The following is a 227,795-nucleotide window of genomic DNA, read 5'->3' on the forward strand; positions in this document are numbered from 1 at the left end:
CGCTCGGTGGTCGAACTGTTGATCGAGCAGATCGAATTCTGCGATGTCATCGTGCTCAACAAGATCGATCTGGTCGGCAGCGCTGAACGGCGCGATCTCTACGGCATCCTGCGCAGCTTCAATCCGCGCGCGCGCATCGTCGAAGCCGAATTCGGCCGCGTGCCGCTCGACACCGTACTGGGCACCGGCCTGTTCAATTTCGAGCAGGCGGCGCAGGCGCCGGGCTGGCTGCAGGAGCTGCGCGGCACGCACACGCCGGAGACCGAGGAATACGGCATCACCAGCTTTGTCTATCGCGCCCGCCGCCCCTTCCATCCAGAGCGTTTCTGGCAGCTGGCGCGCGAGGAATGGCCGGGCGTGCTGCGCGCCAAGGGCTATTTCTGGCTCGCCTCGCGCATGGATCTGGCCGGTGAATGGGCGCTCGCCGGTGCAGTGCGTCGCCACGGCCCGGCGGGTCTGTGGTGGGCCTCGGTCGAGCGCAGCGAATGGCCGCAGGACGAAGCCGCCCAAGCACGCATCCTGGAGCGCTGGGACAAGGCGTTCGGCGACCGCCGCCAGGAGATCGTCATCATCGGCATCGACATGAACGAGGCGCGGCTGCGCGCCCGGCTCGACGCCTGCCTGCTCAGCGATCTGGAACTGGCCGCCGGCCCCTTTGCCTGGGCCAATCTGGCCGATCCCTTCCCGCAATGGGAAGAGATTGGCGAAGACAGCGAGGCCGATACCCCTCACAGCACCCACTGAGCTACTGCCTGCCTGCGCGGCGGCCGCAGCGGCTGCGCGCACCTGACTGCCGATTTTTTTTGTTACGCCCCAGAAGAGAGACCATGCATCCCACGCGACTCCTTGTCACGGCCCTAGCGGCCCTGTCATTCAGCCACAGCTTTGCCCACGGCATCTGGTTCGCCCAACGTTCGGACGAAACCGCACTGATCTATGGTCATGCCTCGGAAGACTCCAGCACCGTCAAACGCGCCAACAAGATCACCAGCTACAAGGCCTATCGGGCCGATGGCAGCGCGATCAATGGCGAGCTGCAAAAAACCGATTACCTGATGATCGCCAAGACCGCCGAACCCGCCGCGCTGCACACCGCCACGCTGGACAACGGCCTGTGGAGCCAGGCGCCCGACGGACAATGGATCAACAAGGGCAAGGACGAAGTCGCCGGCGCCAAAGTCAGCGGGCGCTACCTCAAATACACCATGGGCTTCAGCGGCCTGCCCTTTGCGCTGGCCAAACCGCTGGCCGACCAACGCCTGCAGCTGGTGCCGCAGCACTTCCCCTTCCCCAGTCAGCGCGGCAGCAAGCAAAGCTTCAAGGTGCTGTTCGATGGCAAGCCGGTGGCTGGCGCCAAGGTGAGCGTCGACTACATCAATGATGCCGATGCCAAGCCGCTGGTGAGCGGACGCGATGGCAGCGTGCGTTTTGCGATCCGCAACCAGGGGCTGAACGTCATCGCCATCTCTTACGAATCGGCTCCGGACGATGCCCGCAAGGCCGACAAGACCGGTCATTTCGCCACCCTCAGCTTCGTGCTGCCGCACCACGAGGAGTGATCAGCATGCAGAAACTGATGATGACCACCCTGGCGCTGAGCATTCTCGGCGCCCCTTCCCTCGCCCAAGCGGAAGAGGAACTGGCCCCGGTGGTGGTGCGCGGCAAGCGCAGCAACGCCGACTACCGCACCGACACATCCGGCAGCGCGACGCGTACCGACACGCCCGATGCGGAAACCCCGCAATCGGTGCGCCAGGTGCCACGCCAGCTGATCGAAGATGCTGGCGCCAAGCGTGTCGAGCAAGCCATGGACTATGTCAGCGGCGTGACACGGCAGAACAGCTTCGGCGGTCTGTGGGACAACTACGCGATCCGTGGTCTGGCCGGCAACGAGAACACCGGCCTGGGCTTCCTGGTCAATGGCTTTGCCGGCAACCGCGGCTTCAACGCGCCGCGTGACACCGCCAATGTCGAACGCATCGAGGTGCTCAAGGGCCCGATCAGCGCGCTCTACGGCAGCGCCGAGCCGGGCGGCAGCCTCAACATCGTGACCAAGAAACCGAGCTTCAAATCGAGCAATGTGCTGGGCTTCTCGCTCGACAACTACGGCAGCACGCGCGGCACCCTCGATTCCACCGGCGCCTTGAGCGAAGACCTTGCCTACCGCTTCAATATGGCCGCCGAGGAACGCGATAGCCAGCGTGACTACAATCATTCGCGCCGCCAGTTGTTTGCGCCGGCGCTGACCTGGAAAGCCGGCGACTTCACCACCGTCAATTACGAGAGCGAATTCCTGCGCCAGCAAGCCCCGCTTGATCGCGGCATCGTCGCCGTCAATGGCCGCCTCGATGCGATGTCGGACAAGACCTTCCTCGGCGAGCCGGGCGACGGTGATGTGACGGTGGACAACCAGACCCATCAGCTGTCGGTCGAGCATGAGTTCTCTGAACGCTGGACGGCCTACCTCGGCGTCTCCTACAAGCACGGCACGCTGCAAGGCTATTCCACCGAAGCCAGTGCCCTGCAGGCAGACCAGCAGACCCTGCGCCGCCAGCGCCGTTATCGCGACTACCTGTCTGACGATACGACCCTGCAAGGCCAGCTGATCGGCAAGTTCGACACCGGCCGCATCGCACACACCTTGCTGCTGGGTTTCGAGCGCTATCAGTTCGAGCTCGATCAGACCATGCTGCGCATCAATCCCAGCAATGGCGCGCCGTATGCCGTCAACATCTACAGCCCGGCCTATGGCCAAGCCCAGCCCACGCCACTGGCCAATACCAGCACGCTGGAGCAACAGACCGGCAACGCCATCAATGTGCAGGATCAGCTGAGCCTCACGCCGAGCTGGAAGCTGCTCATCGGCGCGCGTGCCGACCAGTTCCTGCAACGCATCGAGAATCGCCGCAATGGCAGCCTCACACGGCAAGCGCACGACGCGGTCACGCCGCGCATCGGCGTCGTCAAGCTGCTCAGCGATCAGTTCTCGCTGTACGCCAATGCCAGCCAGTCCTTCCGGCCGAATGCCGGCACCGATGTCGGCGGCAACTCCTTCGCGCCGGAAAAGGGCAAGTCCTTCGAAACCGGGCTGAAGTTCGCCAGCGCGGATCAACGCCTGAGCGCCACCACCGCACTGTTCGACATCCGCAAGCGCAATGTGCTGACCGCCGACCCGCTCAACAGCGGCTTCTCGATGGCCACCGGTGAAGTGCGCAGCCGTGGCCTGGAGTTCGATGCCGCCGGCCGTATCGGTGAAGCCTGGCGCCTGTCGGCCAGCTATACCTATCTGGACGCCGAAGTGCTGCGCGACAACAGCCTGGCGCGTGGCACCCGCCTGCTGAACGTGCCGCGCAATACCGCCAGCCTGCTCGCCGTGCATGAACAGGCGGCCGGTGCCGAGGGCAAGCTCGGCCTCGGTGGCGGTGTGGTCTGGGTGGGGCGCCGCGCCGGCGACGCAACGGCCAGCTTCGACCTGCCCAGCTACAGCACCACGCGGGCGCTCAGCTACTGGCAGATCAACAAGCGCTACCGCCTCAGCCTGGATGTCGACAACCTGTTTGACGAGCGCTACTACAGCGCTTCCTACAGCAGTGTGTGGATCACGCCGGGCAGCCGGCGCACCGTCACGCTGGGGCTGACGGCGGCGCTCTGAGCCGGCTGCGCCGATCATGGCCTCGACCAACCTGCTCATCGCCCACGAGTACAGCCCGGCCGGCACACAGCTGCCGCTGGCCGCTGTACTCGACGGTCTGCCCTGGAATGAAGACGGCCTGATCGCCGCAATTGCCCAGCAATACGACAGCGGCGAAGTGCTGATGCTGGCCTGGATGAATCGCACCGCGCTCGAAGAGACCCTGGCCAGCGGGCGCGTCTGCTACTGGTCGCGCTCGCGCCGCCAGCTGTGGCGCAAGGGCGAGACATCCGGCGCGGTGCAGCGACTCATCGAAGCCCGCTTCGATTGCGATGGCGATGCCCTCCTGCTGCGCGTCGCGCAAAGCGGCGGCGCCTGCCACACCGGGCGCGCTTCGTGTTTCTACAACCGCATTGAAGGGCCGCAGGTCAGCATCCTCGACAGCGCGCCCCACCCTGCACACGGAGCCTGAAGACCATGCAGCCTCACCACAGCAGCGCCACGCTCCAACCCGCTCGCCATACCGTACCGGACGATGCACCGCCCTCGCTGTCGCGCAGCGACTCACTGCTCGATCTGACGGCGATTTTTGCGCCGCAGACCCGTATTGCCATCCTTGAACGCGCGCCGGATTCAGGCATCAGCGCCTACCTGGATACGCTGGCCACCCGCGGCGAGCTGCGCCTGGGGCTGCGCTGCGTGATCGATGCCGGCACCGCGCCCGAACTCAAGCACTGGCCAGCGGAGGCTGGCCGCCGCGCACTGGAAGAGGACATCGCCTTCATCAGCGGCGCCTATGGCGAGCTGCTCGGCTGCGCGCGCGTCGGCCTGCGCCTGGAAGTACTGGGCAGCGCCATGTGCCCGCGCTTTCACGTCGACCACACCGGCATCCGCCTGCTGTGCACCTATCGTGGCGACGGCACGGAATGGCTCGACGAGCGTTACGCTGATCGACGCTGGCTGGGCGCAGCCGCCCAGGGGCAAGCGGATGAGGACTCGGGGCTGATCTGCTCGGCGCGGGGCATTCATCGCATCGCGCCCTTCGCCCTCGCCCTGCTCAAGGGCGACGCCTGGCAAGGCAATGCCGGCCAGGGCCTGATCCACCGTTCCCCGGTAGTCTCTGCTGCGCTTGCACCGCGTGTGGTGCTGGCGCTCGACGCCATCTGGTAAGACCACAAGAGTAGAATCTACCCACATGATCCGCAAAAATCCCACCGGCGACCTGCCGCAAATCCACGAATCCGCCTACGTCGACCAGACCGCCATCATCTGCGGCAAGGTCATCGTCCATGAAAACGTGTTCATCGGCCCTTACGCGGTGATCCGCGCTGACGAGGTGAATGCCGAAGGCGGCATGGAACCCATCGTCATCGGCGCCAATTCGAATATCCAGGACGGCGTGGTGATCCACTCCAAGTCGGGCGCAGCGGTGACCATCGGCGAGCACAGCTCGATCGCCCACCGTTCCATCGTGCATGGCCCGGCCGAGGTCGGCAACAATGTCTTCATCGGCTTCAACACCGTGCTGTTCAACTGCCGCGTTGGCGCCGGCTGCGTGGTGCGCCACAACTCGGTGGTCGATGGCTGCGATCTGCCGGCCGGTTTCTACGTGCCCTCGACCACGCACATCAATGCGCACACCGATCTGTCGCGCATCGCCCGCGTCAATGCCTCGGCGACCGAGTTCTCCGAAGACGTGGCGCGCACCAATGTCGAATTGGTCGCCGGTTACAAGCGCCTGCAGAACGAGTTTTAAGCGCAGGCCTTGCGGCCGGGCAGTGGTTAGGCGCCGCTTTGGCGCTATGCTTGGGATCTGACCGGTCCGCCACAAAGGCGTGACGCCACCAAGGAGCCCAGATGGAAATCGATACCCGCCAGGCCAGCAACGCCGCTTACTTCAAGACCCTCGACACCGCAGGGCTGCGCCGTGAATTCCTGATCGAGACACTGTTTGTCGCCGACCAGATGACGATGACCTACAGCCACATCGACCGCATCGTCGTCGGCGGCGTAATGCCGGTGGGCGCCGAAGTCGTGCTGCCCGATCTGGGCAAAACCTATGGCACCAGCTACTTCCTCGAACGCCGCGAACTGGGCCTGATCAATATCGGCGGCCCCGGCGTGGTGTTGATCGATGGCAAGGTCTGGGAAGTCGGCACGCAGGAAGCGCTGTACATCGGCAAGGGCGCGCAGGATCTGCGCTTCCAGAGCATCAGTGCGGATGCACCGGCCAAGTTCTACTACAACAGCTGTCCGGCCCACACTGCCTACCCAACCAAAAAAATCACCATCGACCAGGCCTCGCCGCAAACCATCGGCGAAGCCAAGACCAGCAACCAGCGCACCATCTACAAGTACATCGTGCCCGGCGTGGTCGACTCCTGTCAGCTGGTGATGGGCCTCACCAAACTCGCCGAGGGCAGCTTGTGGAACACCATGCCCTGCCACACCCACGAGCGGCGCATGGAAGTCTATTTCTACTTCGGCATGCAGCCCGATGGCGTGGTCTTCCACATGTGTGGCCAGCCCACCGAAACGCGTCACATCGTGATGCGCAACGAGCAGGCGGTGATCGCGCCGAGCTGGTCGATCCACTCCGGCGTCGGTTCGCAGGCCTATACCTTCATCTGGGGCATGTGCGGCGAAAACCAGACCTTCCCCGACATGGACCACGTGGCCATGACGACCCTGAAGTAAAGCCGCTGCAGTTCAGCACACGAGGGGCTTTCGCACGGCGAACAGCCCCTTTTCTTTGAGCAAGGCGACATCAGCTGGGTGTCCTGCGCCCAGACATCCAGCCAGGCCAGCGGACGGGCCGCGGCGACCGGGTCGGCCGAACGCGCCAGCGCATCGCTCATCTTGAACCAGCTGCGCAAGTCCTGCCAGAAGCCGGCCAGGGCGATCAGCCCGCTCAGACAGAGGAGGCCCGGCAGGCGCCGGATCTGGCGGAAAAAGTGCAGCAGAGGCATGGAACCGACTCCCGCCAAGAGGCATCAAAGCAGCGCAAAACGAAGCAAAAAGATTCGAAACAAAGCCCGACAGACACTAAACTTGGCAGGCAGAGCCGTGTCAGCGGGCGTTTCGTCAGTCCTCGCAGACCGCAGGGCGCAGCTCGCTTCGCTTGGCTGTCCATGCATGTTGCACTTCCAGAACAGGAATCTGATTGCTGCCGGCAAACTGCATCTGACATAATTGCTGCACCGCACACCCAACACGCCATCAATCCCGCATCACCGAATCTGAGCGGGCTTGCCGCCCGAGGTGAATAAAATGATGTCCGCTGGACGTACATTGCCCCCCATCGATTTTACGCAGGCCACCCAGTGCTTGAGCGTACTCAATGCGCTCAATCCGACGGACGTCGACGACTCCCTGTCGACGATGAGCGTGGTGCTTGACGGCATGTGTGCCCGGCCGCCGGAGCCAGTGGAACATCTGCGCGTGCTCGAGGAGATCCGCGGCACGCTCGACTTCGTCATGTCGCAGGCTTCGCAGCGCTATGCCGCGCGCGCCCTGCCACTCGATAGCCCGGAGAACGAGCGCTTCCAGAACGTGGTCACCGGCTGGGCGCTGATGGCCAAGAGCTATGCCTTCATCGCCCAGCGCTCGGCGCTGGACCCGGACTTCAACGACAAACGCGCCCTGCTCGCCCAGCGCCGCATGCTCTACAACGCGCGCGTGATGCTCGAATACCATCGCGTGCGCCGCGCCCTGCCCAGCGGTCTGTGGCTGCAGATGCACAAGCTGTTCATCGCGGCCGAACGCGCCGGCTATGCCGAACAGCGCGTCGCCGATGCGCTCAACGATATCTGGGGCGCGCAAAGCGTCAGCGAGTGCTACATCACCATGCTGCTGGTCGATACCGCCATGCCCTGCGGCCGCAGCCTGCGCGAGCAAGGCTGGATCAAGCATTGGGCGCAACGCTTCGCGCCCTACTGCAGCCTGCAGGCCGAAGATGAGCCGCTGCACACCAAGCCCGGCCAATTCGCGCTGGCCTGCGAGGCCGACTTCGGCCTGCGCCCGATGGCCCTGATGCCGCCCGATCTCAAGCTGCGCGGCATCGACACGCGGCGCCTGGCCACCCACATCCAGAGCCTCGTGGCACAGCTCAAGAAGAATGTCTCGCCCGCCTCCCTGGGCCTCGGTGAAGACTGCGTGCAGCCGGCCTGTTCGCGCCTGCTGGTGGCGCTCTATCGCCCCTGGGGTTATGCCGTGGCCGGCCGCAAGTATCCGCGCAAGCGAGCGAACGCCGACGTGCAGCTCTGTGTCGATCTGCAGGCAATCGCCTTCTTCATCGACGGCCGCGAATTCATGCAGCCCAATGACTCGCGCCTGACCAGCTATGGCCGCGCGCAGCTGATGCACACCTTCCGTGACCGCGCGCCGGAAGACATCACGCTGGAATACCTGCAGACGCGTGCGCTGCAGCTGGGCTATGTCGCCGACGAAACCTGGCAGATCAATGATCAATCGCTGACCGGCTACCGCCTCAGCCGCACGCGCCCCGGCTCGCGCCTGGAACACCGCCAGCTGCTCGGCGTGCGCGTCGATGCCAGTACGCCGCTACTGCTGGCCGAGGTGATCTGGCTGCAATACCAGAATGACAACAGCCTGCAAGCGGGTATCAGCATCCTGCCCGGCCCGGCCAAGGTGCTTGCGGTGCGCCTGCATCCGGGAGATCGTTCGACGCGCGAGCGCTACCGCATCGGTTTCCTGATCCCGGGCATTCCCTCGATGGATACCGAGGCGAGCCTGATCGTGCCGGTCGGCTGGTTCCTCAGCGGCCGGCGCATCGAGGTGTATGCCGATGGCCGTTCCTGGTTCGCGCACATGAACAAATTGCTCTCGCGCGGCGCCAATTTCGACCGCGTGCTGTTCAGCCGCGAAGGCGACTCGGCCAATCGCTGATCTGCGCGCTCAGGCCTCGGCCCACAGCACGCGGTGCTGCGGCAGACAGGCCAGGAAGCGGCTGCCGCGACCCGGTTCGCTGACAATCTCCAGATTGCCCTGATGCCGCGTCAGCACATGCTTGACGATGGCAAGACCCAGACCGGTGCCACCGGTCTCGCGCGAGCGACCGCGATCGACGCGGTAGAAGCGCTCGGTCAGGCGCGGCAGATGCTCGGCCGCGATGCCCGGCCCGTTGTCGCTGACCACCAGGGCCGCGCCCGCCGCCAGCGGCTCCCAACTGATGCGGATCTGGCCGCCGTCCGGCGTATAGCGCACGGCATTGCTGGCGAGGTTGGCCAGCACGCTGTGCAGTTCCTTGTGCGAGCCCAGCAAGCTGGCCCGCGCACCGGGTTCGACGATGATCTCGTGGCGGCCGGACGAGAGCAGGCGCGCCTCCTCGGCGACGCTGCGCAGCAGGCCCTGCACATCGACCTTGTCCTCATCGGGCTGGGTTGCGGTTTCGAGTGCGGAGAGCGCCAGCAGATCCTCGATCAGGCGCTGCATGCGGCCGCCCTGGTCGATCGCCAGCTGCAGATAACGACGCGCATCCTCGGGCGAGAAGTCCTCGAAGCCGTCGTAGAGCATTTCCATGAAGCCGCTGACCACGGTGAGCGGCGTTTTCAGCTCGTGCGAGACATTGGCGACGAAATCGCGGCGCATGTTCTCCAGCTTTTCAAGCTGGCTGATGTCGCGCGAGAGCAGCATCTTGAGGTCTTCGCCAAACGGCACGATCTGCACCGACAAGCTCAGACCATCGCTGCGCAAGGGTTTGAGCAGCAAAGGCTCGCTGAAATCGCCGGCTTCGACGTAGCTGACGAAGTCCGGCTGGCGCACCAGATTGGTCACGGCGCTGCCGGCATCGCTGCGGGCATCGAGACCGAAATGACGTTCGGCCGCACGATTCACCCATTCGATGAGATTGTGGTGGGTCAGGTAGATCACGCCGTCCGGCATCGCCTGCGCCGCCTCGCGAAAGCGCGACAGGCTCTGCGAGATGCGTTCGCGCTGGTCATAGGCGATCCGTGAGCGCCGTGCCAGCGCCGCAAAGGCATTGTCCCAGCTGCCCAGCGCACGCGGCGTCGGCGTGCCCAGGGGCTCGCGCGCCCAGTCGAGCAGGCGCACCAGATTGCGCAGGTGGTAGATCAGCCAGGCGCCCAGGCCCAGGCTCAACACCGCCAATGCCGCCACGCCGCTGCCGAAGATCCAGCTCAGCGCCACGGCAAGTAACAGGACCGCAAGAATGCCTGCGGCATGTGACCAGATCAGTCGTCCAGGGTAAATGATCAATCCTCGGGCGCCGATGCGCCGTTGCGGTGGCTGAGTATGCCCGCCGCCTTGCGCGGCAGGCGCTCACATCTTAGTGCAAAGCGGCTCAGGCCGGATCGGCGGCCGGCACATCGGCCGAGAGGCGGTAGCCGCTGCCGCGCACGGTCTGGATCAGGCGGTCGTGCTGGGTCGCTTCCAGCGCGCTGCGCAGGCGGCGGATATGCACATCGACGGTCCGCTCTTCGACGAAGACGTGATCGCCCCACACCTGATCAAGCAGCTGCGAGCGCGAATGCACACGCTCCGGGTGAGTCATCAGGTAATGCAGCAGGCGGAATTCGGTCGGGCCGAGATTGATGTGCTGCTCGCCGGCCGTCACGCGGTGGGTGGTCGGGTCGAGGCGCAGGCCGGACGTCTCGACCGCGTCTTCGGTGGCCTCCGGCGCACGCCGGCGCAACACCGCCTTGATGCGCGCCACCAGCTCGCGCGGCGAGAAGGGCTTGGCGATGTAATCGTCAGCGCCGGTCTCCAGGCCCAGCACGCGGTCTTCTTCTTCGCTGCGCGCGGTGAGCATGATGATCGGAATGGCGCGCGTGCGCTCTTCGGCGCGCAGACGGCGCGCCAGCTCAATGCCGGACATGCCCGGCAGCATCCAGTCGAGCAGGACCAGGTCGGGCAGCGCCTCGCGTACGATGCGTTGCGCGGTCTCGCCGTCGGCGGCGCGCACCACCGTATGGCCAGCGCGCGTGAGGTTGGCAGCGATCAGTTCCTGAATCGCAGGTTCGTCTTCAACCAGAAGGATGTTGGCAGCCATCTGAAGCCCCGTCACAATCTATAGGTAATGGCGGCAGTGTATTGCCGATTGATGAACGAATTGTGACAAGTCATTCTCTTGCAATAAATTGTGCAGCGCCCGCTGCACACCCCCGGAGTCCCCCATGAGCATCCCCACCGAAATCCGCCTGCATCAGCAATCACGCCTGCTCGAAGTGCACTTTGAAGACGGCGTCGCCGCCCAGCTCTCCTGCGAGCTGCTGCGCGTCTATTCGCCCTCGGCCGAAGTGCGCGGCCATGGCGCCGGCCAGGAAGTGCTGCAGACCGGCAAGCGCAATGTGAACATCCAGGCCATCGAACCGGTCGGTCAATACGCCGTCAAGCTGGTGTTTTCAGACGGCCACGACTCCGGCCTCTACACCTGGGACTACCTCTACAAGCTGGCACTGGAGCACGAAACCCTGTGGGCGCAATACCTGCAGCAACTCGAAGCCGCCGGCGCCAGCCGTGACATCGCCACCGCGCCGCCCGCCGCAAAGGGCTGCGGACATCACTGAGAACCGGTTTAAAATAGCGAGTTACCCGCAAACCGAGCACCACACATGAGAAGCGATTGGGAAGTAGTCATCGGCCTGGAAACCCATGCCCAGCTCAACACGGCCTCGAAGATTTTCTCCGGCGCCAGCACCGCGTTCGGCGCCGCGCCGAATGAGCAGGCCTGTGCCGTCGATATCGCCCTGCCCGGCGTGCTGCCGGTACTCAACCATGGCGCGGTCGAGCGCGCCATCCGCTTTGGCCTCGCCATCGGCGCAAAGATTGCGCCGCGCTCGATCTTTGCGCGCAAGAATTACTTCTATCCCGACCTGCCCAAGGGCTACCAGATCAGCCAGTACGAGCTGCCGGTCGTGCAGGGCGGGCAGATCACCATCCAGGTTGGCGAGGGCGACAAAGCCTACGAGAAGACGATCAATCTGACCCGTGCCCACCTGGAAGAAGACGCGGGCAAAAGCCTGCACGAGGACTTCCAGGGCCAGAGCGGCATCGATCTGAACCGCGCCGGCACGCCGCTGCTCGAAATCGTCACCGAGCCGGACATGCGCTCCTCGGCCGAGGCCGTCGCCTATGCGCGCAAGCTGCACGCCCTGGTGCAATGGATCAACATTTGCGACGGCAATATGCAGGAAGGCAGCTTCCGCTGCGACGCCAATGTCTCGGTGCGCAAGAAAGGCGCGCCGGAATTCGGCACCCGCCGCGAGATCAAGAATCTCAACAGCTTCCGCTTCATGCAGCAGGCCATCGACTACGAAGTGCAATGGCAGATCGAAACCCTTGAGGACGGCGGCACGATCCAGCAAGCCACCGTGCTGTTCGACCCCGATACGGGCGAGACGCGCGCGATGCGCAGCAAGGAAGACGCCCAGGACTACCGCTACTTCCCCGACCCCGACCTGCTGCCGCTGGTGATCGATGCCGACTGGGTCGAGCGCGTGCGCGGCCAGATGCCCGAGCTGCCCGAGCAGCTGGCACAGCGCCTGCAGAACGATTACGGCCTCTCCGCCTACGACGCCGCCGCGCTGACCAGCAGCCGCGACAGCGCGCAATACTTCCTCGATGCCGTCGCCGCGACGAGCGCCGCGCAAGCCCCCAAGCTGATCGCCAACTGGCTGATGGGCGAACTCGCTGCCCGCCTCAACAAGGAAGAGAAGAGCATCGCCGCGAGCCCCGTCAGCGCTGCCCAGCTGGCCGGCCTGATCACACGCATCGCCGACAACACAATCTCCAACAACATCGCCAAGAAAGTGTTCGAAGCGCTGTGGAACGGTGACGGCAACAGCGCTGACGAGATCATCGACAAGCAAGGCCTCAAGCAAGTCACCGACGCCTCGGCGATCGAGCCGATCATCGACGAAGTCATCGCCAACAACGCGCAGAACGTCGCCGAATACAAGGCCGGCAAGGAAAAAGCCTTCAATGCCCTGGTCGGCCAGGTCATGAAGGCCAGCAAGGGCAAGGCCTCGCCAGCACAAGTGAATGAATTGCTGAAGAAGAAACTGAGTTAAACCTTTACGCGCTCAAAACGGCCCGGTCTGTACGAAAAGCAGACCGGGCTTTTTTACGTCGGCGCAAACAACACACTGCATCGCAGCAACATTATTCTCCGGCAAACGCCCTGCGCGGCACCACCCACTCAAAATACCTCCCCAGCATAAAACCAGCGCTTTCTATGCTGCTCTGCAGCACATGCAAACGTCAATTGACTTGCATCAAAGGCTTGCAATTAAGACAAAAGTCTTAGTGTGCCGTCGGAATAAGGCATTATTCCGAACTTACTAAGCCACTGATTTAATTTGATTTTGTTGAATTTAAACAGAACAACATTAGGGTTTACTAGACTGCCAGCCAAGCTAGTTCTGTTGTCTCATCGCCTCGCTGGCCATCGATGTCATAGGTCATGTGTTCGATGCTTTCAGTCTTGCTTGATGCGGTGTATTCGAGATGCATTTCATCAAACTTGGCGAGACGCGAACCTTATCGACAACACTTCACGATCAGAGAAGTGCTGGCCAGTGCTTTACCTATAAGAAGTATTTGGAGACGCAGTAATTCAAATTTTTATTGTTCACTCAATAAAAACAAAAAGGAGTTTTTTATGTTCAAGATCAGCCGCTTGTTTTTCGTTCTTTCCGCCGCCATGGCTTTCAGCACAGGTGCTCAGGCAGCCGGTAGCTGTACCGCAGGCAGCACCATCAGCGATACCACCATCGATTGTGGCGGCAAGGAAATTGGTCTCTCTTGCGACGGTGACAGCGACAAGCAGTCGCCGGTGCTGATCCTCAAGAATGCAACCGTCAAGAACGTGACGATTTCTGCCACGGGTGGCTCTGACGGCATCCATTGCGCAAGCGGCACCTGCACCCTGGTTAACGTGACCTGGAAGGAAGTCTGCGAAGACGCCGCTTCGGTCATTGCTGACAACGCCAAGCTGGTGGTCTCCGGCGGCTCCGCCACCAACACCAACTCCAGCACGGCCAGCCTGGGCGGCAAGCCGGACAAGTTCTTCCAGGTGAACAACAAGAACACCGCGCTCACCGTCAAGGACGGCTTCACCGCCATCATCGCCAAGGGCAATCTGAGCAGCTCGGCCGGCAAACTGGCCCGCACCTGCGGTAACTGCACCACCAACATCGGCCCGCGTACCATCGTGGTGGACAAGGTCACCACCAAGGGCGCCATCCTGACGGTTGTGGGTGTGAACTCCAGCTACCTGGATGCCAACAGCAAGACGGTGTCGGGCGTGTATGACACGGCGACCATCACCAACCTGACGGTTGAAGGTTACAAGCTCAGCGGCACCAAGAGCACCCCGGTGATCTGCGAAGAATTCACCGGTCTGCCGAAGAGCCTGGGCAAGGAAAGCCCGAGCCAAGGCCAGAAGTGGGGCACCAAGTCCTGCGTGGTCAGCACCAGCAACGTCAAGGCACTGTGATCCATTCCTGAGCCCAAGCAAGTTCAAAACCCCGGGCACTGCCCGGGGTTTTTTATTGTCTATTTGTCTATTGCAACACCGCGTACCTGGAGTTCGAGCATGCGACTGGCCTTCTGCCGTGCCGCCCAAAAAACTGTCCTGTTTTTCACCCTCTGCCTCAGCTGTGGACCTGCACTGGCCGGCGTGCTGGCCAATCCGGACTGGATATTCGGAACCCAGTCCGGGCCCTTCGAGCTGATCTCCGGTAGTGACGGTCTGCTGCGCTGGCGTCCCGCCGGCACGGCAAACTGGCACGAAGAAAAACTGGGCGAAGCGACGGTAGACATGGCCCTGGCAGACCCATCGGGCCATGAACTGCTGGCCTTGAGCAATAGCCGGGTGTGGCACGGCGTGCGCGCCGCCGCTGCGACACAGTGGACGCCCACTCTGGAGGGCTGGCAGATCCGCAAGATCGCCTGGGACAAGGGGCAATCCAGCTGGCTCGCCTGGGGCTGTCGCAGTGATCAGGACAGTGAATGTGCCGTGCTGGGCGCCGTAAAGGCCGGTCAGAACTGGCAGCCGCTCGGCCAAGGCAACACCCCGGCCCTGCGCCTGCTCGGCGTCGATGCAGCCAACCGCGCCGTCGCCTCAGCCCATGACGGCAGCCTGTGGATCAGCGAAAACGCGCCAGGAACCTGGCAAGCGCTCAAACGCCCCAAAGGCTTTGCGGTTAACGAAGTCGTCGATTGGCAGCGTGCGGGCCCCTGGTGGGCCGGCATGACGCGCGACCGGCGCGTTTTGCTGATCGACGCAGTACGCGCCCAGGCCTTCGCCGTGAACATGCCGACCGGCAAGGCCAGCGCACAGGGCAGCGGCTGGACGGCCGCCGCCTATGATGAAGCCAGCGCAACGCTGATGCTCGGTGGCGCAGATGGGCGCATTGCAGTGGCCAGTGTCGCCGCCGGCAAGCCCCCCGTGTTCAGCCTGCGTGCTGCCGCCCTGCCCTATGTCGAACAGCTTACGTTTGACGCCACAGGCAAGCAATGGCTGGCCTTGAGCAATGACGCTCAGCTGTTCTCCTCCCGCAATGCCGGGATCGCCTGGCATCTGAGCCAAGGCTTTGGCCAGTCGCGACCGAACGGCATGAGCCTGGCCGCAGACGGACGCCTGCTGGTATGGGGCAACGGCGGCCTGGTCGCACGACACAGCCCGGCCGCAGGCTGGACGCTGGAGCAGCCTGATCTGAGCCGCTACATCAACCACGTGCTGCGCAGCCCCTCGGGCACGCTGATCGCCGTCGGCATCCAGGGCCTGGTGGCGCGTGCCACAGGCCTCAAGGACGCAGGCCCGGACTGGCAGGTGATCGACGCCGGTCTGGCCTATGGGCAGTACCTGACCCATGCCCTCGCCTATCCCGATAGCCGCACGCTGCTGGCGGCGGGTTCAACGGCCACCATCATCCGCTCGAGCGACGACGGCGCCAGCTGGCAGACCGTGTTCAAGCATGCCGACGGCGCCCTGGGCAATTTCCAGCGCATCGCCATTCACCCGCGCAGCCGTGTTGCGCTGGTCATCGCCAATCCGGGCTGGGTGATGCGCTCGGCCGATGAAGGTGCCAGCTGGCAAAACGCGGCGGGCGGCGCCGTGCTGCAGCTCAAGGATGTGATCGCCCTGCCCGAGGCCGGCTTTATGGCGGTTGGCGAAGCGGGCAGCCTGGTGTTCTTTGATGCGCAAGGGCAGCTCCAGCGCCAGCTCAGCATTGCCGGGAAACCGGTGTGGTACCAGATCCGCGAAGCCGCTGGCGCGCTGTGGGTAATGGGCGATGGCGACCGCCTGCTGCGCATCTCGCTGGACGGCCAGCAGCGCGACGAAATCGCGCTCGGCCAGCACTTCCTGGCGCGTGACATCATCAGCCCGGCCAAGGATGTGCTGATTGTTGCAGGCGCCAAGGGGACGCTTCTGCGCTCGGACGATGCCGGCCGGCACTGGCAAAGCATCCAGTCAGGCGTTGAGGCCAATCTGCGTCGCCTCTTGCCGGGCAGCGACGGGGGCCTGTGGGTGACGGGACGCGATGGCGTGCTGCTGCACTCCGGCGATGCCGGGCGCAGTTGGCAGGCCGTCGACTCCGGCACCCGCCACCACTTCAAGGACGGGCTGCTGCTGCCCGACGCCGAGCTGATGCTGTTCGGTGAGCGCCTGCTCACCCGGCCTGCCGGCCTCAAGTAAGGCGCACGCCAAGAGAAAGGCCCGCGCTGCCTGAGGCAGGGCGGGCCTTTTTCATGCGGGTGGCAAAGATCAGGCGCGCGCCGCGCTGAACTTGTCCACCGCTTCCCACAAGCCATTCAGATACACCGCGCCCAGCGCACGGTCGTAGAGGCCGTAGCCGGGCTTGCCGGTTTCGCCCCAGATCATGCGGCCGTGGTCGGGACGCACATAGCCGGTAAAGCCGGTGTCATGGTAGGCCTTGACGATCGCTGCCATGTCGAGCGAGCCGCATTCGGACTTGTGCGCGGTCTCTTCGAAGTCGCCATCGGGCGTGATCTTGACGTTGCGCAGGTGGGCGAAGTGGATGCGGCCCTGGCCGCTGAATTCGCGCACCAGTGCCTCGACATTGTTCTCCGGGCCGGCGCCGAGCGAGCCGGAACAGAGCGTCAGGCCATTGGCCGGCGTGTCGACGATCTTGAGGATGCGCGCCAGATCGTCACGGTTCTTGACGATGCGCGGCAGGCCGAAGATCGGGCGCGGCGGATCATCGGGGTGGATCGCCATCTTGATGCCGACTTCTTCAGCGACCGGAATGATCGCCTTGAGGAAGTATTCCAGATGCTGCCAGAGCTTGTCGGCGTCGACGCTGGCGTACTCGTCGAGCAGGGCACGCAGCTGTTCGGGCTTGTAGCTGGAGTCCCAGCCGGGCAGCGAGATGCCCTTGGAGACATCGATCTCGTCCACTTCCTTGGTCGAGAAAGCGAGGGTGAAGGAGCCGTCTTCAAGCTGCTTGGCCAGGGTGGTGCGCGTCCAGTCAAACACCGGCATGAAGTTGTAGCAGATCACCTTCAGGCCACAGGCGGCGAGGTTGCGGATGGTTTGCTGGTAGTTGGCGATCAGCGCATCACGCGTCGGCTTGCCGAGCTTGATGTCCTCATGCACCGGCACCGATTCGATGACATCAAAGGCGAGGCCATGGGCAAAGATCTTGGCTTTGAGCGCTTCGATCTTGTCGAGCGGCCAGACTTCGCCCACCGGCACGTCGTAGACGGCCGAGACGATGCCGTGCATGCCGGGGATCTGACGGATGTAGGCGAGACTGACCGGGTCACTGTCGCCGTACCAACGGAATGACATTTTCATTTCATGTTCCTTGCAAAATTGATTTCAGTGCGCGCTTGCAATCGATTCAAAGTACTTTGCTGCCGGCTGCGAATACGGCAGGCTGTCCAGCCCATCCGGGTTCACCTCGGCGGCGTAGCAGCACCAACCCGCCTCGCGGCCGTGACGGGCCAGATAGGCACGGGCGCGTGCTTCGGAGGAGAACACCGCAATCGGCCGCTCAAACCACACAATCCAGACTTGCATCATGGCTCATTCCTCCGCAAGTTCAAACGCCAGAATAGGCTGAAAATCCGCCGTCGACCGGCACCACCACACCATTGACGAAGCCCGAGGCCGCTTCGCTGGCCAACCACAGCAAGGTGCCGCTGAGTTCGCGCGCTTCACCGAAGCGGCGCATCGGCGTATTGGCGAGGATCTTGCCAGCGCGTGCCGTGGGCTCGCCCGCGCTGGAGAACAACAGGGCGCGGTTTTGCTGGGTGACGAAGAAGCCCGGCGCGATGGCATTGACGCGCACGCCGGCCGGCGCCAGGTGCACCGCCAGCCACTGCGTGAAATTGCTGACCGCCGCCTTGGCTGCGCTGTAGGCGGGAATCTTGGTCAGCGGGCGGAAGGCATTCATCGACGAGATATTGAGCACCGAACAGCCCTCGCGCCCGATCATCTGCCGCACAAACACCTGCGAGGGCAGGAGCGTGCCGAGGAAGTTGAGGTCGAAGACGAAGCGCATGCCTTGCGGGTCCAGGCTGAAGAAGCTGACCAGCGCCGGATCCTGCGCCTGCAAGTCCTCAGGGCTGAATTGCTCGCGGCTGGTCGTACCTTTGGGGTGATTGCCGCCGGCGCCATTGATCAGCAGATCGCAAGGACCCAGGCGCTCGGCCACCTCGGCGGCGGCCAGCTCCAGCGAAGCGCGTTCGAGCACATTGGCAGCGATGCCGATGCCGCGCCCGCCCTCGGCCTGGATGCCCTGGGCAACCTGCTCGGCCGCCTCCTTGTTGAGATCCAGAATGGCGACGCTGGCGCCCGCCTGCGCCAGGCTGCGCGCCATCTCGGCGCACAGCACACCGCCGCCGCCAGTCACCACGGCGACCTTGCCCTGCAGGTCGACGGGAAAAGCTTGTTGCATGATCGGGTCTCCTCTTATAAGCGGTCTGAGCCCTTCACACTGCAACAGCACAGCGGAGAAATCAGCCGGACAAGATGAGGATCGCGCAGTCCAGCCATACCGTCCAATTCAAAATATATCTGGCTTAATACCTTTACGGTATCTAATTAGGCCGCTTGTGCGGCAGCATGCTCGACGCCAAACAGTCGCACCTCGGCCAGCAAGGCATCGAGCAAGGGATTCGTCTCCTCGCTGCGCCAGGCGCAATGCAACAGCACTTGCGGCGTGCTGGCGCCGCGCAAAGGCCGATAGACCACGTTGGGCAGTTGCAGACTGCGTACCGAATCGGGCACCAGGGCGGTCCCGAATCCGCCCGCCACCATCACCGTGGCCGCAATCAGATCGACCGCCTCCTGCCGCGTATTGGGCTGAAAGCCCGCGCTGGCAAACAGCTCACGGGTGGCCAGGAAGACGCTGGAATCGCGTTCGCCAATCAGCGCCTCATCGCGCAGCTGCGCCACCTGCACCACCTCGCAAGCGGCCAGCGGGTGGCGTGTATTGAGCGCGACGTAGATCGGCTCGGCACACACCGTCTCCAGTTCCAGCCCGGGCGTCTCGGGCAGATAGCGATCGAGCGCGAGCAGGATGCGGCCACGATGCAGGGCCTCGATCTGCTGCGCCTTGGGCGCGCTGTGCAGGACCAGTTCGACATCCGGATGCGAGGCCGAAAAACGGTTGAGAATCTGCGGCACGATGCCCAGCATGGCCGAGCCGAAGACGCCCACATCAATCCGCCCGACCAGGCCCTGCCCCGCCCGCCAAGCCAGCTCCGCCGCCTGCTCCATGTGCGCGGTAATCTGCCGCGCATGCGCCAGGAACAGCTCGCCAGCGGCAGTCGGCTCCACCCCCCAGGGCGTGCGCTTGAACAACTGCGCACCCAGACGCTCTTCGAGCAACTGGATCTGCCGCGTCAAAGGCGGCTGCGAAATATGCAGCCGCGCCGCCGCACGACTGATATTGCGCTCCTCTGCAACGGCGATGAAATACTTGAGCTGACGGATTTCCATGACAGACGAGCTCAGTGCTCGACAACACGGAAACGCGGCTGGAGCCAGTCGGCATGATCTCCCTCGTTACTACCCAGAGGATCGACGACCAACTCCAGCGTCTTCTTGCCTTTGACGTCAATCAACTTGCTGCGCGGGGTGTCTCCAGTGTCCATGGCGCCACTCTGCCAGACGACATCGTCATCAACCATCAAAATGAATTCTGCATGACCACGACTTTCGTCGTCCATACCCACTTGAACATCAAAAGCCAAAGCGCCAGGTGGAATAGAAATGCGGATCGAAGACGGAGCATGCGTGCCAAAGCCATGCTCGTAGCGCTGCTTGTTCACACTCAAACGCTCGCCAGAGACCGAGGTATTGACCTGCAGAGCGCCCCATCCCTGGGTCACTGCTACAGGCATCGTCGTCACATCAAGCCAACCGTGCCGATCCGGCATGACGCGTGCAACGTGGATACACAATGCACTCAGCCAGATCACAGCAGCAGCAGCGCCCCAAAACCATCCAGGCAAAGAAAGCACGCGCTGCCAAGGCAACCGCGCCAAATGGTCTTGTAAAACGACTACCAGTGCCAGCCCAAGCAGCAAGGCAGCCACCAGATGAGGCAACAAAAACCCGGATGGTGGCGAGACAAGAAACATATTGGCTGCAGCACCAAAACTCAATAAAACAGCCGCCACACCATGGCGACGCATGTCTAGTGCTGCAGCTGCCAAGGCAATGACCACAGCAGGAAGTAAATAGCGTTCGTGCATTCCGGGCAGAAACAGGAAGAATCCTGTCGCAGCGAGATAGAAATTGCGCCAGTGCAGTGACGGCTCATTGCGGCGCCAGCTGCTGATAAGCAACATCAGATCCCAGAGCGCACATAAACCAATACCCAGCCATTTTGGTGTCAGCAAGATCTGCCAAGTTTGCGGGGTCAGCGCATAGTCAAGCAGAAAGATGCCGTCCGGCCGAGTGTTGAGGCCTAGCAAAAACCACAGATTGAAACCATTGAAAGTGGCTACAGGAAACAAGCTCGCAGCCTTGAGATAAGTCGCGCTGAACATGCTCCCTGCGCTGCCCGCCAGAATATAAGGCAACATCAACAAAGCACCGAGCGCGGCAGCCGGCAACAAACCTAACCACAATGCTCTACTGCGGCGCTGATGCCACAACAAAGGCAGCACCACGGGTGCCACGCAAATGGCCTGGAATTTCGTCAACAGCGCCAATGTGGCCAAAGAAAAAAAGGCGATCAAGTTGCAGCCTTCGATCAGAACCACAAGTGCTATCACCAGGGGCAGGCAAAACATCATGTCGACCTGTCCCCACAAAGGTCCATCCATGAAAATCGCCGGATTACAGGCTGCCAAAGCGATCAGAGCATGCCATTGACAATCTGTTACTGAAACCGCTCGAAGCAAGCGAGCCATCACCCATAGCACACCCAGCTGAGCGAGCATGTCAGGCGCATTAACCAGCAGGCGCAATAACAGATCCGGCTGGATGCTGATGTGCAAGGCCGAGGCAAAGCAACCTATCACCCACAGCCAATGCACATAGACCGGCGGATAGTTCGCAGGCAAACCTGCGTAACCGGAGGTCTGCAGATGCTTGCTCCACAACACCCAGTCGTTGATATCGCCGCCAAAGCCGTTACTGGTTGATAACAACACGTTCAACAACACGCACAGCACGATCCAGACGCCCAAAGGACGCCGTATGGCATCACCGGACGGAGCGGGGAGAGTCTCGGAATGGTGGGTTCTCGTTGTCATGGCTGCAGTTGAATTTAGTGCTGGCCAAGATCATGCCAGATCTACTGCAAAAGCCACGCACAACAAGCCGAGCGGCGTGCACTAACGCCGCAAATTAGGATTGATCTCGCGCAGCGCCGCTTCGGCTGCTTCGCGAGTCGCGGGGTCCTGACCGAGATGCGCGTAGCGGCGAAACTCCGGGTCAGCCCAGTACTGTCGCAACAAGGCGTTGATGCGGGTGATGAAGCGCAGCCCCCACTCATCGCGCGGTGCGGTGATGTAGACCGGCACATAGCGCGGCATGCCTTCGAGCGGCAGGGTAAGCAGTTCGTTTTCGCTGCCGGGCTGGCTGGCAGCATCGCGCATCAAGGGGATCTCGCTGCTGAAGGCAATGGTGTAGTCGACGCGTTGCAGCGCCATCATGCGCGCCACGCCTTGCGACAGATCCGCGCCGGACTGGCGCAGCATGATGCGTGGGTGGCCACTGCTGTAGCGGCTGAGCAGTTCATCGACGCGGCGGCCGTAGGAACGCCCCGCGGTCAGACCGAGCACCAGGGTGCTGCGCTCGATCACGTCCTGCAGGCGCACCTCGCCCGCGCTGTTGAGAAAGGACTTCATGCGCTCCAGGGTCCGCCGCTGCAGCAAGAGCTTGGGTGCCGCCGTCGCCATGAAGGCCTCGGAGAAATACATGTAGGTCTCGCGTTCCTCGTTCTTCTGCAGGCCGGCGCACACCACCTGTTCGTGCTTGCGCATCTGCTCGGCGACACGCGCCAGGTTCGAGAGCTGCACGCGGTGATCGTATTCGGGCAGTTTGCTGATGAGGAAGGCGACCTGGCGGTCGACCGAGCCCTTGCCGATACGTGGCAGGTCCGGCACGTACATCGGCGGCAGGTCAAATTCGCACCAGGTGAGCTGACGCGGGTCGGCGGCCTGCAGCGGCATGCTGGCCAACAGGGCGCACAGCATCGCCAAGGCAATCAGGCCAGCGTGCAGACGCTTCGACAACGCCAATACATTCACCGCGCAGCCTCCCCTATGGCCTTGTTTAGGCTCATGATAAAGCGAATAGGTGCCGCTGCGGTGTTGCCGGTGATCATCAGCCGCAGCTACCACACCCGCCACTGCCACATCCACCCGACTGCTCGGCTTCAGCCGCCACCACAGGATCAGGCAGACGTGCTTCGGCGCCGCTGACAAAGCGCGTCACGAAGGCGCCCACGCTATCGGCCGGCAAGGGCAGCCAAACGCGATGCCCGCTGCCCGGCGCCACCTGCATCGGCGCCGCTTCGGCGTTCTGCATCGCCGACAGCACGAGGCTGCGATTGCCAGCCGGCTGTACCAGCTCCAGACGATCGCCGACCGCGAAGCGATTCTTCACCGCCACTTCGGCCAGGCCGCGTTGTGCATCGAAACCCAGCACATCACCGACATACAGGCTGCGTGAGGATTCCGAACTGCCACGCTCATAGTTCTGGTGCGCCGAGACATCCTGATGGCGGTCGAAAAAGCCGCCGGTGTAGCCGCGATTGGCGAGCCCGTCGAGCGAATCGAGCAGCCGCGAATCGAAATCACGCCCGGCGACGCTGTCGTCGATGGCCTGGCGATAAGCCTGGCAGACGCGCGCGACGTAATACGGGCTCTTGGTACGGCCTTCGATCTTGAGCGAGTCGATGCCCATGTCGACCAGACTCTTGACGTGCTCGATCGCGCGCAGATCCTTGGAGTTGAGGATGTAGGTGCCATGCTCGTCTTCCTCGATCACGTTGTAGCTGCCGGCGCGGCGCTCGCGCTCCTCGATGAGGAACACGTCGCCGCTGGCATCCTCACGCGCCGGATGGACCTTGAAATCCCAGCGGCAGGTGTTGGTGCAGGTGCCCTGATTCGGATCGCGGTGGTTCATGTAGCCCGACAGCAGGCAGCGGCCCGAGTAAGCGATGCACAGCGCGCCGTGCACGAAGACTTCCAGCTCGGTGTCGGGACAGGCCTGGCGGATGTCAGCAATCTCGTCGAGCGACAGCTCGCGCGAGAGGATCACGCGCGACACGCCATTGCGCGCCCAGAACTTCACCGCCGCCGCATTGACGGTGTTCGACTGCACCGAGAGGTGGATCGCCTGATCGGGCCATTCCTCGCGCACCATCATCATCAGGCCTGGATCGGACATGATCAGCGCGTCCGGCTTCAAATCAATGACCGGTGCCATGTCGCGGATATAGGTCTTGAGCTTGGCGCCGTGCGGATAGATGTTGGAAACCAGGTAGAACTGGCCGCCTGCCGCATGCACGCGGTCGATTCCCGTCTTGAGCACCGCCAGATCGCCGAAGTCGTTATTGCGCACGCGCAGGCTGTAGCGCGGCTGGCCGGCGTAGATGGCCGTGGCGCCAAAGGCGAGCGCGGTATCGAGCATGGCCAAGGTACCGGCGGGGGCGAGAAGTTCAGGCGTTTTCATGATGCAGCACAAGAGCGGTTCAAGGCCGCGATGCTACGCGAGCAGGCCTTGCCGCGAAAGGCTCGCGCACATCACATGTAAAAAGGCCACCCGCGCTGCAGGTGGCCTGTCTCGCCCTAAGCACCGTGCTTACTTGCGGGCCTTGGCGGGTTTGGCAGCGTCCTTCTCCGGCTGAGGTTCGGCCACCAGACTGTTGAGGTAGCGCTCCAGATTGGTGTAGCCGCTCTTGTCCTTGGCGAGCTTGGCGCCATCGCTGGCGTCCTTGGCATTGAGGCCATGGGCTTTCTCCCAGGCATCGGGAATGCCATCACCATCGCTGTCGAGTGCTGCCGTGCCTTGCGGTACGGCCGGCCAGCTGCCAACTTCTTCCTGCGAGTCGATCAGCTTGCCCTTGTTTTCGGTGATCTGCTCGATGATGCGCAGATCCACCGCATCACGCCAGGGATAGCTGGCGCCCACCGTCGCCGGCAGGCGGATGAGCAGCTCGCCGGCCGGCCAGGTCGTCACCTTGGGCGCGTCGAAGGGCGCGGCTGCCAGCTTGTATTTGCCCGCCTCTTTCGACAATTCCTTGGGCGGTGCGCCCCAGCCGATCAGCTTGCTGTTGTCATTGCTCCAGGCATTATTGCCGGAGAACACATTGCCCTTGAGGTAGAACTGGGTGTTCTCGTTGCCCTTGTCGGTGACCACGATGGGCTCGATCTTGACGCTGAACTTGCCCGGCTTGATCAGGTTGTCGACGTAATTGACGCGGATATTGCCGTCGTTGGTGCCCGAGGCGTAATCACCCCAGGCGGTGATGATGTTGTTGCGGAAGTCGAAGGTCGGCGTGCCGTCGCCCTTCATGTAGTTGTCGCCAAAGCGCGGATTGCGGCCACGGTGAAAGGCCCAGATGTTGTGGTGCAGACTCACGCCGCCGGTGGCCCGCAGCAGGCTGCCGTAACCATGCGCGCCTTTCAGATGCACGCTTTTATTGAGGCTCTCGGCAATCAGGCTCCACTGCACGGTGATGTTCTTGATGTCACCGGATGGCGACAGCGCCTCGTCGGTCGACCAGCTGGCCGAGACGTGATCGAGAATCACATTGCGTGCGCCGTCGCGGATATTGATCGCATCCTCCTCGACCTTGCTGGCATTGCCCAGGCGCGAGCGGATGTAGCGCACGATGACTTCCTGCGTATCAATGTGCAGGGTGTAGTCGCGCAAGGTGATGCCGCCGCCCGGCGCAGTCTGGCCGGCGATGGTGATGTTCGGATTCTTGATGATCAGCGGCGACTTGAGCTGGATCGTGCCGCTGACCGCAAACACCACGGTGCGCGGGCCCTGTGCCTCAACGGCGGCGCGCAAGCTGCCTTCGCCCTCGTCATTGAGGTGGGTGACGGTATAGACCTTGCCGCCGCGCCCGCCGACAGTCTCGGCGCCAAAACCTTCGGCGCCGGGGAACGCGGGCACGGCCTGGGCCAGCAGCGGCATCAGCGCCGCCATCAGCACGACAATCGGCTTACGGGAAATACGGGGAATCTGCTGCATCTGGCTGTCTCCATTTCTTGGTAGGAACAAGAGCACAGTCGGCAATGCTGCACCGACACATTTCAGAGCGTGATCGCACTCATGCGGCAGATTGCGCATGAATATGATCACGCCCTAAAGCAGCACGCAGCTTATAGTGTCCCGTCGGCAATGGCTTGCCGCGTTGCATCAAGGCGCCCGCGCTGGCGGAACGCCGCACCGGCCAGCACATCGACATGGAAACGCGGGCGCGCCTTGGTCTCGGTATAGATCTTGGCGACATACTCACCGATCACGCCAAGGCTCAGCAATTGCACGCCACCGAGGAAATACATCGGGATAACCGTGGACGCCCAGCCGGGCAGGGCCTCCTCGGTGAACAAGCGGGTCAGCATGGCCCAGGCCGCCAGCCCCAGACTGGCCAGCGAGATCAGCGAGCCGATGGCGGTGATCAGGCGCAGCGGATAGGTGGAGAACGAGGTCACGCCCTGCCAGGCCAGCGACAGCATCTTGCCCAGCGGATATTTGGATTCGCCGGCAAAGCGCTCGGCACGGTCGTATTCAACAATCGAGGAACGATAGCCCAGCTGCGGCATCAGGCCGCGCAGGAACAGATTGACCTCGCGGTACTCGCTCAGCGCTTCGATGGCGCGCCGGCTCAGCAGGCGGTAGTCGGCATGGTTGAAGATGATCTGCACGCGCATCGCGGCCAGCAGCTTGTAGTAGCCCTCGGCGGTGAAGCGCTTGAAAAAGGTGTCGGTCGTGCGCTTCTTGCGCACGCCATAGACGATGTCATCGCCACGGCGCAGCGCCTGCACCATCTGCGGAATGACTTCCAGATCGTCCTGCAGGTCGGCATCGACGCTGATCAGCGCATCGCCCGGCGCATTGAGCAGGCCGCACAGCAAGGCGTTCTGGTGCCCCCGGTTGCGCGACAGCTTGATGCCGCACACCGCACTGTGGGCGGCCGACAATTCCTCGATCAGCGCCCAGGTGCTGTCGCGGCTACCGTCATCGACGTAGAAAATCGCGCTATCCGCCGCGATCAGACCCTCGCCCCGCATGCGTTCGAGCAGTACCAGCAGGCGGCTGGTCGTCTCGCGCAAGACCGCCTCTTCGTTGTAACAGGGAATCACCAGACCGATGGTGGGCGTCATGAGCTGTGTCTCTTCCTGAATGTCCAGATGGCATTGATGGTGTAGTTCCAGACCAGTACGACGCCGGTCGCGATGAGCTGCGCGAGCCATACCGCTGCGCCCATTTTCTTGAATGCGTAGAGTACCAGTGCATTGATCGCCAGACCGGCGCACAAGGTCACGGCAAAGCGCAGAATGCTGCGCCGGTGTCCGCCCTGCGCGGCAAAGGTGAAGCGCGCATTGGCCCAGTAATTGAAGATTGCGCTGAGCAGGAAGCCGATCGTCGAGGCGCGCACCGCAGACACCGCAAAGAGCGTCATCAGTGCGGCCATGATCAGGTACTGCAACAAGGTGGCACCGCCACCGACGAGCAGAAAGCGCAGAAAACTGCGGCTACTCAGATTGCCCGTCGAGGCGTGCATGGCGGCGCGCGCTGCAAGGCTCGGGCGGCCCCTCAGGCAGCCGCCTTTTTCTTGCGCGGTGCGGCGGCCTTCTTGGCCGCCGGTTTGGCCTCGGCAACCTCTTCGGCGGCGGGTTCAGCTGCGGGCTTGGCGGCGGCCTTGGCCTTGGCGGGCGCCTTGGCCTTGGGCTCGCGCTTCTCGAACTCGAAGCCGACCTTGCCGTCTTCGCCACGCACCAGGAAGGCCGAGAACTTGCGCCGCGTGCGCGAGGACACGAAACCGGTCAGCAAGGGCGTGCGCCCTTCTTGCAGCAGCTTTTCCATGTGCTCGCGCTCGATGGCTTGCTGCAGGATGATCTTGCCGGAACGGAAGTCGCAGCTCTTGCCAGCGCCCAGCGATTTCTCGCAGACATAGGCCATGCCGTGCTCGAACACGCCGCTGCCGCACTTGGGGCAGGCGCCGAGCGACGTCTGCGCCGAGAAGTCCGGCGCCTCGCCGGTCTCGTCCTCACGCGGCTGGCCGAAATCGAACTCCGGCAGCTTGTCGTCGTTGAGCTTGATCTCGGCGTTGAAGGCGCGTCCCATCTTGTTGCGGAAGCCCAGCAGCGGGCCGACCTTGCCTGCGGACAGCAGGGTCTCCACCTCGTGGATCTCGAACTGGCGGCTGGCGACGATCTTCCACAGCGCGTATTCGCAGGACTGGCACTGGAACTTCTTGTAGTTTTCCTTGATCACGCCGCCGCACTTGGGGCACGGCGTCTTCAGCGTGGCGAAGTCGCCGGGCACGGTGTCCGACTCGTACTTCTTGGCGCGCTCGACGATCTCGCGCGTCATCTGCTCGATGTGCTCCATGAACTCGGCACGCGAGAGCAGGCCCTTTTCCATCTGCGCCAGCTTGTATTCCCACTCACCGGTCAGCTCGGGCGACGACAGTTCGGAGACGCCCAGGCCGCGCAGCAAGGTGATCAGCGAGAAGGCCTTGGCGGTCGGGATCAGTTCGCGACCTTCGCGCAGCATGTAGGTCTCGGCGATCAGGTTTTCGATGATCTGCGCACGCGTCGCAGGCGTGCCCAGGCCGCGCCCGGCCATCGCCGCACGCAGTTCTTCATCATCAACCAGCTTGCCGGCACCTTCCATCGCGGAGAGCAGGGTCGCTTCGTTGTAGCGTGCCGGCGGCTTGGTGACATTGGCCTTGACCAGCACTTCGTCCGTCTTGACCGTCTCGCCCGGCTTGACGGCGACCAGCGAGCCGGTGGCCTCTTCGCCCTCGACCGCGCCTTCCTTGCCATACACCGACAGCCAGCCGGCATTGACCAGCACCTTGCCCTCGGTCTTGAAAGCTTCGCCCTCGACGCGCGTGATGCGCGTGGTGATCATGTACTCGGCTGCCGGGTAGAACACCGCCAGGAAACGCTTGGTGACGATGTCGTAGATCTTCTGCTCGGCTTCGGAGAGGTTCTTCGGCGCCGTACCGGTCGGCACGATGGCAAAGTGGTCCGAGATCTTGGCGTTGTTGAAGATGCGCTTGTTCGGCTTGACCCAGCCATGCTTGAGGATCTCGGCCGCGAAGCCGCCGTATTCGCTGGGCAGCGCACCGAGAATCGCCGGCACGGTGGCGACATAGTCTTCCGGCAGGGCGCGTGCGTCGGTCCGCGGATAGGTCAAGACCTTGTGCTTTTCGTACAGCGCCTGCGCAATTTGCAGCGTCGTGCGCGCCGAAAAGCCGAAGCGGCCATTGGCCTCGCGCTGCAGCGAAGTCAGGTCGAAGAGCAGGGGCGAGAGCTGATTGGAGGGCTTGGCCTCCTCCTCCACCTTGCCCGGCTTGCCGGCGCACTTGGCGCGGATCGCCTCGGCCTGCTTGACGTCCCACAGGCGATGCGCATTGGCGTGCTCGTCGTCCTCGGGCTTCTTGAAGTGTTCGTTGAACCAGCGGCCGATGTAGCCGCCCGCCGCCGCGCCGAAATGCCCTTCGACTTCCCAGTAATCGCGCGACTTGAAGGCGCGGATGCGCTCCTCGCGCTCGACGACGATAGCCAGGGTCGGCGTCTGCACGCGGCCCACGGTGGTCAGATGGAAGCCGCCAGTCTTCGAGTTGAAGGCGGTCATGGCGCGCGTGCCGTTGATGCCGATCAGCCAGTCGCTCTCGGCACGGCAGGTGGCCGCTTCACGCAGGCCGGACATCTCGGCCGAGGTGCGCAGCGACTCGAAACCATCGCGGATCGACTGCGGCGTCATGCTCTGCAGCCACAGCCGGCGGCTGGGCTTGGAGGTACCGGAGTGATTGGCGATGTAGGTGAAGATCAGCTCGCCCTCGCGTCCCGCGTCACAGGCGTTGATCAGGCCGTCGACATCCTTGCGCTTGATCAGGCGGGTGAGCAGGCGCAGGCGCTCGGCTGTCTTCTCGACCGGATTGAGCTTGAAGTGCGGCGGGATCACCGGCAGGTGCGCAAACGACCACTTGCCGCGCTTGACTTCGAACTCGTCCGGCACGGTCAGCTCCAGCAAATGACCAATGGCCGAAGAGAGCACGTAGTGCTCGCTCTCGAAGTAATCACCCTCACGGGTGAAGCCGCCCAGGGCGCGCGCGATGTCCTGCGCAACAGAGGGTTTTTCGGCAATGATCAGCTGTTTGCTCATGCGCTAGAGAATGTCCAGAAGTGGCGGGCAAGCGAAGTTTCAATCACCCAGAATCGACTTCGCCGGGCAAGCCCGGCGAACGATTGGTGCGGATAATAGGCGGCGCCTTGGCCGTGACGCAAGCGTCACGGCCGCAAAGTCACGCAAAAATAGCGTTTTGTCAATGCACCGACAGCACTTCGGTCCAGTCGCCGTCTTCTTCGTCCGTCTCCTCGGTGAGCAATTCATCGAGAATCAGGGTGTCCATGCTGGCCTGTTGCTGCCACAGCACCATCAGCACGATGACCTTGAACTTGGACAGCGAGACCTCGCTTTCCGGCAGCGCCATGGCGCGTTCAAGGATCAGCTCGCGCTGTCGCGCGTCCAGCGTGCCATTGCCTTCGAGGAAGCTCAGGAAGCCACGACATTCAATGTCGAGGCGGCCCTGCTCCTCATCGGTGAAAATGCGGATGGAACGGCTGTTCGGATCAAAGCTGGCGGTCGGTTCGCTCGCCATGCCGCGCAAGCCCGACAGCCATTCGATGGCTTCCGAGATTTCGCCCTGTTCAAAACCGGCCGCAGAGAGCTTGCGAGCAAGCTGCTCCGGCTCGGCGGGACAGGCATCAGCGTAGCCGTAGGTTTCAAAAAGATAGACCAGAATATCGATCATCGTGACCTCGGCATGCGCTCCCCCAACTGGCTGAAGGAGCGTTCAGTGGAGTCTTTGCAGCTTTCCGCCCGGCAGGCGCTCAATGCGCCCTTCGAGCTCCAGTACGGTCAGCATGGCGAAGAGTGCTTCCGCCGTCAAGCCACAGCGCGCCACAAGTGTGTCTGGATCAACCGGATCGAAGCCGATGGCCGCCAGCACGGCCGCTTCATCCGCCGCCAGCGGCACCGCATCAGGCTCGGCAGCGGCAGCGCTGGCGACGCCCCAGTGCAGCTCTTCGAGCACGTCCTGAGCCGATTCCACCAGTTTGGCGCCTTGTTTGATGAGCAGATGGCAGCCCTTGGACAAGGGCGAATGGATCGAGCCCGGCACCGCAAACACTTCGCGCCCCTGCTCCAGCGCCATCCGCGCAGTAATCAGCGAACCGCTGCCCAAGGCGGCTTCGACCACCAGCACGCCGCGCGACAAGCCAGAGATGATGCGATTACGACGCGGGAAGTTATAGGCTGCCGCTGGCGTGCCCAGGGCGAACTCACTGAGAATCAGGCCGGACTCGGCGAGCTCTCGTGCCAGCGCAACATTGCTGGCCGGATAGATGCGGTCGGCACCGGTACCGATCACCGCCACCGTGCTGCCGCTACGACCCAGCGCGCCACGGTGGGCAGCAGCGTCGATGCCCAGCGCGAGACCGCTGACCACGCAGAGGCCCGCCTCCGCCAGCGCCGCAGCAAAGCGTTCAGCATTGGCCACGCCTTGCGCCGTGGCGTTGCGCGAGCCCACCAGGGCAATCGCGGGGCGATTGAGCAGTTCGATGCGCCCTTTGGCGTAGATCAGGCAGGGCGGATCCGCCGTCTGCAGCAAACTCTGTGGATAGGCCGCGTCAGCCAGGGTAATGATGTAGTTGCCAGGTTCGGCGGCCCACTGCAGCGCTGCCGCGATATTCGGCGCGCTATCGTGCTCAAGCAGGCGCTTCGCCAGCTTGGCACCAATGACGCCCGCCAGCGCCGCCTGGCTGGCCTCGAAGATGCGTGCCGGCAAGCCGAAGGCGGCCAGCAGATCACGCTGACGCTCCGGCCCGATGCCAGGCACTGAAGTCAGCCGCAACCAGCCGGCCAGTTCGTGCGCTGCAGCCATCATTCAGCCGGCGAGGCTCAGGGAGCGAGCGCCTTGTCGCCGACGCGAACCGGACGCGTACTCTCCAGCACATAGGCGTAGGAGAGTTTTGAGAACACCCGGAACACGAAGAGCAGACCGTAACGCTCGTCGGGCAGCGGGATTTCCTGCACTTTCTGCCCGCCATCGGGACCGCGATAGCTGGCATTGCCCAGCACACGGTACAAGGCCGCGACATGACCGGGCTCAATGCCCTGATTGCGGCCAGCATTGATCGTCACTACGCCATTGACGCCCGTCTCGTCCAGACCGCCATAAATCGATGCGATGCGCGCCTGGATATCGGCCGGCGCAGCATGCGGCACATAGGCGAAATTGCTGGCGTCCACCGCCGGCAGGAGGCGGTCACCTACCGACACCTCATGCTTGACACGGCCGACGCTCAGCGCGGCAGCGACCGGCGGACGCTCCGGCGTGCGGACACGCGCCTGACCGGCGTAGATGGCTTCGTAGCCCAGCACTTCGTTGCTGAGCGGATCCTTGATCGGCGTACCCGGGCGGAACACGCTCCAGGCAACCTGATTGGGCACGCTGAGGTTGCGTGCGAAGATGGTTTCGTCGGTCCCCGCCATGACGCGATTTTCCTGGATGCCGATCACGGTGCCAGCATCGGCCGGATTTTCGCTCTCGGTAAACAGCGGCTCGACGAGGAACTGCTGGATGTTCTGCAGCGGCACGCTGGCAATCGGCCCCAGCGCCGGGGTCGAATGGATCTGCGGTGACAGCTTGACCGTACCGCCATTGCCGGGGGTCAGCGACAGGGTCATGTTCTTGCGATCCAGATACACCACCTGCCCCGGATAGATCCAGTGCGGATTGCGGATCTGCTCGGTGTTGAGCTTCCAGACCTCGGGCCAGCGCCAGGGTGACTTGAGGAAGCGGCCGGAGATGTCCCACAGCGTATCGCCCTTGACCACCGTGTAACTGTCCGGCGCGTTGTCAGCAAGCTGCAGGGCTTCGCTGCTCGCGGAACGCGCTGCAGATTGCGCGAACACCGGCACAGCACAGCTCGTCACAGCTGCAAGCGCCACGATCAGCGCGGAAGAAAAGCGTTTCATGACCAACCCCGTTGTGGTGGTGACCCGGACTCTACCTCTCGCACTTGGCCAGCGGCAATGCCGGAAATGCAGGAAATCCCTCGCGGCGAAGTCCGCAGTAAATTTGCGTCGGTGCCAGAATATGACTTGAGATCGCGCCGACAAACCGGAAAATAGCGGGTTCGCGCAGCGCTTTGCTCGTGCATGCATTCAAGTTTTGCTTTAGATTCTGCACGTAGCCGCTTCATTCATCAAGGTTTTCTGGACTTTTCAGACAAATGGCCCTGCTCCACATTCTCAACTTCCCGGACCCCAGACTCCACAAGAAAGCGGCGCCGGTCAAGCTGGTCGACGATCGTATCCGACAACTGGTCGCCGACATGGCCGAGACCATGTATGCCGCGCCCGGCGTCGGTCTGGCGGCCACCCAGGTCGACGTACATCTGCGCGTGCTGGTGATCGACACCTCCGAGGACAAAACCGGTCTGCAAGCTTTCATCAACCCGGAGATCATCGCGCTGGACGGCGAACAGGTCTGCGAGGAAGGCTGCCTGTCGGTGCCCGGCATCTACGAGAAGGTCAGCCGCGCCGCCCGCGTGCGCGTGCGCGCCCTGAACGAACAGGGCAAAGCCTTCGAACTCGATGCCGAAGGTCTGCTGGCAGTCTGCCTGCAGCACGAGATCGACCATCTCGATGGCAAGGTCTTCGTCGAACACCTCTCGCAACTCAAGCAGAACCGCATCAAGCAGAAGATGGCCAAGCGCTCGCGCGTCACGGTTTGATCGTCAGGCCGGGATTGCAGAGCGGGGCTCGCGCCCCCACCCGGCGCCTCTCCCCTCACTCCTCACGCCTTGCTCAATGAAACTCGCCTTCGCCGGAACCCCCGAATTCGCCGCAGTTGCCCTGCGCGCCTTGCTGGATGCGCGCTTCGATGTCGCCCTGGTACTCACCCAGCCTGACCGCCCGGCCGGTCGCGGCATGCAGCTGCAGGCCAGCGCCGTCAAACAGGTGGCGCTGGCGGCAGGCATTCCGGTCGCCCAGCCGGAGAAGCTGCGCACGCCCGAACAGCAAGCGGCCTTGCGCGAGGCCCAGGTCGATGTGCTGGTGGTGGCCGCCTATGGCCTGATTCTGCCGCAAGCGGTGCTCGACATGCCGCGCCTGGGCTGCCTCAATATCCACGCTTCGCTGCTGCCGCGCTGGCGCGGCGCGGCGCCGATCCACCGCGCCATCGAAGCGGGCGACGCCGAGACCGGCATCACCATCATGCAGATGGATGCCGGGCTCGATACCGGCGCCATGCTGACCCAATCGGCGCTGCCGATTCTGGCCGACGACACCACGGCCAGCCTGCATGACAAGCTGGCAGATTTGGGCGGCGAGATGATTGTTGAAGCCTTGCAGGCGCTGTCCACCGGCACCTTGCTGCCGCGCGTCCAGCCAGAGGAAGGCGTGAGCTACGCCAGCAAGATCGCCAAGCGCGAAAGCCAGCTGGATTTCCGCGAATCCGCCCAGTTGCTGGCGCGCCGTCTGCGCGCCTTTGACCCTTTTCCCGGCGGTGCGGCCACCAGCGGCGGCCAGCTGATCAAGCTATGGGCGGGTGAAGCGCTAGCGCAAAACAGCGATCAGCCACCCGGCCGCATCCTGCAGGTTGATGAAGGCGGCGTGCTGGTTTCCTGCGGCGAAGGCGTCTTGCGCCTCACGCAATTGCAGAAAGCCGGCGGCAAGCGCTTGCCGGCGCGCCAGTTCCTGCAGGGCTGCACGCTGCAAGCGGGCGACAGCTTCGATCTGCCGCCGCCTGCTGATCAGGCTTAATTCAGGCTGCGCGGCAGCGGCGTGGCATTGGCCGCGCCGCAGCACTTCTTGAATTTCTTGCCACTGCCACACGGGCAGATGTCGTTGCGGCCCGGCTGCACGTCGGCGCGGTGCGGCACACGTGTCGTTTGCACGACACGCAGCCAGCGGCGCCAGAAAGCATAGAGATACTGCAGGCCGGCGGCGATGGCGCTGATCAGCTCGTCACGCTCGGCGGCGCTGAGCTTGATGCCCGGCGACTTCTCGCCGCTGTCGAAAATGCCGATGAGGTTGAGCAGGGTGACGCATTCCTCATCTTCTTCAAGCGCATCCCAGTGCACTTCTTCGAGCCAGCCCAGGCCAGCACGGAAGCCACGCGCCCAGCCTTCGGCGAGCGGATGCCCGCTCACCGCGACATCGTCGAGCAGCGGGAAATACATGCTGTTGGCGCCTTCTTCGGCGGTGACGCCGGACCAGTCTTCGCGAAAGCCATGCGCGACGTGGTTCCAGTGCTGCAGCAGAAGCTCAGTACAGCGCGCAGCGTCCTGCGCCGACTGCCAGTGGGCACCCTCGCCCAGAACGAGTGCGATCCACTCATCCTGCTCGATGGCGTCGGGGGCGATGAACAGGGAGCAGATCAGGCCGTCCATCTCTTCGACGGAATGGGCGTCGGGGTGCTGCGCGAGGAGTTGATCCAGTTCCTCGATTTCATCATCGCGCAAGGCGCCGTGTGCAATAACAGGAGTCATGGCGCTTTCTTTTCAGTGCCCGGCTTGCGCCGGATATAAATGGTCTTGAGTACGCTGGCGACCGTATCGCCACGACTATCAACAATATCGACCGGCAAAACCGGCTCGTATTTGTCGCCGCCAGCGGTATTTTGGCGGATATCTGCAAGTATGGCATCGTCGATGCGGAATGTGGCGCGCACCGTGCCACGCGCTGGCAGGACGAAATCGATCTGTGCTGCGCGATCCCAGACCACGTAATCACGGCCCAGGTTACGCAGGATCAGCAGCGCAAAAAAGGGATCGCAGAGCGCGTACAGCGAGCCGCCAAAGTGGGTGCCGAAGATATTGGTATTGAACAGACGCTGGCGCATGCGTACGCGCACCTCACGATAATCGGCGCTGATGTGCTCGATGTGGATGCCGGCGCCCAGCAAGGGCGGCCACAGATTCATCAAGCGGCGCATGAGGCTGGCCGAGAGCTCGATATCGCGCAGGAAGCTTTGTTTGAGCTTGGGACTCATCATGCCTTGGAGAGCAGCTTGAGCGCCGCACGGATACCGTCCGAGACACTGACATCGGCCGGCAAGCCCTTGAGCGCGGCAGCCGCTTCCTTCTCGTTGTAACCGAGCGCCAGCAAGGCGTGCACGATGTCGCTCTGCGCGTCATTGACGACGATGGCGCCACTGGCCACGCCCGGCAGGGCCTTGGCCAGCTTGTCGCGCAATTCGAGCAGCAGGCGTTCGGCGGTTTTCTTGCCGATGCCGGGAATCTTCGTCAAACGCCCGCTCTCCTGCAGCGCCACGGCCGAGGCCAGCTCGCTCACCGAAAGGCCGGAGAGCACGGCCAGCGCCGTGCGCGCGCCGATGCCGGAGATCTTCAGCAGCTGGCGGAAAGCCATGCGCTCGTCCTCGCTCGCGAAGCCGTAGAGCACATGGGCGTCCTCGCGAATCGCCAGATGGGTGCGCAAGCTGACGCGCTCGCCAGTGCCAGGCAGGTTGTAGAAGGTGCTCATCGGTACTTCGATCTCGTAGCCGACACCGCCCACGTCGAGGAGGATCTGCGGCGGATTCTTTTCGAGCAGGGTGCCGCTCAGTCGTCCAATCATGATTTTGTCGCCTGTAAGGTTTGGCGCAAGCGCCAGGCATGCAGCACGCTGGGCACATCGTTACGCCATTGCGGAAGTATGGCGGAGATGGCCAGACCTTCGATGTCGGCAAGGATACCGGGCAAGGCCGCCAGCCACACCGCCCAGCCGGTATTGCCACCGGCGAGGATGCCGAGAAAACCGGCGAACAGGCCGATGCCCCACAGCTTGGAACTCCACATATGGTAAGCAGCCTCGCGGCGGAACTTGATGAAGTCAAAGAGATAACGCGCCAGTTCGAGCGCCAGCAAAGTCCCCAGCAAGTATGGGTGCTCGGTGATCGCCGCCGGATGCAGATGCCAGACAGCGCACATCGCTGCGACATAGAACACGCTGTCGGCAATGCTGTCGAGACGCCTCAGGGCGACCGTGGCAACACCGAGACGACGCGCGATAACGCCATCGAACACATCGGAGAGAAAAGCGATCAGCAAACAGCCAGCGAAAGCCGCTGGGTCGGGCCAGAACCAGGCCAGCCAGAGGAGCAGCGGCGCCAGCGCGGCGCGCAAAGCGGTCAGCAGCAGGGGCAGCTGGGTGGCTTTCATCGCAGGGCTCAGGACAGCGCAGCCAGCACGTCGCGCAGCGATTCCACGGCCGGCACACCCAGCCGGCGGATGTCGGCATCAGGGCGCAGCAGATCGGGCACCATCACCACCTTCATGCCGGCCGAGACGGCGGCGCGCACGCCGGCATTCGAATCCTCCAGCGCCAGACAGCGCGTGGGCTGGGCGCCGACGCGCTGCGCGGCGAGTTCGTAGATCTCGGGGTGCGGCTTGCCACGCAACACTTCATCGCCACAGGCCAGCGCCTTGAACTGCGGCAGCAGCTTGGCATGGCTGAGTTTGGCCTCGGCGCGCACGCGGCGTGTCGAGGTGGCGACGGCACACGGAATGCGCAGCGCTTCGAGGCGCTGCAGCAGCTCGCGCACGAAGGGCTTGAGCGGGATGCTGCCGGCCTGGATCGCCCTTTCGTAGAGCTCGCCAAAGCGGGCATTGAGCGCGTCAAGCGGATAGTCGGCACCGAAGGCCTCGGTAAGGATGTGCGCGGAATCGCGCGAGTTGAGGCCGACCATCTTCAGGCTGATGTCATGATCCCAGCGCAGGCCAAGATCGCTGGCGGCCTGCTCGTGCAGCGCCAGGGCCAGGCGTTCGGAGTCGAGCAGAAGCCCGTCCATGTCGAAGATGACCGCGTCGGGGCGGCTGAGGCGAAGTTGCATGTGCGCTGTCCGGTCAGGATGAGCGAGGCTCGATCCGCAATTGGGGAACAATGCCCAGTGCGCTCAGACGCGCTTCGAGCTGCAGCCGCAGCGCCGGCCACTCGGCGGCGATGATCGAGAACTGCACCGAGTCGCGCACCCGCCCGTCGGGCATGATGCGCTCGTTGCGTGCGATGCCTTCTTCGACCGCGCCGAGCTTGCGCAAGGCGGCGCGCGACTGGGCATTGAGCGCATCGGTCTGGAACTGCACGCGCAGGCGCTGCTGGTGCTCGAAGGCGTAGCGCAGCATCAGGTACTTGGCTTCCGGATTGACGAAGCTGCCCTGCCAGCTGCGGGCGATCCAGGTGTGGCCGATCTCGCATTTGCGATTGCTCGGCTCGATCCGCCAGAAGCGCGTGCTGCCGACAATCTCCCCGCTCTGTAGCAGCGTGGTGACAAAGGGCTGCATATGGCCGGCCTGGTAACCAGTCAGCGCCCGCTCGATGTAATCGGGCATCGCCTGCGGTGTGGCAATCGGCGTCAGGCGCGATTGCCACAGGGCGCCATCGTCGACCGCAGCGATCATGCCAGCCAGATGTTCGCGCTGCATCGGCTGCAGCGCCACACGTGCGCCGATCAGGGCAACACATTCACTCATCATCTTCACCCTCAGAGCAGCACGATGTCGAACTGCTCCTGCGAGTAGCTCGATTCAGCGTGCAGCGAAATGGCGCGGCCGATGAAGTCCTGCAGCATGGCGATAGCCTGCGACTCTTCGTCGAGGAACAGATCGACGACCATCGGCGAAGCGAGGATGCGGAATTCCTTGGCCGAGAACTGGCGCGCCTCGCGCACCAGCTCGCGGAGGATTTCATAGGCCACGGTGCGCACCGTCTTGACCTCGCCGCGCCCGCCACAGGTCGGGCAGGGTTCGCAGAGGATGTGCGCCAGCGACTCGCGGGTGCGCTTGCGCGTCATCTCGACCAGCCCCAACGAGGTGAAATTGCCGACCGAGACCTTGGTGTGGTCGCGCGCCAGGGCCTTGTGCAATTCGGCGAGCACCGCGGCACGGTGTTCCTCGCTCTCCATGTCGATGAAGTCGAGCAGGATGATGCCGCCGAGATTGCGCAGGCGCAGCTGGCGTGCGATGGCCTGGGCGGCTTCGAGATTGGTCTTGAAGATGGTGTCGTCAAAGGTGCGCGCCCCGACGAAGCCGCCGGTGTTGACGTCGATGGTGCACAGCGCCTCGGTCTGGTCGATGATCAGATAGCCGCCGCTCTTGAGGTCGACGCGGCGCGCCAGCGCTTTCTGTATCTCCTCTTCCACGCCGTGCAGGTCGAACAGCGGCCGCCCGCCCTGATAGTGTTCGAGCAAGTGCGCCACGCGGGGCATGTATTCGCTGGCGAAGGCGCTGAGCTTCTGGAAGTTCTCGCGCGAATCGATCACCACGCGCGTGGTGTCGGTATCGACGAGGTCGCGCAGCACCCGCTGCGACAAGCTCAGATCGTGATACAGCGCGGCCGGCGGCGTGGCGGCGCTCTTGCGCTGCTGGATCTCGGCCCACAGCTTGCGCAGGTAGGCGATGTCGGCGCCGAGTTCCTCGTCGCTGGCCTGACCGGCCTGGGTGCGCACGATGAAGCCGCCCTTCTCATCCGCCGGAATCAGGTTGTGCAGGCGTGCGCGCAAGGCGTCGCGCTCGCTCTCGCTCTCGATGCGCTGCGAAATGCCGATGTGATGATCCTGCGGCAGATACACCAGCAGGCGACCGGCCAGCGAGAGCTGGGTCGACAAACGCGCGCCCTTGGTGCCGATCGGGTCTTTGAGCACCTGCACCAGCAGGCTCTGGCCCTCGTGCAGGATGCGCTCGATGGGGCGCTGCGTCTCGCCGTGCTGGCGGTCCAGCCAGATGTCGGCCACGTGCAAGAAGGCCGTACGCTCCAGGCCGACTTCGATGAAAGCCGACTGCATGCCCGGCAGCACGCGTACCACGCGGCCCAGATAGATGTTGCCGACAATGCCGCGTGAATGTTCGCGCTCGACGTGCAGTTCCTGCACCTGACCATTGAACATCTGCGCCACACGGGTTTCCTGTGGCGTGAAATTGATGAGGTATTCCTCGCTCATGATGGGATTCCGGAATTGATTGGATGGTTTGAAAGCTGTCGTTGATCAGGATTCTACCGGGATGTCAGGAACGCGAAGAGAAGGATTGGAGGCAGGTATCATCTGCCCTCTGAAGGAGAACGAGCTTGGCTGAACAATTCGATGTTGCCGTGATCGGCGCCGGCGCTGCCGGCATGATGTGCGCCGCCGTAGCCGGCCAGCGCGGGCTGCGCGTGGTGCTGCTCGACCATGCCGAGCGCATTGGCGAGAAGATCCGCATCTCCGGCGGCGGGCGCTGCAATTTCACCAATCTGGGTACCTCCGCTGCCAATTTCCTGTCGGACAATCCGCATTTCTGCCGCTCGGCCCTGTCGCGCTACACGCCGCAGGACTTCCTCGCCCTGCTCGCCCGCCACCACATCGGCTGGCACGAGAAGCACAAGGGCCAGCTGTTCTGCGACGACTCGGCACAGCAGATCATCGACATGCTGGTGGCCGAGTGCGCCGCCGGCGATGTCAGCTGGCGCCAGCCCTGCAAGCTCAAGGCCCTGAGCCGCAGTGAGGAGCGCTGGCAGCTCGACACCAGCCTGGGGCAGATCGACTGCGCTTCACTGGTGGTGGCCACCGGCGGGCTGTCGATTCCGAAAATCGGCGCCAGCGACCTCGGGCACCGCATCGCCCGCCAGTTCGATATTCCCGTGGTGGCGCCCCGCCCTGCCCTGGTGCCGCTGAGCTTTGACCCCGCCGCCTGGGCGCCGTTCGCGGAATTGGCGGGCCTGGCGCTGGAAGTTGAAGTGAGCAGCGCGAGCGGGCATTTCCGCGAGGATCTGTTGTTCACCCATCGCGGCCTGTCTGGCCCGGCGATCCTGCAGATTTCGAGCTATTGGCAGCCCGGCGAAGCAATCCAGATCAATCTGGCGCCCGACGAGGCCAGGCTGGGCGAAGCGCTGATCGATGCCAAACCCGGCAATCGCCAGCACCTGGCGACCATCCTCGCCCAGACCCTGCCGCGCCGCCTGGCCGACACCTGGGTGCAGCGCCACGGCCTGCAAGGCAAACCCCTCGCCGATTGCAGCGACAAGGCTTTGCGCGCACTGGCGCAGGAACTGCAGGCCTGGTCCCTGCTGCCCTCGGGCTCGGAGGGCTATCGCAAGGCCGAGGTGACACGCGGCGGCGTCGATACGCGCGCACTCGACCAGAAGACCATGATGGCGCGCAGCCAGCCCGGACTCTATTTCGTCGGCGAGGTGATGGATGTCACCGGCTGGCTGGGCGGTTACAACTTCCAGTGGGCCTGGGCCAGTGCCTACGCTGCAGGCATGGCCGTTCAGGGACTGAGCGCCGGCTGAGGCTCAGCGCGGCGCGACGGCGTCTTTCTGCAGCTGCACCAGACGCGCGATGCCGTCGGCGGCCAGCCCCAGCAGGCAGTCCAGCTCGGCGCGCGCAAACGGCGTGCCCTCGGCCGTGCCCTGCACTTCAACGAAGCCGCCGCTGCCAGTCATGACCACGTTCATGTCGGTCTCGCAGTCGGAGTCTTCGGGGTAGTCCAGATCCAGCACCGGCACGCCTTTGTAGATGCCGACCGAGATCGCGGCGACCCAGTCGCGCAGCGGCGAAGCCGGCAGCTTGCCGGCCGCCACCAGGCCGGCCAGCGCATCATGCACGGCCACGCAGGCGCCGGTGATCGAGGCCGTGCGCGTGCCGCCATCGGCCTGGATGACATCGCAGTCCACGGTGATCTGACGCTCGCCCAGGGCCTTGAGGTCGACCACCGCGCGCAGGCTGCGGCCGATCAGGCGCTGGATCTCCTGTGTGCGCCCGCTCTGTTTGCCCTTGGCCGCCTCGCGCGCCATCCGCGTATGCGTCGAGCGCGGCAGCATGCCGTATTCGGCCGTCACCCAGCCCTGACCCTTGCCGCGCAGGAAGGGCGGCAGGCTCTCTTCGACCGAGGCCGTGCACAGCACCTGGGTGTCGCCAAACTCGACCAGCACCGAACCTTCGGCGTGGCGGGTGAAATTGCGGGTGATGCGCACAGCGCGCAACTGCTCGGGGGAACGGCCGGAAGGTCGGGTCATGGATGTCTCGGATTCAGAAGGAAATGGGTGCCAGGCGGCGCAGCCGGCGGGAGTCCGGCGCGCGCCCGGGATAAGTCAAACCTGCAGGTCAGCCCCTCAGGTCAAACCCGCAGCCTCAGCGCGGCTCGAATTTGGAGTACTTCTTGATCGCCTGGTTGATCTCCTCGATGGCTTTCTCGATGTCGGTGTCCGACAGCGGATTGGCCTCGGGCGGACGGCTGCGCGTGAAGCCATCCATCTGCGTGGTGATCGAATCCATGGGCATGGTATCGGTGCTGATCGACGAGGGCACGCCCTCGGTATAGTCCTCCAGCCAGCGCATCGACAGGATGGAGAGATTGTCACAACTGCTGCCGCCACGCGCCTCGGCGCGGTTGAGCAGGCGCGGCGTGGTGTCGAGGATATTGGTATCGGCCAGCTGGTCGACGATGTCGTCGCTCTCCAGATTGCCCCACACCCCGTCGGTGCAGATCACGATCAGATCATTGGCGAACAGCGGCGTAGCGTTGGAGAACTCGACCTGCGGCGCATGCGTGCCGCCCAGGCAGCTGAAGATGCGGTTGCGCGCCGGGTGATGCAGGGCTTCCTCTTCGGTAATCAGGCCCTGATCCATCATCAGCTGCAGGCGCGAATGGTCGCGCGTCTGCGCCACGGTGCGCCCCTTGCGCACCAGATAGAGCCGCGTATCGCCGGCATGCGCCCAATAGGCCACGCTGTTCTGGATCAGGCAGGCAACGATGGTGGTGCGCGGCGCGTCGGGCAGGCGCTTGTCGTAGGCGTAATCGACGATGGCATTGTGCGCATTGGTCAGCGAGCGCGACAGGAACATCAGCTCATCGCGGATCTGCGGCTGCGCCGTCTGCTGGAAGGCCTCGATGAGGTATTGCGCGGCAATCTGCGCGGCAATCTCGCCATGCAGATGGCCGCCCATGCCATCGGCCACCACCATCAGCAAGGCTTCGCGCGAATAGCTGTAGGCCACGCGGTCCTGATTATTGGGACGGGCACCGGGGCGACTTTCCTGGTAGATGGAAAATTTCATGGCAGGCTCAGGACTTCCGGATCAGTGCGCGCAAGTGCGTGGTGACCTTGCTCAGCAAAGTGGTCGGGGGCTTCGGGGCAATATGGCGCGAACGCGTCAGCAAGGCCTTCTGCAAGGCATACACGCTCTGCGGACGCTCCAGCGGATTGAGGTTAAGACACCAGTCGATGGTTTCGAGCATATGCACCGAATACTCACCCGCCCAGCGCTTGGTGGCCGGCTCGAAGGTGTCTTTCTTGATGCGCTCGTCCGAACGCAAAGGGGGCGCGCCCGCCAGGCAGGCGTACATCGAGGCGCCAACGCTGTAGATGTCACTCCAGGGCCCCAGATTCTCGCGGTCATTGAACTGCTCGGGCGGCGCATAGCCCGGCGTGTACATCGGCTTGAGCATCGGCGTGTCCTGCGCCAGAGTCTGGCGCGCGGCGCCAAAATCGAGCAGCACCGGCGTGCCGTCATTGCGCAGATAAATGTTCGAGGGCTTGATGTCGAGGTGCAGCAGCTTGTGCGCATGCACCTCGCGCAGGCCATTGAGCAGGCGGGTGAACACGCCGCGGATGAAGCGCTCCTTGATATGGCCCTTGTTGCGATGGATGAAATCCTGCAGCGTACGGCCGCGCTCGAACTGCATGACCATATACACCGTGCCATTGGCGCGGAAGAAGTTCAGCACGCGCACCACGTTCGGGTGCATCAGCTTGGCCAGTGAGCGGCCTTCCTCGAAGAAGCACTTCATGCCGTAGCGGAAGGCGGCCTGGTGCTCCTCGGTAATCTGCGGCTCGATCTCGCCGGCTTTGCGCAGCGCCAGCGAATTGGGCAGGTATTCCTTGATGGCCACCGGCACCGCGCTGTCATCGGTCGCCAGGTAGACGATCGAAAAACCACCCAGGCTGAGCTGTTGCTCAATGCGGTATTGTTCGAGCTGGAACCCCGAAGGCAGTGGACTGTTGATTTGTGACGGCGTGGCCATGGGTTAATATCAGCTTTCGATCCTGCACGGCAGCCCACTCTCGGCAACCTGCAGCAGGGCAATTGTCGCATGTGACGCCTGCGCTGTCTTGACGGCCTTGCGGCGCCTGGCATTGACCCGCCACCACCCAGACAACACGGAATATTCCAATGGTATTCAGCATGACCGGCTATGCCGCCCTGACGCATCAAATCGGCGGCGTGGCCCTGCACCTCGAACTGCGTAGCGTCAATTCCCGCTATCTGGACCTGGCTTTCCGCATCAACGAGGAACTGCGCTTTGCCGAACCGCTGATGCGGGAACTGATCGGCGCGAGCCTATCACGCGGCAAGGTCGAGTGTCGTGCCAGCTTACAGGCGGCGGCTCAGGGAACACCCGAACTTGCCGTGAACGCCGAGATGCTGCGTCGTCTGGCCGCCGCGCAAGCTCTGGTGCAAGCAGCACTGCCGGCCGCCGCGCCGCTCTCCACCGGCGAGGTGCTGCGCTGGCCCGGCGTGCTGGCTGAAGAGACGGTCTCGCAGGAAGCCCTGGTCGAGGCCATGGGCAAGCTGGGCAAGCAGGCGATTGCCGAACTGCGCGACAGCCGCCAGCGCGAAGGCGCCAAGCTGGTCGAAGCCCTGCGCGAACGCGTGGCCCTGATGCGCGGCAAGATCGCCGTGGCCGCGCCGCTGGTGCCGGCCGCCGTCGAGGAATACCGCAACCGCATGACCCTGCGCCTGCGCGAAGCCGTCGCCACGCTGGACGAAGACCGCATCCGCAGCGAAGTGACGTTGTTTGCGCAGAAGGTTGATGTAGCCGAGGAATTGACGCGCCTGAACACCCATCTGGACGAAGTCGAGCGCGTCCTCAAGGCCGGTGGCGCCGTCGGCAAGCGGCTCGATTTCCTGATGCAGGAACTCAACCGCGAAGCCAACACCCTGGCCTCGAAAGCCGTGTCCAGCGAATTAACCGGCATCTCGGTCGATTTGAAGGTCTATATCGAACAGATGCGCGAACAAGTGCAGAACCTAGAATGAAGGAGCGAGACATGGAGAGGGCGCCCTTCGAGCGTTGCGACAGTGTTGGTGACCAGTGCTCACTGCGCCCTTCAAGCCTCGCCGCACCATCCCTAGCCCCTAGCCCCTAGCCCCTAGCCCCTAGCCCCTAAAAAGTATGAGCGGCATTCTCTACATCGTCTCCGCCCCCTCCGGGGCGGGCAAAACCACCCTGGTCCGCGCCCTGCTGCGCGAAGACCCGGCCATCCGCCTGTCCGTCTCCTACACCACGCGCAGCCCGCGTGAGGGCGAAGAAGACGGCGTCGCCTACAACTTCGTCGATGCGGCGCGCTTCCAGGCCATGCGCGAGGCCGGTGAATTCCTTGAATGGGCTGAGGTGCACGGTAATTACTACGCCACCTCGCGACCCTGGCTGCAGGCGCAGCTCGCCAAAGGGCAGGACGTACTGCTCGAAATCGACTGGCAAGGCGCCGCCCAGGTGCGCGCACAATTCCCGGAAGCGGTCAGCATCTTCATCCTGCCGCCTTCCTACGCCGTGCTGGAACAACGCCTGCGCGGCCGCGGCACCGACAGCGCCGAGGTCATCGCCCGTCGTCTGGCCGCCGCACGCGATGAAATGCGTCGTGTCTGCGATTTCGACTACGCTATAATTAACAACGACTTGCCGATAGCGCTGCTTGACCTGCAGGCGGTCACGCGGGCAGCACGCCTGCGCACCCGTCAAACACAGGAAAGAAATCCTGCCGTATTTGTCGACAACCTCGGCCAATAGTGGCACGGTATGCCCTTGACGCTCTTTTTGCAGTGCGACAATACTGCTTGCGCTGTCTGGCAGCTTTCGGTTTTGCAATGATTTTTACCAGGAGTACCCGGCCATGGCCCGTATCACGATTGAAGACGCTCTGAACAAGATCCCCAACCGCTTCGAGCTGACGCTTGCTGCAACTTACCGCGCACGCCAGATCTCCTCGGGCAGCACGCCCCTGGTCGATGGCGACCGCGACAAGCCGACGGTGATCGCCCTGCGTGAAATCGCTCTGGGCAAGGTCGGCCGCGAAATGCTCAATCGCGCCCAGGCCTGATGTAGACCGGAGCGGTGGAGACTCAAGGTGCGCGCCGCTTCGCAAGCCTCGCCCAGCCCCGCCGATGCCCTGCCGACCCCGCTGGTCAGCAAGGCAGCGGGCGGCGCTGAGGACGACACCGCCCCCGCTGGCGCCCAGGTGGCCAGCGCCGAGGTGATCGAATTCGCACGCCTGCGCCTGCAGGCTGCCCGCTATCTCAAAGCCGAAGATGTGGAACGGCTCGAAGCGGCCTTCCAGATGTCGATGCGCGCCCACGACGGGCAATACCGCATCAGTGGCGATCCCTACATCTCGCACCCGCTGGCGGTTGCCGAGATCCTCTCGCAGTGGCACCTCGATGCGCACGCCCTGATTGCTGGCCTGCTGCACGACGTGATGGAAGACTGCGACATCACAAAGGATGACATCTCGACGGCCTTCGGCAAGATCGCTGCCGACCTCGTCGATGGCGTCTCCAAGCTCGACCGCATCGAATTCCGCTCCTACGCCGAAGCGCAGGCGGAAAACTACCGCAAGATGTTCCTGGCCATGGCGCGTGACGTGCGCGTCATCCTGATCAAGCTGGCTGACCGTCTGCACAATATGCGCACGCTGGACGCCGTGCGGCCCGACAAGCGCCGCCGCATCGCGCGCGAAACCCTGGAAATCTACGCCCCGATAGCCAATCGCCTGGGCCTCAACACGCTCTACCGCGAGTTGCAGGAGCTCTCCTTCAAGCACACCTATCCGATGCGCTTCCGCGTGCTGGCCAAGGCACTCAAGCAATCGCGCGGCGACCGTCGTGAAGTGGTAGCAAGGCTGATGAGCAGCGTGCAGGAGCGCCTGCCGGCCTGGCATGTCGACGCCGAGGTCTATGGCCGCGAGAAACACCTCTACGGCATCTACCGCAAGATGGCCGACAAGCGCCTGTCCTTCTCGCAGGTGCTCGACATCTACGGCTTCCGCATCCTGGTCAAGGATCTGCCCAGCTGCTACCTCGCGCTCGGCGCCTTGCACGAGCTCTACAAGCCGGTGCCGGGCAAGTTCAAGGACTACGTGGCGATTCCCAAGGCCAACGGCTACCAGTCGATCCACACCACCATCATTGGGCCGATGGGCATGCCGGTGGAAGTGCAGATCCGCACCACCGCCATGCACGCGGTGGCCGAGAGCGGCGTGGCCTCGCACTGGCTGTACAAGGATGAATCGGCCTCGCTGTCCGATCTGCAGCGCAAGACCCATAACTGGCTGCAATCCCTGCTTGAACTGCAGACCGCCTCGGGCGATTCGAGCGAATTCCTCGAACACGTCAAGATCGACCTGTTCCCCGGCGATGTCTTCATCTTCTCGCCCAAGGGCAAGATCTACAACCTGCCGCGCGGCGCCACGGCCGTCGATTTCGCCTATGCGGTGCACACCGACATCGGCAACTGCTGCGTGGCCTGCCGCATCAACGGCGAGCTGCGCCCGCTGCGCACCGAGCTGAAGAACGGCGATCAGGTCGAGATCGTCACCGCCTCGCATGCCAGCCCGAATCCGGCCTGGCTCTCGTATGTACGCACCGGGAAGGCACGCGCCGAGATCCGCCACTTCCTCAAGAATGCGCAGCAGGAAGAAGCCTCCAGCCTGGGCGAACGCCTGCTGATCCAGGCGCTGCGCCCGCAAGGCCTGGTGCTCTCCGACATCGGTACCCTGGCCTGGGACAAGCTGCTGCGCGAGAACGGCGTCAAGACGCGCAACGACATCCTCACCGACATCGGCCTGGGCAAGCGCCTTGCCGCCGTCGTTGCGCGCCGCCTGCAGGAGCTGCAGGCCGGCCGCAGCGCCGAGCAGGCCGATGGCGAGAACAAGCCGCGCAACAACGGGGCGATCCAGATCCACGGTGGCGAAGGCATGGCGGTGCAGATGGCGCGTTGCTGCCGGCCGATTCCGGGCGACCCCATCGTCGGCATGATCCGCAAGGGCCAGGGCCTCGAAGTGCACGTCAATGACTGTCCGGTGCTCACCCGCAACCACTCGGCCGACCGCGACCGCTGGATCGATGTCGAGTGGGAAGCCGGCACCGAGCGCATGTTCGATGTCACCATCCGCGTCCTCGTCGAGCACCGCCGCGGCGTGCTGGCGCGGGTTGCCGCCGCCATCGCCGACCAGGAATCGAACATCCAGTCGGTGAGCATGGAGAAGGACCAGGGCGATCAAGGCCCGCACAGCGTCATCAATTTCGTCCTGCAGGTGCATAATCGCCTGCATCTGGCGCGCGTCATGCGCGCCGTGCGCCGCACACCGGAGGCGATCCGCGTCAGCCGCGTGCGCAGCGACAAGCCGGTACCGGCCGAACGTAAAAACTGAATTTCCCCGAACCACCGCATACCCGAGCAAACATGGCTATCTACGAATCCGAACACACCAAATTCATGCGCGAATGGCTGAAGGCGCACCCTGAAGAACTCGAAGTGCAGCGCCAGGGCCGTGCGCTGTGGTGGGACAAGCCGCAAGACCTCAAGGAAACGGCGGCCAACACCGCCTCCAGCGTCAAGAACAAGGCTTACTACTACCAGAACGAAGTCTGAAGCGAAGGCCCGCCGCCACCAGGCGGGCAGATCGCGCGCCGCCATGCCGTATCCCCGTCTTGCCATCATCGACCTCGAAACCACCGGGGCCGATCCGACGCGCGACCGCATCACCGAGATCGCCATCCTCCTCACCGAAGGCGATGTGCTGCTTGAACGCTGGAGCAGCCTCGTCAATCCGGGCATGCCGATTCCGCCGCGCATCGAGCAACTGATCGGCATCACCGACGCCATGGTCGCCGACGCGCCGGACTTTGCCGCGCTGATGCCGGCCATCCGCCGGCAACTCGAGGGCGCCATCTTCGTCGCCCACAATGTGCGCTTTGACTACAACTTCATGCGTGCCGCCTTCGAACGCGAGGGGCAGAGCTTTCACGCGCCGACGCTGTGCTCGGTGAAGTTTTCACGCGCGCTGTTCCCGCAATTCACGCGTCACGGCCTGGACGCCATCATCGAGCGCCGCGGCTACCGCATCGACGCGCGACATCGTGCGCTCGACGATGCGCAGATCGTCTGGCAATTCATGCAGGACTGCCAGCAGGAGCAAAGCCCGGAGCGCATCGCCCAGGCCTGGCAGCGTGCGCTATCGACCACGCCGCAGCCGCGCATGCCGATCGGCGATCTGGAAGCCCTGCCCGAGTGCGCCGGCGTCTACGTGCTGCGCAACAGCCACGGTCACGCCCTGCACATCGGCCGCAGCCGCAATCTGCGCAGCGAAGTGCTGGGCCTGTTCTCGCGGCAGAGCGATTCGCGCCTGAAAAGCTATACGCGCACCACCCATTCGGTCGATAGCTTCCCGGCCGCCGGCGATTTTGAGGCCCAGCTGCTGGAGTTGCGCCTGCAACGCAGCGAAGCGGGCAACAAGGCGCCGCCAGAGTGGGCCTGGGGCTGGCAGTGGCAAGCCGACGACACCCCGGGCGCCACGCAATTGCAGCTGCGCAATCTGAGCGGCAGCGATCCGGCCAGCTGGGGCAGCGACTGCTTCGGCTGCCTGCGCGGCGAGCAGGAGGCGCGCAAGCTGCTGCGCGATCTGTGCAACAAACACCGTCTGTGCCCGCGCCGCGTCGGCCTGGAATTCGGCTTGGGCGCCTGTCACGCCCACGCGCTCGGCAAATGTGCGGGCGTGTGTGGCGGTCACGAAAGCGCTGCCCAGCACGATGCGCGCATGCTCGCCGCCCTCGCCTCGATGCGCCTGCGCGACTGGCCCGGCACGGGCGCCCTGCTGATTGCCGAACACGACGAGGCGCAGCAGCGCAGCGCCTTCCATGTCTTCGATCAGTGGTGTCATCTGGGTAGCAGCAGCTCGCTGGCCGAGGCGCAGACCCTGGCGGCTAGCGCGCCACCGCGCCGCTTTGATGCCGCCCTCTACCGCCTGCTGCAGCGCTGGCTGACCCAACCAGGCCACAGCTTCAGCGCGCTTTGAACGCGCCGCAGGCCCGACTCATTCCGCCGCCTCAGCGGCAGCATCTGCAGCCGCCACAGGTTCAGTGTGGCGCGGCGCCTTGAGCGGCAGGCGCAAGCTGAAACAGGTGCCGGTCTCGGGTTCGCTATCGACGCTGATTTCGCCGCCGAGCACCCCGGTGACGATGTTGTGCACGATGTTCAAACCCAGGCCACTGCCCTGCTGACCCAGCTTGGTCGTGAAATAGGGATCGAAGATCTTGCCCAGATTGGCCAGCGGAATACCGACGCCATCATCGGTGCAATAGAAACGCACGCTGTCGGCCGTGCGCACCGCCGACAGCACCACCTTGCCGTGGTCGCGACCGTCGAAGGCATGCAGCAAGGTATTGTTGAGCAGATTGGTGACCACCTGGCCGAAGGGGCCGGGGTAGCTGTCCAGCTCGATATCCGGCGGGATGTCTTCCTCGATCTGGAACGGCGTCTTGCGGAACGCCGGCTGCACCGTCCGCACGATCTCCCGCACCACTTCCTGCAGATAGAAGCGGCGGCGCTGCGAACTGGTCTGATCCACCGCCACCTGCTTGAAGCTGGTGATCAGCTCGCCGGCAACGATCAGGTTCCGCGTCAGCAGATCGGCGGCCAGCTCGGTCTCCTGCACGAAGTGGTCGAGCGCCGAGCGCTTGAGCCCTGCCCCCATTTGCGAGCGGAATTCGCGTCCGACATCGCGCAAGGTGCTGGCCACCATCAGGCTGTTGCCGATCGGCGTATTGAGCTCGTGGGCCACGCCGGCCACCAGCGAACCGAGGGCGGCGAGCTTTTCCGACTGCACCAGCTCGCTATGGGTGCGCTGCAGGCGCGCCAGGGTCGCCTCCAGCTCGTGATTGGTATTGGCCAAGGCGCGGGTGCGTTCGAGCACGCGCTGCTCCAGCGACATATTGAGTTCTTCGACCTTGCGTTGCGCGGTGCGCAGCGCCGAGATGTCGACGGTGGCCGAGAGGATGCAGGGCTCGCTCATCTGCACGATGCGCATGTGGATCTGGCAGTCGAGCAGGCGACCGTCACGACGTTGCAGGCGTGCCTCGAAGTCCTCGACATAGCCCTGGCGCTCAAGGAGGCCATACAGGGTCTCGCGGTCAGCCGCATTGAGGAAGAAGCCCAACTCAGCCGAGGTGTGGCCAATCATCTCCTCGGGCGGCACACCCAGCTCGTTGGCCAGCGCACGGTTGACGTCCAGATAGCTGGCATCGGCCAGACGCAGCAGGGCCAGCGGAATCGGCGAGTCGTGGAACAAAGAGGAGAACTTGTGTTCGCTGTCGCGCAGCGCGGCTTCAACGCGCTGGCGCTGGCGCAAGTCTTCCTCCAGCACGAGGTTCTTTTGCTCCAGCGAAGCAATCAGGCTGCGCAAGGCGCGCCGCGTGACTTCGAGCTGGATCTGCACCTCGCCGATCTCGTCGTAGCGCAGCGGATCGATGCGCTCATCAAGCTCGCCCTGCGCCAGGCGCCCGGCTTCATGGGCCAGGCGCTGCAAGGGGTAGGAGATGCGCTGGTGCAGCACCCACAGGATCAGCAGCACACTGGCGACGATCTGCACCAGCAGCACACCGCCCAGGGTCAACAGCTGGCCGCGCAATTCCTTGAGCAAGGGCGCCTCGGTGATGGTAAGGCGCACCCGACCGATGACATCCCCATGATGCGTGACCGGCGCTTCGGTAACGTGCTCGGCCGCCTCGCCACGACGCTGCGGACGTTCGGCACTGGCGAACACGCCGCGCTGCAGATCGAGCACCTCGACGCTGACGATGGCCGAATCGTCAGCGACCGCCTCAACCAGGGTACGCACGCTTTCAACGTCCAGCGCCCACAGACTCTCGCGCACACCCAGCGCGACGATACTCGCCTCACGCTGCATGACGTGGGCAACATTGGCCTGCAAGCCCTTGTACAGCGCCCGCGCCTGATGGGCGCCGACCAGCATGGCCGGCAGCATCACGCCGAGCAGCACGGCGGCGACAATGGCGCGCCGTACGGTGAGCCCCGAGAAGGCCCCGCCCGAGTTCAAGCAGTGCCCCACTGCAAGCTCATGTCCGCGCCCTGAGCCAGTCGAGCAGCATGCGCGACTCCATCGGGCGGGCGTAGAGATAGCCCTGTGCTTCGTTGCAGCCGATCAGCGACAGCGCGGCGGCCTGCTCGGCCACCTCGACCCCCTCGGCAATCACCGCCAGCCCCAGGGTCTGCCCCAGCTGCATGACCAGCTCGGGAATGCGCTGTGCGCGGCCGCCCGAGGTGATGCTACTGATGAAGCTGCGGTCGATCTTCAGACGGTCGATATTGAGGCGGCGCAGATACGACAGCGACGAGAAACCGGTGCCGAAATCATCGAGCGCGATCGAGATGCCCAGCGCCTTGATCTGGTCGAGCATGCGGCTGATGAAGTCGGCTTCGAGCATGGCCACCGATTCGGTGATCTCCAGCTCGATGCAACGCGGGTCAGCGCCGCTCTCGCTCAAGGCTTCGGACAGCGAACGCAGGAATTGCGGATGTCGCAGCTGGATCACCGACACATTGATCGCCATGCGGATCTGCGGGAAACCTTGCTGCGCCAGCTCGACCTGCTGGCGACACGCGGTGCGCATCACCCACTCGCCAATGCTGACGATCAAGCCCGAGTGCTCGGCAATCGGGATGAAGCGGTCGGGCGGAATCAGTTGCCCATCGTCGCCACGCCAGCGCAGCAAGGCCTCCACACCGCAGACATGGCCGGTATCCAGCGACAGCTGCGGCTGGTAGACCAGGAACAAGCGCTGGCGCTCGATGGCATGACGCAGCGCCTGCAGCAGACGCACCCGCTCGCGGATGTCGTCGGCCATGTCGCGGGTAAAGAAACTGTACTCGCCACGATTGCCGGTCTTGGCACGGCGCAGGGCGATGTTGGCGCCCTTGACGACATCGGTACCGGTGCCATCGATGTCGGAGAGCAGGGCGATGCCGACCGTGGCGGTGAGCATCATCTCCTGCCCCTCGATCACGAAGGGTTCGGCAAACAGGCTCAGCAAGCTGTTGGGCATCAGGTCTTCGACCACCCCCAGCGCGGCGAAGGTATCGCCGGAAATCCGTGCCAGGCAGCACGCACTCCCCAGTGCATTGCCCAGACGCTGCGCCACGGCGCGCAACAGCTGGTCGCCAAAGGCATGGCCCAGTGCGTCATTGGCTTCGGCAAAGTGGTCAATGTCGATCAGCGCCAGGGTGTAGCGCACGCAATCGGCCGAGGCCAGGCGCTGGTCCAGCTGTTCGATCAGGCCAACGCGGTTGGGCAGCGTGGTCAGCGGGTCGGAATAAGCCTGCTGGTGCAGGTGGGCAAACATGCGCGCATTGTCCAGACCCACGACGAAGCTACCGCAGAACACATCGAGCAGGCGCCGCCGGTCGGGCGTCGCCACGCCTTCGGCCGGCAGTACCAGCACCAGGCGGCAACGCGGGCCGGCATAGAAGCAGGCGGTACGCGGGCCATCATGCAGATCGGCTGCGCTGAGCAGGCAGGTGCTGATCAGGCTACGCAGCGATTCATCGCCCAGCGCTTCAAGGCTGCGCCCCTGTTCAGCGGCATAGCAACCGCTGGCGGCGACCACGGTGCCGGCCAGGGGCGCCTGCGCATCGGGCGCCCAATCCTTGAAGCACAGCAAGCTCTCAGGCGAGATGTCGAGAATCAGCGCGAGCTGGCGCATGGCGCTGGCGGCATAGACATCGACGCCACCCAGCGGTGTCATTTCATTGAGGGCGGTGATCAGCGAATCGAGTGCGCGCCGGTTGCGGTTGATGGCGCGGATCTGGTCGAAGGAACGAATCGCCGCGGTCAGCGCGGTGAACAGCTTGGTCCGCGTGAGTTCCGACTTGGTCTTGTAGTCGTTGATGTCGTAATCGCGGATCGCCTGGATCTCGGGTGCATAACCAGGCTGACCGGTGCGCAGCACAATACGCGTCTCGCTCAGCCCGAGCTCGTCGCGAATCACCCGCACCAGGCTCAAGCCGGCGTCATCCTGCTCCATCACTACATCCAGCAAGATGACGGCGATATCGTGCTCGCGCAGCAACAAGGCATGTGCCTCGGCGGCAGAGTGCGCGTTCAGGAGCGACAGCGGGCGGTCCAGAATCCGCACGTCGCGCAGCGCAAAGGCCGTCGCAACATGCACATCGGGATCATCATCCACGATCAGGACGCGCCAGCAATCCGCTGCGGCGTGCTCCAGCTTTATCGATACATCGTCATCGGCAAAATGCAATGCATCATCGTCATCTGCCATACCACCCCTCGGGGTCTAGTCACTGCAATCCGCCGCATCATGCCATGAATGCAGACGGGCGTGGCGCGGAGGATCCCCGATCTGCGCCAGTCCTGCCCTCAGACCTCGGCCAGGCGACGATAGGCGCCGGAAAAGTAGATCAACGGCGCCTTTTCGAAGCGTTCGAAGGCCTCGACTGCGCTGATGAACATCAGATGATCGCCACCTTCGTGACGCTGCGTGTTGCGCAACTGGAAATGCGCACAGCAATTACGCAACAGCGGCACGCCGCCAATGCCGGCATCCCATTCGAGTCCGGCAAAGCGGTCAGCCTGCTTGCTGGCGAAGCGCTGCGAGACATCCTGCTGTTCAGCCGACAAGACATTGACGGCATAGAACGCGCAGTGCTCGAAAGCCTCGCGCAAACTGGCCTGGGCAGACAGGCTCCAGACCACCAGCGGCGGTTCGAGCGAGACGGCGTTGAAGGAATTGACGGTCAGGCCGCAGGGCTGGCCGGCGGCATCGAGCGTGGTGACGACGGTAATGCCTGTCGCAAACTGGCCGAGGGTGCGGCGCAAGGCCTGGGTATCAAGAGTGTGCTGCATGAAGGAGCGGCCAAAAGGCTGGCGTCGAAAGCCTGATTATCGCGGGCTTTGGTGGCGAAGTCACGAGCTCAGGATTGCGCCTCGAACTGATCGACAGCCGCCTGCGCCGTGCCCGGCGCGGGAAACAGCACCTGCACGCAGAGGCCGCGCCCTTGCGGATTGTCTTCGAGGCTGACGGTGCCGCCATGCAGCTCGGCCACCTCGCGCACGATGGCCAAGCCCAGGCCGCTGCCTTCGGCGCTGGAACCGAGCACGCGGTAAAAGCGCTGGAAGACCTTTTCGCGCTCGGCAGGCGCGATGCCCGGTCCGTTATCGGTGACGCTCACGCGCAGGCGGTTCTGCTCGGGCTCGGCACGCACCGCCACCGTCACCTGGCCGCCGGAGAGCGAATACTTGATGGCGTTATCGACCAGATTGGTGATCAACTCGCGCAGCAGCACGGCGTTGCCGGCCAGCAGCACCGGCACGTCGGGCACATCGACGCCCAGGTCCAGACCTTTCTTCAGCGCCAGCGGCACGCAGTCGGACACCGATTCGCGCACCAGCCAGACCATGTCGACATCGCTGAAGCTGTGCACGTTCTCGGAACTGGCATCGGCGCGGGCCAGCGACAGCAGCTGGTTGATCAGGCGGGCCGCCCGCTCGGCGCCCTGCCAGGCGCGGTGCATCGCGGCGCGTGCCTGCTCGGGCTCCTGCTCGGAGGTGGCCAGCTCGATCTGCATCTTCAGGCCAGCCAAGGGCGTGCGCATCTGGTGCGCCGCATCGGCGATGAAATACTGCTGCGCGTGCAACAAGGTGTCGAGGCGCGCCATCATGTCGTTGAAGGCGATGATCAGCGGCCGCACCTCCTCCGGCACGCTGCCCGGCACGATGGGCGACAGATCGCCGGGGCGCCGGGCGCGGATCAGGCCTTGCAGCTCACCCAGCGGCGCGATGCCGCGCGACAGACCGAACCACACCAGCAAGACCGCCAGCGGAATGATCGCAAACTGCGGCAGCAGCACCCCGGAGACGATGCGCGAAGACAGGGTGCTGCGCTTGTTGCGCGTCTCGGCCACCTGCACCAGGGTGTAAGGCCCTTCGCTGACGCCATTGCGACGCAGGATCAGCGAAGCAACACGGATGTCTTCGCCATGGATGTCGGCATCGTGAAAGACGATCTTGCCCGTGCGCTGAACGATCTCCTCCTCCGGTGCCGGCACCTCGGTATCGCCCGCCAGCAAACGGCCATCGGGCGAGACAACCTGATAGTAGATGGTGTCTTCGGTATCGGAGCGCAGCAGGCGGCTGGCTGAGCTGGTGAGATCGATGCTGACCTGGCCATCGGCGGCGATGCGGATCTGCCGCGAAATGGCGCGCACCTGGTCGGCCAGCGCCTGATCGTAAGGCTGGTTAGCGATGTGCGAAGCCACGTCATAGGTGAGGATGATCGAGATCGGCCACAGGAACAGCAGTGGCGCCAGCATCCAGTCGAGAATCTCGCCGAACAGCGAGAACGAGCCGGCGCCCGCACTGCCCGCCTCGTCGGCGCTGCCGCGCAGCCTACGCAGCAGGCGTGACAGACGCATCGGGCTTTTCCAGACAGTAGCCGAGGCCACGCACGGTGGCGATCTTCAGCCCGCTGCTCTCAAGCTTCTTGCGCAGGCGATGGACATACACCTCGATGGCATTGAGCGAGACTTCCTCGCCCCAGCCACAAAGATGATCGACCAGATGCTCCTTGCTGACCAGGCGCCCGACACGCAGCAGCAGCACTTCGAGCACACCGACCTCGCGTGCCGACAGATCGAGCAGATGACCGTCAATGGTGACGGCATGATCGGCCTGATCGTAGGTGAGCGGCCCCAGCGTGACCACCCGCGCCTGGCCGGTGCCGCGCCGCGTCAGGGCACGCACGCGCGCTTCGAGTTCGGGCAGTGCGAAGGGCTTGGTGAGGTAGTCGTCGGCGCCGGCATCCAGCCCGCTGACGCGGTCCTGTACCGCATCGCGCGCGGTGAGGATCAGCACCGGACAGGTCGATTTGCGCGCCCGCAGGCGCTGCAGCACTTCGAGGCCGGACATGCGCGGCAGGCCCAGATCGAGCACCAGCAGATCGTAGGTCTGCGAGGCCAGCGCAGCATCGGCCTCGCTGCCGCTGCCGACATGGTCGACCGCATAACCGGCACGTTTGAGTGCGCGGATCAGCGCATCGGCAATGAGTTCGTCATCTTCGGCAATCAGGATTCGCATGGCAGTTCCCGCGTCCGGCAATGCGGCGCAGTTTATTCCTTTTCTGTGCGGCTGGCTGAGCCCATACGCAGCGGCCTCAGCTGCCGGGCGGTACGCGCACCACCTGCACGGTGCATGGCGCCTGCAGGGCGATGCGCGCGACGGCGGCGGTCGCGCGGCCAGCGAATGCCTCGTTCGGCCCGGCCGCCAGCAGCACGGTCTCGACCGGATTGGCGCGGATGTATTCGAGCACCGCGCGCCCCACATCCGCCCCCTCGATGACGTGGCAAGTCTTGCGCGCCGCTTCGATATCGACATTGGCCGCCCAGTGCCGCAACTCCACCAGCAGGCGCAGATGACGGCGGGGTGCGCTCTGCGCATCGTCAGCCACGCCCATCACCGGCGCCGGTTTGACCACGGTGACAAAAGCCATGCGCGTGCGCGGCCGCGCCCGTGCGGTGCGCGCGGCCTGCTGGCGCAAGGCCTGTTGCAAGGCTTCGTCCGACTGCCAGGCCGACACCAGCACCAGCACGATGGGGTCGCTGCCGGCAATCGGCGCCGGCGGCACCGCGGCCGGATCGAAGCCGACACCGAACAACCAGCGCTTGAAGCGCTGCCAGGCGCTGTCACGCTGGCGACGATAGGAACGTGCGCTGAGCGGCACGCTGTCCGGATCACGCAGGGCCTGGGCGAGCTGGGCGGCATTGGCGTAGCGCCGCGCCGGATCGACTTCGAGACAGCGCAGGATGATCTCCTGCACGCCCGGATGCAGATCGGGGTTCCAGCCACGCGGCGGCACCGGCTGCATGCGGAAGCGCTTCTGCAAGCCGCTCAGGCTGTTCGGCGCACCGAAAGGCAGATGCCCGGTCGCCAGCTGGTAGAGCATGGCGCCAAGGGCGAAGATGTCGCTGCGCGCATCGTTGCGCACGCCGAAGATCTGCTCCGGCGAGATATAGGGCGCCGAACCCAGCGGGCGGCGGAACTCCTCGGCCAGCAGGTCGGGCAGATGGGCGTGATGCGCCAGCCCCAGATCGATCAGCACGGCGCGGCCGTCGAGGCTGAGAATGATGTTCGAGGGCTTGATATCGAGGTGGATGATGTCGCGTTCATACAGGGCCTGCACCGCGTCGGCGACAATCGCGCCCACCCGGCAGACCTCGTCCAGCGACCACGGCAGCTGGTCCATGCGCGCCGACAGGGTCTCGCCCTCGATACGCTCCATCACCAGATACGGCTCACGCGCCAGATCGCCCTGTGCATACAGCGCTGGCACCGGGCCGCCGCCGGCCGCGGCCAGCATCATCTGCTCGACTTCGAAGCTGACCACGGTGGCGCCCGATTCGCCCTGCTCCAGACGCGGCACCTTCATCACCGCCGGACCGGGCAGATCCTCGCGTTCGACTTCGTAGATCACCGCCATCCCGCCGGCATGCAGACGGCGCAGGATGCGGAAACCATCCAGCTCGCTACCGGCCTCCAGGGTTGTCGCCTGCATCAAACCCGCCCCTCGACGTGCAAGGCAAAGCGCTCGGGCAAGCCCGCTGCGCGGATCTTGCGCGCCGTGCTGTGAAAATCATAAGGAAGCCTGAAAAAACGCAGCTGGCATTGTGCGCGATCAAACAAGGCGTAGCGCGCACCCACCAGCTGGTCGCGCGGCTGCCCGCAGGCACCGACCACGGCCAGCCACTGGCGGTGGGCGGCCACCGGAATGGCGATGCCCTCGCTGGGGTAGAAAGGTGTGATGCGCTCGTCGCGACCGGCGTAGAACAAGGCCGGTTCATGCACATGGCCGCTGAACACCCAGGGTGTCGCCGCCGCCGCCATGCTCGCCTGGGCCTGCAAACCATCGCGGATATAGGGCCACTGCGCGGGCGCGGCAGCGCTGGCATGGACCCAGGTCATGCCGTCCTCGCGCAGCATCAGCGGCAAACTGCTGACAAACTCGGTCTGCGCGGCGTCGAGCTGGGCGCGGGTCCAGACCATCGCCGCGCGCGCCTCGCTGTTCATGCTCTCGGCCTCGTCAGCCCGCAGCGCGGCATCATGGTTGCCGAGCACGGCGTGGTCGCCGGCCGCCACACAGGCGCGCACACGCTCGACCACGGCGACCGGGTCCGGCCCATAGCCGATGAGGTCGCCGAGAAATACCCGGCGCGTGGCGCCCTGCGCCGCGGCATGCGCCAGGACCGCATCCAGCGCTTCAATATTGCTGTGGATGTCGGCGATCAATGCGTATTTCATGGTGTCTGCACAATCCGAAAAAATGGCCCGCACGAAGCGGGCCATTTTGTTGCTGCTAGGGCGCCGGGGCCTCAGGCGACGTGAATATCACGATCCTTGGTTTCCGGCAGGAACAACGTGCCGATCACCGCCGTGGCAATCGCCACCACCACCGGATACCACAAGCCGTAATACACGTCGCCGGTTGCGGCGACCATGGCGAAGGCGGTGGTCGGCAGGAAGCCGCCGAACCAGCCATTGCCGATGTGATACGGCAGGGACATCGAGGTGTAGCGGATACGTGCCGGGAACAGCTCGACCAGCCAGGCGGCAATCGGGCCATAAACCATGGTCACGTAGATCACCAGCACCGTCAGCAACACCCACACGGTGAGCTTGTCGATCTTGGCCGGATCCGCCTTGTCCGGGTAGCCCGCATCCTTCAGCGCGCCGCCGAGTGCCTTGGCAAATGCATCACCCTTGGCCTTGGCGTCTTCCTTGGACAGGCCCGCACCTTCGTAGCTGTCGATCAGCTTGTCGCCGACCTTGATCTGCGCCACAGCACCGGCAGCAGCCGGCTGGTTGCTGTAGTTGACCGACTTCTTGGCCAGCGCCGTTTTGGCGATGTCGCAAGAGCTGGTGAACTTGGCCTTGCCGATCGGATCGAACTGGAAGGAGCAGGCTGCCGGATCGGCAATCACGGTCACCGGCGCAGTCACCTGGGCCTTGGCCAGATCAGGATTGCCGGCATTGGCGATGGCCTTGAAGATCGGGAAGTAGGTCAGCGCAGCGATCACGCAGCCAATCATGATGATGGGCTTGCGACCGATGCGGTCAGACAGCGAACCGAAGAGGATGAAGAAAGGCGTGCCGGCAGCCAGTGCTGCAGCAATCAGCAGATTGGCCGTGACCCCGTCGATCTTGAGCGTCTGGGTGAGGAAGAACAGGGCATAGAACTGACCCGTGTACCACACCACTGCCTGACCAGCCGTTGCGCCGAACAGTGACAGCAACACCACCTTGAGGTTATCCCAGCGAGCGAAGGATTCGGTCAGCGGCGCCTTGGAAGCCTTGCCCTCAGCCTTCATGCGCTGGAACACTGGCGACTCGGAGAGCTGCATGCGGATCCACACCGAAACACCCAGCAACACCACCGAGAGCAGGAAGGGAATGCGCCAGCCCCAGCTGTCGAACTCTTCCGGCGACATGGTCTGACGCACGCCCAGAATCACCAGCAGCGACAGGAACAAGCCCAGCGTGGCGGTGGTCTGGATCCAGCTGGTGAAGAAGCCGCGCCGGTTCTTCGGTGCATGCTCGGCGACATAGGTCGCTGCACCGCCGTACTCACCACCGAGTGCCAGGCCTTGCAGCAGGCGCAACACGATGAGGATGATCGGCGCCGCAATGCCGATGGCGGCATACGAGGGTAACAAGCCCACCACGAAGGTCGACAAACCCATGATCAGGATGGTGACCAGGAAGGTGTATTTGCGACCGATCAGGTCCCCCAGGCGGCCAAAGAAGATGGCGCCGAAAGGCCGTACCGCGAAACCTGCCGCAAAGGCCAGCAGGGCGAAGATGAAACCGGTGGTTTCATTGACGCCCGAGAAGAATTGCTTGGCGATGATGGCCGCCAGCGAACCATAAAGATAAAAGTCATACCACTCGAACACGGTGCCCAGCGAGGACGCGAAAATGACCATCCGCTCCCCTTTGGTGATGCCTTCATTCGCCATTTGAAGCTCCTCCTTGTTGGCACGGGCACAGGTGCCCGGCTGTTTTGGTTGTTGTTGCAGCTTCAGACTAGGAGGCGATGCTTACTCACAACTTACGCACTCGTCATGCACTGCAGCAATCGCCGCTGCTTGTCGGGCAAGAGCGATGACGCCACGCGGCTTTGACACCATGACGCTGCGCAACATCCGGGGCCAAAACTTCTCCCGGAACAGCGCAGGGCCGTGGTCTTATAATGGTCGGGATCAATTTCGGGACTGGCCTCATGGACTCGTACTTCAAGCACCACGTCTTCTTTTGCTGCAACCAACGCCCGGCGCCGGACCAGAGCTGCGCCGCCCTCGGCGCCAATGAACTGCAGGCGTACGCCAAGCAGCGCATCAACGCCCTCGGGCTCAATGGCAAGGGCAGCATCCGCATCAACAAGGCCGGCTGCCTGGGCCGCTGCGACGAAGGCCCGGTGCTGGTGGTCTATCCCGAAGGCGTCTGGTATCGCTTCGTCGATGAGAGCGATATTGACGAGATCATCAGCGAACACCTGCAAAACGGTCGTCCGGTGGAGCGTCTGAAGCTATGAGCGCAGTCGGCAATGGCGTGCAGCTGATCGACGGCCCGGCCGGCCGCATCGAGCTGCTGGTGGACCTGCCCGCCAGCGTCAAGGGCATCGCCCTGGTGGCGCATCCGCACCCGCTGTTTGGCGGCGCCAATACCAACAAGGTGGCCTACACCCTGGCGCGCACCCTGCGTGATCTGGGCTATTGCGCGCTGCGGCCGAACTTCCGCGGCGTCGGCCAGACCGAGGGCAGCCACGACAATGGTCAAGGCGAAACCGAAGACCTGCTCGCCGTGCTGGCCTGGGCGCATGCGCAGTGGCCGGATGCGCCGGCCACCGTGCTGGCCGGCTTCTCCTTCGGCGCCTATGTGCAGACGCGCGTGGCGCACCGCCTCAGCGATGCCGGCACGCCGGCCAAGCGCCTGATCCTGGTCGGCACGGCTGCCGGTCATGTAGAAGGTGCACGCCAGTACGACACCGCCGCAGTCGGCGCCGACACCCTGGTGATCCACGGCTCGCAAGACGAAACCGTGCCGCTCGGCAATGTGCTGGCCTGGGCCGAGCCGCTGGAAGTGCCGGTGGTGGTCGTGCCCGGCGCGGATCACTTTTTCCATGCGCGGCTGCACATCATCCGTGACATCATCAACCGTGCGTCCTGCGAATGCGCCTGAAGCCAGGCCGATCCACACCCGCCCTCTGAAAGAACCGTGCCATGAAACTCGTCATCTCGCTGACCAGTCCTTACGCCCGCAAGGTACGCATCGCGATGCGCGAGAAACAGCTCGCCTTCGATGAGATCATCGAGCAGCCCTGGGCCGCCGATACCCAGATTACGGAATACAACCCGCTGGGCAAGGTGCCGGCGCTGGTCACCGAGGATGCCGGCGTGCTCTTCGACTCGAACGTGATCCTCGAATACCTTGAGCTGAAAGCCGCCCCGCCGCTGCTGCCGGAAGACCGCGTCGCCGCGCTGCAGGTGCGCCAGCTGGTGCTGCTCGCCGATGGCATCGCGGATGCCGGCGTGGCGGTAGTACTTGAACGCCGCCGTGCCGCCGCGCAGCAGGATGCCGGCTGGGTGGCGCGCCAGCTGGGCAAGGTCGAACGCGGCCTGGGCGCCCTCGAAGCGCTCAGCCTGGATCGTCAATACCTCGTCGGCAATGCCTTCAGCCAGGCCGACATCGCCGCCAGCTGCATGTTGCTGTGGCTGGATTTCCGCCTGCCCGAGCTCGACTGGCGCAGCCGCTTTCCGGCGCTGGCCAATTATCTGGCGCCGCTCGCCGCGCGCCCCAGCTTCACCGCCACCGTGCCCCAGGCCTGAAAGCGCTCATGTCATTCCACCCCCTGCAGCCCTGGCTGCCTCGCCTCGCCCTGCTGCTCTGCCTCAGCCTCGCGCCGCTGGCCCAGGCCGCGCCTGCCGCCGCCAACAGCGCCAAGCGTGAAGACATCGCCAAGCTGCTCAAGCTGACCCACAGCGAGCGCATGGCCAACCAGCTGGTCGAGCTGAGCTTGCAGGGCGTGCGCCAGTCGCTGAAGCGCTGCAACAACTGCACGCGGCAGACCTTCGACATCATCGAGCAAGAGACCCGCAAACTGTTCGAGGACAGCCTCAACAGCCCCGGCGGCTGGTTCGACCAGATGGTGCGCGTGTACGACGCGCATTTCACGGCCGAGGAGATCCGCGGCCTGCTGCGCTTCTACCAGAGCCCGCTGGGCAAGCGCCTGATCAGCGAAACACCGCTCATCGCCCAGGAAGGCCTGGTCGCCGGCCAGCAGTGGAGCCAGTCGCTCGGCGGGCCGTTGGAACAACGTATCCGCAGCGCGCTGGGCAAGGCTGGCCTGCCGATGCCGACCATGGCGCCGGATGCCGCGCCCGCTGCCGCCCTGCCTGAACGCACCAAGAGGTAAGCACCATGCAATCGACTGCGCCCCTGCTGGTCATGACCAATGCGCCCGACGCCGAGGTGGCGCGCAAGATCGCCCGCAATCTGGTCGAGCGCAAGCTGGCTGCCTGCGTGAACATCCTCACCCCCTGTCAGTCGGTCTACAACTGGCAGGGCGCGGTCGAGGATTCCAATGAAATCCCGCTGCTGATCAAGACCACGGCGGGCCGCTACGGCGCGCTGGAAGCGGCAATCGTCGCGCTGCATCCCTACGAAGTGCCGGAGATCATCGCCCTGCCGCTCTCGCACGGCCTGCCCGAGTACCTGAACTGGGTCGTCAATGAGACAACGCACCGCGACTGAGGGAACCTCTCCCTGAGCAGGCAGTCCGAAAGCCAGACCTGCCGCGCCCTGCGCACCCCCAGCGACATCTCCTAGCCAACCCGCACGCCATGCTCCTGATCCGCGCCCTGCTCGTCCTGTGCCTGTTTGCCCACAGCGCCATCCTGCTCGCCGACGAGGAGCCGCTGCCGCCGGATCAGGCCTTCCGCCTCGCCGCAGCCAATCTGCTGGACACGCACGAAGTGCAGCTGCAATTGCAGGTGGCGCCGGGCTATTACCTGTACCGCGACAAGTTCGAGTTCCGCCTCGATCCCGGCGGCCCGCTGGCGGGCAGCGCGGCGCGCTATCCGCAGGGTGAGATCCACGAAGACCGCTTCTTCGGCAAGCAGACCATCTTCAAGAACCGCTTCACTATTGCACTGCCGGTGCCAGCCACGACCGACGAGCACAGCCAGCTGTTCCTCACCGTGCAGGGCTGCTCGGAAAAGCTCGGTGTCTGCTACCCGCCCTTCGAGATTGCCGCCACGCTGAAAGCCGCCAGCATGAGCCTGGCCCCCGGCGCGAGCGGCGGCAGCTTGCTCGGCACGCTGGGCGGCCAGCCCGCCGCCCTCATCGAGACGCCGGAGAGCCGCATCGCCATGCCGGGAGAACTGATCCCCGCCGAGGACAGCCGCATCGCCGGCCTGCTCGGCAGCGGCAAGCTGCTGGCGATTGTCGGCAGCTTCTTCGGCTTCGGGCTGTTGCTGGCCTTCACGCCCTGCGTGCTGCCGATGCTGCCGATTCTCTCCGGCATCATCGTCGGCAAGGGCGCCACCATCAGCCGCGCGCGCGCCCTGCTGCTGTCCTGCGCCTATGTGCTGGGCATGGCGCTCACCTACACGGCGGCCGGCATCGCCGCCGGCTACACCGGCGCGGCGCTGAGTACCTGGTTGCAGAACGCCTGGGTGCTGGCGGCGCTGGCCCTGCTGTTCGTGCTGCTGGCACTGCCGATGTTCGGCCTGTTCGAGCTGCAATTGCCGAGCAGCTTGCAAAGCCGCCTCGCCGCATTCGCCAACCGGCAGGGCAGCTCGCTCGGCGGTCTGGCACTGATGGGCGCGATCTCGGCCCTGGTCGTCGGCCCCTGCATGACCGCACCGCTGGCCGGCGCCCTGCTGTCCATCGCGCAAAGCGGCGATGCGCGGATCGGCGGCATCGCGCTGTTCGCGCTGGCCATCGGCATGGGCACGCCGCTGATCCTGATTGGCGTGCTGGCGCGTCACTGGCTGCCGCGCCCCGGACCGTGGATGGATGGCGTCAAAGCCTTTTTCGGCTGGCTGCTGCTGGCTACCGCCTTGTGGCTGCTCTATCCGGTGCTGCCGCCGGGCCTGTTCAGCGCGCTGGCGGTGCTGATGCTGGCGGTGCCGGCGCTGCTGCTGTGGCTGCGCAGCCGCCGCATGCAGACGCCGGCTTACCGCCTCACACGCCTCACGGCCGTGCTCCTGCTGCTCGGCGCGCTTGGTCTGGGCAGCTGGCAGCTCAGTCAGCACCAGGCGCGCAGCCAGGTCGCGGCGCTGCCTTTTGCCGCGATCCACACGATTGCCGAGCTGGATCAGGCACTTGCCCGCAGCACACAGCCGGTGCTGCTCGATTTCTACGCCGACTGGTGCGTCTCCTGCCGCGAGATGGAGCACTACACACTGCGTGATCCGGCAGTGCGCGAGCGCCTGGCCGGCTTCACCCTGCTGCGGGTGGACGTTACCGCCAACACGCCGGACGATCAGGCGCTGCTCAAGCGCTTTGCGCTCTACGCGCCGCCGGCCATGCTGTTTTTCAAGGGCGGGCAGGCCGCCGGACGCGTCATCGGTTACAAGGATGCCGAGGACTTCGCCGCCCTGCTCGACCGCATCCATTCAGGAAACACACCATGATTGAACGATTCGGAGTCACTCAGCGCTATGCCGATGCCGTCAGCTTCAATGGCATCGTGCAGGCGGTGGAAGTGCCCAGCAGCACCGAAGGCGACATCGGCACGCAGACGCAAAGCCTGCTCGACAGCCTGGAGCGCACCCTGCTCGCCGCCGGCTCGTGCAAGGACCGCCTGCTGATGGCGACGATCTACCTCGTAGACATGGACGACTACGCCGGCATGAACGCGGTGTGGGACAACTGGCTGCCGGCCGGCTGTGCGCCGGCGCGTGCCTGCGTCAAGGTGGCCGGCCTGGCGCAAGCGGGCTGGCGTATCGAGATTGCCGTCAGCGCTGCAAAACTTCCCTAGAGCCAGTTCGCGATCTTTGAATCAGCCATGCCAAGGTTTCGGATAGTGGTCTTTGTCGTGAAGGACGCCAAGAAAAGCGAAGGTTCGCAAAGGTTCAAATCTCAGGACTCTTTTGACCGGATTACTTTGCGAAACTTTCTTTGTTTTTCTTCGCGCCCTTCGCGTCAAAAATGCGGTGCTTGATCTCATCCATGAACAATAAAGATCATGAACAGCACGCTCAGAGGTAGAGCGTGCCTTCGCCGATCACCACGGCGGTACCGCCGACGCGCACAGCCGTGACTTCGCCGTTGTGCTTGTCGGCCTCGATGTGCAGCTGGCTGGGGCGGCCCATGTCGTAGCCCTGCCAGACTTCCCAGCGGAATTGCCCGTCCCGCGCCGGCTCACGCACCGCCATGTAGGCCGCAAGCGCCGCCGCAGCGGCGCCGGTGGCCGGATCTTCGACAAAACCGAAGCTCGGCGAGAAGACGCGCATGTGCAGACGAGCGCTGTCGGAAGGGTCGCGCACGAAAATACAGATCGAACGCGCCCAGCTCCTGGCCGCCCACATCTGGTAGCTGGCGGTATCGAGCTGGATATTGGCCAGCGAAGACATGCGCGCGAGTGGCACGAAGTGGAAGGGCACGCCACAGCTCACCGCATCCGGGCCGTAGTGGCCGTCGAGCACGTCTTCAGGCAAAAGGCCGACGATGCCGGCCAGGGTTTCGGACGAGAGCGGCGGCCCGAACTCCGGCAGTTTGGCCGTCGAGAACTGGCAGAACACCGGCTGGCCATCACGCATTTCGATGCGGACCGGCACCTTGCCGACACCTTCCTGGAAGACGAAGTCGTTGCTGCCCTCGTTGAGCGGAATCAGGCGTTGCGCCGCCAGCACATGAGCCGTGCCGATGGTCGGGTGGCCGGCAAAAGGCAGCTCGGTGGCCGGCGCAAAAATGCGCACCGTGCACAAACCCTCGCTGCGCGGGCCGCAGACGAAAGCGGTTTCCGAAAGATTGAATTCGCGTGCGATGCGCTGCATGTCCTCGTCGCTGAGGCGATCGCCATCAGGGATGACGGCCAGCGGATTGCCGCTGAAGGTCTCACGCGTGAACACATCGGCGATGTAGTACTTCAAACCGTGCTTGTCCGACATTCTGCGTACCGAAAGTCTTGTTCTGACATGATGCCCGCGATTGCCGCACAAAGCATCAGGCGGGCGCGCCGCGGCGCAGTGTACTGCGCTCGCGAATCCCTGTCTCCATCAGGGTCTTTAACCGATTGCAGAAGAATTCGCAAGCAATGAATGCAAAAGCTGCACTTGCCGCGCCAGCAGCTTAAAATAGGCTGCTCTGCTCCTTGAGCCACCTTTGCCCTCCGGCACTCCCGAATGCAAGCCAGCCCAGAATTCCCGACCTCACTGCCCAACGCCAAGTCCCCTGCAGCGCGTTTGCGCGAGATTCCCTACAACTACACATCGTTCTCCGATCGCGAGATCGTGATCCGCCTGCTCGGGCCGGCGATGTGGGATGTACTCGAATCCCTGCGCACCGAACGTGTCACCGGTCGCTCGGCACGCATGCTCTATGAAGTGCTCGGCGATATCTGGGTGGTACAGCGCAATCCCTACCTTGAAGACGATCTGCTCGACAATCGCGGCCGCCGTGGCGCGCTGATCGGCGCTTTGCGCCATCGCCTCGAAGAAGTCGAGAAGCGCCGCAAGGAATCGGAAGCGACCGATCCGGTGCGTGCCGGCAAGGTCGCCCAGCTGGTGCAGGCCGCCAACAAAGCCATCGACGCCTTTGCTGCGCACTTCGAGAAGACCGCCGAGCTGCGTCGCCGCGCGCAGAAGCTGCTGGCCAAGCACACCCGCAAGGACAACATCTGCTTTGACGGCTATGCGCGCGTATCCCACGTCACCGACGCCACCGACTGGCGCGTCGAGTACCCCTTCGTGGTGCTCTACCCCGACACTGAAGAAGAGATCGCCCAGCTGGTGCGCGACTGCATCGAGCTGGGCCTGACCATCATCCCGCGCGGCGGCGGCACCGGCTACACCGGCGGCGCCGTGCCGCTGTCGCCTTACTCGGCGGTGATCAATACCGAGAAGCTGATCGATATCGGCAAGATCGAATACAAGACCCTGCCCGGCCTCAGCGAGCCCTATGCCACGGTGTTCACCGGTGCTGGTCTGGTCACGCGCCGCGTGATGGAAGCGGCCGAAGACGCCGGCCTGGTCTTCGCCTGTGACCCGACCTCGGCCGACGCCTCCTGCATCGGCGGCAACATCGCCATGAATGCCGGCGGCAAGAAGGCTGTGCTGTGGGGCACCGCGCTCGACAACCTGGCCTCGTGGAAAATGGTCACGCCGGACGGCAACTGGATGGAGGTGATCCGCCAGGGCCACAACCTGGGCAAGATCCACGATCAGGAGCAGGTCGAATTCCTCATCAAGCGCTTCGACACCTCGGGCAAGAAGCTCTTGTCGGAAGAGACGCTGACCCTGCCCGGCGCGAAGTTCCGCAAGGTTGGCCTCGGCAAGGACGTGACCGACAAATTCCTCGGCGGCGTGCCCGGCATCCAGAAGGAAGGCTGTGACGGTCTGATCACCTCGGCGGTGTGGATCCTGCACAAGCTGCCGGCGCACACGCGCACCGTTTGCCTGGAGTTCTACGGCCAGGTGCGCGAGGCAGTGCCGGCGATTGTCGAGATCAAGGACTACATCGACAGCCTGCCCAAGACCGGTGACAACCGCGTGCTGCTCGCCGGCCTCGAACACCTCGACGAGCGCTACGTGAAGGCCGTCGGCTACGCCACCAAGGCCAAGCGCCACGGCCGGCCGAAGATGGTGCTGATCGGCGACATCGTCGGTGATGACGAAAACGCCGTCGCCCTGGCCACCTCGGAAGTCGTGCGCATCTGCAATGCACGCGGCGCCGAAGGCTTCATCGCCGTCACCCCCGACACGCGCAAGAAGTTCTGGCTCGACCGTGGCCGCACGGCGGCGATTGCCAAGCACACCAACGCCTTCAAGGTGAATGAGGACGTGGTGATCCCGCTGCCGCGCATGGGCGACTATTGCGATGGCATCGAGCGCATCAATATCGAACTGTCGATCAAGAACAAGCTGAAGGTCGCCGACGCCGTCGCCGCCTTCCTCGATGGCGAGCTGCCGCTGCGCACCGACGACGCCAGCATCGACAAGGAAGTGCTGATCGGCGACCGCCGCGCACGTGCGCTGGAAACGGTGTCCCAGGTGCGCCATCGCTGGACCTGGATCCTCTCCAATCTCGACCTGCCGCTGGCCGAGGCCGAAGCGCAGTTTGCCGAACTGGGCATCCATGCCGGTGAATTCACCAACAAGGCCGATGCGCCGACGCTGTTCCACCGCGTGCAGGACTATTCCGTTCGCATTTCGTGGAAGAAGGAGCTCAAGCACGCGCTCGAAGAGATCTTCGAAGGCAATCTGTACCGCCCGCTGCTCGAAAAGCTCGATGCGATCCAGAAGGAAGTCTTGCGCGGCCGCGTCTTCGTGGCCCTGCACATGCACGCCGGTGACGGCAATGTGCACACCAATCTGCCGGTCAATTCCGACAACTACGAGATGCTGCAGGAAGCCAATGTGGCGGTCGCACGCATCATGGAACTGGCCCGCTCGCTGGGCGGCGTGATCTCCGGCGAGCATGGCATCGGCATCACCAAGCTGGAATTCCTCACCGAAGAAGAAGTCGCACCGTTCCGCGCTTACAAGAACCAGGTCGATCCGGAAGGCCGCTTCAACAAGGGCAAGCTGATGCCCGGCGGCGATCTGACCCACGCCTACACGCCGAGCTTCGGCCTGATGGGCCACGAGTCGCTGATCATGCAGCAGAGCGACATCGGCGCCATCTCGGACTCGGTCAAGGACTGCCTGCGCTGCGGCAAGTGCAAGCCGGTGTGCTCGACGCACGTACCGCGCGCCAACATGCTCTACTCGCCGCGCAACAAGATTCTCGCGACTTCTCTGCTGGTCGAAGCCTTCCTCTACGAAGAGCAGACGCGCCGTGGCGTGTCGATCAAGCACTGGGAAGAATTCGAGGACGTGGCCGATCACTGCACGATCTGCCACAAGTGCTACAACCCCTGCCCGGTAGACATCGACTTCGGCGACGTGTCGATGAACATGCGCAACCTCCTGCGCAAGATGGGCAAGCAGAGCTTCAACCCGGCCAAGACCCTGGCCATGGCCTTCCTCAACACCAAGTCGCCCGAGCGCATCAAGGTGCTGCGCAAGGTGTCGATCGAGTGGGCGTACAAGGCACAACGCCTGGGCAACCGCGTGCTCGGCACCCTGGGCCGCGCGCAAACCAAGGCGCCGCCGGCTTCGCTGGGCAAACCGGCGATGAAGGCGCAGGTGATCCACTTCATCAACAAGAAGATGCCCGGCAAGCTGCCCAACAAGACTGCCCGCGCCCTGCTCGACATCGAAGACGCCGAGATCGTGCCGGTGATCCGCGACCCGCAGAAGACCCGCGCCGATTCCGAAGCGGTCTTCTACTTCCCCGGCTGCGGCTCCGAGCGCCTGTTCTCGCAAGTGGGTCTGGCCACCCAGGCGATGCTCTACCACGTCGGCGTGCAGACCGTGCTGCCGCCGGGTTATCTGTGCTGCGGCTATCCGCAACGCGGCTCGGGTCAGAACGACAAGGCCGAGAAGATCACCACCGACAATCGCGTGCTGTTCCACCGCGTCGCCAACACGCTCAACTACCTCGACATCAAGACCGTCGTGGTGAGCTGCGGCACCTGCTACGACCAGCTGACGATGTACCAGTTCGAGAAGATCTTCCCCGGCTGCCGACTCATCGACATCCACGAATTCCTGCTCGAAAAGGGCGTCAAGCTTGAAGGTGTGAGCGGTACGCGCTACATGTACCACGACCCCTGCCACACGCCGATGAAGCTGCAGGACCCGCTGAAGACCGTCAATGCGCTGATCACCACCGACGACGCAACCCGCGTCATCAAGTCCGACCGCTGCTGCGGCGAGGCCGGCACGCTGGCGGTCGCCCGTCCGGACATCTCGACCCAGGTGCGTTACCGCAAGGAAGAAGAGATCCTCAAGGGCGCCGACAAGCTGCGTGCCGACGGTTTTGAAGGCAAGGTCAAGATGCTCACCTCCTGCCCGGCCTGCCTGCAGGGTCTGCAGCGCTATGAAGACGACGTCGACGGCGGCATCGATGCCGACTACATCGTCATCGAAATGGCCAAGCGCCTGCTCGGCGAGAACTGGATGCCGGAGTACGTGGAACGTGCCAACAACGGCGGGATCGAGCGGGTTCTGTTGTAAAAACCTGGATCACCGCGAAGGCGCCAAGGAAGCGCAAAGGGCCGCAAAGAAATGCAATCAGGCGGCCTGGCTTCCGGCGTGTGTCAGCTGGCCAAGCGGTGAGACTGCTCCTGCTTGGAAGTTGATGTTGTTTTCCTTCGCGGCCCTTTGCGTCTCCTTGGCGCCTTCGCGGTGAAGTTTTCATGTCTGTGAGCCCCATGTCCGAACAAACGACCACCACCGAACTCATCACCCACTTCCAGCAATGGCTGGACGAGGCCATCAAGTCGGAGCCCGATGAGCCGACCGCGATGTCGCTGGCCACCGCCGACCCTAGCGGCATGCCTTCGCTGCGCATGGTGCTGCTCAAGCATGCCGACGAAGCCGGCTTCGTGTTCTACACCAACCTGGGCAGCCAGAAAGCACATGAGCTGCAGGCCAATCCGCAAGCGGCGCTGTGTTTCCACTGGAAGAGCCTGCAGCGCCAGGTGCGCGTGCAGGGCCGCGTCGAGCCGGTCACCGAGGCCGAGGCCGACGCCTATTTCGCCAGCCGCGCCCGCGACTCACGCATCGGCGCCTGGGCCTCGAAACAATCGCAGCCAATGGACGGCCGCTTTGCGCTGGAGCGCCGCGTCGCCGAGTACGCGCTGAAGTTCGGCATCGGCGAAATTCCGCGCCCCGAATTCTGGTCCGGTTTTCGCGTGGTGCCGAGCGTGATCGAGTTCTGGAAAGCCGGCGCCTTCCGTCTGCACGAGCGCACACGTTACGAGCGCCAGGCCGATGGACACTGGCTCGGCTCGAATCTATTCCCCTGATCTGAGGAAGGCTGTCATGAAATCTCCGCTGAACACCCTGTTGCAGAAAAATCGCGAATGGGCGGCCGGCGTGCGGGAGCGCGACCCGGAGTTCTTCGAACGCCTGCGTAACCAGCAATCGCCCGAATACCTGTGGATCGGCTGCGCCGACAGCCGCGTGCCGGCCAATGAAATCACCGGCCTGCTGCCCGGCGAAGTGTTCGTGCATCGCAATGTCGCCAATGTCGTGGTGCATACCGATCTGAACTGCCTGTCGGCGGTGCAGTTCGCCGTCGATGTGCTCAAGGTCAAGCACATCCTGGTCGTCGGCCACTACGGCTGCGGCGGCGTCAAGGCCGCACTGACCAACCAGCGCTTTGGCCTGGTCGATAACTGGATCCGCCACGTGCAGGACGTACGCGACAAATTCCGCACCCTGCTCGACAACCATGCCGAGATCGACACCCGCGTGGACCGCCTGTGCGAGCTCAACGTGGTTGAACAGGTGCTCAATGTCTGCGAGACCACCGTGCTGCGCGACGCCTGGGCACGCCAGCAGGAGGTCACCGTGCACGGCTGGATCTACGGCGTGGGCGACGGCATCCTGCGCGATCTCAATGTCAGCGTGGCAAAGGAATCCGAAACGACCGAGAGTTACACCGAAGCAGTGCGCAGCCTGACGGCACGCATCTGAAGCACGCCGACGGTTATACTCTCGCGCAGCCAATTCCCGGATACGCGCGCATGCGAGTTCACCCCCAGCCTCGCCCCCTTCAACGCGGCAATACCCTTGTCGGCGTTGCCGTCGGCCTGTTGATCGGCATCATCGTTGCTGTAGGCATTGCGCTCTACATCAACTTCGGTACCAAGCCCTTCACCCAGCAAGCCGACAAGGCGCCCGCGCAAAGCGCACCGGCCGCCGCCAGCACGCCGCCCAGCGCGCCGATTGCCTTGCCGGGCAAGCCCGGCGACAAGCCGGTCGGCTCCAGCTTCGACTTCTACAAGATCCTGCCTGGCGGCGACGCCGCCTCGGTGCCGGTTTCTGCACCGGATGCGGAACCTGCGCAGCAAGATCGACTCTATCTGCAGGCTGGCGCCTTCCAGGACCCGGCTGAGGCCGACAACCTCAAGGCCCGCCTGGCCTTGATGGGCATGGAAGCCGGCGTGCAAAAGCTAGATACCGCTGACAAAGGCGTCTTGCAGCGGGTGCGCGTCGGCCCCTTTGCCAGTCAGGCGGATGCGGACAATGCCCGCGCCCGCCTCGCCCAGGAAGGTATCGAAACCACGGCTGTGCGCGTCAAGGCTCGCAAGTGAGCACGCCAATGAGCACGCCCAAAGCGCGCAAATAACAAACCCAGGAGAATTGTTTCTATGTCCCGCCGCAACTGCCTGAAACTTCTTGCCGCAGCGCCTCTTCTCAGTGCCAGCTGGTCTGCACTGGCCGCCGTCACGCTCGATCCGGCCAAGGATTACTCGGTGCTCTCGCCCGCCCAGGCTGGTGGCAGCAATGGCCAGATCGAAGTGCTGGAGTTCTTCTCCTACGGCTGCCCGCACTGTGCCGCCTTCGACCCCAAGCTGAGCCAATGGCGTGCCGCGCAGGGCAAGGACGTAGTCTTCCAGCGCGTGCCGGTGAGCTTTGGCCGTCGTGAATGGGGCGCGCTCGGCCGCCTGTATCTGACCCTGCGCGCCTTGGGTCTGGCCGACAAACTCGACAGCAAGGTCTTCGACGCCGTGCACAAGAGCTATCTGAAGCTTGAAGACGAAGCCGTGCGCAACGACTGGCTCGGCAAGCAGGGCGTGGACGTCAAGAAGTTCAACGACACCTGGCGCTCCTTCGGCATCGAATCACAGGTCAAGCGCGCCGACCAGATGGCTGAAACCTACAAGGTCGATAGCGTGCCGATGCTGGTCATCGACGGCAAATTCATTCCGCGCGATGGCGGCGTGGCAGGCGAAGACGCTGGCCACAACCGCGTGCTGGTCAATGCCGGCGAACTGGTCGCGCGCGTGCGTGCCAGCAAGGCGATGGCCAAGAAGTAAGCATCTTGCGCATCTTTCTGACCGGCGCGTCGAGCGGCATCGGCGCGGCGCTGGCGCGCTATTACGCGGCGCAGGGCGCACAGCTGGGCCTGGTGGCCCGGCGCGCCGAACAGCTGGATGCGCTGATTGCCAGCCTGCCCGGCGGGCACCAAAGCCACCTCGCGCTGCCCGCCAACGTCGCCGATAGCGAGAGCATCGCGGCAGCGGCCAAAGCCTTCATCGAGCGCTTCGGCCTGCCCGACATCGTCATCGCCAATGCCGGCATCTCGGTCGGCACACTGACCGAAGAGATCCGCGACTACAGCCCCTTTGAAGCCGTACTGCGCACCAATGTGCTGGGCGTGGTCGCGACCTTCCAGCCCTTTGCCGGCGCCATGCGTGCGCGTGGTCACGGCACCCTGGTCGGTATTTCCTCGGTCGCCGGCGTGCGCGGCCTGCCCGGTGCGGGGGCTTACAGCGCCTCCAAAGCGGCGGTCAGCCGCTATCTGGAGAGTCTGCGCGTCGAGCTGCGTGGCAGCGGCGTCAAGGTGGTCGATATCCGCCCCGGCTACATTGCCACGCCGATGACCGACATCAACACCTACCCGATGCCCTTCAAGCTAGGCTCGGATGAAGCCGCCCGCCGCTTTGCCCGCGCCATCGCGCACGGCCGCTCGCAGGCGACAATTCCCTGGCAGATGGCGATCGTCGCGCGTGTGCTCGACGTGCTGCCCAATGCCCTCTACGACCGTCTGTTCGCCAAGGCACAACGCAAACCCCGCGGCCTGCCGCTGTAAGCTGTTTCTCACTCATGCCTCAGAATCTGCGCGGCGTTTACGCGCGCCTCATCCTCGCCACCCTGCTCTGGGGCGGCACTTTCATTGCCGGTCGCTTCCTCGCCCAGGGCATGCCCCATTTCACGGCGGCCAGCCTGCGCTTCGTGTTCGCGTTGCTCGGCCTGCTGGTCTTCATGCGTGCGACAGCAACGCCCTGGCCCAAGCTCAGCCGCGCCCAGCACGGCTGGATCTTCGTGCTCGGCGCCACCGGCATCTTTGCCTACAACGCCGGCTTTTTCGCCAGCCTGGGGCTGATCGGCGCCAGCCGCGCCGCCCTGATCGTCGCCGCCAGCCCGCTGATGACCTTCGTGCTGGTGCAGTTCATCGAGGGTGCGCGCTGGTCGCCGTGGCGACTGGCCGGCGTGCTGCTGTCCTTCATCGGCTGTGTGATGGTGGTCAGCCACGGCCACCCCGCTCAGCTCCTGCATGGCGCTGTCGGCCTGGGCGAGTTGTATCTGTTTGGCGCGGTGTGCGCCTGGGTGATCTATACGCTGGTCATCCGCTACCGTCTGCAAGGCGTGCCGGCGCTGCCGATGACCCTGCTGTCGGCCGCCTGGGGTGGCCTGCTGCTCGGCCTCTGCGCGCTCGGTGAAATCTTCAGCCAGGCGCCGCGCTGGCCCGATCTCGGACAATGGGCAGCGATGGCCTACCTGGGCTTGTTCGGCACCACCCTGGCCTTCGTCTGGTACAACCACGCGGTAAGCCGCATCGGCGCCGCCCGCGCCACGCAATTCACCAATCTCGTGCCGGTGTTCGGGGTGCTGTTGTCCGTGCTACTGCTCGGCGAAGCCCTGCCCTGGGCCAGCGTGCTGGGCGGCTTGATGGTGGTGGCGGGCGTGATGCTGGCCGGACGCCAGAAGAAAACACAGTGATCTACCCGCGCAGCTTGATCGCTCGCTCAGCCCAAGCTTAGCGGTGGCTTGCGCCGGCCTCGATACAGCGCTTCGCGCCACTCGGCACGAACAAAATGATGACCCAATAAACCTGCCTTAGAAGCTATTCACGCCCCTCGGATCAGTCATACCAAGGTGTCAGATCCTTGTCTTTGACGCGAAGTACGCCAAGAAATACGAAGGCTCGCAAAGGTTTAAATCGCAGGATTCTCTTGACGGGATTCCTTTGCGCAACTTTCCCGGATTTTCTTCGCGTCCTTCGCGTCAAAAATACGCGGCGGCTCGCGTCCACCAACGCTAGACAACACATGGACGCGCGCTCAGCGGCGACGGAACACCAGATCCCAGACGCCGTGGCCGAGCCGCAGGCCGCGCGCTTCGAACTTGGTCTCGGGGCGATAGTCGGGCTTGGGTGCGTAATCAGCCGCCGTGTTTTCGAGCAGAGGTTCGGCCGACAGGGTTTCGAGCATGAACTGCGCGTACTCCTCCCAGTCCGTCGCGCAATGCAGATAGCCGCCGGGCGCCAGGCGCGAAGCGAGCTGCGCGACAAAAGCCGGCTGCAGGATGCGGCGCTTGTGATGACGCTTCTTCGGCCAGGGATCGGGGAAATAAACGTGGATGCCGGCGAGTGAATCCGGCGCGATCATGTCGCGCACCACCTCGGTGGCGTCGTGTTGCATGACGCGCAGATTGGCGAGCGACTGCTCCTCGATCAGCTTGCACAGATTGCCGACGCCCGGCCCATGCACCTCGATGCCGATGAAATCAGTCTCCGGCCGCGCAGCGGCAATCGCCGCCGTCGTCACGCCCATGCCGCAACCGATCTCCAGCACCACCGGCGCCGTGCGACCGAACACGGCGGCGTAGTCAATCGGCGCGATGCGATAGGGAATCGTGTATTTGGGCAAGAGCTCGTCGAGATAGCGCTTCTGCGCATCCGACATGCGGCCCTGGCGCAGCACGAAGCTGCGGATGGGCTGGGTGGAGAAGCGGGGGGTATCAGTAGTCATGAAAAATTGCTTCACCGCAAAGGCGCTAAGAAAACGCAAAGGGCCGCAAAGAATGGCACGTCAAGAATTCTGGAGCCACTGCAAGCCGCCACTGGCGCTTTACGCCAGTGGCCATTTTGCAATGCCCCGCCGTTTTATTTGCCGATCAAACCCGTCGTCGGCGAGCTCGGCGAAGCCGTGTAGTACTTCTTCGGCATGCGGCCGGCGAGGAAGGCTTCGCGGCCGGCTTCGACCGCTTTCTTCATCGCGCTGGCCATCAGCACCGGGTCTTGCGCCAGCGCGATGGCGGTGTTCATCAGCACGCCATCACAGCCCAGCTCCAGCGCCACGGCGGCATCCGAAGCGGTGCCAACGCCGGCATCGACAAACACCGGCACCTTGGCTTGATCAATGATCAGCTTGAGGTTCCAGGGGTTGAGGATGCCCATGCCGGAGCCGATCAGCGATGCCAGCGGCATCACTGCGACGACGCCGATGTCTTCGAGCATCTTGGCCTGGATCGGATCGTCCGAACAGTAGACCATCACTTTGAAGCCATCGCGCACCAGGGTCTCGGCGGCTTTGAGCGTCTCCGGCATGTTCGGGAACAGGGTGTGCGGATCGCCCAGCACTTCGAGCTTGACGAGATCATGCCCGTCGAGCAGCTCGCGCCCCAGGCGCAGGGTGCGCACCGCTTCGTCGGCGCTGTAACAGCCGGCAGTATTGGGCAGATAGGTGAATTCGGACATCGGCAGCGCATCGAGCAAGCTCGGCGCCGAGGCATCCTGGCCGATGTTCACGCGGCGGATCGCCACGGTGACGATCTGCGCGCCGGAAGCGACGACAGCGCGGCGCGTCTCGTCGAAATCCTTGTACTTGCCGGTGCCGACCAGCAGGCGTGAAGAATAGGTCTTGCCGGCAATGATGAGCGGATCTTGGGTATTCAAAACTCAGCCTCCACCGACCGCCACGACAATCTCCAGCGCATCGCCTTCGAGCAACAGCGTGGTGGCATGCGCGCTGCGCGGCACAATGTCGCCATTGCGCTCCACGGCCAGGCGTTTGCCCACGAGTTGAAGCTGTTCAAGCAGCTGGAGAACCGTACTGCCTTCGGGCAGCTGGCGCGTCTCGCCATTGACGGTAAGTTGCGGCATGATCGGAAAATTCGACGTCAATCAGGCCGCAAAGTCTAACACGCGCACCGCTTTACCTTGCCGCCTGACGCAAGGACTCGTTACAATCGCCGCCTGCACGGCTCGCGTGCGATCCGTCGCGAGCAGCTGCCCTGAGCGGGCGTCGTATAATGGTAATACCCTAGCTTCCCAAGCTAGAGCCGTGGGTTCGATTCCCATCGCCCGCTCCACACCTCCTCAGCAGATCAGTCCGGCCGCCTCGCCTGCGGCTTACTCGGCTTCAAACCAATCCGGATTACGCTCGCGAATCGGCCCGAAGGAGAGGTTGATTTCCCTCAGGTGCGAACGCATGGCTTCCTCGGCCATGGCGGGGTCGCGGCTGCGCAAGGCGTGGACGATGGCGGCATGCTGGGCGATGAGCATCTGCAGCGAGGTGATTTCACCGAGGCTCAGATAGCGCACACGATCCATGTGCGCCTTGATGTCTTCGATCAATTCCCAGGCTTCGATGCAATCGATGCTGCGCGAGAGCGTGGTGTGGAACTCCTCGTCGAGCGCAAGAAAGCGCGCCGTGTCGTTGCGTGCCGCCGCCAGCTTTTGCTGTTCAATGTTGGCCGCCAGGGCCAGCAGCTGCTCATCGCTGATCTTGTCTGCGGCGTTGCGTGCCACCGCCACCTCGACCGCTTCGCGGATGAAACGGCCGTTCAGCACGCGCTTGGGCGAGATTTTCATGACAAAGGTGCCGCGCTGTGGCAGCACCTGGATCAGGCCGGCGCCGACCAGCTTGATGAATGCGTCGCGCACCGGCTGGCGCGAGACACCGAATTGCTCGGAAATCTCCTTGTCGGAAATAGCCTCGCCCGGCAATAGCGTGCAGTTCACGATGCACTGGCGCAGCGCACGGTAGATCTGCAGGTTAACGGGCTCGTGAGCGCTCAGCGCGGGCAAATCGGTCGGTAGCATGAATGCGGAATGCAAAAGTCTGGAGGGTGCTTGGCGAGAATTATCACCCGAATATGGCCACATTCCGATAGCAAGCGCGCATGATGACTCGGTACGCGCACCGCCAGGGTGCGCGGCCTCGCTTGCTCAGGCAAAACTCAGCTGTACTTTCATCTGCGTGCTGCGATCCTTGGCCAGCACCAGGGCTTCGGCAATCCGCTCCATCGGCAAAGTCGTCGAGATGACGGGGCGTACGTCAATCTTGCGCTCGCGAATGAGCTGCGCCGCCACCGCGTACTCTTGATGGAAGCGATGTGCGCCGATCAGCGCGATCTCTTTACCGACCAAAGCATTGACCGGAATATCGGCCGCGCCAGACACGCCGACCTGCACAATGCTGCCGCGCGGGCGCACGACCGGGAAGACGCTCTTGAGCACCGCACCAACACCCGTACACTCAAAGGCGACGTCGAAGTAGCCCTTGTCTGCCGAATAATCGCGCTGCAGCTTTTCGGGCTCCTGCGCAGCATTGATCACCGAGCTGGCGCCCATCGCAAGCGCGGCAGCCAGCGGCGCAGCGGAGAGATCCGTCGCCACGATTTCGCGTGCGCCGGCATGGCGTGCAGCGCCGATCAGCAGCGCGCCAATCGGCCCGGCCCCGGTCACCAGCACACGCTTGCCGACCAGGCTGCCCGCGCGCACCACTGCATGCACCCCAACCGCCAGGGGCTCGGTGCAGGCGGCCTCGCCCAGCGAGACCGCGTCGCCGACCGGTTCGCACTGTGTTTGATTGACCACGATGAAGTCACGGAAGCCGCCGTGGGTATGCGGATTGCGCATCGCGCTGCCGAGGAACTGCATCTCCAGGCAATGCTGCTGCTCACCGGCGAGGCAGAACTTGCACTGCCCGCAGGGATGGCTGGGATTGACCGCCACCCGCTCACCGGGGCGCAGCTTGCTGACCTGCTCGCCCACGGCCTCCACGGTGCCGGCGAATTCATGCCCGAGGATGATCGGCTGATTGACGCGGATGCTGCCGATGCCGCCATCCCAGTAATAGTGGATGTCCGAGCCGCACAGACCGCCCGCACCGACGCGCACCAGCACATCTTGCGGACCGATCTCGCGGACCGGATGATTTTCAATGCGCACGTCTTCTTGCGCATGCAACACACAGGCACGAGTTTCCATTTTCATTCCTTATCGATGCGGGGCCGCAGCCCCGTATTCCTTCATGCTCACAAGAAGCCGATCGACAGCCACGGGAAGAGGATCAGCAACAGCAGCGCGACAAACAGTGCGCCCAGATGGGGCCAGACGTGACCAATGGCACGGTCCGGTGAGACCTTGCCCACCGCACAGGCGGCATAGAAGCCAACACCGAAGGGCGGCGAGAACAAGCCCAGGCCCATCGAGAAGATCGCCACCATGGCGTAGTGCACTTCATTGACGCCGATGATGCGCGCCACCGGAAACAGCAAGGGTCCGAACAGCACAATCGCCGGGATACCTTCGAGCACACTGCCAAGAATGACAAAGGCAATCGCCGAGATGGCAATGAAGCCCAGCTTGCCACCCGGCACAGCGGTCATGATCTGCACCAGCTGCTGCGAGAAGCCCGACTGCGTCAATGCCCATGACATGGCAGTAGCACAGCCGATGATGAGCAGGATCGCGCCGGACAAACAGGCGGTGTCGAGCAACACCGGATAAAGGCGCTTGAGATCAAAGCGGCCGTACACCAGCGGGCCGACGATCAGGGTGTAGACCACGCCAATCGTCGACACCTCGGTCGCCGTCGCCACACCTTCAACCACGGCCGTGCGGATGACGAAGGGCAAGGCCAGCGCCGGCACGGCAATCAGGAAGGCCTTGCCGATCTGTGCGCCGCTGGCGCGCGTCACGCCATCCATGTTCTCGTTGCGGGTCTGGAAGTACACCACCACGCACATGCACAGCATGCCCACCACGGCCGGCAGCAAACCGCCGGTGAACAAGGATGCAATCGACACCCCCGTCACCGAGCCGATGGCGATCAGCACCAGGCTGGGCGGAATAGTTTCGGACATGGCACCGGAGGCCGACAGCAGGCCGATCAGGTCGCCCTCGTCGTTGCCGCGTTTCTTCATCTCCGGGAACAAGGCCGGTGCGACGGCGGCCATGTCCGCGACCTTGGCGCCGGAGATGCCGGAGACCAGATAGATCGCGCCCAGCAGCACGTATTGCAGGCCACCGCGCACATGCCCGATCAGCGCCAGCAGGAAGTTGATCATGGCGCGCGACAGCCCGGCCATCTCGATCAGCGAACCGAGGAAGACGAACAAGGGCACGGCCAGCAGGATCAAGGACGACATACCCTCGGTCATGCGATTGGGCACGATGGACAGCGGAATGCTGGTCGTGAATGAGAGGAAACACAGCGTCGCCAGGCCGAAGGCAAAAGCAATCGGCACGCCCATCACCACGCACGACAAAACGATGCCGACAAAGAAGATCAGCAGGTTGATATGGCCCAAGGCGCCAAAATAGGGTTTGCACCACCACATCACCGCGCCGATCAGGGCCACCAGGGCCAGCGCGCTGGCAAACTGGCGCAGGGTCGCGCGCTCGAAGAGCTTGTCGATGGCGGTGACCAGCATCATCACCACGCCGACGACAACAGCACCCAGGCGCCAGCCCTCGTTGATTTCCATGGTCGGCGTACTGACGATCAAGCCTTCGTCAAAATGCTCGTAAGCGGGCCACAGCACGAAGAGCAGAAAGGTCGTCGCCAGCACCATGGTGAAAACTTCCATCCAGGCGCGCTTGTCCGGCGACATCTTGTTGACGAAGGTCGTCAGCCGCATGTGCGAACCACGCCGCAGCGCGATCACCGAACCGAGCATGGCCAGCCAGAGGAACAGGATGGAGGCCAGCTCATCCGTCCAGGTCAGCGGATGATGGAAGAAGTAGCGTGCGCTGGTCCCGATGATCAGAATCAGGATTTCGGTGACGACCAGAATGGCTGCCGGTATCTCGGTCAGCTTGGCGATCAGATTGCTCAGCATCGCCACGCCCGGCCGTTCAGCAGGCAGGGGCGTGCTCAGTTCGATTGTTTGCATGAAGTACTCCAGTACCGACGGATGGCTTGATCCGGGCAGGTGATGTTCGCCCGCCTGCAGTTCCCGGCGCAGGCGCCGGGGAACGGGCAGAGCGACATGTCATCCGTATATCAGAGAGGGCCCGAGTATTTTTCCAGCTTGGCCCAGCCTTCCGGTCCGAACTTCTCCTTGGCGTCCTTGTAGAAGCCGTTGGCACGCAGCGTGTCGACAAAGGGCTTCTTGTCCGGATAGTTGAAGTTCAAGCCCAACTTCTTCAGCTCGCCTTCGAGATGGCTGTTGAGATCAGCAATATCCTTGCGCTCCTTGATGGCCGCCGCGGCGAAGTTGCGCGAGATGATCTCCTGCACATCCTTGGGCAGACCCTGGAAGAACTTGGCATTGGTAAAGATGTAGTGACCATCCCAGGTGTGGCCGGTCATCGACACATACTTCTGAACTTCATAGAGCTTGGCGCTCTGGATCAGGGCCAGCGGATTTTCCTGACCATCCACAATCTTGGTCTGCAGCGCCGAGTACAGCTCGCCGAAATTGATCGAGGTCGGTGCAGCGCCCAGCGCCTTGAACATCGAAATCCACAGCGGAATGCCCGGCACGCGAATCTTGAAGTTGCTCAGATCTGCGGGTGTGTTGATGGGCTTGGTCGCCGTGGTGATATTGCGATAGCCGTTGTCGAGCACCTTGTCGAAGGCATACAGATTGGCCTTGAGCAGCTGGCTGCGCACATAGCCGCCGAGCTCGCCGTCCATCGCCGCCCACACCGTGTTGTAGTCCTTGAATGCAAAGGCCACACCGTTGATACCCGCCACCGGCACCATCGTTTGCAGGTTGGTTCCGGCCGTGGACATGAACTGCAGCGCGCCCGAGCGCACCTGCGAAATCATGTCCGGTTCGCTACCCAGCTGGCTTTGCGGGAAGACCTTGATGTCGATGCGACCCTTGGATTCTTTCTTGATCGCTTCCGCTGCTTCGACCATGCGCACCGCACCCGGGTGGTCAGCGGGGAAAGCGGTGCCGTAACGGAAGCTGAACTCGGCCGTCTGCGCTGCGGCCGGGTTCATTGCGCTGGCGGCCATGATCGCGGCCGCCATGGCGGCGAAGTTGAACTGTCTGCGGGTGAATTTCATTGCCTACCTCCTTATGTGATACGGATAGATATGAGGTACGGTGCCCTTATCCTGAGTACCTGGGCCTCATCGCTGGCATGCACGACGTGTCGGAATGGCCGTCGTGCACATCAATTGCGTCAAACGTCGTCGTGCTGAACTACCAATTCCAGAGCGTTCCATCTTCGAGTCGCGCCACCGGCAAATAAGCGCTCTCGTAGGGATACTTGGCTGCGAGCGCTTCGTCGATCTCGACCCCCAGACCTGGCGCCTCGCCCGGATGCATGAAGCCGTCCTTGTAGGTCCAGGCGCACTTGAAGACATCCATGGTTTCCGGGTGATAGCCCATGTACTCCTGCATTCCGAAATTCGGCGCCCAGAGGTCGAAGTGCAGGGCGGCGCCCATGCATATCGGCGACAAATCTGATGCGCCATGACTGCCGGTTCGCACCTGGTACATGGCCGCAAAGTCAGCGATGCGGCGCATGTGCGTGATGCCGCCGGCATGCGTGATGGTGGCGCGGATGTAGTCGATCAGCTGCTCTTCGATGAGTTGCTTGCAGTCCCAGATGCTGTTGAAGATCTCGCCGACGGCAATCGGTGTGACGGTGTGCTGGCGGATCAGGCGGAACGCTTCCTGGTTCTCGGCCGGTGTCGGGTCTTCCATCCAGAACAGTCGATAGTCTTCGATGGACTTGCCCAGCCGCGCCGCTTCGATCGGCGTCAGGCGGTGGTGCACGTCGTGCAGCAGGTGGGTGTCGAAGCCGAAGCGCTCACGCACGGCGTCAAACAGCTTGGGCACGTAGTCGAGGTATTTCTCGGTCGACCACACCTGCTCCTCGGGCCAGCCCTTGGTGGCCGGTTCGTAGGCGCCGCCCTTGGAGACGCCGTACACCGACTTCATGCCCGGCACGCCGCATTGCGCGCGGATCGCCTTGAAGCCCTTGTCCTGATACTTGGCAAAAGCGTCCAGGGTTTCCGGAATGTCGCGGCCGGTAGCGTGGCTATAGACCATCACATGCTCACGCGAAGCGCCACCCAGCAGCTGATAGACCGGCATATTGGCCATCTTGCCCTTGATGTCCCACAGCGCCATGTCGACCGCGCCAATGGCCGACATGGTCACCGGACCACGGCGCCAGTAAGCGCCCTTGTAGAGGTATTGCCAGGTATCTTCGATCTTGCCGGGATCGCGGCCGATCAGCAGCGGGCAGACGTGATCACGCAGATAGGAAGCGACCGACAGCTCGCGGCCGTTGAGGGTGGCATCGCCCAGACCATAAACGCCCTGGTCGGTCACGATTTTCAGGGTGACGAAGTTCCGCCCCGGACAGGTCAGAATGACTTCGGCGTGGGTAATCTTCATGGCGACTCCTTGTGTGTCCTGCGCAGGCTTTGCACGACGGGCCCGAACACAGATTTTTATCCGCTGAACGCGGCGTTTTATTTACGATATACTAACATATCAGTTTGCTCAAGCACTTTTACAGCAGCGCCAGCTGCCTGCCCATCACGCCAAAGGATGACCTCCATGAACAGCGCTTACCCGCGTCTCGATGCATTGCAACTGCCCGCTCAGGCCAACCGACTGCTCGGCGGTGAGCTGGGCTCACCCGCCATCGGTATCGTCCATCTGGGTCTGGGTAGCTTTCATCGCGCGCATCAGGCGGTCTATACCGAGGAGGCCATGCTCGCTGCCGGCGGCGATTGGGCCATCTGCGGCGTCACCCTGCGCGACCACCCGGCCATGCAGGAGGCACTGGCGCCGCAGGACATGCTCTACTCCGTGCTGACGCGCGACCGGGACAGCGAACGCATCCAGATCGTGCGCGCCATCCGCCAGGTGCTGGTAGCGCCGCGCCAGCGAGATGAGCTGATGGCTTTGCTGCGCGCCCCGCAGGTGCGCATCGTGTCGCTGACCGTCACCGAAAAGGGCTATTGCTACGACGCCCGCACGGGCGGCCTGGACTTCCAGCATCCAGCCATCGAACACGATCTGCAGCACCCCGACTCGCCCAGCAGCGTCCCGGGCCTGCTGGTCGCCGCACTCCGCGCACGGCGCAGCAATCCCTTCACCGTGCTGTCCTGCGACAACCTCGCCCACAACGGCCACGTCCTGCGCCAGGTGGTGGTGCAATTTGCGCAAGCGCTGGATGCCGAACTGGCCGAGTGGATTGCCGCGGAAGTCGCCTTCCCCAGCACCATGGTCGACCGCATCGTGCCCGCCACCACCGATGAAGATCGCGCCGCAGTCAGCAGCGCCACCGGTTACTACGACGCCTGGCCAGTGCCCACCGAGTCGTTCCGCCAATGGGTCATCGAAGACAAGTTCCCGCTCGGGCGCCCGGCCTGGGAGCGCGTTGGCGCGATGCTCGTCGACGACGTCACGCCATACGAGCTGGCCAAGCTGCGCATGCTCAACGGTACCCACTCGACAATGGCTTATCTGGGCGTGCTGGGCGGTTTCGAAACGGTTGATCGCGCCATTGCCGACCCCGATCTGCACGCGCTGATCCGCAACATGATGACGGAAGAGATCTTGCCGACGCTGAGCCTGCCGGACAGCTTTGACCGCCTTGCCTACCGAGACCAGCTTCTGCAGCGCTACGCCAATCCGGCGCTCAAGCACAAAACCATGCAGATCGCAGCCGACGGCAGTCTCAAGCTGCCGCCGCGCCTGCTCGGCACGATTGCGGATCGCATTGCCGCTGGCGCTTCGTTCTCGCGCCTGGCGCTGGGCGTTGCCGCCTGGATGCGCTTTCTGCTGCGCCGCACCGACAGCAGCTCAAGCTACGAGATCAGCGACCCGATGGCTGCGCGACTGGGTGACCTCGCCAGCCAGTCAGGCGGCGACAATGTGGTGCTGATGAACAGCTTGCTCGACCTGCGCGAAATATTCCCCGCCGAGCTGGCGGGCAATGCAAGTTTCCGCACCGAACTGCTGGGTATGCTCGAGCGCCTGGCCAGCCTCGGTGCGCGACGCAGCATCCAGATCGTGGCCTGAGCACACGCCAAGCCGCTGCTGCACCCCGCAGCGGCATGGCGCACAATGTGTGTCTGAACCACAGCCAGTCACGCTACACATATGTCCGCACATCTCGACGCCCTGCCCGACACCATGCACGCCATCGACATCCGCGAGCCCGGCGGACCGGAGGTGCTGGTGGCCGCCAGTCATCCGCTGCCCGTACCGGGCGCGGGTGAAATCCTCGTCCAGGTGGCTGCTGCTGGCGTCAATCGGCCGGATGTCTTCCAGCGCCTGGGCAGCTATCCGCCACCTGCGGGCGCTTCGCCGATTCCGGGATTGGAGTTTGCTGGCCAGGTCGTCGCCGTGGGAGCCGACGTCACGTGCTATCGCGTGGGGGACTTCGTCTGCGCCCTGGTCGCCGGCGGCGGCTACGCCGAATACTGCGTGGTGCACGAGCGCAATGCGCTGCCGGTGCCGACCGGCCTGAGCCTGCTCGAAGCAGCGGCACTGCCGGAAACCTTTTTCACGGTGTGGACCAATCTGTTCCAGCGCGGCCAGCTCAAGGCCGGCGAGAGCGTGCTGATTCACGGTGGCACCTCGGGTATCGGCACGGTCGCGACGATGCTCGCCAAGGCCTTCGGCGCGCAGGTCATCGTCACCGTCGGTTCAGCTGAGAAATGTGCGGCGGCGCAGGCACTCGGTGCCGATGCCGCAATCAATTACCGCGAGCAGGATTTTGTTGCCGAGACCAAGCGCATCACTGGCGGGCGTGGCGCGGACGTCATCGTCGACCTGATCGCCGGCGACTACGTTGCCCGGAATTACGCGGCCGCGGCGATGGACGGCCGCATCGTGCAGATCGGCATCCAGCAAGGCGTCGCGCGCGAGATCAACTTCGGCCTGCTGCTCGTCAAGCGCCTCACACACACGGGCTCGACCCTGCGCGCGCGCAGTGTCGCCGACAAAGCCAGCATCGCCGCCGAACTGGAGGCGCAGGTGTGGCCCTTGCTCGCCGCCGGCAAGATCCGCCCGCAGATCTTCCGCAGCTTTGCGCTGCAAGAGGCCGCAGCGGCTCACGCGCTGATGGAATCCAGCGCGCATGTCGGCAAGATCATGTTGCAGACCGGCGCCTACACGGCACTCGCGCAGCAGCATGAAAGCGCCGCCCGGGCCGCGCAGAACTAGGCGCAACACGCCGATGACGTCTGCACAGATCGCCGCACGCAAGCTCTTTGAGGAGAGCAGCGCGCTGCTCGTTGCACGAGAATTCGCCGCAGCAGCCACTCGCCTGCGCCAGGCCATCCTGCTCTGGCCGGAGTTTGCCGAGGCGCACGCCAATCTGGGTTTTGCGCTGGAACAGCTCGGCGAGCGGTGCGCAGCCGAAGAAGCGTATATCACCAGTCTGCGCTGGCAGCCGCAGCAAGCGCAGACCCACCTGAATCTGGGCGCACTGCTTGCCGAGCAGATGCGTCATGACGAAGCGGAAGCCTGCTACCGGCGCGCCTTGCAGATCGATGCGCGCAATGCCGTGGCCTGGTCCAATCTCGGCGTGCTGCTCGCCTGCCTGCGCCGCGATGCGGAAGCCGAACAGTGTTATCGGCAGGCGCTGCAGTTGCAGCCGGATTACGCCACGGCGCATTTCAACTTCGCCTATCTCTTGCTGCGCGCGGGACGCTACGAAGAGGGTTGGGCGCACTTCGAGTGGCGCGACTGGTACGCGCAGCTCGATGCACTGCTCGCCAGCCCGCGCTGGCGCGGCGAATCGCTGCAGGGCAAGCGCGTGCTGATCGGCATCGAAGCGGGCCATGGCGACATGATCCAGTTCTGCCGTTACGCCCGCTCGCTCAAAGCGCTAGGCGCTACGCGGGTCAGCATTCTTTGTCATCCAGCGCTGCAGCGCTTGTTTAGCCAGGCTGCGGATATTGACGTGGTACTGCCGCTCGATGCCGCCCTGCCCACACCGGACTGGGATGTATGGGTGCCCGCACTGAGTTTGCCGTATTACTGCCAGAGCCGACTCGACAACTTGCCGGCAGAGCTGCCTTATCTGCACGCCGATGCTGATGACATTGCCGAGCGTGCACGGCAGATCTCTGCGCTGACAGGCAGCGCAGATTTGCCGGTGGGCTTGCGGGTCGGTTTGCGGGTCGGTTTGGTATGGCGCGGCAATCCGCGCTTCGAGAACGATGCGCAGCGTTCCCTGCCCTCACTGGACAGTTTGCGCACGCTGATCGAACTGCCTGGCATCAACTTCTTCAGCCTGCAAAAAGGCGCAGGTGAAGACGAAGTCGCCAAGGCGCCAAGGGGCACGTGGATACATGATCTGGCGCCTTCGATTCAGGACTTCGCCGACACGGCAGCGATCATCATGAATCTTGACTTGCTGATCTGCGTCGACACCGCGGTCGCGCATCTCGCGGCTTCGCTCGGCAAACCGTGCTGGGTGTTATTGCCCGATTACAAGACCGACTGGCGCTGGCTGAACCAGCGCAGCGACTCGCCCTGGTATCCCGAAGTCATCAAACTGTTCCGCCAACAAAAAGCTGGCGAATGGGACAGCGTCATCACCGCAGTACGGCTGGCCTTGCTTGAGCAACTTGCCGCAACGACGCGCTAAACCGCGCGTCGTGAAATACAGCAGGCCCGTCCGCTCTGCGGAAAGGCCTGCGGTGAAGCATCAGCTCATGTCGAACTGGAAGACGCGCTCGGCCAGCAGCTCACCCACGGTTTCGCCGTTGGATTGGCTACGCATCGGGTTGAAGTCTGCACCGGTCAGCTCGGCGACATAACCTGCGCGCTCACGGTCAGCAGCGCTGTGGAAGGCGCGACGATGAAGGCCAAGATCAAAAATTTCAAAACTGGGGGCCATGATGTACCTCTCTTTTCACTTGCTCGGTCTGCAGCCAACTTGCTGCACCGCAATGACTGCATCCTACGAAAGCAAGAGAGACATGGCCAATCGTATTAATTGATCAAATTATCAATAGATTTTGAGTTGGCGCAAAACGGCCTCAGCGCACGACCGTTACGCCCGGCAAACGGCTGTCGAGAATCGCCGCACGCAGCAAGTCGATGACCTTGGTACGCGGATAGGTAACACGCCAGGCCAGTGCAATGCGGCGTGAAGGCTCCGGCGTCGCAAACTTGCGCACCGCCACCAGCTTCTGCGTCTCGCGCAGGGGATCGGCCGCGCTGCTGGGCAGGATGGTGACGCCCAGACCGGTCGCCACCATATGCCTGATGGTTTCCAGCGAACTGCCTTCCATGGTTTTCTGCAGGCCGGAGCCATGCGAGCAACGCGGGCAGACTTCGAGCACCTGATCGCGGAAACAATTGCCTGCGCCAAGCAATAACAGCGGCTCTTCGTGCAGCTGCTCGGAGCTGATCTCGCGCGAATCGGCCCAAGGGTGGGCGGCCGGCATCAGCACGCGGAAAGGTTCGTCATAGATCGGCTGGGTGACGATGCCCTGCTCGACAAAGGGCAGCGCCAGGATCGCTACGTCGATGTCACCGCGCTTGAGTGCCTCGGACAGGCGTGCGGTGTAGTTTTCCTGGATCACCAGCGGCATGCGCGGCGCACGCTCGGCCAGCAGCGGAATCAGCGAGGGCAGCAGATACGGCCCGATGGTGTAGATCACGCCAATGCGCAGCGGTCCAGCCAGCGGGTCCTTGCCGGCCTCGGCGATGTCGCGGATCTGGCTCGACTCACGCAGCACGCGTTCGGCCTGATCGACGATCTGGCGGCCGATCTCGGTCACCTTGACATCGGCAGCGCTGCGTTCGAACAGCAGCACGCCCAGCTGCTCTTCAAGCTTTTTGACAGATACCGACAGCGTCGGCTGGCTGACATGGCACTTCTCGGCCGCGCGGCCAAAGTGACGTTCCTGCGCGAGGGCAACGATATAGCGCAAATCGGTCAGGGTCACAGCAGGCCTCCTGCGGCAGCTCGGGCATAAGCCTTCATTGAGAAAATCAATCGAAACAACAAATGTGGCGCAAGTTTATTGTAGCCCCACACGCTGCGAAAGCTTTGATCTGCGTCGGTCTACAGGGGGAGATTGAATTGCGCTGTTTTGTCCCCACTTTGTAATCGATTGTTATGCGCTGGAACTGTGTGCCGGCGCTGCGATCCATGTCATCACCCCATCATTCACCGAATGGAGACTTGAAAATGCAGTGGAACCTTTCCCGCAGCGCACTCGTGGCGGGCGTCGCAGCCATCGCCTTCGCCGGTTGCCTACAGGATTCGGGGATCAAGAATTCCCACGCGAGCAGCCCTGCTGCTGCAGTCAGCAGCGCTCCTGCCGCACGCGTCGCACTGCCGGATTTTGCGGACCTCGTCCAGCACGTCGGTCCCTCCGTGGTCAATGTCAGTGTCACCAGCGTCAGCAAAGGCGGCAACGAGGCCGATCCCTTTGCCGACGATCCTTTCTTCGACTTCATCCGCCGTTTCCAGGGCATCCCGACGCCGCGTGGCGGCAAGCAGCCTGAGCGCATCACCCGTGGTGTGGGCTCAGGCTTCATCATCAGCAGCGACGGCTATGTGATGACCAATCACCACGTAGTCGATGGCGCCACCGAGGTGACGGTCAAGCTCAGCGACAAGCGTGAGTTTAAGGCCAAGGTGGTCGGCTCGGACGAACGCACCGACGTCGCCCTGCTCAAGATCGACGCCAAGGATCTGCCTGCGCTGAAGATTGGCGATCCGGACAAGGCGCGCGTCGGCGAATGGGTGATCGCGGTCGGCTCGCCGCTGGGCCTGGAGAACACGGTGACCGCCGGCATCATCAGTGCCAAGGCGCGTCGCCTGCCTGACGAGAGCTTCGTGCCCTTCATCCAGACCGACGTGGCGATCAATCCCGGTAATTCGGGTGGCCCGCTGTTCAACATGAATGGCGAGGTCATCGCCATCAACTCACGTCTGATCAACAACAGCGGCCAGGCCTCCTACGCCGGCATCTCGCTGGCGATCCCGATCGACGTGGCGATGAAGGTCAAGGATCAGCTGCAGAAGGACGGCAAGGTCTCACGCGGCCTGCTGGGCATCACCTTCCAGCCGGTCGATGCCGATCTGGCCAAGAACCTCGGTCTCGACAAGCCTGATGGCGCCGCCGTGACCAGCGTTCGCAAGGGTTCAGCCGCCGACAAGGCCGGCCTCAAGCTCAGCGACGTGATTCTCGAAGTCGATGGCAAGAAGGTCAGCGATGAGAGCGATCTGCGCAGCCTGATCGGCGAACGCCGCCCCGGCGAAACGGTCAAGCTCAAGGTCTGGCGCAAGAAAGCCATCGTCGAGCTGAAGGCCACGCTGGGCACCGACACCGCCGCCAAGGCTGAAACCGAAGACAAGGACACCGCCGACGACAAGGGCAACAAGCCTTTCGAGAAGCTGGGCCTGCAAGTGCGTCCGCTGCAAGCGCAAGAAGCGCGCAAGCTTGATGTCGATGGCGGCCTGCTGATCGAACAAACCAGCGGTGCGGCAGCCAAGGCAGGCCTGCGCTCGGGTGACGTGATCCTGCTGGCCAATGACGAGCCGGTCACCAGCCGCGAAGCTCTGCGCAAGCTGGTGGCCAGCAGCGGCGACAAGATCCTGCTACTGATCCAGCGCGGCGAAGGGCGTGCCTTCGTGGCTTTGCCGACGGGTAAATAAACCCTCATACGCCGTACAAAAGGGCAGGCGCCATGTAAGGCGCCTGCCCGGGAACCAATATGCATGAGATCGACTCCAATGAGCGAGTTGATTGTTGTGCAAGCTCGTGTTTTGTGTCCTCCTCAGTCTGTTTGTCGGGCCACCCAAGGTGGCCCATTTTTTTGTCTTCCACTTCGCCTCCCATCCTGCTTCATCCTGCGTGATCGCCCAGGCACAGGCCTGAGCACTTCCCGCAATAGGTCCGCGCGGCGAGCCTGCTTATGCTGTGGAAGACACTGACTTGACTTCGCTAGTTAAACGTTTTACTTTGGCTTTGCATACCCACAACGCTGGCCACAAGCGCCCGCGCTTGCGCCGGCGGCGACCGATCATCACGCAGCCCAATCCAGAAACGGGCTGCGCCGGACAATGAAACGGTTTGCCAGCTTGCGCACGCCACCGCATGATAGCCAGGCGGGCAGACGCCCTACAGGAGACAGTAGATGGACCTGACACGCTTGATTCAACCTGGCTGGGCGCTCGCGCTCTTGCTGCTGCAAGGCAGTGCCAGCGCAGCCGTGTACAGCCAGGCACCGACGCTCGATGCAGCCGTGCGCAGCGGCCAGCTTGAAGCCGTCGACAAGCGCCTGCCGGCCGAGCCGGAACGCATCACGCCGCTGGAGCGCAAGGGCAGCTTCGGCGGCACCCTGCGCACCGCAATGCGCAGCAATGCCGACCACAACAGCATCCTGCGCATCGTCGGCAGCCAGGGCCTGGTGCGCTGGTCGATGGATTTCAACAAGGTGCTGCCCAATCTCGCCGAGAGCTGGACCCTCAGCGCCGACGGTTCGGAATACATCTTCAAGCTGCGGCGTGGCACGCGCTGGTCGGACGGATCGCCCCTGAGCGCCGACGACGTGCTGTTCGCGATGAATGATCTGGTCTACAACAAGCAGTTCTTCAGCCTGCCGCCGGACCAGTACATGCTGCGCGATCAGCCCGCGCGGGTCAGCAAGATCGACGACTACACAGTGTCTTTCAAGTTTGCCGGCCCCAATCTGTCCTTCCTCGATCAGCTCGCAGCGCCGACCGGACAGCATCCCCTGCTCTACCAGAAGAAGTATTGCTCGCAGTTTCACCCGGCCTACAACAGCAAGCTCGCCGAGCTGATCACGCGCGAAAACGCCAAGGACTGGCCGACGCTGATGCGCCTCAAATGCGGCGATATCGAGACGCCTTCGCGCTGGGGCAATGCCGAGCGCCCGAGCCTGGACCCCTGGGTGATTCGCGAGCCGTATCGCGCCAATGCCACGCGCGTGGTGCTCGAACGCAATCCGTACTTCTGGCAGGTCGATAGCGCCGGGCAGCAATTGCCATATATCGACCGCGTACAGCTGCAGGTGATCTCGGAAGTCGAGACCATCGTGCTGGCAGCGATCAATGGCCAGCTCGACTACCAGCATCGCCACATCTTCGGCATCCAGAATCGTCCGGTGCTGGCCGAGAATGCCGCCAAGGCAGGTTACAAGGTGATGAGTCTGCCCGGCACCGGCGCCAATTCGGTCGGCCTGTGGCTCAATCATTCGACCAAGAACGACAAGCTGCGCCGGCTGATCCGCGCAAAGGATTTCCGCATCGCCCTGTCGCTGGGCATCGATCGCAAGGAAATCAGCGACATCGTGTATCTGGGACTCGGCATCCCCTGGCAGATCGGGCCGCTCAAGCAGTCGCGCTGGTACAACGAGCGCCTCGCCACCCAGTACCTGCAGCACGAGAGCGCCAATGCCAACGCCCTGCTCGACAAGCTGGGCCTCGCCAAGCGCGATGCCGATGGCTTCCGCCTCTATCCGGACGGCGGACGCGTCAGCCTGGCCAGCATCGTCTCGGTGGCGCAGACCCAGCAGATCGATGCGCTGGAGCTGATCCGCAAGCAATGGGCCAGGCTGGGTATCGAGCTGCAGATCCTCTCTTCCGAACGCTCGCTGTTCTACGACCGCGCCAACAACAATGACTACGACATCAGCGTGGACATCGTGCCCGGCGGCATGGACGTGACGATGAACCCGCGCGCCGTGGTCGCCGTCAATCCGCAGGAGTCGCGCATGAGCCTGCCCTGGGCGCGCTGGTTCCTGTCGGCAGGCAAGCAAGGTGAAGAGCCCACGCCGAGCATGAAGCGGCGCATGGAGCTCTACGAGAAGTGGCAGCTGGCACGCAGCAGCGCTGAAGCCGAGAGCCTGTTCAAGGAACTGCTGGCCATCGCCGCAGATGAGTTCGAGATCATCGGCGTGATCCGCTCACCCAGCGATTCGGCGATCCACAGCCTCAAGCTGCACAACGTCTACGAGCAGATGCTGGTCAGCTGGACCTACCCCAACCCAGGGCCGGCCCTGCCGCAGCAATGGTTCTTCAGCAAATGATCAGGACTTGAGCGGCGCCGTGGACGCACGCGGGATGAGCTGCGGCTCAAACAGAATGTCGTCCCCAGTCATGCTCTTGTCGCGCAGCGCATCGAGCAGCAGGCGCATGGCCGCTTCGCCCTGCTCTTCGCTGCGCATGTTCACGGTGGTCAGCGCCGGATGCATATGGCGCGCGACCGGAATGTCGTCAAAGCCGGCCACCGCGATGTCGTCCGGCACCTTGACGCCCAGACGCGTCGCCTCGCTCATGAAGCCGATGGCGACCAGATCGTTGTAGGCGACCACCGCATCCGGGCGCGGCTGGGCTGCCAGAATCGCCGCAGCAGCCTGCTGGCCACCATCCATGGTCGGCCATTCGACTGCGAACTCACTGACCGTGTGGCCTTGCTCGGACATGCCACTACGCAAACCGGTCAGACGCTCCGCATTCCAGCGTGCATTGGGAAAGCCCAGATAGGCCACGCGCTTGCGCCCACCTTTGAGCAAGTGCTGGCTGAGCAGATAGGCGCCGCGATAACCATCCGTGCGCACGCAGCGAATATCGGGGCGTGGGCGCTGGCCAAACAAGACCACCGGCTTGCCCAGCTCGGCCAGCCAGGCAATCGAATCATCGGGAATGCGTGAGCTGACGATGAGACCATCCACGCGCGAGGAGAGTGCTTCAAGCAAGCTGCGCTCATGCGTCGGCCGCTCTTCGAGATCGACCACCAGCAGACTGTAATCGGACTCCAGCGCAACCCGGTTGGCGCCCTTGACGATATTGGCAAAATGCGGATTGCGGATATCCAGCACGGCCAGACCGAAGCTACGCGTACGGCCGGTCACCATGCTGCGGGCCTGCGGATTGAGGCGGTAACCGAGGGTGGCAATCGCCTGGCGCAAACGCTCCTCAACCTCGGGCGAGAAACGTTGCTGGCCGTTGATGAACTTCGACACCGTGGCAATCGACACACCTGCCGCAGCAGCAACTTCACGGATAGTCGGGGGGCGTTTGAATTGCATGGACTCCGGAAACGCAGATTGGGAACGGCAGATGATGCCATGAGCAGCACCCGGCGCGAAGCCGACGCAAAGGGCAGTTATATGATCAAGCGCAAAACCACTGTTTCAGCCGCGCTGTGGCGGCGCACTGTGCTGCACCCAGACGTCGCCGCTCCACACGTCGAAGATCACCTTCCGATGCCCGGCTCCGCCGACATGCTCGGCCACCAGCTGCATGCCATTGCGCTCAACCAACTCGCGCGCCGCCGCTACGTTGCGACTGGCGACATCGAGCATCTCATGCGCCGCATCCACGCCATTGCCGGTGGAAAGCCCGGGAAACATCGCACCGCCACCGAACAACTTGACGCGATAATCCTCCAGGCGGGTATTGCTACGGCGGATTTCGTCGAGCAGGATGCGCACCGCATCATCGGCATAGTAGGCATCGGCCACCGCATGTTTGCGCATGCTTTGCGGCGGACGCTGCGGCAGGACGTAGTGGCACATGCCGCCGATCAATTGCTGCGGATGCCAGACCGTAATCGCGACGCAGGAGCCCAATACAGTGTGGATGCGCGTCTGCGCGTCGGCAAAGCACAGCTCGCCGGGTCCGATGACCACATCCAGCACATTCGGCGGCGCGGCCTTCATCTGCGTAGCAGACTGGCGACTGCCACAACTCCACGCCGGCGCAGACAAGCTGAACGACAGCACACGGAAAGCACGACTTCCCTCCATGGCATAGCGCTGTCTAAAGCGGGCTCAGCGCGCTACCCACCACATCGGCACTCAGCGCGCTCATGTCGTCCACCGAGAGCACGGTGTCCAGTTCGAGCATGATCACAAAGTCATCTCCGTACTTACCCATGCCACTGATGAAGTCACTGCGCATCTGCGCCCCGAAGGATGGCGGCGGCTCCACCTCACTGCTCGGGATATCGACCACCTCATTGACCGTATCGACCATCACACCAATGTCATGAATCGCGCGCTCTTCCGAGCCCTTGTCGGTCAATTCGACGATGACGATACAGGTCCGCCGGGTGACCTCAGTCTGTCCGCGACCAAAACGCGCACAAAGATCGATCACCGGCACCACCGCACCACGCAGATTGATCACGCCGCGAATGAAACCTGGCATCAGCGGGACTTCCGTCAAGCTGCTGAACTCGATGATTTCCTTGATGTGCAGGATGTCGATCGCAAAGCTCTCGCCACCGAGCGAAAAAATCAGATACTGGCGCTGCCCCGCCGCCGCAGCGTCTTCCTTCGAGGCGCTATGCTGGGTCTGCAATGCACTCATGGCGTCCTCCCTCAAAAGCGCACGAAATCTGCGTCTCCGCTCTCGACGCTCTCCGTCTTGCCGTGCGCGGCGCGGCGCACGCTGGGTTTGCCGCCACGCGGCCGTGTCGTCTGTTGTGCCGCAGGCGCGCTGCGTGCGGCAGCCAGCCCGCCATCAGCGCTGGTCGAGAAGAAGCTCATCAAGGCCTGCAGCTGCTGGGCCTGCGCACTCATTTCTTCCGAAGTAGCCGACAACTCTTCGGACGACGACGCGTTTTGCTGCGTGGTCTGATTGAGCTGGGTCATCGCGGCATTGATCTGCTGGGCGCCACGCGCCTGCTCTTGCGAGGCAGCGCTGATCTCCTGCACCAGATCGGCAGTCTTCTGGATCGCGGGCACAATCTCGCCAAGCAGGCTACCCGCGTGCTCGGCCAGGCCCACACTGGAGCTGGCGACCGACCCGATCTCGCGTGCCGCCACCTGACTACGCTCGGCCAGCTTGCGCACTTCTGCCGCCACCACCGCGAAGCCCTTGCCATGTTCGCCAGCGCGCGCCGCTTCAATCGCTGCATTGAGGGCAAGCAGATTGGTCTGGTAGGCGATGTCGTCGATGATGCCGATCTTCTGCGCAATCTGCTTCATCGCCGTCACCGTGTCGCTGACCGCCTTGCCACCGGAGTTGGCATCCGTCGCCGCACGTGTGGCGATGCTGTCCGTGGCCGCTGCATTATCGGTATTCTGGGCGATCGAGGCCGACATCTGCTCGATCGAGGCCGAGGTCTCTTCAACGCTGGCGGCCTGCTCGCTGGCCGCTTGCGACAGCGACTGCGCGGTAGCACTGATCTCTTCCGATGCGGAAGCAAGACTGTCGGCCGAGCCGCGCACCTCAGTGATGATCTGCCCGAGACGTCCAATCGAGTTGTTGGCTGCAGACTTGAGCACGTCGAAGGTACCCTTGTAAGGCTTTTTCATGGATACGGTGAGATCGCCGGCCTCCAGGCCTGCCAGCACTTCGCGCAGCTCATCGACCGGCGTATTGATGGCTTCCATCACGCGATTGAGTCCTTCGAGCACCTGACGGAACTGGCCACGATGGACGCTGGCATCACCACGCCGCTCCAGCTCGCCATCCACCACGGCGGTGGCCAACATCTGCACATCGGCAATCAGTGCATTGAGCGGATTGATGACAGCGTCAAGCGTGCCATTGAAGCCCTCGACTATGCGACGGAAATCGCCCTTGTGTTGCGAGGCGTCTGCCCGCGTGTCGAGCTTGAGCTGCATGGCAGCCTGCGCCAGCATGTTGGAGTCGGCAATCAGCGCGCGGATATTGCTGCGCACCTGTTCGATCGTGTCATTGATGAACGCCTTCTTGCCCGGGAAGCGCTCCAGCGGCGCATCCATATTGCCTTCGCCGAATTCCTTGATGCAGGCCATGGCCTGCTTCTTCACCGCAATGTGCCCAAACACCATGCTGTTCACGCCATTCGCCATCACCCGGTAAGCCCCCTGGAACTTGCCCTCATCGATCTTCACGTCGATATCGCCTTTGTCATGCTCGACCGACATGTGATTCATTTCAGCAATCAGCCCCGAGATATTGCCTTGCAAGATCTTCACGCTGCTGACCAGCTTGCCCACCTCGTCTTTCGAGTCGTGCGCCAGCTTGATGTCCAGATCACCGCGCGCCATCCCGTCTGCTGCCAACAGCAGTTCATTGACCGGGCGGGTGATGCTGCGGGTGATGAACCAGGCAAGCAAGGACGACACGAGAACCGCCATGCAGGTCGTCACCAGCAGTAAGGTGTGTGTCGCATCCGCTATCTGCTCAGCCTCCTTGGCAACATCGTTCACCAGATTCGATTGGTAGTCATTGAGCTCGCCAATGGCTTTGATGTAGGCGTTCTGGTGAGTGCGCATGTCGCCCATCAGCAATGTGGCGGCCTCATCGCGCTTGCCCGCCTGGATCAACTCGACGAGTCGCGTTAGATCAGCACGGTATGCAGTGCGCGCCTCCTTGGTCACGCCAAGCAAGGCTTTACCCTTGTCGGAAAGGATATGCTTCTCCAGCTTGTCCATGTTGTCACCAATAACACGCGAGGCTTCGGGTATGCGCTCCAGCTCCTTGCGCACCAGCTCCGGATCCTTGAGGATCACTGCATTACGCGTCACGCGGGCGATGGTGTTGATTTCATCTACAACATTGCCGGCCCAGACCGTCTTGGGAAATTTATCATTGACCAGGTCGCCGAGATTCTGGTTGATTTCCGAGACACGCAGATAGCCAACCAGGGCTACCGCAAGCAACAGCAAAAGTATGGCGCCGAAACCGAAACCCAGCCGTACGCCTATTTTCAGGTTATTGAACATTTCAGTTCTCCGTAAACATTGCCGCATTCCCATTCATTCGTAATGTGTGCACGACTCCATCTGAAGCTTTGTTTCTTACCCTGACTCCAATTCATGCAGGCTGGTAGCTGACTGCTCCAGTTCGCGACTGCGTTGTATCAACGCGGGCACATCGATGATCAGCGCCACTTCACCGTCGCCCAGGATGGTCGAGCCGGCAATGCCACGCAGCTTCTGGAACAGTCGCGAGAGTGGCTTGATCACGGTCTGAAACTCACCCAGCAGCTCATCGACGACCAGCCCAGCGCGTTGCGAACCGTACTGCACCACCACGATGCTCTCGTGCACGTCGGCAACGGCTGGAAGGCCGAAAATGTCGCGCAAGCGCAGGAAAGGCAGTACCTCGCCACGCAAATTGATATAGCTGCGGTGGTGTGTCGCCTGGGCAGCGTCGCGTGCGAGTTCAGCGCACTCCACGATCATGTCCAGCGGAATGACGTATTGCGAACGACCCACCGCAACCACAAAGCCATCAATGATGGCCAGTGTGAGCGGCAGTCGAATGGTGAAGCGCGAGCCCTTGCCGGCTTCGCTGAACACTTCGATACTGCCGCGCAGAGACTGGATGTTGCGCCGTACGACGTCCATGCCGACGCCGCGTCCCGAGAGATTGCTCAGTGCTGCCGCCGTTGAAAAACCGGGCGCAAAGATGAACTGCCAGACTTCCGCATCGCTCAGTTCGCGCCCCGCCGTGGTCAGCCCCTGTTCGACCGCCTTGGCCAGAATGCGTTCGCGATTGAGGCCGGCGCCATCGTCGCGCACTTCGATGACGAAACTGCCCGACTCGTGCCGGGCGGCCAGAACCAGCTCACCTTGCGCAGCTTTGCCAGCGGCTACGCGCACCGCCGGCTGCTCGATGCCATGGTCAATCGAATTGCGGACCAGATGCATCAGCGGATCAGTGAGCTTCTCGACCATCGATTTGTCGAGCTCATTGTCAGCGCCTTCGATACGCAAGGCGATGTCCTTGCCCAGTTCGTCACTGGTGTCGCGTACTACGCGATTGAAGCGACGGAAGGTTTCCGCAATCGGCACCATGCGCAACTGCAGCGCGTCGTCGCGAATCTGCTCGACCAGTTGCGAGAGGCTTTGCGCTGCTTCGCTCAGGCCCAGATCGCCATTGCGCTGCGCACGCAGGCTGATGCCGGCGCCAGCAACGACCAGCTCACCGACCTGATTGATCAGTTTGTCGAGCTTGTCGGCGCGCACGCGGATGAACATGCATTCCTGCTGTTGGTGCTCCTTGACGCGCTGCTGCTTGTCCAGTGCCGCATTGAGCACCGGCGCCGGCACCGTGCCCTGCGCATGGAGGATTTCGCCCAGCGGTGCGCGTAGGCCACCGTTCTTGTCTTGCTGCTGTGCCAGCCCGGCGGCCAGCTCCTGCGCGCTGAGCGAACCGCTCTTGACCAGCATCTCACCCAGCAGCATCGGTTCTTCCGGCAAAGCCTGGATCTGCGCAATGCTGGCCGCCGCGCGGCGCGCCGGCGGCTGGATCTGCAGTGTGCAATCATCGCGCACGAAGTCGAAGGCTTCGACAATCTCGCTGCGCTCACAGTCGGCGTCGAGCACGATGTCAAAAGCCAGGTAGCAGGTTTCCGGGTCCATCTCGACGCCCGCCGGCATGCCCTCGCAGCGCGTCTGGATGCTCACAACGCGCCCCAGAGTCGCCAGATAGCGGACGATGGCCAGAGGATCCATGCCGCTGCGGAAGAGCTCGCTGCCGCACAACATGGCGATACGCCAATAACACTCGGCATCGCCTTGCGGCGCAGCTTGCAGGGCAGCTTCCTCGGCGTGCGCGAGATCCGCCAGCAAGTCGCCGCCCGGCTCAGCCTGCGCTGGCGCGGCCTCCGGCACCTGGGGCGGCTCCTGCAGACTGGCGGCCAAACAGGCTACCAGCTCATTCCCGCGTACCGAGTTGGCCTCCAGCAGGGCCTCGGAAACCTCTGGCTCGGAAACTTCAGCAAGCAGGCTGCCGATGTGATCACGACATTGCAGCAGTAAAGCCGTCATCACACGATCAATAACCAGCTTGCCGGAACGCGCACGATCAAGCACGCTCTCCAGAATATGCGTGAAGCCAACGATGCGATGCAGCTCGAACAGACCCGCAGAGCCCTTGATGGTATGCGCCACACGGAACAGGGCATTGAGCGTCTCGCTATTGGCGGGCTCGGCCTCCAAGCGCAGCAAGGTGTCCTCTAGACTGTCGAGCAGCTCGCGGCTTTCGGCGAAAAAGATCTCGCGCGCTTCGGCCATGTTTTGCTGGAAGCTCATTGCACAACCTCGCTTTCCAGAACATCTACCAGATCGAATTCAGTCGCCAGGCCCGCCAGACTCAGCGCCTCACGGCTGGCGTCGCCATGCGCCACCACCTGCCAGCGGGCGCCTGCCGCCAGCACCTCACGGCGGACGAACATCAGCAGTTGCAGGCCGGCGCCGTCGATCTCGTCGACCTCGGCCAGATCGACCTGCACCTCGCGCACATCGCGGAGGCCATCGAGCAGCTGCGGCTTGTAGTCGATGACCTGATAGATCGTCAGCGCGCCATCGAAACAGACGCGCAGGCCGGACTCCATTGGCTGGACACTGAGCATGGTGGCCTCGCTTTCAAGGCAGACAAAGCTTGGCAACAGCTGCCAGCATCTGCGGCGGCTGAAATGGCTTGAGCACCCAGGCTTTGACGCCCGCTTCCTGACCTGCCTTGACGATGTTTTCGTCATGCTCTGTGGTAAGGATGATGATTGGCGTATACCTGTAGAGGGGCATTTTCTTGACTTCCTTCACGAAGCCAATGCCATCCAGATTAGGCATATTGAGGTCGCAGATCATCAGATTGACTTTCTGCCCCTTGAGCTTGTCGAGGGCGTCGCGGCCATCGGCGGCTTCCTGAATTTCATAGCCTGCGCCGCGTAGCGAGATGGCAACCACCTGCCGCAGGCTGGCGGAGTCGTCGATGATCATGATGTTCTTTGCCATGGCATTCCTTCATGCAGACTGCTGCGCCACAAAGACATCACAGGTCTGCATCAACGCGTGTTGTTCTCATGGACAACCTGGATCAGCCGGGTGTTTCAGACATTACGACGACAAGCGAATTTCATAAAGCAAATAAGATCCAATAGACATATTTACTTGACCATCGTCAACGCAAAGTCGCTTGATTTTGGTCTCCAACCCACTTCGTCGCTCATTTATTTCATCAAAAAAAATCAATGTCATTATGTTTATCGGCATTCCGTTTGGTTTTTATATGTACCAAAAGGGCATTCCGAAGGAATAACCACTAGGGGTTTGCGCGTAGGGCTTGCTCTTTTCAATCGTTTGTTTTAGCATTCGAGTTAAACGTTTAACAACAAAACACCATGCAACGCCTTCGTCTTGCCTGCCGCAAACGTCATATCACGCGACTGCCCGAGCCGGACTCGGCCATGAAAAGGAGGCTCTCATGCGCATCCACCTACTTTGCTTCGGACTCTGCATGGCCATGAGCTACGCCCTCCCCGCTGCAGCGCACGACCAGGCAGACATACCCCGGTCTGAGTCTCTGGACCACATCGTCAGCACGGCCCTGCTGCCACAGCTGGATCACTTCTTCGCCCAGCTGCTGCAGGACCAGAAAGCGCTGCAGATCGATGGCACGGCCGCCTTCAACGGGAAGGACAAATTCCTGCCCGGCAAGATTGCCATCGGCATGAGTTATCTGCTGCTCAACACGCCGCGCAATGATCCGCACTTCGCGTCGTATCTGGCGGGCTACCGGCAGATTGCCGACATGACGGTGGATGAGGACAACGAGAGCTGGGGCATCTATTACTACCTCTCCGCGCTCAACAAGCTGCGCGAAGCCGGTTTGCTCGAACAAGCGCTCAGCCCGGCGACACTTGCCCGCCTGCGTGAAAAGCTCGACTGGCGCGGCTTCGTCAAACAGCCGGAATTCACGCTGATCAAGCTGCCGACCAATTACTACGGCGTCGCCTTCAGCATCGCGCGCCTGCGTTACCTGCTCGGTTGGGAAGACGCCAGCGCCAGCGAGGTGCTGCTCGAACGCATGGTCAAGCATTACCAGACCTATTCCGGCCAATTCGGCTTCTCGGACGAAACCGATGGCGACGGCCGCTTCGACCGCTACAGCATCCTGCTGATCGGCGAGATCTGCCAGCGCTTCATTGAGACCGGCTTGCCGGTGACACCCCAGCTGAAAACCTGGCTGCGCCACGCGGTCGACGTGATCCTGGTGCGCCTCAACCCGCGCGGCGACGGTTTCGAATTCGGCCGCTCAATTGGCGCTTACGGCGACACAGCCTTTCTGGAAGTGCTCTCAGCCGCCGCCAAGCTGGATGTATTAACGCCCACCGAACGCGACATGGCCTATGCCTTTGCCATTCGCGCCAGCAACAAGTACGCGCAGTTCTGGTTCGACCGTGCCACGCACTCGGTCAATCTCTGGGACAAGGGCCGCCGCACCGACGCCTACCGCGCCAAACATCGCATCCTCGGCGAAAACCTCAGCCTGCTGCATCAGCACATCTACACCAATAATCTGTGGAACCAGCTTGGCTATCGCGGCCAAAGCGCCTCAGCGCAGTTCGCGGCCTGGCTGACCCAGCTGCCGCGCTATACGCTGACCTGGTTCGCGCGTGGTGAGTACGACCGCGCCTTGCTCACGGTGCGCGACGGCCAGCGCGTGATCAGCCTGCCTCTTGTGAATGGCGGGGCGACGCAGCACATGAACACTCCGTATTTCCCGATCCCGTTTTCCAATGATCTGATCCAGGGCGCGGCCGATGCCGGCTTTCCGCAGCTGACGCCGCGCTTTACGCTTGCCGATGGCAGCCAGCTGATCGGCAGCGCCTTCACGCGCCATGTGCTGACCACGCAAGAGGGCAACGCGCTGCGCCTGCAATACCGCCAGGACGCGCTCAACCGCCTGGGCGAACGCGAGCCGCAGGCCGATCCACGCCTGCGCATGGAGAGCGAGTATCGTTTCGCGCCCGGCGTGATCAGCCGCATCGACACCTACACGCCGACGACCGAGCTGCAAAACCTGCGTATCGATATGGAATTTGCCGGCTTCGCCGAGCGCGCCATCGCCACCGAGAACGGCTTCCGTTTCGAGGGTGGTGAAGCGATCAGCTTCGAGGTCGAAGGCTTCACCCAGTGCAGCGCTGACAGCGTGGCCGACAATGCGCTCTACCGCGCGCCGATGGGGCAGATGAAAACGCGCATCCGCTGCAAACTCGATGTACTGGCGCTGGCGGCGCCGCTCAGCTTGCGCTGGACTCTCCGCTACGCGCCGCGCGAAGCCGACTGAGGGCTGCGGCGGCTGGCCCGGGACTTACCAGGACAACACCTTCCACTGCGCATTGCGGGGCAGATTGCCACGCGCATCGCTGCGATTGAAGACACCGTCACCGGTTTCGTCGATCAGCGTGTAAGGCAGGCCGATGGCGGGATAGACATGGATCATGTACAGGCGACCCTTGAGGCGGAATTCGCGGATGCGCTCTTCGCCCTGGTTGCGTTCACTGACTTCCGACCCCGGCTTGGCCGCTGGCAGCTGCGCGGCGGACGTCGCCGGCGCCGTCGCCTGCGGCAGCGAGGCGGCATTGCGCGGCTCTTCGATGGGCTCCAGCTTGGGCGGCGGCGGGACCTCAGTCGCGCCCAGCCGGGCGCCGAACAGGCCCAGAACCACCAGCAGTGCGATGCGATGCTTCATCTCAGACTCCTCGATTCAGATGCGGGCCAGGCGGTCGAGCAAGCGGGCGCAGGCCAGACCGCGATGGCTGATCGCATTCTTGCGCTCGGCCGACAACTCCGCTGCCGTCAGGCCGAACTCCGGCAACAGGAAGTACGGGTCATAACCAAAGCCGCCTTCTCCACGCGGCGTATCGATGATTTCGCCATGCCATTCGCCTTCGGCAATCAGCGGCTGCGGATCATTGGCCGCACGCACGAAAACCAGCACACAGACATAATGCGCGCCTTTGTCGGCATGCGCGGCAAGTTTCTCGATCAGCAGCGCGTTATTGCGCGCGTCTGACTTGGGCTCGCCGGCAAACCGCGCCGAGTACACACCCGGCGCGCCGCCCAGCGCGTGCACGCAGACGCCCGAATCATCGGCCAGCGCCGGCAAGCCGGTACTCAGCGAAGCGTGCCGCGCCTTGGCCAGCGCGTTCTCGACAAAAGTCTCATGCGGCTCCTCCGCTTCCGTCACGCCCAGGGCGCTCTGCGGAATCACTTCCCAGCCCAGCGGCGCCAGCAGGGCCGAAAACTCGCGCAGTTTGCCGGCATTGTTGGACGCCATGACCAGTTTCTTCATCTCTCTCATTCTCCAGCGATTCCCTTCAAAACACAGTGTTCAGAGCGCGTCGATGGCGCCGGCGCAGGCCGCATCCATGCGCGCCGCCAGCGCGTCGTCAAGCTTGGGCAGCACGTCCAGCGCCTTCATGTTCTCCACCACCTGCGCTGCACGCGAGGCACCGGTGATCACCGTCGACACATGCGGATTGCGCAGGCACCAGGCGATCGCCAGTTGGCTCAGCGTGCAGCCAAGCTCGTCGGCAATCGGCTTGAGCGCGCGTACCGCCGCCGTGCGCTTTTCGTCGAGCAGGCGTTCGTGCAGCCACTCGTAACCCTTGAGCGCGCCGCGTGAATCCTTGGGAATGCCCGCGAGGTACTTGCCGGTCAGCGCGCCAGACGCCAGCGGACTCCACACCGTCAGCCCCAATCCGATGTCGGCATACAGGGTGGCGAACTCCTGCTCGACCCGCTGGCGTACGAAGAGGTTGTATTGCGGCTGCTCCATCACCGGCTTGTGCAGGTGGTGACGCTCGGCAATGTCCCAGGCGGTGCGGATCTGCCCGGCGCTCCATTCCGAGGTGCCCCAGTACAGCGCCTTGCCGCGGTTGATGATGTCGTGCATCGCCCACACCGTCTCCTCGATCGGCGTGTTCGGGTCCGGGCGGTGGCAGAAGATGAGGTCCAGATAGTCCAGCCCGAAGCGCTTGAGGGAGTTATCCACGGCGCTGAGCAGGTATTTACGGTTGAGCGTGTGGCGCACATTGGGGTCGTCCGACAGGCCCCAGAAAAACTTGCTCGACACCACGTAGTGCTCACGGGTCCAGCGCAGATCGCGCAAGGCCTGGCCCATCAGGCGTTCGGACTCGCCAGCGGCGTAGCCCTCGGCATTGTCGAAGAAATTCACCCCGGCATCGCGTGCGGCCGCCATGCACTCGCGTGCCTGCTTGCCATCGAGCTGGTTGGAGTAGGTGACCCACGATCCGAATGAAAGTGCGCTGACCTTGAGGCCGGAACGGCCCAGACGACGATATTCCATAGTGCGTGCTCCTGCGCTGATCCAATGCTGTCCTGCCGACAGGGGTTTGCAGTGTACTCCGGGCAGCGCCTGCGTGTCGGCGGCGGCTGGCGGGTAAAATGCCCGCTCACCCTCCAATGGCGGCACGCGCATGGCTGATCTCTCCTTCTACTGGCACGACTACGAAACCTTCGGCATCAACCCGCGCCGCGACCGCCCGGCGCAGTTCGCCGGCATCCGCACCGATGCCGAGCTCAACGAGATCGGCGCACCGCTGATGCAGTATTGCCAGCCTGCACCGGACTACCTGCCCGATCCGGAATCCTGCCTGCTCACCGGCATCTTGCCGCAGCTCTGTCTGGAAAAGGGCGCGCCCGAGCACGCCTTCGCCGCGCGTATCGAGCAGGAGCTGGCCACGCCGGGCACCGTCGGCCTCGGCTACAACACCTTGCGCTTCGATGATGAAGTCACGCGCTTCATGTTCTGGCGCAACCTCATCGACCCCTACGCACGCGAGTGGCAGAACGACTGCGGCCGCTGGGACCTGCTCGACGTGGTGCGCACCACCTGGGCGCTGCGTCCGGAAGGTATCGAATGGCCGCGTCACGAAGACGGCCGCCCCTCGTTCAAGCTCGAACACCTCACCGCCGCCAACGGCCTCGCCCACGAAGCAGCGCACGACGCGCTCTCCGACGTGCGTGCCACCATCGCGCTAGCGCGCCTGATCAAGTCGAAGCAGCCACGGCTCTGGGATTTCTGCCTCAAGCTGCGCAAGAAGGACGCCGTACTCGCCGAGATCGACCTCGCCAATCCCAAGCCTTTCGTGCACATCTCCGGCATGTTCAGCGTCGAGCGTGGCTGCATCGCCATCGTCTGGCCGCTGGCCGTACACCCGAGCAACAAGAACGAGATCATCGTCTGGGATCTGGCCCATGATCCCAGCGAACTGTTCGCGCTCGATGCTGACAGCATCCGCACGCGCATGTTCAGCAAGGCTGATGACCTGCCTGAAGGCGTGGCGCGATTGCCGATCAAGACCATCCACATCAACAAGTCGCCGATTGTCATCGGCAATCTCAAAACGCTGACGCCGGAAGTCATTGCGCGCTGGCAGCTCGACCTGCCGCTGGCCTTGCAGCATGCTGCCCTCGCCAAGGCAGGGCCTGATCTGGGCAAGCGCTGGGCCGAGGTGTTTGCGCGCGAGCACGAAGCGAATGATGTCGATGAGGACCTCTACAACGGCTTTGTCGGCAATGCCGACCGCCGCATCCTCAACCGCCTGCGCACACTCAGCGGCGAGCAGCTCGCCGGCGAACGCGTCAGCTTTGAAGACGAACGCCTCGAAGAAATCCTCTTCCGCTACCGCGCCCGCAACTTCCCCGACTCGCTGTCCGACACCGAGCAGTCACGCTGGCTCAACCACTGCGCGCAAAACCTCCATGCCGGCGCCGGCAAGGCACGCAGCCTCAGCGCCTTCTTTGAGCGCATCGATGAACTCAGCGAGACGGCCGACGAACGCGGCGAGGAAATTCTGGGCGCACTCTACGACTATGCGGAAGGGATTGCACCGCCCTTGAAATAGGCGGCCTTGCGCTCACTGCCGCGCGGCTTCAGCACAAGCTGAAGTCGACCTCGGGCAAGCACTCGAAGCCCGGCTTGGCGAAGAAATAGCCCTGCATCAGCTCGACCCCGATGTCGCGCAGGAATTGCATCTCCTCGCGGCGCTCGATGCCCTCGGCGAGCGGTTGCACGCCGAGCTCGCGAAACATGTTGATGCAGTGGCGGACAATCGCCTGACGCACCGGGTCGGTATCGATATTGCGGATCAGCTCCATATCCAGCTTGATGATGTCGGTCTGGAAATCGGCCAACAGGTTCAGCCCCGAATAGCCTGAACCGAAATCGTCAATCGCCGTCTTGAAGCCAGTACTTTTATAGTATTCAACGATCTGCTTGATGTGCTGATTGTCCTCGCACTGCTCGACCTCGGTGAATTCGAACATGATCTGGCGGATCGGGAAATCATGTTTCCGGGCAGCCTCCAAGGTCGTGCGGATGCAACGCTCGGGCCTGTAAACCGCATTGGGCAGAAAGTTGATGCTGAGCATGGTTTTGACGCCAAGCCGCGCTGCCAGCGCAATCGCCTTGGTACGACAGAGCTGGTCAAACGCATAGCGATTCTGCTCATTGACGCGGGCGATCACCGAATACGCCGACTCATTGTTGAGCCCGCGCACCAGCGCCTCATAGCCAAAGATCGTGCGCGCAGCACAGTTCACAATGGGCTGGAAAGCCATCGTGAAATCGAACCCCAGCTCAATGCGTTCAATGCATTGTCCGCAGGGTAGATTGTCGTGCTCGGGCGGCTTGGCCATGTTGAATCCCTCACTGATCAGACTGCCAAGGGCAGCGGGTTCAAAGCGCCGCCAAAGCTGCCTCGATCTTCTCGCACAGATGTTTTTGCGTTTCCATCTGCTCGCGCGCCTTGCGCACCACCTCGGCACGCACCGGCTGGGCTGCCTTGATGTCTTCCATCACCTGCGTGGCGCTGCGGATCATCGCGGCGCCCTGGCGCGTGCTTTCGTCGGCGGCGGCCACGCTGCCGGAGGCATCCTTGGCGGTACTTTGCAGACGTGAGGCAATCTGCCCGATCTCGGTGCTCGACACCGCCGCACGCTCGGCCAGCTTGCGCACTTCGTCCGCCACCACCGCAAAACCACGACCGGATTCGCCCGCACGCGCCGCCTCGATGGCCGCATTGAGGGCCAGCAGATTGGTCTGGCTGGCAATCTCCTGAATGCTCACCACGATCTTGCCGATCCGCTCGGACTCCTTGCTGAGATCGGCAAACACACCATTGATCTGCTGGGTGTACTGAGTCAGCTCTTCGACCGCGCTGGCCGCGCCCTGCACGGCCGTCTCGGTCTCCGTCACCTTGCCGGCGGACTGCGCCGCCAGGCGGCCGGCTTCCGCCGTGTGTTCCAGAATGGCGTCCAGCGATTCGTGCAGCGCGCGCGCAATCGAACGCACCGGCTCCAGCGACGGCCCGGCCGGCGCCTGCAGCTGCGCCTGGGCGCTGCTGCGTGCTTGGCGCGCCTCAGCCTGCGCCGCCTGCAGTTCCGACTCCAGACTGCGAATGCGCGTCAGCACCGCATCCAGGGTTTGCGGCAGATCCGCAGCCACGCGCACGCCTGCACCCTGCAAGCGCTGCAGCAGCGCCGCCTGATCCTCGCCACGCCCAGCAGACTGGCCGCCCAGCACGACCAACGCGACCGCGCCGAGACAAACCACCGCACAGGCCAGCCAGCCAACCGTGGCGCTGCCCAGCAGTGCAGCCGCCAACACCAGCGCGCACTGCGCGACAGCGATCAGGATGCGTGGCAGAAAACTGGACTGATCTTGCATTGTGTACCCCCGGATTTTGTGAGCTTGAGCCGAACCGCGAAACCTCCCCGACGAGGACATAGGCATGCGCCCTCGCAACTGTTAACTGGTATCGACATGTTTAGAGGGGACTTGAGCTGCACGCGGGCGGCGCGCCCGACGCCTCCCGTAGAACGCGCCAGCTAGCGGTGCAGCAGCAAGGCAATGCACCACCACAGTGCCAACACGAAGCACGGGCCGCACACAAATAGGACAAACAAAGGCATCAATCTGGCACAAATCACGCAAACCATTGTTTTGTATAGGCACATAACTGGTGCGTTTTGTGCTTTCTGCTCCGTCACTGTGCAATACGGAGTTTTCATGGAACAAATCAAGACCACCAGTGACGTTCTTTTCATCCTGCTTGGCGCCATCATGGTGTTATCGATGCATGCGGGCTTTGCCTTTCTGGAGCTCGGAACGGTTCGCAAGAAAAACCAGGTCAATGCCCTGGTCAAGATCCTCGTCGACTTCTGTGTGTCGACCCTCGCCTACTTCTTCGTCGGCTACGGCATCGCCTACGGCGTGCATTTCATGGTCAGCGCGCAAAGCCTGGCGCTCAACAGCGGTTACGAGCTGGTGAAGTTCTTCTTCCTGCTCACCTTTGCGGCGGCGATTCCGGCCATCATCTCCGGCGGCATTGCCGAGCGTGCGCGCTTTGCGCCGCAGCTGGCCGCCACCGCGCTGCTGGTCGGCCTGGTCTACCCCTTCTTTGAAGGCATCGCCTGGAACGACCAGCTCGGCCTGCAAGCCTGGCTGCTGCAGAGCTTCGGTGCGAAATTCCACGACTTCGCCGGCAGCGTGGTGGTGCACGCCGTCGGTGGCTGGGTTGCACTGACTGCCGTGCTGCTGCTTGGCGCGCGCCGTGGCCGCTACAACAAGGAAGGCGCCATCGCCGCTGCGCACCCGCCCTCGAACATCCCGTTCCTCGCGCTGGGCGCCTGGATCCTGATCGTCGGCTGGTTCGGCTTCAATGTGATGAGCGCGCAAAAGCTCTCGGCCATCACCGGCCTGGTCGCCCTCAACTCGCTGATGGCCATGGTCGGTGGCACCCTCGCCGCCCTGCTGCTCGGCCGCAATGACCCCGGCTTCGTGCACAACGGCCCGCTGGCCGGCCTGGTTGCCGTCTGCGCCGGTTCGGACATCATGCATCCGCTCGGCGCCCTGGCCGTCGGCGCCGTCGCCGGCGTGCTGTTCGTGCAGATGTTCACGCTGACGCAGAACCGCTGGAAGATCGACGACGTGCTCGGCGTGTGGCCCCTGCACGGCCTCTGCGGCGCCTGGGGCGGCATCGCCGCCGGCATCTTCGGCAGCAGCGCGCTGGGCGGACTCGGCGGCGTCAGCTTCGCCAGCCAACTGATCGGCACCCTCGCCGGCATCCTCATCGCCCTCATCGGCGGCGGCGTGATCTACGGCGCCCTGCGCGCCACCGTCGGCATCCGCCTCAGCGCGGAGGAAGAATTTGAAGGCGCTGACATCACAATCCATCGCATCACGGCGACGCCGGAGCGTGAGACGAACAGCTGAACAGCCTGGCAGGGAACAATAAGTCTGTCGGGCGTGTTGTTCCGCAGGATTCGGCACACAAAGCCAGGCCCCGCAACACGCGTTCGCGGGGCCTTTCTTTTTGGCTGAGCAGTCGTGCAGTTCAGCTACTCACGCAGCGTGCTGAGCGGTGTAGGCGACGCTGGCTTTGATGCGCAGAGAAATGCGTGTGCCCAGGCCATGCTGCCCCTCGATCTGCAACTGCGCGTCAATGCCTTTGGCACGTTCGCGCATGCCAAGCAAGCCGAAATGGCCGGACTGCAGGGCCTGCTCGGCAATCGCCTCGGTGAGCCCGAAACCGTCATCGCTGATCGTGATCGTCAAGCATTGACGCGCGTAGTGGATGTCCACCGTCACATTCTCGGCAGCGGCATGCTTGGCGGCATTGAACAGCGCTTCACCGATGATGCAGAGGATTTCGTCGAAGATTTCCGGGCGCAGATGTCTGCTCAACCCCTGACTGGTCAGGCTGACCTGAGTGCTGGGCGACAAGGGTAGTCCTGCGATCAGTTTGCGGACTTCATGTTCGAGGTCACTGGCATCGATCCGGCGCAGCCCCTGCACACGATCCCGACCTTCGATCAGCACCGATTCTGCACGGTCCAGCGCCTGGCTCATGGCCATCTGGGTCTGTGGGTCGTTCTGCACGCGATTGGCAATCGACTGGAAGCGCAGAATCAGCCCCTGCACGCTCTGCAGCAAGGTGTCGTGCAATTCGCGGGCGATGCGCTCGCGCTCGCGATTGCGCGCGTAAGCCCGATCACGGGCCGCGGCGAGGATTTGCCGCACCCTCACCTGGTAGAGCCCGTACAACAGCAACAGCACCGCCACACTGGCGACGATCTTGAAGCCCAGGGATTGGGTCAGGGTCGCGGGGATTTTCAGCGTGACGCCGGCCGCCTGTTCGCTCCACAGGCCATCGTTATTGGAGGCGACGACCTCGAAACGATAGGTTCCGGGATGTAGATCGGTCAGCAGGGCATTGCGCCGGTTGTCCGGGGCACTCCATTCATCGCTGACGCCCAGGAGTCGATGCCGGAACTGGACCCGCCCCGGCACGGTCAGGCTCAGCGCGGTGAAGGCGAGGCGCACCGTGGTCGTGCCCGCCGGCAGTTCGATGTCTGACGCCGGGTCATAGACCTGCCCGCCGACGGTGACCGAGCGCAGTAGGACTGGCGCTGGCAATGGGTTGGTCGCAAAAGCCTTGGCCGCCATGCTGAGGACGTTGCGCCGGGTCAGGAACCAGACCCGGCCATCGCCCCCAACCGCCACCTGCGGGCCAGCAGCCTTCTGCACAAAGCTGTTCATGCCATCGGCAAATCCGAAGACGCGATGCGGAATCGGAGCCTCCGGTTGCAACAGGCCTTTTGCAAGATCGCTGGATCGCAGCAGCACGATGCCTGCATCGCCGATGATCCAGGTATCGCCGTTGCGCGCCTGGGCCAGCCCATTGACCGAAGCCGCCCAGGGGTTGATCTCGCTGGACAACACGCTCGTCGCGGAGGCATCGGCCAGCGCAATCCCGCGGCTGCCGCTGACCAGCACGCCAGCATCGGTCGGTAGCAAACCTTCGATGCCGCCAGACCTGGCGCGGGTCGAATCGAGGGCACGGAACGGCAGCTCGCCGGCCGGCGGTCGCGCACGGAACACCACAATCGCGCGGCCATCACGATCCAGTGCCGCATTGGCGGGCAAAGAGGGGGATGGCGAGGGCTCGGGCCAGCGTTGCCAGGTGCCACCCTGCAGCCAATGCAGACCGTGCTGCAGGGCGGGCATCCAGAGTCTTCCGGAGGTGTCTTCGGCGCAGCCGAGCGCAGTGCCGGGCGGCTTGGGATAGCGCTGGACCTTGCCCGCTTCAACGCGCAAGACCTGCTTGCCAAGAAACAGCCAAACGCCATGTTCGCCCGCCATGCAAAGCGCTTCGGAAGGCGTGTCGAGCTTCATCACCGGCTTGGGCGTCTGGCCGGGCGCAATGAGATACAGCGCGCGATCGTCCGCGATATACACCATGCCATCGCGGGTCGCGGACATCTGGTAGCTGACCGGCGAGTTGGGCGGCAAGTCGGGATCCACCACCACACTGGCCGGCCGCAGCTGATCCAGCCCCAGTTCGGTACCGACCCAGACATTGCCTTCGCGGTCCTCGAACAGTGCGCGGGTCTGGTCGGAGCTCAGCCCGGCGGTCGCATCCAGCGACGCAACCCGGCGCTTGATCACCTCAGCCCTGGCAGGCGTATGGCCCGGCTCGCGGATTCTCAGCACGCCGTTGTTGCGCGTGGTGGTCCACAGGTCGCCCTGGCGATCAAACAGCAAGCGCGTGCCGCCGACAGGGTTGGGGTGGGCGAAGAAGGTGTCGGGACTCGCCGCGCGATCCAGGGTGCGCGTGCCGTCGGCGTCGGAGATCCAGATCTGCCCGAATGCATCTTCGGCAAGGCTGGCGCGCGGCGTAGTGACAAAGCGGGTGCTTGTGAAGTGGGTTTCGCCGGGCCGCAGATAGACCAAGGTATTCGACAGCACAACCCACAAAGTGCCATCACGGGCAATGTGCAAATCCCACACGGGTTGCGCAGGCAAACCGCTTTCGGTGCTGAACTCATGCCACACGCCGTCATGGAAGCGCGCCAGCGTGAGCTCGCTGCGCCCGCCGCGCGCCACCCAGATGCCACCTTCGACATCTTCTTCGATGTCATTCACTTCCCTCGATGGATGCGGCATTCCGGCATCAATCAGGCGTCCCTTGCGGAACACGGCCATGCCACGCCCCCGCGCCAGGCCGACCCACAGCTCGCCTGAGCGGGCTGCTTTCAGACTGGAGACGACCAGTTTTTCGCTGGCGCCGGTACTCAAGTGCACCGGCTCAAACTTCACACCATCGAAATTGACCAGGCCCTCGACACCACCGATCCAGAGAAAGCCGTCGCGAGTTTGCGTGATCGAATTGATGCGGCTGGGCGCGCCACGTTCGATGGACCAGGCTTCATGCTTGAACTCCACCAAGGCGACCGGCAGAGAGGCTGCCAGGGCTGCCGCCGACGGCATGCACAGGCCGATCAGCCAAGCAAGCAGGAAGCCGTTGCGCGTCATCAGGGCAGCGGGGAAGGCAATGCGGATGCGCAGGGAAAGAGAAGTCATTCAGATCGCACGGCTCGCTGCCTGGCAGCAAAGATTGCATGCCAGAAGCCGTGCACAGCAGGTGGCCAGCCGCCATCAGCCTGCCCACAGTCTTCTGGTTTGCGGATGCTCATCTAGTCACTAGGACTGGCACAGCGCCAGCGACAGCCATTCCGCCGACTGCGCCCAGTCTGCGTCGGCCGCAATGGCCTCGCGCAGGAAAGCCGCCTGGGTCGCCGTCCACGGCGGCGCTTCGGGCAGCGCGCAGCCCAGCGAATCAGGCCGGTGACGCGCAATGAACGCTTCGATGTCCATGTCTGTGGAGGGCAGGCCGAGCTGATCAAACAATTCGCTGATGCTGTGATGTCCGCGCTGCATGGTGCCACCTCGTCGATTAAGTACGTCCGCATTCAAACAGGAACCACGCCCGCTGCTCGGTTTCGTCGAGCCAGTTTTCCAGCAAGCTGGCACTCGCCACATCACCATGCTCATCGCATAACTCGTGAACGGCGCGCAACCAGTCAGCCAGGCGTTGGTTGTCATCGCACAACTCCGCCAACATGCCGCTCGGCTGCACCAGATCTGCATCATTGTCGGCCAGACGCTGTAGACGCGCAATGTGGCCAATCGAGTGCAGAGTGCTGCCGCCGAGCTTGCGTACCCGCTCGGCCAGCGCGTCGGTCATCGCCAGCAGCTGGCTGGATTGCTCGTCGAGCAGCGCGTGATAGCTGGGGAACAAGGGTCCCCACATGTGCCAATGGAAATTCTTGGTCTTCAGGTACAGCGCAAATACATCGGCCAGCACCTGGTTCAAGGCCGCGCTGAGGTCCTTGCGCGCTTCTGCGCCCAAGCTATTGGGGGTGACGAGTGGCGCCTGGCGGCGACGGCGGGTAACGACGAGATCCTTCATGATGAAACTCCTTTTTTGAGGGTTTAGAGGGAGATCAAATGACAAACCTTGGGCGGATTCGGCCCCTGATGCAGCTGCCAGACACGGCCCTGCAGCACAGCGCTGGCCTGGGAGACGCGCTGGTGCTGGCGCAGGTGCTCAGCCCATGAGCTGACCCAAAAGCATTCCACCAAGCGCTGCGGATTGGCGCTGTCCTCATACACGCCCCAGGCGCTGGCACCATCACTGCGCCGCTGGATCGACAGACTGTTGAGCACATCGACGAATGCCGCTCTGTCTGCCGGCAAAACCTGGTATTCCACCTGCACGAGTACCGGCCCACGCTGCAGCGCCAGTTCGCTGGCCCCTGGCGGCGCTGGCCAGTGCTGGCTGGCCGCCAGGCTGACCTCGCCGGAAGGGAGTGGCCAGCGACGCATCACCACAGCACTGAGCGCCAGTACCACCGCCGCCAGCAGCAAGGTGGCCGGCAGGCCTAGAGCCTGGGCAACCGCGCCCCAGCCCAGGCTACCTGCCGCCAGCGCGCCGTTGAACACGGTGAGATAAACCGACAGGCCGCGCCCGCGGACCCAGTCGGGCAAGATGCTTTGCGTCAGCGCGTTGAGCGTCGTCAGCGCGACGATCCAGGCCAGGCCGAGCACCAGCAGCATCAGCAATGCCAAACCTTGTGGCGGGCGCATTGCCAGGGTCGCCAGCACCGCAGCGCTGAGCAGCGCGGCCAGCAACATCAAGCCATCCGGCGCCAGGACGTGCCGCAGGCGTGGCAGTGCCAGCGCACCGAGAATCGCCCCCAGCCCCACCGCACCGAGCATCAAGCCGTAGAAGCCGGCGGAGCCCTGCAGCAGCTGCCGCGCCACCAGCGGCAGCAAGGCCCAGGCTGCGCTGGCGCTGGCAAAGAACACCGCCGCGCGCAGCAGGACGCGGTGCAGGGCCGTTTGCGCCAGCGTAAAGCGCAGTCCGGCCTGCAATGCGCCAATGAATTGCTCGGCCAGCGGATCGGGTGCCGTGGGCGACGGGCGCCACCACAGCAGCGCAGAAATCACCAAGGCATAGCTCAGCAAATCGACGCCATAGGTCACGGCTGCGCCAAAAGCAGCGAGCAGCGCGCCACCTGCGGCCGGGCCGATGGCACGCGAGATGTTGACGCCCAGCGAATTGAGCGCCACGGCGGCACGCAGTTGGCGCCCCGATACGAGGGTTGGCACGATAGACAGCCAGGCCGGGCCCATCAATGCCGCGCCCAGCCCACCGATGAAGGTCAGCGCGAGCAGACTTTCCAGGCGCAGGGAAGCGTTGGCCGACAGCAGCATCAGCATGGCGCTGACGGCGGCCAGCAGGATTTGCACCGCAATCAGGAAACGGCGGCGGTCCAGAATATCGGACAGCACCCCGGCGGGAATCGCGAAGAGAAAAACCGGCAAGGCGGCAGCGGCCTGCACAGCCGCTACCGCAGCGGGGTTGGCGCTCAGATCGGTGGCCATCCAGCTGCTCGCCACATCGCGCATGAAGCTGCCTGTGTTGCCCAGTACGGTGGCCACCCACAGCGTCGCGAAGACCCGCTCGCGCAAGGGCTCCAGCGCCCCGACCGGCGCTTCGGACGAGTCTGCGCGTGCCTGCGGCTCAGTCACGCCGGGCCTCGCGCAGATCGTACCAAGCCACCAGCACGAAGGCGCCGACCAGGCCCAGATGCTCAAAGAAGGCATTGGTGGCCATGAAGCGCGCATCACCAGCCATGCTCCAGAAAGGGTTGGCAATCACGCTGGCCGCCAGGGTGAACAGCGCGAGCGAGGCGGCGCCCAACCAGCGATACCAGCCTGTGAGGATCAGGCCGGACGCGCCCAACTCCAGCAACACGACGGCCAGCGCCAGCGGCGCTGCGAACGGCAGGCCGAAGTGCTGCATCTCCGCGATGGCGCCCTCGAAGTGGATCGCCTTGCTCAGCCCACCTTGCAGGTAGGCTGAGCACAAGGCCAACAGCGCAAGGAATGGCAGCGCTTTGTGCATGGGGCAGGATGAGGCTGGCTTGCTCATCACACGGCCCAGCAGGCGCAGCCGAGCGCCCCCCAGAAACTGCGCAGATCGGACACCGGCAGATCAGAGGCCCAGGCACTGGCATGGCGATGACCGTGCACATTGCAGGAGTTGGCGCAGGCGCAGGCTGCAGCGGCCTGGCGCACAGCAGTCTGCTGCGGACGCGCCTTGTCGCCCCACGCGGCATAGCCACCGTAGCGGCGCACCGGTGACCACTCCGGCATCGCCGGCGGTGGAACGCTGTCGTCAAGCGACGCGAACTCGCCCGCACCCCACACGACCTTGCCACCGACCATGGTCAGCAGCGCACTGGTCTGGGCGATGTCGTCCTCCGGGCAGCTGAAGAAGTCGCGGTCAGGCACCACCAGATCAGCCAGTTGCCCGACCTCGATACGGCCCTTCAAGCCTTCTTCATTGCTGAACCAGGTGACGTTCTCGGTCCACATCCGCAAGGCCGCATCACGGCTCAGGCAATTGCGCTGCGGTGTGATCCTCAGCCCGCCCACGGTCTTGCCGGTAATCAGCCAGGACAGCGACACCCAGGGGTTGTAGGAGGCGACGCGGGTGGCATCCGTGCCGGCGGAGGTACGGATGCCTTTTTCCAGCATCCGCGCCACCGGCGGCGTGGCCTCGGCTGCGCGGCTGCCGTAGCGCTCGACAAAGTACTCGCCCTGATACGCCATGCGATGCTGCACGGCAACGCCGCCGCCCAGGGCCGCGATGCGATCCATCGAGCGTTCGGAGATGGTTTCCGCATGATCGAAGAACCAGTTCAGGCCATCGATCGGGGTGTCGCGATGCACCTTCTCGAACACATCGAGCGCGCGGCTGATGGTCTCGTCGTAGGTGGCATGCATGCGCCAGGGCCATTTGTTCTGCGTCAGGATGCGCACCACTTCTTCCAGCTCGGGCTCCATGTCGGGCGACATGTCGGGCCGCGGCTGGCGGAAGTCTTCGAAGTCGGCGGCCGAGAAGACCAGCATCTCGCCCGCGCCGTTGTGGCGGAAATACTCGTCACCCTGCTTGTAGGAGACGCTTTTTGTCCACGCCAGGAAGTCGTCTTTCTCCTGCTTGGCCTTCTGGGTGAACAGGTTGTAGGCAATGCGCACCGTGAGCTGCCCGGCATCGGCCAGCTGCTGGATGACCTGATAATCCTCGGGGTAGTTCTGGAAGCCGCCGCCCGCGTCAATCGTGCCGGTCACCCCCAGCCGGTTCAGATCGCGCATGAAATGGCGGGTGCTGTTGATCTGGTATTCAATCGGCAGCTTGGGGCCTTTGGCCAATGTGGCATACAGAATGGCTGCGTTGGGCTTGGCCAGCAGCAGACCATTGGGGTTGCCGGCCTGGTCACGCACGATTTCGCCACCGGGAGGCGCGGGCGTGTCCTTGGTGTAGCCCACGGCGCGCAGCGCGGCGCCATTGAGCAGAGCACGGTCGTATAGATGCAAAATGAATACCGGCGTATCGGGCGCCACGGCGTTCAGTTCGTCGAGTGTCGGCAAGCGCTTCTCCGCGAACTGGTGTTCGCTGAAGCCGCCGACCACCCGCACCCACTGTGGCGCAGGCGTGATGGCAACCTGCGCCTTCAGCATCGCCATGGCGTCTGCCAGGCTGGTCACGCCGTCCCAGCGCAGCTCAAGGTTGAAATTCAGGCCGCCGCGGATGATGTGCATGTGGTTGTCGATCAGGCCGGGCAAGACACGGCGACCGTTCAGATCCACCTTGCGTGTGCTCGCTCCGGCCAGGGCCAGTACCTCCTCATCGCTGCCGACCGCGCTGAATCGGCCGTCGCTAATGGCGACTGCGCTGGCTTCAGGCTGTGCCCGATTGAGGGTGCTGAAGCGGCCGTGGAACAGAATCAGATCCGGCGTTGAACGGGCTTTATCCATGACGTGGGTCCTTTGCTGCTGAATTCTGCTCGGCGCAGCGTGGCAACTCGCCGAACATGTGTGGTTTGACTTGATCGTGCAACCAGGAGGTCTGCGTGGGTGCCCCCAGCCAGCGCTTGATCAGCGGGGGCAGTTGTTCGCCGGCCAGGATGCCCAGCAAGCCGACGAGGGCAATCACTGGGGGCGCAGGCGAACGCACATTGAGCAAGGCGTAGATGACGCCGACGAGCAGACCGACGGCCGCAGAAATAAGGTAGGTATTCATCGTCGGCGTCTCCTCATCAGCCTTCGTGCGCGCCGAACATGGTCTTGGCGTATTGCACGCCAATGCCATATGCGCCGCCGACCTTCTTGGCGATGCCGGTGGTCAGCTCATAGGTCTCACCACGGGCCCAGTCGCGTTGCAGTTCGAGCAGGTATTGCAGCGAGGTCAGGGGTTGTGCACCGGCCTGTACCATGCGCTCGACAGCACGCTCGTGGGCTTCGCTGGACACGTCGCCGCAGGCGTCCGTGATGACGTAGACCTCGAAGCCCTGGTCCAGCGCCGACAGCGCCGGGCCGACGATGCAGACACTGGTCCACAGACCGGCCAGTACGATGCGCTTCTTGCCGATGCGATTGACTTCGGCGATCACGGCAGCGTCTTCCCAGGTGTTCATGCTCGTGCGATCGAGCAGCGCCTGACCGGGGAAAGGCGCGGTCACTTCATCGAACATCGGGCCGGAAAAGCTCTTTTCTGCCACCGTGGTCAGAATGGTCGACACCTTGAAACCCGCGGCGGCCTGCGACACCAGGGAAGCGTTGTTGCGCAGCTCGATGGCGGGAATCGAATGCGTCGCGAAAGCCATCTGCGACTGGAAGTCGATCATGATCAACAGGTGATCGGTGGGGTTCAGCAATTGGGCGCCGGGGACGGCTTTGGCGGTTGGGGTGCTCATGGATTTCTCCTTGTAGTGATGGGATGGAACAACAGTTAAATAAGTCCTAAGGCGCGGGCCACACCTGCGCCATACGCAGGGTCCGCTTTGCAGCACAGGTCGACATGACGCTGCTGTACTTCACGACTGACGCCGGACATGGCACGCGCCGTGTTGTCGAACAGTCGCTGTCGCTCGTCACCGCGCATCAGCCGGAACAGGGCGGCGACCTGGCTGAAGCAATCGTCGTCATCGCGGTGGTCATGGGCGCGCGCCTCGCCCTGCAGCGGCAAGGGCGGTTCAACGGCGTCGGCGCTGCTGGGCCACTCCCCCTCGCCGTTGGGCACATAGCTCACCAGTCGGCCCTGGTTGCCGTCGACCCGCATGGCGCCATCGCGATGGAATATGTGGAAGGGGCAACGCGGCGCATTGACGGGAATCTGATGATGGTTGACGCCCAGGCGATAACGCTGCGCATCGCCGTAGCTGAACAGGCGCGCCTGCAGCATCTTGTCGGGCGACAGACCGATTCCCGGCACCACGTTGGCAGGCGAAAAGGCGGCCTGCTCCACTTCGGCGAAGTAGTTCTCGGGATTGCGGTTCAGCTCCAGCACACCGACTTCGTGCAGCGGATACTCCGCATGCGGCCACACCTTGGTCAGGTCGAAGGGGTTGAAGGCGCAGGACTGCGCCTGTGCCTCGTCCATCAGCTGAACGCAAAGCCGCCAGCGCGGGTATTCGCCGCGCTCGATGGCGTCGAACAAGTCGCGCTGCGCGCTCTCGCGGTCCTTCGCCACGATGGCTTCGGCCTGGGCGTCGGACAGCCAGCGCACGCCTTGCTCGCTGCGCAGGGTGAATTTCACCCAGGTGCGCTGGCCCGCAGCATTGATCAGGCTGAAGGTGTGACTGCCATAGCCATGCATGTGACGATAGCCATCCGGCAGCCCGCGGTCGCCCATCAGGATGGTCACCTGGTGCAATGCTTCCGGCATCAGACTCCAGAAATCCCAGGTCGTCTGGGCATTGCGCAGATTGCTGCGTGGGTCGCGCTTGACCGCGTGATTGAGGTCAGGAAAGCGCAAGGGGTCACGCATGAAGAACACCGGCGTGTTATTGCCCACCAGATCCCAGTTGCCCTCGGGCGTGTAGAACTTGATGGCAAAGCCACGGATGTCCCGTTCCGCATCGGCCGCACCGCGCTCGCCAGCCACGGTGGAGAAGCGCACGAAGACCTCCGTGCGCTGGCCGATTTGCGCGAACACCTTGGCCTTGCTGTAGGGACTGATGTCCTGGGTGACGGTGAAGTGCCCCCAGGCACCGGAACCCTTGGCATGCATGCGGCGCTCGGGGATCACCTCGCGGTCAAAGTGAGCCAGCTTCTCCAGCAGCCAGATGTCCTGAAGAAGCGCCGGACCGCGCGGCCCAGCCGTCTGGATGTTGAGGTTGTCAGCCACCGGCGCACCGCTGGCGTGGGTCAGGCGCTTCTTCATGCTGCTTACCCCTTGATGAAGGCCAGCAGGTCGGCGTTGAGCACGTCGGCGTTGACCGTCAGCATGCCGTGCGAGTAGCCCTTGTAGACCTTCAGCGTGCCCTTCTTGAGCAGCTTGACGGCCTTGAGCGCGGAGTTGGCAATCGGCACGATCTGGTCGTCGTCACCGTGCATCACCAGGGTGGGCACGTTGATGGCCTTGAGGTCCTCGGTCTGGTCGGTTTCCGAGAAGGCCTTGATGCCGTCGTAGTGGGCCTTGGCGCTGCCCATCATGCCCTGGCGCCACCAGTTGTTGATCACGCCCGGCAGGGGCGTCACACCCGGCCGGTTGAAGCCGAAGAAGGGGCCGGCGGGCACGTCCAGGAACATCTGCGCGCGATTTTCGGCCACCCCCTTGCGGAAGCCGTCGAAGACTTCGATGGGCAGATGGTCGGGATACGCCGCAGTCTTGGCCATGATGGGTGGCACCGCAGCCACCAGCACTGCCTTGGCCACGCGACCGGCGGGCTGGCCGTGCTTGGCGACATAACGCGCCACTTCGCCGCCGCCGGTGGAGTGGCCGATGTGCACGGCGTTCTTCAGATTCAGGTGCTCGACGACGGCAAAGGCATCGGCGGCGTAGTGGTCCATGTCATGACCATCGCTGACCTGGGCCGAACGGCCGTGGCCGCGGCGGTCGTGGGCGACGACGCGGAAACCGCGCTGCACGAAGAACAGCATCTGCGCATCCCAGTCATCGCTGGACAGCGGCCAGCCGTGGTGAAACACGATGGGCTGGGCGTCCTTGGGGCCCCAGTCCTTGTAGAAGATCGTCGTACCGTCCTTGGTGGTAATGGTGCTCATATGCATTCCTTCGTGTGACACAGCGTTGGAGGGAGTTGCAGCCTGCGCTTCGCCGAGGGTCGTCAGTGAAGCGCCTAGAGGCAGGATCAGCGAGGCGCCGATCCCGGTTCCGAGCGCGAGCAGCCGCCTGCGATCGGGGTCGGTGATATCGGTGGAGTCGGAGTTCATGGCGGGGCGATGGGCTGGTGATTGGTGAGCCAATCTTAGGTAGCCACCCCCTGGGCGGACAGCCACCTTAGGGTAGATTTGCATCTGTCTTTTGGGGTAGATGGGGGTAGATGACGCGCGCAAGCGAGCGGGCGAAATGCCAATGGGCATCGCACCGGTGCTTTATCTAGCGGTGCTTTCAAAGCAGGAGAATGAAGCGCAGAGCAGGACGCTCTGGCTGAACCCTCAGAGCTGGATCAGGCCCCGTTGCAGGGCGATGATGACGGCATGGGTACGGTCTCGCGCACTCAGCTTGGCGAGGGTGCTCTTCAAGCGTGCCTTGATGGTGTCCTCCGACACCGACAGCATGGCACCGGCCTCGCGGTTGGAATAGCCCTGGGCGATCAGGCGCAGCACATCGACCTCGCGCTCGCTCAGCATCTCGTCGCCGGAGTGGTGCGCCAGAGCGACGGCCACTTCCGCAGGCACCCAGCGCCCCCCTGCATGCACGCTGCGCACGGCATCCAGCAGTGATCCCCGCAGGCTGCTCTTGACCAGATAGCCTGCCGCGCCGGATTTGAGCGCACGCCACGCTTGTACATCGCCCTGGTAGGTCGTCAGCACCAGAATGCGCGCATCGCGCGAAGTCTTGCGGATCGCCTGGATGGCCTCGATCCCGTCCATGCCGGGCATTTGCAGGTCCATCAAGGTGACATCGGGCTGCAGCGCGCGAAAGCGCTCCACGGCCTCGACGCCATTCGCGGCCTCACCGACCACCACGATGTCGGTTTGGCTCTGCAGCACCGCCGCCACCCCTTCGCGCATGAGCGGGTGGTCATCGACAATGAGCAGGCGGATGGCGGAATGATTAGGAAGCATGACCTTGGAGCAATGAATGAATAGCGCGCGGCTATGAGCCTGCGCTGAACGCGTTGATACTAACTGATGAAGCAGACAATGTTGCAATATGCCGGCATAGCGCCTGAGGCGCGAGCGGAACGCGCAGCGCGGCCGCACTCAGTCGCACGGCCTTCTGCTCGCCGGATCTGCACGAGGCGTGCCGCAGCAGTCAGCACAGAGGCATACATGTCACATTTACTTGGAGTGGGTCTTCATTGAAGCCGTACGATAAACCGGAGCACACGCCTCCCCTTGCCGACACCGCTGACACGCTGAAGCATGAGCTGGCACGCTGCCGCAGCGAGTTGGCGCAGGCCCGCGCCCAGGCCAAAGCCATGGCCGATGTGTTCATGCACTTGGCGGATGCCACCTTCATCGTCGAACGCGACGCCACCATCATCGACGCCAATCCTGCCGCCTGCGCCCTGCTCGGCTACAGCCGTGAAGCGCTGCTGCACATGTATCCGTGGGACTTCGTGATCAGCGCCTCACGTGAAGAGATCCTCACGCTGACGCAAGGCCTGCAGCCCGGCGAGGTCGCCACGGTGCAGCGCGTCTATCGGCGGCATGACCAGGAGCAACTGCTGATAGATCTGCGCCTGATCCGCTGCAATCTCGGCGGACGCGACCTGATCATGGTCTCATGTCGCGATGTCACCGCACGCGAGCGGGCATCCGAAGCCCTGAGCCGCAGCGAAAACCACCAGCGCCAACTGCTCGACTCGATTCCCGGCCTGGTCTGGAGTGCCAAGGCGACAGGCGAAGTGGAGTACCACAACAATCGCTGGACCGATTACACCGGCCTCACGGTCGAGCAGGCCAATGGCTGGGGCTGGCAGTCTGCGATCTATCCTGACGATCTGCCCAAACTCGTCAGCCAATGGCAAACACTACTGGCCACCGGCTCGGCTGGCGAGGGTGAAGCCCGTCTGCGCCGCCATGACGGCGTATATCGCTGGTACCTGTTCCGTGGTGTGCCGGTGCGCGACGATGCCGGCAAGCTGATCGGCTGGTTCGGCATGAACACCGACATCGAAGACCGCAAATGGGCGGAATCATTGCTTGCCGCCGAGAAGCGCGTACTGGAGATGATTGCGCAAGGCATGGCCTTATCCGATGTATTTGCGGCGATATGCCTGGCCGCCGATGAGATGTCTGCGGACACTTGCTCCCTCATTCTGGATTTCGAGGCCGGCAGCCGCTCAGCACGCAGTGCCATTGCACCGGGTTTCGGTCTCACGTCAGAAAGCGTGCCGCCACCGACCCACTGGCTGCCGCCGGATGCCCTGCTGCAGCACATATGTGACAGCAAGCTCCCGGTGGTCGTCGGCAAGCTGGCCCAAGCAGATCTGCAGGCTGATCAAGTCTGGCGCGAGCGCCTGCTGCAAAGCGGCTTTCAGGCATGCTGGCTGTCGCCGATACTGTCTTCCGTGGGCACGGCCCTGGGCGCCTTTGTCATGTATTCGCGCCTGGCGGGCGAGCCAGGATTGCAGCACGGCAAGATGATTGAGCAGATCACTCATCTGGCCGCCATCGCCATCGAGCGCCGATGCGCGGCCGAAGCACTGCGTGCCGCCGGACAGCTGGCACGCGGTCAGGTCGAAGCCCTGACGCACACGGTGGACGCGCTGGCCATTGAGTCCGAGCCCGAAAGAATCGCCGAGCATGTGCTGCGCACCATCACCAGCCAGCTGGGCGCCTTGGGCTGCAGCCTGTGGCGGCGTGAGGAAGACAGCGGCCTGGTGGCCTTTGCCTTCGCTTTCGAGCACGGTCGCATCGTGATGCCCAGCGACCCCAAGGTAGGCCCGGTCAGCCCGGCCCTGCGCATTGAGGATGTCTGGCCCTGGCCCGAGGTGTTTCGCACCGGCAAGCCCTATCTGCTCGAAGACATTCGCGAGGACCTGAGATTCCCCTGGCGCGACCATGTCCTGGCCTTGGGAGTGATCTCCATTCTGATCGTGCCGATGTTGGTGGCTGGCGAGGTGGAAGGCGTCATTGGCATCCGCTTCTCGGCCAGACGCACGTTCAGTACGGACGAAACGGATTTGGCCCAGGCGCTGGCCAATCTCGCCATGCTGGCCCTGCAACTGACCCGCTTGTCCGTGCAAAACCGCAGTGCGGCCGTGCTGGCCGAGCGTAACCGCATGGCACGCGACATCCACGATACCCTGGCCCAGGGCTTCACCGGCGTCATCGTGCAACTCGAAGCAGCCGCCGATGCCAGCGCAAAGGCGCTCAACGACGAAGCCAAGGCCCACATGCTGAGAGCCGCCGAACTGGCCCGCGACAGCCTGAAAGAAGCCCGCCGATCCGTGCAGGCGCTGCGCCCACAAGCACTGCAAGACAAGACCCTGTGCGAGGCGCTGGGCAGTCTGGTGCATACGATGACGCAGGGCACCGCGCTCAAAGCCGTGTTTTCTGTCGAAGGCAAGCTCGCCAGCCTGCCTGCCGAATGGGAAGAGAATCTCCTGCGCATCGGCCAGGAAGTACTCACCAATACCTTACGCCACGCTCAGGCGCAGCAGTTCAGCGTGCAGCTTGCCTTTGCGCCGTCCGCGCTCAAACTGACGCTGCAGGACGACGGCAAGGGCTTCGACGCCCGCAGCAAACACGATGGTTTTGGCTTGCTGGGCATCCGCGAGCGCGTGACCGGCATGGGTGGTCAGGTGAGCATCCACAGCCAAGCAGGCGCCGGCACCACGATCCATGTCACCCTGCCTTATCTGGCAGCTGAACACTCCGCAGAACGGACACCGCAATGAATTCATCTGAAATGCCCGCCACCCGCCCAGCAGCGCAGCCGGAATTGATGCACGCCGCGCCAGGCGAGGCAAAGGCGAAAATCCGCGTCCTCATCGCCGATGATCATGTGACCGTGCGCGAGGGCCTGGTCGCGATGATCGGTCGCCAGCCGGATATGGAAGTCGTTGCCGAAGCGGCCGACGGGCGCGCGGCGGTCAGCGCGTGGTTGGCGCATCAGCCCGATGTCTGCTTGCTCGATCTGCGCATGCCGATCCTCGATGGCGTCGCCACCATCGGCGAAATCCGCCAGCTCGCCCCGGCGGCACGCATCATCGTGCTCACCACCTTCGATACCGACAGCGATATCGCCAACGCCATCAAGGCCGGTGCACGTGGCTATCTGCTGAAGGACTCGCAGCGCGAAGAGCTGCTCGACTGCATCCGCAGGGTCAATGGCGGCGAGACCTGCATTCCGCCCGCGCTGGTCGCCAAGCTTGCCGCCGGCATCAGCAACGAGGCACTGACGGGCCGCGAGCTGGACGTGCTGAGCCTGCTCGCGCGCGGCAAGAGCAACAAGGAGATCGGCGCCAACCTCTACATCAGCGAGACCACCGTCAAATCTCATCTGCGCAGCATTTTCACCAAGCTCAATGTACTGAGCCGCACCGAAGCCATCACCGTGGCCAGCCGCCGTGGCCTGGTCAAAATCTAGCTGAAGCGGCTGCCCGCCTCCTCCAAAAGGAGGAGGCCGCGCTCCACCCTTGGTAGCGCGCAAAATCTGGTCGGCTGACTCATGGAAGGGATTGCTGCGAAGCGGCATGCTTGCGCCCATCCACTTTCGATGGAAGAGCAAACATGAGCCTCAGTTCGACTGATAAAGGCCTGTTGACGCCGGAGAACTGCGCCCTCGTCCTCATCGATTTCCAGCACACGCTGCTGGCCTGCATGGGCGATGCCGAGCGCGAGGCATTGCTTGTCAATGTGCTGACCATCGCCAAGGCTGCACGCATCTTCAAGCTGCCGGTCATTCTCAGCGCGCTGGACTCGGGAGAGTTCAGCGGCCAGCTGATCCCCGAGCTGCGCGAGCTGTTCCCGCACCAGCCGGTCATCCGGCGCAGCAGCATGAACGCCTGGGATTGCCCGGAATTCGTAACCGCCGTGCGCAAGACCGGGCTCAGAAATGTCATTGCCGCAGCCGCCTGGAGCGAGAGCAGCCTGGTCTTTCCGGCGCTGCAGATGATGGAAGAGGGTTACTACCTCTACCTCGCCGAAGACGCCTCATTTGGCATCCGCCCTGCCTCGCATGCAATCGCCATCCGGCGCATGGCACAAGCGGGCGCTGTTTCACTGTCTGCCGTGCAGGTGCTGCTTGAGCTGCAGCGCGACTGGGCACGCAGCGAGCAAGCCGCGCAAGTCATCGATGTGATGCGCGCACACAGCAGAATTTTCACCCAACACGACAGCACTTCCCCACTGCAAAAAGCAAATCCGTCGCGGCAAACAGAATCTGTTTGAGCGTGATGAAACGGATCGAAAGACTCTGGAGAACCCCCATGCAAAACCATCAACGCATCCGCATTCTGATTCAATATCACGACCCGCTGGTCGCCGCCGGGCTCAGCACCATTTTGCGCGAGCACGCCGATTTCGAACTTGTGGCAGAGACCGACCAGAGCAGCACCGCGCCCGACGTGCTGATCACCGGCTATGAGCACGGCCTTGCATGCATCACCGGCACTGCCAGCAGCGCCCTTCAAGTGAAGCCTTCTGGCGTGCTGATCCTGACGCGGCGCGATAGCGAATGGGAGATCAGGCACGCGCTCGAATGCGGCGCATGCGGCTACCTGACCCTGGGCTGTGCGCTGGACGAATTGGTCAGCGCAGTGCGCAGCCTGCATCGTGGCATACCGCATCTTGGCCAGATCGCCGCCCGCAAGATGGCCGACAGCATCGCCTGCGAACCGCTGACCGCACGGGAAATGGATGTACTGCGCTTGCTGGTGGAAGGCCATGCCAACAAAACAATTGCCAAGCACCTGGGCATCGCCGCAGGCACCGTCAAAGTCCACATGAAAAGCCTGTTCCACAAACTGGAAGCAACAAGCCGCACAGAAGTGGCCGCCGTCGCCGAACGGCGCGGCCTGCTGAGCCTGCCGCCCAGCCTTCCCGAACGCAGCGCTTTTCATCCCCAGTCTGCGCGGCGATACGCAGCCCCGGCAGCTTTCGAAACCTGCCAGATCTGAGCAGACGCCAAGGCCCATTCACCGCGCAAAAGCGCAGCCCCCTGTGCCCCGCGGAGCCAAGCACCACCGCCGCCCACCGCTTTGTGCTTGCGGACTTTGCCAACCCGCCTGAGAAAAGCCCCCACGCGTCGAATGACGCGCCGATATGCAACGTATCACCCGCAGACATGCAATCTGCACTGCACGCACAATCTCGGCGTTACCTTTTGCGCGCAAGGATGTCAGGCGACTAGAATGGTCGCTACCCGCAGGTCAAATCCTTGCCCGTCTGTCCGCACGATTGATGGGCTTATACAAGCAGACTGCCGACTTGCGTTGATAAATCAAAGTCTTGGGCGGATTTGGTCTGTCCGCACGATTAACCGTAGATGGACCTAGGGGTCCGTCTACTAACAGTTAGGCTTATTACAAGGAGGATGCATGCTCAACATTTTTACCGCTGAGTTTATACTCAGATTTATGCCAAATGGAGGCAAAGCCATTCTATTTAGAACCGCATTTATTGCAACCTATTTGTATTTAATAGCCATAGCAATAAGATCGCTAACCGGCGAGAATGCAACACTTTCTTTTTCTTTTGTAAATCTTCGCGCCGAGGTGCATGACACCATTCCTTGGGCTGGAACGATATTTGGCGCAGTCTATGTATCGCTGTACACCCGTTTTTCATCACAATGGTCGTATTTGGCGGGCCTCTATAATCAACAAATGGAGGTCGCCTCATCGACGCCTTCATCTGATTTTGATGAAGAAAATTTTGCCAACTGGCAAGCCGCCTTCATTGAAGATGCAGTTTGCATGCACTTGGCGACAAAGCGCGGATTCAGCAATGCGGTCAAACTAATGCTTGAAGATCAAAAAATCAAATCCATCCTTGAAGAGGATGGTCAGCTTGGAAAATCAGGCGTTAAGAAACTGGAGAATGCATTGAAAAAAATCAAAAACCAAAGCCCATGCGCATCACCTGAAAAAAAATAGCCTAACAATTCCGTCGAGAGGGACAGCCCAAAGCTGCGCTTTGGGTTCCCTCCGCCGCTTTGCGGCTCCAGTTGCCCCTCACGTCATTCGTTCGGCGTCTTACTTCTCACATTGACAAAATGTAGCCTATTGACTACATTTAATCCATGCTACAAGTCCGCAAAACCGATGTCTACGCAGCGTGGATTGATGGTCTTCGTGACATCCAGGGTCGTGCGCGTATCTTGGTCAGGATCGAGCGGCTTGCGGCCGGAAACCCCGGCGACATGAAATCTGTTGGCGAGGGTGTCTCGGAGTTACGCATCGACTTTGGCCCCGGCTACCGGGTGTACTTCACCAAACGTGGTCAGGAGCTTGTGATTCTCTTGGCCGGTGGCGATAAATCGACACAAGCCACAGACATCAAAACGGCTTTGCGCCTGGCGCGAGGTCTGAAAACTGGGCTGAAGGAATGAAAATGGCTAAAACAGCAACGAGCCGTTACGACGTCGCAGAGCATCTTCGCACCCCCGAAGAAATGGCTGCCTACCTTGAAGCGAGCATGGAAGAAGCAAACGGCGATGCAAGTTTCATTGCCAAGGCGCTGGGTGACATTGCACGCGCTAAAGGCATGTCTCAGGTTGCACGCGATGCCGGGCTATCGCGAGAAAGCCTTTACAAAGCACTCTCGGGCGATCGCGCGCCTGGCTTCGATACCATCCTGAAAGTCATGGGCGCCCTTGGATTGAAGCTGCATGCAGAAGCAGTCAATCGTTAAGCGGACGCTAAACACTACGATCCTGGGGATAGTCGCAGGCTGCGCTTGCGCCCCCCTTCGTTAGGCGCAACAGTAATGCAACGCGTGCTCATTACCGGGAATGCAGGGGCGGGGAAAACAACCGTCGCCAAGCAACTGGCTGCCCTTCTTCAACTGCCTTACTGGGGCCTCGATTGCGTAGTTTGGCAGCCGGGCTGGGTTAAGACGCCAAGAAATGAACGCACAGAAAAAGAAAAAGCTATCGCCGACAATACCGTTTGGGTTGTTGATGGTGTATCTGATGTTGTTCTCGCCGCTGCAGACGTGGTGGTGTTTCTAGACTACCCAAGACATACATGTTTTTGGCGTGTCCTGTGGCGTAACCTGCCGTATCTTTTCAGTTCACGCCCCGGCTTGCCCTCGCACTGTCCGGAGCTATTCATCATTCCAGCGCTAATAAAAATAATCTGGCGATTCCCGAAATTTGTAAGGCCAAATATTCTTCAAGCACGTTTGGACACCACAAAGCGGTTCGTCCACATTCGTGAAAATGAAGATCTAAACCAGTTCTTGAAGGAAGTCTCTGCAGCCGCGCCTGATAATTCAACCCAGGGCATCTCCAGCAAGCTGGCTTCCCCTGATCTCAAATGTTAGACGACAATGCTCCATCATAAAAATTGAGAGTCAATGCGGCTATGGAAGAACAACTCAAACACTATGCAAACAAGCTGGCCTATGAGATTGACTCATGGGATCTCAAGGTGGCTCTGGAGCGTCGCGATAATTTCACCGTGATCGATGCGCGCTCTCCAGAGGCGTATGCGGCAGAACACATTCCAGGCGCCATCAATATTCCCCATCGAAAGATGGATGCGGCAACTACCGCAAACATCGAAAAATCGTCGACTGTCGTTACTTATTGCGACGGCATTGGTTGCAATGCGTCAACGAAAGGGGCACTGAACATGACGAAGCTTGGCTTCAAGGTCAAGGAGTTGATGGGTGGGCTGGACTGGTGGAAACGTGATGGTCATCCAACATCAGGCGCTTTGTCTGCCACCCCACGTGAGGTCTCTTGTGGTTGCGAATGAAACAGCCGTCTAATTCCACGCTAGAGCGCTGCGCCCGCTGCAGGCTATCCACAAACTGGAGCATCGATTGAAGCCAAGCACCCATATCATGTTTGCAATCGCCGCTGTCCTCGTTACTTCCATCCTGCTTGCTATCACGGGTCTGATTGTGAAGTTCGGGATGCCTATGCTGTTCAAACTCTCCAGCTCGCAAGTGCTGTTTCTCGCATCTGCGTCGCTCTTCGTATCAAGCTTACGCCTGCTTTTTGTCGGTAACAGACGTCGGCGCCGCAATAAATCGGGCGAGCTCTAGAGGAAAGTGCAACACCTTGAACTTGGTTAGGTGTTGGGATGGGAAAAATCTACAGTCACATACATCAAGCCTTGGGATGCAAAGACACGCGGGGGATGCGGGCCATGCAGACGACGGCGATGAGTGCGAGGACGGCGGCGAGTAGCAGGCCGACATCGATGGCTTGACCCAGGGCGTCGCGCACCTGCGTCATCAGCAGCACGCCGTCGTGACCTGCAGCGCTCAGGCGTTTGATCTGCTCGACCTGAGCCTGGCTGTTCAAGAGGATGCGCGGATCAGCGAAGGGCGCCAGCAAGTCAGCTGCGCCGCTGCGCGCAAAGGCTGCGCTGACGCCAAGGTGGTAGAGCGCCATCACCAGTGAGCCGGCCAGCGCCGTGCCAAGCATGCCACCGACCAGACGCAGCGATTGCAGCAAGGCTGTCGCAATCCCCAGATGCTGGCGATCCGCGAGGCATTGCGTGAACAGCGTGAGGTTCATGAGGATGAAGCCCAGCCCCGTGCCGGCGCCAAAGCTCAGACAGAGCAATGTGGAGAAAGATGCGCTGCGGCCGATTGCCGCCAGACACGCGCAGCTGATCATCAGCACGACAAAACCCAGTAGCGGCACGCGATTGGGATTGCCGACGCGCGTAATGATGCGGCCATTGACGATGGCGCCCAGCGTGATGCACAGCGCCAGCGGCGTGATCAGCAAGCCGGCCTGCTTGGGCGACAAGCCATAAGCGCCCTGGAACAGCAGCGGCAGGTAGAACAGCAGCACGAACATGATCGCCCCCGCCAACACCGACAGCAGGAACAGGGAACGCATGCTTTTGTCCTGAAACAGCTCGCTTGGCAGCAGCGGGTCGGCACAGCGCCGCTCCCACCAGCACAGGGCGACGAAGGCCAGTACGGCGATGATCGCGCAGCTGGCCGCGAGCATCACCACGCCGCCACGCGAAAGCAATTGCACGAACAATTGCAGGCCGCCCAGCGACAGCGCAATCAACAAGGCACCCAGCCAGTCGATGCGGCGCTTGGCGGCCGAGGGATGTGGCGGAAAGTACGGCAGATGGCGCCAGATGAAGTACAGCGCCAGTGCACCCAGCGGCAGGTTGAGGTAGAACACCGAACGCCAGCCATAGCTTTGCGTCAGCCAGCCGCCGAGGGTCGGGCCGATGGCGTTGACGGCGCTGAACAGCATGCTCAGCAGCATCTGCCAGCGCAGGCGGCGCTCGGTTTCGGGGAACAGCTCGGGCACGCAGGCGAAGGCGGTGCCGATCAGGATGCCGCCGCCAATGCCTTGCAAGATGCGCGCCGCCAGCAGCCAGGCCATCGAGGGCGCGAAGGCGCACAACAAGGACGAGAGACTGAAGATCAGCACCGCCGCAAACACAAAGTATTTGCGGCCGAAGTAATCACCGAGGCGTCCGAAGATCGGGATGCAGATCACCGAGGCGAGCAGGTAGCCAGTGGCAATCCAAGCGTACAGCGAAAAGCCGCCCAGATCGGCCACGATGCTGGGCAGCACATTGCCGATGATGGTCTGGTCGAGGCCCGAGAGCATCAGGCCAAGTGCCACGCCCAGCAAAGCCAGCAGGGATTGCCGGAAGCCTGCGACCTTCATCTGCGCTTCCGGCAGCGGCACGCCCGCACGACTCATTGCAGCGCGGCGGCGGCGCGTGCGATACGTTTGCAGCCTTCGTCCAGGTTTTCCAGCGAAGTCGCAATCGACAAGCGGAAGTACGGCGACAAGCCATACGCCACGCCCGCCACCACGGCGACGCCTTCGCTTTCGAGCAGGTACATCACCACATCACCATCGTTGGCCAGTTGCTGGCCTTGCGGCGTGGTCTTGCCGATCCAGCCACTGCAATTGATGTAGAGGTAGAAGGCGCCGTCGGGCGCCACGCAGCTCAGGCCGGGAATGGCATTGATGCCGGCCAGCATGTGATCGCGGCGCTGACGATAGATCTCAACGCTGCTGGCAACGAAGCTCTGGTCGCCGTTCATGGCCGCCGCTGCGGCAGCCTGGCTCACCGAGCAGCAGTTGCCCGAGGATTGCGACAGCAGGGTGTCGATGGCGCGGATCAAATCCGTCGGGCCGGCCGCATAGCCGATGCGCCAGCCGGTCATGGCATAAGTTTTGGAGACACCGTTGATGACCAGGGTGCGCTCACGCAGCGCCGGCTCGGCTTCGAGCAGGTGCGGCGTGCGTTCGCCGTCGTAGCGGATGTGCTCGTAGATGTCGTCGGACATGATCATCACCTGCGGGTGCTGCAGCAGCACCTTGGCCAGCGCCTGGTATTCCTCCAGCGTATAGGCGGCGCCGGTCGGATTGCTCGGCGAGTTGATGATCAGCCAGCGCGTGCGCGGCGTGATCGCCGCTGCCAGTTGTTCGGGCAGCAGCTTGAAGCCGCTCGATTCCGGGCAGGCGATGGTGATCGGCGTGCCTTCGCAGGCGATCACCATGTCCGGATACGACACCCAGTACGGCGCCGGAATGATGACCTCATCGCCGGGCTCCAGCGTCACCGCCAGTGCGTTGTAGATGGCGCTCTTGGCGCCGCTGGTGGCGATGATTTCGTTGAGCGCGTAGCTGAGCTTGTTCTCGCGCAGCAGCTTGTCGGCAATCGCCTGGCGCAGTTCCACCGTGCCGGCCATCAGCGTGTAGCGCGTGGCACCGCGGGTAATCGCCGCTGCAGCGGCCTCGCAGATATGAACCGGCGTATCGAAGTCGGGCTCGCCAACGACCAGATTCACAATCGAACGGCCCTCGCGGCGCAGGCTGTTGGCGCGGTCGGCGGCCGAGGTGCTGGGGGAGGGTTTGATGCGCTGAACGCGCGAAGCAATGCGGGACGAAGTCACGGTGGAGACCTTGTTTGGGCGATCAAGTGAGCCGCCAGCTTATGGCTCGCACAGTCTTGGTGCCAAGACGAGTTCTTGCTGTATCGATACGAAAGGCTTATGGCTCGCGGTGTTCCGGCGTGTTTGGTGCCTCGCTGCGGGGCCGGTGCGCTTCTTGCTGAATGAGCATGTCGAGTTTGATGCACCCGCGAGCGTCCGCCATGAATCTCAAGCGTCTGAAGTACTTCGTGAAGATCGTTGATATCGGTAGCCTGACCCAGGCGGCCGATGTCCTGTTCATCGCCCAGCCGGCACTCAGCCAGCAACTGGCAACCCTCGAAGGGGAGGTGCGCCAGCAGCTCCTGGTGCGCACCCAGCGCGGCGTCACGCCGACCGAAGCGGGCAAGGTGCTGTACCGCCACGCGCAGCTGATCCTGCGCCAGTGCGAGCAGGCCAAGCTGGACATGGAAGCGAGCAGTCGCGGCATCTCCGGCCAGGTCTCGGTCGGTCTGGCGCCGGGTACTGCGGCGGCGACGCTGTCCTTGCCGCTGCTGCGCAAGGTGCGTGCGCGGCATCCGGGCATCCTGCTGTATCTCAATGAAAACTATGGCACCACGCTGTCCGAGCTGATCATGAACGGCCGCATGGATCTGGCCGTGCTGTATGGCGACAAGTCGGTGCACGGTCTCACGTTCATGCCGCTGCTCAAGGAAGAGCTTTATCTGGTCGGCCCGGCGAGCATGCGGCGCCTGCCCGAGAACGTGCGCCTGGCCGAGCTGGCCGAGCTGGAACTCTACCTGCCGCGCCCCTACAACGTCGTGCGCAAGCTGGTGAACGAGAGCTTCATGCGCGCCGGGCTCAATGCGCCGCGCGTGGTGGCCGAGATCGAATCGGCCGTCACCCTGCACGCGCTGATTGCCGAGGGCGTGGGCACCACCATCCTGCCGGCGTCGATGGCGCATGAGATGGTCAGCTCCTGCAAAGCCTGGTGCAGCCGCATTGTCGACCCGGTCATCGAGGCGCCGCTGGCCTTGTGCCAGTCCGACCATCTGCCGCTCTCCGAGCCGGCGCAGGCGGTCAAGGACATCCTGCTTGAGCTGGTCGGCGAAATGGGCAGCTCGGCTGCGCTGCGCGCCATCGAGCCAAGCAGCAAGGTCGCTGCCTGACATAAGCCGGGCTTATCTCGGCAAAGCGAATCCGTCTTGGCGTTGCCGGACGCCGACCGATACCTTGTCAGTGAGCAGGATGCACCGACGATCAGCGTCGGCCGCGTCCTGCCAGGACAAAGGTCATCGAGAGCATGGATCACGCGTATATCAGGACACTCATCGAAGCCCTTGAGGCATCGACGCTGACTGAACTCGAATTCAGCCAGAACGGCAGCACCCTGCGGCTCGCTAAATCGCTTACCAAGTCGACTACTCAGTCGCTCGCCGCGAGCCAGCCGCAAGACAGCGCCCCAGCCGCCAGCGTACCCAACGCGCCGCACGCCATCGCAGCCGCCCCCAGCGCAGCGCCCGCCACGCAAACACTCAAGGCCAGCATGTATGGCGTGGTGCATCTGCAAGCCTCGCCCGGCGCGCCTGCTTATGTGACGGCTGGCCAGCGCATCCAGGCCGGCCAGACCCTGTGCGTCATCGAAGCGATGAAGATCTTCAACGAAGTGCAGGCCGACGAAGATCTGCTGATCGAGGCCATCCTCGTCCAATCCGGCGAAGAAGTGGAGGCCGGTCAGGCACTGTTCAGATTCCAGCGGAGCGGCGCCGATGTTTGACAGCGTACTCATTGCCAATCGCGGCGAAATCGCGCTGCGCATCCAGCGCGCCTGTCGTGGCCTGGGCCTGCGCACGGTGGCCGTGTATTCGGAGGCGGATCGCGATGCCATTCATGTACGGCAAGCCGATCAGGCGCTGTGCATCGGCCCTTCCTCGCCGGGCCAGAGCTATCTGAACCAGGCTGCAATTCTCTACGCCGCCGAGATGTCGGGCGCGCAGGCGATTCATCCGGGCTACGGTTTCCTGTCGGAGAACGCCGGCTTTGCCGAGCGCGTCGAAGCGGCCGGCATCCAGTTCATCGGGCCGACCGCAGACTGCATCCGCACCATGGGCGACAAGGTCGCCGCCAAGCGGGCGATGCGCGAAGCCGGCGTGCCCTGCGTGCCCGGTCCGGATGAGGCGCTGCCTGAATCGAACGCCGAGATCGAAGCAATTGCCCGCGACATCGGCTACCCGGTGATCATCAAGGCGGCCGGCGGCGGTGGCGGGCGCGGCATGCGTGTGGTGCACGAAGCGGCCGAGCTGCTCAGCGCGCTGGCGCTGACGCGCGAGGAAGCGCGCCGCGCTTTCAGCAACCCCGAGGTGTACATCGAGAAGTTCCTGCTGCATCCGCGCCATGTCGAAATCCAGGTGCTGGCCGATCACCACGGCCATGCCATCTGGCTGGGCAGTCGCGATTGCTCGCTGCAGCGCCGTCACCAGAAAGTACTCGAAGAAGCGCCGGCACCGGGCATCGATCCGGCGCTGATCGCCAAGGTCGGCGAGCGCTGTGCCGAAGCCTGCCGGCAGATTGGCTATCGCGGTGTCGGCACCTTTGAATTCCTGTTCGAGAACGATGCGTTTTACTTCATCGAGATGAACACGCGCCTGCAGGTCGAACACCCGGTGACCGAGATGACCAGCGGCATCGACATCGTGCAGCAGCAATTGCGCGTCGCACGCGGCGAAGTACTGACGCTCACCCAGGCCGACATCGTCTGCCAGGGCCACGCGCTGGAATGCCGCATCAATGCCGAGAACCCCGAAACCTTCACGCCCTCGCCGGGCCGCATCAGCGCCTGGCAGGCACCGGGCGGCTTTGGCGTGCGCGTCGATAGCCACATCCATGCCGGCAGTGTGGTGCCGCCCTACTACGACTCGATGGTCGCCAAGCTCATCGTGCACGGCACATCGCGTGAAGATGCCCTCGCCCGCATGCGTCTGGCACTCGCCGAGACGCACATCGAAGGCATTGACACCAACATACCGCTGCACCGCCAGCTGCTCGACGACGCAGACTTCATCGCCGGCGGCGTGGACATCCATCACCTCGAACGCTGGCTCGCGCGCAGGAGCGCAACATGACCGCCCCCCGTATCAGTCTGCTCGGCACCACCGCGCTGCTCTTTGAAGCGGCTGGCGAACTTGAGCTGGCGACGCAACAGCGCATCTGGGCCTTGTCACGCGTGGCGCAGGAATGGGCCGAAATTCGCGAATCCGTGCCGGGCATGAACAACCTGATGCTGACTTTCCGCACGCCGCCCGCTGAACTGGAGAGTCTGAAGACGCGCCTGCTGCGCGCCTGGGACAAGGCCAAGGCGCTGCCGCTGGAAGGCCGCTGCATCGAACTGCCGGTGGTCTATGGCGGTGACGGCGGCCCGCACATGCAGGACGTGATGGATCACACGGGCTTGAGCATCGACGACATCGTCAGCCTGCACAGCGCACCGACCTACCCGGTCTACGCCCTGGGCAGCCATCCCGGCTATTGCTATCTGGGCGGCATGGATCAGCGTCTGGCAACGCCGCGCCGCAAGGTGCCGGTGCTGTCGATTCCCGGTGGCGCGGTGTCGATTGGTGGCAGCCAGACCGGCGTGTCGGCCTCCGCCGGCCCCAGCGGCTGGAACACCATCGGCAGTGCCAGCCTGCAATTCTTTGACCCGAGCTGGAATCCGCCGGCGCTGCTGCAGCCGGGCGATTCGATCAAGCTGCGTGTCGACAAGGTGATCCGATGATCGAGATTCTTTCCAACAGCGCGCTGGCAACGGTGCAAGACCAGGGCCGCCTGGGCAGCCTGCGCTACGGCGTCGGCACCTCGGGCGCAATGGACCCGCTGGCCCTGCTCGCCGCCAACTTGATGCTGGGCAATGACGAAAATGCCGCTGCCATCGAAGTGCCGGTGTTTCCGTTTCAGGTCAAGTTCAGCGCCGACTGCGCGTTTGCGATCAGTGGCGCCGATTGCGCAGCCAAGCTTGACGACACACCCCTGCTGCCGTGGAGTGTCTATCAGGCACGCGCCGATCAGGTGCTGCGTCTGGCGCCGCCGCAAAGCATCGCCGGCCCGGCCACGCTGCGCAGCAGCCGCGCTTATCTGGCGTTGGCCGGCGGTATCGACGTTCCCGTGGTGCTGGAATCGCGTGCCACGCAGATGCGCGGCAATTTCGGCGGCCATGAAGGGCGCCCCCTGCAGCGCGGTGATTGCCTGCGCGCACTGGAGCCCGGCATCGGCACGCGGCCAGTCGGCTTCGGCATCGTACCGCCTGCTGTCGCCATGCCGCTGCAAGTCGACGGCATCAATGCCATCCGCGTACTGCCGGCCGCGCAGTATGAGAACTTCACCGAAGCCTCGCGCACAGCCTTCTGGTCAACGCCGTGGAAGATCACCGCGCAGAGTGACCGTTACGGCTATCGTCTGGCCGGCGAGAACATTGTGCCGATTGCGCCGATGGAAATCCTCTCGCATGGCATCGTGCCCGGCGTGATCCAGGTGCCGCATGGCGGGCAACCGATCATCCAGATGCGCGATGCGCAGCCTTCGGGCGGCTATCCGAAATTCGGCACGGTCATCGACGCCGACATGTGGCGTCTGGGGCAGGCGCCGATTGGCAGCCAGATCCGCTTCATCGAAACCAGCTGGGATGCGGCCATCGCCGCACTCGCGCAATTGCAGGACTGGCGAGCCTCCGTGCAGCGCCTGATCGCGCTGCAACGCTGGTCGTACGGGAGAGCTTGAACATGAACGTCGTCCAACTGCGCGAAATTTTCGACTGGCTGGCGCCCACCAGCATTTGCGAACTGGAGCTGCACACCGCGCAAAGTCATCTACGCCTGCGCCGCGAGCCAAACGCTGCCGATAACACAGTCATCGTCTCACCCAACATCGCTGCGACTGCTGCAGCCAGCGCGCCGACAGCAGTACCGGACGCGCCGCAACTGCTCGCCAAAGCAGCTTACGTGGGTACGTTTTTGCATCGCCACCCGCTGCGTGATGAAGATCTGGCGCCGACCGGCAGCACGGTCAAAGCGGGCCAGGTTATCGGCTTGCTGCAAGTGGGCGCATTACTGATGCCGCTGGAGGCGCCCGCCGATGGCATCGTCATTGAACATCTGGTCAAGCACGGCAGCATCGCCGGCTACGGCAGCGCCTTGATCGCCCTTGAACCTCGTTGAGCCGGTACATCATGGACATTGATCTGAACGCAGACCTCGGTGAAGGCTTTGGCCCCTGGCGCATGGGAGAGGACGAAGCGCTGATGGGCGTGATCTCCTCGGCCAACGTCGCCTGCGGATACCACGCTGGCGACCCGCTGATCATGATGCGCACAGTCGCCAACGCCAAAGCGCGCGGCATCGACATCGGCGCGCATGTGGGATTCCCGGACCGGCAGGGCTTCGGCCGCCGCCCCATGCAGATCGACACGGCCGAGCTCGCCAGCATGGTCATCTACCAGCTTGGCGCACTGGCCGGCATCGCGCGTGCTGCCGGTTACAGCATGACCCACATGAGTTTTCATGGCGCGCTGGGCAATCTCGCCGCAGCCGATGCGGCGCTGGCCCTGCCCCTGCTGCGTGCCGTGGCTGATTTTGATTCAGAGCTGATCGTCAGCTCGTCGAGTAGTCGCGCCATCGAACAGGCCGCCGCACAATGCGGCCTGCGCGTGGCGACCTCATTCCTCGCAGATCGTGCTTACGACGATGAGGGCCTGCTGGTGCCACGCAAGCTGCCCAATTCAGTGATCCACGACCCACAGGCGGTGTTTGACCGCGTCAAGCGCTTCCTCGATCACGGTCACGTCATCACCTACAGCGGCAAGCAGCTGGCGATGCCGGCACGTTCGATTCTCGTGCATGGCGATACGCCCGGCGCTGTCGCCCTGGCCCGCAGCATCCGTGACGAAATCGAAGGCGGTGCAAGCCGCATCGTGCCGATCTCACAACAGCTCGCTGCGAAGACATAAGCGAGTCTTATTGCTGCACAGCCATTCCGTCTTGGCGCATCCGCTTCACGCTCGTTACATTGAACTCAACACGGCAAGATTTTCATCAGGAACCCAAATGCCTTTCTCCGATTACAAGACTGCTCTCGTCACTGGCGCCTCATCCGGCATCGGCGCTGCTGTTGTCGAGCGCCTGTGCGCTGAAGGCTTGCAGGTGCATGCGCTGGCGCGCAGTGCTGATGCGCTGGACGCACTGGCCAAGCGCACCGGCTGTATTCCGCACGCCATTGACGTGACCGATCTGGCCGGCGTCACGCGCCTCATGGGAGAAGTCGAATTCGACATCCTGGTCAATAACGCGGGCGTTGATCGCCCGGGCTCGATTCTCAAATCCACGGCTGAAGACATCGATCTGATTCTCGATGTGAATCTGCGCGCCGTGCTGCAACTCTGTCGCCTGGCCTTGCCTGGCATGGTGGCGCGTGACCGTGGTCACATCGTCAACATCAGCTCGATTGCCGGCGCCTACAACTTCGGCGGCAACTCGACCTATCACGCCAGCAAGGCAGCGGTGCACATGCTCTCACGCCAGCTGCGCATCGATGCCTATGGCAAGCGCGTACGCGTCACCGAGATCTGTCCGGGCCGCGTCGCCACCGACATCTTTGCGCATGTGCATGGCGACTCGGCCGAGATCCGCGAGCGCTTCATCGACGGCTTCGAACTGCCGCAAGCGGCCGACATTGCCAATGCCATTGCCTTCGCGATTGCTGCGCCGATTGCGGTCAATGTGGGGCTCATGGAAATCATGCCGACGCTGCAAGTGCCCGGCGGCTTGTCCACCACGCGCCCCGAATCGCCGCAGTCCTGATCAGGCCCGAGCACCGAGCATGAACGACTTCAACCTCACCGCCATCCTGATGAATCCGGAGTACAGCGCGATGCTCATCAAGGGCATCAAGCTGACGCTGCTGGTGGCGCTCTGTTCATGGACGCTGGCGATGTCGCTGGCCGTGTGTCTGCTGACCTTGCGGCTGACCTCGCTGAAGTGGGCGCAGAACTTTGTCGCCGCTTATGTCTCGTATCACCGCAATGTGCCGACCCTGGTGCAGCTGATGCTGTGGTACTTCGGCATTTCCAGCCTGCTGCCGAATGCGCTGCAAGCCTGGCTGTCCGAACACAATGCCGAAGCCGTTTTCGCGATTGTCTCGCTCGGCCTGTGTCAGGCCGCCTATTTCAGCGAAGACTTGCGCTCCGGTCTGCGCGCCATTCCGAGCGGTCAGAGCGAAGCGGCGCGCGCACTCGGGCACAGCTATATCGGTTCGATGCGTCACGTGATCATGCCGCAGGCAATCCGCAATGCGCTGCCTGCGCTGGTCAATCACAGCGTCTCGCTGTTCAAGAACAGCAGTCTGGCGATGGCCATCGGCGTGGCCGAGCTGACCCACGCGGTGAAGGAAGTCGAGAGCCAGAGCTTTCGCGCCTTCGAATCCTATTTCATTGCCACGGTCATGTACCTGGCCTTGTCGCTCATCATCATGGGCGCCGGCGCCTGGCTGACCAAGCGCCTGACGATTGCAGGAGCCCGCTGAACCATGCTCGATATCGTCCAAATCCTGCGTGACAACTGGCTGCTGCTCCTGGTCGGCCAGTACCCCAACGGCCCGCTCGGCGGCATTGTCTGCACGCTGATCCTCTCCGTGCTTGGTATTGTTCTGGCATTTCCGCTGAGCGTGCCGATTGCGCTGGCCCGTTTGTCCAGCAATCGCTTCTTGAACTGGCCGGCCACCGTGCTGGTGTACGTGGTGCGCGGCGTGCCCTTGCTGATGATCATCCTGTGGGTGTACTTCCTGCTGCCCACGCTGATCGGCCACGACGTGCCGGGCTTCGCCACGATGCTCTGTACCCTCGTTGTGTATGAAGCGGCGTATCTCTCCGAAGTCGTGCGCGCCGGCATCCTGGCCTTGCCCAGGGGGCAGATGGAAGCGGCCCGCGCACTCGGCCATGGCTACTTTGGCGCGATGCGCTTCGTGATTCTGCCGCAGGCGCTCTACAACTCGCTGCCCAGCATGCTCAGCCAGTTTGTGTCGACGATCCAGGAAACCACGCTGGGCTATGTGATCAATGTGCCCGAGCTGACCTTTGCCGCCAACCAGATCAACAACCAGCTGCTGACCAAGCCCTTCCAGGTCTTCTTCATCCTGGCGCTGACCTACTTTGTCGTCTGCTTCAGCCTGACCAAGCTGTTCGGCAGCATCGAGCAGCGCATTGCACGCAAGCGCCTGGGCACGGCCACGCCGGTCCCTGCAGCGAACACGCCCAGCCTGCCACCGTCCAACCTCTCAGCAAAGCAACTGCCATGATCCTGTTCTCGAACGTGAACAAATGGTACGGCGAGTACCAAGCCCTCTGTGACATCAACGCCGAAGTAAAGAAAGGCGAGGTCGTGGTGGTCTGCGGGCCTTCGGGTTCGGGCAAGTCGACGCTGATCCGCACGGTCAATCGTCTGGAAGAGATCAAGTCCGGACAGCTGCTGTTCGATGGTCACGATGTGCACGGCAACCTCAACACGGTCGAACTCAATCGTCTGCGCAGCCGCGTTGGTTTCGTGTTCCAGAGCTTCAATCTGTTTCCGCATCTGTCGGCGCTGGAGAACATCATGCTCTCGCCGATCCACGTGCTCGGCACCAGCCGCAGCGCTGCGCGCGCCAAGGCGCTGCAGCTGCTCGACCGCGTCGGCCTCGCAGATCGCGCCAACTCGTTTCCGGCACAGCTCTCCGGTGGCCAGCAGCAACGCGTGGCCATTGCCCGCGCATTGGCGATGGAGCCGCCGGCGATGCTGTTTGACGAGCCGACCAGCGCGCTCGACCCCGAAATGGTCGGCGAGGTGCTGAGCGTGATGCGCAGTCTCGCCGAAGACGGCATGACCATGATGTGCGTGACGCACGAGATGAACTTCGCCCGCGAAGTGGCCAATCGCATCTGGTTCATGGATGCCGGTCGCATCATCGAAACCGGAACGCCGGCAGAGTTTTTCAACAACCCGCAGCATCCGCGTGCGCAGCGCTTCCTGTCGGACCTGCGCGTTCACTAGACATTTGCAGAGCCCTCCCCACCCTCACACAACATCCACAGGAGTTTTCCATGTCAGCCGCCTCATCCCTGCTTCGCACTGCCGCCCTTGGCGTCGTACTCTGTAGCGTGTCGCAAGTTGCGCTCGCCGACCGCTGGAAAGACATCAGCGACAGCAAAGAACTCAAATGCGGCACCTTCGCCGATGTGCCGCCCTTCGCCGCGCCGGACCCCAAGACGCGCGAGATGGTCGGCTTCGATGTGGACCTGTGTACCGCGCTGGCCAAGCAACTGGGCTTGACGGCCAAGGTCACGCCCTTGTCGGTCGAAGCACGCGTGCCCGAAGTGAAGCTCGGTCGTGTTGATGTCACCATCGCCAACCTGGCCTACACCGTCAGCCGCGGCGAGCAGATCCAGTTCAGCGATCCGTACTACATCGCCAAGGAAATGCTGGCCGTGCGCGCTTCCGAAGCCGGCACCACCAAGGCCGACTTCAAGGGCAAGCGCATCAGCTCGACCAAGGGCTCGACTTCAGAGCTGTCGATCAAGCTCAATGGCTCGGAACCCGTCACCTTCCAGGACACCGGCTCGGCCTACATGGCCGTGCAGCAGAACAAATCGGTCGGCATGGTGGCCAACACCATGACCATCACCAAGCTCGTGCATCAATCGAAAACCGCGGGTGCCGAACTGCGCATGATCAACGAACCGATGGCACTGCAACCGGTGGGTATCGGCATGAAGAAGGATGAGCCGGCGCTGACCGCCAAGGTGAACGAAGCGCTTTACGCGATGGAAAAGAACGGCGAAATCGACCGCCTGTGGGCCAAGTGGCTCGGCCCCAACACCGAGTACAAGATGGTGCGCGAAGAGAAGGTCCAGCCGCTCTCCGCACTGAAGAACTTCACGCCGCTGCCCTGAACCGACGCACGCTTCCCGCCGGGGCGGTAAAGCCCGGCTGAACAAAGCAAAAGCCCGCAACCACCGTTGCGGGCTTTTTGTTTGCCAACAGACGAAGACAAGCACCAACGCGAGGACAGACAGCGGCTATCGCTATTCGGCAAACATCGCCGCAACCTGGTTCAACCAGGCTTCGCGCTTGGCCGGGGTGGCATGGCTGACGGGAGACAGGGCGACCCATTCCGGAAAGCAGGCGTAAAGCGCATCCATGCTGAATTTTACGCCGCACTTCACAGCCTTGCGGGTACGCCTTCGTTGGCTCGCACTCGCACTGACTCAGACAGCGGGAGCAGACGCGCTGCGCGACAAACCGCCATCGGCATCACACTGATGGCGGCGTATTGTGCGCACGCGCCCGCTTGGCTCAGATCTTGATGAAGTTCGTCGCTGCCAGCGCGCCGAAGGGCAGCTCGGCCAGGCGTCCGCCTACGTCCAGCGCGCCAAGGTCGACCGGGAAGTAGCCGATGGCTTCGAGGAGCTTGCGCACCTCGGCCTTGGCCTGGGCATCATCACCGGAGTAGAACTGGACACGCTGACCGCCCGACACATCGGGCTCAGACAGCACCTGAACATCCAGATGGTTCAATGCCTTGACCAGACGTGCGCCGGGCACCAGCTCGCGGACTACTTCACTCGAATACTTGCCGCCCAGATCGACCGCTTTGATGCCATAGGCGGCGAGCGGGTTGCTCGGGTCTTTGGCATCGGGGGAGTCGGGATCGAGGAACTTCACCGGGTTGGTGCCGTCGATCACGATGCGGCCATTCCAGGCCGGCAGGCTGCCCAGAACCTTGCCCAGATCGCTCCAGCGCACGGCGACCACAACGATGTCGGCGCTGGCTGCTTCAGCGGTAGTGCCGGCCTTGATCGACGGCCCGAGTTCAGCCACCAGTGCCGCGAGGGAAGCCGGTCCGCGGCTGTTGGAAATGGTTGCCTGGATGCCTTTGCGCGCCAGCGCCCGGGCCAGATTGGAGCCAAGCGCGCCTGCGCCGATGATGCCGATAGTCATGATTCATTCCTCTATGTTGAAAGGGGCTTGTCGATGTCGCGCCTCCAGCGCCCCGAAGGCTGGTGCTTGCGTGTGATGCACTGCGCGACGCGAAAGCCGCTGCCGCGCACAAACATAAAATGACGTACCAATAGGCATGCGGACGACAGAACGAAGCCGGACGCCTCTGCTTCGTTCAGCAATCAGTCGAGAAGCCCGTCGCGCTGCAGCGCCATGCCGATCCGCTGAATCTCGGCTTCGCCTTGCTTCAGCGCGGCTCGACTGGTGTGCACCGAATAAGCGCCCATCACGAGCTCATAGGGATGCTTCACTGCCGAGCCCAGCACGAAACTGCTGTCCGCCTCGGCCACGATCTCGATGCCCTGCGCCGACTCTTCGAAAATCACCAGCTCGCCCGCATCCACGGCTTCATGGGCATGGATTTGCCCGGTATTCACGGCCAGCCAGGCCACCGTGTGACCCGCAGGCGGCGTGTATAGCCAGCGCTCACCCGCCTTGAGACGCACCGCCAGATAAGTCATGTCAGACGGCGCGGGAATCAGGCTTTGCACATCGCCATAGCGGCCGAGCATCACGCTCACCGGCCCGGCCTGCGGCACGTCCGAGGGCGCGAGATACAGACTCTGCGCCGGCGCATTCTCTTCACTCGGCGGCAGCGCGACCCATAACTGGAAGCCTTGGATGCGCCCCTCGCCAGCCGGGCCGCCCTTGTGCCAAACCCCCTTGCCCGCACGCATCCACTCCACCCCGCCGGCAGGCAAGGTGCCCGACTTGCCGGTGCTATCCGCGTACACCACATCGCCCTCCAGCAAGAAAGTCAGCGTCGCCAGGCCCGAATGCGGATGCATGCCGAAACCTCGCTGGCCGCCTTTGGCCTTGAAACTGACCCGATCCAGAAACACGAAGGGTTTGAGCAGCTCGCCAAGATCTCCAGGACTCATCAGCCGCGTAATCGGCCCATGGGTGCTGCCGCGCGTGCGCAGGACGATGGAGCGCGCCTCAAGCGTGTGTGCCGGGCGGGGTGAAGCGGGCGAAATGGTCTGCATGAGCGTGGCCTCGGATTCGGTTGCAGGCATCTGCTGCCTGATGTGCAAAGAATAGGGCCGCCGCGATTGATTGATTAGATGGTATGGTTTGCCTGGACTCATCCAATTTATGAAGTAATCGTCCTCATGCTCGATCTGAATGACGTCGCCTTGTTTGTGCATGTCGTGCGCTACGGCAGCTTTGCCGAAGCCGCGCGCCGCCTCGGCATGCCGCCGAATACGGTGAGCCGGCGCGTGCAGGGACTCGAAACCCAGCTCGGCATGCGCTTGCTGCAACGCTCCACCCGCAAGCTCACCCTGACCGACGCCGGCGAGCGCTTCCATGCGCGCTGCGCAGGCGCCGTCGATGGCCTGCACGAAGCCGCCCAAGCGCTGTTGACGGACACTCAGGAGCCCAGCGGCCTGGTCCGCGTGGCGGCACCGGCCGACTTCTTTGATTTCTTCCAGATGGAATGGGTGGCCGCGTTCATGGCGCGCTATCCCAAGCTGCGGCTTGAGTTCGTGCTCAGTGATGCAAAAGCCGATCTGATCGGCGACCAGATCGACCTGGCGCTGCGCGGCGGTCCGATGCAGGACTCAAGCTACATCGGCAGACAGGTCATGCTCTGCCAAACCTCCGACCGGCTCGTCGCCAGCCCGGCCTACCTCGCCACACACGGCCAGCCCGACAGCTTGCAGGCACTGGCCCGGCACGCCTGCATCAGCTTCGCCCAACCCGGCAAACAGGCAACCTGGCGCCTGCTCGGGCCACAGGGTGAAAGCGAAGAGATACACCTCACCCCCGTGCTCAGCGGCAATACCGCACAGGCGCTGCGCAAAGCCGCCGTCGCCGGAATCGGCATCACCCTGCTGCCGCACCCTGTCACCCGGCGCGATCTCGCCAGCGGCGCACTGGTGCCAGTACTGCCGCAATACAAACGCCCCGGCAGCGGCCTGCACGCCCTCTACCCCAGCCGCCGCCATCTGCCGCCAGCCGTCTCAGCCTTCATGGCACTCGTCACCGAAAAGCTGAACGAGGTGGCGGACTGAACAGAGCTGCGTTGGCTGACAGTTCGGTGTCTTTGTTCAGTCGCCGCCCGGATTGACTTGCGTATCTTTTTGGATACACTGGATTGATGAACACCTTTCTTCGTTCAGATGAGTTCAACGCTTGGCTCTCCTCGCTCAAAGACAAAGTTGGCCGCGCCCGCATCATTCACCGCATCCGCTCTGCTGAGCACGGCAACTTCGGTGATTGTGAGTCTGTCGGCCAAGGCGTCTCTGAAATGCGCGTTCATTTCGGGCCAGGCTACCGCGTGTACTTCACTCGTCGAGGCGATGTGGTCTATCTGCTTTTGTTGGGAGGAAATAAATCTTCCCAACAGCGCGACATCAAGCGCGCAATTGAAATGGCGAAAGCCATTGAGAAGGATTAATTATGGCCAAGTACGCTCAATTTGATGCCGCAGACTATCTCGACGACGAAGAAACCATCGCCGCGTATCTGACGGCTGCGCTCGAAGACCCAAACCCCGATGTTTTTCTCACTGCCGTAAGAGACATCGCGCGCGCAAAAGGCATGACGCAACTGGCGAAAGATGCCGGGCTAGGCCGTGAGAGTCTCTACAAAGCCCTGACACCGGGAGCCAAGCCACGCTATGACACCATGTTCAAACTCCTGCGCGCTCTGGGCATCAAGCTCTCCGCTACGCCCGTGCACCCATGATCCAGACGCCGAACACTGCAACCCACGGGAAGAAGGCCGCCGCCCGCATCGCAGACCCGTGTGCAATCTCGGCAAAGCCTTTGCGGGCCAGGATGCCAAGCAACTAGAATGGCTGCAACCCACACGCCACGCCCTTGCCCATCTGTCCGCACGATGGATGGGCTTATACGCGCAGACTGCTGGCTTGCGTTGATGAATCAAAGTCTTGGGCGGATTTTGTCTGTCCGTACGATTAACCGTAGACGGACCTGGGGGGCCGTCTACTAACAGTTAGAGGAATTCATGCCGACCCCACACGAAACATGGGCTCACAAGGCTGTTTTCGATGCACTCAGCAACCCAGATGAATTGCTGCGCGAACTTGATTCTGAAAATGACGAGTCATCTATTCGGAAACGTTTATCGGCTGGGAAATACAACACTTGGCAAGCCGGTGTGGTCAATGAATGGCTAAGGATTAAATCCGAAGAAAGATTGGCCGCATCTGATGCGCGTACCGAAGCGCGAGAGGCAGAAATTCTATCTATTGCCAAAGAAGCCAATCGACTAGCTTCGGAAGCCAATTCAATTGCGCAATCACAAGCCAAGGCGGCTTGGCGAGCAGCACGATACGCAATGTATGCATCTGTAATTTCAGCGATAGTAGCACTGGTTGCAAGCAAAGAGGATATTGTCAAACTACTCTCCTTTTGAGAAGTGCCTCTAACAAGTCAGTCGAGAAGGACAGCCAACAAGCTGCGCTTGTTGGTCCCCTCCGCACTACGCGCTCCGGCTGCCCCTCACTTCCACTTTATGCATATTGGGACGACCATGAATAGTTGTAGAATTACTCAGAAGACTTACGATGAGCTCTTCAAGAAGGATCCGGAAATCCTGAAAGAGGCATTGAAGCAAGCGCACGAGATCAGAAAGTTTGAAATCGAGCTTTATTGGAAGCGGGCGACGTACTTTTGGACCTTTATTGGCGCGGCCTTCGTAGGATATGCGGCGTTTTTTAACGCCGCTACCACAGGCAATCTACCAAGCCCTAATCCTGAAAGAGAGTTCATTCTCGTACTTATTGCATGCATTGGCCTAGTGTTCTCCGTCGCATGGCACTGCGTGAATAAAGGCAGTAAGTTTTGGCAGGAGAACTGGGAGAATCACGTAGAGCTGCTGGAAGACAAGGTATTTGGGCCACTGTACAAGACGCTTACAAGAAGGCCCAGCCGTGCAGCATCGTTTCCCGACAAGGTCATTGATTTCTTTGTCGCACCAAAGCCATTTTCGGTATCAAAGATAAATCAACTCGTCAGTACTTTCGTCGCGCTGACATGGGCTCTCATATTGTTCTCCGCGGTCGGGAATGTCTGCTTCTTTGGTTGTTCCATTGACTGGAAAATAGCAATCCCCGTCGCCCTGGCATTGGCAACATGCGCCGGATTCTGGCTTGCCGGTAAGAGCCACGAAGGTAGGCACAACCCGAAAGTATTTTTGAGAGAAGCCGCAGTCAATGAGGGTGATGCATAACATGGCGATCGACCTCGCTCCCTTCGGTCGCTGGACGCTGCGCGCTAAAGCCGCGCAGTGCCGGTCACCTCTACTTTAGGCAAACCTCGATCTGCCATGAGCAATCCGTCCTCAGAACAATTTGAAGTACTGTCAAACTCCCTACGGGTTTTTCCAGAAGAGATTCTTCGGCTTAACTACTTCCTTCAAGAAGTTAACGATCCAGATGAGGGAATATCAAACATTGAAATCGCATGCGTTAATGTTTTCAATCAACTTTACGCAATGATGTGCACTCTTAAAGACGGCGGCCACTTAGCGTCCATATACGAGCACGATGCAATTACAACAATCCTGTGCATTAGGCATGTGCTTCAGCACCAAGGCGGAAAAATTAAAAATAATTTGCGTGACGCACTGAAAATACAAGGAGTAGAGGGCTTTTCACTCGTAAATTACGGCACCTCAAACTCCGAAGTCGTAGTCATGCCATTTTACATAAATGCATCGTGGCTTCTGGATGGAATTCAAAGCAGCAACAACGCCAATCGACTGCCATCCGTGAAGTCGTATCTCATGATCGAGAAAATAAATTCGGATCTGGAGGGGTTGTCAAAATCCTTGTCTGGAACGTACCTTGGAGTCATGCCACTCATAACTGAAGCTATGCGCCAACTTTGCGCAAACTACAGTAGATGCTTCGCGCCTACTGGGTTCGACAGTAGTGTTTACTACTCGCACTTTCGCGTAGTTACCCCACTCGACACCAATGACTATGCAATTACCTAACCCGGCAGTAGAGAGGGACGACCTGCAAGCTGCGCTTCGCACTTCGGCCGCCCATCACCTCTACCTTAGCCACATGAAAGTCATTGGCCCTGTTCAAAATGTCCGAGACGCTTGCGAGCAAATACTTCGCAGCTTGCCGGCCTGGTTTGGGATCGAATCCGCTTTGATGGAGTACGTTGAGGCTACTGATCGATTGCCGACCTACCTTGCTATGTCTGAAGGTAAAGCGGTTGGTTTCGTGAGCTTGCAGAGTCATTCACAAAGCGAGTGTGAAATTCACTGCATCGCGGTGCGCGATTCGTTCAGGGGCCGCGGCGTTGGCAAAGCGCTCGTTCAGGCTGCCGAGCGCTGGATGAAGGAGCGCGGCGCTACGCGCCTGATCGTTAAAACCATCGCCGAGAGCCATCCCAGCCCGGAGTACAAAGAATCAAGGGCGTTCTATCAAAGCCAGGGGTTTCTGGCGGAGAAGATCATTCCTGACATTTGGGGGCCATCAAATCCTTGCCTTCAAATGTACAAGGAGCTTCACAATGGCTAGCAATTCCGTCTAGACGAACTGCGCTTGTAGCTCCCTTGCTTTGCTCTGCCCCTCTGATCTTCGACATTCACCGCCATCATGAATCCCTCTTCCCCCTTCGCCCAAACCCCCGAACCGCCTTACTACGCGGTGATCTTTTCTTCGCAGAGAACTCCAACGGACGCGGGCTACGAGAAAATGGCTGAGCGCATGGTGGAGCTTGCCCAGGAGCAAGCGGGATTTCTCGGTGCCGAGAGCGTCCGTGGGGCGGAAGGTTTCGGGATTACCGTTTCGTATTGGTCGTCCACCGAAGCCATCGCAGCCTGGAAGGCCAATATCGAGCATGCTGCCGCGCAGGAGATGGGGCAGCGCACATGGTATGCGCATTACGAACTGAGGATCGCCAAGGTCGAGCGCGCCTACGGCAAGCCTGCGGCCTGAGCATTCCGAGGGTGCCTTTCCCTCTCGCCGCACGGGCTTCTATGTGCTTGCCGCTGTGACGACGGTTGCCTCGCATTGGTGGCCATATCCTTGGTTCGTCCGCCAAGCAGCCGGGCGACGCCGGGCTTGGCGGCATGAAGGATGGCGTGCTTCGGCAATCCGCTGTTTTGCAAAGTTCGTTTCAATTTATGTAAAGCTTTGCAGGGCCTAGCCTGGTCTGCGGGGGCCGGGTGCTAAAGTTGGAACCCCATGGTTCTGATCTGAATGTGTGTCGGACTCGCTCAAATACATCTGGCTCTGTGCGCTGCTGCCCGGCTGCGTTGTCATGTCGCCCAGCCCGGCGGTGGAGGCTTTGAATCTGATCAGCGCGGCGGGGACTTCGGCCGTCTCGATGATGGCGACCACGCCGCAGAACGTGATCACCCGCCCGCACGATGCGGTGCGGCTGATCTGCATCGAGTTCAATCGCAGTACCGAGGTGCCGGATCTGGTGCCGGCGATCCAGATGGAGTTGCGCCGTCTGGAGATCGACAGCCGACTGTACGCGACAGGCACGATACCGACCGACTGCCCGATGACGCTCAATTACAGCGCGAGCATGCAATGGGGCCAGCATGGCTTCTTCAACAGCGAATACCAGGCTTACATGACGACGGCGGAACTGACCTTGCGCAGCAATGGCAAGGTGGTGTCGAGCGCGAGTTATCGCCCGGGCGTGATGAGCATGGACAAGTGGCAGAGCACCGCTTACAAGATCGCACCGGTGGTGCAGGCGCTGCTGAAGGTGGATAAGAAGTAAGTCAGGCCACGCGCCGCGCCGTCACGCGGCCGCGTGCAAGGCCGCCGCCGCTTACCAGACCAGCATGCCGTCGGTGAGGAAGCGTTGCAACCAAGTCATTGAAGTGGTTTCGGCCACGCCGCCCTTGCCGACCTGTTCGAGACGGGCATCGACCACATCTTCCGACGAGACGATGCGCCCACTCTTGATGTCGCGCGGATTGACGATGCCCGAGAAACGCAGGGTATTGGCGGTGCCGTTGAAGACGATACTCTTCTCGCCTGCCACGGCCAGGTTGCCGTTGGGCAGGACATTGATCACCGAAGCGGCAAGCTTGCCCTTGAGGCTATTGGTGTTGTCGGTCTTGCCGGTGCCGCTGAAGTTGTCTTCGCCGGAGATGCTGGCATCCATATTCAGGATGTTGCGAAGCAGGCCGCCCAGCGAGCTGTCAGAGGTGCCCGGCCCCTTGGACTTGGCGGAATTGGTGCGCACCGCCGAGGTGTTGAGCTTGCTGCTGCCGCTCATGCTCTCGGCGATGTCGATCTTCAGCGTGTCGCCGACGTAGCGCGGCTTGGCTTCGTCCTGATACATGCTGGACATCGGGCTGTCGAGGCGGAACAGCGAGCCATTGCGCGGCTGTTCGACAATCATCGGCGCCACCGTGGTGCGCATGGTGGTCGGGCCTTTGACGATGGAGCTGTCGCTCATGCAAGCGGCCAGAGCGGTACTGCAAAACAGTGTCAGATAGTGTGTGAATTTCATTCGATCACCCCGATTTTGTCGAATGTCATCCGCGCAAGCGGCGTGCATCGCGGCCGCGCAGTGCAGCTGCCTGAAGAGCGATGCCGACAGCCAAAAACATGTGTTCGGATTCTGACGCAGCGCAGCGTTAGGAGCGGCTCAGATTGTTTAAGTTGTGCACAATCATGTTCAGCCGTGAAAAGTTTTGTGAGGATCGAGCCTTGCAGGCTGAAATACCCCTGTTGCAACACACGGCCGCCGAACCTGCGGCAGGCGTGCGGGCAAACCCCTGCCCCGGGCGCGTTCAGTCTTGATCCGGCATGCCGTTGACCTAAACAGAGCGGGCCAGAGTGCCCTGTTTGCCGGTCAGCCGGCGCTATCGCAGCTACAGGCCCCGTGCCGGGAGACACCCAATGAAGCCTCAGAAGCTCATCGCCTTCGCCACCCTTGTGTTGGGCGCAGCGCTGACCACACTCACGCCAGCCCGCGCGCAAGAGACGGTTTATCGCTTTTCGCCAGTAAATCAATGGGATATCAATAAAACAGCGGCGTACTGGAACCCCATCATCCAGTACGTCAGCGCCAAAAGCGGGGTCAAGCTGCAGTTGAAGATCGGCCGCACCTCGGCGGATACGACCAGCTATGTGCTGGCCCAGGAAGTGGAATTCGTGTTCAGCAACCACCTCTTCAGCCCGGAACGCGAAGCCCTGGGCTGGAAGGTCTTCGGCCGCCGCCAGGCGCCGGAGCTGCATGGGCAGATTGCCGTGCCGGCCGATTCGCCGATCACCCGGCTGGAAGAGCTCAAGGGCGAAGACGTGGCCTTTGCCGGCCCGGAAGCCTTTGTCGGCTATAAGGTGCCATATGCCTACCTGTTGTCGCGAGGCATCGACATCAAACCGGTGTTCGGCGGCAACCAGAATGCCGCCATCGCCCAGATGCTCGCCGGCAAGGCACGGGCGGTGGGCAGCAATTCGGCGCTGATCGATGGTTACGCGCAGCGCGAGGGCAAGAAGTTCCGCATCCTGTGGACCTCGGAGGGCTACCACGATCTGGCGCTGATGGCGGCCAGCAAGGTGCCGGACAAGGACGTCAAGGCAGTCGGCGCGGCCTTTTTCGCCATGCACAAGGACCCACAGGGGCGCGAGATCCTGCAGAAGGTTTCGCAAGAGGCCGGATTGTCCGACTCAAACTATTTCATTCCGTCCAGCAGTACCGACTACGCCTCCTACCGCAAGTTCTACCTGAGCGCGCCGGCCGCGCTGCGATGAGCCCGGTCTGACATGAAGCTGCTTCACCGCCTGTTGCCCGAGTCACTGGTCAGCCGCGTCTACGCGCTGTACTCGGTGACCTGGCTGGCGCTGCTGACCAGCGGCCTGGTGCTGTTCTACCAGAACCAGTTTGCGCAGAACATCGAGGACGCGCAGCAGTCGGCCAGCATGCTGATCGAGGTGATGGCGCAGACGATCAGCGACAGCGCGGTGATCGGTGACTACGACACGATTCACCGCACGCTCGACAAGAGCATCATCGATTCCTCGTTTTCCTCGGCACAGTTCATCGATCTGAGCGGTGGCCGCATCCACAGCATCAATCCGGACAAGGGCAAGATCTACGCGCCGGACTGGCTGCGCGAGCGCGTGGCTACCCAGCTCTACGACGTCAATCGCAATATCGCGGTGGGCGGCAAGGATTACGGCGTGCTGCGCCTGTCTTTCGACGCGGCCGACATCGCCGGCGACCTGTGGCAGGTGGTGCGTATTGCGCTGCTGCTCTGCGTGGCCAGCATGCTCGCCGGCATGGTGCTGATCTGGTACCCGCTCAAGCGCTGGCTGGGCCATCTGCAGCACGATACGCCCGGCGCTGGTGGCGATTTTGCCGCGCCCAGCGAGGAGATGATCGCCCGCGCGCCGCTGGAATTCCGCCAGACCCTGCAAGCCTTGCAGAGCACCGCCGAACGCCTGCGCAGCGAGCTGCAGACGCGCGACAGCGCAATTGCCTCGCTGCGGCGCATCCTGGCCGATCTCTTGCCCGCCTCCGAGCCGCAGATCGCACGCGACGAAGGTATCGACAATGTCATCGCCGCCATCGCCCAGCTGGTCGCCGAGCGCGAGCAGGCGGCGCGGCAGATGCGCGAGGCCAAGGATGCGGCCGATGCGGCCAATCGCGCCAAGAGCGAGTTCCTCGCCAATATGAGTCACGAGATCCGCACGCCGATGAATGGCGTGATCGGCATGCTGGAACTGGCGCTCGACAGCCGGCTCAACCCCGAACAGCGCGACCTGCTCAATGTCGCGCGCAGCTCGGCCGACAGCCTGCTGGGCATCATCAACGAGATTCTCGACTTCTCGAAGATCGAGGCCGGCAAGCTGAGCATCGAACATATCGCACTCGACCTGCCAGCCCTGCTGGAAGACACCCTCAAGCCGGCGCAGCTCGCCGCCCAGGCCAAGCAGCTCTACCTGCGCAGCGAAATCGCCCGCGATGTGCCGCAGTTCATCTTCGGCGACCCGCTGCGCCTGCGCCAGATCATCACCAATCTGGTCAGCAATGCGATCAAGTTCACCGAGCAGGGCGGCGTCAGCGTGCGCATCAGCCGTGTCTCGCTGGGCGGGCTGGCGCAGCTGCGCCTGAGCGTCGCCGATAGCGGCGTCGGCATCCCGGCCGACAAGCTCGAACACATCTTCAGTGCCTTCTCGCAGGAAGACGCCTCGACCACGCGGCGCTTCGGCGGCACCGGCCTGGGCCTGAGCATCAGCAGCCGGCTGGCCGATCTGATGGGCGGCTCGATCAGCGTCAGCAGCACGCCGGGACAGGGCAGCAACTTCCTGCTCGCCTTGCCGCTGCAAGAGGCCAGCGCCAGCGAACGTGCCAGCAAGGATCAACGCAGCAACGCTGCCAGTGCGCCGCTGCGCGTGCTGAATGTGCTGGTGGCCGAAGACAATGCCGTCAACCAGAAGCTGATCCTCACCCTGCTCAAGGGTCTGGGGCATCAGGTCAGCCTGGTCGGCGACGGTCATCAGGCTGTCGAACAATGGTCGCAAGCGGCCTACGACATGATCCTGATGGACATGCACATGCCCGGCATGGGCGGCATCGAAGCCACCACTCTGATCCGCCAGGCCGAACGCGAACGCGGCCGCACACCGATCGCCATCTACGCGCTGAGCGCGGCGGCGATGGCGGACGAACAGCAGCGCGGCCTCGAAGCCGGACTCGACGGTTACCTCACCAAGCCGATCAATCGTGCCGCGCTCAAAGCCAGCCTCGATCAAGTGGCGACACGGCTGAATCAGGCCGGCGCCGTGCTCGCACAACCCTGAAAACACGCTTGTGCACGCACTGTTGACCGCGCGCAGCGCAATGTCATGAGCGGCTGGCTAAGCTGCCCGGATGTACGCCAATTCACCGCCCGCACACTTTAACGAACGCCGCTACTTCGCCTGGAACGACTGGGTGAAGCGCACGCACGGCGGTCGCATCCAGAAGGTTTCGCTGGATGCCGGTTTCACCTGCCCCAACCGCGACGGCAAGCTCGGCCGTGGCGGCTGCTCGTTCTGCAACAACGCCGCTTTCACGCCCTCCTACCTTGCCGGCACACGTGAATTGCACGCCCAGCTTGCCACTGGCATAGCCTTCATGCAGCACCGCTACACCGGCACCACGCGCTATCTCGCCTATTTCCAGGCCTATTCCAATACCTATGCCGATCTGGCCGAACTCAAGGCGCTCTACGCGCAAGCGCTGAGCCATCCGGGCATCAGCGGTCTGGCCATCGGCACGCGGCCGGACTGCCTGCCCGACGCCGTGCTCGACCATCTCGCCGAGCTCGCCCGCGACCATATGATCGAGCTGGAAATCGGCATCGAGTCCTGCGATGACAATGTGCTGGCGGAGTGCCGCCGCGGCCACGACTTCGCCTGCAGCGTCGATGCCATCGAGCGCGCCGCCTCGCGTGGCCTGCAGATCACCGCGCACATGCTGTTCGGCCTGCCCGGCGAAACACGCGCCAGCGTGCAGACCGGCGCACGCAAGCTGGGCGCCCTGCCGCTGGCGGCGATCAAGTTCCACCAGTTACAGATCGTGCGCGGCACCCGCCTGGCCATGGAATGGAAGCGCCAGCCCGGCAGCATCGCCCTGCTGAGCCTGGACGAGTACCTGGACTGGATCGTCGACACCCTCGAATACCTGCCTGACAGCGTGCGCGTGCAACGCCTGGGCAGCGATGTACCGCCAACCCAGCGCGTCCTGCCCGAGCGCGGCGACCGCCAGCTCGACCTGCCAGCCCAGCTCAGCGCCCGCCTCAGCGCGCGGGGCACCTGGCAAGGGCGGCTACACGGCGCCAGCAGCTGATCCACAGCGCAGCGCCAGTTTGCGGTGCAGAAGCCTGCGCCGCGCACCACCGCCAGGAGCTCTGCACGCCTGCCTGAGCCCTCCCAAGCCCCACTCACAACACCCAGCGCCAAGGCCGAAAGCCTTGCGCGGCGCGGCTTGGCGCGTCATTCCGCGATCGCAAAGCAGCTCGCTTAGCGAAGTGCTGGCACTTCGGGACTGCTTTTTGCTTTTATGTAAATTGTGCGCATTCTTATAGTTTTATTGCACAATTCTGGCGCAGCTGCCGATTCCCGGATCCTGCGCTACCCCAAGACAGAGCACCGAGCGTCGCAAAGGAATCGTCATGAGATCGTCTGGAATCAATCGCCGTACATTCGTCAAAAGCATGCTGGCCGCCAGCGCCTTGAGCGTCCCGCTGTGGGCGCATGGCCAAGGCAAGGGCAAGGAACTGGTCGTCGGTGGCGCCGGCAGCCACAAGGCATTCCTGGATCCGCTGATTCCGCTGTTCGAGCAGCAAACCGGCTGCAAGGTGCTGTTCGAAGGCACACGCTCCCTGGTTAATCTGGAGAAGCTGGTCAGCAACAAGTCGCGCCAGTACATGTCGGTGGTGATGATGGACGACCCGGTGATGATCCAGGCCAACAAGGAAGGCGTGCTCGACAAGCTGAGCACGGCGCAGATTCCCAGCCTGGGCAAGCTGAAAGCCGGCACCGTGCATATGGATGGCTTGTGGGCCAACTACATGCAGTCGGCAACGGGCGTCGCCATCAATACCACCAAGCTCAAGCAGCTGCCCTCCTACGCCAGCCTGTGGGAGCCGGCCATGAAGGGCAAGCTGATCATCCCCTCGCTGCAGAACACCGAAGGCTTGGCGATGTTCTTCTACGCCGCCGCGCTGGACAGCGGCAAGCCGCTCAAGGAAGCGCAGTACCTGCCGGACGCGGCCTTCCGCAAACTCAAGGCGCTCAAACCCAATCTGCTGACCGTCTACACACAAGTACCGCAAGCGCTGAACCTGCTCGAACAGGGCGAAGCCAGCGCCATCGGCGGCATGATCGGCTTCAACGCCTTCGAGCGCAAAGCCAAGGGCGCGCCGATTGATCTCGTGCTGCCAAAAGAAGGCGGCATGGCCATGCCGACCGGCATCGCCAAGGTCAAGGGCGCGCCGGAACCGGAGCTGGCCAATGCCTTCATCGAAGCCATGCTCGGCGCCTGGCAGAAGCAGATTGCCGAAATCTCGCTGGCGCTGCCGGCCAACACCACGGTCGCCGCACCCGCCGGCATTCCCAAGGGCGAGATCTTCGTGCCGGACTGGGCCTACATCAGCGAACAGCGCAAGGGCTGGGTGGAGCGCTGGGATCGCGAGATGGCACTGTGAGCACGCTGGAACTGACAGGCGTCAGCAAGCGTTACGGCAGCCAGGCGGTCCTCGACCGTCTGGACCTGCGCGTCGAGTCCGGCGAATTCATTTCCCTGCTGGGGCCGTCGGGTTGCGGCAAGACAACCTTGCTGCGCCTGATCGCCGGACTCACGCCCAGCGATGGCGGGCAGATCACGGTGGACGGTCAGGACCTCACCGCCCTGCCGGCGCATCGCCGCAATATCGGCGTGGTGTTCCAGAACTACGCCCTGTTCCCGCACCTCACGGTGGGCGAGAACATCGCCTTCGGCCTCAAGGCCGGCGGCCTGCCGCGTGGTGAAATCGCCGGCCGCGTGCGCGAAGCTCTGCAGTCGGTCAAGCTTGCAGCGCTGACGGATCGGCCGATCTCGGCGCTCTCCGGCGGCCAGCAGCAACGCGTCGCGGTGGCCCGTGCGCTGGCCACGCGGCCGCGTCTGGTGCTGCTCGATGAGCCGCTGTCGGCACTCGACCGCAAGCTGCGCGAGCATATGCAGATCGAGTTGCGGCGCATGCTGCGCGATGCCGGCATGACCGCCATCTTCGTCACCCACGATCAGGAAGAAGCGCTGGTGATGTCCGACCGCATCGCGCTGATGAACCGTGGCCTGATCGAGCAGCTCGATGCGCCGCAGGCGATCTACGCCAAACCGCGCTCGCTGTTCGCGCTGAACTTCGTCGGCCTGTCCAGCCAGTTCGCCGGCACCGTGCTCGCCGCCGCCGATGGCCAGGTGCGCGTCGCCACGCCGGTCGGCGAGATTTGCGCGCCCGGCAGTCTGCTGCCCGGCAGCAGCGTCACCCTGGCGGTGCGGCCCGAGGCGATGCGCGTCGGTGGCAGCGCGACGGCGAGCGACAACCAGCTCAGTCTGCCGCTCAGCGACACGGTCTATCTCGGCGCCCGCCGCCTGCTCTACTTCCACAGCGCCGCAGCGCACGGCGAAGACATCGAGGCGCTGCAGATCATCGCCGAGCTGCCGGCACAGGATCAGGCCGCGCCGCACATCGGTGAGCGCTTGCAGCTGAGCTGGTCGGTCGCCGACACCCTGCTGTTCCCCGCCACGCCGCAGGCTTGAGGACACAGCTCATGACAAATCGATTGCGTCTCAAACCCCTGGGCATCGGTTGGCTGGCGCTGCCCGGCGCAGGCTATCTCGTACTGGTCTTCGCCCTGCCCTTGCTGGCTCTGCTGGCGAGCAGCCTGTTCGATGCCGAGGGCGCTTTCAGCCTCGCCGGCTACGGCAATTTCCTCGGCGACTCTTACAACGCCAAGGTGGTGTGGAACACGCTGAAGATCGCCACCAGCGTGACCCTGATCTGCCTGCTGATCGGCTATCCCGCGGCCTTTGCGATGGCGCGTGCGCCGGTTGCCGTGCAGGGGCTGATGTTCCTCGCGCTGATCCTGCCGCTGTCGGTCGGCGTGGTGGTCAAGAGCTTCGCGTGGACCATCCTGTTGCGCAGCAATGGTCCGGTGAATGCCTTGCTGCTGCAGCTGGGCCTGATCGACGAACCGCTCAAGCTGCTGTTCAACGAGCGCGGCCTGATCATCGCCGCCGTGCACGTCTTCCTGCCCTTCATGGTGCTGCCGATTTTCACCGTCGCGCGGCAGATCGACAGCCGCTTCATGGACGCTGCCGCGACCCTGGGCGGCGGCCCGCTGTATCGATTCCGTCACGTCGTGTGGCCACTGTCACTGCCCGGCGTAGTCACCGGCTGCGCCTTCGTGTTCTCGATGGCGGTGTCGATGTACGTGATCCCCGCACTCATCGTCGGTGACCGTTACCAGACCTTGCCGGCGCTGCTGGCGCGGGCCTATCTCTTCATGCGTGACCGCCAGGCGGGTTCGACGATGGCCGTCATGCTGTTGATCATCGCCGTGTCCATCGTGCTGCTGAGCAGCTGGCTCGGCCGTCGTATCGAAGCGCGCCAGCAGCGCGCACAGGAGGCCGCATGAACAGCGAAAAACTCTGGCACTTCGGCAGCAATCTGATCCTGCTGCTGGTCGCCATTTTCATGCTGGCGCCGCTGGTGGTGGTGGTGATGGTGTCCTTCAGCAGCTCACCGGTGTTCAATCTGCCAGCGCCGGAGTGGTCGCTGCGCTGGTATAGCGCACTGCTGCACAAGGACGGACTGGGCGCTGTGCTGTGGCTGTCGGTCAAGGTAGCGCTGGTGTCCACGCTGGCCGCGCTGGTGCTGGGCACGCTGTGCGCGATTGCCATCGCCCATGGCCGCTTCCGTGGCCGCGATGCGCTGCTGGCCTTCCTCGTCTCGCCGCTGATGATGCCCGGCCTGGTGATCGGCGTGGCCTTGCTGCAAGTGCTGCGCGAAGTGGGCCTGCGCGATGTGCTGGGCGCGCTGATCATCGGCCACATCGTGATCACCCTGCCCTACATCACGCGCACCGTGCATGCCAGTCTGGCGCTGTTCGACATGCGTCTCATCGAAGCGGCGCGCACCCTCGGGCTGTCGCCGGCGCGTGCGGTGCTGCAGGTGATGGTGCCCTCGCTGGCGCCGGCCTTCCTGACCTCCGGCCTGTTCGCCTTCCTCGCCTCGATGGACAACTACCCGATCTCCATCTTCCTCACCGATGCGCGCAACAAGACCTTGCCGATCGAGATCCTGCGCTATCTCGAAGAATCGCCCGATCCGACCATTGCCGCATTGTCGGCCGGTCTGATCCTGTTCGCCATCATCGTGCTGTTCCTCGCCGAGCGCATGGTCGGCATGCGTCGTCTGGCGCAGTTCTGAACATACCCCGAGTGCATACATGAGCTCCCATCCCAATCCCTCCGCGCGCGATTTCTACGGCTACGGCCCGCAGGCGCCGGCCGTACGCTGGCCGGGTCATGCGCGTGTCGCGGTGTCCTTCGTCGTGAACTTCGAAGAGGGCGCCGAGTTCTCGATGAGCGATGGCGATGCGCACAACGAGAGCGTCTACGAAGTCATCGATGCGCAGCCCACGCCCGACCCCTGCATCGATAGCCATTTCGAATACGCTACGCGCGTCGCCTACTGGCGCATCGACGAAGTCTTCGCCCGCTTCGGCGCGCACTACACGCTCAGCGCCTGCGGTCGCGCTGTCGAGCGCTCGCCCTGGCTGGCCCGCCACGCGGCAGAGCGCGGCCACGAAATCGCCGCCCATGGCTGGCGCTGGGAAAAGAGCGCCGGCATGAGCGAAGCGAGCGAGCGCGCCGCCATCATCCGCACGCGCGAGGCCATCGCCGCCGCCATCGGCCACCCACCGGTGGGCTGGCATACGCGCTCCAACTCCACGCCGAATACGCGGCGCCTGCTGGTCGAGCAGGGCTTTCTCTACGACAGCGACGCCTACAACGACGACGCGCCCTACTTCGTCACCGTCGAGGGCCAGCGCCACCTGGTGCTGCCGTATGCCTTCGACACCAATGACATGCAGTTCCAGCACACGCAGCGCTTCGGGACCGGCGAGGCGTTTGCCGATTACGTCTGCGCCGCTTACGACTGCCTGTGGCGCGAGGGCGAGCATCAGGCGCGCATGCTGTCAGTCGGCCTGCATCTGCGCATGATCGGGCGCCCGGGGCGCATTGCCGCGCTGGAACGCATCCTGAGCCACATTGGCAAGCGCGGCGGCGCCTGGATCGCCAGTCGTGAAGCCATCGCACGCCATTGGCTTGAACATGCCTGAGATGCAAGCAAGCGCCTGCACGCTGCTAAACTGCGCCTATGCGCAACATCGAAGAAGCCATCTACGACACCATGTCCAGCGCCCTGCTCTCGGGGCAGCTGAGCCCGGGCACGCCGCTGCGCGAGAATCCGCTGGCCGATGTGTTTGGCGTCAGCCGCGAGCGCATGCGCAAGATCCTGCTGCGACTGGGCACGCAGAAGCTGATCGAGCTGATTCCCAACCGCGGCGCCTTCGTCGCCGCACCCTCCTTGGCGCAAGCGCGCGACATCTACGAATCGCGGCGCATTCTCGAAGGCGGCATCGTCAATCATCTGGCCTCGTTGATCGGCTCGCAGGACGCGCAGCGCTTGCAGCAGCATCTGGCTGCCGAACAGGCGGCGCTGCAACGTGGCGACCGGGCGGAGTCGGTGCGCTTGTCGGCGGAATTCCACATGCTGCTGGCGCAGGCGACGGGCAGCCACTTCATCGTCCAGCAGATGGGCGAGCTGGTCAGCCGTACCTCGATGCTGGTCGCCATGTTCGAGCCGGCGCGCTCTTCGCACTGCGCCTGCGAGGAACACCGCAGCATCTACGATGCGCTGATGGCGGGCGACAGCGAAGCGGCCACGCGCGCCATGCGCGCCCACCTGTCCCTGGTCGAGACGCGCCTGCGCCCCGGCGCAGCGGCGCCTTCAGGCAATGCGGTGGAAACGCTCGGTGCGCTGTGGGCGCTGCGCAATGCGGCGGACGGCGCGCCGCATGAGGCTGCTGGTCCTTAATCCGAATACCACCCAGGCGATGACCGATGCGGTGAGCGCCCAGATTCGCGCCCTGGCCGGGCCGGCGGTTTGCGTCGAAGGACTCACCGCCGCGGCAGGCTGCGCGGTGATCGACTCGGCACAGAGTTTTGCCATCGGCGCTGCAGCAGCCTTGGACAGCCTGCAGCACTACCTGCGCATCTCTGCGGAGAAGGCTGACGGCATTCTGCTGGCCTGCTTTGGCGACCCCGGCCTGCACGGCTTGCGCGCCATCTCTCCAGTGCCGGTGCGAGCGCTGGCCGAGGCCGCCATCGAAGCCGCGCTTGCCTCGCCGGGGAAGTTCGCGATTCTCACCTGCGGCCCGCAATGGGTGCCGCTACTCGACGCCTGCGTCGAGGCCTGTGGTGCCACAGCGCGCTATGCCGGCTGCCTTGCGCTGCCGGTCAATGGTGCGGCGCTGCTGCGCGAACCCGCAGCCTACGCGCCCGCGCTGCTGGCCTTGTCGCGCGCAGCCGCCGATGCCGGCGCTGCGCAGCTGATCATGGGCGGCGCGGCTTTCGCCGGCCTGCAGATCGAGATCGATCCACGGCTGCGCCGCATCGATCCGGTCGCCGCCGCCACGCAGGCCCTGCTCGCACCCCGCGCCTAGACGCAGTACTGACGCACCGCCTTGCGCATGCGCTCGACGCTGTTTTCCAGCGCGTGCGCGGTGTCGCCGGTATTGCGCGCGACCGCCAGATTGCCCTCGGTCTGCTGCGCGATGCGTTCGACGCCCAGCGCCATCGACTCCATCGCCGCACGCTGCTCGCTGGCCGAATGACTGATCTCGCCGATCCGCGTGAGGGTGGTCGCCACCTCGCTGGCAATGCTCTGCAGGGCTTCGCCTGCATCGTGCACCAGCTCCACACTCTGGGCGACCTGCTGGGCGCTCTGCTGCATGCCGCTGACCGCATCGCCGGTGTCAGCGTGGATATGGCCGATCATGGTGTCGATCTCACGCGTCGCCTGGGCGGTGCGTTCGGCAAGCTTGCGTACTTCGTCCGCAACCACCGCAAAGCCACGTCCGGTCTCGCCGGCACGTGCGGCTTCGATGGCTGCGTTGAGCGCCAGCAGATTGGTCTGCTCGGCGATCTCCTTGATCACGCTGGCGATCTTGCCCACCTGCGCGGTGCGCTGGCCGAGCTGCTCAACCGTGGCCGCAGCCCCCTTGACGGTGCTCGACAGCGCGGTGATGGTCTGGCTGGCACGCTCCGACAAGGAAGCGCCCTGCTTGGCCTGGGAACCCATCTGCTGCGAGATTTCGTGTGTCTCCTCGACATGCACCACGACCTCGCCAATGGCCACCGACATCTCCTCGATACCTGCCGCCGCTGCCGCCGTATCGCTGCTCTGCATGGCCGAAGACTGCACCAGGCTATCCATATCGCCGGCCAGGCGGTGCGTCGATTCGGCGACCTCACGTGTGGTGTCGCAAATGATGTTCAAGGTGGCACGTGTTGCCGCCAGCAAGCTGTCGAGGCGCTGCGCGATGCCGCCGATGACATCGGTGCGCGCGGAAGCCAGTGCGCTGCGCAGGTCGCCCTGACTCAGCACATCATCGAGGCTTTGATTGATGCTGTTGAGTTCGCCAAGCGCGCGCGGCAGCTGCCAGCACAGCAGCCACAGCGCCAGCAACAGGGTCGGCACGCTCAGCACAGCGCTCATAGTGCTCAGCACCGCATTCGGCCAGCACGCCGCCAGCACGGCCAGCAGCGCACTGGTCAGACTCAGGGCACCAAAGGACCACAGCTGCGCAGGGAAGGAGCGCATGCCGCGCGCGATCACGCCATGATTGGGCCACACCCGCCCGTTCTCGACGCGCAGCGATCTGTCGCCAGCCTGGATGCGCTTGTAAGCGGCATCTGCGGCGGCGATCTGCGCGGCGCTCGGCCGCACGCGCACCGACTGGAAGCCGACCACGCGGCCCTCTTCGCGGACCGGCGAGACATTCGCCTCGACCCAGTAGAAGCCGCCGTCCTTGCGGCGGTTCTTGACCACGCCTTTCCAGGGCTTACCTGCTTTAAGGCTGAGCCACATATCGGCAAATGCCGCCTCGGGCATGTCGGGATGGCGCACGATGTTGTGCGCCTGGCCGATCATTTCATCGAGCGAATAGCCGCTGATTTTCGCAAAGGCCGCATTGGCCTCGGTAATCCGACCTTTGAGGTCAGTACGTGAATAAATGAAAACTCCGTCGGGCAACACCGTCTCGACGTTTGTAACGGGAAGATTGCTGCGCATTGCTCTGAGTACTCCGTACAGATGCCCGACGGTCATCCACTCTGGCAACAACCAGCGTCCGCTAGGCTACGGGTATTCCAGAACGACATCCTGCGTGGCAGCTTTAGAGCGCAACAAAAAAATAACATCAAATTTGTCGGGCTTGATCATGCTCAAAGTCGCGCAAGCGCGATTCGTGCTGTGCACGCACACAGCACGAAAATCATGCATATTGCATCAATGTGCTTCATCCCAGTTGGCACCGGAACCTGCCTCGACGAGCAAAGGCACCTTGAGCTGGGCGACGCCACCCATGATCAAGGGCAGCTCGGTCTTGATGCGTTCGAGTTCTTCATCCGGCACTTCGAGCACCAGTTCGTCATGTACTTGTAACAATAGACGGCTGTGCAGATTTTCATCACGCAGCCAGTCATGGGCCGCGCGCATGGCAAGCTTGACGATGTCGGCCGCCGTGCCCTGCATCGGCGCATTGATCGCCGCGCGCTCGGCGCCCTGACGGCGACCGACATTGCTGGACTTGATCTCCGGCAGGTGCAGGCGGCGCCCGAAAACGGTCTCGACGTAGCCGTTGTGGCGGGCCAGTGCGCGCGTCTCTTCCATGTAGCGAGCAACGCCCGGATAGCGTGCGAAGTAGCGGTCGATATAGAGCTGGGCAGCGCTGCGCTCGACGTCGATCTGCTTGGCCAGGCCAAATGCGCTCATACCGTAGATCAGACCGAAATTGATGGCTTTGGCATAACGGCGCTGATCGGAAGTAACTTCCGGCACCGCCACGCCGAACACTTCGGCGGCCGTCGCACGGTGCACATCCTCGCCACGCGCGAAGGCGCCCAGCAAGCCTTCGTCGCCCGACAGGTGCGCCATGATGCGCAGCTCGATCTGCGAGTAGTCGGCCGAGACGATATGCCATCCACGTGGCGCGATGAAGGCGGCGCGGATGCGGCGACCTTCCTCGGTGCGCACCGGAATGTTCTGCAGATTCGGATCGGTACTGGCCAGGCGGCCGGTGATCGCGCCGGTCTGCGAGAAGCTGGTGTGCACACGGCCGGTCTGCGGATTGACCATGCGCGGCAGCTTGTCGGTATAGGTGTTCTTCAGCTTGGCGAAGCTGCGATGTTCGAGGATCAGCTTGGGCAGCGGATAGTCGAGCGCCAGCTGGGCGAGCACTTCTTCGTCGGTCGAGGGCGCGCCGGTCGGTGTCTTCTTGAGCACCGGCAGCTTGTCGCGCTCGAACAGCAGCTCCTGAATCTGCTTGGGGCTACCCATGTTGAAAGGCTGGCCGGCAACTTCGTAAGCCTGGCGTTCGATGTCCATCATCTTGCGACCAAGCTCATCGCTCTGCTGGGCGAGCAGGAAGCTGTCGATCAGCACGCCATTGCGTTCCATGCGCCACAGCACTTCGAGCACCGGCATCTCGATGTCGCGATAGACGCGTTGCAAACCGGCTTCCGTCTGCAGCTGCGGGTTCAGGATGTTGTGCACGCGAAGCGTGACATCGGCATCTTCGGCGGCGTACTCGGCGGCACGCGTGATCTCCACCTCGCCGAAGCCGATCTGCTTGGCGCCCTTGCCGGTCAGCTCGGTATAGGCGAGCACCTTGAGGCCGAGGTGGCGATTGCACAAGGATTCCAGATCATGGCTCTTGTCGCTCTCCCAGGCTGCAGATTCGAGCAAGGTGTCGTCCTGCACGCCACGCAGGGTGATGCCGTGGTTGGCGAGCACGTGCATGTCATATTTCAGATTCTGCCCGACCTTGGCGTGCTGCGCCGACTCTAGCCAAGGCTTGAGCTTGGCCAGCACTTCATCCAGTGGCAGCTGGTCCGGCGCGCCGGCGTAGCGATGCGCCACCGGCAGATAAGCCGCTTCGCCCGGCTGCACCGAGAAAGACAGGCCAACCAGCTGCGCCTGCATGCTGTCCAGACTATCGGTTTCCGTATCAAAGGCGGTCAGCGGCGCCGCCGTGATCTTCGCCAGCCAGCGCTCGAAGCTGGGCCAGTCGAGCAGGCATTCATAAGTCTTGCGCTGCGCATCGTTGTCGAACAGCGCTGCTTGCGGTGCAGGTGCCGCGCTTGCCGCAGCGGGACGCGCTGCAGTGAGATCGCCACCGCCTTCGAGTTCGCGCAGCCAGCCACGGAATTCATAGCGGCGGAATTGCTCCAGCAGCACCTCTCGATCCGTCTCGCGCCAGGTCAGGGTTTCCAGCGGCTCGGCCAGCGCCACATCGGTGGCAATCGTCACCAGACGACGGCCCAGCGGCAGGAAGTCCAGGGCCTTGCGCAGGTTCTCACCGACCACGCCCTTGACGTTCGCCGCGTTGGCCACCACTGCATCGAGCGAACCGTATTCATTGATCCACTTCACCGCCGTTTTCGGGCCGCACTTCTCGACGCCCGGCACGTTGTCGACCGTGTCGCCCATCAGGGTCAGGTAGTCGATGATGCGATTCGGCGGCACGCCGAACTTGGCCAGCACGCCCGCCTCGTCCAGAACCTCGTTGCTCATGGTGTTGATCAGACGCACCTTGTCGTTGACCAGCTGGGCCATGTCCTTGTCGCCAGTGGAGATGATCACCTCGTAACCCTGCTCGGCAGCGATGCGCGCCAGGGTGCCGATGACGTCATCAGCCTCGACACCTTCCTGCATGATCAGCGGCCAGCCCATGGCTTTGACGCAGCTGTGGATAGGCGCGATCTGCGCGGCCAGATCTTCCGGCATCGGCGGACGGTGCGCCTTGTATTGCGGGTACCAGTCATCGCGGAAAGTCTTGCCCTTGGCGTCGAACACACAGGCCGCGTGGCTTGCCTTGTAGGTCTCACGCAGCGGGCGTAGCATGTTCAATACGCCACGCAGGGCGCCGGTGGGCTCACCTGCGGCATTGCGCAGATCCGGCAGCGCATGAAAGGCGCGATAGAGATAAGATGAGCCGTCGACGAGCAGTAGAGTTGGCATGGCAGATCAATGAAAGCTGGGCTGGTGTTGCGTTGATATTGCTTTGGAATAAACGGCAAAGTAAGCAGCGGAATAACGACTCGGCCACCCATCACGACAGGCTATCGAACAGGCAAGAACATGAGTACAAAAGACAAGCTCCCGCCCTTCACCGCGCCTTCGATCAGCGCCGAAACGCGCGTCGCGCGCGAATCCTGGCGGATCCTCGGCATTATGTCAGAGTTCGTCGAAGCGACTGAACGCCTGCAGGCCATCAAGCCCGCGGTGAGCATCTTCGGTTCGGCGCGCACGCCGGTCGATCATCCCTACTACGCCCTCACCGAACGCATTGCGCGGCTGTTGTCCGACTCCGGATTTTCGGTGATCTCAGGCGGCGGCCCCGGCATCATGGAGGCCGCCAACAAGGGCGCTTTCGCCGGCAAATCGCCCTCCGTCGGCCTCAACATCCAGCTGCCGCATGAGCAAAGTGGCAATCCCTACCAGGACATCTCGCAGACCTTCCGCCACTTCTTCCCGCGCAAGGTGATGTTCGTGCGCTTCGCGACAGCTTACGTGGTGATGCCCGGCGGCTTTGGCACGCTGGACGAAACCTTCGAAGCGCTGACGCTGATCCAGACCAAGAAGGGCCGCCAGATTCCCATCATCTTCGTCGGCCGTCACTTCTGGTCGGGCCTCATCGAGTGGTTCAAGACTACGCTGGTGAGCGAGAAGATGATCTCGCCGAAAGACCTCGACCTCATGCAGATCATCGACGAGCCTGAAGAAATCGTCGCTGCGATCTTCAAGCACTACGAGCGTCGTGGCTTCGAGCCTTTGCCTGAAGAGCACGAGGCGATGCTCAACCTCTGAAGGCCAGGACAGCGACCCTTGTGTCATGCAAGCAGGCGGCAGCGAACTTAACTGTTTTTTACTTACGCTGCTAAATGCTTGCAAAACAAGGCCGATTCTTTGCAAACACAAGGTTTTCAGCGCCGCTGCATCGCCTTGCAGCCCGGCTTACCCTTGTCGCTCATCACCGCCAGGCATACAAAGGAAGCTCACGCAAGCCATCGAGGCCCAAGATGAGTTTTCTTTCGAGTATTGCCAGCGGCGCCGTACAAGCCTCGCTGCTGAGCTCGCTGGAACCGAAGAACAGAACCGCCGCGAGCACGTACAGTGCAACGAGCGGCACGCACTCGTCTGTCACGACGGCCATCTCGGATGTGGGCAAAGCCTTGTCGGCGGCCGAAACGGCCCTGGTATCAGTCGGTAGCGCAGTAGTCGATGTCGTCAGCGCGCCGGTCACGGCGGGCGTACTGCTTTATAACGCGGCTGGCCGCTTGCTGCGCTAGGCCTCAGCGCCCCTGCACATTGCCCCAGATGACCTTGTGCAGCTGCACCTGCATGCGCACCGGCAGCTTGTCGCGCAGCAGCCATTCGGCCAGATCCGCCGGCGACAAAGTGCTGGCCACCGGCGACATCAGCACCGGACACAATTCGTGCAGGTAGCGCTTGTTCATCTGCTCGCGCGCCCACAGATAATCAGCCTCGTCGGCGAGCACGAACTTGAGTTCGTCATGCGGATTGAGGTGGGCCAGATTGGCCCATAGATTGCGCGCTTCCTCGCCCGAACCCGGCGCCTTCAGATCCATGATCTTGGACACGCGCGGGTCAACCGGCGCCACATCCAGCGCACCACTGGTCTCCAGCGAGACCTTGTAGCCGGCATCGCAGAGCGCCGTGAGCAGGCTCAGGCAAGCCGGCTGCGCCAGCGGCTCGCCACCGGTCACGCAGACCCAGGGCGTGCCGTGGGTGGCCACTTCATCGATGATCTCGGCAATGCTGCGGAAATTGCCACCGCTGAACGCGTACTCGGTATCGCACCAGGTACAGCGCAGCGGGCAGCCGGTGAGGCGGACAAAGACGGTCGGCAAGCCGACACGGCTCGACTCGCCTTGCACCGAGAAGAAGATTTCACTGATGCGCAGACGCTCGCCGCGTTGCGCTGAGACGCTCGCCGACATTACTTCTTGGCGAGGCGTTGCTTGGCGGTTTTGGCCGCTTCGCTCTTGGGATACTTGCTGAGCAGCACTTCCAGCGTCTTGCGTGCGGTCTTGGCGTCACCCAGTTCCTGCTGGCAGGTCGCCAGGCCCAGCATGGCGTCAGGCGCCAGGGCGTCGTCCGGCCAGCCATTGAGCAGCTTGCCGTAAAACTCGGCCGCAGAATCGAAGTCGCGCGCCTGTGCGGTAGCGACGGCAGCCCAGTAATGTGCGCCGGGCAGGAAGCTGCTCTTCGGCCAGGTCTTGATGAACTGGCGGAAGGCAAAGGCTGCATCGACATGCTTGCCAGCGCGCAGGGCATTGATCGCCGCTTCGTAGTCCTTGGACTCCTGCGCCGGATCAACAGCCGGCTCGGGCGGTTTGGCCGCAGCAGCCGCCGCATTGGCCGCCAGCTTCTGGCTCAGCTCGGTAATCGTGGTTTCCAGTTTGCGCAGGCGCGCATCCAGGTCCAGGTAAAAATCTTTCTGCCGTTTCTGGGATTGGTCCAGATCGTTGGCGGTCACTTCCTGCTGACCGCGCAGGCGCGCGATCTCGCTGCGCAAGGACTCAATCTGGTTGGCCAGCTGCAGCTGGGCGCGGGCAGATTCTTCCAGCTTGAGAAGGCGGTCTTCCGTTTCGATGCGGACCTGCTCGATGCGCTTGCGCGCCTCTTCGTCATCAAACAGACCGGCGCGAGCGGGCAAGGCTGCCAGCAGCAGGCAAACTCCGAGCACTCGCAATGACAAACGGCTTGTTGCGTACATCAAAACTCCATCTTCACGCATGTCCAGTCAGCGCATCAGCACTGCGCTGGCGCGCCAGCCACAGCGTGTGCTGCAGCGGGCGTTCCTGCAAAGCCCGCGCCAGGCGCGGGCCGCTCACAGGCTAGCGATCAGTATTCGCCCTTGTAGAGCAGATCGCCACGACGGTTTTGCGCCCAAGCGGCTTCGTCATGACCGGTTGCCTTCGGCTTTTCCTTGCCGAGGCTCACCGATTCGATCTGCTCGTCCTTGACACCCAGCAGGCTCAGCGACTTCTTGATCGCGTCAGCACGCTTCTGGCCCAGTGCGAGGTTGTACTCGCTCGAACCACGTTCGTCGGCGTTACCCTGGATCAGCAGCTTGGCCGTCGGGTTCGCCTTGAGGAACTTGGAGTGCTGCTCGAGGATCGGGAAGTAGTCGAGCTTGACTTCGAAAGAGTCGTAGTCGAAGAACACTTCACGCTTGGAGAGCAGGCTGGCGGGGTTCTTCAGCTGGCTCCAGTCGTAAGGATTGACCTTCGGCGGCGTAACGGGTTTCACAGCCGCTGCCGTGGATGCGGCCGACGACGAGGACGACGCTGCAGCAACGGGCTGCGTCACCGGCGCAGGCGACTGGGTCGGCGTGCTGCTGCAAGCGGCCACGAGAAGGGCCAACAAAATACTGATAGGCAATGCGGTTTTCATGCTTACTCCCTTGATCAAGGTTATTTTGGCTACTAAAGGCTGAAAATTACTGCAACCACGCTCAACCCGAAATCGGCCCCCACGCCGGCTCACGGATGTCTCCCGAACCTTGCAGGGGTTTGTAACGAATCTTTCCGTCAATCGACACGGCAGACAATACACCACGCCCACCTACTTCAGTGGCATAGATGATCAAGCGGCCATTCGGCGCAAAACTCGGCGATTCGTCACGTGATGTATCGCTCAGCGCCAGGGTTTGCTGGCTGGCCAGATCCTGCACGTAGAGCTGGAAGCGCCCAGCATTGCGCGAGATGTACGCCAAGGTCTTGCCATCCGGCGAAATTCGGGGTGAAACATTGTACCCCCCCTGGAAGGTGATGCGCTGTGCATCACCACCATCGAGCGATACGCGGTAAATCTGCGGGCCGCCGCTGCGGTCCGAAGTGAAGTAGAGCGAACGGCCATCCGGCGAGAAGCAGGGCTCGGTATCAATCGCCGCGTTCTGCATCAGGCGGCGCACGCCGCTGCCATCGGCATTGATGAGGTAGATCTGCGAGCCGGCATCCTTGGTCAGCACCACGGCCAGACGTTTGCCGTCGGGCGACCAGGCCGGCGCGGAGTTGGAGCCCTTGAAATTGGCAACCACCTGACGCTGTCCGGTGGCAATCGTCTGCACGTAGATGATCGGCTTCTTCTGCGCGAACGACACATAAGCCAGGCGCTTGCCATCGGGCGACCAAGCCGGCGAGATGATCGGCTCGTCATCGGTGAACGCCGCCACCGGATTGGCGCCATCGTACTCGGCGATCTGCAGCATGTAGTTGCGGCCAGACTTCTGCACGTAGGCAATCTGCGTCGAGAACACGCCCGGCACGCCGATCAGCTGTTCGAAAACACGGTCGGCGATCCAGTGTGCTGCACCGCGCCACAGCTCGGCGCGGAAGTTGAGCATGGCGCTCTTCTGCTCGGCTTGCTTGACGACGTCATAGAGGCGAAACACCGCTTCGGCCGAACCATCGGGCAGTCGCCGCACGCCACCGGCCAACAGCTCGTCGGCCCCGCGACTGCGCCACAGGCCCCAGTCGGGCGCGGACAGATCGGCCAGCGGCTGGCTGCCGGTCTCGACGAAACGGAACAGGCCGGTACGTTCAAGGTCGGCTCGCACGACGTCGCTGAGCGGCTTGGGCATGGCGCCTTCGCCAGCGAAACCGGCGATCGCGATCGGGATGCGATTGGCGCCCAGACCGGAGACTTCAACCGTCAGTTCGGCGCGGGCAAGGGCTGGCGCCAGGGCAAGCGCCGGACCGGCTTGCAGGAAATGTCGTCGTTGCATGGGCTCGATTATAGGTGCAGATGATTGCCGTTTGATGCGCTTGATCAGCTTTGCTCAGCCTAGCGGACTAAAAATGAATCTCAAATTGCGTTCGAAAGCATCTGGATTGGGCGGCGGCGGCAAGGGGCTGGACTTGTAGAGCGCCCGCTCGATGGCCTTGTCCAGCTGCACATTGCCGGTGCTTTTGACAAATCGCACACTGCCCTCTCTGATGCTGCGATCCGGCAAGAGTTCCAGATAAATTTCAGCTTTCGGCTTGCCCGTCACGTCAGGCGGGATCGCCGAGGACAGATTGGCCTTGACCACCGCGCTGATGATATCCACCCACTGTGCCTGCGCACTCTTGATGCCTTCAACGCGCTGCTCGGCCACCACCTGGCTCTTGGCGCTGGCCTGTGCAGCACCGATACGCCGCGTGCGGTCGACGTCGATATTGAGCATTTCACGCTCGCGTTCGCTCAGGCCGCTGGCGATGCCGGGCATCGGCCGCTGATCGGGGCGCGTCTTGTTGTCGCTGCGCGTCGATGAAGACGATGAATGACGCGCCGCACTGCTGGCCGCCGAGGACGAAGCCTGGTGCTTCGACGAGGAGCTGTGTGACTTTTGTTTGGCGAGCACGATATCGGGCTTGACCACTGGCGGTTCCGGTTTTTCGACCGGACGCGGCTGCACCACCGGCTGCGGCGGAGGCGGCGGGGGCGGCAAAACTTCCTGCGGCGGCGGCTGGGTCGCCGTCACCAGCTCGACCTCGACCGGCTCAGGCGCGCGCCGCTGCCATTGCACGCCATAAAACAGCGCGCCGGCAAGCAGGGCGTGCACAAGAATGGCCAACACCAGGGCGCCCCACTTGCCGGGTTCTTCCCGCCTCTGGATCGGCACTTGTTCAGTACTGTGCATACGACTCAGTTGTCCGCCTGACGAACCAGCAAGCCAACCTTGCGGATATTGCCGCGCTGCAGGAGATCCATCACCTGCATCACTTCGTCATAACGGATGTTCTTGTTGGCCGCGATCACCACGCCCTGCTCGGGGTTTTGCGCTTGCGCGTCCTTGAGGCGCTGCACCAGCTCGTCGCGGGGCACCGGCTTGTCGCTGCCGCCATCGGCGGCGTTGCGGTCGCGCAGGGTGATGCTGCTGGCGCTGCGGATATTGATCTCCAGCGGCGGCACCGCCGCCTGGTTGGCGCGTGCCACGCTGGGCAGATCCACGGTGGCCGTCGGCAACATTGGCGCGGCGACCATGAAGATGATCAGCAGCACGAGCATCACGTCGATGTAAGGCACGACGTTGATCTGGTTCATGAGGCGGCGCTGACGCATGGGCATTACCTGTCAGAAAAGGGTCGGAGAAGCGCGGACGATCAGCGGATCTGGCGTTGCAGGATATTGGAGAACTCTTCCATGAAGCTCTCGAAGCGGATCGCCAGGCGGTCCAGATCATGCACGTAACGGTTGTAGGCGATCACCGCCGGAATCGCCGCGAAGAGGCCGATCGCCGTCGCCACCAGCGCCTCGGCAATGCCCGGCGCGACGTGGGCCAAGGTGGCCGTGCCGACATTCGAGAGGCCGCGGAAGGCGTTCATGATGCCCCACACCGTACCGAACAAGCCGACGTAGGGGCTGACCGAACCGACCGTGGCCAGGAAGGCCAGATGCGCTTCCAGATCATCGATCTCGCGCTGGTGCGTGGCGCGCATGGCACGCCTTGCGCCATTGATGATGTCGGCCGCTTCCAGCGAGCTCTGGCCGCGCAGCTTGGCAAACTCGCGGAAGCCCGACTCGAAGATGCGCGCCAGCGGACCACTGGCTTCGCGATTGGCGCTGGCATTGCGGTACAGGGTGGACAGATCACCGCCTGCCCAGAATTCGTGTTCAAAACTGCTCGTTGCCGTACGTGCGGCGCGGATCGCGAAGCCTTTGCGGAAAATCCAGTACCAGGAGGAACAGGACACGGCGACTAACAAGGCAAGCACGCACTTGACCACCAGACTGGCCTGGATGACCAGGCTCAGGATGGACAGATCTTCGGTAAGGTTCATGCAATGGTTTCCAGAAGGGCTCTTACATTCTCAGGCAGGCGCACGGCACGGCGTGCAGCCCAATCCACACAGGCGATTGTCACATTCGAGACAAACATGCGCTCATCGCCACGCCAGACACTCTGCTCGAAGACGATGCGTGCCTGGCCAAGCTGCGCCACGCAGCTACGGACCTCCAGCGCATCGTCGAGTTCCGCACCGCGCAAATAATCGGCCGTCAGCTTGCTCACAACGAAGACCAGACCCTGCTCGGCACGCAAATTGCGTTGATCGAGGCCGAGCGCGCGCAACCATTCGGTCCGCGCCCGCTCGCAATATTTAAGGTAGTTGGCGTGGTACACGACACCTGCGGCGTCCGTGTCCTCATAGTAAACCCTAAGGGGCCAACGGAAGACGTGGTCGGGTATATGGGCGCTTTGCATGAAAGTATTGTACCCTCGCAGCCCTTGCTCCCGTTCCTGTGCGCAATGATTGCACCGCGAGCACAACCGATCAGGTTGTTCCGGTACTGTCAAACGCTTTAGGACTGGTGCAGAATGCCGCAATTTGTGTTCGACCTAGATATAGGGGGATATCCATGGCGCTGACCGAAGCCAAGCTGCTGGCGATGCCCGAGTCGGAGTACATGAACGACAAGCAGCTCGAGTTCTTCAAAGAACGCTTGATCGCCATGCGCAACGAGTTGCAGCTCAAAGTGGACGAGACAGTGGAACACATGCGCGAACAGGAAACTGTCGCCGATCCCGCTGACCGTGCCACCGTTGAAGAAGAGCATGCACTCGAACTGCGTACGCGCGACCGCGAGCGCAAGCTGCTCAAGAAAATCGATCAGGCACTCGAGCGCATCGCGCGTGAAGACTACGGCTATTGCGAAGAAACCGGGGAACCGATCGGCCTGGCACGCCTGCTGGCGCGTCCGACCGCAACGCTGTCCGTTGAAGCGCAAACCCGCCGTGAGCGCATGCAGAAAATGTACGCCGACTGAGCCTGACGAGGCTCCATTCGGCACCGAATCATCATCAGAGGGCACGACTGCTGGCCAGTACGTGCCCCGTAATCGTTGCTCAGCGCACTGACCAGCCATGGCGATGTCTCTTTTTGGCAAGAAGCCCAGCGACAAGGGTCCGGCCACCACGACAAGGCCGGGGAAGAGTCGCGAGCGCAGCGAGACAACCACCAGCCTGGATCTGACCCAGCTCGGAGACGGCCGCGCGCTGGCTGCCGCAGCCGGCAAGATCCTGGTCTCGGAAGGTTCGCTGGAAGAACATGCGGCGGTCGAAGAGGCCGCCATCCTCTACGCCAACTCCAACAACGACGGCGCACGCAGCGTGCTCGAAGCGGCCATCGATGGCACCGCCAGCAAGCACAGCTCGCATGAGCTGTGGGCCATGCTGTTCGATCTCTACCGCATCACCGGCCAGCGCGCCGCCTTCGACGCGCGCTCGGAAATCTTCAGCCAGACCTTCGAAGTGTCGCCACCGCGCTGGGACGAATCCGCGCCTCCGCCACCCGCCGCCCCTGCCCGCCCCAATGCACCGGCGGTCAATCTCTCCGGCAATCTGTCGGGCAATGCGCGCACGCAATTCGAGCAGTTGGTGCGCATCGGCCAGAAGATGGGCAAGCTACGCATCGACCTGAGCCGCCTGCGCGGTATCGATGATGCCGGCTGCCTGCTGCTCAACGACACCCTGGCAGCCCTGCGCCGCGCCCGGGTCGAGGTATTCCTGGTCAATGCCCGCCACGCACTGAGCCTGGTTGAGCCCAAACTCAAGATCGGTGAAAAGCAGTCGCAGGCGGCTTGGCTGCTGGCGCTAGCACTGATCCAGCAAAGCGCGGATGCCGAGCACTTCGATGCCGTGGCGCTCGATTACGCGATCACCTTTGAAGAATCGCCGCCGGCCTACGAGGCGCCGCCCGCCGCGCCCGAAGTGGTCGAGCTGCCGCCGGTGGCGGCCGTCAGCGACCAGCCCGAGCGCTTCGCGATGAATGGCGATGTCACCGGCAATCAGCCCGAAGTGCTGCGCCAGCTGGCGGTGTATGCCTCGCAGCGCTCACGCGTGGAGATCGACGCCAGCGGCCTCAAGCGCATCGAATTCGTCAGCGCTGGCGCGCTGTTCAACCAGCTTGCGCAGTTGCAAAACCAGGGCAAGCTGAGCCTGATCTACCGCCCCAACGCCCTGGTCGCCGCGCTGATGCGCGTGATGGGTATCGACCAGGTCGCCACCATCGAGCGCCAGCCCTGATCAGCCGGCCAGCACTTGCTGGCCGAAAGCGGCGGGCAGCAGACAGCTCTCCAGCGCGCGCTGGCTGAACAGGAAGCGACCGTCGCAGACAAAACCCAGCTCATTCCAATCGACCGCGTTCAGCGCACTCACCGCACGCGCGATGTCGATCTGCGGATTGCGCGGAAAAATCGCCAGCACCGAGCCGTCGTAATCCCGGCAGGGATGGGTGAAGAAGGGCTCGGCGCGGCGCGTCTTGCAATTGACGTAGATGCGCGGCGCCTCGGATTTGTGATGCTCGCGCCCCCAGTGCCACCAGTTGCGCTCGTCAAACCGGCGGATACGGCGCGCCAGCAAGGCGTCTTTGTGTTGTTCCAGATGCGGATGCTGCACACCAAACAGCATGCGCCGCGTCTGCCCGTCATCACGCGTGGTCGAGCAGACGAATTCGGCATTGCCCTCAGGATGGGTGAACACGCTATCGAGCCCCGACACCGCACCAACCTTGACCGTGAACAGCGAGGCAAAGGGCAGGCTGTAATCGCCGGCGAGGAACACCAGCTGGCCGTTGTGGCAGTCGAAGCGGCGGCCGTCGTGCATGCGCCGGTCCATGCGGCCGAGTTCGAAGCGGAAGATCGCGCAATTGGGCACCGCACCATCGAAGATGCGCGCATCGCCCAAGTCGATGAAATCAGTGATCGTGCCCTGCTCGAACAGCCACTGGTTGAGCTTGCGCGCCGCCGTGGCCTTGATGAAGTCGCGCGGCACGATGAAGATCAGCTCGCCGCCCGGCGCCAGATGGCGAATGCATTTCTCGATGAAGAACAGGCACAGATTGCTGCGCGCATCGAAGTGACGCATATCGAGCTTGGCGCGCGTGGGCTCGGGGATGTCCTGAAAGCGCACATAGGGCGGATTGCCGATGATGCTGTCAAAGCGCGCCTCTTCGAGCGGGAAGTCGAAGAAGTCCATGACTTGCGCAAAATCCGGCGCCACGCGGGCGTCATACTCGATGGCAACACAGCCGGGCAGCTGGCGCGCAAATGCGCCATCGCCGCAGGAAGGTTCCAGCACGCTGCCCTGATTGCGACGCAAGGCCAGCATCTGCGCCACCACGGCGGGCGGGGTGAACACCTGGCCAAGCTGGACGACATCGAGCAGCGGACGGCTCGCTGCATCCAGCCGCACCGGCGGCGGCACGGGCGCAGCGGCAGAGACAGCGGCCGGGCTAAGCATCCGCCGCGTCACCCACAATGCGAATGGTTTCGTCCAGCACCTCCACCACGCTGCCGGCGCGCAGCTTGCGCGTCTTGCGGGTTTCGAGCGCGCCGTCGACGCGGACCATGCCATCGGCGACCATGGCTTTGGCGGCACCGCCCGAGTGGGCAATCGAGAGCAGCTTGAGCAGCTTGTCCAGCTCGATGTATTCGCTATTGAGGGTGAAGGTGTGGTGCATGGTGTGCGGAATGAGCGGGCGCTGTGGCATTGTGGCGGGCGCGACCGACGCACCGCCTGCGCGGATTATCGCATCTCGCCGTCCTCACGGAGAACACGCATGCTCAGCCAGACCGCAATCTTCCTCGCCGCCGCCGTCCTGATGGTGCCCTTGTCGCGCAAGCTGGGGTTGGGCGCCATTCTCGGCTATCTGGCGGCGGGCGTGCTGATCGGCCCCTGGGGCTTGGGCCTGATCGATGATGTGGAAGCCATCCTGCATTTTTCCGAGTTCGGCGTGGTGCTGTTCCTGTTCCTCATCGGCCTCGAATTGCAGCCCTCGCGCCTGTGGGTGCTGCGGCGGCAGATTTTCGGTCTGGGCGGCGCCCAGGTGCTGCTCTCGGCGCTGGCGCTGGGCGGCGTGGCGAGCTTCCTCGGACTGGGCTGGCGCGCTGCGGCCCTGGTCGGTTTGTCGCTGGCGATGTCCTCGACGGCGCTGGTGCTGCAATCGCTGGCCGAAAAGAACGAACTGAGCGCGCGCCACGGGCGCAGCGCCTTTGCGATCCTGTTGTTTCAGGATCTGGCGGTGATTCCCATCCTCGCCGTGCTGCCCCTGCTCGCCGGGAGCGGCGGCGTCGATCTGGACTGGCGCGATCTGGCCAAGGCCGTCCTCGTCATCGCCGCAGTGGTGCTGGGCGGCCGCCTGCTGTTGCGCCACGTGTTCAGCTGGATCGCCACCCTGGGCAGCCGCGAAACCTTCACTGCGGCGGCCTTGCTGGTGGTCATCGGCACCACCTTGCTGATGGAATTTGCCGGCCTCACCGCCTCGCTCGGCGCCTTCCTGGCCGGCATGCTGCTCGCCGATTCGGACTACCGCCACGAGCTTGAAGCCGACATCGAGCCCTTCAAGGGCCTGCTGCTGGGCCTGTTCTTCATCGCCGTCGGCATGAGCGCCAAGCTGGGCCTGCTGCGCGATCATGCCTTGCCGCTATGCGGCCTGGTCGCCGCGCTGATCGTGCTCAAATTCTTCGTGCTGGCGCTGATCGGCCGCCTCAGCGATTGCTCCTACCGCAGCACGCGCAAGCTGGCGATTGCCCTGGCGCAGGGCGGCGAATTCGCCTTCGTGCTGTTCCAGCTCGGCCGCCAGCATCAGCTTTTGAGCAGCGATCAGGCCGACTGGCTGGTGGTGCTGGTCAGTGTGTCGATGCTCTGCGCGCCGCTGCTGTTCCTGCTCGAATCGCGCCTGCTCTCGCCCTGGCTGGACAAGAACGACGACGCGCGCCCCTTCGACACCATCGAAGAGCACGGCCGCCCGGTGCTGATTGCCGGCTTCGGCCGCGTCGGGCAAATCGTGGCGCGCCTGCTGGCGCTGAAGAAAATCCCCTTCACCGTGCTCGACGCCAGCGCCAGCCAGATCGACTACGTCCGCCAGTTCGGCGCCCAGGCCTATTACGGCGATGCCTCGCGCCACGATGTGCTGGAGGCGGCCGGCATCGCCGAGGCGCGGCTCTTCGTGCTGGCCATCGACGATGTCGAAGCCTCGCTGAAAACCGCTGCACTGGTGCGCCGCCACTACCCGCAACTGCCGATCTACGCCCGCGCCCGCAACCGCTTCCACGCCTACAAGCTACTGGACCTGCAGGTCGAGCTGCTGGTGCGCGAAACCTGGCACAGCAGCCTCGAACTGGCCGGCGAGGTGCTGCGCGCCATGGCGCTGCCCGAGGCCGACATCAAGCAGGCGCTGCAGCGCTTCCGCGAAGCCGACGAAGCCTCATTGCTGCGCCAGCACGCGGTGTATCAGGATGAAGCGGCCCTGGTGCAAAGCGTCAAACAATCGGCCGCCGAGCTGCGCGCGCTGTTTGAGGAAGATGCTGCACAAGCGCGCCGCGAACCCAGCACCTCTAACTGAGCGGCGCCAGCAACTGCACCAGTTCGCTCGCTGCGCTGAACAGATGCTCGGGCGCGAAAGCGCTCAGCTCGGCGCGTGAGCCATAGCCCCACAGCACGCCGGCGGCGCTGAGACCGTTGCGCTGGGCGGCGATCATGTCCACGTCGCGATCGCCGACCATCAGCGAGGCCTCGGTGACGATGCCGCGGGCACGCAGGCGCTCGATCTGCTGCCATTTTTCGAGGTGGATGTCGCCACCATCGACAAATCGGAAGTGCTCGGCGATGCCGAACATGTCGAGAATGCGCTCGGCAAAGTCTGCGCGCTTGGAGGTGCACACCGCCATCGGCACGCCCTGCGCGCTGAGCGCCTGCAGCGCTTCGGCGATGCCCGGATAAAGCTGGTTTTCGGCGTAGCCGACGCTGCCGTAGCGCTCGCGGTATTTGTCGATCAGTGCGGTCAGGTGCGCTTCATCGGTGCTGCCGGTGATGCGCGCGAAGCTGTGGTAAAGCGGCGGGCCGATGCAGATGGCTTGTTGCGCATGGTCCAGCGGCGCGTAAGCAAAATGCTCCAGCGCGTAATTGATGGAACGGCCGATGCCGTCAATCGGGTCACTGAGCGTGCCGTCGAGGTCGAAGAGGATGAAATCGTAAGGGCAAGTCATGATGTGGGAGCGTTTCTGCGATGAGCTGCCAGTGTATCGGCCATGGCAGAATGCAGACACAAATTCTGCAGCGCAGCGGCCAGGCCCGCTGACGCATGCATCACAACAGAGAGCGGCCGCATGCAAGAGAAAGTCATCAAGCGCTATACCAAGGCCGCTGGCGGCCTCGATGCGCTGAAAGCCTCGCTGGCGGCACTCAGTGCCCAGCACATCGTCGCCAAGGGCATGGCCACCCTGCGCAATGCCAATCAACCGGCGGGCTTCGACTGCCCCGGCTGCGCCTGGCCGGACCGCAATCACCAGTCGAGTTTCGAGTTCTGCGAGAACGGCGTCAAAGCCGTGGCGGCAGAGGCCACCGAGTTCCGCGTGACGGCCGATTTCTTTGCGCGGCACACCGTCAGCCAGCTGATGGAAGAGGACGATTACACCCTGGAGTCGCACGGCCGCCTGACTGCGCCGATGCGCTACGAGGCGAGCACCGATCGCTATGAGCCGATTGCCTGGGCCGATGCCTTTGCGCTGATCGCCCGCCATCTGCAAGCGCTGCCCTCGCCCGAGCAGGCGGTGTTCTACACCTCGGGGCGCACCTCCAACGAGGCGGCGTTTCTCTACCAGCTGTTCGTGCGCGAATTCGGCACCAATAATCTGCCGGACTGCTCGAACATGTGCCACGAGCCCTCAGGCATCGGCATGAAGGCGCAGATCGGCGTCGGCAAGGGCACGGTGACGCTGGACGACTTCAACCGCGCCGAGGCGATTTTCATCTTCGGCCAGAACCCTGGCACCAATCATCCGCGCATGCTCGCCGAGCTGCGCGATGCAGCGCGCCGCGGCTGCCGCATCGTGGTCTTCAACCCGCTGCGCGAGCGCGGCCTGGAGCGCTTTGCCGACCCCAAGCATGCCTTCGAACTGCTCGGCGGCGAGACGCAGCTGGCGGCGCGCTATTACCAGCCGCAGATCGGCGGCGATCTGGCGGTGGCCAAGGGCCTGATCAAGGCCGTGCTCGAAGCGGGCGCCGAAGACGTACCCTTCATCGCCGAGCACACCGAGGGTTTTGGCGCGCTGCGCAGCGAGATCCTGGCCGAACCCTGGTCGGCCATCGAAGCCAGCAGCGGCCTCAGCGCGGCGCAGATTCGCGAAGCGGCCGACATCTACATGCACAGCCGCGCGACGATCCTCACCTGGGGCATGGGCATCACCCAGCACCAGCATTCGGTGGCGACCATCCAGATGCTGATCAATCTGCTGCTGGTCGGCGGCAATATCGGCAAACCCGGCGCCGGCGCCTGCCCGGTACGCGGCCACTCGAATGTGCAGGGCGACCGCACGATGGGCATCTACGAGAAGCCCGACGCCACATTCCTCGACCGCCTCGGCGCGGCGTTCGACTTCGCGCCGCCGCGCAAGCACGGCTTTGACGTGATCGCCGCCATCGAGGCCATGCTCGCCGGCGAGGCCAGAGTGTTCTTCGCCATGGGCGGCAATTTCGCCGCCGCCACACCCGACACTGCGCGCAGCTGGGCAGCGCTGCGCCAATGCGCGCTGACCGTGCAGGTCACCACCAAGCTCAACCGCTCACACCTGGTGCACGGCCAGGAAGCGCTGATCCTGCCCTGCCTGGGACGGACCGAAATCGACCGCCAAGCCAGCGGCCCGCAGGGCGTGACGGTGGAAGATTCGATGAGCATGGTGCACATCTCGCAGGGCATCAATGCGCCGGCTTCGCCGCAGCTGATGTCTGAACCGGCCATCGTCGCCCATCTGGCGGCGGCCTGTTTGCCGGCGAGCCGCACGCCCTGGCTGTGGCTGATCGAGGATTACGCCCGCATCCGCGACAAGATTGCCGAGGTCGTCGAGGGCTTTGCCGACTTCAACACGCGACTGCGTGCGCCCGGCGGTTTCTACCTGGGCAACCGCGCGCGCGAGCGGCGCTGGCAAACCGCCAGCGGCCGTGCGCAGTTCGTCTGCCACGCACTGCCCGTGTGGCCGCACGCGGATTTCCGCCTGATGACGGTGCGCAGCCATGACCAGTACAACACCACGGTATATGGGCTGGACGACCGCTACCGGGGCGTGTTCGGTCATCGCCGGGTGTGCTTCATCAACCGTGCCGACCTCGCCCGGCTGGGTTTTCGGGCTGGCGAATGGGTCGATATCACCAGCCTCTGGCAGGACGGCGAGCGCGTGGCGCGGCAATTCCTGCTCGTCGAATACGATATTCCGGTCGGCTGCCTGGCCAGCTATTTCCCCGAGACCAATGGCCTGGTGCCACTGTCGGCCTTTGCCGATGGCGCCCGCACGCCGGCCTCGAAATCGATCCCGGTACGCCTGAGTAGGGGTACGCCCCCAGCGCGCTGACTTCAATTCGCCGGATCTTATGCCGTTTACCTTGTTTTACATGTGCACGATCCGCATAACGTGAAGGCATTGCTGCAAACGCGCACAGCGCAGCCGGCGACTATCCCGGCCTCATCCCTGCGCAGACAGGAGGCGCCATGAGCTTGCGCGCACGCATCCTGCTGCTGGTGCTGGCCGCTTCCTTCCTGCCGGTACTGGCCACGCTATGGCTGCTCATCGATGAGCGCGAAGCCGCTGTTGATCTGGCGCGCGAGCAGCTGGCCACACGCGCTGCGAGCATTGCCCGCGAGCTCGATGACAAGGTCTCGGGCACCAGCCAGCTGCTCTTCGGACTCGGCCGCGTGCCGCTGCTGTCCAGCGGCGACAAGGCGCAGTGCTCGGACTTTCTCGCCAAGGTGCTCGAAGAGCATCCGCAATACACCGGTCTGCTGACCATCCTGCCCGACGGCAGCCTGTTCTGTGACTCGCTGCGCAGCGGCCGCACGCTGGATCTGCGCGACCGCAAATACTTCCAGCGCGCCCTGGTATCGCAAAACACCGTGGTTGAACCGGTGTTCGGCCGCCTGACCGGCAAGGGCGTGCTACAGATTGCCTACCCGGTCCGCGATGGCGCAGGCAAGCTGCTCTATGTGCTGCTCGCCTCCTTCAATCTGGAAGGCTATGGCAAAGGCAAGATGGCCAGCCTGCCTTATCCGGACATGGGCCTGCAGATCTGGGATGACAAGGGCACGGTGATCCAGCGCGAGCCCGGCGGCCTGATCGGCGCCCATGCCAAAGCCTTGTCCAGCTCGGCCGAAGACCAGCGCTTGCTGAGCGCACCGCCCGGCCACACCCTGGCCCTGGGGGACGCAGCGCATACGCGGATCTGGGCCACAGCGGTGCTCGAACATAATCCGGAAGCCGGCCTGCGCCTGGGCCTGAGCGTGCCCGAAGAGAATCTCTACGCGCATATCGATCAACACTTCAAGCGCACCCTGGTCGGCATGTTGAGCCTGTCCCTGCTGTTTTTCCTGTGCGCGGCGGGGCTCGCCGAATTTGCTGTGCGCCGCCAGGCGGCGCGCCTGATGTCGGCCATCTCGCGCCTCGACCAGGGCAGCTTCGATGCGCCGGTCGGGCCGCCTTATCCGCGCGGCGAGCTGGGCGTGGTGATGGCCGCACTGGACCGCTTGGCCAATTCGCTGCACAGCCAGCGCGAAGAAATCTCGCGCACCACGACAGCACTGGAACAGCAGGCCAATTTCGACGCGCTGACCGGCCTGGCCAATCGCAACCTGCTCAGCGACCGCCTGGAGCAGGCGCTGATCTACGCCAAACGCGCGCACCGCATGGCGGCCGTGCTGGTGCTGGATCTGGACCGCTTCAAGACCATCAATGACAGCCTCGGCCACAGCAAGGGCGATGTGCTGTTGCAGGAAACAGCAAGACGACTGGGCGAATGCGTGCGCCCCGGTGACACCGTGGCGCGCCTCGGCGGCGACGAGTTCGTGGTGATTCTCGCCGATATGGCCGACCCGGCCGATGTGATGCCGATCGGGCAGAAGATCCTCTGCTCGCTCTCGCAGGCGCTGGTGGTCGAGGGGCAGTACATCAGCAGCAGCGCCAGCATCGGCGCCAGCGTCTATCCGCATGACGGCGAGAGCGCCGAAGTGCTGCTGCGCAATGCCGATACCGCGATGTACAAGGCCAAGGACCTGGGCGGCAACGGCATCGCGCTGTTCACGCCGGAGATGAACCAACGCGTCAAGGACCGCCTGCAGATCGAAGCCGGGCTGCGCCACGCGCTCAGCCATGGTCAATTGCTGCTGCACTTCCAGCCCATCGTCCATCTGAGCAGCGGCCGCATCTGCGCCGCCGAAGCCCTGGTGCGCTGGCAGCACCCGGAACGCGGCCTCATCCCACCGGCGCAATTCATCACCGTGGCCGAGGAAACCGGCCTCATCGTGCAGATTGGCGAATGGGTGCTCAGCCACGCCTGCCAGCAGGCCCGGCTATGGCAAGACCTCGGTCTGGGCCCGGTGCAGGTGGCGGTCAATCTGTCGGCACGCCAGTTTGCCGCCAGCTCGCTGGGCAGCACGGTCAGCCGGGCGCTGGAGTCAGCAGGCTGTCCGGCCGAACTGCTGCAGCTGGAAATCACCGAAAGCATGGTCATGCAGGACGCCGCCGGCGCGCTGCACACCATGCACGAGCTCAACGCGCTGGGCGTGGCCTTCTCGATCGACGACTTCGGCACCGGCTATTCCTCGCTGAGCTACCTCAAACGCCTGCCGGTGCAGAAACTCAAGATCGACCGCTCCTTCATCGGCGAGCTCGAAAGCGATACCAATGATCACGCCATCGTCGACGCCATCCAGACCCTCGCCCGCAAGCTGGGTCTGAACACCGTTGCCGAGGGTGTAGAGACACCTGCGCAGCTGGAGATGCTGCGCCAGCTCGGCTGCGACGCCTATCAGGGCTACCTGTTCTCGCGACCGCTGGCCGCCGATGCCTTCATCCAGCTGCTGCAGGACCGGCAAGCCGCGCAGTAAGCCAAGCAGCCGCGCCAGCCAAGCAAAAGGCCGCAAGACACACCGCATCAGCGGTCTGTCTTGCGGCCTTGCCATTCCACACAGCGCCCCGCCACAGCGGAGCGCTCAGGCATCAGAGCTTGCCAGCCCCTGCTGCTGCCGGCACGCTGCTTGCCACCACACTAGCATCGTCAGGTGTATAGCTGTAATAGCTCGACGGCGTAGCGCCCGGCGTACCCGAGGTCACACCACTGGCGTACCAGGGTGTGCTGGTCGTCGTGATATTGGCGCTCGACAGATCTTGCACCGACAGGGCGCTGCCATTGAGCAGATTGCCGCTGTAATAGCTGTAGGCACTGCAATAGCTGCTGTCGTAGCCGGTGCCCATGGTCGTCGCGCAGGAGCTGGATTTCGAAGTGCTGGACGAACCACCGTACACCGTCGCTGCCGTCGGGCTGCCATTGTTGAGCTGGATGACATTGTTCTCGACATACAGCTTGGAAGCTTGGCCAGAGTACCAGCCCACCGACCACTGATAATTGACCGAAGCGCTCAGATCACCCTCGAAGTAGTTGTTGTAGATATGCACCATGCCATAACGCACGCGCGGCTGGCGCTGGCGCAGGTTCTTGAAGTAGTTATGGTGCACGCTCACCTTGAGTGCATTCGGGTTTTCGGCCGAGGTGCTGGCCGTATCCGTACCGCCGAACAGCAGCGACTTGTCATGGTCGTGGTAGTAGTTGTACGACAGGGTCACGTAGTTGGCGTTCTTGGTCACGTCCGACAGACCATCGTGATGCTGCACGTGGTAGAGCACGCCGTTGGCTGAACTGGCGTAGTCGGTGCCGGCATAGGTCTCGTTCCACACCGAGGGATAGTTCGCATCCACGTTCGTGCCGTCGGTAAAGGTGTTGTGATCGAGCCAGACGTGGGTGGCGTACATCACCGAAACATTGTCATAAGCCGAATTCCAGCGGCCAGTCGTCGAATCGGTCGGATCCCACTGCGGGAAGTAATCGAAGGAATCCTCAAAGGTGATATTGCGCACCACGATGTTGTCGACCGGAGCACTGCTTGAAGAACCTAGCACGAGATTGCCGTGAATGATCTTCGCCGTTGAACCGACACCGATGATCGAGGTGTTGGACGGGATATTGATGTACACCACCTTCTTCTGCTGTGCGGCATAGCAGGCGCGCGCATTTTCCGGAGTGCCGCTGACTGTCGTATTGCTACCAATCTGCAACGCGGCCGTCCCCCACACGCTGGGCTTGTAGGCCGCGTAGTACGCCGTCCACATCGCCGTCGCGCTGGCATAGCCACCGTATTGCGAGCAGTTGAGGCTGCTGCTGGCATTGCCGTAGGTGAAATAGCCCGACTCGCCCAGCGCGGTCAGCGACTTGTCCATGCTCAGGTCGATGGTGCCCGAGACATAGATGATCTTGCTGCTCGAATCCAGGGTGCCGGAATAGCTACCATCGGTATTGATGGTGGCGGCATTGGCGTAGAGCGCCTGGATGAATTCATTGCGGTTGGTGACCGTATAGGTCTTGGCACTGGTGGCGGCATTGCCACCGGTGGTACCGGTCACACCAAGATTATTGGTGCCGACCGTGGCCCAGCCGGTCGCGCCCAGCGAAGTGATGCTGCTTGCGGACGATGAGGCCGCGCTGGATGTCGAACTGGATGCCGCCGAAGACGAAGTCGACGAAGCCGTGCTGGATGCAGCCGAGCTCGTCGCCGCACTGCTCGAAGCCACAGCCGTCGTCGTACTGTCGCCCCCACCTCCACCCCCGCCGCCACACGCGGCCAAGCCCATACCCAGCGCCATCACCAGGGCGCTGCGAATCATTTCTGTGTTACCCATGCTGTCTGTCTCCACACCCACCAAAGAGCGGCGATTTGCCACGTCAGGCGAGCAGTTTAGGACAGAGACAGGGGGCCGGATTAGCACAAATTGCGAAAACACCGCTCTTTTGCGAAATTTCGCAAAACGAGATGTTACCGATCACAAACGCGCTGCGATTGCTGCCATGCAGCAATCGCCCAGAGACGACTCAGGCCACTCGGTATCGAGCACAAGCTCGCAAGGTCAGGCGTTTAAGCAACCTGTTCACTTCGGTCACAACGAGCCCAATGGCTTACGAACCCAAGCTTGAGCGTTTGCCATCCCGTACTGAAACCGCTTGCTTGAGCGCCTGAAGCCCCACCGAAGCCTTTGCGAAGCTCATTCAGGAGCGCAGGGAGCCCAGCTCTTACAAGTAAATACTCCTGGGGCTCAGCTGGAATTCATGACAAAATCGCGCGCAATGGCGCGCGCCGTTACCAATAGTAAGACACAGCAAGTAACACCTCTGATTCATGGCCGACGCTCCCAGACCCCTTCGCTTTGTAGACGTGTTTGCCGGTTGCGGCGGACTTTCGCTTGGGCTATCCCAAGCTGGCTGCAAAGGTGTCTTTGCGATTGAGAAAAGCCCTTTGGCCTTTGAAACCTTGCGCCACAATCTAGTGGACGGGAAACACTACCAATTCGATTGGCCGACATGGCTTCCCAAGGAGGCCATGACCTGCGAAAACCTTCTACTACATCATGGAGCTCAGCTTGAGAGCCTAAAAGGCTCGATTGATCTCATTGTAGGTGGCCCGCCTTGCCAAGGGTTCTCGACGGCAGGACGCCGTGATCCGGCAGACCCTCGCAACCAAATGACGGAACAGTATCTGGCGCTGGTTGAAAAGCTCCAACCCCGCTTCCTCGTAATCGAGAATGTGGCAGGCTTCAACATGCGGTTCGAGACCGAGGAAGGGCTAGACAAGCTCATCAAGGACCCGAAGCATGCGTCTTACGCTGACTACGTCGCTGGACGACTGCAAGATCTGGGCTACTCAGTGTCTCGCGGCCTCGTGAATTGCGCTGACTTTGGCGTACCCCAGAACCGTTTGCGCTACTTGGTGCTGTGCGAACTGAACGCAGAGGAAAACGAGGCTACTCCGAACCTATTCGAAGCCCTCCAGGCCTCTCGTAAAGCCTTCCTGAAGGACAAAGGGCTCCCAGTCGAACGGAAAATTTCGGTCAAGGAAGCCATCGCCGACTTGTTGGTCGATGGGGCGATCCTCGTTGAAAGCACGGATTCAGACACGAAGGGCTTTCACGAGCCCCTTTACGAGCCTCCTGTTTCTCCGCAGGGCTACATGAAGCTTATGCGTGCCCATTTGCGCACGAAAGCCCCCAATAGCCGCCGGCTGGCCAAGCACAAGAAAACAACGATTGATTACTTCAAGAAGGTCCAGAAAACATGCCGCCCTGGGCGCTGCTTAACTATCAAAGAGCGTGCAAAGGTCGGGACTAAGAAGCATTCGACGACGGTACTTGACCCCAATAGCCCGGCACCAACTATCACCACGCTGCCAGACGATATCGTCCACTACTGCGAACCACGGATACTGACCGTCCGAGAAAACGCGCGGCTGCAGTCATTCCCGGATTGGTTTGAGTTTCAAGGCAAGTACACGACTGGCGGGAAGCAGCGCAAGCAAGAATGTCCGAGGTATACGCAGGTTGGGAATGCCGTACCCCCATTGCTTGCAAGCGCAATTGGCAATCTCCTGCGACATAGAAATCTACCCAAGCCCGTTCCTGTTTCCGATGCATCTTGCGCTCACGCAGCGTCGGTATGAGGCCGCGAAACGTGTAGAAACGTCAGTCGGAAGAGGAAGCAGTCACTAGCGTACCGATTTCTCGCAGGGCATCCATGTATCCCGCAAAACCTCTTCGAATATCCGGAAAGTCACTAACGCTAATTTCATCGCTACCCTTCCCTTTTAAAACCCACCCGCTCTCTCCCCGCTCTTCAAATACGTGCGCTAGGACATTTCGTTTCCTCAGGACATTGTCGACGTACGAGGCGCTATTCCTCCTCAGTTCGCGCAATCTATCAACCTGAGCTTCGTCCAATTTAAAGCTGCTAGGGTTTTTGACTGCCAAGTCTGTAAGGCGGCGGAAATGAGCAAATAACTTAGCGCTGTCAACCGCCATGGTCCCTAGACGCGCGATCAGGTCGCTGCTATTGACGGTTGCATCCGAGTAGCTTTGCCTCATGCTGTCGATAGACTTAAATACATCCGCATCAAGATCGGGCATCTTGTCTTTACAGCCTTGATCAAAGCCACACATGGATATCATGGCCTTCTTCATTATCTCATCACACTCCGCTACGACACGCATAGCCAATCCCCTCATTCCTGAGAGCCTGTCCAACGCACGGGCCGTTTGATCGATGAGTTCACCTGTTCGCTGGATAAACCTCTGTCCATCGCGGCGACAGCAATAGACCCCCTCTACGTCACTACTTGCAATAAGGCGGCGCAATTCGCCTTCCTCTTTAACACTGCCCGAGTAAAACAGGATAGTTGTGGAAGGAAAAAGCCTCCTGATCTTGGGCGCTAGCTCATCGCCACGCTCATCCCTGAGGCGATAGTCCAGCAAGATGATGTCGTATCGATGATACAAATGGTGCTCTTTTGCTAAGCCCTCGATAGTCTCGCCGTTCGGGATTGCGTCGATGCGAGCGATAAAGCCCGCATCACGAACCCGGCGCCTTAGGCTTTCCTCCTCCGCGGGACTAAATGAGTCTTCTATCCAAAGAATTCCAAAATCAAGATTCATGAATTTCCCCCGGTACTACAATATCGAAATCCGCCCGGCTCCCATCCCCAGCCAACTCAATAGTGCCGCCCATTTCTTGCAGGATTTGTCGGATGCTATATAAACCCAAACCTGTGCCATTAGCAGAGCCAGAGTAGCCTCTTTCAAATATCTTCGAGGAATCTATTTTTCTTCTATCTATACCAAGCCCATCATCCGAAACTCGTATGACAATGGCGTTTTTCCACTTTTGACCAACCTTAAATTCGATCTTGTGTGCCTTTGCCTTGTGAGCATTGTCTAGTAGATTGTCAACGAGAACGGCGATGTCAACCGGGGAGAAAGATCTGTAAAGAGTTAACCCTGATGCATCGAAGGTCGCTGCAGGTATGTTGGGAATTCCAACAAGACGAACTTCAAAATACTCTTCGAGAAAGCGCAACAAGTCCCCCTCAACTTTGTCTGTCTCCAAATCAACTCGAATGTTTGGAGCAAACGACAAGACCGCGCCCAGCCTGTCGCCAGATAGGGTCGCGCCTGCTACTGCTACTGATATTCGACGAGCCGACTGTCGAATGCTGGCAAGTTGGTCTTCCACATCTTGAATATCTTTGAGACCGGCGGGGGTTACGGCATTCTCGAGGAGAGATCTGATTTCGTATGCCGCATTGGAAATCGCGGAGCGAACATGTCCCAAATGAATTTTGGCTTGATGCATCAGAAGCTGTACGCGCTCGACGTCGACGTCTAGGCTGCTCCCCAAAAATGCAGCCTGCTTCTCAAGTAGTGCGATACGTTGGTTTGTGCGCTGCTGTTCTTCCAGGGCACGATGGGCGGCTTGCCGCGCCTCTTCTCGAGAAACACGTAACTCCTCTATCCTGCTTTTGGCCGCCTCGATACGCTTGAGCAACTTAGCGTCGCCACTGCTGTCCGCCAACTGGGATAGCGACTTCAGTGTTTCATCGGTAATGCTATCTGGATCTTCCGGAACCCTCGTGAGCTCTTCGTCGTAGTACAGAATTTCGATATCTTTTGATTTTGCAAGCGCCCCAACGACAGCAAGTATTCTGCTGCGCGAGCTGTCTGTATCCAACCCTTCTGGCGTATCTCGATCCTGATCCGGCTTGTCACGCCAATTGACGCCTACAACATACCGCTCAAGGCGATAAATCATATGTTTTCTTATGGCGTCAAAGAGCGCGCGGCTACGCGCATCCTCAATTAGCCCGGCATCTCTACTTGATACTTCCCTGAACATTTTAGGGGGAGCAAGCACGTCAACGCGACCGATGACATCCCGAGTTCCAAGGTAGCGAGACTGCCCTTGCTGTTTTCTTCGATTCAACCCCAAGGTATCGTCAAACTCTTCCCCGATAGGGAAAATCCTGAACCTATTCAGGAACAAAAATACGCTACCAAACTCAATTGGGCGCACACCCATTCGTGTAGTGAACGTTTTCTTTGCCGCCCTGTTTAGAAAGTAAATGTGACCTTCTACTTGGCAGTCGCTCAACTCCTCGTAAGGGGAGGGTTCTCGCACAACATAAATTTTTTTGCCGCGATCAAAAAGTGTGGTGTTAATAAAGCCGCCGCCAATTTTTACGTCGATTCGGCTTGTTTTCTCAATCAGCAATTCAGCAATTTCATTGCGAATGGGGCCATCAACCCCACTAATCGCTTGATCCGATCCATCCAACAACCAAGTTGATACAGTTACATGGGTAGTTGTCCCGAACGGATCAATTAACTTGGCGAGGTCTTTTCGTAACTGCTGGATCCTGTCCGAATCCCACGAGTGCCGTGCTTCCTCAATGATAAGAACGGTGCCGCTCCCGGACAAAGTAGGCGCATTAATTGCCGATGGGAAGGATTTTGCTGCGCTTACCGCAACATCAATGCTCTGGAATTCTTCACTGCTATCGTCTTCAAACCTTGTCCAATCCACCTCAAGTCTTGAAATCGAGTTTTTTTCTTTTGCTCGGCTATACAAGTCGAGTCGTTTGCCCAAAGTGTCGCAGGCAAATCGCCCGATACCTTTACTTCCTGCGAATTGACCAGAAGGTTTGATCTTGTCTCGGTATGTGTCAGGTTGAATTAATGCTTTTTCAGAGTAAGCCACGAAAAGCCATTTGTTACGGATGTCTGCTAGAGACATTCCTTGCCCGTCATCAGTGATGACCAGCCTTTTGTTGTCGGGGTCAAACTCGATGTCTACCCGGGTAGCGCCTGCATCGAAAGAATTTTTTACGAGCTCAAAAATCGCCACGTACTCGTTCGTCACAAGCTCGCGACCTATAATGTCTTTTAGATGAGAGCTAACCCTAAATTTTTCTGTTTTACTCATCGTGGCGCTCATCCAGAAGTTTTGCTTAGCGCTCTGCGCAGGGGGCTGCCAGTAGCGCACAGAGCTTGGTTGCGTACTCGTTTGCAGATGAAAAGGTGTGCCGCAATACCTTCGGAAAGAGCTTTACGCCCGCAGGCCGCAGGTAAGACTGATCCCTAATCCTACCCTCTTGTTTGGAAAGAGTGTCGCGAATGACACCAACTTGAAGGCCTGTCATACGAGACGAAGACATTGGAGTAAGAATTAGAGCGGAGTATTTATCTCCCGGAGCCTCCGGCCAACAGAGGCGGTACGTTTAGCCCCGGCCCATCTGGTATTGGAGGCAAGCGTGCGCTTATGCCTGGGCGCGTATCGTGAGCCCCATCCGCCGTTCTGCTGCTGTCGGGATCTGGAGCCACTACTGGTGCAAGTTGTCCGGCGTTGTACTTACAAAGCTCTTGTCTTCCTTTTTGATCTTCTTGCTTTGCAAAGCGTGGAGCAGCCCCCGGATAGTTCGAGGCGCTTGGGTAATGCCTTGCTGTCTGGTTCTTTCACGTTTTGGAGCCGCAGCGGTTCAAGCTCCTGTCCGCTGTCTTTACTTGGGCAGACAATCGGAATCTTGGCTGGGTCCGGGAGATCGGTATCTGGGTTGGCTTGCCGACCATCGTTGTCGGCCATGACTTGCAGGTCTTCGTAGGGAAAAGGTGCTGAGCAGGATACGAGCGACAACACTAACCAGCGCGCCGGTGCGTAGCCCACTTTCTTGCACAGCGCCTTGATCCTCGTCTTGCCCGAGAATGGGAATGCACTCTCGGGGTTCGCGTTCTGCGTATTGGCGAAGTCTCTCATCATCGAATCGTTCACCCGTCGGGCACCGTCAAATGCAGCCTGTGAATTGAGTATCCGGGCGATAGTCCAGCAATCATCGCCGCTGACATCTTGTCGCCGACAAACCACAGCGAGTTTTCCATTGAGGCCGGTGTAGTCGGGATCATAAATGCTCGACGGCGAGTGGACGAAGTCGCCGTCGAAGACCGCCTTCGAGAGCCGCGTCGAATTGACGTAGTAGAAACGTATGAGCTCGATAGCGGGAATGATGATTCCTGCTGGGTCGCCGTTGTGCGGCAAGACAATGCACTTGGTGTTCTTGCCGTAGCCCATCAAACGATGAGCGCGGAAGGGGACGAGCCCTGCCAGGCCTACCTTATCGGTAGCAATGTAGTAGTTCGGTAGGCCAGGAGGAATGTCGAGGTCAAAGACTTGCTCGACGCCACTGCGGAGCATCTCCAGCTTACCATCCCGCCAAAGGGAGCCCATGCACAGCAATGGAAGCTGTCCAACGCCGATAGCCTCCACGCGGAGAATGTCTTGTTCTATGGCATTTTCCGTGTGCCAAGCGCCCTTGGCATCGTCCTTCACCTTAGCCAGGACAACCTGGAGTCTGTATTCTGTTGCAACCTCGGGGTCGCGTTCGATGCCGCCCAACCAGTTGGGTCGCCAAGTTGAACCAAGGCGACTGGTGTCTTTGAACTCTTCAATGACAACATGCTAAATGGGCATGGAGCCCATTCTAACGCTGTAACGACGAGCGTTGTACAGCCGTGCTACTTCCGAGTCTTTAGTCCACGTACAGCTCGACAGTCAAGGTCGGGAACTCGTACTTCTCGTGCGTTTTCCCAACGTCAGCAAATTGATTGCGAAAACTCTCAACGCAAACCGGAATTTCAGCTATAGGGTCTGCACCTTCAGCGTTTTCTAAGCCGTGAAGCAATTCTGGCCAACCTAGCCATGTTGCACGGTTATCTTGTGCGCACTCCCCGCTAAACGCGGCGGAGTACCTTGCTAGTACATACACTTGAGGCGCGAAATTGGATCGGGGGCCTCTGAACCCAAGTTTTGCAGCAACATCCGCTGCATTTTGGGAGCCGATCCAATCCATGACTTTGTCGACCCAAGCATTCGCTATGTCAAGATTTCGCTTCCTACTTGCCCACTCACGCACAGATCTGCCAAAGACATCGTGCCATTTCAATTGAATCAGCGCGATGGAACCGGTTTCGTTGTCGAATATGACTGCGTCGATATCCGTCAGGACGGATCCATTGGGGCGGCGAAGCTTCACCCCGTGCTCTGGAATCGAGAATCTAGGGGCAGGAAAAGCAGTTGCCAAGTCTTGGCGGAATACTTGCTCCCGCCTATCGACGCCGCTAGACCACTCTTTCTCATGCACTCGTCTTAAGTGCCGGAATAGCGCAAAGTACGGATTGGATATTGCGCCAAAACAAGGCAGCAAATAAAAATCTTTACCAAAATCGATATAGTAGGTGGCGGGGGTCTCGAAGCAATCCTCCCAGTCCCCAATGCTTTCCATGTTGAGGCTTAACGCATTCAACGTAGGCTGTATCCGCTGGGCCTGCAATCCAGCCTCCTGCCAGACTTCCGCCACATCATCTTTGCGAACGAATATAGTCAAAACATTGCGCAGATCCACTATTGGGTTTTTCTTGGCCAACAGTAGTGCAAAGTCGATGTGGCAAAGCACTCTTCCTAGCGCTTGCTCACATGCGGCTTTCCATTCTCCGAAAGTTCGCCCTCCAAGCGCTACGTCATCCGGCAGAGCTTCGCTTTCGAAATAGCCAATGCCAAAGTCACGCGCGGCATCACGGTATGCAAGAACAATTTCCCAGTCGTTGTCGTAACGGATGAACCATTCGGAAGCTACGTCTACGTAAGACGACATTCGTTGCCGCAGTCCATCCCAGTCAATCTCGTTGGGGGCGACGCTGTCGATGCCATCCCTTTTGTACCGAGACCGTAAGTGAAAAATTGCCTCCCGTGCCGCCCACTCAAGTGAGTCAGGCTTGAGGCGAATAACAAGATGGTTAGGGCTAATGATCTGGGTGCGCGCAACCCCGTGTTTTTCAAGCGAGGCCAAGCGCTTGAGGTTGGACAGACGCCCACACGCATCTAAGTAGCTGTGCGCGAATTCAGAATACGTGGTGTTCGTCGGCGCAAAAGGTACTCCGCCTCCCGTGCCTTGAATTGCCGATATGAATGGGCGCAACGCAACGGCGGCCCCCACGAGGCAGTGATGCTCGTGCGGGCGCTCCGCCTCCTGAGCCACCTCTGCCCGGAGCATGCGGCCAACAGCGATAACATCAAGGGCCCGAACAAGCTCGTACAGCCCTTCTTTCTCGTGCCCTCGCCAATTCTTTAGCACGCGCTCTTGAAACGCAGAGATTTCCCGGGAAATTAATAGCTCTGCCGGACTCAATGAACGCGAGTGTTGCATTTTCAGATTACTGAACCCCAACGACAAACCGACTGCTGCTTACGATGACTGCCTTAATGCAGGCTCCAGTAGCGTCCATCGCTGTTATTAGGTCGCAAAAAGCGTTGTTTAGTCGCTCTAAGCGTTGGATTCGTCACTGTCTCAGGCCACGCCGGCGCTGTGCGCCTGCATGTCGGCCCAGTAGCTGGAGCGCACCATCGGGCCGCAGGCGGCGTTCTTGAAGCCCATCTTCAGCGCTTCGGTCTCGAACATCTTGAAGACGTCCGGATGCGGGTAGCGCAGCACCGGCAGGTGGCCGCCGGAAGGCTGCAGGTACTGGCCGATGGTGAGCATGTCCACATCGTGGGCGCGCATGTCGCGCATCACTTCGAGGATTTCCTCGTCGGTCTCGCCGAGGCCGACCATCAGGCCGCTCTTGGTCAGCACTTCGGGGTGCGCGGCCTTGAAGTTCTTCAGCAGCATCAGCGAGTGCTGGTAGTCGGAACCGGGGCGCGCGGCCTTGTAGAGGCGCGGCACGGTTTCGAGGTTGTGGTTCATGACGTCGGGCGTGGCTTCGCTGAAGATCTTCAGCGCGATGTCCATGCGGCCGCGGAAGTCCGGCACCAGCACTTCGATGGTGGTGTGCGGCGAGGCCTTGCGCGTCTCCTGGATGCAGTCGACGAAGTGCTGGGCACCGCCGTCGCGCAGGTCGTCGCGGTCCACCGAGGTGATCACCACGTATTTGAGGCGCATCGCGGCGATGGTCTTGGCCAGGTCCCGCGGTTCGTCCTGATTGAGCGGGTCCGGCTTGCCGTGACCGACATCGCAGAACGGGCAGCGCCGCGTGCAGATGTCGCCCATGATCATGAAGGTCGCCGTGCCCTTGCCGAAACATTCGTGGATGTTGGGGCAGGAAGCTTCTTCACAGACGGTGTGCAGCTTGTGCTCACGCAGCGTGTCCTTGATCTCGTTGAAGCGCGCGGTCTCTTCCGAGTTGCCGATCTTGATGCGGATCCACTCGGGCTTGCGCAGCTTTTCGGCCGGCACAATCTTGATCGGGATACGCGCCGTCTTGAGTTCGCCGCGTTGCTTCTTGACCTGTTCTTCCATCACACGAGTTCCTGTTTTTGCGCCGCCGGCAAAATGACCGGATAGCGTTCTTCCAGCAGGGCGGCGAGTCGTTCCGCCAGCCTGCGATGCGCCTCTGCGACGCTTGTGTGCACGCCCAGCTCACTGAGCTGGGTGGTGCGTAATCCCTCGTAACCACAGGGATTGATGCGCGTAAACGGCGCCAGATCCATCTCCACGTTGAGCGACAGCCCGTGGTAGCTGCAGCCGCGCGTGATCTTGAGTCCCAGCGCGGCAATCTTGGCCTCGCCGACATAGACGCCCGGTGCGCCTTCACGGCGCTCAGCGGCAATGCCCCAATCCGCCAGCACGTCGATCAGCGCCTGCTCCATCAGATTGACCAGCTGGCGCACCATCAGCTGGCGGCGATGCAGGTCGAGCAGCAGATACACGACTGCCTGACCGGGGCCGTGGTAGGTGATCTGACCGCCACGGTCGATCTTCACCACCGGCACTTCGCTCGCCTGCAGGAGGTGCTCGACCTTGCCCGCCAGGCCCAGTGTATAGACCGGCGGATGCTGCAACAACCACAACTGGTCCGGGGTTTTCGCGTCGCGCGTGGCGGTGAAGGCCTTCATCGCCTCGAAGCTGGGCGCGTACTCGACCAGGCCCAGCTCACGGATCTGCAGTGAGTGCTCAGGCCCGATGAGCGCCTCGCTCAAAGCACCACCTTGACCATCGGATGACTCGACAGCTCGGTGTACAAGGCGTCCAGCTGCGGCTTGGAAGTGGCGCGGATGGTGCAGGTCAGCGAGAGATATTTGCCATTGGCCGAAGGGCGCATCTCGACCGTGGCCGGATCGTAGTCCGGCGCATGGCGCAGCACCACATCGACCACCGCCTGGACAAAGCCATCGACGCGCAAGCCCATGATCTTGAGCGGAAAATCGGTGGGGAATTCAAGCAGGGTGTCTTGCAGAGGCTCACTCATGGGCGGCGCGGTTCCAGGCAGTCAAGCGGCAATTTTAGCAAGCGCCGCTGCCGCTGACGAATTTATCCCCGAGCACGCTCAGTGCAAGGCATTGCGCAGACCTTCGATGCTGCGCATGAACCAGTTGGCGCGTTCGACATCCTGCAGGGCGAGCAGCGGGTATTCGCCGAGGACCTGACCGTCGAGCAGCAGGCGCAGACTGCCAAGCTTGGCGCCACGCGCCAGCGGCGCCTTGAGCCCGGCGGCCGGCAGCAACTGCAGCTTGACCTCGGCGGCACGGCCGTGCGGCACCGAGATCAGCAGATCATTCATGAAGCCGGCGTTCACCTTGTCGAGCTTGCCCTCGCGCAGCGGCAGGGCGCCCACGGTTTGCTGCGCCTTGAAGAACTGCACCAGATCGAAGGCCTCGAAGGCGAAATTGAGCAGCTTCTGCGACTCCTGCGCGCGCGCCTTGTCGGAGGCCGTGCCCATCACCACCGAGACCACACGGCGCGGCCCGCGACGCGCCGTCGACACCAGGCAGTAACCGGCCGCTGCGGTATGGCCGGTCTTCATGCCGTCCACGCTGGCGTCCTGCCACAGCAGGCGGTTGCGATTGGGCTGGGTGATCTTGTTGTAGGTAAATTGCTTCTGCGAGTAGATCGGGAAGTATTCCGGGAAGTCGCGGATGATCGCCGTGGCGATCTTGGCCAGGTCACGCGGCGTGCTGTAGTGGCCGGCCTCGGTGATGCCGGTGACGTTCTGGAAATGCGTGTTCGTCATGCCCAGGCGCTGCGCCTCGCGGTTCATGCGTTCAACGAACTTCGCCTCGCTGCCGGCCACCAGCTCGGCCAGGGCTACGCAGGCGTCGTTGCCGGACTGGATGATCACACCGTGAATCAGCTCATCGACCGTCACCGGCTTGCGCGGATCGAGGAACATCACCGATTCCTCACGCGAACGCGCCACCTGATAAACGCGGTCGGAAATCGTCACCTGCTGGTTGAGGCTGATGGTCTTGGCGCGCAGCGCCTGGAACACCACGTAGGCGGTCATCAGCTTGGTCAGCGAAGCGGGCTCGGCGCGATCATCCGGCCGCGCTGAGGCCAGCACCTGATTGCTGCCCGCATCGAGCAAGAGCCAGGAGCGCGCCGCCAGCTCGGGCGCCTGCGGCAGCGCATCGGCGCAGGCCAGGTTCGACAGCAGGGCCAGGCAAACGGGGAGGATCCAGCGCAATTTCATGGTCACAGCCAACATCAGTAAGAGGGGCGAACTATATAGCAGCTTGCGCTGCCGCATGCTGCGATCCGCCAGAGTCCTGCAAGTTCCCCGCCCGTGCCGCAAAACGCAGGTGTAAAAGTTGTGCGACACCCTCAAGCTTGGGCGGATATACGCGTAAACCCTAGCTCCGAACTGATAGAAGTCCATCACATGAACACCTCCATCGCCTTCCGACTGAAGCTCATTCTTGCACTCTCGGCGCTGATCACCCTCAGCGTCGGGCTGCTGGGACTACAGAATTCGTCCCGTCTTGCCGCATCGCTGGAGCGTTCGCAAAGCGAAACCCTGCAGAAGGTCCGCGAGCTCGATGAAATCGTCGCGCAAACCCTCAGGCTGCGCGTGCACGTGCTGAATCACTTCATCAAGCCCACCGAGGCTGAGCGCAAGAAGGTGGAAGAGCAGGCCAGGAAGAGCGATCAGTCGCTGTGGGATCACATGAAGACCTACGAGCGTCTGATCAGTGATCCGCGCGAACGGGCCATCTTCGACAAGGAAACCGAGGCGCTCAAGAAATTCGATACCGCGCTGTATGCCGCATTTGAAGGCAATAACAGCGGTGACGATACAGCGGCCCGCGCCGGCATCGGTGCGTTCATCAAGATCTCGGCCGACGCCAAGACCGTCACCGACGAGCACAAGCACCTGATGGACGAAGCCATCCAGGCCGAACGCGACGCCTCGATGCAGGACATGAAACAGCTGCGCCTGTACTCATGGATCATCATCATCGTCGGGGTCGCCGCCGTGGTGGCGCTCGGCCTCACGCTCGAACGCGGCATCCGCCGGGGCCTGCTGAGCATGCAGAGCGCCATTGCGCGCATCGAAGACGAGCAGGATTTCCGCATCCGCGTCCCGGCCGCAGGCAACAGCGAGCTGAGCGATATGGGCCGCCGCCTCAACCGCCTGCTGCAAGCCATGCAGGACAATCTGCGTCAGATTGGCGAGAGCGCCAATGCCGTCGCCGCCAAATCGCGCGACATGGCCGAGACGGCCCATGAGCTGGCAACAGCGTCGACCCAGCAGAGCGAATCGGCCTCCAGCATGGCCGCGGCGGTGGAAGAGATGACGGTGAGCATCGGTCACATCGGCGACCGCGCGGTGGCCGCCAACCAGCTCTCGCACGAATCGGGCAAGCTCGCCGCGGACGGCAATCAAACCATTGGCGAGACGGTCAAGGACATCAACGAAATCGCCAGCACGGTGCGCCTCACCAGCGAGCGCCTGAGCGTCGTCGAAACCGAGAGTGACAAGATCTCCTCAGTCGTCGCGGTGATCCGTGAAGTCGCCGATCAAACCAATCTGCTCGCCCTCAATGCCGCCATCGAAGCGGCGCGCGCCGGCGAACAAGGCCGTGGCTTCGCCGTCGTCGCCGACGAAGTGCGCAAGCTCGCCGAACGTACCGCCAATTCGACGCGCGAGATTTCAGCCATCATCGATGGCGTGCGCGGCGGCGCCAAAGATGCGGTCAGCAGCATGGAGCTCGCCGTCGACCGCGTCAGCCAGGGGGTGACACGGGCCGAAAATGCCAGCCAGGCGATTGAGCGCATCAGCGTGACCAGCCTTCAGACCGTCGACATGGTGCATGAAATCACCGATGCGATCCGCGAACAAAGCAGTGCCAGCACCAATATCGCCCAGCAGGTGGAACGCATCGCGCAGATGGCCGAGCTCAGTAGCGACGCAGCCTCCGGCAGCGCCAGCACGGCACGCGAACTGGACCAGCTGGCCGCCTCGATGCAGAAGATCGTGCAGACCTACAAGCTGTAAATCAGTTCAGCGCCTGGCGCTGCGGATAGACGATGAAGGGGTTCAGACGCAGGCGGCTGGTGACCAGGGTGCTGGCGCTGCGTGCGTCATCGGCGCTGCTGAACGGCCCCATGTGCAGGCGGTAGCGCTGGCCCTCGGCGACGATGGCGATGTTCTGCTGCATCGGGCGCAGCGCCTGCAGGGCGTATTCGCGAAAGCTCTCGGCATTGCGCAGCGAGCTGAACGCCCCCAACTGCAGATAAACCCCGTTGGCCAGGCTAGCCGGGCTGACGCTGCTGTCGGCCGGCGGCGCACTGCTGGCGGCCGGTGCAGAGGCCTCGGGCAGGCTGGCCAGCAAGGCGCCGACATCGGCCACCGGCTCGCTGGCAGGCGCAGGCAGGGGCGCTGGCGCTTTGACATTGCGCAGCGGCGGGATGTTGGAGGCAATCATGTTCACCTCTTCCGGAATGATCGCCTCGACCTCGACCTCGGCCGAGCCCTTGTCGGCATAGCCGAGCTTCCAGGCGGCAGTGTAGGAGAGATCGATCAGCCGCCCCTTGTGAAAGGGGCCACGATCATTGACGCGGGCGATGACCGAATTGCCATTGGCCAGATTGGTCACGCGCACATAGCTCGGAATCGGCAAAGTCGGATGCGCGGCGGTCATGCCGTACATATCGTAGGGTTCGCCGCTGGAAGTCTTGGCACCGTGGAAGCGGCGACCGTACCAACTGGCCGTGCCACGTGCGCGATAGGGCTGCAATTGCTGCATCGGCGTGAAACTCAGCCCCAGCGCTTCATACGGACGGTTGGCGCGCGCCAGCAGGGGTTCCGCGCGCGGTTGCGCATTCGGGATGCTGGCCAGATCGGGCGGATTGTCGCCGGGACCGTCGTCCTTGTAATAGCCGCCGCCTTTGCGACTGCTGCTACTGGCGCTGGCAGGCGGCCGCGTTTCCGCCGGGCGCGCCTCGACGCGTGCTTCGGGGCGCGCATCAGGCAGGCGCGTCGCCGGCGGCGGCGGACGCGTCTCGACACGGGCCACGGGCGGGCTGGCACAGGCAGCGAGCAGCAGGCTCAGCAGCGCCAGGCCATATCCGGCACAGCGGCGCATCAGTTCTTGCCTCCGCGCAGGCGGTAGCGTCCGATGCTCATCAGGATGCCGACGCCCAGACACAGCGTGGTCAGCGCGGTGCCGCCATAACTCACGAAGGGCAGCGGCACGCCCACCACCGGCAGCACGCCGCCGACCATGCCCATGTTCACGAAGGCATAGGTGAACAAGGTCATGGTGATCGCGCCGGCCAGCAGGCGCGAGAACAGATTGGGCGCATTGGCGGCGATCGCCAGACCCCGCGCGATGAGCATGCCGTAAAGGATGACCAGCACGATCACGCCGACCAGGCCGAATTCTTCCGACAGCACGGCGAGCACGAAGTCGGTATGGCGCTCGGGCAGGAAGTCCAGATGCGCTTGCGTCCCTGCGCGCCAGCCCTTGCCGAGAATGCCGCCGGAGCCGACCGCAATGGTGGACTGGATGGTGTGGAAGCCCTTGCCGAGCGGATCGGAGGAGGGGTCGAGCAAGGTGCACACGCGGTGCTTCTGGTAGTCACGCAAGCCCGGCCACTTCACCCCGGGCGAGCAGATCTCGCTCTGATAGCTGATGATCGCCACCACGGCCGCCAGGCCCAGCGCCGTCACCGGCACGATCAGTTTCCAGGACAGGCCGGCGAAGAAGATGACGAAGACGCCCGCGCCGAACACCAGGATCGCGGTGCCCAGATCGGGCTGCTTGGCAATCAGGCCGACCGGCACCATCAGCAACATGCCGGCGGCGAGGAAGTCACGCACCTTGAGGCTGCCTTCGCGCCGCTGGAAGTACCAGGCAAGCATCAGCGGCATGGCGATCTTCATCAGCTCGGAGGGCTGGATGCGGCCGATGCCAATGTTGAGCCAGCGCGTGGCACCCTTGGAGGTATCGCCGAACAGGGCCACCGCAATCAGCAGCAGCACGCCCAGCACATAGAGCGGCAAGGCCAAGCTGTAGAGGCGTTGAACGCGCATATGCGCGGCGATGATCATCAGCAGCATGGCCGCGATGACGTTCACGCTGTGCGCCTGGAAACGCTCGGGCGAAGCACTCATCATGACGACGAAAGCGCCCACCAGGGTGGTCATGAGGATGCCGAACAGCCAGGGATCGACCGGGGCGAAGATGCGCCGCAACCAGCCGATGGGATCAAATTGCATGCGTGCCTCTGGCTATGAATTGAGGCAAAAACGACTCAGCGTCACACCCGACTCCCGACTCCCGACTCCCGGCTCTCCGCATCATTCGTCCTCCGCGCCAGATTGCTCGGCCGCCGGCCCGGCGGGCCGCTTGCCGCGAATGTAGTAGTCGAGCACCTGGCGTGCAATCGGCGCGGCTGACTCGGCACCGAAACCACCGTTTTCGACCACCACCGCCAGCGCAATGGTCGGCTTGTCGGCCGGCGCAAAGGCGATGTAGAGCGCGTGGTCGCGCAGATGCTCGGCCGTATCGCTGGCCTTGTACTTCTCGCCCTTGAGCGAGTAGACCTGGGCCGTCCCGGTCTTGCCGGCCACCTCGTATTCGACGCCGGCAAAGGCGCGGGCACCGGTTCCCCATTTATTGACCTGCACCATCGCGCTGCGGATCACCTCCAGCTGATCGGGCAGGATCGGAATGGTCTTGATCGGCGTCGGCTCGATTAGCGTGCGCTTGCCGCTCTTGACGTCTTCCACGTAGCGCACCAGGTGCGGCTTGAACATCACGCCGCCGGCCGCCAGGGTCGCCGTGGCATGTGCCAGCTGGATCGGTGTGTAGGCGTTGTAACCCTGACCAATGCCGATGGAAATGGTCTCACCGGCATACCACTTCTGCGTCTCGGGCTTCTTGAAGCGGCGCTTCTTCCAGGCTGGCGAGGGCAGCACGCCTTCGGCCTCGCCCTGCAGATCGATGCCGGTGCGTGCGCCGAAACCGAACTGGCCGACCGTGCTGGCGATCAGATCGATCCCCATGTCATTGGCGAGGATGTAGTAATAGGTGTCGCAGGACTGCACGATGGACTTGACCATGTCCACGCTGCCATGACCGCCCTTCTTGTCGTCATTGAAAACGTGATTGCCGAAGACGAAGAAACCGGGGTCATTGATGCTTTGCGACGGTGTGCGTTTGCCGGTCATCAGCGCCGCCAGTGCCATGAAGGGCTTGAAGGTGGAGCCCGGCGGATAGGCCGCATAGATCGCCCGGTGCAGCAGCGGCTTGTCCGGCGAGGTATTGAGCGCATCCCAGTTGGTCGAGTCGATGCCGTCGACGAAAAGATTCGGGTCGAAGGTCGGCTTGGACACCAGGGCCAGCACACCGCCGGTGCCCGGCTCGATGGCGACCAGCGCGCCACGCCGGTTGCCGAAGGCCTGCTCGGCGATCTTCTGCAGCTCAGCGTCCATGGTCAGGATCAGGTTGTCGCCCGGTACCGGCGGCGTGCGGCTGAGGCTGCGCACAGCGCGGCCGGCGGCGTCGACCTCGACTTGCTCGAAACCGGTGGTGCCGTGCAGGCTTTTCTCGTAGCTCTGCTCCAGGCCGGTCTTGCCAATGTGCTCGGTACCCCGGTAATTGGCCGCCATGTCCTCGTCGTCATCGATCGCCTCCGCTTCCTTGCGATTGATGCGGCCGATGTAACCGAGCGCATGCGACGCGAGCTCGCCCTGCGGATACTGGCGGAACAGGCGGGCGCGGATCTCGACCCCCGGAAAGCGGTAACGCTGGGCGATAAAGCGCGCCACCTCGGCATCACTCAGGCGGGTGCGGATCGGCAGCGATTCGAAGTTCTTGCTCTCGTCGAGCTGTTTCTTGAAGCGCTTGCGGTCCTTGGGCTGGATGTCCAGCACCTCGGCCAGCTCGTCGATGGTGGCCTCCAGATTGCGCACCTTGGACGGCGTGATTTCCAGCGTGTAGGCCGAGTAATTGCGCGCCAGGATCACGCCGTTGCGATCGACGATCAGGCCGCGATTGGGCACGATCGGCACCAGGGAGATGCGGTTCTCCTCGGCGCGCGTGGTGTAGTAGTCGTGCTTGACCACCTGCAGGAACACGAAGCGCGCCAGGATCAGGCTGAAGCAGACGAGCACGAACACCCCCGCCACCGCGATGCGGGCGCGAAAACGCGAGAGTTCCTGTTCGGGAGCCTTGAGTTCCATATCGGGGTGTAGCTAGGGGCTAGGGGCTAGGGGCTAGATAAAAGTTTGCGCGCTACAGCGCGGAATCTCGCTAGCCCCTCATCCCTGGGCCCTAGCCCCTCATATCGGCCTGTTGTCATCACGATCAATCGGACGCATCTGCGGGATCAGCAGGATGTAATGCACCGGCATCCACAGCGCGGCCGTCGTGAAACTGGAGAAGAAATAGGTCCAGCCGGGGAAGCGGCCGCCGACCAGCAGGCGCACCACCAGCATGACGATCTGCGCACCGAGGAACACCGGCACCATGTGCAGCGCCTGCGCGCTGGGCGAGAACCACAGCAGGCGGCGCGACATGACGATGCTGGCGTAGGCCAGCAGCACATAGGCCAGGGCATGCTGACCCATCACCGCACCGTGCGCGACGTCGACGATCACGCCGAGCAGGAAGGCCATTCCCATGCCGACCATCAGCGGCTCGCGCACGCACCAGAAGGCCAGCACCAGGGCGACGAAATCGGGGATGGCGTAGAAACGCCCCATCGGCACGAAGTGCAGCACCAGGGCCACCAGCAAGGAGCCGATGACAAAGCTGTTGCGCACCGGCAGGAGAATGCGGCTGGAACGATTGGTCAGCATCAGGGTGCTCCCTTGACTGCGCTGGCTGCCGCCGGCGCACTGCTTGTCGGACTGGGCAGGGCGACCGACTGCGCATGCGGCGCCGACTGCAGCTCATGACGCAGAATCACACGGCCACTCGCCGTGCGACGCGGATCTTCAGCTGCCTGATCCGGCGGCGGCTGCGGACCGCCCGAGCGGCCCAGCACCAGCACCGCGCCGCTCTTTTCGACGCCGCCAATCGGCAGGCAGAGAATGCGTCCGAAGGACTCGGCGGCATCGCGGCTGGCGCGAATCACCTGGGCCACCGGCAAACCTGGCACGAAGACACCGTCCAGCCCCGAGGTAACGATGCGGTCGCCGACGCGCACATCGGCATTGGCCGCCAGATAACGCAGCTCCATCAGGCCCGAGCCGGTACCGAACATCACCGCGCGCAAACCGCTGCGCTCGATCTGCACCGGAATCGCCTGCTCCTTGTCGGACAGCAGGGTCACTTCGGCATGCAGCGGGAACACGCGCGTCACCTGGCCGATCACGCCATCGCCATCGACCACCGCCAGACCGGCTTCGACACCGGCATTGCCGCCCTTGTCGAGAATCACCTTGCGCGAGAAGGGATCGCGGGCGGTAAACAGCACCTCGCCCGCGATGGCACGCACCTTGACGCGGTCACGCATGTCGAGCAGGGCGCGCAGCTGGCTGTTCTCCTGCTCCATCTGGCCGTCGCGCAACAAGCGCTGCGAAACCTGCAGCTGGGCATTGCGCAGCCGTTCGTTCTCGCGCTGCAGGGTCACCAGTCCATTGAAGTAGTTGGCGACATTGCTGGCGAACTCAGCCGGCGTCGCGGCCGCAATCTGCAAGGGATAAGTGAGGATCGCCACACCCTGGCGCAGGGTGTCGAGAAAGCGGATCTGCAAGTCGCCCAGCAGCAGCGCCAGCGACAGGGCAACGTAGAGCGTGAGCTTGGCCGAGGGCGGCAGGCCACGCCGGAAAAAGGGCGGCGGCTGATTTCCGGAGCTTGCGGGCATGTCAGTGCGGTTCGAGGCCTGAGGTTTGCAACAAGGCAGCGGCCGGGCAGCACGGTGCCCACCGCAGCGCGGTCAGGCCCCTGCTCGCATGCACCCGGCGCTGCCTCACAGCCCGTATCACTCGCTGGTGAAAATCGAGCCGAGCTTGTCCATCTTCTCCAGTGCCATGCCCGAGCCACGCACCACGCAGGTCAGCGGTTCTTCAGCCACGATCACCGGCAGGCCGGTCTCTTCCATCAGCAGGCGGTCGATGTCGCGCAGCAGTGCGCCACCACCGGTCAGCACCATGCCGCGCTCGGCGATGTCGGCGCCCAGCTCGGGCGGCGTCTTCTCGAGCGCGTTCTTGACCGCGGAGACGATGGCATTGAGCGGCTCGGTCAGCGCTTCGAGGATCTCGTTGCTGCTGATCGTGAAGCTGCGCGGAATACCCTCGGCGAGGTTGCGACCCTTGACTTCCATCTCCTTGACTTCGGAGCCGGGGAAAGCCGAGCCGATCTGCTTCTTCACCGATTCGGCGGTGGTTTCGCCGATCAGCATGCCGTAGTTGCGGCGGATGTAATTGACGATGGCTTCGTCGAACTTGTCACCGCCGACGCGCACCGAACCGGCGTACACCATGCCGCCCAGCGAGATCACGCCAACTTCGGTGGTACCGCCGCCGATGTCGACGACCATCGAGCCGGTAGCGTCCGAGACCGGCAGATCGGCACCAATGGCCGCCGCCATCGGCTCTTCGATCAGATACACCTGCGACGCGCCGGCGCCCAGCGCCGATTCACGGATCGCGCGGCGCTCAACCTGGGTCGAACCGCAGGGCACGCAGATGATGATGCGCGGCGAGGGGGAGAACAGGCGCGAGTCATGCACCTTCTTGATGAACTGCTTGAGCATCTGCTCGGTGACCGTGAAGTCGGCGATCACGCCGTCTTTCATCGGCCGGATGGCGGTGATGTTGCCGGGCGTCTTGCCCAGCATCTGCTTGGCGGCCTGGCCGACGGCCTGAATGGTCTTTTTCTGGTTGGGGCCGCCTTCGGTGCGGATCGCCACAACCGAAGGTTCGTCAAGCACAATGCCCTTGCCGCGCACGTAGATCAGCGTGTTCGCTGTACCCAGGTCGATAGCAAGATCATTGGAAAAATAGGAGCGCAGAAGTCCGAACATGGGCGTATCCGTGAGCCGCGTCAGAGAGCTGACACGGCATGGCTGTGGGGAATCAAAATAGTCGGCTATGTTACCCTATTAGCCACTCCGATTTCATCTGGCCTGACATGTCTCTTACGCTTGAAGAAGTTGCCCGTATCGCCCGCCTTGCCCGCATCGAAGTCTCCCCGGACGAGGCCGAAGCCACCCGCGCCAAGCTCGACGGGATCTTCGGCCTGATCGCCCAGATGCAGGCGGTGGACACCCGCGAAGTCGCCCCGATGTCGCATCCGCAGGATGTCGTGCAGCGCCTGCGCGCCGACGACGTCACCGAGAGCAACCAGCGCGAAGCCTTCCAGGCGGTGGCGCCGGCGGCCGAAAGCGGCCTGTATCTGGTGCCCAAGGTTATCGAATAAGCCCACTCATCTCCTGACGCCCGGTCGTTCTCAGCGTATGTCCGGGCACAGCCAAAGGATTCCCGCATGTCCCGTTTGACCCAACACCTCGCCGAAGGCGCCGAACTGCTGGCGCGCGTGATCAAGGACGAAGCCCTGCTGGCGCAAGTCGATAAAGCTGGCGAGATCCTCGTCGACGCCTTGCAAGCCGGCGGCAAGATTCTCTCGGCCGGCAATGGCGGCTCGCATTGCGACGCCATGCACTTTGCCGAAGAGCTCTCCGGCCGCTACCGCGACAACCGCCCGGCCCTGGCGGCGATTGCCATCTCTGACCCCTCGCACATCACCTGCGTGGGCAACGACTACGGCTTCGAATTCATCTTCTCGCGCCAGGTCGAAGCCCTGGGCCGTCCTGGCGACGTGCTGCTGGGCATCTCGACCTCGGGCAATTCGGCCAATATCCTGGCCGCCATCAAGGCCGCCAAGGCCATTGGCATGAAGACCATCCTGCTCAGCGGCAAGGACGGCGGCAAGATGAAAGGTCTGGCCGACGCCGAGATCATCGTGCCGCATTTCGGCTACGCCGACCGCATCCAGGAAATCCACATCAAGTTCATCCACGCCCTGATCGACCATGTCGAAATCGGGCTGGGCCATGTCAAACCCGTGAAATGAAAACCCTCTTCACCGCAAAGGCGCAAAGCGACGCAAAGGGCCGCGAAGAAAAGCAAAGCAAGCAAAACCAGTCTTGTTGTACGGTTTCCTTTGCGGCCCTTTGCTTTTCCTTCGCGCCTTTGCGGTGAAAGAAAAACGCAAAATGACCTACCAGACGCTCAAATCCCTCGCCGCCGATCTGGCGCAGAAAAAGATCTCCAGCCGCGAGCTGGTCACCGACTACCTCGCCCGCATCGATGCGAAAAATCCGCAGATCAATGCCTTCATCACGGTTGATCGCGACGGCGCGCTGGCCGCCGCCGATGCTGCCGATGCGGCGATTGCCGCCGGCACGGCTGGCCCGCTGGCGGGCGTGCCGATTGCGCACAAGGATCTGTTCTGTACCGAGGGCGTGCTGACCACCTGCGGCTCGAAGATGCTGGCGAACTTCGTCAGCCCCTACGACGCGCATGTCGTCACCCGCCTCAAGGCGGCCGGCGTGGTGAGCCTGGGCAAAACCAATATGGACGAATTCGCCATGGGCTCGACCAACGAGAGCTCGGCCTATGGCGCGGTGAAGAACCCCTGGCATGTCGAACGCATTCCCGGCGGCAGCTCGGGCGGCTCGGCAGCGGCGATTGCTGCGGGCATGATCCCCGCCGCGACCGGCACCGACACCGGCGGCTCGATCCGCCAGCCGGCTGGCCTGTGCGGCATCACCGGCATCAAGCCGACCTATGGCGTGGTTTCGCGCTACGGCATGATCGCCTACGCCAGCTCGCTCGACCAGGGCGGCCCGATGGCCCACACCGCCGAAGACTGCGCCCTGCTGCTGAACCACATGGCCGGCTTCGACACGCGCGACTCGACCAGCGTGGAGCGCGCCGCCGAAGACTACACACGCGAACTCGCCACGCCGCTGGCCGGCTTACGCGTGGGCCTGCCCAAGGAATACTTCGGCGAAGGTCTGGCGGACGATGTACGCGCCGCCGTCGACAACGCCCTGGCCGAGCTGCGCAAGCTCGGCGCGACGACGGTCGAAGTGAGCCTGCCGAACACCCATCTGGCGATTCCGGCCTACTACGTGATCGCCCCGGCCGAGGCCTCGAGCAATCTGAGTCGCTTTGACGGCGTGCGCTACGGTCATCGCGCCAGCGACTACAAGGATCTGGCGCAGATGTATTCGAAGAGCCGCGCTGAAGGCTTCGGCGCGGAAGTGAAGCGGCGCATCCTGGTCGGCACCTATGTGCTCTCGCACGGCTACTACGACGCCTACTACATCAAGGCCCAGCAGCTGCGCCGCCTGATTGCTGAAGACTTCAAGCAGGCGCTCAGCCAGTGCGACGTGATTGCCGGCCCGGTGGCACCGACCACCGCCTGGGCGCTGGGCCAGATGGCCGATGATCCGGTGCAGATGTATCTGGCCGACATCTACACCATCGCCGTCAATCTGGCGGGTCTGCCGGGCTTGTCCACGCCGGCCGGCTTTGGCGCCGACGGCTTGCCGGTCGGCCTGCAGCTGATCGGCAATTATTTTTCCGAAGCGCGCTTGCTGGGCGTGGCCCACCAGCTGCAACAGGTCACCGACTGGCATCTGCAAACGCCGGCCTGAGCCTGCAGCACAGCGGCCCGCACAGCTTCTCGACGCAGGAGGGGTGCATGAAACGCGGCATGCTTGGCAGTTTGCTGGTGATCGCTTGTTGCAGCAGCGCCTTGCAGGCTGCACAGGACAGCGGCGTGCGCATGCTCGCCGCCCATGCCGCCTGCGACGGCAGCCTGTTCAAGGCGCTGGCCGCCGATGCGCCGCGCTGGCAGGGCGAAAAATCCTTCGCCCGCCGGGGGCCGCTGGCGAGCTTTCGCGTCGCCAATCGAACCCCACCCGAAGCCTATGGCGGCCCTGCCACGCTGGATTTCAAACGCGCCCGTCGCATCGACGGTCTGCCGCTCTCCGGCTGGTTCGACGCCGATCTGTCGGCCTGGTCGCGCTTTGCGCGCTTCGAAGTGCAGTTTCTCAGCTGGGGCTTCTACATCGACGCCACGCCGGCTGATGTGCGTGACTGGCTGCGCCGCGCAGCACCGGCCGTCGGCCGCCGCCTGCAACGCAGCAGCGCCGACAAGGAAGGTGTCTATTGCGTGCAGGAGCGCTGGCAGGACGAGCGCTGGCAAGCCGAGGCCTGCAGCGCCGATGAAGACTTCCCGACCGAGCCCAGGCCTGTGCGCTGGCTGGTGATCCGCCCGGCCGACACGCGCACGGTGCTCTCCTGCGAGCTCGCCGGCAGCCTGCCAGCGCCCCTGCTGCATCAGTTGCGGCCCGATCTGCCGCACTGAGCCACCGATCATCGCCCCGCCCACACGCCCGCTTGACAGGCCAACGGCGCGCATTAAATTGCCAGCATTCCGCCACTGAACGGGCTTTGCCGGGGAGTCCAGCATGCTGCGTCGCATCCGAGGTCTGCCTTGTCTGCTGCTGAGCCTGAGCCTGCTGAGCAGCAGCACGCTGTGCGAGGCGGCGGTGCAGGTCAATTCCCGCCTGCTGGGCAAGCGCAGCCTGCAGTTGCCGCCGGATCGGCCGCTGAACCTCGTCTCGCACTGCAATTTCGCCAATGAAACCGGTTATCGCGGCGAGTCGGTGGTCGAGGTGCGCGAAGGCGTGGTGCGCAGCCTGCACACCATCGTCGATGTGCCGGAACTGGGGCGCTGCGAATTCATGCTCGATGGCATGAAGCAAACCCGCGTCCGCCCCAATGTCGAGCTGCGCCACAGCCGCCATGCCTGCGTCGTACGCATGTGGGAACAGGGACCGAAAGCCACCGTCTCGTTCAGCAACTGCGCCAGCGCCTGCGCCAATCCCGAAGCCTTCAAATACGTCTGGCCGCTGCTGATCAACCGCGACACCGGGCATTGTGACTAGGGCCCGCAAGCAGATCGCCACGCAGCGCCGTTCTGGGCTATCGTTGTGGCACTGCATGAAGAGGACTTGTCGTGTTGATCACATTCAAATCCGGCGCTACCGCCGATATCCTGATGCTCGGCCCGGTCGGCCAGCAGATGCTGGAGATCGTCGGCAAAGATCCGCAAGAGGCGCGCGGCATCATCACCCTCAGCCAGCTGCCGGCCGCCATCGAGGCGCTGAGCACAGCCCTGGCGGACAGCCGCGCCACCAGCCGGCAAGCCGCAAACAATGAAGACGATGAGGACGCGCCGCGCGGCATGGCGGCGCCGGTCAGCCTGGCCCAACGCATCGCGCCCCTGCTCGACGCCCTGCGCCAGGCCTTGCGCGAAGAACAGCCGGTGATCTGGGAAGCACACTGATGGCCGCGCCCCTGGTTCTCATCACCGGCGCGGCGGTCCGCGTCGGCGCGGCGATTGCGCACAGCCTGCACGCGGCCGGTTGCGACATCGCCGTGCATTACCGCAGCTCGGCTTCCGCCGCCGCCGCGCTGTGCGCCAGCTTGAATGCGCAGCGTCCGGGCTCGGCCGCCGCCTTCCAGGCCGACCTGCTCGAAGTCGCCAGCCTGGCGCCGCTGATCGAGGCCGTGGTGGCGCGCTTCGGGCGGCTCGACGGTCTGGTCAACAATGCGTCGAGCTTCTTCCCGACCGCAGTCGGCGCGATGGATGAAGCCGCCTGGCACGACCTCGTCGGCAGCAATCTGCGCGCGCCCCTGCTGCTGGCGCAAGCCGCTGCGCCGCATCTGCGCGAGCAGGGCGGCGCCATCGTGAACATCATCGACATCCATGCCGAGCGCCCGCTCGCCGGCTACCCGCTGTATTCCACCGCCAAGGCCGGCCTGGCCGGTGCCACGCGCGCCCTGGCCGTGGAGCTGGCGCCGCAGGTGCGCGTCAATGGCGTCGCGCCGGGCGCCATCCTGTGGCCCGAAGACGGGCAGTTCAGCAGCGCCGAACGCGCCGCCATCGTCGAACACAGCCTGCTCAAACGCGAGGGCACACCAGACGACATCGCCGTCGCCGTACGCTTCCTGCTGCTGGAAGCACGCTACGTCACCGGCCAGATCCTCGCCGTAGACGGCGGCCGCTCAATCAGCCTCTGAACCCGACTCCCGACTCCCGACTCCCGACTCCCGACTCCCGACTCCCGACTCCCGACCAGAAATGCTGCGCTACGCCATCATCCCCGTCACACCCTTCGCCCAGAACTGCAGCCTGCTGTGGTGCGATGAAACCCTGCAAGCGGCGGTCGTCGACCCCGGCGGCGATCTGCCGCGCATCGAGGCGGCAATCGCCAAGCATGGCGTCAAGCTGACGCAGATCCTGCTCACCCACGGGCATATCGACCACGTCGGCGGCTGCGGCGATCTGGCGCAGAAATATGCATTGCCGATCGAAGGCCCGCAGCGCGAGGAAGCTTTCTGGCTCGACGCACTCAGCGAACAGGGGCGCATGTTCGGCTTCCCGGCGGTGAGTGCGGTGGTGCCGACACGCTGGCTCGACGACGGTGATACCATTCACATAGGCAATCAGACCCTGAGCGTGATCCACTGCCCGGGCCATACGCCGGGCCATGTGGTGTTCTACAGCGCAGCGGCGAAGCTGGCCATCGTCGGCGATGTGCTGTTCGCCGGCTCGATCGGACGTACCGATTTCCCGCGCGGTGACCACGCCAGCCTGATCCATGCCATACGCAACAAGCTGTTCCCGCTGGGCGACGACATCGACTTCATTCCGGGCCACGGCCCGATGTCGGATTTCGGTACCGAACGGCGCAGCAATCCCTACGTGGCAGACTCTGCCTGAAGACTTTGCAATGACTGGACAAAGGGCTCGCTGGTGAGAATCGCTCTACTCGAAGATGACGCCGCGCTGTTCGCACTGACCAGTGCCTGGCTCAAAAACGAAGGCCATGACGTGCATGGCTTCCACCTGACGCGCGACCTGATCCGCTTTGCCTCGCGCGAGAGCGTCGATCTGTACATCCTCGACTGGATGCTGCCCGACCAGACCGGCGGCAGCTTCCTCACCTGGCTGCGCCAGACGCGCGAGGACAATACGCCGGCCATCTTCCTCACCGCGCTCGACAGCGAAGACGACATCGTCGCCGGCCTCAATGCGGGCGCCGATGATTTCATCATCAAGCCGGTTTCCCAGCGCGTGCTGCTGTCGCGAATTGCCGCCATCATGCGCCGCAGCCGGCCTGAAGCCGCCAGCCTGATCGAACTGCCGCCGTATCGCATCGACGCCGGCCGGAAACAGATCTGCCTGCGTGACGAGCCGCTGGAGCTGACCGAGAAGGAGTTCGATCTGGCGCTGTTCCTGTTCCGCAACATCGGCCGCCTGCTCTCGCGCGGCCACATGCTGCAAGCGGTGTGGAGCGTGTCGCCCGATCTGGTCACGCGCACCGTCGACACCCACATCTCGCGCGTGCGCGCCAAGTTGCAACTCAAACCCGAAAACGGCTTCCGCCTGACACCGACCTACAACTACGGCTATCGCCTCGAACAGCTCGAAACGGCTGAGGGCTGAGTAGCACAGCAGGCACAAAAATCCGCCCCGCTTCGAGTGCGGGCCAGCGACATGCTGGACGGGCTGGCTGTCGACGCGAAGGACACAGAGAAACGCGAAGGTCCGCAAAGGACAGCGATTGTGCTTTCCTTTGCGGACCTTCTGTCTTGCTTTGCGCCCTCTGCGACGAAATACCCAGCGCAAAAAACGGAATGCGGCTGAACTGCGCTGCGGCCGACCCGCAGATCGGCTTACTTCTTCAGCGCGTCGCGGATCTCGCGCAGCAGCACCACGTCTTCCGGCGTCACCGGCGCGGCGACCGGCGCCGGTGCCTCGGCGCGCTTGAGGCGATTGATCTGCTTGATCATCACGAAGATGACAAAGGCGAGGATCGTGAAATTGATCGCGATGGTGATGAAATTGCCATAGGCCAGCACCGGCACGCCGGCCTTCTTGATGGCGGCCAGATTGTTTTCGACGCCGGCCGGCACGCTGCCCAGCACCAGGTAGAGATTGGAGAAGTCGATCTTGCCAACGACAGAACCGACAATCGGCATGATCAAGTCATTGACCACGGAATCGACGATCTTGCCGAACGCGCCGCCGATGATCACACCGACCGCCAGATCGACCACATTCCCCTTGAGTGCAAACTCCTTGAACTCCGATGCAAAGCTCATTTCCGATCCTCTCGATTTATTGTATTGATTGCTGTGTCGCCGCCTGCGGCTGCGGGGAGTGTGGCGTATCATCGGCGTGCAAATCAATAGGGGCAAGGCGTCGCAGATGCGCAAGGACCGCTTCGTAACAAAAGTTTTGCTGAGCAGCGCACTCGCCCTGGGTAGCGCGGCCCTGCCTGTCATGGCGGCGCCCGCCGCAACGCCAACGACGTATGCGATCAAAACGGGCGATACCCTGATCGGCATCAGCCAGCGCCTGCTGGCGCGCCCGGCCGACTGGCGCAAACTGGCGCGGCTCAATCGCATCCGCGATCCGCTGCGCCTGCAACCAGGCAGCTTGCTGCAGATTCCCGCCGGCCTGCTCAAAGCGGCGCCACTCAGCGCCGAGATCGACACCCTCGCCGGCACGGTCAGTACCGCCAGCGGACGCCAGCTTGCCGTGGGTGACAAGCTGGCAGTCGGCGAGACGCTGATCAGCAGCGCCGATGGCTATGCCGCGCTGCGCCTACCGGATGGCTCGCGTCTGGTGATCAAGCCCGGCTCGCGCCTGCGCATCGAGACCCTGCAGCGCGAGCGCCGCAGCGGCGCCCAGGCCAGCCGCGTGCAGCTCGACAGCGGGCGGATCGAGAACGAGGTCGCACCGCAACGCGGGCCGGCTGCGCGCTACGAGATCCACACACCCACGGCCGTCATCGGCGTGCGCGGCACGCGCTTTCGCAGCATGGTCGATGAGGACGGCAAGAACGCGCGCCTGGAAGTCACCGAAGGTCTGGTCGCCGCCCGCGGCCAGAGCGGCGCCGCACGCGCCCTTGCCGCCGGCTTTGGCAGCCTGATCGCGCCCGGCGGTGTCGGCGCGCCGGTCAAACTTCTCGCCGCCCCGCAGCTGGCGCCGGATGCGCTGTTCGAGCGCCCGCTGGTGCGCCTGCCCCTGCCGCAGCAGGCCGGCGTGGCGGGCTGGCGGATCAGCGTGGCCGATGCAGCAGCTGGCGCTGCCGGCTTTGCCACGCCGCGCTTTGATGCGCTGCTCAGCGGGCAGGAGGCGCGCATCCCCGCGCTGCCTGACGGCGACTACCGCTACCGCCTGCGCGGTGTCGACGCCGCCGGCCTCGAGGGCCTCGATGGCGAAGGCGGCTTCCGTCTCAAGGCGCGCCCCGAACCACCGATTGCCAATGCACCGGTGCCTGAAGCCAAGCTGCGCAGCGAGGGCGTGGAATTCCGCTGGACGCAGCAAAGCGAAGCACAGCGCTACCGTCTGCAGGTGGCACGCGATGCCGGTTTTGCCGACATCGTGGCGGCCCGCGACGATCTGACGGAGACCCGCGCCAGTCTGCAACTGCCGCTCGGCCGCTATTACTGGCGCCTTGCCTCGATCAAGGGCGAAGCCGATCGCGGCCCCTGGGGCGATGCCTGGCGCTTCGAACTCAAGGCGCTGCAAGGGCCGCCCGAGGCGCCGAAAATCGACAGCGATCAGCTCAGCTTTGCCTGGCCGGGCGAAGCCGGGCAGCGCTTTGAATTCGAGATGGCCAGCGAGCCAAGTTTTGCGCAGCCGCAGGTGCGCCGGCAAAGCGCGACCAATACGCTCGAACTGCCACGCCCGCCCGCCGGGCTGTGGTACATCCGGGTGCGCGCCACCGATGCGGATGGCTACGTCGGCCAATGGAGCAGCACCCAGCAGTTCGAAGTGCCCCGCGACTGGCGCTGGCTGTGGCTGCTGCCGCTGCTGGGGCTGATTCCGCTGTGAGCCGGCGCGGCCCCCGCACGGTGCCGGCATGACTGCGCGCCGCCGCGTCCTCGTCGAATGGCTGTGCGTGCTCCTGTTGGCCGGCGGCCTGGGCTGCGCGGCCGCGCTGGGCGGCTGGCTGTGGCGGCTCGATCTGAGCCTGCAGGACTGGGCGCAGCAGCACATCCAGCGGCAGGCCAATGCGGATGTGCTGATCGTCGCCATCGACGACAAGAGCCTGGCCGAGCTCGGCCGCTGGCCCTGGCCGCGCAATCTGCATGCGGCGCTGATCGACAAGCTCAGCGCAGCCGGTGCGCGCGCCGTGGCGCTGGATCTGATGTTCGCCGAAAGCGAGGCGCAGGATCCGGTGCTGGCCGCCGCCATGCTGCGCAACGGCCACGTGGTGCTGCCGGTCTTCCAGCAGCAACATGATGAGCAGATCAGCGGCGAGATGCGCCCGGTCGCCGTGCTCGAACATGCGGCGGCGGCGCTGGGGCATATCCAGGTCGAGCTCGATCCTGATGGCATCGCACGCAGCGTCTATCTCTACGAAGGCTGGCAGGGCGCGCGTCATCCGCAACTAGCCCTCGCCCTCTGGCAGCTGGCCGGCGGTCACGCCAGCACGGCGCTGCCGCCGGTCACTCAGGGCTGGCAGCGCGCCGGCTGGCTGCGCATTCCCTTTGTCGGCCCGCCGGGCAGCTTTGCCCAGGTGTCGTATGCCGACGTGCTCAGCGGCCGGGTGCCCGCTGCCCAGCTGGCCGGCAAGCTGGTGCTGGTCGGCGCCACCGCGTTGGGCCTCTCCGACACCGTGCCGGTACCCACTGCGGCCTTGCATCGGCCGATGCCGGGCGTCGAGGTGCACGCCAATGTGCTCACCGCGCTGGCCCAGGATAGCGGCATCGCCCAGGCCGGCACGATCTGGCAGGCCTTGCTCAGCGCCACGAGCAGCCTGCTGTTGCTGCTGGTGCTGGCGCGCAGCAGTGCACGCGTCGGCCTGCTGGCCACTCTGGCAAGCTGCCTGGCGCTGCTGCTGGGCAGCTTCCTGCTGCTGCGCATCTGGCCGCTGTGGCTGGGGCCGAGCGCAGCGCTGCTGGCCTGCTTCATCGCCTATCCGCTGTGGAGCTGGCGGCGCCTGGAAGCAACCCAGCGCTATCTCGACCGCGAACTGCTGATGCTGCGCGACAGCGTGGCCCTGCCCGCCAAGGGCGGCGTGGACCCGCTGCAGCAGCGTCTGGAAATCGTCCGGCAGGCGACCCAGGCCAGTCAGGAAGCACGTCGTCTGGTCGAAGATCTGCTGGCCCACTTGCCGGTCGGTGTGCTGGTGCTGCAGCCGCAAGGCGCGCTGCGCTATGCCAATGACAAGGCGCTGGCGCTGTTCGACGCGAACGATTACGAAAGCCTGCTGCGCAAGCTGCACCAGCTGCACTGGCCACCGGCCATCCAGACCGCCGCCGGCACGCCCTTGCCGCCGCAGACACCACTGCAAGCCGAAGTGCTGCTGCCCTCGTCGACTGCGGTGCTCGCCTCGCTGTCAGCACTGCAGGACAGCCAGGGCCAGCGCACCGGCCTGGTCATCGGCCTGGCCGATCTGAGCGAGCTGCGCGCCGCCCAGCAAGCGCGTGACGACACCTTGCGCTTTGTCTCGCACGACTTGCGGGCACCGCTGGCCTCGCTGCTGAGCCTGATCGACGAACCTGCCGAGGACGCGGCCTGGCTGCCGCGCCTGCGCCGCCATGCGCAGAGCGCGCTGCACCTGGCCGACGAGCTGTTCCGCCTGTCACGCATCGAGGCGGCCGATCCGGCGCGCTTCATGCTGGTGGATCTGCACGCGATCTGCGCGGAGGCCTGCGACGAGCTGTGGGCGCAGGCGCGCGATGGCCACAATGCGCTGCAGCTGGCCGCCAGCAGCGAGGAGTGCCTGGTGCTGGGCAGCGCCGAACTGCTGCGCCGCGCACTGATCAACCTGATCTCCAACGCCATCAAATACGGCGCGCCGGGCGAGCCGGTCGACATCCGCCTGACACGCGTGGCCGGCCACTGGGAAGCCTCGATCCGTGATCACGGGCCGGGCATTGCCGAGGCCGAGCGCAAACTGCTGTTCCGCCGCTTCGGCCGCCTGCCGGGCGCCAGTGCGCGCGGTATTGCCGGGCAAGGTCTGGGGCTGGTGATGGTGCGCACGGTGGCCGAAAAACACGGCGGCAGCGTACGCCACGAAGCCGCCGAGGGCGGCGGCAGCTGCTTCATCCTGAGCCTGCCGGCGCGCGACACGGCCGAGCAGGGAGCCGCCGGGCCGGCGTGAACAGGCGCCGCGACTACAAAAATCCCCCGCCTTGCTGCACACTCCGGAGCTTCCTTCCTTGAGACGCCGGCCTTGCCGAATCACCGATGAGCTCCGGGCACACCATCGAACGCTCCCAGTTGTTTGCGCAGCGCCTGGCCCTGCTGGTCAAGGCCAGCGGCTTCCTGCTGGGCATGCTGGTCACTGGCGTGATGACCCTGACGCTGTTCCTGCGCCTGAGTTTCGACGATGCGCAGATCGAGAACGAGCTCGCGGATCTGGCGCAGTCGCTGTACCAGCGCGAGCTGCAGTTCGACGACGGCCTCAAGCTCGACCTGTGGCCCTGGCCAAGCCTGCATTGCAGCGCCGGCAGCCTGTCGGAGGCGGACAGCAAGGACAACTTCGCGCGCTGGCAGCGCGCCGATTTCGAGCTCGACCTGCTGGCCCTGCTGCGCCACCGCCTGGTGCTGCGCCACGCCGAGGTCGACGGCTTGCAGCTGCGCCTGCAGCGTGATGCGCAGGGTGACTGGAACATCAGCGATCTGCTGGTGCAGGCCTCGCGGCGCGTCGCCGTCAATCTTGATGGTCTGCGCCTGCTGGACGCCAGCCTGAACCTGGCCGATGTCGGCAGCGGCCACAAGCTGAGCCTGCAACATCTCACGCTCAAAGCTGGCGCCCTGCAATCGAATCACAGCGGCCGTCTGCTGCTCAATGCCGAGCTGCTGCCCGCCAGCAGCCCGCCACTGCCGGCCGGCCAGCTGCAGCTCGAATCGCGCTATGCCTTCGGCGAGGATTTCGCCAGCGGCAAGCTGCAGGATCTGCGCCTGAGCTATAGCGAAACAACGCCTCAGGCCCAGAGCAAAGCCAGCACCGGCAGCCTGCAGATTCCCGCCCTGCAATGGCGCGACGGCCACTGGCAGGCGCCGACCATGCATCTGAATGCCAGCCTGGCGCGCCAGGGCGAAGCCAATCTGGAACTCAGCGAACTCGGCGACGATGCCAACGGGATCAGCGCTGGAGTGGAGGCCGCCCTGCGCTGGCGTGGCAGCGCCCAGCAGGGCCTGCAGAGCACGCTGCAGGGCCGCCTGCTGTATCAGCCGCGTGACAAGCTACTGACGCTGGAGCACGGCAACGGCAAGCTGAGCCTGCAGCATCCGGCGCTCAATGGCGGTGGCCTCAGCGCCCAAGTGCAGACGCAAGCGCAATGGCGGCTCGCCGCCGACGAAGGCGAAGAGAGCCTGAACAGCAACACCCAGCTTGATTTCGGCGCGCCCGGCAGCCTGCAGCTGAAGACCCGCGTGCTCAAGCGCAAAACACCGGAGATCAGCGCTCAGCTGGGCAGCCTGCAGCTCGATGTCGATGCCCTGCTCAAGCGCGAACAGCTGACCAGCCTGCTGCCCGACGCGAAGCGCCTGCCGGACATCACGCTGGACGCCCAGCTGCAAGTGACCCAGCTGCAACTGGGCGGCCTGCACCTGAGCTCGGTGGTGGTGCCGCTCAAGCTGGCGGCCGGCAAGCTCTCGCTCCCCGATCACGCCCTGCAGGCTTATGGCGGCCGCCTCAACGGCAGCCTCAGCTGGGACAGCAAATCCGGCGAGCTGCAAAGCTATGAAGCTTTGCGCGACATGCAGCTCGTCGCGCTGCAGCGCGACGGCGGCTTCACGCTGCCGCTGGCAGGCCTCGGCAATGCCACGCTGGACATCCGCAGCCGCGGCGATCAGCTCAGCAGCCTGCGCCAGCAGGCCAGCGGCGTGCTGCGCGTCTATGTGCGCGATGCGCGCTGGCAGGGTTTCGATCTGGAACGTGTGCTGCCCAGCCTGCAGGCCGGCCAGACGCTGAGCGCCAACGCGGCGCAAAGCACAGCGCTGGGTGAGATCACCGGCAGCTTCAAAGTCGCCGAAGGCGCCTTGCAGGTCGAACGCCTGAACACCCACAACGAGAATTTCGACATGAGCCTGCAGGGCAAGATCCAGCTGCAGGACGGACAACTGGCGCTCAACGCCAATCTGCGCCCGAGCGGTAACAAGCGCCTGGCCGCCTTGCCGGCCAGTCAGCTGGCGCTACGCATCGGCGCACGCCTGCCGCAGGCCAGCCTGACGCTGCAGGCAGCCAGCCTCAAGCCACGTTGAGCGCCGACTCGGAGACGAAGCCCGGCACCCGTGCCAGTTCCTCCGGCGCCACCGGGCGACCAAAGTGATAGCCCTGCAAATAACCGCAGCCACGACTGTGCAAGAGCTCGGCCTGGGCCCCGTTCTCCACGCCTTCAGCGACCAGGGCCAGGCCCAGGCTGCTGCACATGGCGATCACCGCGGTGGCCAGCTGCAGGCTTTGCGGATTGCTGTCGATGTCCTGCACGAAGGAGCGGTCGAGCTTGACCGTATCAAGCGGGAAGCGGGTGAGGTAGCTCAGCGAGGAATAGCCGGTGCCGAAATCGTCGAGCGAGAGGCTCACGCCCAGCGCATCAAGGGCGCGGATATTGTCGTGCACGACCGGATTGTCATCGACCAGGATGCGCTCGGTCAGCTCCAGCTCCAGCTGATGCGGCGGCACACCAAAGCGCTCGGCGGTTTGCGCCACGCTGGCGGCAAAGTCGGGTTCGCTCAGCTGCCGTGCCGAGACATTGACGCTCATCATCAGCGGCAGGCCATCGCCGCGCTGCGCCTGCAGGATCAGTAGCTGACGACAGGACTCTTCGAGCACCCAGGCGCCAATCGCGACGATCTGACCCGTCTCTTCAGCCAGCGGGATGAAACGGTCCGGCGGGATATGGCCCAGCTCCGGGTTATGCCAGCGCAGCAGCGCCTCGGCCTTCATGACGCGGCGGCTGTTGGCATCGACAATCGGCTGGAACACCACGCGCAGCTCATTGCGTTCCAGCGCCAGACGCAGGCTGGCATCGATACGCAGGCTGTTGCGCACGCGCAGATTCATCTCGCGGTTGAACAGGCAGAAGCCGTTGCGCGTCGATTGCTTGATCTCGTACATCGCCGTGTCGGCATTGCGGATCAGGGTATCGGGATCGTCGCCATCGGTCGGCCAGACGGAAATGCCGACACTGGCCGTGGTGACGATCTGGATGTCGCCGAATTCGAAAGGCTCCTGAAAAGCGGCCACCACGCGCTGCGCCGCGTATTCGACGCGCAGTGGCGCGGCATGCGGATCGGGCTCGCTGAGCACGACGACGAATTCATCGCCACCGAAGCGCGCCACCGTATCGGCCTCGCGCACCGTCACGCGCAGACGCTGGGCAGCGGCGGCGAGCAAGGCATCGCCCAAGTTGTGGCCGCCGGTTTCATTGATGCGCTTGAAGTGATCGAGGTCGATCATCATCACCGCGCAAGCGCCTGCGCCGCGCCGCCCCATGGCCAGGGCCTGGTGCAGGCGGTCCATCAGCATGCGCCGGTTGGGCAGCTCGGTGACGTCATCGACCATCAGCTGCTCGACCCAACGCTCCTCGTAACGGCGGCGCAGGGCGATGTCGCGGAACTGCAGCAGCACGGCGTCCTTGCCCTGCTCATCACTGCAGCGCGAGACACAGACCTCGACCGGAAAGCTGCGCCCGTCGTGCAGGGTCAGATCGTGTTCGAACAAGGCAGCGCGCTGCTGTTCGGGGCGCAGGCCGGCGAACTGCAGGGCGATCAGGCTGGAGGATTCGGCAGCGAGAAAGTGCGAGGGCATCTGGCCGATCAGGTCCTGCTTGTCCGCCGCACCGAACCAGTGTGCGCAGGCGCTGTTGGCCAGGCGGATGCTGCCATTCAGATCACAGATGCACAGCCCCTCGGGGATGGCTTCGAGCAGGCGGGCAAGGGCTTCCTGATCCGCTACAGCAGGCGCGGGCAGCGACTCCGGCTCAGGCGCCTCTGCGGCAACAGTTGCTCCGGCAGAGGACGCAGCCCGCCGCGTGAGCCCGTATACCAAGCCCACGACCAAAACCACCAAGATGATTGCAAAAACCAGCACCTGCCAAGCCTCCTGCATTCCCTAACGGACTACGACCGCATATCGACTCCGGCTTTAACGGCAGCAAAAAGCAAAACTGCAGTGCAACAACACATGCCCATCCGGGCATGCGGTAGCATCACCCCATGAGCACGCCTGCATTCCAAACCTTCATCGTCGGTGGCGCCGTGCGCGACCGCCTGCTCGGCCTGCCGGTGCAGGATCGCGACTGGGTGGTCGTCGGCGCCACGCCAGACGCGATGCTGGCGCAAGGCTACAAGCCGGTCGGCAAGGATTTCCCGGTGTTCCTGCATCCGCAGACGCACGAGGAATACGCCCTGGCGCGCACCGAGCGCAAGAGCGGGCGCGGCTACACCGGCTTCGTGGTGCATGCCGACCCGGATGTCACGCTGGAAGAAGATCTGCTGCGCCGCGACCTGACCATCAATGCCATCGCGCAGGACGCCGAGGGCAAGCTGATCGACCCCTACGGCGGCCAGCGGGATCTGGCTGATCGGGTGTTCCGCCACGTCAGCCCGGCATTTGCCGAAGACCCGGTGCGCATCCTGCGCATTGCGCGCTTTGCTGCGCGTTTCGCCGACTTCACGGTAGCGCCGGAAACCCTGCAGCTGATGCGCGAGATGGTCGCTGCCGGCGAAGTCGACCACCTCGTCGCCGAGCGCGTCTGGCAGGAACTCGCGCGTGGCCTGATGTACGCACGCCCCTCACGCATGTTCGAGGTGCTGCGCGACTGCGGCGCCCTCTCCCGCCTGCTGCCCGAGCTCGACGCCTTGTTCGGCGTGCCGCAGCCGCCGCAGCATCACCCGGAAATCGATACCGGCGTGCATGTGCTGCTCGTCGTCGATGCCGCCGCGCGCCGCCAGCAGCCGCTGCCGGTGCGCTGGGCAGCGCTGCTGCACGATCTGGGCAAGGCCACTACGCCGGCCGATGTGCTGCCCCACCACTACGGCCACGAAGCGCGCAGCGTGCCGCTGGCAGAAGCCGTCTGCGCGCGCCTCAAGGTGCCGACCGATTGCCGCGAGCTGGCCGTGCTGGCCGCCCGCGAACACGGCACGGTGCACCAGGCACTGGTGATGCGCGCGGACACGCTGACCCGCCTGCTCGAACGCGTCGATGCGCTGCGCCGGCCGGCGCGCTTCGAGGCCCTGCTCGAAGCCTGCATCTGCGATGCCCAGGGCCGCACCGGCTTCGAGGACAAGCCTTATCCGCAAGCCGAGCGCCTGCGCCGCGCCTATGCCGCCTTCGCGGCGGTCGATGCCGGCGCGGTGGTGGCCGGTCTGGCCGACAAGCGCAAGCTACCCGAGGCGATCCACGCTGCGCGCTGCGCCGCCGTGGCCGCCGCGTGCCCGACCGCAGAGCACGCGGACTGAGGCCGTCAGGCGCAAACTTTCGTCACACTGACAGCCGCCGCCGACACATGCGGCACAATGCGCCTCCATGTTCAGTCGTCCCCTGATCCGCAGCCTGCTCGCCGGCCTCGCCCTGTGTCTGAGTGCCACTGCGCTGGCCGTCGACGTGCTACCCAGCTTCGAGCAGGTGCGCGCCAGCCACCAGAGCACCGAGGCCCAGCTGCTCGACCGCAATGCCGAGCTGCTGGCGGATCTGCGCCTCGACAACCGCGTCCATCGCCTGCCCTGGGTGAGCCTGCAGGGGCTCTCGCCAGCGATGCGCGAGGCCCTGCTGGCGGCCGAGGACAAGCGCTTTTTCGAGCACACCGGGGTGGACTGGAAGGCCTTTCTCGGCGCTGCCTGGCAAAACCTGTGGAGCCGCTCGCAGCGCGGCGCGTCGACGCTGACCATGCAGCTGGCCGGCTTGCTCGACCCGGCCCTGCACCTGCCCGAACAAGGTCGCGCGCGGCGCAGCATCGCGCAGAAATGGGATCAGAGCCTGGCCGCGCTGGAGCTGGAGCGGCGCTGGAGCAAGCTGCAGATTCTCGAGGCCTACCTCAATCTGGCGCCGTTCCGCGGCGATCTGGAAGGCATCAACGCGGCCAGCCAGGTGCTGTTCCGTCTCAGCCCGCAGGCGCTGACGCGGCGCGAAGCGGTGATCCTCGCCGCCTTGCTGCGCGGACCGAATGCGCGCCCCGCCGTGGTGGCACGGCGCGCCTGTGCGCTGGCCGAGGTACTGCAGGACGCCAAGCTCTGTCCGCAAGTGCAAACCCTGGCCCAGGCGCGCCTGGACACGCCGCGCAACCAGCCGCGCGCGACCCTGGCCACGCAGCTGGCGCGCGACCTCTTGCGCCTGCCCGGGCAGAGCATCCGCAGCACTCTGGATGCCGGCATCCAGCGCAAACTGCTGGCGATCTTCGAGCGCAACCGCGCCGAACATGCCGCCGCCCTGGTGCTCGACAATGCCAGCGGCGAGATTCTCGCCTGGGCCAGCGATGCCGCCAGCGAGCAAGATCCGCTGCTGCAGCGCCAGCGCTTTGCACTGTGGTGGGCGCCTTTTGTGGCCAGCCTCGGCATCGAGCAGCGCAGCCACACCGCCGCCAGCTTGCTAATCGATGGCGATCCGGTGCTCGACGCCCGCGATGCGCGCAGCGGCCAGCGCACCGCCTGGCTGTCGCTGCGCGCCGCCCTGCAAAGCCGCAATGCCGGCGCGCTGCGCAATCTGCTGCATGAAGTGGGTAGCGAGGCCGCCCTCGAACGCCTGCACCAACTGAGTCTGGACAACAGCACCGACCCGCTGCTCAGCGAGCTCAGCCCGCTGCAGCTGGCCAATGCCTGGCGCAGCCTGGTGGCGGGCAGCTATACCGCCATTGGCAACAACTTCCTGCCCGCTTATGGCGTGCCGCTGGACGCCGCGCTGAGCCGCCGCATCGGCAGCATCGAGGGCAATTTCATCACCCTGGCGATGCTTGGCGACAATGGACCGAACGGCTGGCGCAGCGGCTGGAGCCTCAGTTCGGCGGACGGCCATACCCAGCTGCAAGTGCTCAGCACGGATCGCTTCACGGTGCTGGCCAGCCTCAGCCACCACGGCCGCCATGCGGAAGACGCCTCGCGCAGCCTGCTCGCCATCGCCCAGGAAACCCTGGCCGCGCTGCAGAGCGAGAGCTCACGCGCGCCGGAGGCGCCGGACAGCCTGCTCAGCAGCATCGTGGTGTTTGAACCGCCGCTGGAAGCAGTGCGCCGCGAATGGTTCATCAAGGGCAGCGAGATCGAACGCGTGATCAGCGATGCCCTGCCCAGCGGCGCACGCATCAGCGTGCCGCGCCATGGCCAGCAACTGCTGCTCGACCCGGCCGGCGGCAACTGGACCCTCAGCGCGCAAACGGCGCGTGCGGTGCGCTGGCAGATCGACGGCAAGCTGCTGGGCAGCGGCCCCCAGCTGAGCTGGCAGCCGCAGCCGGGCATGCATCGCGTGCAATTGCTGGGGCTGCGCGACGAAGTGCTCGACAGCGTGGAATTCGAAGTGCTCGCGCCCGCCAGCAATTGATTCAGGGCGCCGCCGGCAAGGGCAGCTGAGTCGTGAAGCGTGCGCGCTGGGTGATGAAGAAGCTGCGCACATTGCGCACATTGGCGTCCTGCGAGAGCAGGCGCTCGACCATGGCGTTGTAGGCGGCCATGTCCGCCACCTGGACGATGAGCACGAAGTCCGGCCCCGGCGACACGCGGTAGCACTGCTGCACGGCGGCATCCGCCGCCGCACGCGTCTGGAAGGCAGCCAGCCGCTCAGCCGCTTGCTGATCGAGCGTGACTTCGAGAATCGCCCCCAGACCATGACCGAGATGCTGCGGCGAGAGGATCGCCACCTGGCGCTCGATCACCCCGGCCTCCTGCAGCCGCTTGACGCGACGCAGACAGGTGGCCGGCGAGACGTGCACGCGCTCGGCCAGGGCCTGGTTGGACAGGCTGGCGTCGTGCTGCAGCAGATCGAGGATACGCAGATCCAGCGCATCGAGCGGGCCGGAAACGGGCTGTTCTGACATTTTCAATCACCAAACGAAGTAAAAGAGAATTAAATTTCACTCATCTTGCATGATGAAATTTTATGTCGAATATACGCCAGATTTGCACACATATATTGTTTCAGTCTCGTTACCATCGCCAGACCGCAGCTTCCCGTCCCAGAAAGGCACTCCATGTGTGGCATCGTCGGCGCCGTCAGCACGCGCAACATCGTTCCCGTTCTCGTTGAAGGCCTCAAGCGCCTCGAATACCGCGGATACGACTCCTGCGGCGTCGCCGTGCATCACCAGGGCCAGCTGCTGCGCGCGCGCAGCACCTCGCGCGTGGCCGAGCTTGAAGCGCAAGTGATCGGCGACCGCATCGAAGGCGCCACCGGCATCGCCCACACGCGCTGGGCCACCCACGGCGCGCCCCTGGTGCACAACGCCCACCCGCATTTCTCGCCGAGCATGACCGATGCGCGCATCGCCCTGGTGCACAACGGCATCATCGAAAACCACGACGAACTGCGCGACGAACTGGTCGGCCACGGCTACACCTTCGTCAGCCAGACCGATACCGAAGTGATCGCCCACCTGGTCGACCACTACTACGACGGCGACCTGTTCGAAGCCGTCAAGGCCACCACCTTGCGCCTCAAGGGCGCCTACGCCATCGCCGTGTTCTGTCGTGACGAAGCGCACCGCGTGGTCGGCGCGCGCCTCGGTTCGCCGCTGGTGCTGGGCATCGGCCAGAGCAGCGAAGTGAGCGAGCGCTTCCTCGCCTCCGACGCCATGGCGCTGGCCGGCGTCACCAGCCAGATCGTGTACCTCGAAGAGGGCGACGTGGTCGACCTGCAGCTGGGCAAGCACTGGATCGTGCAACGCAAGGGCGAGGGCTTCCAGAACGTGCAGCGCGAAGTGCGCACCGTGCACGCCCACACCGGCGCCGCCGAGCTGGGCCCGTACCGCCACTTCATGCAGAAGGAAATCTTCGAGCAGCCGCGCGCCATTGCCGACACCCTCGAAGGCGTCG

General features: G+C 63.1%; 214 protein-coding genes and 1 tRNA gene (2 of these 215 only partly in view). 110 read left to right on the plus strand and 105 right to left on the minus strand.

Features of this window, described 5'->3' with window-relative positions; translation table 11 throughout:
- The 7 genes from zigA to kduI all read left to right on the plus strand — a co-directional run.
- Positions 1–744, plus strand: the 3' portion of a protein-coding gene (gene zigA, locus ABDB84_RS02675; RefSeq protein WP_345918133.1) for a zinc metallochaperone GTPase ZigA. Its footprint begins 489 nt before the window's first position; only the last 744 of its 1,233 coding nucleotides appear in the window; the start codon falls outside the window, past its left edge; its stop codon occupies positions 742–744.
- 83 nt (positions 745–827) lie between these two features.
- Positions 828–1,559 carry a DUF4198 domain-containing protein gene (locus ABDB84_RS02680; protein ID WP_345918134.1) on the plus strand — a complete coding sequence of 244 codons (732 nt, stop codon included), beginning with the start codon at positions 828–830 and terminating at the stop codon, positions 1,557–1,559.
- Positions 1,560–1,564: 5 nt separating this feature from the next.
- Positions 1,565–3,652 carry a TonB-dependent siderophore receptor gene (locus tag ABDB84_RS02685; protein WP_345918135.1) on the plus strand — a complete coding sequence of 696 codons (2,088 nt, stop codon included), beginning with the start codon at positions 1,565–1,567 and terminating at the stop codon, positions 3,650–3,652.
- A gap of 16 nt (positions 3,653–3,668) precedes the next feature.
- Positions 3,669–4,103 carry a phosphoribosyl-AMP cyclohydrolase gene (gene hisI, locus ABDB84_RS02690; protein ID WP_345918136.1) on the plus strand — a complete coding sequence of 145 codons (435 nt, stop codon included), beginning with the start codon at positions 3,669–3,671 and terminating at the stop codon, positions 4,101–4,103.
- A 5-nt stretch (positions 4,104–4,108) separates the two neighbouring features.
- Positions 4,109–4,801 carry a DUF1826 domain-containing protein gene (locus ABDB84_RS02695; RefSeq protein ID WP_345918137.1) on the plus strand — a complete coding sequence of 231 codons (693 nt, stop codon included), beginning with the start codon at positions 4,109–4,111 and terminating at the stop codon, positions 4,799–4,801.
- Positions 4,802–4,826: 25 nt separating this feature from the next.
- Positions 4,827–5,387: a gamma carbonic anhydrase family protein gene (locus ABDB84_RS02700; protein ID WP_345918138.1), complete on the plus strand. Its 561-nt coding sequence runs from the start codon at positions 4,827–4,829 to the stop codon at positions 5,385–5,387.
- A gap of 101 nt (positions 5,388–5,488) precedes the next feature.
- On the plus strand, positions 5,489–6,328 hold the full coding sequence (gene kduI / locus ABDB84_RS02705; RefSeq protein ID WP_345918139.1) for a 5-dehydro-4-deoxy-D-glucuronate isomerase: 840 nt from the start codon (positions 5,489–5,491) through the stop codon (positions 6,326–6,328).
- Here kduI and ABDB84_RS02710 read toward each other — a convergent pair.
- A complete protein-coding gene (locus ABDB84_RS02710) occupies positions 6,247–6,600 on the minus strand; it encodes a hypothetical protein (protein WP_345918140.1) in 354 nt (117 codons plus the stop codon). The two genes, kduI and ABDB84_RS02710, sit on opposite strands and share 82 nt — an antisense overlap.
- Before the next feature lie 322 nt (positions 6,601–6,922).
- Between ABDB84_RS02710 and ABDB84_RS02715 the strand changes: the two genes are divergently transcribed.
- Complete coding sequence (locus tag ABDB84_RS02715) at positions 6,923–8,539, plus strand: hypothetical protein (RefSeq protein WP_345918141.1); 1,617 nt, start codon at positions 6,923–6,925, stop codon at positions 8,537–8,539.
- A gap of 9 nt (positions 8,540–8,548) precedes the next feature.
- On the opposite strand, the gene phoR is transcribed toward ABDB84_RS02715, so the two are convergent.
- Both phoR and phoB read right to left on the minus strand, forming a co-directional pair.
- Positions 8,549–9,868, minus strand: a complete 1,320-nt coding sequence (phoR, locus tag ABDB84_RS02720) for a phosphate regulon sensor histidine kinase PhoR (protein WP_345918142.1) — start codon at positions 9,866–9,868, stop codon at positions 8,549–8,551.
- Between the two features lie 85 nt (positions 9,869–9,953).
- A complete protein-coding gene (gene phoB, locus ABDB84_RS02725) occupies positions 9,954–10,661 on the minus strand; it encodes a phosphate regulon transcriptional regulator PhoB (RefSeq protein WP_345918143.1) in 708 nt (235 codons plus the stop codon).
- A gap of 124 nt (positions 10,662–10,785) precedes the next feature.
- Here phoB and ABDB84_RS02730 point away from each other — a divergent pair, with 124 nt between their 5' ends.
- The 4 genes from ABDB84_RS02730 (at position 10,786) to ABDB84_RS02745 (ending at position 16,313) form a co-directional block, all read left to right on the plus strand.
- Complete coding sequence (locus tag ABDB84_RS02730; protein WP_345918144.1) at positions 10,786–11,178, plus strand: gamma-butyrobetaine hydroxylase family protein; 393 nt, start codon at positions 10,786–10,788, stop codon at positions 11,176–11,178.
- Positions 11,179–11,223: 45 nt separating this feature from the next.
- Positions 11,224–12,681 carry an Asp-tRNA(Asn)/Glu-tRNA(Gln) amidotransferase subunit GatB gene (gatB, locus tag ABDB84_RS02735; protein WP_345918145.1) on the plus strand — a complete coding sequence of 486 codons (1,458 nt, stop codon included), beginning with the start codon at positions 11,224–11,226 and terminating at the stop codon, positions 12,679–12,681.
- Positions 12,682–13,271: 590 nt separating this feature from the next.
- The gene (locus tag ABDB84_RS02740; protein WP_345918146.1) at positions 13,272–14,108 is read left to right on the plus strand and encodes a pectate lyase; all 837 of its coding nucleotides are present in this window, start codon (positions 13,272–13,274) and stop codon (positions 14,106–14,108) included.
- A gap of 99 nt (positions 14,109–14,207) precedes the next feature.
- Positions 14,208–16,313, plus strand: a complete 2,106-nt coding sequence (locus ABDB84_RS02745; protein WP_345918147.1) for a hypothetical protein — start codon at positions 14,208–14,210, stop codon at positions 16,311–16,313.
- 69 nt (positions 16,314–16,382) lie between these two features.
- On the opposite strand, the gene uxuA is transcribed toward ABDB84_RS02745, so the two are convergent.
- The 14 genes from uxuA to ABDB84_RS02815 all read right to left on the minus strand — a co-directional run bounded on the left by uxuA (position 16,383) and on the right by ABDB84_RS02815 (position 32,336).
- Positions 16,383–17,435 carry a mannonate dehydratase gene (uxuA, locus tag ABDB84_RS02750; RefSeq protein WP_345918148.1) on the minus strand — a complete coding sequence of 351 codons (1,053 nt, stop codon included), beginning with the start codon at positions 17,433–17,435 and terminating at the stop codon, positions 16,383–16,385.
- Between the two features lie 24 nt (positions 17,436–17,459).
- Positions 17,460–17,663, minus strand: a complete 204-nt coding sequence (locus ABDB84_RS02755; RefSeq protein ID WP_345918149.1) for a hypothetical protein — start codon at positions 17,661–17,663, stop codon at positions 17,460–17,462.
- Between the two features lie 19 nt (positions 17,664–17,682).
- The gene (locus ABDB84_RS02760; RefSeq protein ID WP_345918150.1) at positions 17,683–18,540 is read right to left on the minus strand and encodes an SDR family oxidoreductase; all 858 of its coding nucleotides are present in this window, start codon (positions 18,538–18,540) and stop codon (positions 17,683–17,685) included.
- 146 nt (positions 18,541–18,686) lie between these two features.
- A complete protein-coding gene (locus ABDB84_RS02765) occupies positions 18,687–19,586 on the minus strand; it encodes a LysR substrate-binding domain-containing protein (RefSeq protein WP_345918151.1) in 900 nt (299 codons plus the stop codon).
- Between the two features lie 11 nt (positions 19,587–19,597).
- Entirely contained in the window at positions 19,598–21,286 is a 1,689-nt protein-coding gene (locus ABDB84_RS02770) for an NPCBM/NEW2 domain-containing protein (RefSeq protein ID WP_345918152.1), read from the minus strand.
- A 147-nt stretch (positions 21,287–21,433) separates the two neighbouring features.
- On the minus strand, positions 21,434–22,336 hold the full coding sequence (locus tag ABDB84_RS02775) for a TIGR02285 family protein (protein ID WP_345918153.1): 903 nt from the start codon (positions 22,334–22,336) through the stop codon (positions 21,434–21,436).
- Between the two features lie 91 nt (positions 22,337–22,427).
- On the minus strand, positions 22,428–23,780 hold the full coding sequence (locus tag ABDB84_RS02780; RefSeq protein WP_345918154.1) for a peptidase U32 family protein: 1,353 nt from the start codon (positions 23,778–23,780) through the stop codon (positions 22,428–22,430).
- A 129-nt stretch (positions 23,781–23,909) separates the two neighbouring features.
- Positions 23,910–25,307 carry a hypothetical protein gene (locus ABDB84_RS02785; RefSeq protein WP_345918155.1) on the minus strand — a complete coding sequence of 466 codons (1,398 nt, stop codon included), beginning with the start codon at positions 25,305–25,307 and terminating at the stop codon, positions 23,910–23,912.
- A 131-nt stretch (positions 25,308–25,438) separates the two neighbouring features.
- Positions 25,439–26,443, minus strand: a complete 1,005-nt coding sequence (locus ABDB84_RS02790) for a glycosyltransferase family 2 protein (RefSeq protein ID WP_345918156.1) — start codon at positions 26,441–26,443, stop codon at positions 25,439–25,441.
- Complete coding sequence (locus ABDB84_RS02795; protein ID WP_345918157.1) at positions 26,440–26,844, minus strand: GtrA family protein; 405 nt, start codon at positions 26,842–26,844, stop codon at positions 26,440–26,442. Before ABDB84_RS02795 ends, ABDB84_RS02790 begins: the two co-directional genes overlap by 4 nt.
- Before the next feature lie 32 nt (positions 26,845–26,876).
- Positions 26,877–29,459 carry a DNA topoisomerase III gene (locus ABDB84_RS02800; RefSeq protein ID WP_345918158.1) on the minus strand — a complete coding sequence of 861 codons (2,583 nt, stop codon included), beginning with the start codon at positions 29,457–29,459 and terminating at the stop codon, positions 26,877–26,879.
- A 160-nt stretch (positions 29,460–29,619) separates the two neighbouring features.
- Complete coding sequence (locus tag ABDB84_RS02805; RefSeq protein ID WP_345918159.1) at positions 29,620–30,108, minus strand: Smg family protein; 489 nt, start codon at positions 30,106–30,108, stop codon at positions 29,620–29,622.
- Positions 30,109–30,150: 42 nt separating this feature from the next.
- On the minus strand, positions 30,151–31,239 hold the full coding sequence (dprA, locus tag ABDB84_RS02810; protein WP_345918355.1) for a DNA-processing protein DprA: 1,089 nt from the start codon (positions 31,237–31,239) through the stop codon (positions 30,151–30,153).
- Between the two features lie 17 nt (positions 31,240–31,256).
- Positions 31,257–32,336, minus strand: a complete 1,080-nt coding sequence (locus tag ABDB84_RS02815) for a LysM peptidoglycan-binding domain-containing protein (RefSeq protein ID WP_345918160.1) — start codon at positions 32,334–32,336, stop codon at positions 31,257–31,259.
- 257 nt (positions 32,337–32,593) lie between these two features.
- Between ABDB84_RS02815 and def the strand changes: the two genes are divergently transcribed.
- Both def and fmt read left to right on the plus strand, forming a co-directional pair.
- Positions 32,594–33,097, plus strand: coding sequence for a peptide deformylase (gene def, locus ABDB84_RS02820; RefSeq protein WP_345918161.1), 504 nt, complete (start codon positions 32,594–32,596; stop codon positions 33,095–33,097).
- Between the two features lie 76 nt (positions 33,098–33,173).
- Entirely contained in the window at positions 33,174–34,127 is a 954-nt protein-coding gene (gene fmt / locus ABDB84_RS02825; protein ID WP_345918162.1) for a methionyl-tRNA formyltransferase, read from the plus strand.
- Here fmt and ABDB84_RS02830 read toward each other — a convergent pair.
- The 7 genes from ABDB84_RS02830 to rng are packed head-to-tail and all read right to left on the minus strand — an operon-like array spanning position 34,124 to position 39,300.
- Positions 34,124–34,855: a UPF0149 family protein gene (locus tag ABDB84_RS02830; protein ID WP_345918163.1), complete on the minus strand. Its 732-nt coding sequence runs from the start codon at positions 34,853–34,855 to the stop codon at positions 34,124–34,126. The genes fmt and ABDB84_RS02830 overlap by 4 nt on opposite strands.
- Positions 34,852–35,361: a DUF4442 domain-containing protein gene (locus tag ABDB84_RS02835; RefSeq protein ID WP_345918164.1), complete on the minus strand. Its 510-nt coding sequence runs from the start codon at positions 35,359–35,361 to the stop codon at positions 34,852–34,854. Before ABDB84_RS02835 ends, ABDB84_RS02830 begins: the two co-directional genes overlap by 4 nt.
- A complete protein-coding gene (gene ruvA / locus ABDB84_RS02840; protein WP_345918165.1) occupies positions 35,358–35,942 on the minus strand; it encodes a Holliday junction branch migration protein RuvA in 585 nt (194 codons plus the stop codon). The genes ABDB84_RS02835 and ruvA overlap by 4 nt, the downstream gene beginning before the upstream one ends.
- Complete coding sequence (locus ABDB84_RS02845; protein ID WP_345918166.1) at positions 35,939–36,526, minus strand: CDP-alcohol phosphatidyltransferase family protein; 588 nt, start codon at positions 36,524–36,526, stop codon at positions 35,939–35,941. The genes ruvA and ABDB84_RS02845 overlap by 4 nt, the downstream gene beginning before the upstream one ends.
- An 8-nt stretch (positions 36,527–36,534) precedes the next feature.
- Entirely contained in the window at positions 36,535–37,197 is a 663-nt protein-coding gene (locus tag ABDB84_RS02850) for an HAD family hydrolase (RefSeq protein ID WP_345918167.1), read from the minus strand.
- A 13-nt stretch (positions 37,198–37,210) separates the two neighbouring features.
- Entirely contained in the window at positions 37,211–37,837 is a 627-nt protein-coding gene (locus tag ABDB84_RS02855; RefSeq protein ID WP_345918168.1) for a GNAT family N-acetyltransferase, read from the minus strand.
- A gap of 8 nt (positions 37,838–37,845) precedes the next feature.
- Positions 37,846–39,300 (minus strand): ribonuclease G, encoded by a 1,455-nt coding sequence (gene rng, locus ABDB84_RS02860; protein ID WP_345918169.1) that lies wholly within the window; start codon positions 39,298–39,300, stop codon positions 37,846–37,848.
- A gap of 125 nt (positions 39,301–39,425) precedes the next feature.
- Here rng and ABDB84_RS02865 point away from each other — a divergent pair, with 125 nt between their 5' ends.
- Positions 39,426–40,628, plus strand: a complete 1,203-nt coding sequence (locus tag ABDB84_RS02865; RefSeq protein ID WP_345918170.1) for a BaiN/RdsA family NAD(P)/FAD-dependent oxidoreductase — start codon at positions 39,426–39,428, stop codon at positions 40,626–40,628.
- Between the two features lie 3 nt (positions 40,629–40,631).
- On the opposite strand, the gene rph is transcribed toward ABDB84_RS02865, so the two are convergent.
- The 3 genes from rph to ABDB84_RS02880 form a co-directional block, all read right to left on the minus strand.
- Positions 40,632–41,354 carry a ribonuclease PH gene (rph, locus tag ABDB84_RS02870; RefSeq protein ID WP_345918171.1) on the minus strand — a complete coding sequence of 241 codons (723 nt, stop codon included), beginning with the start codon at positions 41,352–41,354 and terminating at the stop codon, positions 40,632–40,634.
- A 115-nt stretch (positions 41,355–41,469) separates the two neighbouring features.
- Positions 41,470–42,396, minus strand: a complete 927-nt coding sequence (locus ABDB84_RS02875) for a PP2C family protein-serine/threonine phosphatase (RefSeq protein WP_345918172.1) — start codon at positions 42,394–42,396, stop codon at positions 41,470–41,472.
- Between the two features lie 7 nt (positions 42,397–42,403).
- Positions 42,404–43,363 carry a serine/threonine protein kinase gene (locus tag ABDB84_RS02880; protein WP_345918173.1) on the minus strand — a complete coding sequence of 320 codons (960 nt, stop codon included), beginning with the start codon at positions 43,361–43,363 and terminating at the stop codon, positions 42,404–42,406.
- Between the two features lie 149 nt (positions 43,364–43,512).
- Between ABDB84_RS02880 and ABDB84_RS02885 the strand changes: the two genes are divergently transcribed.
- From ABDB84_RS02885 to ABDB84_RS02910, 6 genes are all read left to right on the plus strand, one after another.
- Positions 43,513–44,379 (plus strand): YicC/YloC family endoribonuclease, encoded by an 867-nt coding sequence (locus tag ABDB84_RS02885; protein WP_345918174.1) that lies wholly within the window; start codon positions 43,513–43,515, stop codon positions 44,377–44,379.
- A gap of 136 nt (positions 44,380–44,515) precedes the next feature.
- Complete coding sequence (gene gmk, locus ABDB84_RS02890; RefSeq protein WP_345918175.1) at positions 44,516–45,130, plus strand: guanylate kinase; 615 nt, start codon at positions 44,516–44,518, stop codon at positions 45,128–45,130.
- A 103-nt stretch (positions 45,131–45,233) separates the two neighbouring features.
- A complete protein-coding gene (gene rpoZ / locus ABDB84_RS02895; protein ID WP_345918176.1) occupies positions 45,234–45,440 on the plus strand; it encodes a DNA-directed RNA polymerase subunit omega in 207 nt (68 codons plus the stop codon).
- A 138-nt stretch (positions 45,441–45,578) separates the two neighbouring features.
- Positions 45,579–47,768 (plus strand): RelA/SpoT family protein, encoded by a 2,190-nt coding sequence (locus ABDB84_RS02900; protein ID WP_345918356.1) that lies wholly within the window; start codon positions 45,579–45,581, stop codon positions 47,766–47,768.
- Between the two features lie 32 nt (positions 47,769–47,800).
- Entirely contained in the window at positions 47,801–47,989 is a 189-nt protein-coding gene (locus ABDB84_RS02905) for a DUF3460 family protein (protein ID WP_345918177.1), read from the plus strand.
- Positions 47,990–48,032: 43 nt separating this feature from the next.
- Positions 48,033–49,412 (plus strand): exonuclease domain-containing protein, encoded by a 1,380-nt coding sequence (locus tag ABDB84_RS02910; protein ID WP_345918178.1) that lies wholly within the window; start codon positions 48,033–48,035, stop codon positions 49,410–49,412.
- An 18-nt stretch (positions 49,413–49,430) separates the two neighbouring features.
- Here ABDB84_RS02910 and ABDB84_RS02915 read toward each other — a convergent pair whose 3' ends face one another.
- From ABDB84_RS02915 to ABDB84_RS02950, 8 genes are all read right to left on the minus strand, one after another.
- A complete protein-coding gene (locus ABDB84_RS02915) occupies positions 49,431–51,464 on the minus strand; it encodes a sensor histidine kinase (RefSeq protein ID WP_345918179.1) in 2,034 nt (677 codons plus the stop codon).
- Positions 51,465–51,471: 7 nt separating this feature from the next.
- Positions 51,472–53,691: a GGDEF/EAL domain-containing response regulator gene (locus ABDB84_RS02920; RefSeq protein ID WP_345918180.1), complete on the minus strand. Its 2,220-nt coding sequence runs from the start codon at positions 53,689–53,691 to the stop codon at positions 51,472–51,474.
- 98 nt (positions 53,692–53,789) lie between these two features.
- Positions 53,790–54,275, minus strand: coding sequence for a flavin reductase family protein (locus ABDB84_RS02925; protein ID WP_345918181.1), 486 nt, complete (start codon positions 54,273–54,275; stop codon positions 53,790–53,792).
- A 68-nt stretch (positions 54,276–54,343) separates the two neighbouring features.
- On the minus strand, positions 54,344–55,843 hold the full coding sequence (locus tag ABDB84_RS02930; protein WP_345918182.1) for a sensor histidine kinase: 1,500 nt from the start codon (positions 55,841–55,843) through the stop codon (positions 54,344–54,346).
- Positions 55,818–56,504, minus strand: a complete 687-nt coding sequence (locus ABDB84_RS02935) for a response regulator (RefSeq protein ID WP_345918183.1) — start codon at positions 56,502–56,504, stop codon at positions 55,818–55,820. Before ABDB84_RS02935 ends, ABDB84_RS02930 begins: the two co-directional genes overlap by 26 nt.
- 76 nt (positions 56,505–56,580) lie before the next feature.
- Positions 56,581–57,978 carry a serine/threonine-protein kinase gene (locus ABDB84_RS02940; RefSeq protein ID WP_345918184.1) on the minus strand — a complete coding sequence of 466 codons (1,398 nt, stop codon included), beginning with the start codon at positions 57,976–57,978 and terminating at the stop codon, positions 56,581–56,583.
- Positions 57,978–58,721 (minus strand): metallophosphoesterase family protein, encoded by a 744-nt coding sequence (locus ABDB84_RS02945; protein WP_345918185.1) that lies wholly within the window; start codon positions 58,719–58,721, stop codon positions 57,978–57,980. Before ABDB84_RS02945 ends, ABDB84_RS02940 begins: the two co-directional genes overlap by 1 nt.
- A 71-nt stretch (positions 58,722–58,792) precedes the next feature.
- Complete coding sequence (locus ABDB84_RS02950; protein WP_345918186.1) at positions 58,793–60,436, minus strand: MFS transporter; 1,644 nt, start codon at positions 60,434–60,436, stop codon at positions 58,793–58,795.
- 263 nt (positions 60,437–60,699) lie between these two features.
- Between ABDB84_RS02950 and ABDB84_RS02955 the strand changes: the two genes are divergently transcribed.
- From ABDB84_RS02955 to ABDB84_RS02985, 7 genes are all read left to right on the plus strand, one after another.
- Complete coding sequence (locus ABDB84_RS02955; RefSeq protein ID WP_345918187.1) at positions 60,700–61,011, plus strand: (2Fe-2S) ferredoxin domain-containing protein; 312 nt, start codon at positions 60,700–60,702, stop codon at positions 61,009–61,011.
- Positions 61,008–61,658 carry an alpha/beta hydrolase gene (locus ABDB84_RS02960; protein WP_345918188.1) on the plus strand — a complete coding sequence of 217 codons (651 nt, stop codon included), beginning with the start codon at positions 61,008–61,010 and terminating at the stop codon, positions 61,656–61,658. The genes ABDB84_RS02955 and ABDB84_RS02960 overlap by 4 nt, the downstream gene beginning before the upstream one ends.
- Before the next feature lie 41 nt (positions 61,659–61,699).
- A complete protein-coding gene (locus ABDB84_RS02965; RefSeq protein WP_345918189.1) occupies positions 61,700–62,305 on the plus strand; it encodes a glutathione S-transferase in 606 nt (201 codons plus the stop codon).
- An 8-nt stretch (positions 62,306–62,313) separates the two neighbouring features.
- Positions 62,314–62,892, plus strand: a complete 579-nt coding sequence (locus ABDB84_RS02970; protein WP_345918190.1) for a DUF2059 domain-containing protein — start codon at positions 62,314–62,316, stop codon at positions 62,890–62,892.
- Positions 62,893–62,897: 5 nt separating this feature from the next.
- Positions 62,898–63,230, plus strand: a complete 333-nt coding sequence (gene cutA / locus ABDB84_RS02975; RefSeq protein ID WP_345918191.1) for a divalent-cation tolerance protein CutA — start codon at positions 62,898–62,900, stop codon at positions 63,228–63,230.
- Between the two features lie 89 nt (positions 63,231–63,319).
- On the plus strand, positions 63,320–65,116 hold the full coding sequence (gene dsbD, locus ABDB84_RS02980; protein ID WP_345918192.1) for a protein-disulfide reductase DsbD: 1,797 nt from the start codon (positions 63,320–63,322) through the stop codon (positions 65,114–65,116).
- Positions 65,113–65,463 carry a RidA family protein gene (locus ABDB84_RS02985; protein ID WP_345918193.1) on the plus strand — a complete coding sequence of 117 codons (351 nt, stop codon included), beginning with the start codon at positions 65,113–65,115 and terminating at the stop codon, positions 65,461–65,463. Before dsbD ends, ABDB84_RS02985 begins: the two co-directional genes overlap by 4 nt.
- 220 nt (positions 65,464–65,683) lie before the next feature.
- On the opposite strand, the gene ABDB84_RS02990 is transcribed toward ABDB84_RS02985, so the two are convergent.
- A complete protein-coding gene (locus tag ABDB84_RS02990; protein WP_345918194.1) occupies positions 65,684–66,595 on the minus strand; it encodes a PhzF family phenazine biosynthesis protein in 912 nt (303 codons plus the stop codon).
- Between the two features lie 234 nt (positions 66,596–66,829).
- Between ABDB84_RS02990 and ABDB84_RS02995 the strand changes: the two genes are divergently transcribed.
- The 7 genes from ABDB84_RS02995 (at position 66,830) to ABDB84_RS03025 (ending at position 75,265) form a co-directional block, all read left to right on the plus strand.
- Positions 66,830–70,765 (plus strand): DUF3683 domain-containing protein, encoded by a 3,936-nt coding sequence (locus tag ABDB84_RS02995; protein ID WP_345918195.1) that lies wholly within the window; start codon positions 66,830–66,832, stop codon positions 70,763–70,765.
- Positions 70,766–70,962: 197 nt separating this feature from the next.
- On the plus strand, positions 70,963–71,559 hold the full coding sequence (gene pdxH / locus ABDB84_RS03000) for a pyridoxamine 5'-phosphate oxidase (RefSeq protein ID WP_345918196.1): 597 nt from the start codon (positions 70,963–70,965) through the stop codon (positions 71,557–71,559).
- A 16-nt stretch (positions 71,560–71,575) separates the two neighbouring features.
- On the plus strand, positions 71,576–72,232 hold the full coding sequence (can, locus tag ABDB84_RS03005) for a carbonate dehydratase (protein ID WP_345918197.1): 657 nt from the start codon (positions 71,576–71,578) through the stop codon (positions 72,230–72,232).
- A gap of 50 nt (positions 72,233–72,282) precedes the next feature.
- The gene (locus ABDB84_RS03010; RefSeq protein WP_345918198.1) at positions 72,283–72,852 is read left to right on the plus strand and encodes an SPOR domain-containing protein; all 570 of its coding nucleotides are present in this window, start codon (positions 72,283–72,285) and stop codon (positions 72,850–72,852) included.
- A 57-nt stretch (positions 72,853–72,909) separates the two neighbouring features.
- Complete coding sequence (locus ABDB84_RS03015; RefSeq protein WP_345918199.1) at positions 72,910–73,578, plus strand: thiol:disulfide interchange protein DsbA/DsbL; 669 nt, start codon at positions 72,910–72,912, stop codon at positions 73,576–73,578.
- A 5-nt stretch (positions 73,579–73,583) separates the two neighbouring features.
- Positions 73,584–74,354 (plus strand): SDR family oxidoreductase, encoded by a 771-nt coding sequence (locus ABDB84_RS03020; RefSeq protein ID WP_345918200.1) that lies wholly within the window; start codon positions 73,584–73,586, stop codon positions 74,352–74,354.
- 14 nt (positions 74,355–74,368) lie between these two features.
- Positions 74,369–75,265, plus strand: a complete 897-nt coding sequence (locus tag ABDB84_RS03025; RefSeq protein ID WP_345918201.1) for a DMT family transporter — start codon at positions 74,369–74,371, stop codon at positions 75,263–75,265.
- A gap of 341 nt (positions 75,266–75,606) precedes the next feature.
- Here ABDB84_RS03025 and trmB read toward each other — a convergent pair whose 3' ends face one another.
- The 3 genes from trmB to thiS all read right to left on the minus strand — a co-directional run bounded on the left by trmB (position 75,607) and on the right by thiS (position 77,429).
- Entirely contained in the window at positions 75,607–76,296 is a 690-nt protein-coding gene (gene trmB, locus ABDB84_RS03030; RefSeq protein ID WP_345918202.1) for a tRNA (guanosine(46)-N7)-methyltransferase TrmB, read from the minus strand.
- A 134-nt stretch (positions 76,297–76,430) separates the two neighbouring features.
- Positions 76,431–77,222 (minus strand): thiazole synthase, encoded by a 792-nt coding sequence (locus ABDB84_RS03035; RefSeq protein ID WP_345918203.1) that lies wholly within the window; start codon positions 77,220–77,222, stop codon positions 76,431–76,433.
- A 3-nt stretch (positions 77,223–77,225) separates the two neighbouring features.
- A complete protein-coding gene (gene thiS / locus ABDB84_RS03040; RefSeq protein ID WP_345918204.1) occupies positions 77,226–77,429 on the minus strand; it encodes a sulfur carrier protein ThiS in 204 nt (67 codons plus the stop codon).
- Positions 77,430–77,564: 135 nt separating this feature from the next.
- Here thiS and ABDB84_RS03045 point away from each other — a divergent pair.
- Positions 77,565–77,638: transfer RNA gene (locus ABDB84_RS03045), tRNA-Gly, on the plus strand.
- 40 nt (positions 77,639–77,678) lie between these two features.
- On the opposite strand, the gene ABDB84_RS03050 is transcribed toward ABDB84_RS03045, so the two are convergent.
- The 5 genes from ABDB84_RS03050 to manD all read right to left on the minus strand — a co-directional run bounded on the left by ABDB84_RS03050 (position 77,679) and on the right by manD (position 83,920).
- Positions 77,679–78,371: a GntR family transcriptional regulator gene (locus ABDB84_RS03050; RefSeq protein WP_345918205.1), complete on the minus strand. Its 693-nt coding sequence runs from the start codon at positions 78,369–78,371 to the stop codon at positions 77,679–77,681.
- A gap of 126 nt (positions 78,372–78,497) precedes the next feature.
- Entirely contained in the window at positions 78,498–79,541 is a 1,044-nt protein-coding gene (locus tag ABDB84_RS03055; RefSeq protein ID WP_345918206.1) for an L-idonate 5-dehydrogenase, read from the minus strand.
- A gap of 47 nt (positions 79,542–79,588) precedes the next feature.
- A complete protein-coding gene (locus ABDB84_RS03060) occupies positions 79,589–81,451 on the minus strand; it encodes a TRAP transporter large permease (protein ID WP_345918207.1) in 1,863 nt (620 codons plus the stop codon).
- A 110-nt stretch (positions 81,452–81,561) separates the two neighbouring features.
- Complete coding sequence (locus ABDB84_RS03065; RefSeq protein ID WP_345918208.1) at positions 81,562–82,575, minus strand: TRAP transporter substrate-binding protein; 1,014 nt, start codon at positions 82,573–82,575, stop codon at positions 81,562–81,564.
- A gap of 139 nt (positions 82,576–82,714) precedes the next feature.
- Positions 82,715–83,920 (minus strand): D-mannonate dehydratase ManD, encoded by a 1,206-nt coding sequence (manD, locus tag ABDB84_RS03070; protein ID WP_345918209.1) that lies wholly within the window; start codon positions 83,918–83,920, stop codon positions 82,715–82,717.
- A gap of 165 nt (positions 83,921–84,085) precedes the next feature.
- On the opposite strand from manD, the gene ABDB84_RS03075 reads away from it, so the two are divergent.
- The 3 genes from ABDB84_RS03075 to ABDB84_RS03085 all read left to right on the plus strand — a co-directional run bounded on the left by ABDB84_RS03075 (position 84,086) and on the right by ABDB84_RS03085 (position 88,139).
- Positions 84,086–85,558, plus strand: coding sequence for a mannitol dehydrogenase family protein (locus ABDB84_RS03075; protein ID WP_345918210.1), 1,473 nt, complete (start codon positions 84,086–84,088; stop codon positions 85,556–85,558).
- Positions 85,559–85,639: 81 nt separating this feature from the next.
- Positions 85,640–86,707, plus strand: coding sequence for an NAD(P)H-quinone oxidoreductase (locus ABDB84_RS03080; protein ID WP_345918211.1), 1,068 nt, complete (start codon positions 85,640–85,642; stop codon positions 86,705–86,707).
- A 13-nt stretch (positions 86,708–86,720) separates the two neighbouring features.
- Positions 86,721–88,139, plus strand: a complete 1,419-nt coding sequence (locus ABDB84_RS03085) for a tetratricopeptide repeat protein (protein ID WP_345918212.1) — start codon at positions 86,721–86,723, stop codon at positions 88,137–88,139.
- Positions 88,140–88,199: 60 nt separating this feature from the next.
- Here the strand turns inward: ABDB84_RS03085 and ABDB84_RS03090 are convergent, their stop codons facing one another.
- Together ABDB84_RS03090 and ABDB84_RS03095 are read right to left on the minus strand one after the other, a co-directional pair.
- Complete coding sequence (locus ABDB84_RS03090) at positions 88,200–88,391, minus strand: hypothetical protein (protein WP_345918213.1); 192 nt, start codon at positions 88,389–88,391, stop codon at positions 88,200–88,202.
- Positions 88,392–88,533: 142 nt separating this feature from the next.
- A complete protein-coding gene (locus tag ABDB84_RS03095) occupies positions 88,534–89,448 on the minus strand; it encodes a hydrogen peroxide-inducible genes activator (RefSeq protein WP_345918214.1) in 915 nt (304 codons plus the stop codon).
- 245 nt (positions 89,449–89,693) lie between these two features.
- On the opposite strand from ABDB84_RS03095, the gene ABDB84_RS03100 reads away from it, so the two are divergent.
- Positions 89,694–91,169, plus strand: a complete 1,476-nt coding sequence (locus ABDB84_RS03100; RefSeq protein ID WP_345918215.1) for a DegQ family serine endoprotease — start codon at positions 89,694–89,696, stop codon at positions 91,167–91,169.
- A gap of 482 nt (positions 91,170–91,651) precedes the next feature.
- Entirely contained in the window at positions 91,652–93,565 is a 1,914-nt protein-coding gene (locus tag ABDB84_RS03105) for an ABC transporter substrate-binding protein (RefSeq protein WP_345918216.1), read from the plus strand.
- Here the strand turns inward: ABDB84_RS03105 and ABDB84_RS03110 are convergent, their stop codons facing one another.
- From ABDB84_RS03110 to ABDB84_RS03140, 7 genes are all read right to left on the minus strand, one after another.
- Positions 93,566–94,567 (minus strand): LacI family DNA-binding transcriptional regulator, encoded by a 1,002-nt coding sequence (locus ABDB84_RS03110; RefSeq protein ID WP_345918217.1) that lies wholly within the window; start codon positions 94,565–94,567, stop codon positions 93,566–93,568.
- Positions 94,568–94,672: 105 nt separating this feature from the next.
- Positions 94,673–95,287 carry a chemotaxis protein CheD gene (locus ABDB84_RS03115; RefSeq protein ID WP_345918218.1) on the minus strand — a complete coding sequence of 205 codons (615 nt, stop codon included), beginning with the start codon at positions 95,285–95,287 and terminating at the stop codon, positions 94,673–94,675.
- A gap of 13 nt (positions 95,288–95,300) precedes the next feature.
- The gene (locus ABDB84_RS03120; protein WP_345918219.1) at positions 95,301–95,852 is read right to left on the minus strand and encodes a chemotaxis protein CheW; all 552 of its coding nucleotides are present in this window, start codon (positions 95,850–95,852) and stop codon (positions 95,301–95,303) included.
- 11 nt (positions 95,853–95,863) lie between these two features.
- The gene (locus ABDB84_RS03125) at positions 95,864–98,200 is read right to left on the minus strand and encodes a methyl-accepting chemotaxis protein (RefSeq protein ID WP_345918220.1); all 2,337 of its coding nucleotides are present in this window, start codon (positions 98,198–98,200) and stop codon (positions 95,864–95,866) included.
- A gap of 75 nt (positions 98,201–98,275) precedes the next feature.
- Complete coding sequence (locus ABDB84_RS03130; RefSeq protein ID WP_345918221.1) at positions 98,276–100,516, minus strand: chemotaxis protein CheA; 2,241 nt, start codon at positions 100,514–100,516, stop codon at positions 98,276–98,278.
- Positions 100,513–100,836: an STAS domain-containing protein gene (locus ABDB84_RS03135; RefSeq protein ID WP_345918222.1), complete on the minus strand. Its 324-nt coding sequence runs from the start codon at positions 100,834–100,836 to the stop codon at positions 100,513–100,515. Before ABDB84_RS03135 ends, ABDB84_RS03130 begins: the two co-directional genes overlap by 4 nt.
- A 13-nt stretch (positions 100,837–100,849) precedes the next feature.
- Complete coding sequence (locus ABDB84_RS03140; protein ID WP_345918223.1) at positions 100,850–101,203, minus strand: response regulator; 354 nt, start codon at positions 101,201–101,203, stop codon at positions 100,850–100,852.
- Between the two features lie 484 nt (positions 101,204–101,687).
- Between ABDB84_RS03140 and ABDB84_RS03145 the strand changes: the two genes are divergently transcribed.
- Positions 101,688–103,553 carry a hypothetical protein gene (locus ABDB84_RS03145; protein ID WP_345918224.1) on the plus strand — a complete coding sequence of 622 codons (1,866 nt, stop codon included), beginning with the start codon at positions 101,688–101,690 and terminating at the stop codon, positions 103,551–103,553.
- 24 nt (positions 103,554–103,577) lie between these two features.
- On the opposite strand, the gene ABDB84_RS03150 is transcribed toward ABDB84_RS03145, so the two are convergent.
- Genes ABDB84_RS03150 through ABDB84_RS03160 form a run of 3 tightly spaced genes read right to left on the minus strand, consistent with a single transcriptional unit; the run spans position 103,578 to position 105,578 of the window.
- Positions 103,578–103,958 carry a DUF2782 domain-containing protein gene (locus ABDB84_RS03150; protein WP_345918225.1) on the minus strand — a complete coding sequence of 127 codons (381 nt, stop codon included), beginning with the start codon at positions 103,956–103,958 and terminating at the stop codon, positions 103,578–103,580.
- Between the two features lie 15 nt (positions 103,959–103,973).
- Positions 103,974–104,561 carry an RdgB/HAM1 family non-canonical purine NTP pyrophosphatase gene (gene rdgB, locus ABDB84_RS03155; protein WP_345918226.1) on the minus strand — a complete coding sequence of 196 codons (588 nt, stop codon included), beginning with the start codon at positions 104,559–104,561 and terminating at the stop codon, positions 103,974–103,976.
- 39 nt (positions 104,562–104,600) lie between these two features.
- Entirely contained in the window at positions 104,601–105,578 is a 978-nt protein-coding gene (locus ABDB84_RS03160) for a potassium channel beta subunit family protein (RefSeq protein ID WP_345918227.1), read from the minus strand.
- A gap of 130 nt (positions 105,579–105,708) precedes the next feature.
- Between ABDB84_RS03160 and sbcB the strand changes: the two genes are divergently transcribed.
- The gene (sbcB, locus tag ABDB84_RS03165; RefSeq protein WP_345918228.1) at positions 105,709–107,139 is read left to right on the plus strand and encodes an exodeoxyribonuclease I; all 1,431 of its coding nucleotides are present in this window, start codon (positions 105,709–105,711) and stop codon (positions 107,137–107,139) included.
- A gap of 28 nt (positions 107,140–107,167) precedes the next feature.
- Here the strand turns inward: sbcB and ABDB84_RS03170 are convergent, their stop codons facing one another.
- Together ABDB84_RS03170 and ABDB84_RS03175 are read right to left on the minus strand one after the other, a co-directional pair.
- Complete coding sequence (locus ABDB84_RS03170; RefSeq protein ID WP_345918229.1) at positions 107,168–107,932, minus strand: EAL domain-containing protein; 765 nt, start codon at positions 107,930–107,932, stop codon at positions 107,168–107,170.
- A gap of 40 nt (positions 107,933–107,972) precedes the next feature.
- The gene (locus ABDB84_RS03175; protein ID WP_345918230.1) at positions 107,973–108,962 is read right to left on the minus strand and encodes a methyl-accepting chemotaxis protein; all 990 of its coding nucleotides are present in this window, start codon (positions 108,960–108,962) and stop codon (positions 107,973–107,975) included.
- Between the two features lie 342 nt (positions 108,963–109,304).
- Here ABDB84_RS03175 and ABDB84_RS03180 point away from each other — a divergent pair, with 342 nt between their 5' ends.
- Positions 109,305–110,510: an ammonium transporter gene (locus ABDB84_RS03180; RefSeq protein WP_345918231.1), complete on the plus strand. Its 1,206-nt coding sequence runs from the start codon at positions 109,305–109,307 to the stop codon at positions 110,508–110,510.
- A 129-nt stretch (positions 110,511–110,639) separates the two neighbouring features.
- Here ABDB84_RS03180 and ABDB84_RS03185 read toward each other — a convergent pair whose 3' ends face one another.
- From ABDB84_RS03185 to ABDB84_RS03235, 11 genes are all read right to left on the minus strand, one after another.
- The gene (locus ABDB84_RS03185) at positions 110,640–113,660 is read right to left on the minus strand and encodes a sensor histidine kinase (protein ID WP_345918232.1); all 3,021 of its coding nucleotides are present in this window, start codon (positions 113,658–113,660) and stop codon (positions 110,640–110,642) included.
- 120 nt (positions 113,661–113,780) lie between these two features.
- The gene (locus ABDB84_RS03190) at positions 113,781–114,017 is read right to left on the minus strand and encodes a DUF2789 family protein (protein WP_345918233.1); all 237 of its coding nucleotides are present in this window, start codon (positions 114,015–114,017) and stop codon (positions 113,781–113,783) included.
- A gap of 16 nt (positions 114,018–114,033) precedes the next feature.
- On the minus strand, positions 114,034–114,549 hold the full coding sequence (locus ABDB84_RS03195; RefSeq protein WP_345918234.1) for a Dps family protein: 516 nt from the start codon (positions 114,547–114,549) through the stop codon (positions 114,034–114,036).
- 23 nt (positions 114,550–114,572) lie between these two features.
- The gene (locus ABDB84_RS03200; RefSeq protein WP_345918235.1) at positions 114,573–116,174 is read right to left on the minus strand and encodes an MFS transporter; all 1,602 of its coding nucleotides are present in this window, start codon (positions 116,172–116,174) and stop codon (positions 114,573–114,575) included.
- The gene (locus tag ABDB84_RS03205) at positions 116,167–116,550 is read right to left on the minus strand and encodes a DoxX family protein (protein ID WP_345918236.1); all 384 of its coding nucleotides are present in this window, start codon (positions 116,548–116,550) and stop codon (positions 116,167–116,169) included. Before ABDB84_RS03205 ends, ABDB84_RS03200 begins: the two co-directional genes overlap by 8 nt.
- A gap of 26 nt (positions 116,551–116,576) precedes the next feature.
- On the minus strand, positions 116,577–118,466 hold the full coding sequence (locus ABDB84_RS03210) for an amidohydrolase (RefSeq protein ID WP_345918237.1): 1,890 nt from the start codon (positions 118,464–118,466) through the stop codon (positions 116,577–116,579).
- Positions 118,459–118,731: a XapX domain-containing protein gene (locus ABDB84_RS03215; protein ID WP_345918238.1), complete on the minus strand. Its 273-nt coding sequence runs from the start codon at positions 118,729–118,731 to the stop codon at positions 118,459–118,461. The genes ABDB84_RS03210 and ABDB84_RS03215 overlap by 8 nt, the downstream gene beginning before the upstream one ends.
- Positions 118,732–118,747: 16 nt before the next feature.
- Positions 118,748–119,404, minus strand: a complete 657-nt coding sequence (locus tag ABDB84_RS03220) for a hydrolase (protein WP_345918239.1) — start codon at positions 119,402–119,404, stop codon at positions 118,748–118,750.
- Positions 119,405–119,439: 35 nt separating this feature from the next.
- On the minus strand, positions 119,440–120,873 hold the full coding sequence (locus tag ABDB84_RS03225; protein ID WP_345918240.1) for a catalase: 1,434 nt from the start codon (positions 120,871–120,873) through the stop codon (positions 119,440–119,442).
- A gap of 5 nt (positions 120,874–120,878) precedes the next feature.
- The gene (locus ABDB84_RS03230; RefSeq protein WP_345918241.1) at positions 120,879–121,715 is read right to left on the minus strand and encodes an alpha/beta fold hydrolase; all 837 of its coding nucleotides are present in this window, start codon (positions 121,713–121,715) and stop codon (positions 120,879–120,881) included.
- A gap of 393 nt (positions 121,716–122,108) precedes the next feature.
- Positions 122,109–122,741, minus strand: a complete 633-nt coding sequence (locus ABDB84_RS03235; protein ID WP_345918242.1) for a response regulator — start codon at positions 122,739–122,741, stop codon at positions 122,109–122,111.
- A 236-nt stretch (positions 122,742–122,977) separates the two neighbouring features.
- Here ABDB84_RS03235 and ABDB84_RS03240 point away from each other — a divergent pair, with 236 nt between their 5' ends.
- The 10 genes from ABDB84_RS03240 (at position 122,978) to ABDB84_RS03285 (ending at position 130,844) form a co-directional block, all read left to right on the plus strand.
- Positions 122,978–125,524: a PAS domain S-box protein gene (locus tag ABDB84_RS03240; protein WP_345918243.1), complete on the plus strand. Its 2,547-nt coding sequence runs from the start codon at positions 122,978–122,980 to the stop codon at positions 125,522–125,524.
- Positions 125,521–126,216 carry a response regulator gene (locus ABDB84_RS03245; protein ID WP_345918244.1) on the plus strand — a complete coding sequence of 232 codons (696 nt, stop codon included), beginning with the start codon at positions 125,521–125,523 and terminating at the stop codon, positions 126,214–126,216. The genes ABDB84_RS03240 and ABDB84_RS03245 overlap by 4 nt, the downstream gene beginning before the upstream one ends.
- 143 nt (positions 126,217–126,359) lie before the next feature.
- Positions 126,360–127,019 (plus strand): isochorismatase family protein, encoded by a 660-nt coding sequence (locus ABDB84_RS03250; protein ID WP_345918245.1) that lies wholly within the window; start codon positions 126,360–126,362, stop codon positions 127,017–127,019.
- Between the two features lie 5 nt (positions 127,020–127,024).
- Positions 127,025–127,747: a LuxR C-terminal-related transcriptional regulator gene (locus ABDB84_RS03255; RefSeq protein WP_345918246.1), complete on the plus strand. Its 723-nt coding sequence runs from the start codon at positions 127,025–127,027 to the stop codon at positions 127,745–127,747.
- A 420-nt stretch (positions 127,748–128,167) separates the two neighbouring features.
- On the plus strand, positions 128,168–128,725 hold the full coding sequence (locus ABDB84_RS03260) for a hypothetical protein (RefSeq protein WP_345918247.1): 558 nt from the start codon (positions 128,168–128,170) through the stop codon (positions 128,723–128,725).
- Positions 128,726–128,871: 146 nt separating this feature from the next.
- Positions 128,872–129,180 (plus strand): type II toxin-antitoxin system RelE/ParE family toxin, encoded by a 309-nt coding sequence (locus ABDB84_RS03265; RefSeq protein WP_345918248.1) that lies wholly within the window; start codon positions 128,872–128,874, stop codon positions 129,178–129,180.
- 2 nt (positions 129,181–129,182) lie between these two features.
- Entirely contained in the window at positions 129,183–129,482 is a 300-nt protein-coding gene (locus ABDB84_RS03270) for an addiction module antidote protein (RefSeq protein ID WP_345918249.1), read from the plus strand.
- Positions 129,483–129,557: 75 nt separating this feature from the next.
- The gene (locus tag ABDB84_RS03275; RefSeq protein WP_345918250.1) at positions 129,558–130,115 is read left to right on the plus strand and encodes a P-loop NTPase family protein; all 558 of its coding nucleotides are present in this window, start codon (positions 129,558–129,560) and stop codon (positions 130,113–130,115) included.
- Between the two features lie 41 nt (positions 130,116–130,156).
- Positions 130,157–130,552 (plus strand): rhodanese-like domain-containing protein, encoded by a 396-nt coding sequence (locus tag ABDB84_RS03280; protein ID WP_345918251.1) that lies wholly within the window; start codon positions 130,157–130,159, stop codon positions 130,550–130,552.
- 88 nt (positions 130,553–130,640) lie between these two features.
- The gene (locus ABDB84_RS03285; protein WP_345918252.1) at positions 130,641–130,844 is read left to right on the plus strand and encodes a hypothetical protein; all 204 of its coding nucleotides are present in this window, start codon (positions 130,641–130,643) and stop codon (positions 130,842–130,844) included.
- Positions 130,845–130,908: 64 nt separating this feature from the next.
- Here ABDB84_RS03285 and ABDB84_RS03290 read toward each other — a convergent pair whose 3' ends face one another.
- Together ABDB84_RS03290 and ABDB84_RS03295 are read right to left on the minus strand one after the other, a co-directional pair.
- Positions 130,909–132,486, minus strand: a complete 1,578-nt coding sequence (locus ABDB84_RS03290; protein ID WP_345918253.1) for a DHA2 family efflux MFS transporter permease subunit — start codon at positions 132,484–132,486, stop codon at positions 130,909–130,911.
- On the minus strand, positions 132,483–133,691 hold the full coding sequence (locus ABDB84_RS03295) for an aspartate transaminase (RefSeq protein WP_345918254.1): 1,209 nt from the start codon (positions 133,689–133,691) through the stop codon (positions 132,483–132,485). Before ABDB84_RS03295 ends, ABDB84_RS03290 begins: the two co-directional genes overlap by 4 nt.
- Positions 133,692–133,891: 200 nt before the next feature.
- Between ABDB84_RS03295 and nac the strand changes: the two genes are divergently transcribed.
- The 12 genes from nac to ABDB84_RS03355 all read left to right on the plus strand — a co-directional run bounded on the left by nac (position 133,892) and on the right by ABDB84_RS03355 (position 143,634).
- Entirely contained in the window at positions 133,892–134,836 is a 945-nt protein-coding gene (gene nac / locus ABDB84_RS03300) for a nitrogen assimilation transcriptional regulator NAC (protein WP_345918255.1), read from the plus strand.
- Between the two features lie 134 nt (positions 134,837–134,970).
- Positions 134,971–135,444 carry an acetyl-CoA carboxylase biotin carboxyl carrier protein gene (locus ABDB84_RS03305; protein ID WP_345918256.1) on the plus strand — a complete coding sequence of 158 codons (474 nt, stop codon included), beginning with the start codon at positions 134,971–134,973 and terminating at the stop codon, positions 135,442–135,444.
- Positions 135,437–136,789: an acetyl-CoA carboxylase biotin carboxylase subunit gene (gene accC, locus ABDB84_RS03310; RefSeq protein WP_345918257.1), complete on the plus strand. Its 1,353-nt coding sequence runs from the start codon at positions 135,437–135,439 to the stop codon at positions 136,787–136,789. Before ABDB84_RS03305 ends, accC begins: the two co-directional genes overlap by 8 nt.
- Entirely contained in the window at positions 136,786–137,439 is a 654-nt protein-coding gene (gene pxpB, locus ABDB84_RS03315) for a 5-oxoprolinase subunit PxpB (protein WP_345918258.1), read from the plus strand. Before accC ends, pxpB begins: the two co-directional genes overlap by 4 nt.
- Positions 137,436–138,437 (plus strand): 5-oxoprolinase subunit C family protein, encoded by a 1,002-nt coding sequence (locus ABDB84_RS03320; RefSeq protein WP_345918259.1) that lies wholly within the window; start codon positions 137,436–137,438, stop codon positions 138,435–138,437. Before pxpB ends, ABDB84_RS03320 begins: the two co-directional genes overlap by 4 nt.
- A 2-nt stretch (positions 138,438–138,439) precedes the next feature.
- Positions 138,440–138,874, plus strand: a complete 435-nt coding sequence (locus tag ABDB84_RS03325; protein WP_345918260.1) for an acetyl-CoA carboxylase biotin carboxyl carrier protein — start codon at positions 138,440–138,442, stop codon at positions 138,872–138,874.
- Positions 138,875–138,885: 11 nt separating this feature from the next.
- Positions 138,886–139,662, plus strand: coding sequence for a LamB/YcsF family protein (locus ABDB84_RS03330; protein ID WP_345918261.1), 777 nt, complete (start codon positions 138,886–138,888; stop codon positions 139,660–139,662).
- 97 nt (positions 139,663–139,759) lie between these two features.
- Positions 139,760–140,512: an SDR family oxidoreductase gene (locus tag ABDB84_RS03335; RefSeq protein WP_345918262.1), complete on the plus strand. Its 753-nt coding sequence runs from the start codon at positions 139,760–139,762 to the stop codon at positions 140,510–140,512.
- 19 nt (positions 140,513–140,531) lie between these two features.
- The gene (locus tag ABDB84_RS03340) at positions 140,532–141,233 is read left to right on the plus strand and encodes an amino acid ABC transporter permease (RefSeq protein ID WP_345918263.1); all 702 of its coding nucleotides are present in this window, start codon (positions 140,532–140,534) and stop codon (positions 141,231–141,233) included.
- Positions 141,234–141,236: 3 nt separating this feature from the next.
- On the plus strand, positions 141,237–142,004 hold the full coding sequence (locus ABDB84_RS03345) for an amino acid ABC transporter permease (RefSeq protein ID WP_345918264.1): 768 nt from the start codon (positions 141,237–141,239) through the stop codon (positions 142,002–142,004).
- Positions 142,001–142,735, plus strand: a complete 735-nt coding sequence (locus tag ABDB84_RS03350) for an amino acid ABC transporter ATP-binding protein (RefSeq protein ID WP_345918265.1) — start codon at positions 142,001–142,003, stop codon at positions 142,733–142,735. The genes ABDB84_RS03345 and ABDB84_RS03350 overlap by 4 nt, the downstream gene beginning before the upstream one ends.
- Before the next feature lie 50 nt (positions 142,736–142,785).
- Positions 142,786–143,634, plus strand: a complete 849-nt coding sequence (locus ABDB84_RS03355; protein ID WP_345918266.1) for an ABC transporter substrate-binding protein — start codon at positions 142,786–142,788, stop codon at positions 143,632–143,634.
- A 403-nt stretch (positions 143,635–144,037) separates the two neighbouring features.
- Here the strand turns inward: ABDB84_RS03355 and ABDB84_RS03360 are convergent, their stop codons facing one another.
- The gene (locus tag ABDB84_RS03360) at positions 144,038–144,682 is read right to left on the minus strand and encodes an NADPH-dependent F420 reductase (protein ID WP_345918267.1); all 645 of its coding nucleotides are present in this window, start codon (positions 144,680–144,682) and stop codon (positions 144,038–144,040) included.
- Between the two features lie 182 nt (positions 144,683–144,864).
- On the minus strand, positions 144,865–145,758 hold the full coding sequence (locus ABDB84_RS03365; RefSeq protein WP_345918268.1) for a pirin family protein: 894 nt from the start codon (positions 145,756–145,758) through the stop codon (positions 144,865–144,867).
- Between the two features lie 96 nt (positions 145,759–145,854).
- On the opposite strand from ABDB84_RS03365, the gene ABDB84_RS03370 reads away from it, so the two are divergent.
- From ABDB84_RS03370 to ABDB84_RS03410, 9 genes are all read left to right on the plus strand, one after another.
- On the plus strand, positions 145,855–146,757 hold the full coding sequence (locus tag ABDB84_RS03370) for a LysR family transcriptional regulator (RefSeq protein WP_345918269.1): 903 nt from the start codon (positions 145,855–145,857) through the stop codon (positions 146,755–146,757).
- An 86-nt stretch (positions 146,758–146,843) separates the two neighbouring features.
- Positions 146,844–147,143, plus strand: coding sequence for a type II toxin-antitoxin system RelE/ParE family toxin (locus tag ABDB84_RS03375; protein WP_345918270.1), 300 nt, complete (start codon positions 146,844–146,846; stop codon positions 147,141–147,143).
- 2 nt (positions 147,144–147,145) lie between these two features.
- On the plus strand, positions 147,146–147,433 hold the full coding sequence (locus tag ABDB84_RS03380) for an addiction module antidote protein (RefSeq protein WP_345918271.1): 288 nt from the start codon (positions 147,146–147,148) through the stop codon (positions 147,431–147,433).
- Positions 147,434–147,715: 282 nt separating this feature from the next.
- Positions 147,716–148,126: a hypothetical protein gene (locus ABDB84_RS03385; RefSeq protein ID WP_345918272.1), complete on the plus strand. Its 411-nt coding sequence runs from the start codon at positions 147,716–147,718 to the stop codon at positions 148,124–148,126.
- Between the two features lie 117 nt (positions 148,127–148,243).
- The gene (locus ABDB84_RS03390) at positions 148,244–148,942 is read left to right on the plus strand and encodes a RipA family octameric membrane protein (RefSeq protein ID WP_345918273.1); all 699 of its coding nucleotides are present in this window, start codon (positions 148,244–148,246) and stop codon (positions 148,940–148,942) included.
- 96 nt (positions 148,943–149,038) lie between these two features.
- Positions 149,039–149,710 (plus strand): hypothetical protein, encoded by a 672-nt coding sequence (locus ABDB84_RS03395; RefSeq protein ID WP_345918274.1) that lies wholly within the window; start codon positions 149,039–149,041, stop codon positions 149,708–149,710.
- Between the two features lie 73 nt (positions 149,711–149,783).
- Positions 149,784–150,248: a GNAT family N-acetyltransferase gene (locus ABDB84_RS03400; RefSeq protein WP_345918275.1), complete on the plus strand. Its 465-nt coding sequence runs from the start codon at positions 149,784–149,786 to the stop codon at positions 150,246–150,248.
- Between the two features lie 78 nt (positions 150,249–150,326).
- Entirely contained in the window at positions 150,327–150,668 is a 342-nt protein-coding gene (locus ABDB84_RS03405; RefSeq protein WP_345918276.1) for an antibiotic biosynthesis monooxygenase family protein, read from the plus strand.
- A 268-nt stretch (positions 150,669–150,936) separates the two neighbouring features.
- Positions 150,937–151,467: a hypothetical protein gene (locus ABDB84_RS03410; protein WP_345918277.1), complete on the plus strand. Its 531-nt coding sequence runs from the start codon at positions 150,937–150,939 to the stop codon at positions 151,465–151,467.
- Between the two features lie 51 nt (positions 151,468–151,518).
- Here the strand turns inward: ABDB84_RS03410 and ABDB84_RS03415 are convergent, their stop codons facing one another.
- Entirely contained in the window at positions 151,519–152,154 is a 636-nt protein-coding gene (locus ABDB84_RS03415) for a flagellar basal body L-ring protein FlgH (protein ID WP_345918278.1), read from the minus strand.
- A 446-nt stretch (positions 152,155–152,600) separates the two neighbouring features.
- On the opposite strand from ABDB84_RS03415, the gene ABDB84_RS03420 reads away from it, so the two are divergent.
- The 10 genes from ABDB84_RS03420 to ABDB84_RS03465 all read left to right on the plus strand — a co-directional run bounded on the left by ABDB84_RS03420 (position 152,601) and on the right by ABDB84_RS03465 (position 162,962).
- Entirely contained in the window at positions 152,601–153,455 is an 855-nt protein-coding gene (locus ABDB84_RS03420) for a phosphate/phosphite/phosphonate ABC transporter substrate-binding protein (protein WP_345918279.1), read from the plus strand.
- Positions 153,456–153,467: 12 nt separating this feature from the next.
- Positions 153,468–155,507 (plus strand): hybrid sensor histidine kinase/response regulator, encoded by a 2,040-nt coding sequence (locus tag ABDB84_RS03425; RefSeq protein WP_345918280.1) that lies wholly within the window; start codon positions 153,468–153,470, stop codon positions 155,505–155,507.
- Between the two features lie 70 nt (positions 155,508–155,577).
- A complete protein-coding gene (gene mnmL, locus ABDB84_RS03430; protein WP_345918281.1) occupies positions 155,578–156,537 on the plus strand; it encodes a tRNA modification radical SAM protein MnmL/YtqA in 960 nt (319 codons plus the stop codon).
- Positions 156,538–156,862: 325 nt separating this feature from the next.
- Positions 156,863–157,897 carry an extracellular solute-binding protein gene (locus tag ABDB84_RS03435; RefSeq protein WP_345918282.1) on the plus strand — a complete coding sequence of 345 codons (1,035 nt, stop codon included), beginning with the start codon at positions 156,863–156,865 and terminating at the stop codon, positions 157,895–157,897.
- Positions 157,894–158,988, plus strand: a complete 1,095-nt coding sequence (locus ABDB84_RS03440; RefSeq protein WP_345918283.1) for an ABC transporter ATP-binding protein — start codon at positions 157,894–157,896, stop codon at positions 158,986–158,988. The genes ABDB84_RS03435 and ABDB84_RS03440 overlap by 4 nt, the downstream gene beginning before the upstream one ends.
- 11 nt (positions 158,989–158,999) lie before the next feature.
- On the plus strand, positions 159,000–159,866 hold the full coding sequence (locus ABDB84_RS03445) for an ABC transporter permease (protein ID WP_345918284.1): 867 nt from the start codon (positions 159,000–159,002) through the stop codon (positions 159,864–159,866).
- A complete protein-coding gene (locus ABDB84_RS03450) occupies positions 159,863–160,660 on the plus strand; it encodes an ABC transporter permease (protein WP_345918285.1) in 798 nt (265 codons plus the stop codon). Before ABDB84_RS03445 ends, ABDB84_RS03450 begins: the two co-directional genes overlap by 4 nt.
- A 19-nt stretch (positions 160,661–160,679) precedes the next feature.
- Entirely contained in the window at positions 160,680–161,576 is an 897-nt protein-coding gene (locus ABDB84_RS03455; RefSeq protein WP_345918286.1) for a polysaccharide deacetylase family protein, read from the plus strand.
- 38 nt (positions 161,577–161,614) lie between these two features.
- Positions 161,615–162,334 (plus strand): GntR family transcriptional regulator, encoded by a 720-nt coding sequence (locus ABDB84_RS03460; RefSeq protein WP_345918287.1) that lies wholly within the window; start codon positions 161,615–161,617, stop codon positions 162,332–162,334.
- Positions 162,315–162,962, plus strand: a complete 648-nt coding sequence (locus ABDB84_RS03465) for an aspartate/glutamate racemase family protein (RefSeq protein ID WP_345918288.1) — start codon at positions 162,315–162,317, stop codon at positions 162,960–162,962. The genes ABDB84_RS03460 and ABDB84_RS03465 overlap by 20 nt, the downstream gene beginning before the upstream one ends.
- Here ABDB84_RS03465 and ABDB84_RS03470 read toward each other — a convergent pair.
- Together ABDB84_RS03470 and polA are read right to left on the minus strand one after the other, a co-directional pair.
- Positions 162,959–164,593, minus strand: coding sequence for a methyl-accepting chemotaxis protein (locus ABDB84_RS03470; protein ID WP_345918289.1), 1,635 nt, complete (start codon positions 164,591–164,593; stop codon positions 162,959–162,961). The two genes, ABDB84_RS03465 and ABDB84_RS03470, sit on opposite strands and share 4 nt — an antisense overlap.
- 216 nt (positions 164,594–164,809) lie before the next feature.
- Positions 164,810–167,542 (minus strand): DNA polymerase I, encoded by a 2,733-nt coding sequence (gene polA / locus ABDB84_RS03475; RefSeq protein WP_345918290.1) that lies wholly within the window; start codon positions 167,540–167,542, stop codon positions 164,810–164,812.
- A gap of 120 nt (positions 167,543–167,662) precedes the next feature.
- On the opposite strand from polA, the gene ABDB84_RS03480 reads away from it, so the two are divergent.
- Both ABDB84_RS03480 and ABDB84_RS03485 read left to right on the plus strand, forming a co-directional pair.
- Positions 167,663–168,391 carry an LOG family protein gene (locus tag ABDB84_RS03480; RefSeq protein ID WP_345918291.1) on the plus strand — a complete coding sequence of 243 codons (729 nt, stop codon included), beginning with the start codon at positions 167,663–167,665 and terminating at the stop codon, positions 168,389–168,391.
- Positions 168,392–168,603: 212 nt separating this feature from the next.
- Positions 168,604–168,873 (plus strand): hypothetical protein, encoded by a 270-nt coding sequence (locus ABDB84_RS03485; protein WP_345918292.1) that lies wholly within the window; start codon positions 168,604–168,606, stop codon positions 168,871–168,873.
- A gap of 3 nt (positions 168,874–168,876) precedes the next feature.
- Here ABDB84_RS03485 and queE read toward each other — a convergent pair whose 3' ends face one another.
- From queE to pal, 3 genes are all read right to left on the minus strand, one after another.
- Positions 168,877–169,545 carry a 7-carboxy-7-deazaguanine synthase QueE gene (queE, locus tag ABDB84_RS03490; RefSeq protein ID WP_345918293.1) on the minus strand — a complete coding sequence of 223 codons (669 nt, stop codon included), beginning with the start codon at positions 169,543–169,545 and terminating at the stop codon, positions 168,877–168,879.
- Positions 169,545–170,324, minus strand: coding sequence for a tol-pal system protein YbgF (gene ybgF / locus ABDB84_RS03495; protein ID WP_345918294.1), 780 nt, complete (start codon positions 170,322–170,324; stop codon positions 169,545–169,547). The genes queE and ybgF overlap by 1 nt, the downstream gene beginning before the upstream one ends.
- Positions 170,325–170,452: 128 nt before the next feature.
- On the minus strand, positions 170,453–170,860 hold the full coding sequence (gene pal, locus ABDB84_RS03500; RefSeq protein WP_345918295.1) for a peptidoglycan-associated lipoprotein Pal: 408 nt from the start codon (positions 170,858–170,860) through the stop codon (positions 170,453–170,455).
- A gap of 10 nt (positions 170,861–170,870) precedes the next feature.
- Between pal and ABDB84_RS03505 the strand changes: the two genes are divergently transcribed.
- A complete protein-coding gene (locus ABDB84_RS03505) occupies positions 170,871–171,047 on the plus strand; it encodes a hypothetical protein (RefSeq protein ID WP_345918296.1) in 177 nt (58 codons plus the stop codon).
- An 18-nt stretch (positions 171,048–171,065) separates the two neighbouring features.
- Here the strand turns inward: ABDB84_RS03505 and tolB are convergent, their stop codons facing one another.
- Genes tolB through ybgC form a run of 5 tightly spaced genes read right to left on the minus strand, consistent with a single transcriptional unit; the run spans position 171,066 to position 174,797 of the window.
- On the minus strand, positions 171,066–172,337 hold the full coding sequence (gene tolB, locus ABDB84_RS03510; RefSeq protein WP_345918297.1) for a Tol-Pal system beta propeller repeat protein TolB: 1,272 nt from the start codon (positions 172,335–172,337) through the stop codon (positions 171,066–171,068).
- A 54-nt stretch (positions 172,338–172,391) separates the two neighbouring features.
- Positions 172,392–173,234, minus strand: a complete 843-nt coding sequence (locus ABDB84_RS03515) for a TonB C-terminal domain-containing protein (RefSeq protein ID WP_345918298.1) — start codon at positions 173,232–173,234, stop codon at positions 172,392–172,394.
- 5 nt (positions 173,235–173,239) lie between these two features.
- Entirely contained in the window at positions 173,240–173,656 is a 417-nt protein-coding gene (locus tag ABDB84_RS03520) for an ExbD/TolR family protein (protein ID WP_345918299.1), read from the minus strand.
- A 41-nt stretch (positions 173,657–173,697) separates the two neighbouring features.
- Complete coding sequence (gene tolQ / locus ABDB84_RS03525; RefSeq protein ID WP_345918300.1) at positions 173,698–174,375, minus strand: protein TolQ; 678 nt, start codon at positions 174,373–174,375, stop codon at positions 173,698–173,700.
- Positions 174,372–174,797, minus strand: coding sequence for a tol-pal system-associated acyl-CoA thioesterase (gene ybgC / locus ABDB84_RS03530; protein ID WP_345918301.1), 426 nt, complete (start codon positions 174,795–174,797; stop codon positions 174,372–174,374). Before ybgC ends, tolQ begins: the two co-directional genes overlap by 4 nt.
- Before the next feature lie 155 nt (positions 174,798–174,952).
- Between ybgC and dksA the strand changes: the two genes are divergently transcribed.
- Together dksA and ABDB84_RS03540 are read left to right on the plus strand one after the other, a co-directional pair.
- On the plus strand, positions 174,953–175,360 hold the full coding sequence (gene dksA / locus ABDB84_RS03535) for an RNA polymerase-binding protein DksA (protein ID WP_345918302.1): 408 nt from the start codon (positions 174,953–174,955) through the stop codon (positions 175,358–175,360).
- Between the two features lie 97 nt (positions 175,361–175,457).
- Entirely contained in the window at positions 175,458–176,618 is a 1,161-nt protein-coding gene (locus ABDB84_RS03540; protein ID WP_345918303.1) for an STAS domain-containing protein, read from the plus strand.
- Here the strand turns inward: ABDB84_RS03540 and ABDB84_RS03545 are convergent, their stop codons facing one another.
- The gene (locus tag ABDB84_RS03545; RefSeq protein ID WP_345918304.1) at positions 176,619–177,833 is read right to left on the minus strand and encodes an Eco57I restriction-modification methylase domain-containing protein; all 1,215 of its coding nucleotides are present in this window, start codon (positions 177,831–177,833) and stop codon (positions 176,619–176,621) included. It abuts the gene before it with no gap.
- On the minus strand, positions 177,826–178,053 hold the full coding sequence (locus tag ABDB84_RS03550; RefSeq protein ID WP_345918305.1) for an RNA-binding S4 domain-containing protein: 228 nt from the start codon (positions 178,051–178,053) through the stop codon (positions 177,826–177,828). The genes ABDB84_RS03545 and ABDB84_RS03550 overlap by 8 nt, the downstream gene beginning before the upstream one ends.
- A gap of 99 nt (positions 178,054–178,152) precedes the next feature.
- Between ABDB84_RS03550 and ABDB84_RS03555 the strand changes: the two genes are divergently transcribed.
- Positions 178,153–179,937, plus strand: a complete 1,785-nt coding sequence (locus ABDB84_RS03555; protein WP_345918306.1) for a monovalent cation:proton antiporter-2 (CPA2) family protein — start codon at positions 178,153–178,155, stop codon at positions 179,935–179,937.
- On the opposite strand, the gene ABDB84_RS03560 is transcribed toward ABDB84_RS03555, so the two are convergent.
- Positions 179,930–180,580 (minus strand): HAD family hydrolase, encoded by a 651-nt coding sequence (locus ABDB84_RS03560; RefSeq protein ID WP_345918307.1) that lies wholly within the window; start codon positions 180,578–180,580, stop codon positions 179,930–179,932. The two genes, ABDB84_RS03555 and ABDB84_RS03560, sit on opposite strands and share 8 nt — an antisense overlap.
- Before the next feature lie 120 nt (positions 180,581–180,700).
- On the opposite strand from ABDB84_RS03560, the gene ABDB84_RS03565 reads away from it, so the two are divergent.
- Positions 180,701–182,938 (plus strand): FdhF/YdeP family oxidoreductase, encoded by a 2,238-nt coding sequence (locus ABDB84_RS03565; RefSeq protein ID WP_345918308.1) that lies wholly within the window; start codon positions 180,701–180,703, stop codon positions 182,936–182,938.
- A gap of 137 nt (positions 182,939–183,075) precedes the next feature.
- The gene (locus ABDB84_RS03570; protein ID WP_345918309.1) at positions 183,076–185,463 is read left to right on the plus strand and encodes a bifunctional diguanylate cyclase/phosphodiesterase; all 2,388 of its coding nucleotides are present in this window, start codon (positions 183,076–183,078) and stop codon (positions 185,461–185,463) included.
- A gap of 112 nt (positions 185,464–185,575) precedes the next feature.
- On the opposite strand, the gene ABDB84_RS03575 is transcribed toward ABDB84_RS03570, so the two are convergent.
- Positions 185,576–187,309, minus strand: a complete 1,734-nt coding sequence (locus tag ABDB84_RS03575; RefSeq protein ID WP_345918310.1) for a pectate lyase family protein — start codon at positions 187,307–187,309, stop codon at positions 185,576–185,578.
- 494 nt (positions 187,310–187,803) lie between these two features.
- Here ABDB84_RS03575 and ABDB84_RS03580 point away from each other — a divergent pair, with 494 nt between their 5' ends.
- On the plus strand, positions 187,804–189,117 hold the full coding sequence (locus ABDB84_RS03580) for a DNA cytosine methyltransferase (RefSeq protein ID WP_345918311.1): 1,314 nt from the start codon (positions 187,804–187,806) through the stop codon (positions 189,115–189,117).
- Between the two features lie 22 nt (positions 189,118–189,139).
- On the opposite strand, the gene ABDB84_RS03585 is transcribed toward ABDB84_RS03580, so the two are convergent.
- From ABDB84_RS03585 to ABDB84_RS03620, 8 genes are all read right to left on the minus strand, one after another.
- Complete coding sequence (locus ABDB84_RS03585) at positions 189,140–190,105, minus strand: response regulator (protein WP_345918312.1); 966 nt, start codon at positions 190,103–190,105, stop codon at positions 189,140–189,142.
- Positions 190,095–192,428, minus strand: coding sequence for a sensor histidine kinase (locus ABDB84_RS03590; protein ID WP_345918313.1), 2,334 nt, complete (start codon positions 192,426–192,428; stop codon positions 190,095–190,097). The genes ABDB84_RS03585 and ABDB84_RS03590 overlap by 11 nt, the downstream gene beginning before the upstream one ends.
- Positions 192,429–192,854: 426 nt before the next feature.
- A complete protein-coding gene (locus tag ABDB84_RS03595; RefSeq protein WP_345918314.1) occupies positions 192,855–193,892 on the minus strand; it encodes a hypothetical protein in 1,038 nt (345 codons plus the stop codon).
- Positions 193,893–194,025: 133 nt separating this feature from the next.
- Positions 194,026–195,699 (minus strand): hypothetical protein, encoded by a 1,674-nt coding sequence (locus ABDB84_RS03600; protein WP_345918315.1) that lies wholly within the window; start codon positions 195,697–195,699, stop codon positions 194,026–194,028.
- 141 nt (positions 195,700–195,840) lie between these two features.
- Positions 195,841–196,788: a lipoyl synthase gene (gene lipA / locus ABDB84_RS03605; RefSeq protein WP_345918316.1), complete on the minus strand. Its 948-nt coding sequence runs from the start codon at positions 196,786–196,788 to the stop codon at positions 195,841–195,843.
- On the minus strand, positions 196,788–197,468 hold the full coding sequence (gene lipB / locus ABDB84_RS03610; RefSeq protein WP_428715061.1) for a lipoyl(octanoyl) transferase LipB: 681 nt from the start codon (positions 197,466–197,468) through the stop codon (positions 196,788–196,790). The genes lipA and lipB overlap by 1 nt, the downstream gene beginning before the upstream one ends.
- Entirely contained in the window at positions 197,465–197,737 is a 273-nt protein-coding gene (locus tag ABDB84_RS03615) for a YbeD family protein (RefSeq protein WP_345918317.1), read from the minus strand. Before ABDB84_RS03615 ends, lipB begins: the two co-directional genes overlap by 4 nt.
- Positions 197,738–197,815: 78 nt before the next feature.
- The gene (locus ABDB84_RS03620) at positions 197,816–198,958 is read right to left on the minus strand and encodes a D-alanyl-D-alanine carboxypeptidase family protein (protein WP_345918318.1); all 1,143 of its coding nucleotides are present in this window, start codon (positions 198,956–198,958) and stop codon (positions 197,816–197,818) included.
- A 189-nt stretch (positions 198,959–199,147) separates the two neighbouring features.
- Between ABDB84_RS03620 and ABDB84_RS03625 the strand changes: the two genes are divergently transcribed.
- A complete protein-coding gene (locus ABDB84_RS03625; protein WP_345918319.1) occupies positions 199,148–200,764 on the plus strand; it encodes a methyl-accepting chemotaxis protein in 1,617 nt (538 codons plus the stop codon).
- Position 200,765: 1 nt separating this feature from the next.
- Here ABDB84_RS03625 and ABDB84_RS03630 read toward each other — a convergent pair whose 3' ends face one another.
- From ABDB84_RS03630 to ABDB84_RS03655, 6 genes are all read right to left on the minus strand, one after another.
- A complete protein-coding gene (locus ABDB84_RS03630; protein WP_345918320.1) occupies positions 200,766–201,854 on the minus strand; it encodes a septal ring lytic transglycosylase RlpA family protein in 1,089 nt (362 codons plus the stop codon).
- The gene (gene rodA / locus ABDB84_RS03635; protein ID WP_345918321.1) at positions 201,854–202,990 is read right to left on the minus strand and encodes a rod shape-determining protein RodA; all 1,137 of its coding nucleotides are present in this window, start codon (positions 202,988–202,990) and stop codon (positions 201,854–201,856) included. The genes ABDB84_RS03630 and rodA overlap by 1 nt, the downstream gene beginning before the upstream one ends.
- A gap of 81 nt (positions 202,991–203,071) precedes the next feature.
- The gene (gene mrdA / locus ABDB84_RS03640; RefSeq protein WP_345918322.1) at positions 203,072–204,958 is read right to left on the minus strand and encodes a penicillin-binding protein 2; all 1,887 of its coding nucleotides are present in this window, start codon (positions 204,956–204,958) and stop codon (positions 203,072–203,074) included.
- A gap of 99 nt (positions 204,959–205,057) precedes the next feature.
- Positions 205,058–205,579 carry a rod shape-determining protein MreD gene (mreD, locus tag ABDB84_RS03645; RefSeq protein ID WP_345918358.1) on the minus strand — a complete coding sequence of 174 codons (522 nt, stop codon included), beginning with the start codon at positions 205,577–205,579 and terminating at the stop codon, positions 205,058–205,060.
- Positions 205,576–206,586 carry a rod shape-determining protein MreC gene (mreC, locus tag ABDB84_RS03650; protein WP_345918323.1) on the minus strand — a complete coding sequence of 337 codons (1,011 nt, stop codon included), beginning with the start codon at positions 206,584–206,586 and terminating at the stop codon, positions 205,576–205,578. Before mreC ends, mreD begins: the two co-directional genes overlap by 4 nt.
- 117 nt (positions 206,587–206,703) lie before the next feature.
- Complete coding sequence (locus ABDB84_RS03655; RefSeq protein ID WP_345918324.1) at positions 206,704–207,747, minus strand: rod shape-determining protein; 1,044 nt, start codon at positions 207,745–207,747, stop codon at positions 206,704–206,706.
- Positions 207,748–207,854: 107 nt separating this feature from the next.
- On the opposite strand from ABDB84_RS03655, the gene gatC reads away from it, so the two are divergent.
- The 9 genes from gatC (at position 207,855) to ABDB84_RS03700 (ending at position 214,253) form a co-directional block, all read left to right on the plus strand.
- Positions 207,855–208,142, plus strand: a complete 288-nt coding sequence (gene gatC, locus ABDB84_RS03660; RefSeq protein ID WP_345918325.1) for an Asp-tRNA(Asn)/Glu-tRNA(Gln) amidotransferase subunit GatC — start codon at positions 207,855–207,857, stop codon at positions 208,140–208,142.
- A 66-nt stretch (positions 208,143–208,208) separates the two neighbouring features.
- Positions 208,209–208,796, plus strand: a complete 588-nt coding sequence (lpcA, locus tag ABDB84_RS03665; protein WP_345918326.1) for a D-sedoheptulose 7-phosphate isomerase — start codon at positions 208,209–208,211, stop codon at positions 208,794–208,796.
- Positions 208,797–208,938: 142 nt separating this feature from the next.
- Entirely contained in the window at positions 208,939–210,387 is a 1,449-nt protein-coding gene (gatA, locus tag ABDB84_RS03670; protein ID WP_345918327.1) for an Asp-tRNA(Asn)/Glu-tRNA(Gln) amidotransferase subunit GatA, read from the plus strand.
- A gap of 47 nt (positions 210,388–210,434) precedes the next feature.
- On the plus strand, positions 210,435–211,103 hold the full coding sequence (locus ABDB84_RS03675; RefSeq protein ID WP_345918328.1) for a hypothetical protein: 669 nt from the start codon (positions 210,435–210,437) through the stop codon (positions 211,101–211,103).
- Between the two features lie 103 nt (positions 211,104–211,206).
- Positions 211,207–211,686: a hypothetical protein gene (locus ABDB84_RS03680; protein ID WP_345918329.1), complete on the plus strand. Its 480-nt coding sequence runs from the start codon at positions 211,207–211,209 to the stop codon at positions 211,684–211,686.
- 71 nt (positions 211,687–211,757) lie between these two features.
- Complete coding sequence (locus ABDB84_RS03685; protein WP_345918330.1) at positions 211,758–212,087, plus strand: DUF1840 domain-containing protein; 330 nt, start codon at positions 211,758–211,760, stop codon at positions 212,085–212,087.
- On the plus strand, positions 212,087–212,824 hold the full coding sequence (locus ABDB84_RS03690) for a pteridine reductase (protein ID WP_345918331.1): 738 nt from the start codon (positions 212,087–212,089) through the stop codon (positions 212,822–212,824). The genes ABDB84_RS03685 and ABDB84_RS03690 overlap by 1 nt, the downstream gene beginning before the upstream one ends.
- A gap of 61 nt (positions 212,825–212,885) precedes the next feature.
- Positions 212,886–213,527 carry an MBL fold metallo-hydrolase gene (locus ABDB84_RS03695; protein ID WP_345918332.1) on the plus strand — a complete coding sequence of 214 codons (642 nt, stop codon included), beginning with the start codon at positions 212,886–212,888 and terminating at the stop codon, positions 213,525–213,527.
- A 33-nt stretch (positions 213,528–213,560) separates the two neighbouring features.
- Positions 213,561–214,253 carry a response regulator transcription factor gene (locus ABDB84_RS03700; protein ID WP_345918333.1) on the plus strand — a complete coding sequence of 231 codons (693 nt, stop codon included), beginning with the start codon at positions 213,561–213,563 and terminating at the stop codon, positions 214,251–214,253.
- Positions 214,254–214,483: 230 nt separating this feature from the next.
- Here ABDB84_RS03700 and mscL read toward each other — a convergent pair whose 3' ends face one another.
- On the minus strand, positions 214,484–214,912 hold the full coding sequence (gene mscL / locus ABDB84_RS03705) for a large conductance mechanosensitive channel protein MscL (RefSeq protein ID WP_345918334.1): 429 nt from the start codon (positions 214,910–214,912) through the stop codon (positions 214,484–214,486).
- A gap of 106 nt (positions 214,913–215,018) precedes the next feature.
- Here mscL and ABDB84_RS03710 point away from each other — a divergent pair, with 106 nt between their 5' ends.
- The 3 genes from ABDB84_RS03710 (at position 215,019) to ABDB84_RS03720 (ending at position 221,039) form a co-directional block, all read left to right on the plus strand.
- Complete coding sequence (locus tag ABDB84_RS03710; RefSeq protein WP_345918335.1) at positions 215,019–216,653, plus strand: FecR domain-containing protein; 1,635 nt, start codon at positions 215,019–215,021, stop codon at positions 216,651–216,653.
- Between the two features lie 28 nt (positions 216,654–216,681).
- Positions 216,682–218,931, plus strand: a complete 2,250-nt coding sequence (locus ABDB84_RS03715) for a CHASE2 domain-containing protein (protein WP_345918336.1) — start codon at positions 216,682–216,684, stop codon at positions 218,929–218,931.
- Positions 218,932–219,017: 86 nt separating this feature from the next.
- The gene (locus ABDB84_RS03720) at positions 219,018–221,039 is read left to right on the plus strand and encodes an AsmA family protein (protein ID WP_345918337.1); all 2,022 of its coding nucleotides are present in this window, start codon (positions 219,018–219,020) and stop codon (positions 221,037–221,039) included.
- On the opposite strand, the gene ABDB84_RS03725 is transcribed toward ABDB84_RS03720, so the two are convergent.
- Positions 221,026–222,834, minus strand: coding sequence for a putative bifunctional diguanylate cyclase/phosphodiesterase (locus ABDB84_RS03725; RefSeq protein WP_345918338.1), 1,809 nt, complete (start codon positions 222,832–222,834; stop codon positions 221,026–221,028). The two genes, ABDB84_RS03720 and ABDB84_RS03725, sit on opposite strands and share 14 nt — an antisense overlap.
- 161 nt (positions 222,835–222,995) lie before the next feature.
- Here ABDB84_RS03725 and ABDB84_RS03730 point away from each other — a divergent pair, with 161 nt between their 5' ends.
- Positions 222,996–224,240: a multifunctional CCA addition/repair protein gene (locus ABDB84_RS03730; protein ID WP_345918339.1), complete on the plus strand. Its 1,245-nt coding sequence runs from the start codon at positions 222,996–222,998 to the stop codon at positions 224,238–224,240.
- A 67-nt stretch (positions 224,241–224,307) separates the two neighbouring features.
- Positions 224,308–226,308, plus strand: coding sequence for a transglycosylase domain-containing protein (locus tag ABDB84_RS03735; protein WP_345918340.1), 2,001 nt, complete (start codon positions 224,308–224,310; stop codon positions 226,306–226,308).
- A gap of 1 nt (position 226,309) precedes the next feature.
- Here the strand turns inward: ABDB84_RS03735 and ABDB84_RS03740 are convergent, their stop codons facing one another.
- Positions 226,310–226,801 (minus strand): Lrp/AsnC family transcriptional regulator, encoded by a 492-nt coding sequence (locus tag ABDB84_RS03740; RefSeq protein ID WP_345918341.1) that lies wholly within the window; start codon positions 226,799–226,801, stop codon positions 226,310–226,312.
- Positions 226,802–226,954: 153 nt separating this feature from the next.
- Between ABDB84_RS03740 and glmS the strand changes: the two genes are divergently transcribed.
- A protein-coding gene (glmS, locus tag ABDB84_RS03745; protein ID WP_345918342.1) for a glutamine--fructose-6-phosphate transaminase (isomerizing) crosses the window boundary here: on the plus strand, positions 226,955–227,795 show its 5' portion. The gene runs 1,010 nt beyond the window's last position; only the first 841 of its 1,851 coding nucleotides appear in the window; it begins with the start codon at positions 226,955–226,957; its stop codon lies off the right edge, out of view.

This window comes from Uliginosibacterium sediminicola, assembly GCF_039631295.1.
GTDB classification, from domain to species: Bacteria; Pseudomonadota; Gammaproteobacteria; order Burkholderiales; family Rhodocyclaceae; genus Viridibacterium; species Viridibacterium sediminicola.

Excerpts from the sequence above, each read along its gene's own strand:
- rph (WP_345918171.1), bottom strand. The coding sequence starts at position 41,354 with ATGACCCGACCTTCCGGCCGTTCCCCCGAGCAGTTGCGCGCTGTGCGC.
- ABDB84_RS02760 (WP_345918150.1), bottom strand. The coding sequence starts at position 18,540 with ATGCAACAAGCTTTTCCCGTCGACCTGCAGGGCAAGGTCGCCGTGGTG.
- ABDB84_RS03235 (WP_345918242.1), bottom strand. The coding sequence starts at position 122,741 with ATGCTTCCTAATCATTCCGCCATCCGCCTGCTCATTGTCGATGACCAC.
- ABDB84_RS03720 (WP_345918337.1), top strand. The coding sequence starts at position 219,018 with ATGAGCTCCGGGCACACCATCGAACGCTCCCAGTTGTTTGCGCAGCGC.
- gatC (WP_345918325.1), top strand. The coding sequence starts at position 207,855 with ATGTCTCTTACGCTTGAAGAAGTTGCCCGTATCGCCCGCCTTGCCCGC.
- ABDB84_RS03580 (WP_345918311.1), top strand. The coding sequence starts at position 187,804 with ATGGCCGACGCTCCCAGACCCCTTCGCTTTGTAGACGTGTTTGCCGGT.
- ABDB84_RS02945 (WP_345918185.1), bottom strand. The coding sequence starts at position 58,721 with ATGAAATACGCATTGATCGCCGACATCCACAGCAATATTGAAGCGCTG.
- ABDB84_RS03145 (WP_345918224.1), top strand. The coding sequence starts at position 101,688 with ATGCGCATCCACCTACTTTGCTTCGGACTCTGCATGGCCATGAGCTAC.
- ABDB84_RS02710 (WP_345918140.1), bottom strand. The coding sequence starts at position 6,600 with ATGCCTCTGCTGCACTTTTTCCGCCAGATCCGGCGCCTGCCGGGCCTC.
- ABDB84_RS03395 (WP_345918274.1), top strand. The coding sequence starts at position 149,039 with ATGAGCAATCCGTCCTCAGAACAATTTGAAGTACTGTCAAACTCCCTA.
- ruvA (WP_345918165.1), bottom strand. The coding sequence starts at position 35,942 with ATGATTGGACGACTGAGCGGCACCCTGCTCGAAAAGAATCCGCCGCAG.
- ABDB84_RS03330 (WP_345918261.1), top strand. The coding sequence starts at position 138,886 with ATGGACATTGATCTGAACGCAGACCTCGGTGAAGGCTTTGGCCCCTGG.
- ABDB84_RS03710 (WP_345918335.1), top strand. The coding sequence starts at position 215,019 with ATGCGCAAGGACCGCTTCGTAACAAAAGTTTTGCTGAGCAGCGCACTC.
- ABDB84_RS03275 (WP_345918250.1), top strand. The coding sequence starts at position 129,558 with ATGCAACGCGTGCTCATTACCGGGAATGCAGGGGCGGGGAAAACAACC.
- ABDB84_RS03405 (WP_345918276.1), top strand. The coding sequence starts at position 150,327 with ATGAATCCCTCTTCCCCCTTCGCCCAAACCCCCGAACCGCCTTACTAC.
- ABDB84_RS02995 (WP_345918195.1), top strand. The coding sequence starts at position 66,830 with ATGCAAGCCAGCCCAGAATTCCCGACCTCACTGCCCAACGCCAAGTCC.
- ABDB84_RS03425 (WP_345918280.1), top strand. The coding sequence starts at position 153,468 with ATGAAGCTGCTTCACCGCCTGTTGCCCGAGTCACTGGTCAGCCGCGTC.
- ABDB84_RS03460 (WP_345918287.1), top strand. The coding sequence starts at position 161,615 with ATGCGCAACATCGAAGAAGCCATCTACGACACCATGTCCAGCGCCCTG.
- ABDB84_RS03455 (WP_345918286.1), top strand. The coding sequence starts at position 160,680 with ATGAGCTCCCATCCCAATCCCTCCGCGCGCGATTTCTACGGCTACGGC.
- ABDB84_RS03390 (WP_345918273.1), top strand. The coding sequence starts at position 148,244 with ATGAATAGTTGTAGAATTACTCAGAAGACTTACGATGAGCTCTTCAAG.
- ABDB84_RS03675 (WP_345918328.1), top strand. The coding sequence starts at position 210,435 with ATGAAACGCGGCATGCTTGGCAGTTTGCTGGTGATCGCTTGTTGCAGC.
- ABDB84_RS03695 (WP_345918332.1), top strand. The coding sequence starts at position 212,886 with ATGCTGCGCTACGCCATCATCCCCGTCACACCCTTCGCCCAGAACTGC.
- ABDB84_RS03715 (WP_345918336.1), top strand. The coding sequence starts at position 216,682 with ATGACTGCGCGCCGCCGCGTCCTCGTCGAATGGCTGTGCGTGCTCCTG.
- manD (WP_345918209.1), bottom strand. The coding sequence starts at position 83,920 with ATGAAGATTACCCACGCCGAAGTCATTCTGACCTGTCCGGGGCGGAAC.
- ABDB84_RS03270 (WP_345918249.1), top strand. The coding sequence starts at position 129,183 with ATGGCTAAAACAGCAACGAGCCGTTACGACGTCGCAGAGCATCTTCGC.
- gmk (WP_345918175.1), top strand. The coding sequence starts at position 44,516 with ATGAGCGGCATTCTCTACATCGTCTCCGCCCCCTCCGGGGCGGGCAAA.
- ybgC (WP_345918301.1), bottom strand. The coding sequence starts at position 174,797 with ATGCAAAGCGCCCATATACCCGACCACGTCTTCCGTTGGCCCCTTAGG.
- ABDB84_RS03690 (WP_345918331.1), top strand. The coding sequence starts at position 212,087 with ATGGCCGCGCCCCTGGTTCTCATCACCGGCGCGGCGGTCCGCGTCGGC.
- ABDB84_RS03575 (WP_345918310.1), bottom strand. The coding sequence starts at position 187,309 with ATGGGTAACACAGAAATGATTCGCAGCGCCCTGGTGATGGCGCTGGGT.
- ABDB84_RS03465 (WP_345918288.1), top strand. The coding sequence starts at position 162,315 with ATGAGGCTGCTGGTCCTTAATCCGAATACCACCCAGGCGATGACCGAT.
- ABDB84_RS03730 (WP_345918339.1), top strand. The coding sequence starts at position 222,996 with ATGAGCACGCCTGCATTCCAAACCTTCATCGTCGGTGGCGCCGTGCGC.
- ABDB84_RS03385 (WP_345918272.1), top strand. The coding sequence starts at position 147,716 with ATGCCGACCCCACACGAAACATGGGCTCACAAGGCTGTTTTCGATGCA.
- ABDB84_RS03520 (WP_345918299.1), bottom strand. The coding sequence starts at position 173,656 with ATGCGTCAGCGCCGCCTCATGAACCAGATCAACGTCGTGCCTTACATC.
- ABDB84_RS03280 (WP_345918251.1), top strand. The coding sequence starts at position 130,157 with ATGGAAGAACAACTCAAACACTATGCAAACAAGCTGGCCTATGAGATT.
- ABDB84_RS02685 (WP_345918135.1), top strand. The coding sequence starts at position 1,565 with ATGCAGAAACTGATGATGACCACCCTGGCGCTGAGCATTCTCGGCGCC.
- ABDB84_RS02805 (WP_345918159.1), bottom strand. The coding sequence starts at position 30,108 with ATGATCGATATTCTGGTCTATCTTTTTGAAACCTACGGCTACGCTGAT.
- ABDB84_RS02790 (WP_345918156.1), bottom strand. The coding sequence starts at position 26,443 with ATGACGCCCACCATCGGTCTGGTGATTCCCTGTTACAACGAAGAGGCG.
- ABDB84_RS03230 (WP_345918241.1), bottom strand. The coding sequence starts at position 121,715 with ATGAGCACCATTACCACCAAGGACGGTACGACGATCTTCTACAAGGAC.
- ABDB84_RS03450 (WP_345918285.1), top strand. The coding sequence starts at position 159,863 with ATGAACAGCGAAAAACTCTGGCACTTCGGCAGCAATCTGATCCTGCTG.
- ABDB84_RS03515 (WP_345918298.1), bottom strand. The coding sequence starts at position 173,234 with ATGCACAGTACTGAACAAGTGCCGATCCAGAGGCGGGAAGAACCCGGC.
- ABDB84_RS03355 (WP_345918266.1), top strand. The coding sequence starts at position 142,786 with ATGTCAGCCGCCTCATCCCTGCTTCGCACTGCCGCCCTTGGCGTCGTA.
- ABDB84_RS03215 (WP_345918238.1), bottom strand. The coding sequence starts at position 118,731 with ATGAATACCTACCTTATTTCTGCGGCCGTCGGTCTGCTCGTCGGCGTC.
- ABDB84_RS03625 (WP_345918319.1), top strand. The coding sequence starts at position 199,148 with ATGAACACCTCCATCGCCTTCCGACTGAAGCTCATTCTTGCACTCTCG.
- ABDB84_RS02845 (WP_345918166.1), bottom strand. The coding sequence starts at position 36,526 with ATGAAAGCCACCCAGCTGCCCCTGCTGCTGACCGCTTTGCGCGCCGCG.
- ABDB84_RS02965 (WP_345918189.1), top strand. The coding sequence starts at position 61,700 with ATGAAACTCGTCATCTCGCTGACCAGTCCTTACGCCCGCAAGGTACGC.
- ABDB84_RS03325 (WP_345918260.1), top strand. The coding sequence starts at position 138,440 with ATGAACGTCGTCCAACTGCGCGAAATTTTCGACTGGCTGGCGCCCACC.
- dksA (WP_345918302.1), top strand. The coding sequence starts at position 174,953 with ATGGCGCTGACCGAAGCCAAGCTGCTGGCGATGCCCGAGTCGGAGTAC.
- ABDB84_RS02935 (WP_345918183.1), bottom strand. The coding sequence starts at position 56,504 with ATGCGAATCCTGATTGCCGAAGATGACGAACTCATTGCCGATGCGCTG.
- ABDB84_RS03135 (WP_345918222.1), bottom strand. The coding sequence starts at position 100,836 with ATGCTCAGTGTCCAGCCAATGGAGTCCGGCCTGCGCGTCTGTTTCGAT.
- ABDB84_RS03250 (WP_345918245.1), top strand. The coding sequence starts at position 126,360 with ATGAGCCTCAGTTCGACTGATAAAGGCCTGTTGACGCCGGAGAACTGC.
- ABDB84_RS02940 (WP_345918184.1), bottom strand. The coding sequence starts at position 57,978 with ATGCAGGCGACAACCCTGGAGGCCGGTAGCGAGCTGGATGGTTTCCGC.
- ABDB84_RS03345 (WP_345918264.1), top strand. The coding sequence starts at position 141,237 with ATGCTCGATATCGTCCAAATCCTGCGTGACAACTGGCTGCTGCTCCTG.
- uxuA (WP_345918148.1), bottom strand. The coding sequence starts at position 17,435 with ATGAAAATGTCATTCCGTTGGTACGGCGACAGTGACCCGGTCAGTCTC.
- queE (WP_345918293.1), bottom strand. The coding sequence starts at position 169,545 with ATGTCGGCGAGCGTCTCAGCGCAACGCGGCGAGCGTCTGCGCATCAGT.
- ABDB84_RS02815 (WP_345918160.1), bottom strand. The coding sequence starts at position 32,336 with ATGAAACGCTTTTCTTCCGCGCTGATCGTGGCGCTTGCAGCTGTGACG.
- ABDB84_RS03290 (WP_345918253.1), bottom strand. The coding sequence starts at position 132,486 with ATGAGTCGTGCGGGCGTGCCGCTGCCGGAAGCGCAGATGAAGGTCGCA.
- lipA (WP_345918316.1), bottom strand. The coding sequence starts at position 196,788 with ATGGAAGAACAGGTCAAGAAGCAACGCGGCGAACTCAAGACGGCGCGT.
- ABDB84_RS03570 (WP_345918309.1), top strand. The coding sequence starts at position 183,076 with ATGAGCTTGCGCGCACGCATCCTGCTGCTGGTGCTGGCCGCTTCCTTC.
- ABDB84_RS02970 (WP_345918190.1), top strand. The coding sequence starts at position 62,314 with ATGTCATTCCACCCCCTGCAGCCCTGGCTGCCTCGCCTCGCCCTGCTG.
- ABDB84_RS03100 (WP_345918215.1), top strand. The coding sequence starts at position 89,694 with ATGCAGTGGAACCTTTCCCGCAGCGCACTCGTGGCGGGCGTCGCAGCC.
- ABDB84_RS03170 (WP_345918229.1), bottom strand. The coding sequence starts at position 107,932 with ATGGCCAAGCCGCCCGAGCACGACAATCTACCCTGCGGACAATGCATT.
- ABDB84_RS03600 (WP_345918315.1), bottom strand. The coding sequence starts at position 195,699 with ATGCAACACTCGCGTTCATTGAGTCCGGCAGAGCTATTAATTTCCCGG.
- ABDB84_RS03245 (WP_345918244.1), top strand. The coding sequence starts at position 125,521 with ATGAATTCATCTGAAATGCCCGCCACCCGCCCAGCAGCGCAGCCGGAA.
- can (WP_345918197.1), top strand. The coding sequence starts at position 71,576 with ATGAAATCTCCGCTGAACACCCTGTTGCAGAAAAATCGCGAATGGGCG.
- ABDB84_RS02855 (WP_345918168.1), bottom strand. The coding sequence starts at position 37,837 with ATGATGAGTGAATGTGTTGCCCTGATCGGCGCACGTGTGGCGCTGCAG.
- ABDB84_RS03115 (WP_345918218.1), bottom strand. The coding sequence starts at position 95,287 with ATGGAGGGAAGTCGTGCTTTCCGTGTGCTGTCGTTCAGCTTGTCTGCG.
- ABDB84_RS02990 (WP_345918194.1), bottom strand. The coding sequence starts at position 66,595 with ATGTCGGACAAGCACGGTTTGAAGTACTACATCGCCGATGTGTTCACG.
- ABDB84_RS03130 (WP_345918221.1), bottom strand. The coding sequence starts at position 100,516 with ATGAGCTTCCAGCAAAACATGGCCGAAGCGCGCGAGATCTTTTTCGCC.
- rodA (WP_345918321.1), bottom strand. The coding sequence starts at position 202,990 with ATGCAATTTGATCCCATCGGCTGGTTGCGGCGCATCTTCGCCCCGGTC.
- ABDB84_RS02955 (WP_345918187.1), top strand. The coding sequence starts at position 60,700 with ATGGACTCGTACTTCAAGCACCACGTCTTCTTTTGCTGCAACCAACGC.
- ABDB84_RS02875 (WP_345918172.1), bottom strand. The coding sequence starts at position 42,396 with ATGAAATTTTCCATCTACCAGGAAAGTCGCCCCGGTGCCCGTCCCAAT.
- ABDB84_RS02695 (WP_345918137.1), top strand. The coding sequence starts at position 4,109 with ATGCAGCCTCACCACAGCAGCGCCACGCTCCAACCCGCTCGCCATACC.
- ABDB84_RS03375 (WP_345918270.1), top strand. The coding sequence starts at position 146,844 with ATGAACACCTTTCTTCGTTCAGATGAGTTCAACGCTTGGCTCTCCTCG.
- ABDB84_RS02950 (WP_345918186.1), bottom strand. The coding sequence starts at position 60,436 with ATGGCGAATGAAGGCATCACCAAAGGGGAGCGGATGGTCATTTTCGCG.
- ABDB84_RS03075 (WP_345918210.1), top strand. The coding sequence starts at position 84,086 with ATGAACAGCGCTTACCCGCGTCTCGATGCATTGCAACTGCCCGCTCAG.
- ABDB84_RS03590 (WP_345918313.1), bottom strand. The coding sequence starts at position 192,428 with ATGAGTAAAACAGAAAAATTTAGGGTTAGCTCTCATCTAAAAGACATT.
- ABDB84_RS02960 (WP_345918188.1), top strand. The coding sequence starts at position 61,008 with ATGAGCGCAGTCGGCAATGGCGTGCAGCTGATCGACGGCCCGGCCGGC.
- phoB (WP_345918143.1), bottom strand. The coding sequence starts at position 10,661 with ATGGCTGCCAACATCCTTCTGGTTGAAGACGAACCTGCGATTCAGGAA.
- gatA (WP_345918327.1), top strand. The coding sequence starts at position 208,939 with ATGACCTACCAGACGCTCAAATCCCTCGCCGCCGATCTGGCGCAGAAA.
- ABDB84_RS02795 (WP_345918157.1), bottom strand. The coding sequence starts at position 26,844 with ATGCACGCCTCGACGGGCAATCTGAGTAGCCGCAGTTTTCTGCGCTTT.
- ABDB84_RS03190 (WP_345918233.1), bottom strand. The coding sequence starts at position 114,017 with ATGCAGCGCGGACATCACAGCATCAGCGAATTGTTTGATCAGCTCGGC.
- ABDB84_RS03370 (WP_345918269.1), top strand. The coding sequence starts at position 145,855 with ATGCTCGATCTGAATGACGTCGCCTTGTTTGTGCATGTCGTGCGCTAC.
- pxpB (WP_345918258.1), top strand. The coding sequence starts at position 136,786 with ATGACCGCCCCCCGTATCAGTCTGCTCGGCACCACCGCGCTGCTCTTT.
- trmB (WP_345918202.1), bottom strand. The coding sequence starts at position 76,296 with ATGACTACTGATACCCCCCGCTTCTCCACCCAGCCCATCCGCAGCTTC.
- ABDB84_RS02785 (WP_345918155.1), bottom strand. The coding sequence starts at position 25,307 with ATGCAGCAGATTCCCCGTATTTCCCGTAAGCCGATTGTCGTGCTGATG.
- ABDB84_RS03620 (WP_345918318.1), bottom strand. The coding sequence starts at position 198,958 with ATGAAATTGCGCTGGATCCTCCCCGTTTGCCTGGCCCTGCTGTCGAAC.
- ABDB84_RS03365 (WP_345918268.1), bottom strand. The coding sequence starts at position 145,758 with ATGCCTGCAACCGAATCCGAGGCCACGCTCATGCAGACCATTTCGCCC.
- ABDB84_RS02910 (WP_345918178.1), top strand. The coding sequence starts at position 48,033 with ATGCCGTATCCCCGTCTTGCCATCATCGACCTCGAAACCACCGGGGCC.
- ABDB84_RS03015 (WP_345918199.1), top strand. The coding sequence starts at position 72,910 with ATGTCCCGCCGCAACTGCCTGAAACTTCTTGCCGCAGCGCCTCTTCTC.
- ABDB84_RS03195 (WP_345918234.1), bottom strand. The coding sequence starts at position 114,549 with ATGAAGGATCTCGTCGTTACCCGCCGTCGCCGCCAGGCGCCACTCGTC.
- ABDB84_RS03445 (WP_345918284.1), top strand. The coding sequence starts at position 159,000 with ATGACAAATCGATTGCGTCTCAAACCCCTGGGCATCGGTTGGCTGGCG.
- ABDB84_RS03585 (WP_345918312.1), bottom strand. The coding sequence starts at position 190,105 with ATGAATCTTGATTTTGGAATTCTTTGGATAGAAGACTCATTTAGTCCC.
- ABDB84_RS03085 (WP_345918212.1), top strand. The coding sequence starts at position 86,721 with ATGACGTCTGCACAGATCGCCGCACGCAAGCTCTTTGAGGAGAGCAGC.
- rng (WP_345918169.1), bottom strand. The coding sequence starts at position 39,300 with ATGAGCGAGGAATACCTCATCAATTTCACGCCACAGGAAACCCGTGTG.
- ABDB84_RS02765 (WP_345918151.1), bottom strand. The coding sequence starts at position 19,586 with ATGGAAATCCGTCAGCTCAAGTATTTCATCGCCGTTGCAGAGGAGCGC.
- ABDB84_RS03140 (WP_345918223.1), bottom strand. The coding sequence starts at position 101,203 with ATGATCATCGACGACTCCGCCAGCCTGCGGCAGGTGGTTGCCATCTCG.
- mreC (WP_345918323.1), bottom strand. The coding sequence starts at position 206,586 with ATGCCCGCAAGCTCCGGAAATCAGCCGCCGCCCTTTTTCCGGCGTGGC.
- ABDB84_RS03090 (WP_345918213.1), bottom strand. The coding sequence starts at position 88,391 with ATGGCCCCCAGTTTTGAAATTTTTGATCTTGGCCTTCATCGTCGCGCC.
- ABDB84_RS03105 (WP_345918216.1), top strand. The coding sequence starts at position 91,652 with ATGGACCTGACACGCTTGATTCAACCTGGCTGGGCGCTCGCGCTCTTG.
- ABDB84_RS03060 (WP_345918207.1), bottom strand. The coding sequence starts at position 81,451 with ATGCAAACAATCGAACTGAGCACGCCCCTGCCTGCTGAACGGCCGGGC.
- mnmL (WP_345918281.1), top strand. The coding sequence starts at position 155,578 with ATGTACGCCAATTCACCGCCCGCACACTTTAACGAACGCCGCTACTTC.
- ABDB84_RS02905 (WP_345918177.1), top strand. The coding sequence starts at position 47,801 with ATGGCTATCTACGAATCCGAACACACCAAATTCATGCGCGAATGGCTG.
- ABDB84_RS03655 (WP_345918324.1), bottom strand. The coding sequence starts at position 207,747 with ATGTTCGGACTTCTGCGCTCCTATTTTTCCAATGATCTTGCTATCGAC.
- ABDB84_RS03435 (WP_345918282.1), top strand. The coding sequence starts at position 156,863 with ATGAGATCGTCTGGAATCAATCGCCGTACATTCGTCAAAAGCATGCTG.
- ABDB84_RS03380 (WP_345918271.1), top strand. The coding sequence starts at position 147,146 with ATGGCCAAGTACGCTCAATTTGATGCCGCAGACTATCTCGACGACGAA.
- ABDB84_RS03125 (WP_345918220.1), bottom strand. The coding sequence starts at position 98,200 with ATGTTCAATAACCTGAAAATAGGCGTACGGCTGGGTTTCGGTTTCGGC.
- pdxH (WP_345918196.1), top strand. The coding sequence starts at position 70,963 with ATGTCCGAACAAACGACCACCACCGAACTCATCACCCACTTCCAGCAA.
- ABDB84_RS03065 (WP_345918208.1), bottom strand. The coding sequence starts at position 82,575 with ATGAAATTCACCCGCAGACAGTTCAACTTCGCCGCCATGGCGGCCGCG.
- polA (WP_345918290.1), bottom strand. The coding sequence starts at position 167,542 with ATGCCAACTCTACTGCTCGTCGACGGCTCATCTTATCTCTATCGCGCC.
- ABDB84_RS03340 (WP_345918263.1), top strand. The coding sequence starts at position 140,532 with ATGAACGACTTCAACCTCACCGCCATCCTGATGAATCCGGAGTACAGC.
- ABDB84_RS02680 (WP_345918134.1), top strand. The coding sequence starts at position 828 with ATGCATCCCACGCGACTCCTTGTCACGGCCCTAGCGGCCCTGTCATTC.
- ABDB84_RS03255 (WP_345918246.1), top strand. The coding sequence starts at position 127,025 with ATGAAACGGATCGAAAGACTCTGGAGAACCCCCATGCAAAACCATCAA.
- ABDB84_RS02985 (WP_345918193.1), top strand. The coding sequence starts at position 65,113 with ATGATTGAACGATTCGGAGTCACTCAGCGCTATGCCGATGCCGTCAGC.
- mrdA (WP_345918322.1), bottom strand. The coding sequence starts at position 204,958 with ATGGAACTCAAGGCTCCCGAACAGGAACTCTCGCGTTTTCGCGCCCGC.
- ABDB84_RS02920 (WP_345918180.1), bottom strand. The coding sequence starts at position 53,691 with ATGGCAGATGACGATGATGCATTGCATTTTGCCGATGACGATGTATCG.
- ABDB84_RS02930 (WP_345918182.1), bottom strand. The coding sequence starts at position 55,843 with ATGCGTCTGTCACGCCTGCTGCGTAGGCTGCGCGGCAGCGCCGACGAG.
- ABDB84_RS02755 (WP_345918149.1), bottom strand. The coding sequence starts at position 17,663 with ATGATGCAAGTCTGGATTGTGTGGTTTGAGCGGCCGATTGCGGTGTTC.
- ABDB84_RS03210 (WP_345918237.1), bottom strand. The coding sequence starts at position 118,466 with ATGGATAAAGCCCGTTCAACGCCGGATCTGATTCTGTTCCACGGCCGC.
- ABDB84_RS03110 (WP_345918217.1), bottom strand. The coding sequence starts at position 94,567 with ATGCAATTCAAACGCCCCCCGACTATCCGTGAAGTTGCTGCTGCGGCA.
- ABDB84_RS02880 (WP_345918173.1), bottom strand. The coding sequence starts at position 43,363 with ATGGCCACGCCGTCACAAATCAACAGTCCACTGCCTTCGGGGTTCCAG.
- ABDB84_RS02925 (WP_345918181.1), bottom strand. The coding sequence starts at position 54,275 with ATGCAGCACACTCTTGATACCCAGGCCTTGCGCCGCACCCTCGGCCAG.
- ABDB84_RS03555 (WP_345918306.1), top strand. The coding sequence starts at position 178,153 with ATGCTCAGCCAGACCGCAATCTTCCTCGCCGCCGCCGTCCTGATGGTG.
- ABDB84_RS03175 (WP_345918230.1), bottom strand. The coding sequence starts at position 108,962 with ATGCAAGATCAGTCCAGTTTTCTGCCACGCATCCTGATCGCTGTCGCG.
- ABDB84_RS03185 (WP_345918232.1), bottom strand. The coding sequence starts at position 113,660 with ATGACTTCTCTTTCCCTGCGCATCCGCATTGCCTTCCCCGCTGCCCTG.
- ABDB84_RS02740 (WP_345918146.1), top strand. The coding sequence starts at position 13,272 with ATGTTCAAGATCAGCCGCTTGTTTTTCGTTCTTTCCGCCGCCATGGCT.
- ABDB84_RS03480 (WP_345918291.1), top strand. The coding sequence starts at position 167,663 with ATGAGTACAAAAGACAAGCTCCCGCCCTTCACCGCGCCTTCGATCAGC.
- thiS (WP_345918204.1), bottom strand. The coding sequence starts at position 77,429 with ATGCCGCAACTTACCGTCAATGGCGAGACGCGCCAGCTGCCCGAAGGC.
- accC (WP_345918257.1), top strand. The coding sequence starts at position 135,437 with ATGTTTGACAGCGTACTCATTGCCAATCGCGGCGAAATCGCGCTGCGC.
- tolB (WP_345918297.1), bottom strand. The coding sequence starts at position 172,337 with ATGCAACGACGACATTTCCTGCAAGCCGGTCCGGCGCTTGCCCTGGCG.
- ABDB84_RS03470 (WP_345918289.1), bottom strand. The coding sequence starts at position 164,593 with ATGCGCAGCAATCTTCCCGTTACAAACGTCGAGACGGTGTTGCCCGAC.
- ABDB84_RS02730 (WP_345918144.1), top strand. The coding sequence starts at position 10,786 with ATGAGCATCCCCACCGAAATCCGCCTGCATCAGCAATCACGCCTGCTC.
- ABDB84_RS03260 (WP_345918247.1), top strand. The coding sequence starts at position 128,168 with ATGCTCAACATTTTTACCGCTGAGTTTATACTCAGATTTATGCCAAAT.
- ABDB84_RS03400 (WP_345918275.1), top strand. The coding sequence starts at position 149,784 with ATGAAAGTCATTGGCCCTGTTCAAAATGTCCGAGACGCTTGCGAGCAA.
- ABDB84_RS02830 (WP_345918163.1), bottom strand. The coding sequence starts at position 34,855 with ATGACTCCTGTTATTGCACACGGCGCCTTGCGCGATGATGAAATCGAG.
- ABDB84_RS03360 (WP_345918267.1), bottom strand. The coding sequence starts at position 144,682 with ATGACTATCGGCATCATCGGCGCAGGCGCGCTTGGCTCCAATCTGGCC.
- rpoZ (WP_345918176.1), top strand. The coding sequence starts at position 45,234 with ATGGCCCGTATCACGATTGAAGACGCTCTGAACAAGATCCCCAACCGC.
- ABDB84_RS03305 (WP_345918256.1), top strand. The coding sequence starts at position 134,971 with ATGGATCACGCGTATATCAGGACACTCATCGAAGCCCTTGAGGCATCG.
- ABDB84_RS03740 (WP_345918341.1), bottom strand. The coding sequence starts at position 226,801 with ATGTCAGAACAGCCCGTTTCCGGCCCGCTCGATGCGCTGGATCTGCGT.
- def (WP_345918161.1), top strand. The coding sequence starts at position 32,594 with ATGGCCCTGCTCCACATTCTCAACTTCCCGGACCCCAGACTCCACAAG.
- ABDB84_RS03735 (WP_345918340.1), top strand. The coding sequence starts at position 224,308 with ATGTTCAGTCGTCCCCTGATCCGCAGCCTGCTCGCCGGCCTCGCCCTG.
- ABDB84_RS02800 (WP_345918158.1), bottom strand. The coding sequence starts at position 29,459 with ATGAGCAAACAGCTGATCATTGCCGAAAAACCCTCTGTTGCGCAGGAC.
- ABDB84_RS03010 (WP_345918198.1), top strand. The coding sequence starts at position 72,283 with ATGCGAGTTCACCCCCAGCCTCGCCCCCTTCAACGCGGCAATACCCTT.
- ABDB84_RS03055 (WP_345918206.1), bottom strand. The coding sequence starts at position 79,541 with ATGGAAACTCGTGCCTGTGTGTTGCATGCGCAAGAAGACGTGCGCATT.
- ABDB84_RS03080 (WP_345918211.1), top strand. The coding sequence starts at position 85,640 with ATGTCCGCACATCTCGACGCCCTGCCCGACACCATGCACGCCATCGAC.
- ABDB84_RS02700 (WP_345918138.1), top strand. The coding sequence starts at position 4,827 with ATGATCCGCAAAAATCCCACCGGCGACCTGCCGCAAATCCACGAATCC.
- cutA (WP_345918191.1), top strand. The coding sequence starts at position 62,898 with ATGCAATCGACTGCGCCCCTGCTGGTCATGACCAATGCGCCCGACGCC.
- ABDB84_RS03160 (WP_345918227.1), bottom strand. The coding sequence starts at position 105,578 with ATGGAATATCGTCGTCTGGGCCGTTCCGGCCTCAAGGTCAGCGCACTT.
- ABDB84_RS03265 (WP_345918248.1), top strand. The coding sequence starts at position 128,872 with ATGCTACAAGTCCGCAAAACCGATGTCTACGCAGCGTGGATTGATGGT.
- ABDB84_RS03545 (WP_345918304.1), bottom strand. The coding sequence starts at position 177,833 with ATGCTTAGCCCGGCCGCTGTCTCTGCCGCTGCGCCCGTGCCGCCGCCG.
- mscL (WP_345918334.1), bottom strand. The coding sequence starts at position 214,912 with ATGAGCTTTGCATCGGAGTTCAAGGAGTTTGCACTCAAGGGGAATGTG.
- ABDB84_RS03335 (WP_345918262.1), top strand. The coding sequence starts at position 139,760 with ATGCCTTTCTCCGATTACAAGACTGCTCTCGTCACTGGCGCCTCATCC.
- ABDB84_RS03350 (WP_345918265.1), top strand. The coding sequence starts at position 142,001 with ATGATCCTGTTCTCGAACGTGAACAAATGGTACGGCGAGTACCAAGCC.
- ABDB84_RS03560 (WP_345918307.1), bottom strand. The coding sequence starts at position 180,580 with ATGACTTGCCCTTACGATTTCATCCTCTTCGACCTCGACGGCACGCTC.
- ABDB84_RS02885 (WP_345918174.1), top strand. The coding sequence starts at position 43,513 with ATGGTATTCAGCATGACCGGCTATGCCGCCCTGACGCATCAAATCGGC.
- ABDB84_RS02850 (WP_345918167.1), bottom strand. The coding sequence starts at position 37,197 with ATGCAACTTCGCCTCAGCCGCCCCGACGCGGTCATCTTCGACATGGAC.
- ABDB84_RS03320 (WP_345918259.1), top strand. The coding sequence starts at position 137,436 with ATGATCGAGATTCTTTCCAACAGCGCGCTGGCAACGGTGCAAGACCAG.
- ybgF (WP_345918294.1), bottom strand. The coding sequence starts at position 170,324 with ATGTACGCAACAAGCCGTTTGTCATTGCGAGTGCTCGGAGTTTGCCTG.
- ABDB84_RS02780 (WP_345918154.1), bottom strand. The coding sequence starts at position 23,780 with ATGAAAACGCCTGAACTTCTCGCCCCCGCCGGTACCTTGGCCATGCTC.
- ABDB84_RS03420 (WP_345918279.1), top strand. The coding sequence starts at position 152,601 with ATGAAGCCTCAGAAGCTCATCGCCTTCGCCACCCTTGTGTTGGGCGCA.
- ABDB84_RS03120 (WP_345918219.1), bottom strand. The coding sequence starts at position 95,852 with ATGAGTGCATTGCAGACCCAGCATAGCGCCTCGAAGGAAGACGCTGCG.
- sbcB (WP_345918228.1), top strand. The coding sequence starts at position 105,709 with ATGGCTGATCTCTCCTTCTACTGGCACGACTACGAAACCTTCGGCATC.
- ABDB84_RS03565 (WP_345918308.1), top strand. The coding sequence starts at position 180,701 with ATGCAAGAGAAAGTCATCAAGCGCTATACCAAGGCCGCTGGCGGCCTC.
- ABDB84_RS03050 (WP_345918205.1), bottom strand. The coding sequence starts at position 78,371 with ATGCTACCGACCGATTTGCCCGCGCTGAGCGCTCACGAGCCCGTTAAC.
- ABDB84_RS03630 (WP_345918320.1), bottom strand. The coding sequence starts at position 201,854 with ATGCGCCGCTGTGCCGGATATGGCCTGGCGCTGCTGAGCCTGCTGCTC.
- lpcA (WP_345918326.1), top strand. The coding sequence starts at position 208,209 with ATGTCCCGTTTGACCCAACACCTCGCCGAAGGCGCCGAACTGCTGGCG.
- kduI (WP_345918139.1), top strand. The coding sequence starts at position 5,489 with ATGGAAATCGATACCCGCCAGGCCAGCAACGCCGCTTACTTCAAGACC.
- dprA (WP_345918355.1), bottom strand. The coding sequence starts at position 31,239 with ATGGCTGCAGCGCACGAACTGGCCGGCTGGTTGCGGCTGACTTCAGTG.
- ABDB84_RS02745 (WP_345918147.1), top strand. The coding sequence starts at position 14,208 with ATGCGACTGGCCTTCTGCCGTGCCGCCCAAAAAACTGTCCTGTTTTTC.
- tolQ (WP_345918300.1), bottom strand. The coding sequence starts at position 174,375 with ATGAACCTTACCGAAGATCTGTCCATCCTGAGCCTGGTCATCCAGGCC.
- gatB (WP_345918145.1), top strand. The coding sequence starts at position 11,224 with ATGAGAAGCGATTGGGAAGTAGTCATCGGCCTGGAAACCCATGCCCAG.
- ABDB84_RS03205 (WP_345918236.1), bottom strand. The coding sequence starts at position 116,550 with ATGCACAAAGCGCTGCCATTCCTTGCGCTGTTGGCCTTGTGCTCAGCC.
- ABDB84_RS03485 (WP_345918292.1), top strand. The coding sequence starts at position 168,604 with ATGAGTTTTCTTTCGAGTATTGCCAGCGGCGCCGTACAAGCCTCGCTG.
- ABDB84_RS03415 (WP_345918278.1), bottom strand. The coding sequence starts at position 152,154 with ATGAGCGACAGCTCCATCGTCAAAGGCCCGACCACCATGCGCACCACG.
- ABDB84_RS03285 (WP_345918252.1), top strand. The coding sequence starts at position 130,641 with ATGTTTGCAATCGCCGCTGTCCTCGTTACTTCCATCCTGCTTGCTATC.
- ABDB84_RS03225 (WP_345918240.1), bottom strand. The coding sequence starts at position 120,873 with ATGAAGAAGCGCCTGACCCACGCCAGCGGTGCGCCGGTGGCTGACAAC.
- ABDB84_RS02835 (WP_345918164.1), bottom strand. The coding sequence starts at position 35,361 with ATGATGAGTCCCAAGCTCAAACAAAGCTTCCTGCGCGATATCGAGCTC.
- ABDB84_RS03025 (WP_345918201.1), top strand. The coding sequence starts at position 74,369 with ATGCCTCAGAATCTGCGCGGCGTTTACGCGCGCCTCATCCTCGCCACC.
- nac (WP_345918255.1), top strand. The coding sequence starts at position 133,892 with ATGAATCTCAAGCGTCTGAAGTACTTCGTGAAGATCGTTGATATCGGT.
- rdgB (WP_345918226.1), bottom strand. The coding sequence starts at position 104,561 with ATGAAGAAACTGGTCATGGCGTCCAACAATGCCGGCAAACTGCGCGAG.
- dsbD (WP_345918192.1), top strand. The coding sequence starts at position 63,320 with ATGCTCCTGATCCGCGCCCTGCTCGTCCTGTGCCTGTTTGCCCACAGC.
- ABDB84_RS03615 (WP_345918317.1), bottom strand. The coding sequence starts at position 197,737 with ATGAGTGAGCCTCTGCAAGACACCCTGCTTGAATTCCCCACCGATTTT.
- ABDB84_RS03680 (WP_345918329.1), top strand. The coding sequence starts at position 211,207 with ATGCTGCGTCGCATCCGAGGTCTGCCTTGTCTGCTGCTGAGCCTGAGC.
- ABDB84_RS03180 (WP_345918231.1), top strand. The coding sequence starts at position 109,305 with ATGGAACAAATCAAGACCACCAGTGACGTTCTTTTCATCCTGCTTGGC.
- ABDB84_RS03550 (WP_345918305.1), bottom strand. The coding sequence starts at position 178,053 with ATGCACCACACCTTCACCCTCAATAGCGAATACATCGAGCTGGACAAG.
- fmt (WP_345918162.1), top strand. The coding sequence starts at position 33,174 with ATGAAACTCGCCTTCGCCGGAACCCCCGAATTCGCCGCAGTTGCCCTG.
- ABDB84_RS03540 (WP_345918303.1), top strand. The coding sequence starts at position 175,458 with ATGGCGATGTCTCTTTTTGGCAAGAAGCCCAGCGACAAGGGTCCGGCC.
- hisI (WP_345918136.1), top strand. The coding sequence starts at position 3,669 with ATGGCCTCGACCAACCTGCTCATCGCCCACGAGTACAGCCCGGCCGGC.
- ABDB84_RS03150 (WP_345918225.1), bottom strand. The coding sequence starts at position 103,958 with ATGAAGCATCGCATCGCACTGCTGGTGGTTCTGGGCCTGTTCGGCGCC.
- ABDB84_RS03220 (WP_345918239.1), bottom strand. The coding sequence starts at position 119,404 with ATGAGCACCCCAACCGCCAAAGCCGTCCCCGGCGCCCAATTGCTGAAC.